This window comes from Streptomyces sp. CA-142005, from assembly GCF_050942335.1.
In the GTDB taxonomy this organism is placed as follows: domain Bacteria; phylum Actinomycetota; class Actinomycetes; order Streptomycetales; family Streptomycetaceae; genus Streptomyces.
Map to the genome: position 1 here is coordinate 9,227,201 of NZ_CP192078.1, position 225,593 is coordinate 9,452,793.

The window sequence follows — 225,593 nt, forward strand, 5'->3', positions numbered from 1 at the left end:
GCCGTACGTCTGCGACGCTACGAGTTGGAGCGCTCTCCAAGTCAAGCAACGCTCCGGGACGGACCGGGAATCCAGCCCGACCGGCACCTCGTACAGGTCGTTCCGGGTGACTCCCGGCTCGTCGCACGGCTCCGCCCCCGTCTCGGCCCTGATCTGCGCCGGCGGCGCAGGCCGCCGTGACACTCGGTGGTGAACCGGCCGTCATTGCACGGGTGTTCGTGATCGAAGGGGAAAGGTTCCGCGCTCGTACCGCGACCTCGGCGGTGGGACCCGCGTGTCGCGCCGAGGCGCTGGAGTGGCCTGTAGGGGAGGACGGCTCCGAGAGGGTGAAGGTTGCCTCTCGGGCCCGGATTCCGCCGTCGGGGACCTGTGGGTCTTCCCACACCCCGGTCCCTCCGCAAAGGATCTTGACGCCCGCCTCCCGGCTCGCTGAACTGTGACCGATCGGGTCTCACCACCACAGAGGCCCACACCAGGGGAGGGACCGGGCGCCGTGTCCCCGTGATCGCACTCGGCGGAACCGAAGAAGGCACCGGCGGCTGAAGGCTCGGGCGCGGCGACCCGGAAATGCCCGGATCCGGGTGAAGGGGGCGATGGACATGACGGGGGAGCCGAAGGCGATGGACTGCCGTGTCTCATGACGATTGACGCGCGCATCGAGTGGTGCCGCGCACTGCTCGCACGTCTGGTCCGCTTCACGGGGCGCACGCTGCGCGGCGAGTGGCACGCCATCGTCGTCGAACCGGTGCGGCGGCTCACGCGGCGCGGAGTGTCCGGGCTGCTGCTGGCGTTCGTCGCCGCGTTCGGTGTCATCTTCTTCCACGCGATCGCCCAGCATCGGCTCGGCGCGCTGTGGGTGACGCGGCTCGGCGGCGTCCGGGCGGACCTGCCGCTGTGGCTGTCGCTGCTGCGCACGCCCGTGTCGCTGTACGTGCCGGCGCTCGATCTGCCGGTGTGGGCGGGCATCACCCAGCTGTTCCTCGCCTTCGCCTGGGCCGAACTGGTCCTGGGCCGGGCCCGTACGCTGGCGATCTCCTATGCCACCACCCTGGCCGGCACGCTCACCGCACGCGTGATGATCGCGATGGGCCCCGGCTGGTGGGGGTTCGGACTGCCGCACGCGTACGGCCAGGTGCTCGACACCGGTCCCTCCGCGGCCGTCGTCGGCCTGTTCACCTATCTCTCGGTGGTCGAACGCGCGCCCGTGGTGTTCGCCCTGACCGGCGGCTCGATGGTGTGGGAGTCCATCGCCGTCCCCAACCTGGCCGGCCGTGAGCATCTGATCGCGGTGGCTTCCGCGATCGTCCTCGGCCTGCTGCACGGCCGCCGCGCACGGCTGCGGGCCCGTCTGCTGCTGCCCGTCCAAGGCGGCGGGTCCGCGCCCACGGCGCCCGGCGTCATTCCGGTGTCCGTGCCGCCCCGGCCCGTGCCCGCGCCGGCGAAGGCCGAGCGGTCGAAGGACACGGCCATGACATCCATGGACTGTTGAGGGGACCGCTGATCCCACCGCCCGCCCCTGTGGCGCCGCCCACCCCGTCAGTGTGATGGTTTTCGCACGTGGACACGCGCGGCCACCCCCTAAGGTGGCCCGCGAGGTACGGCAGGGCGTGGCTGACACCATGGTGTTCGTCGCCGGCAGGGCAGCTGAAGGGAATCCAGGATGTTCCGCAAGGTGCTGGTCGCCAACCGTGGAGAGATCGCGATCCGCGCGTTCCGGGCGGGCTACGAACTCGGCGCGCGCACCGTCGCCGTGTTCCCGCACGAGGACCGCAACTCACTGCACCGGCTGAAGGCCGACGAGGCGTACGAGATCGGCGAGCCGGGGCACCCGGTGCGGGCCTATCTCTCCGTCGAGGAGATCGTGGGCGCCGCCCGCCGGGCCGGCGCGGACGCCGTCTACCCGGGCTACGGCTTCCTGTCCGAGAACCCGGAACTGGCCCGCGCCTGCGAGCAGGCGGGCATCACCTTCGTCGGCCCGAGCGCGGCCACCCTGGAGCTGACCGGCAACAAGGCCCGCGCGGTCGCCGCCGCCCGGGCGGCCGGCGTGCCCGTGCTCGGCTCGTCCCAGCCCTCGAATGACGTGGACGAACTGGTGCGCGCCGCCGAGGAGATCGGCTTTCCCGTCTTCGTCAAGGCGGTCGCGGGCGGCGGCGGGCGCGGCATGCGCCGCGTGGAGGACCTCGCCCAGCTGCGCGAGTCCATCGAGGCCGCGTCCCGCGAGGCCGACGCCGCGTTCGGCGACCCGACCGTCTTCCTGGAGAAGGCCGTCGTCGACCCCCGCCACATCGAGGTGCAGATCCTCGCCGACGGCGAGGGCAACGTCATTCACCTCTACGAGCGCGACTGCTCGCTCCAGCGCCGCCACCAGAAGGTCATCGAGCTGGCCCCCGCCCCCAACCTCGACCCCGGGGTACGGCAGCGGATCTGCGACGACGCGGTGCGCTTCGCCCGCGAGATCGGCTACCGCAACGCGGGCACCGTCGAGTTCCTCCTCGACCCCGACGGCAACCACGTCTTCATCGAGATGAACCCGCGCATCCAGGTCGAGCACACCGTGACCGAGGAGGTCACGGACGTCGACCTGGTCCAGGCCCAGCTGAGGATCGCCTCCGGCGAGACCCTCGCCGACCTCGGCCTCGCCCAGGACACCATCACCCTGCGCGGCGCCGCCCTGCAGTGCCGTATCACCACCGAGGACCCCGCCAACGGCTTCCGCCCGGACACCGGCCGGATCAGCGCCTACCGCTCCCCGGGCGGCTCCGGCATCCGCCTGGACGGCGGAACCACCCACGCCGGCACGGAGATCAGCGCGCACTTCGACTCGATGCTGGTCAAACTCACCTGCCGGGGCCGGGACTTCAAGGCCGCCGTCGGCCGGGCCCGGCGTGCCGTGGCCGAGTTCCGCATCCGAGGTGTGGCCACCAACATCCCGTTCCTGCAGGCCGTCCTGGACGACCCCGACTTCCAGGCGGGCCGGGTCACCACCTCCTTCATCGAGCAGCGCCCGCATCTGCTGACGGCCCGCTCCTCCGCGGACCGCGGCACCAAGCTGCTCACCTACCTCGCCGACGTCACGGTCAACAAGCCGCACGGCGAACGCCCCGACCTGCTCGACCCCGTCACCAAGCTGCCGCCGCTGCCGGCCGGCGAGCCCCCCGCCGGCTCCCGCCAGCTGCTGGTCGACCTCGGCCCCGAGGGCTTCGCCCGCCGGCTGCGCGAGTCGCCGACCATCGGCGTCACCGACACCACCTTCCGCGACGCCCACCAGTCCCTGCTCGCCACGCGCGTGCGCACCAAGGACCTCCTCGCCGTCGCCCCGGTCGTCGCCCGCACCCTGCCGCAGCTGCTCTCCCTGGAGTGCTGGGGCGGCGCCACCTACGACGTCGCCCTGCGCTTCCTCGCCGAGGACCCCTGGGAGCGGCTCGCCGCCCTCCGCGAGGCCGTCCCCAACATCTGCCTGCAGATGCTGCTGCGCGGCCGCAACACCGTCGGCTACACGCCGTACCCGACCGAGGTGACGGACGCGTTCGTGCAGGAGGCCGCCGCCACCGGCATCGACATCTTCCGGATCTTCGACGCCCTCAACGACGTCGGCCAGATGCGCCCCGCGATCGACGCCGTGCGTGAGACCGGCACCGCGATCGCCGAGGTCGCCCTCTGCTACACCGCCGACCTGAACGACCCCGCCGAGCGGCTGTACACCCTCGACTACTACCTGCGGCTGGCAGAGCAGATCGTCGAGGCCGGCGCCCATGTCCTCGCGATCAAGGACATGGCGGGCCTGCTGCGCGCCCCTGCCGCGGCCAAGCTCGTCTCCGCGCTGCGCCGCGAGTTCGATCTGCCCGTGCATCTGCACACGCACGACACGGCCGGCGGCCAGCTCGCCACCTACCTCGCCGCGATCCAGGCGGGCGCCGACGCCGTGGACGGCGCGGTCGCCTCCATGGCCGGTACGACCTCCCAGCCGTCGCTGTCGGCACTGGTGGCCGCCACCGACCACTCCGACCGTCCCACCGGCCTGGACCTGCAGGCCGTCGGCGACCTGGAGCCGTACTGGGAGGGCGTCCGCAAGATCTACGCCCCGTTCGAGGCGGGCCTCGCCTCGCCGACCGGCCGGGTCTACCACCACGAGATCCCCGGCGGCCAGCTGTCCAACCTGCGCACCCAGGCCGTCGCCCTCGGCCTCGGCGACCGCTTCGAGGACATCGAGGCGATGTACGCCGCCGCCGACCGCATCCTCGGCCGCCTGGTCAAGGTCACCCCGTCCTCCAAGGTCGTCGGAGACCTCGCCCTGCACCTGGTGGGCGCCGGGGTCTCCCCGAAGGACTTCGAGGAGACCCCCGACAAGTTCGACATCCCGGACTCGGTGATCGGCTTCCTGCGCGGTGAGCTGGGCACCCCGCCCGGCGGCTGGCCCGAGCCGTTCCGCACCAAGGCCCTGCAGGGCCGGGCCACGGCGAAGCCGGTGCCCGAGCTGTCCGGCGAGGACCGCGAGGGGCTGGCCAAGGACCGCCGTGCCACCCTGAACCGGCTGCTGTTCCCCGGCCCCACGCGGGAGTTCGACACCCACCGGCAGAGCTTCGGCGACACCAGCGTCCTGGACAGCAAGGCGTTCTTCTACGGCCTGCGGCCCGCCAAGGAGTACGCCGTCGACCTGGAGCCCGGCGTCCGGCTGCTGATCGAGCTGCAGGCCGTCGGTGAGGCGGACGAGCGGGGCATGCGCACGGTGATGTCCACGCTCAACGGCCAGCTGCGGCCCATCCAGGTGCGTGACCGCGCCGCGGCCTCGGACGTGCCGGTGACGGAGAAGGCCGACCGCGCCAACCCCGGCCATGTGGCGGCGCCGTTCGCCGGTGTGGTGACCCTGGTGGTGACCGAGGGCGACGAGGTCGCCGCCGGCGCCACCGTCGCCACCATCGAGGCGATGAAGATGGAGGCCACCATCACCGCGCCCAAGGCGGGCCGGGTGTCCCGCCTGGCCATCAACCGCATCCAGCAGGTGGAGGGCGGCGACCTCCTGGTGGAGCTCGCCTGACCTGGCGCCCGGCACCTACCCGCTCGTGGGCCCTCAGTCCCAGAGCGGGTAGGTCATGACCTGCTTGAACCCTTCGGGCCGGTCATCGACGTAGGTGAGGGTCATCCGCGTGTAGTGCTGCACGCCCGGATGCTTCTTCCAGGCCTTGGGTTCGTCGAGCCGGACGGTCACCGGGTAGCCGTGGAAGCGGCCGGCCGCGCAGTACGGCTTGCAGTCGTTGACGAAGTTCGTGCCCTTGGCCGTCGCCCCGTCCTGACTCCACTGCGACCAGTGGAGCCCCAGGAGGCGGCTGTTGCCGTCGCCGCAGGCCAGGATGAAGTCGGCCGGGCGGACGTTCTGGTGCCACGTGCAGTCGACGAGTACGGGGCGCGGGGCGGCGGCCCGGGCGGCCGCGGTCGGCGGACTCGCCGAAGCCGTGGTCATGGCCGCCGTCAGAAGGGCGCCTGCCGCGAGGGTGACCGCCGTTCCCATCACTGATCCGCGCATGGTCGCTCCCGCCGTCGTGCTGTGTCCTGGCGCGTTCACCCGACGCTACGACCGTACGACGGTTTCCACCAGTCGCGCAGGTCGGGCCGCGTGTCAGCCGTGTTTCACGGTCAAACCGTAGAACGCGACACGGGCGCCGTCGGTCGTACTGTCCGAAGAGGACTGGTTGTAGGAGCCGGCCTTGAAGTACTGCTTGTACTGCTGGAACGACGACGGGATGCCGTAGTGGGTGGTGGCGCCGTTGACGGTCAGGTCGATGGTGTTCCCACCGGATATGGCGATGGTGTAGCTCCAGGTCTTGCCGATCGACACGTGCCCGACCGTGTGCGCGGTCTGTCCGCCGGACGGCGAGTTCTCCGTGCCGAGGACGATGTCGCCGTTGGCGTGGTAGTACAGCTCCAGCAGCGGCTTGGTGGAGGAACCGCCGCTGCCGAGGTGGATCTGCCCGACGCACACGTTCTTCGTCACGGACACCACGCGCAGGGTCGCGCTCATCCTGTGTGAGCCGGACAGCGCCCAGTCGGCGGCGCTGCCGTCGCGGTTCATCTCCCGCAGCTCTGAGCGGGCGTAGTTGGAATTCGGGGTCGTCACGCCCTTCTCCGGCGCCCAGAAGGTCATGGCGCCGTCTCGGGTGTCGGTGTAGAAGTACGCGTCCTGGTAGCCGTTGGGGCCCTGGAGCCGGGACGACGGGATGGTGGTGGGGCTGCCCGGGGAGCCGACGGGCTCCTGCAGCTCCCAGACCGACAGGTCGAAGTTGCCGCCGGGGGCGACATGCGGGTCGGCGGCGACCGCGCTGGGGCTGCCGAGGAGAGCGAGGGTGAGGGCGAGGCCCGCGGTGGTCGGCACCGCGAGGAGCCGGGATCGGGTCATGTGGGGGGTCCCTTCTTGGAAGTGAACCGGACGCAGCGGATGCGTTCAGCATGATGAACGCTGAACGCATCCTTGGTCGCTGATGACCCGGGAAGCTAGAGGTCTGAACCAGACACGTCAAGTGGCTCAGCAGGCGCCCTCGTCCTGCCACGGCCCCCATTCCGAGGCGCCCGGCACCTCGTTCTGGGTCCACCACTTGGCCTTCCAGTTGTGCTGGTTGTACGAGACCTCGTTGCCCTGCGTGTACACCGCCGTGGAACTCCACGCGGGCTTGCAGGAGGTCGGCGTCGGCGTGGGGGTCGGCGTCGGCGTGGTGGTGGGCGGGGTGACGCCGGCGAACCGCACCGAGTACTTCGCGAAGTCCCAGGAGTTCTGGGTGACGCTGGAGCACGTCCCTGACGTACGGCCCCCGTTGTCGGGCGGGCTGCACTGCCGGTCGCGGTTCAGGGACCAGAACGTGAAGCGGTCCATGTTGTGGCTCGTCGCGTAGTCCAGCACCGTCTGGAAGTCGGCCTGGGTGAAGTACTCGCCCGTGTCGCTGCGGCCGTTCATGCCGGAGAAGCCCTCGTGGGCGTACGCGGTCGCCTGGTCCCAGCCGAAGGTCGACTGCAGGATGGAGTTGAAGTTGGTCAGCGCGCCGGTCTGGCTCGCCGCGCCGTTGAAGCCGCCGTCGAACGGCATGATGGAGAAGTTGTTCGGGGTGAAGCCCTGGGACTTGGCCTCCAGCAGCATCTGCTTGCCGAACCAGCCGGTGCCGTCCGCGGTGCCGGCCGTCGTCACCGAGACGTACAGCCCCGGGTTGTTCTGCTGCAGGATCTTGGCCGCGCCGATCTCGTTCTTGATGGCCGCGCTGTTCTCGTACTCCGGCTCCTCCAGGTCGAAGTCGATGGCGTGCAGTCCGTACTTGGTGATGACCTGCTGGTAGGCCGCCGCCGTGGACGCCGCGTCCGCGCAGGCCTGGCCGAGCTTCGTACCGCCGTAGCCGCCGATGGAGACGGAGACGTCACCGCCCTTGGCGCGGATCGTGCTGATCATCGACTGCACGGCCGTGTCCGAGGAGACGGGCGCGGTGCCGCCCCACGTGGGTGAGCAGCCGCCGCCGTTGGGGGCGAGGACGAAGGCCAGCTGGAAGGCCTTCAGTCCGGTGGCGTCCATGATGGCGGCCGGGTCCGGCGGGTCGTTGTCCAGCGGCATCAGATAGGGGGCGGCGGCGTACCAGCGGTTGCTCAGCGCGCTCGTCGCGCCCGAGGCGTTGCTCGAAACGAGCGCGGTCGTGCCGGCGGCGGCGAGCGTGACGGCCGCCGCCGCGCCCAGACATGCCCGAAGACGTGTCACTGCGTGCCTCCAGAGGGTGGGGGAGTCCCCGGGGCGGGGAGCCCCACCCTCCGGGAGCTGTTGCGGCCACGTCAATGAGTTGGACTAGACCAACACGCTCTTTGGACTAGACCATACGATCTCTTTACCTCCCGTCGACCAGTCGAACAGTGAAACCCCGGTCCAGCGGCAGGCTCGGTGCGGTCACGGTCGTGACCTGCGTGCCGGCGTCGTAGGACCAGGCGGAGACGGGCAGTTGGCGGCCGTCGAGGAGGACGCGGGCGGGCGGCCCGTCGCCGTGCACGGTGAACCGGTAGGAGCGGGCGTCCACCTTGCCGGCGTACTCGCCCCTGCTCGCCCCCACCGAGACCGTCGTCCCGCCGCCGTCGGAGCGCAGGGAGACCCGCTGGGTGGCGGCGGCCCCCTTGGCGAAGTCGCGGGTCACCCCGTCGTCCTCGTACAGCGTGTAGCGACTCGTACCGTGGGCCGCCGGATACAGGTCCCAGTCCAGCTCGTGCCGGTCCCGGGTCTGCCAACTCGTCGTCCCCTTCGGCCACATCGGAACGATCGCGCCCTCGCGCACGAACAGCGGGAGCGTGTCGAGCGGGGCGTGGTAGCCGTCGACCGTGGTCGGGCCCCGGTAGGTGCGGCCGGTCCAGTAGTCGGTCCAGGTGCCCTTCGGCAGATAGATGCCGTCGCGGGTGTCGGAGTCCTGGTAGACCGGGGCGACGAGGAAGTCGGGGCCGGACAGGAACTCGTACTTCGCCTGGTCGGACAGCGTGTTCGGGTCGTCGGGGTACTCCAGCCACAGCGGACGCACCGCGCCGACGCCGGTCTTCGCCGCCTCGGCGGACAGCGTGTACATGTACGGCAGCAGCCGTTCCTTGAGCTGCAGGTACTTCCTGTTGACGGAGGTGTAGGGCTCGCCGTCCCGCCAGGGCTGCTGGTCGGCGGGCTTCTTGGTGGTCAGGTCGGTCGCCCAGCCGTCCATGGTCATGATGGCCGGCAGGAACGCCTTCCACTGCAGGTCGCGGGCGTACATCGTGGCGTCGTGGCGGTAGATGCTGCCCACGTCACCGGTGTTGTAGGCGATACCGGACAGGGTCGCCCCGGCATAGGTCGGGATCTGCCAGCGGATGTAGTCCCAGGACAGCTTCTGGTCGCCGCTCCACAGCACCCCGCAGCGCTGGGCGCCCGCCCAGGACACCGGCAGCCACACGAAGCCGCGCGCGTCGCTGTTGTCCTCGATCCCCTTCTTGGCGGCGTCGCAGGCGTCCAGCGCGAACTTGTAGCCGTTGCCGACCCAGGCCACGTCCAGCTTGGCCACCCGCTGGCCCGCCCTGACCTGGTCGGCGAGCTTGTCGATGCCGTCCTGGGTCCACAGGCCCAGCTGGGCGTGGTGGTCCCGCAGGCCCTGGGCGGTCTGCTCCAGGTTCTCGTAACCGCAGCCGTACCCGTCGTTGACGAGCATCCAGCCCAGCGGCATCTGGTTGTCCGTGTACCCGTCGGCGATCCTCAGCGCGTCCAGGGTGTGCCGCTCGCCGCGGTTGGCGTTGTGCAGGTAGCAGTCGGAGTCGCCGGGTTCGAGGCCGTACACCGGTGGCATGAAGGGCCTGCCGACCAACGCCGTGTACTTGCCGATTACTTGTTTGGCGTCCCCGAGGAAGTAGTAGGCGTCCAGGCGCCGTTCCTGCTGACCGGTGGTGACCGGTGAGCCGAAGGTGTACACGCCCGGTGCGAAGGTGTTGCGGAGGACGCCGTAGCCCGCGCTGGAGAGATAGAACGGCTGGGAGTTGTTGTAACCGCCCTCGTTCCAGTCGAAGCTGTTGGCCACGTACATCGTCTGCCCGCGGTGCGAGAAACCGCCGTTCTGCTCGCCGCCGCCGAAGAACTGCTCGTCGGCACCCCGCACCAGGCTCTGCCGCATGCCGCCGGTCGACCAGCGCAGCGGCTTGTCCTCCTGCCAGATCCGGGTGCGGTCGTCGGGCTTGTACAGCCCGAAGCGCAGCGGTTTCTTGTACACGCGCAGCACGGCCTGTGGCGAGCGTATGCCGTAGTAGTCGCCCGCGTCGAAGGACGAGGTGCGCCGCTCCACGGCCGGCTGCTTGCGCACGATGGCCGTGCCCGCCGGATCGCTCAGCGAGCCGGACGGGTCGGCCTGCAGACGCAGTTGACCTCCCGTCAGAAAGTCCGCCCGCGCGGTGAACTGCCCCGCCTCGACGGTGTAGCTGCCGTCGCCGCCGGAGAAGGACGTGAGATCGCCGGCGTCCGTGGTGGCGGGCAGGTACGCGGTGCCCGTGAAGGAGTTGTCGTGCACGTCGTACGGCACGACCACCACGTGGTACGTCCCCGACGCCCGCGGGATCACCGTGGCCTCCGGGTCGGCGGTGCCCGCGCTGGACGCCACCTGCTTGCCGTGGTCGTCGTAGACGTACAGGTCGAAGTCGTCGGAGGGCCTCTCCCACCTGATCGACAGCGGGACGCCGCCCTCGGGGTTGTCGTCCCAGTAGCCGTCCGGCACCGAGACGGTCAGGTCGAAGCGGTCGCAGACCCTGTCGTCGGGGTCGGCGGCCGGGGCGGGACAGCTCTCGGTGCCGCCGCCGGTGCCCTTGGCGTAGACCGGGCTCTGCCAGCCGACGCTGCTGTGAGCGGGGTCGAGTACGGCGCCGGAGGCGGTGGCGGCGGCCTGGGCGGGCACCGGGGCGGCGAGCAGGGTTCCCGCCAGGGCGGTCGCCAGCCCCAGCGGTACCCAGGCCGGCCACGGCACACGATGGCGCGGTCTTCGCGGTCTTTGCACGGCGGAACAGCTCCCCTCGCAGCACTGCGGACTGACTGTTCTTGCTCCTGTGCTCACAAGCGCTCGAAACAGGCTTCAATCGAGCAACTTCAAGCAGGAGCCTCGGGGCTGACGCAGGTTCATGTCAAGAGTGCGGGGGCCCGACGTCGGCCGGACTCGGGCCCGGAACCCGGCCGTGCACGACGAAGGCCGGCCCCCTCGACAGCGGGGGCCGGCCTTCGCGCGCGGGTCGCTCAGTCCGCGTTCTTCCGGAGGACGATCTGGGTCTGCGTGGTCTGGCCGACCAGCCGGTCCCGGTCGTCGCGCAGGTCCGTCTGCACCACGATGAGCGTGCTGCCGAGGTGCAGCGGCCGGGCGGTGGCATGGACGTGCCCGCCGGTGACCGCCCGCAGGAAGTTCGTCTTGGACTCCACCGTCGACGTACCGGTCGCCCCCTCGGGCAGGTTGACATAGGCGCACACCGCCCCGACGCAGTCCGCCAGCGCCATCAGGGCGCCGCCGTGCAGGGCGCCACCCGCCGTGCACGCCTTCGGGGACCAGGCCAGGCTGCCGACGGCCCGCTCGGCCGTGGCCTCGCGCAGCTCGATGCCCAACGCGGCAGCGAACGGCATGGCGGCCAGGAGCTCGGCGGGCTCGGGGACGCCGCGCGGGGTAGTGGTCGACATGGTGTACCGCCTTTCGTGAGTGCCACGATGATCGGGCAGTGTGCCAGTCAGCCCCCGGCCGGCTCCTGGAGCATGGCGAGTTTCAGGACACCGCCGCCGATGCCCCAGCCACCGTCCGCCACCTCCTCCACCAGGACCATGGTGCCGGCGCGGGCCCGCTCGCCGTAGATCTCGACGTACAACTCGGTGGCACGGGTGACGATCAGCTCCTTCTGCTCGTCGTCCAGGCTTCCGGCGGGCACCTTGAAATTCGCGAACGGCATGGTTTTTCCTCCTTGATCGAGGGGGGTCAGAGGGAACTGCCCGGCGTGAGCAGGCCGTCGAGGCCGGCGCGGCGGAAGAACTCGGCGCGGATGCGGTCGGCGACCGCGGAGACGACCTCGCTGCCGTCACGGGCGGGGTCCACGTGGGTGCGCAGCGGACGGCGGCCGGCGGGCAGCTCCACCAGGCGTACGACGGCCTCCGCGACCTGAGCCGGGTCCGCGTCCGGCGGGATCAGTGCCGCGAGCCGCTTGTCCAGCTCCGCCAGCAGGGTGCCGTAGCGCTCGTCGTAGGCCGCCGCGCGCCCGGTGTCGGCGGGGGTGCCGGCGTGCAGGAAGTGGTTCGTGCCGGAGGTGAAGGCGCCCGGCACGACGATCGCGGTGTCGATGCCGAACCGGACCAGCTCACCGGCGTAACTCACCGCCAGCGCGTCCATCGCCGCCTTGGCCGCGAAGTACGGCCCCAGGAAGGGCGGACAGCCGCCGCGCGTGCTGGAGCTGCCGATCCATACCAGCAGGCCCTCGCCCCGTTCCCGCAGCCGGGGGAGCGCGGCCCGGTTCACGCGCTGGGCGCCCAGCACGTTGACGTCGTAGAGGTCCGCGAGCTGCTCGGGCGTGAAGGCCTCGGCGGGCCCGGTGACCATGTGGCCCGCGTTGTGCACCACCACGTCCAGCCGGCCCTCGGCGGCGAGCACGCGGTCCACCGCCGCGTCGGCGGAGTCCTGGGAGGTGACGTCCAGCTCGACGGCGTACAGGGACACGCCGTGCTCGGCCGCGTACCGGTCCAGGCCGGCCACGGCGGGTGCGTTGCGGCCGGTCGTCTGCCGGATGCCCGCGTAGACGGTGTGACCGGCGTCGGCCAGGGCGCGCACGGTCAGCGCGCCGAAGCCGCTGGAGGCGCCGGTGACCAGGATGGTCCGGGGCGTGTCGGTGGTCGTTCGGGGAGTGTCCGCGGTCATGATTCCTCGATGGCGTGTGGATCGGGCTGGGATCGGGGTGGCGGGGTCGGGACGGGAAGGGTCAGACGATGCCGCCGTTGGCGCGTACGACCTGGCCGTTGACCCAGTGGCCGGCCGGGGAGGCGAGGAACGCCACCACCTCGGCGATGTCGGCGGGCGTGCCGAGGCGTTCCAGCGGCGGCTGGGCGGCCAGGCGCGCGATGGTGTCCTCGTCCTTGCCGTCCAGGAACAGCTCGGTGGCCGTGGGCCCGGGGGCGACGGTGTTCACCGTGACGTCCCGGCCGCGCAGCTCGCGGGCCAGTACCAGGGTCAGCGCCTCGACCGCGCCCTTGCTCGCGCTGTAGGCGCCGTAGGTGGGGAAGGCCAGGCCCACCACGGACGTGGAGAAGGCGACGAACGAGCCGCCCCGGCGCAGGGTGCGGGCCGCCTCACGGGCGACCACGAACGTGCCGCGGATGTTGGTGCGGTGCATCGCGTCCAGCTCGGCGAGGTCCAGCTCGGCGATCGGCGCGAGATGCATCCGGCCGGCCGCGTGGACCACGACGTCAACCCCGCCGAACCGCATGGCGGCCGTCCCGAACAACTCGGCGACCTGCTGTTCGTCGGCGACGTCGGCGCGCACGGCGACCGCGCTGCCGCCTGCCGCGGTGACTTCCTTGACGGCGGCCTCGGCCGACTCGCGGTTGCCGGCGTACCCGATCACCACGGCGTACCCCTCGGCGGCGAGCCGGCTCACCGTCGCCCGGCCGATGCCGCGCGAGCCTCCGGTGACCACGGCCACGCGGGGCCGGGCAGCCGGCTCCCGGGGCGCCGATTCCTGGACGGTTGTTTCCTGGGTGGCTGTTTCCTGAGCGGACATGAGCGGTCTCCTGCCGTAGGGGCGGTGCGGGAAGTGCTCCTCCAGCCTGGGCCGCCGTCTCCGGGCCAGCCACGGCTGCGCTCACCCTGGGGCCGGCAACCCCTGGATACGCGTCGCCCGGCGCGCGACCATGGAGGGCGTGAACCATGCCGAGCTGGCCGCCTTCCTGAAGTCCCGGCGCGACCGGGTACGCCCCGCCGACGTCGGCCTGCCCGCGGGTCCGCGGCGCCGGGTCCCGGGCCTGCGCCGTGAGGAGGTGGCCCAGCTGGCCGGACTGTCGGCCGACTACTACACCGAGCTGGAGCGGGGCCGCGGCGCTCAGCCCTCCGCGCAGGTCCTGGCCGCCCTCGCCCGTGCCCTGCGGCTCGGCGGCGACGAACGCGACCATCTGTTCCACCTCGCCGACCGCCCGTTGCCGGCCGAGGCGTCCGGACCCACCGCGCTCGTCCAGCCCGCCCTGCTCGGCCTGCTGGACCGGCTCACGACGACCCCCGCCCAGGTCATCACCGACCTGCACGAGCCGCTCGTCCAGAACCCCCTCGCCGTGGCGCTGCTCGGTGCGATGCCGAGCGGGCGCGGGCCCCACCGCAGCTTCGTCTACCGCTGGTTCACCGACCCCGCCGCCCGCGGCCTCTACCCGGCCGAGGACCATCCGCACCACTCCCGGGTGTTCACCGCCGACCTCCAGGCGGTCGCGGCCCGGCGCGCCAGGGACGCCGACGTCACCCGGCTGGTGGCCACGCTGCTGCGGCGCAGCACGGAGTTCGCCGAGCTGTGGGAGCAGCGCGAGGTGGCACTGCGCCGCACCGACCACAAGCGGATCGTCCACCCCTCGCTCGGCGTCATCGAGCTGGACTGTCACAACCTCTTCAGCGAGGACGGCCGGCAGCGCCTGCTGTGGTTCAGCGCCCCGCCCGGCACCGAGGGAGCCGCCCAGCTGGAGCTGCTCTCGGTGATCGGCACTCAGGACCTGGGCGCCACGGCGGAAGAGCCGGGGCACCGGTCCCGCTGAGCAAGCCGCGGGACAGCACCGGACTTGTCACGAAGTCGGCAGACCCGTGGCGGATCATCCGTCGCCTGAGGCACACTTGACAGTGTGCGCCCTGATTCGCGACGTTTGAGCAGTCGCGTGCGGAGGGGATGCGGCGCGCACATCGGAACGAGCGGCAGGACGCGCCCGGCGCGTCATGGGGGGAGCGGTCGCCCATGCGATCCATGAGCCATGATCCACACGCCTCACCGGTCTGTGCCGCCTCGGGCACACCGCTTGCGGAGCCTGCGGAAGGGCGGTCGAACTGAGGTGGAGATCACCATCCACAGACCCGGCGAGCTGACGCCCGAACTGCGCCGGGCCTGGCACCACGCGATGGACGAGTCACCCGAGTACTCCAACCCCTTCCTCGCACCGGAGTTCGCGATCGGCGTCGGCCGGTACCGGCGCGGGGCACGCGTGGCGGTCCTGCGCGAGGGCGGGGAGCCCACCGGGTTCTTCCCGTACGAACGGGGGCCGTTCGGCACCGGACGGGCCATCGGGCTCGGACTGTCCGACTGCCAGGCCCTCGTGCACCGGCCCGGGGTCACCTGGAACGCCCAGGAACTGCTGCGGGCCTGCGGGCTCAGCATCTTCGAGTTCGACCACCTCGTCCAGGAGCAGCGGCCGTTCGCGGCCCACGTCACCGGCACCTTCGCCTCCCCGGTGATCGATGTGAAGCCCGGCGACGGCGGCTACCCCGAGTGGCTGCGGAGCACCTACCCGGGCCTGGCCAAGACGACGCTGAAGAAGGAACGGCGGCTCGGCCGGGACATCGGCGAGGTGCGGTTCGAGTTCGACGAGCGCGACCCGGAGGCGCTGCGCACCCTCATGCGGTGGAAGTCCGCGCAGTACCGCAGGACCGGCCGCATGGACCGGTTCTCCCGGCCGTGGATCGTCGGCCTGGTCGACCATCTCTTCCGCGTCCGCGAGGAGCACTTCACCGGAGTGCTGTCCGTGCTGTACGCGGGTGACCGGCCGGTCGCGGCCCACTTCGGCCCCCGGTCGAGCACCGTGCTGGCAGCCTGGTTCACCGCCTACGACCCCGAACTTCACTACTACTCCCCGGGGTTGATGATGCATCTGCGCACCGCCGAGGCGGCGGCCCGGCACGGGGTGACCCTCGTGGACCTCGGGCGCGGGGACAAGGAGTACAAGGACTGGCTCAAGACGCGTGAACTGCGGGTCGCCGAGGGCTTCGCGGCCCGTCCGCACCCGGTGGCGCTCGCCCAGCGGCTGTGGCGCAGACCGGTGCGGGGGCTGCGGAACACGGTCAACGCCCATCCGCAGCTGCGCGCGCCGGCCGACCGGCTGCTGAAGACGGTGGGTAGGGTGCGTACTCAGGGCACGGCCGCTTCCCCGGCCGCCCGGAAGAATCGCCTTCCGGAGCGGTAGTTACTGGCAGGTTCTCGTCAAAATTTCGGCCAAGCGGCGGACGTTTTCGCGCCCACGTGATCGGGTCTCCTGCGTCGGCAGTGTCGATGCCTTTCGGGAGGCACCTGGTGTCCGTACCAACCCGCAGAAGACGGTGGTTCACCGTCTGCGCGCTCACCGCGTCCGCCGCGCTGGTCGCCATACCCCCGTCCGCCGCTTCGGGGCGATCGGCGAGCCCCTTCGGCGTGCGGGTCCTCGGCCAACTCGCCAAGGAACGCGCGCAGTCCGTGGGTGCCATGTCGCCGCACGTCGCGGCGGACGACGACGACGGGAACGAGGCGGACGAGATCGCCGAGGGCGCGGACCAGTACGCCGAGGCCCGCACCTCGCCGGGTGTCGTCGCACCGGGCGCGTACGGCGCGGCCTGGCACGACCTCACCAACCTCAGGAGCACCGGCGGCAGGTGGCGCAACATCACCGACCTGCCGTACAACTCCGACGACCCGCGCTACCGCGACATCGACTCCAACTCCAGCGGCGGAAGCGGGAACGTCACCGGCCGGATGGCGGCGATCGCCGCCGACGACGACGGTTACGTCTACGCGGGCAGCGCCGGCGGCGGCGTGTGGCGCTCGCACAGCGGCGGCGGACACTGGCAGCCCATCAGCGACCGGCTGCCCGCCCAGTCCACCGGCGCCCTCGCCCTCGACGGCACCGGCCGGCTGTGGCTGGGCACGGGCGAGGCCACCACCAACGCCGACGCCTACCTCGGCAGCGGCGTCTACGTCCTCACGCACCCGCACCACGGCACCTTCTCCACGCGCAGCCGGGTAGGCGGCGACGAACTGGAGAGCACCACCATCCACGAGCTGCGCTTCGGCGGCGGCAAGGTGTGGGCGGCCACCAGCGAGGGCGTGTGGAGCCACTCCACGAAGAAGCTGAGCGGCCACTGGAAGCTGGAGTACGCGCCCAACCCCGACTTCCTGCCGGGGGGTCAGAAGGCCGACGACCCGGACGCGCCGTACAAGAACATCGCCAACGACATCGCCATCGACCCCAAGGACCCGTCCAAGGTGGTCCTCGCCATCGGCTGGCGCAGCGGCGACGACTACAACGGCTTCTACACCAAGGCCGGGGGCACCTGGACCCGGATCACCAGCGGCCTCGGTGATCTCCCGGCCGACCCCGACAACGTCGGCAACGTCACCTTCGCCCGCTCCGCCGACGGCTCCCGCTACTACGCCATCGACCAGTCCCCGGAGCAGCTGAACACCAACCCGGACAGCGGCCTGGAGGGCATCTACGTCTCCAAGTCCGGCTCGCCGACCGGCCCCTGGACGAAGATCGCCGACTACAAGGGCCTGGCCGCCGACAACTCGGCGCTCACCACGGCCGGTTACATGCCCGGTGTCCAGGCCTGGTACAACCAGTTCCTCGCCGTGGACCCGGCCGACCCGCAGCACGTGTACGCGGGCCTGGAGGAGGTCTACGAGACCAAGGACGGCGGTGCCGACTGGTCGACGGTCGGCCCGTACTGGAACTTCACCTTCTCCTGCTGGAGCATCGACCCGGCCAGGCAGACCGGCGACTGCAACCCGACCACCCACTCCGACCAGCACGGTGTCGCGATCGGCCGCTACCACGGCAAGAGCTTCGTGTACGTCGGCAACGACGGCGGCGTCTACAAGCGCCCGGTGCACGGCTCCCAGGACGCCTCCGGCCACGCCACCGACTGGACCTCCCTCAACGACGGCACCATCGACACCCTCCAGTACTACTCCGTCGGCATCGGCAAGGACCTCGACCACGGCGGCCTGTCCGTCACCGGCGGCCTCCAGGACAACGGCCAGTCCGTGCTGCGCGGCAACGACAAGGTGATGGGCTCCAACTTCGGCGGCGACGGCGGCGACACCCTCGCCGACCCCGCCAACGGCTGCAACATCGCCCAGGAGTACGTCTACCTCGCGGTCCAGGTCACGCAGAACTGCGCGGTGAACGACGGCAGCTGGGTCACCGACCCCGGCAAGGCCACCTCGTACTCCGTCGCCCCGCCCGACAACGCCACCAGCGAGGCCCGCTTCATCGCCCCGCTCGCGGCGGACACGAAGGACGGCAACACCTGGGTGGCCGGCGGCCGGCACATCTGGGTCCAGAGCCACGGCTACGCCATCCGCAGCGGCAAGGAGTGGACCAGCGTCCACGACTTCGGCGCCGGCCGGGTCGCGACCGCCGTCGCCGCGTCCGGCGGGAAGATCTACGCCGCCTGGTGCGGCCCCTGCAACAACCAGGGCTTCGCCCGTGGCATCGCCGTCGGCAACGCGGACGGCACCGGCTGGCACGACATCAGCCTGCCGGCCGACGGTACGGTGCCCAACCGCTACCTGAGCGGCTTCGCCGTCGACCCGAAGAACGCCGACCACGTCTTCCTCGCCGTCAACGGCTTCTCCCGGCACTGGACCGAGGGCCCCGGCGCGGGCGTCGGCCACGTCTTCGAGTCCACCGACGGCGGGACGACCTGGAAGGACATCTCGGCCAACCTGCCCGACGTGCCCACCGACTCCGCCCTGGTGACGGCGGACGGCGGCCTCGCCGTCGCCACCGACCTCGGTGTCGTCTACCGTGCGCCGGGCCGCACCACCTGGCAGCGGATCGGCAGCCTGCCGGCCGTCGCCGTGCTCCAGCTCAAGACGAGCCCCGACGGCGGCACGCTGTACGCCGCCACGCACGGCCGCGGGATCTACACCGTCAAGGTGTGCGACCTCCGCTGACCGCCCGCCGATTCGGAGGGGTGGCTCCCGGGCCTTCGGGGGTCACCCCTCCTGCGCGTACGGCACCACGTCCATGTCCAGTGTGAAGACCGGGCGGGCGGCGCCGGCGATGTCCGGTGCCTTGGCGGCGGCGGTGACCTGCGCCGTACCGCCCCGGGTGCCCGCGCAGCGCAGGGTGGCGTGCGCGGTGCCGTCCGCGTCCAGCCGCCAGTCCGACGCGACCACGAGCGCGGGTGCCGAACTCAGCACGCCCGTCCACCGTTTGTCGTCCAGGCGCGGTCGCAGGGTGAGGGTCACCGTCGTCCCCGGGCGCACGCACAGCCGGCGCCGGACCGGGTCACCGGGGGCCACGGAGAGGTCCGCCTGCCCGGCGACGCAGCCGCCCGAGGGCCCGGAGGGCGTAGCCGAGGGCGTGACCGCCCCACCGGAGGGCGCGTCCGTCCTGCCGGGGGACACCGGGACGCTCGGGGCGTCCGAGGCGCCGGCCGGCCCGGACGGCCGCGCCGGCCGGCTCCCGGACGCTCCGGTACCGGCTCCCGCTCCCCGGCCCGTCGACGCCCCGCACCCCGCCAGTACGACCACCGCGGCGATCGCACATCCACCGGCCCACCACCGCATGACAGCACCTCCCGGCCTCCCGAGTACGCCTCCCAGGATGCCTCAGCCGCCGCCGCGTACCGCCTTTCCGACCTCGGTGCGCAGAGCCACGAACCCGGGCAGGCTCCGGGTGGTGAGCTGATCCCGGTCACCGGGCAGGTCGACCGGCAGGTCGCGGACGACGCGGGAGCCGGGGCCGGGGGAGAGGACGACGACGCGGTCGCCGACGTACACGCTCTCGTCGATGTCATGGGTGACGAACACGATGGTCGTGTCGTTCGTCCGGTGGACCTCCAGCAACAGGTCCTCCAGATCCTCCCGGGTGCCCGCGTCCAGCGAGCCGAACGGCTCGTCCATGAGCAGCAGGGAGGGCCGGCAGACCAGGGCGCGGGCGATGGCGACCCGCTGCTGCATACCGCCGGACAGCTCAGGGGGACGGCGGCGGGCGACCCCGTGCAGGCCGACCCGTTCGAGGATGGTCTCGGCCGCGGCCCGGCGGGCGGCCCGCCCGAGGCCCCGGCGGCGCAGCGGGAGGGCCACGTTGTCGCGGACGGTGAGCCAGGGCAGCAGCGAGCGCCCGTACTCCTGGAAGACCACCGCGAGCCGCTCCGGTACGCCGGTCACCTCCGTCCCGTCGATCGTGATCGTGCCCTCCTGCACGGGCAGCAGCCCGGCGATGGCGCGCAGCAGCGTGGACTTGCCGCACCCGGAGGGGCCGACCACGCTGAGGAGCTGGCCGTCCGGCACGGTGAGGCTGATGCCGTCCAGGACGCGGGTGTCGCCGAAGTGCCGGCTGACGGAGTCGAGGCGCAGCATCCCTCACCCGGCCCAGGGCTCGTACAGGGTGCCCGCGCTGCCGGCGACCCGCAGGTGCAGCAGGAAGGGGCCCGAGCCGTCGCCCCGGCCCAGGGCGTGGTCCAGGGCGGCCGGCAGCTCGTCGGGGTGTTCGGCGCGGGCCGCGGGGCAGCCCAGGGACTCGGCGAGGGCCGCGAAGTCGATGCCCGTGATGTCCGTACCGGGGACGGGCGCGATGCCGATCCGGCGGCCCAGCGCGCGCACGGCCGCGTAACCGCCGTTGTCCAGAAGGACGTAGGTCACCGGTGCCGTGTGCCGGGCCGCGCTCCACAGGGCCTGCACCGAGTACAGCGCCGAGCCGTCGCCGACCACGCACACCACCCGGCGCCGGTCGGCGAGCGCCCGGCCCACCGCGAGTGGCAGGCCCCAGCCGAGGGCCCCGCTGCCCGTGGTGAGGAAGCCCCCGCCCGACTCGATCGGCACGCGTGCGTGCAGCGTGTCGCGGTGGCTCGGCGCCTCCTCGACGAGGACCCGGTCGCGCGGCAGCCGGTCGCGCAGCAGATCGAAGAACAGCTCCGGGGTGATGCGTCCCTCGGCGGGTGCCGGGACGGGTGACGGGCGGGGCGGCGGCGGATCGCGGTCGGGTTCCTTCAGCAGCCCGGTGAGCCGGGCCAGCGCGGGCCGCAGGGTGGTGACGATGCTGGTGCCGGTGGGCAGCCAGGCGGCCTGGCCGGGGTCGCAGTCCAGATGGAACAGCTCGGTGCCGGGCGCGAGCGGCGGGCCGCCGTCCGCCACGTGATAGGTGAACAACGGTGCGCCGAGGGCGACCACCACGTCGTACGGCGCGAGGCGGGCCGCGAGGTTCCGGGCGATCGGCGGCAGGAACCCCTGGAACAGCGGGTGCGACTCCGGGAATCCGGAGCGGCCGGAGAGCGGGCTGATCCACACCCCGGCCCGGATCCGCTCGGCCAGCGTCCGGACCTCGTCCAGCGCGTCCTCGTCGTCCACGCCGGGTCCCACCACGAGCGCCGGGCGCCCGCAGGTCTCCAGGCGGGCGGCGAGGGCGTCGAGGGCTTCCGGGGCGGCCGTGAACGCCGAGTGCAGCGTGCGGGGCGTGACGTGCTCGGCGGGCCGGTCCCAGTCGTCCTCGGGCACGGACACGAACACCGGGCCGCGGGGATGGGTCATCGCGATCCGGTACGCCTCGGCGAGCACGGCTGGCACGTCCTCCGCCCGCTCCGGCTGGCGGGCCGACTTCACGTACGGGCGCGGGAACTGGGCCGGCTCGTCGGCGCCGAGGAACGGCCGCAGCTGGATCAGCGAGCGCGCCTGCTGTCCCGCCACGATCACCAGCGGCACCCGGTCGCGGAAGGCGTTGAACACCGCGCCGAGCGCGTGCCCCACCCCGCCGGCCGAGTGCAGGCTGACGAACGCGGCACGCCGGGTGCCGAGCGCGTGCCCGGCCGCCATGCCGACGGCGACGGACTCCTGCAGGCCCAGCACATAGGTGAAGTCGTCCGGCCAGTCGCGGAACATCCGCAGCTCCGTGGAGCCGGGATTGCCGAAGACCGTGGTCATGCCGGTGTCGCGCAGAAACCGTACGACCGCCTCGCGGACCGTGGCCGTCGTCATGCCGTCCTCCCTGCGGACGTCCTGGTGCCGGCGAACCACTTCTCGGCCGCCAGCAAACCGGTGTTGAGGAGATACCCGAGCGCGCCGAGCAGCAGCAACGCCGCCCACACGGTGAGCAGATCGGAGCGCGTCTGGGCGTCGGTGAGCGTGAAGCCGATGCCGTTGTCACTGCCCGGCAGCAACTCCGAGAACACCATCAGGATCAGACACAGCGAGAGACTGAGCCGCAGCCCGGCGAAGATCCGGGGCAGCGCCGAGGGCAGGATCAGGAACCACAGCCGTTCGGGCGCCGTCAGCCGCAGCACGGCCGCCACCTGGAGCCGCAGCGGGTCGGTGGCGCGGACTCCCTCGGCCGAGTTGATCAACACCGGCCACACGGCGCTGAACAAGATCGACGCCACCTGCATGGGCGTACCGAAGTCGAAGACGACGACGAACACCGGCACCAGCGCGGGCGGCGGCACGGCCCGCGCGAACTGCAGCACCGGGTTGCACAGCGCGTACGCCCGGCGCGAGCGGCCCACCGCGATCCCCAGGGCGACCCCGGCGACGGCGGCGAGCGCGAACCCGGCCGCCATCCGGCCCAGACTCGGCAGGATGGTGTCGACGGCGGCCGGGGTGAGGAACAGATGGCCGACGGGCCCGGAGAACCACAGGTCACGGGCGTGCCGGACGATGCGCAGCGGCGGCGGGAAGTACACGCTGCGCTGGGCGCGGGCGGCCAGCTCCCAGCAGGCGACGGCGCCGAGGAGCACCGACCAGCGCAGCAGGAAGGGGACGGCGGTGGCCCGGGGTGCGCCGGGCGCGGTTGTGGACCGAGCGCTGCCCTGTGCCCGGGTCATGGCCGGCTCCGCTGCGACTTCGCCGCATCCGGGCGGGGTTCCTGCGCCCAGGCGAACAACCGCCGTTCCGCGCCGACGAGTACGCCGTTGATCACCAGTCCGAGAGCACCCGCCCACACCACCCCGGCCAGCACGTCACGCGTGCCGTCCGTCTCCGTCTGGGCCTGGGCGATGAAGATGCCGAGGCCCTGGCCGAAGCCGGAGAGGATTTCCGTCGCGACGGCCAGGATCAGGGCGACCGCGGCCGAGATCCGCACACCGGCGGCGATGAACGGGGCGGTGGCCGGCAACTCCACCCGCAGCAGCACCGCGAGCCGCCCGAACCCGAAGGCGCGCAGGGTGTCCTTGGCCAGCGGGTCGGTCTCGCCGAGGCCGTAGACGGTGTTGAACAGCACCGGCCACAGCGAGGCGTAGGCGATCAGCGTCACCTCCGTCCGCGTGCCGGACCCGAGCAGCAGCGACACCAGCGGGATCAGCGCGACCGACGGCAGGGGCCGCAGAACCTCGATCACCGCGCGTACGGCGGCCTCCACCACCGGCACCGCGCCCAGCAGCAGCCCGAGCGGTACGGCGATCGCACAGGCCAGCCCCAGTCCCAGCGCCCACGCCCGCAGGGTCACCCCGATCCCGTCCAGAAAGGCAGGGTCGCCCGCCAACCGGGCTGCGCGGTCGAGGACTTCGGAGGCGGGCGGAAGATAGCTGCGCCGTACGATCCCGGCCCGGGAGACCGCCTCGCAGATCCCGAAGGCCAGCGCCGCGCCGAGCAGACCGAGCAGCAGCTCCTGACGCCGGGTCATTTCACCAGCAGGGGTGCCGGATCGACGTCCGTCGTCAGCAGCCCCTGGGCGCGCATGAGCTTGACGAGCCGGCGCAGTGCGGCCGGGTCGGCGGACGCCGGATACGCGGGCAGGTGGATGGCCTTGGCCTGGTCCGCGGTCACCTTGGCGTACTTGGGCAGCTCGGTGCGCACCGCTCCCGGGTCGTCGGCGGCGAGCTTCGAGGCCGCCTCGACGGCACGCCGGAAGCCCGCCGCGGCCTTGGGGTTCTTCCTCACGAAGTCGGCGGTGGTGACGTACCCGCTGGCGGGCAGGCCCCGCGCCGGCCCCGAGCCGCCGTCCAGCAGGACCCGGGCGTCCAACTCGCCCTGTACGGCGGTGTCGAAGGGCTCGACCGCGTGGGCGGCGTCCACCTGGCCCCGCTGCAGGGCCGGGCCCATCTGCGGGAAGAGGATCTGCCGGTAGACGGGCCGGCCGGCGCCCTGGGCGTCCAGGATCGCGTTCAGGGTCAGGGACTGGATGTTGTTGAGGACGGCCACGGCGACCTTCTTGCCCGCGAGGTCGGCGGGTTTCCTCAGTGCCGAGTCCTTGGGCACGAGGACGTCCATCATGTGCGGGGCGATCCGGACGCCCTCGGCGAGGATGCGCAGGTCCAGGGTGCCCTTCTCGTTGGCCTGGAAGTAGGTGACGTAGTTCGCGCTCGCGATCACGTTCACCTGTCCCTTGAGCAGGGCGGGAAGGGCCTGGATGCTCTGCTGCACGGGCTGGATGCGCACGTCCAGGCCCTCCTTGGCGAACAGCCCGCGGTCCCGGGCCAGATAGAGGGCGGCGGAGTCGGTGAGCGGCAGCGCCGCCACGGTCAGCTGCTGCCGGCGGTCACCGGAGTGCGGCTCGCCGCCGCTGTCGCAGCCCACGAGGGTCAGCGCCGCCGCGGCGACGAGTGCGGCGAGGCGTTTCGTTCGCGTCATTCCCGATCGTGATCGACTTAAAGGCATAGGGGCATGACTACCCAGCATTTGTCATGATCGCTACAGATCCGTGGTGGGTTTCGGAGTCTTCGGAGAAATACGAACCGAGCGGGGCGGGTACGTCGCCGCCGATGTGGTCGGTCCCCGGCCGAGGTCCGCAGTCAGGCCCGTGGGCGGGCGATGCGCAAGGGCGGCGCGGGGGTGGGGGCCGGGGCGTCGGTGGTGGCGGTGGCGTCCGTCCACCAGTCGGCGCCGTCCTCGATGTAGCGCAGCAGCACGCCCTCGCGGATCGCCCAGGGGCAGACGACGGCCCCGCGCAGCCCCATGAGCTTGAGCGCCGTGTGCCCGACGACCGCTCCGGCCAGGCTCTGCTCGGCGCGCGGCGCGGAGATCCCGGGCAGCTGGGCCCGCTCGGCGACGGGCAGCGCGGCGAGGGTCCGGACCGCCTCGCGCAGATCCCGGCAGCGCATCTCCCGGTGCACGAACGGGCCGTAGCGCCCGGGCGCCGCCCCGCACAGCCGGCCCAGCTGCTGGAACGTACGGGAGCTGACCGCGGCGGTGCGCGGCCGTTCCCAGCGGATGCGCGAGGCCACGTCCCGCAGTTCGTGGCGGATCCGGCGGCGCAGTTCCTTCAGTTCCTCCGGCCCCGGCGGATCCTGGACCGCGAGGTACTCCTGGGTGAGGCGCCGCGCGCCGAGGGGCAGCGACGCGGCGAAGTCGGGCAGCCGGCCCCGGCCGAAGGCCACCTCCAGGGAGCCGCCGCCGATGTCGAGCACCGCGAGCGGGCCGGCGTGCCAGCCCAGCCAGCGCCGGGCCGCCAGGAAGGTCAGCTCGGCCTCCGTCTCACCCGGCAGGGTGCACATGCGGATCCCGGTCCCGGCCGCCACCCGGCGCAGCAGTTCCTGGCGGTTCGGGGCCGCGCGCACCACGGCGGTGGCGAAGGCCATGGGCCCCGAGGCATGCCAGCGCCGGGCGGTGGCCCCCGCCGCGGCCACCGCCTTCACCAGCTGCTCCACCGCCTCGTCGGCGATGGTGCCGTCCGGACCGACGTGTTCGGACAGGCGCAGCTTCCACTTGACGGTGTGCACCGGCAGCGGAACGCCGCCCTCCACATCCGCGATCACCAATCGAACCGTGTTCGACCCCGCATCCAGCACACTCACCCGCATGGCCGGGAGGTACCCAATTTCCCGCCAAGAACCCGTCATTCAGGGGGCGCGTGTGCGCACAGCACCGAACGGCAGCTCCCTCAGGAACGGCTCGCGGGGCAGTCGGAGGCGAACCGGGCGCCGGCCGCGCACGGGCCGGGGTCCACCGGACGCCTGTCCAGCGGGATGGTGCGCGAACACCACCCGCACACCACGTCCGCCTCGGCCCCGGCCGCCCGCAGCCGTGCCGCGGCCCCGTCGGAGGCCTCGAACCAGGTGTTCTCGACCACCGGCACCGGAACGGCCGCGCACCACCGCGCGCTGTGCCAGGCACTCAGCCCGGTGACGGTCCGCAGGACCCGCACGACGTCCGTCCTGCGGTCCCCGACACCCGTCAGCACCACCGCGAACGGCGGCTCCTCCATCCGGCACCCCCTCGGCACCTGACCTGATCTCGGCCCCCAGCCCGCCACCGACCCGGCTCCTGCCCTTAGATGGTCATCACCACTGTCGGTGCGAGGAGCGGCACGTGAGCGGGACGGACGCGACGAGGGTACTGGTGATCGGCGGCGGCATCGCGGGGACCGCGGCCGCGCTCGGGCTGCACAGGGCCGGATACGACGTCACCGTGTACGAGGCACATCCCGACACGGCCGAGGACATCGGGGCGTTCCTGACCCTGGCGAGCAACGGAATGCGCGCCCTGGCCCAGCTCGACGCCACGGACGCCGTCACGGCCGTCGGTTTTCCGCTGACTTCGCTGCGGCTGCTCGACGGCGACGGCACCGAACTGACGCACACACCGCTCGGCGAGGTCGCCGACCCCGCACTGCGGTACCGGTGCCTGCGCCGCGGCGAGCTGAACGCGGCCCTGCAGGGCGAGGCGGCCCGGCGCGGCATCCGGGTGCGCCACGGCGCCCGTCTGGTCGCCGTCACGGACGGCCCGCACGGCGTCACCGCCCGGTTCGCCGACGGCCGCACCGCCCACGCGAACCTCCTCGTCGGCGCCGACGGGCTGCACTCCACCGTGCGCCGGCTCCTCACCCCCGGTGTCCGGCCCAGGTACGCGGGCCAGCGGATCTTCTACGGCTACTCCGGCACCGCGGCAGGCTCGGACGGCACCGGCGTCATCACCTTCGTCCGGGGCAGCGAGACCACGTTCGGATACGCGGTGTCGCCGGCCGGGCAGCCGTACTGGTTCGCCCGCGTGAGCACGGAACCGCTGCCCGCCGGCGGCTCCGCGCACCGCGCCCCATGGCGCGAGGAGCTGCTGCCGCTGCTGCGCAAGGACTCCACACCCGCCGCGGACGTCGTCGCCGCCTCCCAGGGGCCCGTCATGGTCACCAACGCCACCGAGATGCCGCTCGGCGCGATGTGGCACCGCGGAAGGATCCTGCTCATCGGCGACGCGGCGCACGCGGCCTCCCCCGCGACCGGCCAGGGAGCCTCGATGGCCCTGGAGGACGCCGTCGTCCTCGCCAAGGCGCTGCGCGACCTGCCCGACGCGCCGAGCGCGTTCACCGCCTACGAACGGCACCGGCGCCCCCGGGTGGAGCACAACATCACCGTCAGCGGCGGTATCTCCCGCGGCGGCCGGAACCCGTCCCGTCCGGGTCCCGTCGTGGCCCGTCCCGCCGAGCCGGACCAGACGCTGATCCGCCAACTGGCCTGGGACAGCCCGCTGTCCGCGGACCCGGCCGAGGGGGACTGACCGGGAGCTTTGACCGGGACTCCTCCGAGGGCGCACGCGCGCGAAAGTGCAAGAGGCGGCGCACTGGAGTCCATTGCCGGGGCAACCGCCGGGGCCGGATCGTTCCGTGCAACCGGCCCTTCGGCAACAAGGAGCACAGTTGCGACTCTTGAGCAGAGCTGGCGGCGCGGCGGCCGCGACCGCCGCCCTGGTCCTGGGCGGTGGCATCGCGTCCCCGGCACCGGCCGCCACACCCGGCGATGCCGGCCACACCGTGACCGTGGGGACCCCGGTGCCCTTCACCCACCCCACGGACACCCCCGCCAGCCCCTACCTCGACCGGGACGGCACCTTCCACTACCAGCAGTCCGCCGCCCTGTACGGCGCCGCGGACCCGCGCACCTGGGACTTCTACACCGGCAAGGACTTCGACTCCGCGACCTTCGACAAGACCCTGAGCAAGGCGGTGAACCCCGCCAACCCGGCCGACCGCAACGACGACACCACCTGGCGCTGCAACAACAGCCCCACCGGCCGGGAGGCGACGTACGCGCCGAGCGGCTCCGGCTACGCCCAGAAGAACTACTGCGACCTGTCCGGGGTGTGGGTCGACCCCGACACCGGCGACTGGTACGGCCTGGTGCACAACGAGTTCACCCCGCAGCCGTTCGGCGACGGACTGCACTACGACGCCATCGACTACGCCGTCTCCACCGACCGGGGCCGCACCTGGACCATCGAGGACCACGTGATCACGTCCCCGTTCAGCACCGAGCGCGGGGACACCACGGCCTTCCCGAACCAGACGTACTCCTACGGCGACGGCGACCAGCGCCTCTTCGTCGACACCGCCTCCGGCTACTTCTACGTCTATTACGGCTCCCGGATCATCGACAAGAGCGGCGGCTGGAAGGCCTTCTACGAGCACGTGGCCCGCGCTCCGATCTCGGCCAAGATGGCGCCCGGCTCCTGGCGCAAGTGGTACGACGGCGCCTGGTCGCAGCCCGGCACCGGCGGCAGGGAGAGCGACATCGTCCCCGTCGACGCCGACCACCCCACCGGCTTCACCCCCGCCTCCGCCGAGTACGACCCGGCCAACACCGGCACCGCCGCCCAGCAGATCGCGGCGGGCACGATGCCCCCGACCTCGCCGCTGTTCGTGATGAACATCGCCTACGACGCCCATCTCGGGCTGTACATCGGCGAACCGCAGGCCGTCGACCAGAGCGGCAACTCACCGCAGTACCTCTACGCCACCGACGACCTGAGCACCCAGAAGTGGCGCCTGATCGGCGACACCGGCAGCTACACCAACGCCTCCTGGTACCGCTGGTTCCTCGACAGCGCCAACCGCACCGGCTCCACGATCGTCGGCAGGTCCTTCCGCTCCTACTGCGCCTTCGGCTGCTCCCACGACGCCTCCGGCGAGTACGTCGACATCACCGTCGACCCCGGCACACCGTCGGCCCCGCCGATGGACACGAGCCGCGGCTACCGCATCGCGAGCGGCGCGGGCCGGATCCTCGCCCAGGCGGCCGGCGGCACCGGCACCACCTCGCTGGCGCGGCCCACCGCAACCGGCCGCGACACCTGGATCTTCACCCCGACCGGCGACGGTGCCTTCACCCTCACCAACGCCGCGAGCGGCCGGCTGCTCGGCGTCGACTCGTCCTCCGCCACCGGCAGAGCCTGGGGCGCCAAGCCGACCGTCACCGCCGCACGGAGCGGCGGTCCCTCCGTCGGCCGGCAGTGGTTCGTGATCCCGAACGCCTCCGGCGGCACCTACCGTCTGGTCAACCGCTACAGCGGACTCGTGCTCGGCCTGTCCGGCACCTCCGGCCGGCTCGCCGAGACCACGCCGCTGCGCACCTGGACGGACCACAGCGGAAGTTCCGTCGGCGGCGGACGCACCGCCGCCGAACAGACCCTGTCCCTCACCGCGACCGGCTTCGCACGCCGCTAGCCGAACCGGCCCCGACCCGCACGGGCCGGGGCCCAAATCCCCCCAGGGGCCAGGAGACTTCCGGTTATCCTGCGCCCATGTCGATCACCAACGGGGATTCCGACGCCCAGCTGGCCGTGCGCGCGGCCCAGGCCGGCGCAGCCGTGGTCCGTGACCTCTACGGCAGCCGGCTCGAACGCTACGACAAGTCCGCAGGGGACTTCGCGACCGAGGCGGACCTCGCCGCCGAGCGCGCCATCCTGGACGTACTGCGCGCCGCCCGCCCCGACGACGCCGTCACCGGCGAGGAGAGCGGACGCTCCGGCGCCGCCGACGCGCACCGCCGCTGGCTCGTCGACCCGCTGTGCGGCACCCTCAACTACGCGGTGCGGAACATGCTCGTCGGCGTGAACGTCGCCCTGCGCCAGGGGTCCGAGGTCACGGCCGCCGCGACCGCCGACCCGTTCAGCGCCGAGGTGTTCTGGACCGACGGCGAGGCGGCCTGGGTCCGCAGGGAGGGCGCGGACGAACGGCTGACGCCCTGGGCGGGATCCGCCCTGGTGGACGTCAACCTCGATCCGCCGTTCCCCAACGCCCCCGGTTTCCGGGCGGCCCGCCTCCTGGCGGACCCGGGCTTCGCCGAGCGGTTCCGGCCCCGGGTCGTCTCCAGCACCCTCGCGGTGGCCTGGGTGGCCGCCGGACGCCGGGCCGCCTATGTCACCGACGGCGACCTGCGCGACAGCGTGCACTTCGCGGCGGGGATCGCCCTGTGCCGGGCGGCGGGCTGCACGGTGACCGGCCTGTACGGCGAGCCCGTGCTCAGCGGCCCGGGCGGGCTCGTCGCGGCGGCCGACGCGGAGACCCACGCCGCCCTGCTGGAGCTCGTCAAGAACCAGAGGGGCGAGGGGAGTTAGTCGGGGTGTTCGGCGTCAAGGGCCGGGCATACGGGCCGAGTTGAAACACTCCGCCGAGACGCGGACAGGTGCGGCCGCGCCCGCCGCGCCTTCTCGACTCGGTCGCCGCTCGTCTGGTGTGATGCCCGCATGACCCTGGCCGCCGACCTCGCCCTCCGCTTCGAACGGGCCCTGGACACCCGCCCGGAGACCCTGCGCGAGGCCGCCCAGGACTTCGGGCACATCGTGTCGGCCCCGCCGCTGGCGGTCCTGCGCCCACGGTCCGCAGCCGAGATCCGGGACCTGCTGGAGTTCGCCGGGGCCCGGGGTGTGCCGGTGAGCGTGCGCGGCGGCGGCCACTCGATGTACGGCCAGGGGCAGGCGGGCGGCGGGATCGTGCTGGACCTGCGGGCGATGAACCGGGTCGGTCGCGTGGCCGACGGCCAAGTCACCGTGCAGGCGGGCGCGTCGTGGCGCGAGGTGCTGGCCGCCACCCTGCCGTACGGCCGCACCCCGCCGGTCCTCACCGACTACCTGGGCGCGGGTGTCGGGGGCGTCCTGTCGGCGGGCGGACTCGGCGGGGCCGGTCACCGGCACGGCCTGGTCGCGGACCAGGTCCTGGAGCTGGAGGTGGTGACCGGGGCCGGGGAGCACCGGGTCTGCTCACCGGACAGGGATCCGGAGCTGTTCCACGCCGTGCTCGCCGGACTCGGCCAGTGTGCCGTCATCGTGGCCGCCACCCTGCGCCTGGTCCCGGCCCCCGACAGGGTCCGCCGCTACTGCCTGTACTACGCCGGCCTCACCCCCTACCTCGCCGACCAGCGAAGACTGGCCGAGCAGCAGCGCTTCACCCATCTGGAGGGCCAGGCGCGGCCGGCCGGCGAGCACGGCTGGCAGTACATGATCGAGGCCGTGGCCCCGTACGACGGTCCCTGCCCGCCCGACGACGCCGCCCTTCTCGACGGACTCGGGCACGACCGCGCCACGCTGGAGACGGAGGACCTGGGGTACGGCGAGTTCGCCCTTCGCGTGGACACCGACGAAGAAGTCCTGCGGGAGACGGGGGAGTGGCTGTATCCGCACCCGTGGCTCAATCTGCTGCTGCCGCACGACAGCGCCGAGTCCGTCGTCCGCCCGGTGCTCGCCGACCCCGCCTTCCGGGATCTGCGTGACACCGGCCTCGTCCTGCTGTACCCGCTGCTCTCCGACCGGCTGAAGGCACCCTACTTCCGTCGTCCTTGCGGTGAAGTCCTGTATCTGTTCGCCCTGTTGCGCACGGCCCCGCCCGGCGACCCCGAGGCGGTCGCGGCGATGGTGGCGGCCAACCGCGCCGCGTACGAACGGGCCCGCTCCCGGGGTGCTGTCGCCTATCCCGTCAACGCCTTGCCCATGTCGGACGCCGACTGGCGGGACCACTACGGCAGCCGTCGGGCGGCCTTCGCCGCCGTGAAGCGGCGCTTCGACCCGCATCTCGTCCTGGCGCGCGGACACGGTCTGCGGTTCTGAAGGTTTTGACTTCCGAAGGCTTGCCGCCCGCTTGCATCACCACTTAAATCAAAACATGAACTAAGTCGCTGCTTTGGACGCTTGAGCCGTTCTTCCACGGGAGCCGCCAGATGAGAAGCCGGAACGGAAGCCGCACGAGACCGAGACACCTGGGTGTCGCCCTGGCCGCCCTGGCCGCGCTGATGGCCCTGCCCCTCGCCCACACCCCGGCCGCCGCGGCCGGGACGCAGACCTGCGACACCGCCGACGCCGCCCGGGGACGGCCGGCCACGGCGTCCTCCACCGAGAACGCCGGCACCCCCGCCTCCGCCGCCTTCGACGGCGACACCTCCACCCGCTGGTCCAGCGGGTTCAGCGACCCGCAGTGGCTCCAGGTCGACCTCGGCGCGGTCACGGACCTGTGCCGCATCGACCTGAACTGGGAGACCGCCTACGGCAAGGACTTCCAGCTCCAGGCCTCGACCGACGGCCAGAACTGGACCACCCTCAAGACCGTCACCGGAGCGAGCGGAGGAACGGCGTCGTACGACGTCAGCGGCACCGGCCGGTACGTCCGCATGTACGGCACCGCACGCGGCACCGGGTACGGCTACTCCCTCTGGGAGATGGCCGTGCACACCACGACCACCGCGACCGGCCCGATCCAGGGCGGCGGCGACCTCGGCCCGAACGTCATCGTCGTGGACCCCTCCACGCCCAACCTCCAGCAGAAGTTCGACGACGTCTTCCATCAGCAGGAATCCGCCCAGTTCGGCACCGGCCGCTACCAGTTCCTGCTCAAGCCGGGCACGTACGACAACATCAACGCCCAGCTCGGCTTCTACACCTCCATCTCCGGACTGGGCCTGAACCCCGACGACACGCAGATCAACGGCGACGTCACGGTCGACGCCGGCTGGTTCAACGGCAACGCCACGCAGAACTTCTGGCGTTCGGCGGAGAACCTCGCGATCACGCCCTCCAACGGCACCGACCGCTGGGCCGTCGCCCAGGCCGCGCCCTTCCGGCGCATCCACGTCAAGGGCGGCATGAACCTCGCCCCGAGCGGCTACGGCTGGGCCTCCGGCGGCTACATCGCCGACTCGAAGATCGACGGCACGGTGGGCCCGTACTCCCAGCAGCAGTGGTACACCCGCGACAGCTCGGTAGGCGGCTGGACCAACGGCGTCTGGAACATGACCTTCTCCGGCGTCCAGGGCGCCCCCGCGACCGACTTCGACAGCGGCCCGTACACCACCCTGGACACCACCCCGGTCTCCCGCGAGAAGCCGTTCCTCTACCTGGACGGCAACGACTACAAGGTGTTCGTCCCCGGCAAGCGCACCAACGCACGCGGCGTCTCCTGGCCGAACACGCCGGGCACCTCCCTCCCGCTCGACCGGTTCTACGTCGTCAAGCCGGGAGCGACGGCCGCCACCATCGACGCGGCCCTCGCCCAGGGCCTCAACCTGCTCTTCACGCCCGGCGTCTACCACCTCGACCGGACCATCGACGTCACCCGCCCCGACACCGTCGTCCTCGGCCTGGGACTGGCCACGCTCGTCCCGGACAACGGCATCGACGCGATGCACGTGGCCGACGTCGACGGCGTACGGCTGGCCGGCTTCCTCATCGACGCCGGACCGGTCAATTCCGACACGCTGCTGCGCATCGGCACGCCCGGCTCCACCGCCGACCACGCGGCCGACCCCACCACCGTGCAGGACGTGTTCTTCCGCATCGGCGGCGCGGGGCCCGGTCTGGCCACCAACTCGCTCGTGGTCGACAGCGACGACGCGATCATCGACCACACCTGGATCTGGCGCGCCGACCACGGCAGCGGCGTCGGCTGGGACACCAACCGCGCCGACTACGGCCTGCGGGTCAACGGCGACGACGTGCTCGCCACCGGCCTGTTCGTCGAACACTTCAACACGTACGACGTCTACTGGAACGGAGAACGCGGCCGGACGATCTTCTTCCAGAACGAGAAGGCGTACGACGCCCCCGACGCCGCCGCCATCACCCATGACGGCATCGTCGGCTACGCGGCCTACAAGGTCGCCGACTCCGTCACCACCCACGAGGCCTGGGGACTCGGCAGCTACTGCAACTACACGGCCGACCCGTCCATCGTCCAGGCCCACGGCTTCCAGGTCCCCACCGGCCCGGGCATCAGGATGCACGATCTGCTGGTGATCTCCCTCGGCGGCAAGGGCCAGTACGCCCACGTGGTCAACAGCACCGGCGCACCCACCTCGGGAACCAGCACCGTCCCCTCCAAGGTGACGTCGTTCCCGTGACCCGCGCCTGGGCGGGCAGCTCCTGATCGCGCAGGCCATGAGCCGCCCGTCCGGTCGGCCGAGAGGTGCCCGGGGGTTTCGAGTGCGCTGCGAGTGCAACACGGACGGTGCGGCCCGTACGGACGGAGCCGCACCCTCCGCATGCCCGCCGAGGAAGAGGACACTCATGGATCACTCGCGCGTACCCGTACTCGAGGCCTTGGAGGAGTTCCGGCGCCGCGGAGACGTGGTGTTCGGACCGCCCGGGCACAAGCAGGGCCGCGGCACCGACCCCAGGGTCGCCGACGTCCTCGGCATCGACGTCTTCCGCTCGGACGTACTGAACCTCAACGGCCTGGACGACCGCCGGGAGTCCCAGGGCGTGCTGTCACAGGCGCAGGAGCTGATGGCCGACGCGGTCGGCGCCGAGCACGCCTTCTTCTCGACCTGCGGCAGCTCCCTGTCCGTGAAGACCGCGATGTGCTCGGTCGCGGGCCCCGGGGAGAAGCTGCTGCTGTCGCGCAACGCGCACAAGTCGGTCATCGCGGCGGTGATCATCAACGGTGTGGAGCCGATCTGGGTCCACCCCAAGTTCGACACCGAGCGGCACATGGCCCATCCGCCGGAGCCCGACGACGTCCGCGCCCGGCTGCGCGAGCACCCCGACGCCAAGGGCATGCTGCTGATCACACCCACCGACTGGGGCACCTGCGCCGACATCCGGGGCGTCGCCGACGCCTGCCACGCCTACGACGTACCGCTCATCGTGGACGAGGCCTGGGGCGCCCATCTGCCCTTCCATCCGGACCTCCCGGCCTGGGGCATGGACGCCGACGCCGACCTGGTCGTCACCAGCGTGCACAAGATGGGCGGTGCCATCGAGCAGAGCTCGGTGTTCCACCTCCAGCACGACCGGGTGCAGCCCGAGGTGCTCAAGCAGCGCGAGGACCTGCTCGGCACGACCAGCGCCTCCTGTCTGGTGTACGGAGCCCTGGACGGCTGGCGGCGGCAGATGGTCGAGCAGGGCCATGAGCTGCTGGAGGCGGCCGTCCACCGGGCCGAGCGCATCCGGGCGGAGCTGCGGGAACTGCCGGGGCTGCGGATCATGGGCGGCGAGGTGATCGAGGAGGGCCTGGCGGCCGAGTTCGACCCGATGAAGATCGTCATGGACGTCCGGGACCTCGGCATCAGCGGCATGCAGGCGGCCGAATGGCTGCGGACGTACCGGCACGTCGACGTGGGCGGCTCGGACAGCTGCCGGATCAGCGCCTCCATCACGCATGCCGACGACGACGAGACCGAGAAGGTCCTGCTGGACGCCATGCGCTCGCTGGTCGACAACGCCGGTTCGATCGAACGGCGGCCCGCCGTCCGGCAGCCCGAGCCCCGGGCCCTCGAACTGGAACAGGCCGTCCTGCCGCGCGAGGCGTTCTTCGGTCCCACCGAACAGGTGCCCGCCGAGCGGGCCGTGGGCCGGATCTCCGCCGAGATGATCAGTCCTTATCCGCCCGGGGTGCCCGTCGTGGCGCCCGGCGAGGTGATCACCAAGGAGGTGCTGGACTACCTGCGCAGCGGAGTGGCGCACGGCTTCCTCATCGCCGACGCGGCGGACCCGTCCCTGGAGACCCTCCGCGTCACACCGCGACCGTGACCGGCCTTGCCCGGGTGCCGGGGCGCGGGGCCGGGGACGCGGGACCGGGGACCGCATGCTCCCAGGCCGGGCGCCGATGGTCCGCTGCTCCGCCGCCCGTGCCCCGTGACCGGGCTCTTTCGGACTGCGGGGGCCGGGGCCAGCGCCTAAGGTGGCGTGTGCGGGCGGCCGGGTGCCTGCCTGCCGGGTCAAGAAGGCGGCCCTCCTGACGAAGACACCCTCGACAGGGGGCACTTGGCCCTGCTCGACGGTCCCCGGGCCCGGACGACACGTCCGGCGGGCCTGCCGCCCCGGCAACTCGATGGGAGACGGCCCGACTTCACCCCGACCGGAAATCCGCCGCGATTCCCGGTTTCGGACGCTCCGGCCCGGGGACCTCGGTACGAGGACCGCGTCGACCTCTTTCATCACATTTGTTCAGGTTGTCGGCCGGATGTCCGGGCGTGGCCACCGCGCGTCGCACGCCCCGCTTCGCCGGTGCCGGGCCCACCCCCGTGACCAGCGAAGGAAGCAGAGCGATGAGCGAGACAAACCCCTTGAAGCGAGCGGCGGAGAAGGCGGCGGACGTCCTGCGGGGCGACGGCGCGGGCCCGGAGCAGGGCATCCCCGGAAAGCCGGGTGCCCGGTCCCCGTCGGTCGCCGAGCCGACCGAACCCCATGAGCCGCTCCCGCCCAAGCCCGACCAGACCGGCCCGGAGACCGTCTCGCCCACCGGCCAGCCCACCGGCGCCGACCAGGCACGGATGGCGCAGAGCGGCAGCCGGCTGACCAGCGCCCAGGGCACGCGGCTGTACGACACGGACCACTCGCTCAAGGCGGGACCCCGGGGCCCGGTCCTCCTGCAGGACCACCACCTGCGGGAAAAGGTCATGCACTTCGACCACGAACGCATCCCCGAGCGCGTGGTCCACGCCCGCGGCGCCGCGGCGCACGGGATCTTCCGCAGCTACGGGACGGCGGCGAACGTGACGAAGGCGGCCTTCCTCGCCGAGGGCGTGGAGACGCCGGTGTTCGTCCGCTTCTCCACCGTGCTCGGCTCCCGGGGCTCCGCCGACACGGTCCGGGACACCCGCGGATTCGCCACGAAGTTCTACACCAGCGAGGGCGTCTTCGACCTGGTCGGCAACAACATCCCGGTCTTCTTCATCCAGGACGCGATCAAGTTCCCGGACGTCGTCCACGCCGCCAAACCGCACCCCGACCGGGAGATCCCGCAGGCCCAGAGCGCCCACGACACCTTCTGGGACTTCGTCACCCTGCACACCGAGGCCACCCACCACACCCTCTGGAACATGTCCGACCGCGGCATCCCGCGCTCCTTCCGCACCATGGAGGGCTTCGGGATCCACACCTTCCGCCTGGTCGACGCCGCCGGCGGCACGACCCTGGTGAAGTTCCACTGGAAGCCGAAGCTGGGCGTGCACTCGCTGGTGTGGGAGGAGGCCCAGATCATCAACGGCGTCGACCCGGACTTCCACCGCCGGGACCTCGCCGACGCCATCGAGGCGGGCGCCTACCCCGAATGGGAGTTCGGCATCCAGACCTTCCCCGACACCCCCGACCAGACGTTCGAGGGCATCGACCTGCTGGACCCGACGAACATCGTCCCCGAGGAACTGGCCCCCGTGCAGCCCATCGGCCTGCTCACCCTCAACCGTAATCCGTTCAACTTCTTCGCCGAGACCGAGCAGGTCGCCTTCCACCCCGGTCACCTCGTCCCCGGCATCGACATCACCGACGACCCGCTGCTCGCCGGCCGGCTCTTCTCCTACCTGGACACCCAGATCACCCGGCTGGGCGGCCCCAACTTCGCGCAGATCCCGATCAACCGTCCGCACGCGCCCGTCAACGACATGCTGCGCGACGGCATGCACCAGACGGCCGTGCACCAGGGCGTGGCCCCCTACCGGCCCAACTCCCTCGACGGCGGCTGCCCGTTCGTGGCCGGCGCCGACGCGGGTGCGTTCGTCGAGGCGCCGGTCCGGGTGCCGGAGGCGACGAAGGTCCGCGAGGCACCGGCGTCCTTCGACGACCACTTCAGCCAGCCGCGCCGGTTCTGGCTCAGCATGAGCCCGGTGGAGCGCGAGCACATCATCGGCGCCTACACCTTCGAACTCGCCAAATGCTACGAACAGGCCGTCAGGGAACGGGCGTTGCAGGTGCTGGCGAACATCGACCCGGAGCTGTGCGCAGGCGTCGCCACCGGCCTCGGCCTGCCCGCCCCCGTACCCAGCGTGCCCCTGGCCGACGTCGAGCCCAGCCCCGCCCTGTCCCAGGTCGGGCGCACCTGGCCCACCGACGGCCGGGTCATCGGCATCATCACCGGCCCCGACGGCGACCTGGACGGCGTACAGGCCGTACGCCAGGAGGTGCTGGACGGGGGCATGGTCCCGCTCGTCGTCGCACCCACGGGCGGCACTCTCGGCTCCGGCCCGGACGGCCCGGCCGTCCAGCGGACCTATGCCACGGCACGGTCCGTGGAGTTCGACGCGCTGCTCGTGGCCGGTGCCCCGGGCATCGGCGTCGACGCCTACGGCGCCCGTGACGCCAAGGCGGGCCTGCCCACGGGCGGCAACGGCACTCCCGACCCGCGGGTGGGCCTGCTGCTGACGGAGGCGTACCGGCACGGCAAGGCCATCGGTGCCGCCAAGGGCGGGGAGACCGCGCTGGAGGCGGCCGGCATCCCCGCCGACGCGCCCGGCGTGATCGCCGGCGACGGCGCCACGACGGTCCTGCAGCAGCTCACCCAGTTGCTCGGCTCCCACCGGGTCTGGGACCGCTTCCCGTCGACCGCCTGACGGTCCCCCAGGCAAGGGCCGCCGAACGGCACTTCGCGGCGGTCCGCCCGGTCCGGCCCCGAACGGCTTACCTGAACAGGCGGAGGGCGTGGGTCGCGGGTCTGATGGAAGCGTCCCTCCGTCAACCAGTAAGGCAGATCATGCGTCTTCGCAGCTTCGCCACAACGGCCGTTCTCGCGGGTGTCCTTGCCATGGGTGGCTCGGTGACCGCCTTCGCCGCGGACCCGGACCCGACGACCGGCAACGCCGTCAACAGCCCGGGTGTCGTCTCGGGCAATGTCATCCAGGTGCCGGTCGAGATCCCGGTCAACGCGTGCGGCGACAGCATCAATCTGATCGGGCTGCTGAACCCGGCCATCGGCAACGTCTGCGCCAACCGGTGACGCCGCCCGTGCGCCGGCTCCCCACGCGGGAGTCGGCGCACGGCTGTTCGGACCCTGGGAGAATATGCCCACCGCACGTTTGGCGCGGTGGAGACGGGCAACTCGTCGAGCGCCGGCCGGCACCACCCCCGGGGGTGGAAGGATGCCGCACCGGTCAGGCGGGACGGCGGAACAGGGCCGTCCAGAGGAACTCCTCCCCGAACAGCGCGGAGTCCGCCGGTTCCTGCCGCATGGGGCGCAGTTCGACCTCCTGGAGATCGGAGAAGATCCGGCGCAGTGACTCGGGTGTATAGGCGAGACCGCCGTGCAGGCCGGGCTCGCGGTAGAAGGCCGCGTCGGGGAGCTCGGACCCCATCCGCCCTGCGGCGAAGCAGGTGAGCGCGAAGTGCCCGCCGGGCGCCAGCACACGCTCCAACAGCGCCAGATGGCTGACCCGGCGGTGCGGTGGCAGGTGGTGGAAGCAGCCGGAGTCGTAGACCAGGTCGTACGGGCCGCGCAGTTCGCTCGTGCCGTCCGCCGTCAGGGTGAAGGCGTCCCCGCAGTGGAACCGGACGCCTCCCATCCGGGCGCCGGCTTCCGCGGTACCCGCCCCCGCCTCCCGTGCCCGCTCCTCGGCCCAGGCGATCGCGGCGGGCGAGAGGTCGACGGCGTCCACCTCGAACCCGTGGGCGGCGAGGTACGACGCATTACGGCCGGGGCCGCAGCCCAGGTCGAGGGCCCGCCCCGGCGCGATCAGACCGCGCTCCAGGTAGGACACCAGGTTTTCGTCCGGCTTCGCCGCGAAGAACGGTACTGGTTTGTTCCGTTCCGCGTAGAAACCGTCCCACCATGCGGCCGCGCCCCGCGTCCACCGGTCGGCCTCCGGCGCGAACAGCCCGTCCAGGAGTCGCAGTACGTCTTCCACCGTGCGGATGTCCCGGTCCATCCGGCCCCCTTTCCCGATGCCCAGAACCTAGGGACGGCGACGGCGCAAGGCCAGGTCGCCGGGCTCGGCCCGAGGGCGCCGGAGGGCCTCCGAGCGCCCGGCGCGGGAGAGGCGAGGGGCCGACCCCCGAGGGGCGGCGGACGGGCCTTGCGAGCCCCGCGGCGCACCGGTACGCGGCCCTTTTCGATCGAGCCGAGGGCACTTTTCCGTCCGCTTGCCCGGGAGCGTCCGCGAGAGGCAGGAGGACCGGCTCAGTCCCGTGTCGCGGCCGGGGCCTCGCCGCCGGCCTGGGCCGCATCCTGCTGTGCGGCCGGGCGGCGCCGCCCGCGCAGCAGCAGGCGTCTCGCCGGGCGCTCCACCGCCTCGTACAGCAGCCAGGACAGCCCGAGCGACACCGTGAACGCGGTCGTGGTCACGGCGATCCCCGCCAGCGGACCGAAGTGCGGCTTGGTCCCGAGCAACCGTGTGGCGGACTGCAGCACCAGAAGATGGATCATGTAGAAGGCGAACGACAGCTCGCCGAGCCGCACCAGCCGCCGGCGCCGCCACAGCGAGGGCAGCCCCTGTACGTCCGCGACGGCCGCGGCCGGGATGAGCAGCGTGAACCCGGCGATGGTGCACACGGTGGCCGAGTAGCCGGGAGCGACCTGCGGGACGAGGAAGTAGCCGATGATGGCCAGGGCGAGCGAGGCCTCGAGACCGGGCCCCCGCCACCGGCCGAGCAGTACCAGCCGCGCCGTGACCGCGCCGAGGACGAACTCGGGCAGCCGGACCGCCGGGAAGGAGTACAGCGCGTATCTCCACCAGTGGTGGGCGTCCGCCCGGGCCAGCACGAAGACCGCCACCACGGACAGTGCGCCGAGCGCCGCCGAACCGCGCGCGCCGAGCCGGCGCAGCAGCAGGAACAGCAGCGGGAAGGAGGCGTAGAAGAACGCCTCGCAGGCGAGGGACCAGCTGACCGGGTTCAGTGTCTGCCACCAGGGACGCCACCAGGAATGCAGCAGCAGCAGATTGGACAGCGTCTGCTTCGGCGTCGGCCTCGGCAGGTTCCCGAGCGTGTACGTCATGACCAGGGCGAGGGCCAGAGTGACCAGGTGCACCGGGTAGATGCGCGCGATGCGCCGCCGCCAGAAGGCGAGCACTCGGTCACGGGGCCGCGCCGACCAGGTCAGGACGAAGCCGGACAGCACGAAGAAGAACGACACTCCGGTGGCACCGGCACCGAATCCCCAGGACACGAGGCGGCCACCGGTGCCTCCGAAGTAGCCGAAGTTGTTCACATGGAGTCCGAACACCAGCAGTGCCGCCATCCACCGCAGGCCCGTGAGGGACGGCAGCGAGGGCATGGCGGCGGCTGGGGAATCCCTGGCGGTCGTGTCGCCGGCACTGGCGTTCGGCGTCGTCCGGAGTGTCCGGGTCGTCGCCGTTGTCATCGAATCACCTGCCGCAGAGGGTTGGCGTGGGGCGTGAAGGGGTATGTTGCCCGTTCGCCTCTGATCCATCACGCCGCATGGCAAACATCACACTCGCTGCCGAACGACAGAGCCCTCCGTATGCCACGGACGCCTGGACCGGGTGCACCCGCACGAGTGACGCCCCACGTCCCGCCTTGATCAGCGCGCGGCCAGTTCCTTGGTGATCCGCTCCAGCATGTACGCCGAGGACTCCCGGGCCCGCTCCTCCCAGGCGAACACACAGGCCGTGGCCACGCCGTCGAACCCCAGCTCGCGCAGGGTGCCGAAGAAGGCGTCCCAGTCGACCTCGCCCTGCCCGATGTCCAGGTGCTGGTGGATCCGGGCCGGGGTGCCCGGCGGGTTCAGGATGTACCGCAGGCCGGAGGACCCCTTGTGGTTGAAGGAGTCCGCGATGTGCACGTGCTGCAGCTTGTCACCCGCGTAGCGCATCATCGCCGCGATGTCCGCCGTGGGGTCCGGAACTGGAGCCCAGGGAGGCCGAGTTGGACCCGAAGCTGGTCGTGCGGGGGACGAGCGGCCCGCCGCCGGCCTGACCCCGGGGACCGCGGCGGTCAAGCCGCTTGCCCGGCAAGGGCCTTGACGAGCTGATCCCGTGTCATCTTCGACCGGCCCGGGACGCCCGCGGCGCTCGCCCGCTCGTACAGCTCCGCCTTGGACAGGGAACCCAGGTCCTCGGACCCCTTCCGGCCGGTCGTCTGCTTCTTGCCGGTGGCCGGTTTCCCGCCGCCCCTGCGGCCCCGGGACCGGCCCTGCTCGACGCTCCGGCTGAGGACGTCCATGAGGTCGATGACGTTGGTCGCCTCCGGCGGTTCCGGTTCGCCGACGACCTCCTCGCCCTTCCGCTTCGCGGCGACGAGCTTTTTGACGCGCTCCTCGTAGGTGTCGTGATAGTCGGCGGGCTCCCAGTCGATGGTGAGGGCGTCGATCAGCTGCTCGGCCGTCCGCAGCTCCTTGCCGTCGCTCTTCGTGCGCCGCTCGGGCAGTTCGGGCACCACGTCGGCGGGGTCGCGCACCTCGTCGGCCCAGTGCAGGGTGTGCAGGACGAGGACGCCCGGCTGCGCGCGCAACGCGGTCAGATACTCCTTGCCGCGCATGGTGAGCGTGGCGATCCCGGCCTTGTCCGAGCGGTCCAGCGCCGACCGCATCAGCTCGTACACCTTCACGTACTCCTTGCCGCGCGGGCCGACGTAGTACGTGCGGGCGAAGTACACGGGCTCGACCTGGTGCAGGTCGACGAACCCGGCCAGGTCGATCACCTTCGACCGCCCGGGCGCGATCTCCTCCAGTTCCTCCGGCTCCACGACGACGTACTCGCCCTCGTCGATCTCGTAGCCCTTGACGATCTTGTCGGTGTCGACCTCCTTGCCGGTCCGCTCGTTGACCCGCTTGTTGCGGATCCGGTCCGAGGTGCCGCGCTGCAGCTGATGGAAGTGCACGGTGTGGTCCTCGGTGGCGGTGTACAGCGCCACGGGCAGGGTGACCAGCCCGAAGGTCAGGACACCGGTCCAGATCGGTCTCGCCATGGCTCCTCGCCTCCTGTCGTGGGCCGGCCGTCCGCCTTGGGCCGGCCGTCCCTCGTGGTGCCGCCCGGTCACCGCCGGTGTGTCCGGCCCGGGGACGCGGCGCCGGCCAGACGCTCGGCCCGGGCCGCGGTCGTCTCGGCCTGGCGCCGGGCCTCCCGTACGGCGCGGTCGGCCTGCCGGGCCCGCTCCCGTGCCTCCTGCTCGTCGGAACGGGACCGACGCTGCTCCTCCTCGGCCTCGCGCAGCCGCGCGCGCAGCCCACGCACGCGCTCCTCCGCCCCGGCCACCCGCTCGCCGGCCTCCTCCGCCTCGCGTCCGGCGGCCTCGGCCTCCGCCTCGCGGACCCGCAGCTCCCGTTCCGCGTCCCGCGCGGCGCTGCGGGCCTCGTTCAGGCGGCGGCGGTGTGCCAGCTCGTCCTCGGGCTCCTTCGCCCCGCCCCGCTTCCTTTCCGCTCCGCGTCCGCCGGACTCGCCGACCTCGGCGCGCTTCTTCTCCCTGGCCGCCGCAGGGGCGGCAGGACGGCGGCCGAGGACGCCCTCGTCCGCCTCGGGAAACCCGAACGTGGCGCCGAGCGGCTTCACGAGCCGCCCCGCCGCCCACTCCCGGGCGGCCTGCGGATCGGCCAGCACGGCGTGCAGGGTCTCCTCGACCTCGCGCTGGACCCCGTCACCCACCGGATGCCCGGCCTCCGCCGCCAGCCGCCGCGCCTGCCGGCCGAGCGTGCCGATCACCTCGCTCTGCCGACGGGCGAGCTTGCGCAGCTGCGGACCGTCCAGTTCGCGATGCGCCCGGCGCAGCTCCTCGCCGAGGTCGAGCAGCGGCTGGACCTCGTCCGGCTGCCGGCGTACGAGCAGATTGCCGACCCATGCGGCCAGGCTCGGTCGCCGCAACGCACGGATCTCCTTGGCGAGGGCCTGGTCACCGGCCTTGCGGGCGTCCAGGGCGCGGCGGTCACGGGCGGCGACGAACTCCTCCGGCCGCAGCCCGTACAGCTCGTCGGCGACGGCATCCAGGTCCACCAGCGTCCCTCTCGACGGCCACCTTGGTGACGGAGTCCGAGTTTCTCGCCCTGTGGCGATTATGTGCGCGATGAGACGACTCGTCCTGGTGGGGTGGTGCGGATTGCGTCGGACCGGCTGTGGTGGAGCGGATCCGACGCGGGCAGGCTGCGGAGGGGTGCGGGACGGCAGGCGCGACTTTCGGTGCCGGAGCCGCGCCCTTCGGCGTCGGAGCCCCACCTTTCGGCGCCGGATTCCCACCCTTCGGCCCCGCGTCGTGGACCGGCGGCGTACGGCGCCGGTGCGGCCGGGCCCGGCAGGGTGACCGTATGCAGAGGACCAAGGGGATCAAGCGTGCACAGTTCCTGGCCGGCCTGGCGTCCGCGGGGCTCGCCGCGGCCGTGCTGCCGGCGGGGGAGGCCCGGGCCACGCAGGGGAGTTCGGGGCAGCCCCGCGGCGCGCAGCGCGGGCTGCGCCATCACGGTGTCGTGTACACCGTGGGCGAGGGGGAGACACCGGGTACGGCCTTCAGCGCGGCCCGGATGCGGAAGGACATCCGGGCCATCCGCGACGAGCTGCACGCCGACACCGTCGACGTGACGGGTGACGGCGTGGAACGCCTCACGGCCACCGCCGCCGAGGCCGCCGAACGGGGACTGCGCGTCTGGCTGCAGCCGACCCTCGGCGACGTCCCGGAACGGGACATCCTGGAACACCTCGCCGAGACCGGCCGGTTCGCGGAACGGCTGCGCCGGCAGGGGGCGGCCGTGGACCTCAGCGTGGGCTGCGAGTTCTGGCTGTTCGTGCCCGGGATCGTCCCCGGAGACACGGTCTTCGAACGCATCCGCAACCTGCGCGACGGCACGGTGGACCCCGTCGCCGTGCAGCGCCGCCTGGACCGCTTCACGGCGAAGGCGGCCGCGGTCGGCCGGTCCGTCTTCCACGGCCGGCTGAGCTACGCCGCCGCCCAGGACGACGAGGTCGACTGGCGCCTCTTCGACATCGTGGGCATCGACTACTACTCGTACTTCCCCCACAAGGCCGACTACCTGAGGGAGTTGAGCCGCTATCTGCGATGGGGCAAGCCGCTGGCCATCACCGAGTTCGGCACCTGCGCCTACGTCGGGGCGCCCAGGACCGCCGGCATGGGGTGGGACATCGTCGACCACGACAAGAAGCCCCCGGAGATCAAGGCCGACCTGGTCCGCAGCGAACGCACCCAGGCGGCCTATCTCATCCAACTCCTCGACGTCTTCTCCTCGATGGACCTGTACGCGGTGATGGCCTTCGAGTTCGTGACCCCCGACGCCCCGCACCGCCCGGGCGACCCGCGCCACGATCTCGACATGGCGAGCTACGCCGTCACCAAGACCATCGAGGACCGCCCGGACGACCCCGACTCCGGCTGGCACTGGGAGCCCAAGGAGGCCTTCCACGCCCTGGCCCGCCGCTACCGGCGCGCCCGAACCGGCCGCCGGCCCGGGCAGGCGTCGTAGACAGGCCCCGGGCTCACCCGTTGGGAGGACCGTCCGGCTTGCCGCACCACCGTCGCCGAGCCGGGGCCAGATGATGCGGGCATGCCCGCGACCCGCCCGCCGATCGGCCCCCCGACCCGCCTCACGACCGATCGCCGGACCGGTCGCCGTACGGCCCGAGCCCGTCGCGCCCTGCCGACCCGTGCCTGCGGTCATCCGGGGCGCAGCCATGCGAAGGCAAACGCGAACGCGGACGTGAACGTGAACGCAATCGCTCGGGCGGGTGTCGAGGTGGACGCACGGGTGGCCGGCGGCCGGCGGGACGCGACCAAAATTGCATCGCTCGTTTTCTTGAATCACTCGTGTTTATGACGGTAGGTTCGCCCTCATGACCGCCTCCCCGACCCCGACCACCGCCGAGGAGCTCCGCGGTGCCGGCCTGCGCGTGACGGCAGCCCGCGTCGCGCTGCTGGAGACCGTCCGGGCGGGCGACCACCTCGGCGTCGAGGCGATCGCCTCCGGGGTACGCAACCGCGTGGGCCACATCTCCCTGCAAGCCGTCTACGAGGCCCTTCACGCCCTCACCGCGGCGGGCCTCGTCCGCCGTATCGAACCGGCCGGTCACCCGGCCCGGTACGAGGGGCGCGTGGGGGACAACCACCACCACATCGTGTGCCGGTCGTGCGGTGCCGTCGCCGACGTCGACTGCGCGGTCGGCGACGCGCCCTGCCTGACCGCCTCCGACGACCGCGGCTTCGCCATCGACGAGGCCGAGGTCGTCTATTGGGGCATGTGCCCCGACTGTTCCACCGGCCGCAGTTCCTGAGCACCGAGTTCCGCAAGTTCGGAAGGATTGCCATGACTGAGAACCACGACGCGATCGTCACTGACGCGAAGGCGGAGGGGGCGAGCGGTGGCTGCCCCGTCGCCCATGACCGCGCCCTGCACCCGACCCAGGGCGGTGGCAACCGCCAGTGGTGGCCGGAGCGGCTCAACCTGAAGATCCTTGCCAAGAACCCGGCCGTGGCCAACCCGCTCGGTGAGGACTTCGACTACGCCGAGGCCTTCAAGTCCCTCGACCTCGCGGCCGTGAAGCGGGACATCGCCGAGGTGCTGACCACGTCGCAGGACTGGTGGCCCGCCGACTTCGGCAACTACGGCCCGCTGATGATCCGTATGGCCTGGCACAGCGCGGGCACCTACCGCATCAGCGACGGCCGCGGCGGCGCCGGTGCCGGGCAGCAGCGGTTCGCCCCGCTCAACAGCTGGCCGGACAACGGCAACCTCGACAAGGCCCGCCGTCTGCTGTGGCCGGTCAAGAAGAAGTACGGCCAGAGCATCTCCTGGGCCGACCTCATGATCCTCACCGGCAATGTCGCCCTGGAGCAGATGGGCTTCAAGACCTTCGGCTTCGGCGGCGGCCGTGAGGACGTCTGGGAGCCCGAGGAGGACGTCTACTGGGGCCCCGAGACCACCTGGCTCGACGACAAGCGCTACAGCGGCGACCGTGAGCTGGAGAACCCGCTCGGCGCCGTCCAGATGGGCCTGATCTACGTCAACCCCGAGGGCCCGAACGGCAACCCGGACCCGATCGCCGCGGCCCGCGACATCCGTGAGACGTTCCGCCGTATGGCGATGAACGACGAGGAGACCGTCGCCCTGATCGCAGGTGGCCACACCTTCGGCAAGACCCACGGTGCGGGTCCGGCCGACCACGTCGGTCCCGACCCCGAGGCCGCCTCGATGGAGGAGCAGGGCCTGGGCTGGAGGAGCACCTACGGCACCGGTAAGGGCGCGGACACCATCACCTCCGGCCTGGAGGTCACCTGGACCGCCACGCCGACCCAGTGGAGCAACGGGTTCTTCAAGAACCTCTTCGAGTACGAGTACGAGCTCACCCAGAGCCCGGCCGGTGCCCACCAGTGGGTGGCGAAGGACGCCCCGGAGATCATCCCGGACGCGCACGACCCGTCGAAGAAGCACCGCCCCACGATGCTCACCACCGACCTGGCGCTGCGCTTCGACCCGATCTACGAGCCGATCTCCCGCCGGTTCTACGAGAACCCGGACGAATTCGCGGACGCCTTCGCCCGCGCCTGGTACAAGCTGACCCACCGCGACATGGGCCCGAAGTCGCTGTACCTCGGCCCGGAGGTCCCGGAGGAGACCCTGCTGTGGCAGGACCCGCTGCCGGAGCGCGAGGGCGAGCTGATCGACGCCGAGGACATCGCGACCCTGAAGACCAAGCTGCTCGAGTCGGGCCTCACCGTGTCCCAGCTGGTCACCACCGCCTGGGCGTCCGCCTCCACCTTCCGCGGCAGCGACAAGCGCGGTGGCGCCAACGGCGCCCGCATCCGCCTGGCCCCGCAGCGCGGCTGGGAGGTCAACGACCCCGACCAGCTCGCCCAGGTGCTGCGCGTCCTCGAGGGCGTCCAGCAGGAGTTCAACGCCTCCTCCGGCGCCAAGAAGGTCTCCCTGGCCGACCTCATCGTCCTCGGTGGCGCCGCCGCCGTGGAGAAGGCCGCCAAGGAAGCCGGCTTCGAGGTGGAGGTGCCCTTCACCCCGGGCCGCGTGGACGCCGGCGAGGAGCACACCGACGCCGAGTCCTTCGAGGCGCTGGAGCCGACCGCGGACGGCTTCCGCAACTACCTGGGCAAGGGCAACCGCCTGCCGGCCGAGTACCTGCTGCTCGACAAGGCCAACCTTCTCACCCTGAGCGCCCCCGAGACGACCGTGCTCGTCGGCGGCCTGCGCGTCCTCGGCGCCAACCACCAGGGTTCGCAGCTCGGTGTCTTCACGAAAACGCCCGGTGTCCTCACCAACGACTTCTTCGTCAACCTGCTCGACCTGGGCACGACGTGGAAGGCGACCTCCGAGGACCAGACCACCTTCGAGGGCCGCGACGCCGCCACCGGTGAGCTGAAGTGGGCCGGCAGCCGAGCCGACCTCGTCTTCGGCTCCAACTCCGAGCTGCGGGCGCTCGCCGAGGTCTACGCCGGCGACGACGCGAAGGAGAAGTTCGTGACGGACTTCGTCGCCGCATGGAGCAAGGTCATGGACCTGGACCGGTTCGACCTGGTCTGAGCCCGGCTGCGAGGGCGTCCGGTCCGACCCGCACGGGTCGGGCCGGACGCCCTTCGCCGTCCGGGCGGACCTCGGGCCCGCTGTCACCGGAGCGTCACAGGAGGCCCACAACCGTCACAGACGATCCACAGCGGAAACCCGGAGCCTCCCGGCACTGTCTCCCCCGGCGAGCACCGGCACGGAGCCGGTCGAACCACGCACACCGGAAATCGGGGGACCTCATGCACCACCGCAACACCATCCGCCTCGCCGCGTCGGCGACGGCCGTGATCGCCGCCGCGCTGTCGCTGACGGCGTGCGGGCCGGGGGACGGCGACGGGGCCGCCAAGACCTCTTCCCCGACCCCGGCCGCCACCGCTCCCTCCCGCACCGCCTCCACCACCGTGAGCCCCACCGCCACCCCTCCGTCGGCCTCGGGATCCTCCGGCGGCACCTCGACCGCCCCGAGCGCCGCGGCCTCTCCGGCGTCCGACACCTCGTCCTCCACGGCGCCGGCGTGCTCGCCGTCGGCCGTGGAGGCGACCGCCTCCCAGGCGGCCGACCGCCCGGACGGCACCGGCACGGGCGCGGCGATCGTGGAGTTCACCAACGTCTCCGGGCACGCGTGCGTGCTGCGGGGCCACCCGTCGGTGGGCGGAGCGGGCAACGGTTCCCCCGAGCACAACATCCCCCTGAAGGTGACCCCCGCGGGCACCGCGTCGCCCGTGCGCCTCGCGCCGGGCGGCAAGGCATGGGTGAAGCTGACCTTCCACCAGGTGCAGGGCGAGGGCGACGGCTACTGCGTGTCCGGCGCGAAGCCCGCCGTCTATCCCACGCTCGTGGTGGGGCTGCCCGGCGCGGGGGCGCACCAGGTCGCGCTGTCGGACGGCGAGTTCGCCGAATGCGACAACACCGTCACCGCGACCGCGGTCTCGGCGGCGAAGCCCTCCTGACCGGCACGGGACCGGCGGGCGGCCGGCTGCGAGCACGCCTCGCGCCGCCCGCCCGCCCGCCGCCCGCTCGCCGCGCTCCCCGGCCGAACAGACCACGACACCCTCGCCCAAGGCCTGTCCAGCCAGCGGATGCTGCTCCAGGCCGCGGACCGGCTGTGGGACACCGTGCCCGGCACCGCACGGGACCACGTCCGCACCGTGGCCGCCATCGCCGAGCGCAGCCTCGCCGAGGCCCGCCGCTCGTCCGCGACCTGACCCCGGCGGACCTGGCTGCGCCGAGCACGAGCAGCGCCCCGACAGGGGCGCGGGGAACTGCGCGAGCAACCACACCACACCCCCAGACGCGTGACGACCCGTACCCCCAACGGCGCTGACGCCACCGGCGGCTTCATTTCCGCAGCGCCTCGAACGCCTCGCGCCCCGCCGCCCCGATCGCGAGATCGACATCCGGCGCGAGCCCCGCGCAGCGGTCCGCACGGGTCAGCGCCGCCACGGCCACCCGGTCCCCCGACTCCGCCTCGACCACCCCGATCTCGTGCCGCAAGTGCAGGAACGACCCCGTCTTACCGCTCCACCGCAACGTGTCCGCCCGCAGCTCGCTCGCCAGCCGGTGCGTGAAGACCTGCAGCCCCATCAGCCGCCGCAGCTCCGCCGTCGCCGTCGGCACGGAGATCTCGTCCCCCCATACCCGCCGCAGCAGTTCGACGAGCGCCGCGGCCGACCCGGCGTTGGCGTACGCCGGGTCCAGGGTCTCGATGGTGTGCCGGCCGGCCCGCTCGTCCCGGAGGGCCAGTTCCAGCGCGAGCGAGAAGTCGTTGCCGGCGGCACCGGCGGCACACTCGTACATGTGGTTCATCCGGTGCCGCATCCGGATCTCCCCGCACCCCCAGGCCCGCAGCCGCTCGTCCACGTCCGTTGCCGGCACCAGGTCGAGCAGGGTGTCCGCGGCGGCGTTGTCGCTCACCGACAGCATGAGCAGGAGCAGATCACCGACTGCTACGGTCGCCGGGTGCCGGAACGCCGCGAGCCCGGTGGGACCGACGCTGCTCCGCGCCGGATCGACCGTCACCGGGTGCGCCGGATCCAGCTCCCCGGCAGCGATCCGGTCCAGTACGACGAGGGCGAGCGGCACCTTCACGACCGACGCGAGCGGCATCGGCTCATCGACGTCGAAGCCGAGTCGCTCGCCGGTGTCGAGGTGCCGGGCGAGGAAGGAACCGCGCACGCCGAGGGCGGCCCAGTCGGCGGCGATCGCCTCGGCCACGTCCAGGAGGGCGCCGTCGTCCCCGACGTACACCGGTGCCGGGCTCATCCGCGTGCCGCCAGCCGTGCGGGCACGTCCTCGGGGCCGGTCCCGGAACCCGGTCCACCGGGCCCTCGGGCAGCGGCTCCCACGGCCGAGGCCAGCAGCGGGACCAGCCAGTCCGGCACATCCGCCGAGCCGTTGCGGCCCTGGGCGCCGCTCACGTCGTACCCCCGGTGCAGTGACCGGTCGGACAGCGGCGCCCACACCGCCCCGTGCTGCCGCGCGAAGGGCTCGGCGCACAGCAGCAGCGCCCGCCCGGCCAGCGTCTCGGCGAGCGCCGTGGCCGCGGACCCGGCAGGCCGGAACCGGCCCGACGGCAGCCCGGCGCGGGCCGCGGCGCGCTCCAGGCGGTCCTCGTGGGACGGCACCTGATCCTCGGGCAGGGTCAACACCGACGGCGCGGCGGCGAGTTCGGCCTTACGGCCGCGGCGGGGCCGCAGATCCTCCAGATGGACCGCGCGCCGCGCACCGCCGTACGCCGGGACGCTCTCCCCGCCCTCCGGCGCCGGTGCGGACGCCAGACCCAGCGGCACCCGGAACGCGCCCCGCTCCGGCGCAACCCGCACGAGCGCGTAGGAGAGCGAGCCGTCGGCCAGCCCGGAAACCCTTTCTGCGGGCGGTAGTTCACGCATGCCGAGCGTGATCGCCCGCTCCGCACCGGCGCGGATCGCGCGCGCCAGCGCCGCCGGGGCGCAGTGCGCGGGCACCCCGACGACGCGCACCCGCGCCCGCCCGGCCGAACCGGCGACCTGCCGCAGCCGCTGGGCCCGGTCCAGCACGTCACGCGCGTACGGCAGGAGCAGCGCGCCCAGCTCCGTGATCGTGATCTGCCGCCGCGAACGGTCGAACAACAGGCCGCCGAAGTGCTCCTCCAGTGTCTTGATACGGCGGCTGAGCAGCGGCTGGGCGATGCCGAGCCGGTCCGCCGCCCGGGAGAAGCCCGCTTCGTCGGCCGTCGCGACATACGCCTCGAGGTGCGCCAGAAGATCCATCCTGCACTCATATCAATAAGGCATGAGGTGTTCAAAGTTCACTCTTGGACATGGGTGGTGTCCGGCTGTTTCGCTGTCCTCGTCGAAGATCCAGGAACCCGATCACGGGACGGACGACCAGGAGGACTGTGCTCATGACCGGCCCGGACCACTCCCACTCCCTCGCCCGGCGCGGACTGTTCAAGGCGGGCCTCGCCCTCACCACCGCGGCCGTGGCGGCCACGGCCGGATCAGCGCCCGCCGCATCGGCGGCGGACAGCGAACTGCCAGGCGTGGAAGCCGAGTTGGCCGAATTGGAGCGTCGGCACGGTGCCCGGCTCGGCGTGTACGCGCGCAACGCCCGCACCGGACGGACCGTGTCCCACCGGGCGGGGGAGCGGTTCGCGATGTGTTCGACGTTCAAGGCGTTCGCCGCGGCGGCGGTTCTGCGCGACCACGGCGGCTGCGCACCGCTGGACAAGGTGATCCACTACCCGCCGCACGACATCCTGTCCAACTCGCCGCGTACCGCCGAGCACGTGGACACCGGTATGACGGTGGCGGACCTGTGCGCGGCGGCGATCCAGTACAGCGACAACGCGGCGGGCAATCTGCTGCTGCGTCAGATCGGCGGCCCCGCCGGACTCACCGGCTTCTTCCGGTCGCTGGGCGACCGGGTGAGCCGGCTCGACCGGTGGGAGACGGACCTGAACACCGCGATCCCCGGCGACCTGCGCGACACCACGACCCCGCAGGCCCTCGGCCGCAGCTTCGAGCGGCTGACCCTGGGCCGGGCGCTGGCCGGCGCCGACCGGGAACGGCTCGTCACCTGGCTGAAGGGCAACACCACCAGTGCCGCGCGGTTCCGCGCCGGTCTTCCGGACGACTGGGTACTGGCGGACAAGACCGGCACCGGCGACTACGGGACCGCCAACGACATCGGCGTGGCCTGGACGACCCGGAAGACGCCCATTCTGCTGACCGTGCTGTCGACCAAGAGCACCCGGGAGGCACCGGCGGACGACGCGCTGGTCGCGGAGGCAGCACGGATCGCGGCCCGCGTCCTGGCGCCGGGCGAGTAGACCCGTTCACCCACTTGAATATGAATCATGTAGGTGATCGCTGACGCGAGCGTGGCACGTCCCTACGGTGGCACCTCGTGGTGACCTTCGGCGGGAAGGCCGTGACGCCGTAGCCGGCCCGGCGCACGATCGTTCCCTGGCGGGACGCCGCTTCCGGTGGCGTCCCGTTCGCACGCGTCGCTAGACCTCCGGACGCGGCTCGCCCGCCTCCAGTGCCGAGAGCTTGTCCGGGTTCGTGACCAGGAACACCTCGCGGACCTGCTCGCCGTCCGGGTCGAGGTCCATGACCATCACCGCGTGCGGGGAGCCGTCCGCGAACACCACCACGGCCGCGTCGCCGTTGACATCCCGGTGCCGGAGCTCCAGCCCGGCCGCCGAACGCGCGGCGTAGCCGGTGAGCGCCCGTGCCACCTTGTCCCGGCCGCGGATCGGCCGCGGCGCCGCCTGTCCCTTGCCGCCGCCGTCCGTCCACAGCGTGGCCTCCGGCGCCAGGATCTCCAGCAGGGCCCCGAGGTCCCCGCCGAGCGCGGCGGCCACGAACCGTTCCGTCGCCTGCCGCCGAACCCGGGGATGCGCCTGGTAGCGGGGGCGCCGGGCGCGCACATGGGACCGGGCGCGGTGCGCGAGCTGTCGTACGGCCGCGGGGCTGCGGCCGAGGATGTCCGCGATCTCGGTGTGGGCGTAGCCGAACACCTCGTGCAGGACGAACACCGCCCGTTCCAGCGGGGTCAGGGTCTCCAGTACGACCAGCATGGCCAGCGACACCGATTCGGCGCGCACCGCACTCTCGGACGCGTCCTCGCCGGCCGCCGGACCGGCAGGGCCGTCCGTGAGCAGGGGTTCCGGCAGCCACGGCCCGACGTATGTCTCGCGCCGCCGGGCGATCCGTGCCCGCCGTGCCAGCGCGTGCCGTACGGCGATCCGCACGAGATAGGCCCGCGGATGCTCGATCTCCGCCGCCTGACCCGCGTCCCCGGCACCCGAACGCCCCGCCCAGGACAGCCAGGTCTCCTGCAGCACGTCCTCGGCGTCGGTGACGGTGCCCAGCATGTTGTACGCCACCGCGAACAGCAGCTCGCGGTGGTCGAGGAACGCCTGGGTGGCGGTGTCCGTCCCCGCGGGCGTCCGGTGGTCGGCCATGGCATCTCCTCACGACGTCTGCCCACCCAGAGGGGCCGGGGCCCCGGAGTGTGACATCGGGGGGCGGCTGTGTGCCGTAGGTCTCATCCTGCGCCCGCGCTGTCACACTCGCCGCCCTCCTGTCCCTCTCGGTCCACGGCAGCAGCACCACGCAGCGAAGGAGCAGCCCATGCGACTCGTCGTCTTCGGCGCGAACGGGCCGACCGGACGGCAGGTCACCGAGCAGGCGACCGCCGCCGGACACACCGTCACCGCCGTCACCCGCCACCCCGGTGCCTTTCCGCTCGACCACCCGCGCGTGCGGGTCGCGGAGGCCGACGTCCTGGACGGGGCGGCGGTCGACAGCGTCGTCCCCGGACACGACGCCGTGATCTCCGTGCTCGGCGTCCCGTACGGCCGGGCCCCGGTCACCGTGTACTCGACCGGCCTCGCCCACATCACCCGGGCCATGACCCGGCACGGCGTCCGGCGCCTGGTGTGTGTCACCTCCACCGTCCTGTCCGACGTGCCGGCACCCGGCGAGGGCGTCTTCTTCCGGAAGGTGCTCGAGCCCTTCTTCGCGCGGGTCGTCGGGCGCACGGTCTACGACGACATGCGCCGCATGGAGGAGATCGTGCGCGCGGGCGACCACGACTGGACGGTGCTCAGGCCCGCCGGGCTCTTCGACACGAAGGAGGTCAGCGACTACCGGCTGGCCCCCGGCCGGCTGCCCGGGCGGTTCACCTCCCGGGCCGACCTCGCGCACGCGCTCGTGCGCGAGGCCGTCACCGAGGGGCATCCGCGCGCCTTCCTCGACGTGCGCACCACCGAGGGCACCCCGCGCTTCCTCGACCTCGTCAAGAAGGAGGCGTTCGGCAGGTGAAGCGCGCCGGTTACGAAGGCCGACCGCCGTAGGGGACGGTGATCAGCTCCATGGCGTGGCCCGCCGGATCCATGAAGTACACGCCCCGGCCGCCGTCGTTGTGGTTGATCGTGCCGGGCTGTCGCCGGTGCGGGTCGGCGTAGTGCTCGATGCCGCGCTCGACGATCCGCGCGTACGCGGCGTCGAACTCCTCCTCGGAGACCAGGAAGGCGTAGTGCTGGGGGGTGATGTGTTCCTCGGGGATGGTGGCGAAGTCCAGGGTGACTCCGTGGGCGAGGGCGACCGCGACGAACGGGCCCCATTCCCCGGTGATCTCGAGACCGAGCAGTCCGGCGAAGAACTCGGCGGACTCCCGGTTGTCCCGGGCATGGACGATGGTGTGGTTGAACTGGACCGACAAGGAATGCCTCCACGGCATGTCCTGGCACCTCCATGCCTCACCCGGCCGGTGACCGGCACGCGATGCCGTCGGCGATCCTAACCGGGGACGCGACGGAACGTCGACGTCTGACCGTCAGGCGCCCCGGTGCACCACGTGCCCGCCGGTGACCGTCAACGCCACGGGGGAGTCGGCGAGTTCGTCGACGGGCGCGTGCACGGGGTCCACGGCCAGCGCGGTGAGGTCGGCCCGGCAGCCGGGCGCGACACGACCCGCGACATCGGACTCGCCGGCGGCGGCCGCCGCGTGGCTGGTGCAGCCCTCCAGCGCCTGCGACGGCGTCAGGCCCGGCCGGCGGCCGGCGGCGCCCTTCGGCCTGCGGGCCGTCGCCAGCACGGCCCGGACGTCGTAGTGCGCGATGGGCCAGTCCGAGCCGAGGGCGAGTGTGGCGCCCGCCTCCCGCAGATCGCGCAGCCGCCAGGCGCGGGCGGCCCGGTCGTCACCCAGCCGGCGGGACCACTCGTCGGTGCCGTCGTCGCGCGTGTACCCGGTGTGCGGCGGCTGCAGCGAGGCCGCGACCCCCAACTCGGCGAAACGGGGCAGGAGTTCGTTTGGAGCGGTCTCGACGTGCTCGATCCGGTGGGCGCCGTGCCCGCTCGGCCCGAGAGCGGCGACCGTGTCCAGGACATGCCGTACGGCCGCGTCCCCGATGGCGTGGGTGGCGGTGCGGACGCCGGCCGTGTGCAGGGTGCGGACGGCCTCGGCGTAGGCCTGCGGGTCCGGCCAGAACGCGGCGGTGCCCTGACCGTGGCAGTCGGGGTGCTCCAGCCAGGCCGTGCCGCCCTCGACGGTGCCGTCCATGAAGAACTTGACCCCGCCGACCCGCCAGTGCCGCCCGCCCCGGCCCTGGAGCTCGATCAGCTCGCGCAGCGTGTCGTGGTCGGCGCCCGGCATGCACCACGGAGCGAACCGCAGCCGTACCGGCAGGACCGTCTCCTCCGCCACCGCCGCGACCAGGTCGAGGTCGCCGCCGTCCATCACATGGGCGCCGGTCAGCCCCGTGGCGGCCATGGCGGACAGCAACTCCAGCAAGCGGGCCCGTCGTTCGGCGTGCGACAGCCGGGGCATGACGTCCGCCACCAGGTCCATCGCGGCGTGCTCGACCAGATGGCCGGTGGGCCGGCCCGAGGCGTCGCACACCACCTCGGCGTGCTGGGCGAAGGCGCGCGGGCCGGTCACCCCGGCGGCGTCGAGGGCGGCGGCGTTGGCGAGGGCGGAGTGGCCGTCGTACAGGCGCAGGAACGCCGGGGTGCCGCCGAGCACCTCCGCCACCAGGCCGTGGTGGACGGGGCGGCCCTCGAACGCGTTGTGGTCCAGGCCGTGGCCGACGACCCAGCCGTCGATCCGCTCGGCCCCGGCGAGGGCCGCGCGCAGCCCGGCCAGGTCGGTCACGCCGGACAGGTCCGTGCCCGTCGCCATGTCCAGGCCCCACACCGGGTGGCTGTGCGCGTCGACCAGTCCGGGCACGAGGTGTGCGCCGTGCAGGTCGAGCACTTCGGTGCCGGGGCCGCGCCAGTCCCGGACGTCCGCCGCCTCGCCGACCGCGGTGATCATCCCGTCGTGCACGGCGACGGCGGAGGCGGCGGGGCGGTCGGGGTCGAGGGTGCGGACCTGGGCGCCGGCGAGGATGAGGTCGGCAGCGGGCATCGGGGCAACTCCTGGGCGCGAAGGGGGTGTTCGGTTCACTCGGCGGGTGTGGTGAGCGCGGCCGGTGCGGTGTCGTGGCCGGAACCGGTGTCCTGGCCGGGGCCGGTGGCTTCGGCCGGTCCGGTGTTCTCACCGGGTTCGGTGGCGAACCGGGCGTACACCTCCGGGCGGGAGCGGCGCAGCCACCAGGCCAGCGGCAGACCCAGCGCGAACACGGCCGGTGCCACGACGACGAGCAGGACGTTCACGGTCGCGGACGCGCCGGTGAACAGGTCGATGTGGGTCACGACCAGCGCGATCGCGGTGGCCAGCAGGACGGTGGCGAGGACCGGCGCCACCACCGTGCGCAGGGCCCCCTCGGCGTGCCGTACCCGTCGGAAGTAGCACGGGACGGCGATCGCGGCGAGCAGCTGCAGCAGCAACAGACCGATCATCCCAGGGGTGTTCACCCACAGCAGCAACTGCTGGTACGGGTCGGCGTGCGCGGCCCAGAACGCGAGGACGACGAGGGCGCCGAGGACGGTCTGGGCGATGCCGGCGACGTACGGGGAGCGGTGGCGCGGGTGGATCCGGCCGAGCCGGCGGGGCAGCACGCCCTCCTCGGCGAGAGCGAGGACGTAGCGGTTGATGGCGTTGTGGAAGGCGAGGAGGGAGGCGATGACGCTGGTGACGATGAAGACGTGCATCAGGTCGGCTGCCCAGCCGCCCACATAGGTGCTGATCGCGGTGAAGAACAGGCCGACGGGGTCCTTGCCGGCCGCGCGCACGACCTGGTCGTCGCCGAAGGCCTGGACGGCGATCCAGACGACGAACGCGTAGAAGAGGCCGAGGAATCCGACGGCCAGATACGTGGCGCGCGGGACCGTGCGCGCGGGGTCGCGGGCCTCGCGGCGGTAGATGACGGTCGACTCGAAGCCGGTGAACGCGGCGAAGGCGAAGGCGAGTACGGCCGCCATGCCGGGCACGAGCACATGGGCCGGCGCCAGCGAGGCCAGGGACAGCCCGTGGGCGCCGCCCTTCGCCAGCACGCCGCCGGCGAGCAGCACGAGTATCCCGGTCTCGCAGACGAGCAGGACGCCGAGGACCTTGGCGCCGAAGTCGATCGAGCGGTAGCCGCCGTAGCCGATCAGCAGCAGGCCGGCCAGGGAGACGGGCAGCCAGGGCACGTCGGCGTCGAAGAGGGTGTGCAGGGTGTCGCGGGTGGTCGTGGCGATCAGGCCGTAGACGCCGATCTCCATGCCGTTGTAGCCGATCAGCGCCAGCAGGGCGGCGCCGATGCCGACCGGGCGGCCGAGGCCGCGGGTGATGTAGGCGTAGAAGGCGCCGCCGCTGGTCACATGGCGGCTCATGGTGGTGAACCCGACGGCGAAGACGGCGAGCGTCAGGCCGGCCAGGAGATAGCCGACGGGCGCGCCGATGCCGCCGAGCAGGATCGCGAGCGGTGCGACGCCGGCCATGACGGTCAGGGGAGCGGCGGCGGAGACGACGAAGAAGGCGATGTCGGCGGTACCGAGGGATCCGGACCGGAGGGTGGCCGCGCCGGACGGCGCTCGCTGCTCCGGTGGCTCGGCGGGGGACACGGACATACGGGGGGAGCCCTTCTGGCGGCGGACGGGAGGGGGCCCGGTGGTGGGGTCAGCGGGGGTTGGTGTGCGCCGGCGGGCCGGGTCGGGGTGGGCGGCCATGCCGGAGTCCCCGGTTGCCCGTGCGGGATGGCGGGCACCCGGAGCCGTAAACCTAAAGGCTTTCGGTTTCCGCAATGTAACCTGCCGTTGGGCATCCGGGAAGACCTGAGGGAGAACGCTGACCATGGGACGGCCGCGCACACCGCTCCTCGACCGCGAGCGCATCACCGCCACCGCGCTGCAACTGATCGACGAGACCGGTGACTTCAGCGTCCCGCAGATCGCCCGGCGGCTCGGCGCGCAGACCGGGTCGGTCTACCACCACGTGGAGGGCCGCGACGGCATAGTGGAACTGCTGCGGGAGCGCGTCTGCGCGGCGATCGACCCGGGCACCCTCGAACTGACCCCCTGGGACGCGGCCCTCGAAGCCTGGGCCCGCTCCTACCGCGCCGCGTTCGCCGCGCACCCCCGGACGATCCCCCTGCTCATGACCTCGCCGGTCCGCGCGCCCCGGGTCCTGGAGCAGTACGAGCGCGCCGTGAGCCTCCTGCTCGACGCCGGCTTCGACCGCGCCGGGATCATGCCGCTGATCATCGCCCTGGAGAACCTGGTGCTGGGCTCCGCCCTCGACCTCGCGGCGCCGGAGACGATGTGGGAGCTGACGGACCGCATACCCACCCCGCATCTCGCGGAGGCGCTCGCCGCCGTCGGCGAGGGCCGGGCCGACCGCGCCTTCGAGGTGGGGCTGACCGCCTTCATGAATCACGCGCGTGCACTGCGCGGCGAGGACCGCTGACGGCCCGAGCGGCGTCCGCTCGTCGTCATAGCGGACAGGATCCGACCTACTCGGGGCCTACGGTCGCTCCATGGTCACTTCTTCGGAGAACCGCGAGTCCCCGTCGTCCGGCGAGCGCGCCGAGCTGCTGCGAGCCCTGGCCGAGCAGCGGGAACTGCTGCTGATCACCGTGCGCGGGCTGAGCGACGCCGAGGCGGCCCGCCGGACCACGGTGAGCGAGCTGACGCTGGGCGGGATCGTCAAGCATCTGGCGCGTGGCGAGCGGGTGTGGGCACAGATCATGGCGAGGGGCGACGGCGAGCTGCCGGAGGGCATGCTCGACCTCGGCCAGTACCGCATGGCGGACGGCGACACGCTCGCCGGGCTGCTGGCGGAGTACGCGGCGGGGACCCGCGCGCTGGAGGAGGCGGTCGCGGCACTGCCCGATCCGGACCGGACCGTGCCGCTGCCGAGGACCCCCTGGTCCCCGCCGGAGACCGAGTACTGGTCCGCCCGGCGCATCCTGCTGCACCTGATCCGCGAGACGGCCCAGCACGCCGGGCACGCGGACATCATCCGGGAGGCGCTCGACGGCGCGAACATCACCGCAGCGGTGATTCGGCACCGCCATGCTGGCCGAGATCGTACTCCCGTCGTTGCTGCCGGTTGGAGATCGCAGGGGTGATGAGGAGTTGGACGAGGCCGGCGAGGGGGACCTGGTGCGGGACATGCTGACCATCGTCACCTCCTTCTCCGGCCGGTTGTACGGCTCCAGGTCAGCGAAGGCCCGTGCGCTGACGAGGACGGTCAAGTCGACTGTTGAGGAAGGCGATTTGTAGGTCAGTGTTGGCCATGCGTACTGTTTGGACGGCGAGTTGCGAATTGATGAAGGAGGCTTCCTTGCATCAGAGCCGCGCAACGATCGAGGAGATCCGCATGGCGCTCGGCGGCGACTGCGAGTGGGTTACTCGGCGGCTGCTCAAGCGGAAGGGAAAGCAGTTTCCTGCCCGGGAGGACATAGCGCGGTGGCACGAGGAACCACCAAGCTGGTTCCTGCTGGAGAAGCAGAAGCGATCCAGTACCAAGGCCAAGAATCAGGCCGGGAAGGTTGCTCTCGCCTGCCCAGGCTGCGGATTCTCGATCGAGGTCAAGCCCACAACAGCGCGTCGCCGGAAGGATTGGGAGGGCCTGTACTGCGGGCGCGGTGCCTGCGATTACGAGCCGCCAGGCAGCGCGGGCATGGTTACCGTGATCGGCCACAACGCGGTCGGATCGTTCACCGGCTGGCGGCACGAACTCCCCAGCGACGAAAAGATCGCCTCGCTCGCCAAGGCACGGGATCTTGCTGCTGCCGCGTTCGCCATCCAACCTGGCAGCCCCGCCCAGGCCACCATCAACAACCTGGTCGCCCCCGCCGGCACAGGGAATCACCTGGTGACCTTCAGTAATGGCTGGAGCACCGGTGTGACCATCGGCAAGGACGGCTCCGTCGAGATCGAAAACCCTATGGTTGTTGCCGGACTGCACCGCATGGTCCACGACGGAGACGAACTGGGCATCACCGTCCGCACCTTCACCCACGCGATATCGCACACCGCTCCGAACGGGACGAAGATCCCCGTCAAGGAGCTGCGCTGCTGGTACCTGGTGGACGGTGCATTCCACCCGTTCACCGAGGAACAGACCTTCGAGGCTCACTGCATCGACCACGAGACCGGAGAACCGGTCCCGCCCGAGCAGGGTGTCCGCTATCTCGACGCCTATCCCGTAGACAACTGACACCGACCCCCAACAAGACACCGAAGGGAGGTCCGCGAGCATGCCGCGACGTCGTAAGAAGAAGCGCGAGCTGCGCACGCTCGCGGTACCCTTCACCGTCGCCGCACCGACCGGCGCCCGTATCCGGGACCGGCTGTGCGTCACCACCGATGAGGCCGAGGTTCTGTGGCTCGTCGGTGAGCATCTCGGGCACCACCAGCGGGCCGACCTCGCCGAGCGCGTATCGGTAGGCAGGGTGAAGGCGAAGGACAACCAGCGCGCTGCGCGGAAGAAGAACCTCACCGCTGTGTCGTCGTCCCGCTGGGCGGGGGCGATGACCCGCGCCTCGCAGGACCAGTACCAGCTCAGCATGCGCGCCCTGTTCGATGAGCGCGCTTGCCTGCGCCGCGCTATCCGCACGATCTCCCGCCGCCTTGCCGCGCCCTGCGGCAAGGCGGCGGGCAAGACGCGGGGCTACGCCGACCAGGCAGAGCGCTACGAGAAGCAGCGCCGCTTCCAGATCCTCACCGCCCGGCTAACGGTGGTGGAGGCCCGTATCGAATCCGGGCGCCCGTCGATCGTGGTGGGTGGCCGCCGTCTGGCGAAGCTGCGGCACAACCTGGAGAAGGCCGAACTCACCGTCGAGGAGTGGCGGCAGCGGTGGGTGGCTGAGCGGCTGTTCCTCACCGCCGATGGAGAATCCGGCGCCCCCTTCGGGAACTACACCATCAGCGTCCACCCGGAGAAGGGCCAGGTGTCGATCGTGTTGCCCGAGCCGCTGCGGCAGCTGGCCAACGCCCCCCGGGGCCGGTACAACCTGGCCTGCACCGTGGCCTTCTCGCACCGCCGTGCGGAATGGCTGGACCGGACGCTGGCCAACCGGGCCGTCCGCTATGACATCGTGTACGACCCGGAGCGTGACCGCTGGTACCTGGATGCCTCGTGGTCCTGCGATCCTGTCGTGCTGCCGACGCCGCAGGAGATCCAGGCATCCGGCGAACGCCTGCTCGGTATCGACCTGAACGCCGATCACCTGGCTGCCTACCTGCTCGACTCGCACGGCAACCCCATCGGCGACCCCATCACTGTACCCCTGCAGATGTCCGGCCCCGCCTCGACACGGGACGGAAGGCTCCGCACCGCGGTCACCGAGCTGATTCGCATCGCCAAGGAGCATAGCTGCGCCGGGATCGCGGTGGAGAACCTAGGCTTCGACGACGCCCGCGCTGTGGGCCGGGAGACCATGGGTCGAGGCGGACGCGGGAAGACGTTCCGCCGCACCGTGGCCGGGATCCCACCGCCCGCTTCCGTGAACGACTCCGGGGCATGGCCTTCCACCAGGGCCTTGTGGTGATCGCAGTGGATCCCGCCTACACCTCGATTTGGGGCGGCCAGCACTGGCAGCATCCACTCCAGCAGCAGCACCAGAAGATCACCGTCACGCGGCATCACGGCGCCAGCGTGACGATTGGACGACGCGCACTCGGGCACCGAGCACGGCGACGGCCAGGTGTGACCGCTCACGACCAGAGGATCGGACAGCGGAGAGCTACCGGCCAGACCATGCACGTCCCGAGGACGCGTGGGACCGTGAGCCCACCCAGGACAGCGGGCACGCCAAACGCAGGCGACAAGACCCGACTGCGCCAAGATGACCAGCTCACGCTGTTCCCTGACCTCGAAGACCGTTCGCGAGGCCACCGGACCACCTTATGTCCGGATTTTGGGGAGTTGGCCAAAACTGGCCAACAACCCTAAGAACGGTTTCCCAGTACCGCCAGTAACATGATCACCTTGGTTCCGGGTTACCAGTCAGTCACCTTGGCGCGGTCCCAGGACCCGCCCTACCCGGAGATGCCGAGATGTCCGAGTCCTCTGTCAACGACGCGTTGGAAAACGCGCGCCTCACCTATGAGCAGCACATGCGGACCTGCCGTCAGTGCCATGCCGACGGCGCGGCCTGCGCCGTCGCCAAGCACCTCCTGCGGCTCTACAACATCGCCCGCAGGGACCACCTGCGCGCGGGCGGACGGCACGCGGCGATGGACTGACCGGGCTGTTCCGTCCGCGTGGTCCGGGGAACCCGGTCGCCGTCCCGTCCGCCCCGCACGCAGGAGGCCGCCGTGACCGACCAGCACGCCGACCGGCCGAATCCGGTGACCCAGCACGCCCGCCCCGACTTCCCCTCCCAGGACCAGCCGCATCCGGGCTGGACCGGCCCGATGGACCCGCAGCCCGACCACGGCGAGGACTCCTACCGCGGCGCAGGCCGCCTGGACGGCCGCAAGACCGTGATCACGGGCGGTGACTCCGGGATCGGCCGGGCGGTGGCGCTCGCGTTCGCCCGGGAGGGCGCCGATGTGCTCTTCACGTATCTCGCCGAGGAGGACAGCGAGGCCCGCGAGACGTCCCGGCTGGTGGAGGACGCCGGACGCAAGGCGGTCGCGGTCTCCTGCGACATCCGTGAGGAGGCCGACTGCCGGGCGCTGATCGAGCGGGCGGTCGCCGAGTTCGGCCGCATCGACGTCCTCGTCAACAACGCCGCCTACCAGATGTCCCAGCCGGACGGCATCGAGGCGATCAGCACCGAGCAGTTCGACCGGGTCATGCGGACGAACCTGTACGGCATGTTCTGGCTCACCAAGTTCGCCCTGCCGCACATGCCGGCCGGCGGCTGCGTCATCAACTCCACGTCCGTGCAGGCGTACAAGCCCAGCCCGCATCTGCTGGACTACGCGATGACCAAGGGTGCGATCGTCACCTTCACGCAGGGGCTCGCGCAGATGGTCGCCGGGCGTGGCATCCGGGTCAACGCGGTGGCGCCGGGGCCGGTGTGGACGCCGCTGATCCCCGCGCCCCTGCCCGACACGAAGGAGTTCGGGAAGCAGGCTCCGCTCGGCCGCCCGGCCCAGCCCGCCGAACTCGCCCCCGCTTACGTGTACTTGGCCTCGCCGCAGGCGAGTTACATCACCGCCGAGATCCTCAACGCGACCGGCGGCACCCCGCTGCCCTGACCTCAGGTCTCGTACACCCTGCGGAGGTTGGCGCGCGGCGGCGGGGCGTGCCGGCCCGCGGGGCCCTTCGCGAACGTGCGCAGGAGGTTCTCCGTGGTGCGGGTGACGAAGGCACGGGTACGGGTGTCCATGCCGTGGTCGCGCCCGCACATGCCGGTCCCGGCCACGAGGCCCTCCACCCAGCGCATGGTGCCGGTCGCGAACACGCCGGCGCCACTGGAGGCCGTGTAGTACGCCGAGTCGCTGTGGCTGGGGCGTCCGTCGCAGACCAGCGGGGAGTGCGCGACGATCTCCAGCGGGCCGGGGGTCGGCGCGCCGGGGGTGATCCGGTCGTATTCGACGCCCACGAGATGCGCGAAAGCGTCGCCGGAGCGCACACCGGTGCCTTCGTACAGCCAGTGGTCGGCGGCGCGGACGACGTAGGGGGCGTCCACCGGATAGCCCTCGTAGAGCACGCCGGTCAGGGAGGACTCGGGATCCGCGGCCGGTGGAAGACGGTAGTCGGTGGTCACCAGGGCCGGCCGGGAGCCGTAGCAGGGGTCGGCGCGGTAGGCGGTCTTGTAGCAGACCACCGTACGGTCGTCCGCGCCCTCCCCGGCCTCCAGCCGGATCCGGCGGAAGCAGGTGTTGGCGCCGAGGAAGGCGATGTTCGTGCCGGCGTCCCGGGCGGCGGTCAGATGGGCCCGCTGTTCCGGCGTCCAGTACTCGTCGTGGCCCAGGCAGACGACCGCGTGCGCACCACGCAGCACCGCGGGATCCCGGTGGACGTCCACGCCGGTGGTGTAGGCGAGCGGGATGCCGAGGCGCTCGGCCAGCACCACCAGTGCCCATTCGTACACCTGGAACTTCTCGGCGCCTTCGCCGTCGTAGGGTCGGTCGAAGCTCACCGCGAGCGAGCGGGTGGCGTACGCGCCGGACAAGCCGTTGTAGAGGCTGCTGCCGCCCCAGCGGTTGTACGCCTGCCAGGTGGCCGGGGCGTGCAGCAGGACCGTACGGCCCGTGCCGTCGGTGGAGCGGACGATCAGCGGAACGTACCGCTGGTGGCCGGTGTCCGCCTCCAGCCGCAGCAGATAGGCGCCCTCCGGCCAGTCCGAGGTGTCCACCGGCAGTGTCACCGGCCAGTCGGCGCGCACCGTGCGGGTGGTGCCCAGCAGGCGCGGGGCCGGCCGGGCGCGGCCGGGTACGCGCCCGGATGCCCAGATCCGGCGGGCCTGCTTGCCGCCGTACCAGCCGACCCGGAACGCCGAGACCCGGAACGCCGCGGCGGTGGTGGACACATGCAGCCCGACCGGCTCGCCCGGGGTCACGCTCACCCGGTCCGTGTAGCCGGCCACCGCGTCCGGCGGGGCGGTGGAGGCCAGCCGCCAGTCGGCGGTGCCCGGGGCCTCCTGCTCCGCCTCGGGCCGCAGCCGCCCGTCGGGGGCCGTGGTGGAGCGTGGATGCGGCGGTGCCGTCGTGCACGCGGCGGCCGTGCCCAGGCCCAGGCCTGCGCTCAGGATGAGAAAGCGCCGGCGGCCGAGGCCGTCCGACGGCGTGGTGTCGTGTGCCGGAGCCACTTCACCTCCCGGGGTGTGTCGGCTCCAGCGTCACGACGCCCGCGCGGCTGGCGCAACCCGCGGAGCCGGGTGAACACCGGTCGGCGTGCCGTGCGGCCCTGTCCGGCCGGGTCACCGGCGGTGCGGCCGAACGGGTGACGCCGTGCGGTGCGGTCAGGTGGGGAAGCCGATGTGCACATGGTCGTGATGAGTGGCGTCGCTGAAGAACTGACCGGCGCTGCCGCCCGACAGCAGTACGGGACCGCCCACGTTGTACGACCCGGCGGCCGCCGCGTCCCGCATGAACCGCTCGATCAGGCTCCGGGGAGTCGCCGGGTCGACGACTGCGTGGCCGTCGATCCGCCACACGTCGAAGGCCCGGCCCCGCGGATGGTCGCTGGGCCGGCTGGTGCCGAACACGTCCAGTGGATGCCCGGAGCGGACGACGCTGACCTCCAGCCGGTACGTCCGCGCCAGCGTAAGCATCGCCTTCGCCACGCTGGTGTGCACCCGGCCACTGCGCAGGTCCGCCACGGCGGCGGGCGGCAGCATGATCCGGTCGTCGGACAGCACGCTCCGGATGTCCGGCGCCGCTGTCCGTGCGGCCGGTCCCGGGTGCGCCGGATGCAGGGCATCGACCGTCCAGCCGGATCCCGAGCGGGACAGGCGCACGTCGACCGTCGTCCCGCCGGGCTTCACCGTGCCGGCGCGCCGGGTCCACTGCCGGCACACCACCAGCACGCTGGCCGACCGGGACAGGATCCCGCCGTACTGCGCATCCACGACCTGCAGTGCCGCCTGGTCGGCCGCCGGCAGCAGCGGCCCGGCCTGGCCGACGAGGGCCGTGGGCAGCCCGAGCGCCGCGACCCTCGCCCGGGCCGGCGCCGAGCCGCCGTGCCCGTCGCCCCACGCGCCGATCGCCTCCACCACCTGCACGGCGCGCAGCTTCGCGGCCGGCTGGACTTCGGCGGACGTGGGCCGCCAGGGAGTGGTGCGCGGCAGAGCGGGGGAGGGGGACGGCGACCCGGCGCCGGTCGAGGACTGCTGGGACCGGTGTGCGGCCGGGGGCATGTGCGACGGGTGCGCGGCCGGTGGCGTACGGCCGGAACAGCCGGCCGCGCCGAGCGCGGCACCGGCGAGGGCCGCCAGCACGGTGCGGCGGCCGGGCGGGGGGACTGCGCGCGCACGGGTGCGGGTCATACGGCCCAGTGTCCCGTGCCGGTCGAGGACTGCTGGGACCGGTGTGTGGCCGGGGGCCTGTGGGACGGGTGCGTGGCCGGGGGCGTACGGGCGGAACAGCCGGCCGCGCCGAGCGCGGCACCGGCGAGGGCCGCCAGCACGGTGCGGCGGCCGGGCGGGGGGACTGCGGGCGCACGGGTACGGGTCATAGGGCCCAGTGTCCGGCGCGGGGTGGCGGGGGCGGCGAGCGTGCGCGGGGACGGGTGCCGAAGGGGAGGGGCGCTCGGTGCGGCCGCGACCCGTCGGCGCACCGGCAACCGGCCGGCCGCCCTGCCCCGGCACCCCGGTGCCCGATCCGGGGCCAGCGGGCGGACTCGCCTAGAACGGTGGGTCGTTGAAGATCTCCAGCAGGGACTCGGAGCTGTGCTGTTCGGTGTTCGGTCCGGCGCCCGACGCGTCGGGAAACGTGCGGCCCCAGGACGCGGCGCGGCCCAGGACGCTCAGGCGCCAGGCGTGGCGTGCGGCGCGGCGCAGGTCCGCGGATGTGCGGCCGGCGCCCGTCCAGGGCTCCAGATAGGCGTCGAGCAGCCGGGCCAGGACCCGCGGCCCGTACCGTGCGCGGGCCTTCTCGGCGGGGATCCGCAGGCTGCAGAACGGGTGCGAGACGACCGCGTCGCCCCAGTCGAAGAAGGTGAACCGGCCCGGCGCCGGATGGAACAGCTGGCCGTCGTGCAGGTCCGCGTGGTCGAGGGTGTCCTCGACGCCGAGGGAGGCGAGTTCGGCGCACCACTCGGTGAGCCGGGGCCGCAGCCGCTCCAGCCGCGCGCGTGCCTCCGGACGCAGCGCGGTGCTCCCCGTGAGCAGCGCGTCGAACACCTCGGGCAGGTCGGGGGTCCGGGTGGCGGGCACCCCGAGCCGCTCGATGTCGCGCACGTGCGGAGTGAGGGCCCACTGCAGGCTCGCGTACCGGCCCAGCAGCTCCTCCCAGGTGCGAGGCTCGACCGGCTCCCGGGCGAGCACGTCACGGAACAGCTCTCCTCCGTCGGGCAGCAGGACCCAGGCACGCGCGGCGTCGACGGCCAGCGGCCGGAGCACGTGTTCCGGCACCCAGCGGGCCAGTGCGGCGGTCAACGGGCCCTCGAAGGCGCTGGCCGGCGGATTCGCCTTGAACCAGACGGCCTCCCGTCCCTCGACGGGCACCCGCACCAGCACCGACCACGGCCGCAGCCGCACCCGCAACTCACCGCTCGCCCGCAGGCCATGAGCGGCGAGCTGCTCCGCCACCCAGTCCAGGGCCGAGGCCCGCCAGGACTCCTGCTCCCACGGGGTCGGCGCGTACTGGTATCTGCTTCGGTCCACGACGATGGAGAACTCACCTTGCACCGCGCCATCTCAACATCACCACCGGGGAGCCGGCCACCCATTTCGTCCGGTGACGCGCCGCAGGGCCGTATGCGGACGCGAACGCGCCCCCGGTCACCGACCGGGGGCGCGTCACTGTGTGCGGGACTGCGGGATCAGGCGTGCTGCTTGCGGCGCAGCGTCAGGTACGTGCCGGTCGCACCCGCCGCCAGCAGGGCACCCACGCCGAGGCCGACCGGGAGGGTCGGGAAGCCGGAGGCGTCGGTCGTCGCGGCCGCGTTCTGCATGGCCGGGCCCGGGGTGATGTTCGTGGACACCGGGGCGACGTGCTGGATCGGACCGACGTGCTTGACCGAGCCGTCGGAGTTCAGCAGCACCTGCTTGTTGTTCGGGTGCCGGAAGTCGAACATGCCCGCCAGCGAGCCGGCCGTGGCGTCGAAGGAGTGGTCACCGATCTGGCCGGTGCGCCAGTTGTCCTCGATGAACCGGGTGATCGACGCCTGGTTCGTCAGCGTGTGGTCGACCTTGTTGACCTTGCTGTACGGCGAGATGACGAGCAGCGGCTGGCGGGTGCCGGGGCCGCAGCGGTCGGCGTAACCGCCGGACGCCTTCGGGCCGTTCTGGCAGGCCGGGCTGTCGGTGGCCTTGCCGTTGGAGCCGAGGGAGGTGTCCGTCGAGCCGTTCTTCGGCATCACGTAGGCGTGGTCGTACCAGCCGTCGGAGTCGTCGTAGGCGACGACGATCGCGGTGGACTTCCACTGCGGCGAGCTCTGGATCGCGTTGATCTGGTTCACCAGGAAGTGCTGCTCGTCGACCGGGTCGGAGTAGCCGGCGTGGCCGTCCTGGTACTCACCGGCCTTGACGAAGCTGACCGCCGGGAGCTTGCCCGCCTTCAGGGCCGCGGAGAAGTCGGTCAGGTCGTAGTTGTGGTTGGCCTGACCGTTGTGGCCGATCTCCGAGACGCTCTTGGGCGCCAGGTGGTGCGGGTTCGCCGTCGACTTGTAGTACGCGAACGGGTTGTGGTGCGGGCTGTAGTCCGCCACGGCGGCGCCGCCCACGTTGGTGTGCGTGGTGTCGCACTTGGCGTAGTTGCCGGACGTGCCGTTCCACGCGGTCGACGGGCGGAAGCCGCCCTGGAACCAGCCCCACGTCACCTTCTTGGCGTTGAGCAGGTCACCGACGTTCTTGCCCTGCATGGACGCCAGCGCGTTGGTGCTGGTGTGGTCCTTGTCCGAGCAGTCGTCGTAGGCCGGGTCGGGGTCGTTGATGACCGTGCCCACGCCCTTGGCGTCGGGGGACTTGACCGTGTAGGCGTCCGGCGTCGAGGTCTGCTTGGGGTTCTCGGTGCCGGTGGACGGGTCCACGGAGACGACACCGTGCGTCTGACCGGAGATCAGGTTCAGCGCGCCGGGCGTGGACGGGCCGTAGACCGAGCTGAAGCTGCGGTCGGACAGGGAGTAGTGCTGGGCGTAGTTCCACAGCGCGGTGACGGTGTTGCCGTCGTAGTAGTCCATGACCAGGCCGGGCTCGCCGAACAGGCCGCCGCTGCACTTGTCGACCTCGGTGTTCTGCACGTACTGGTCGGCCTTGCCGCCGTTCGCCGCGTACTGCTCGGCGCCGTAGTTGTGGTTCTGGTCGCAGGTCATCGCCTGGGACGGGGACAGCCGCTTCGGCGCGTACTGGTTCGGGTTGTTCTTCAGCAGCCCGGCGTGCGCGAGGGTGTCGATGTCCTTCGGGGTGTTCTTCGACGCGGTGAACTTCGTGCCGTCGGTGTTGGCGGCCTTCGGGTACGTGGCGAAGTAGTGGTCGAAGGAGATGTTCTCGTCGAAGAGAACGACGACGTGCTTGATCGGCGTCGCGGTCGAGGAGTGCCCGCCCTGCGTCGCGGTGGGCGCCGCCGCCCAGCCCGGCGCGTTGCTGCCGAGCACGGTCAGCGCCGCGGCTCCCGCGAGCGCGCCCAGGCTCCGCATCGCGGCTCGTCTTCCTCTGCTGGCCATGATGGTCTACCCCTCCGGACAGAACGTCTGTGCGTCGTACGAGCAGGGATGCTCCGCCCGTTGTTGGGCGTGTCGGCGGAGCAATGATGGCGTGGGGGTGAACACCGAGTCAGGGATGCCAGGGCAAAACTTGACTGTGTATTGACCCATTCGGCGGTCGAGTTGTCCGGACAGGTTCAGCTGAACAGGCCGCGCCCGTACCAGTCCTGGGCGTCCCGTACGCCGGGCAGCGCGAAGAAGTACCCGCCGCCGAACGGGCTGATGTAGTCCGTCAGCGGCTCGCCGGCCAGCCGGTGCTGCACCGTCTCGAACTGCCGCTTCAGGTCCTGCTGGTAGCAGGAGAACAGCAGGCCCATGTCGAGGTTGCCGTTGGCGTCCATGCCCCGGTCGTAGTTGTACGCGCGGCGCAGCAGGCGCTGGCCGGCGGTGGCCGGGGTGCGCGGGTTGGCGAGCCGTATGTGCGCGTCCAGCGGGATGACGTCACCCTTGGGGTCGTCGGCGTACTTCGGCGTGTCGTGCTCGTGGTCGCCGTCCAGGGGCGCGCCGGAGGAGCGGGAGCGGCCGAACATCCGCTCCTGCTCGCTGAGCGAGACCCGGTCCCAGAACTCCACCAGCATCCGGATCAGCCGTACGACCTGGTAGCTGCCGCCGACCGCCCAGTCCGGCTCGCCCATGCCCCTGCCCACCCACACCAGGCGGTCCATCTCGCGGGTACTGGTGGCGTCCGGGTTCGCGGTGCCGTCCTTGAAGCCCATCAGGTTGCGCGGGGTGCCGGAGGGCCGGGGCGGGCTGGAGAAGCCGTCCAGGCGCCAGCGGACCTGCGCGGCGCCCCGGGTGTGCCGGGCGATGTCCCGCAGCGCGTGCAGCGTGGTGTCCGGTTCGTCGGCGTGCAGTTGGAGGCTGAGGTCGCCGTGGCACCAGTCGGCCTGGAGGTCGTCGTCGGGGAAGGCGGGCATGGCGGTCAGCCGCCGGGGCCGCAGCGCGGCCAGTCCGTAGCGGTCGTCGAAGAGGGAGGCGCCGACGCCGACGGTGACGGCCAGTTGGCCGGAGGGCAACCGGTCGCCGAGGACGCCGGAGTCGGCCGGCGGGGCGGTGATGCCCACCGGGGACGGAGTACCGCCCGAGGTGAGGAGACGGGCCCGGTCGGTGAGCGTGCGCAGCAGGTCGGTGAGTTCGGCGCGGTTCTCGGCGGTCACGTCGAGGGAGGCGAACACGCAGCAGCGGCGCGGGGCCGCGATGGCCGAGGCCTGGTGGACGCCGTGGAACGGGGCGACGGACGCCGCCGGGGCGGTCGGGGCGGTCGGGGCGGCGGGCGCGGCGGCGCTCGTGGCGAGGCCGGCCCCTGCCAGGGCGGCGCCGCGCAGGAAGCCGCGCCGGCCCAGGCCGTCCGCTCGTTCGGCGCTGTTCACACGGTCGCTCACACGATCGCTCACACGGTCCTCCGCGGGTCGCACAGGGTGGCCACCGAGGCCAGGCGCTCGACCAGGTCGCCGAGCACCGCGTTCACGTCCTCCCGCCGGGTGCGGGTGAGACGGTCCAGCGGGGTCCAGGAATCGCCGTGGTGCAGTCCGTCGAGGGTGCGCTGGGCGCGGTCCAACTCGCTGTCGAGTTCCGGGAGCCCGGCGTACCGGGACGTCAGCAGGGGCTTGAGCCCGGACAGCACCCGGCGGGTGCCGTCCAGGTTGGCCCGGGCGGTGGCGAGGTTGCTGCCGCTGCCGTAGTCGGTGCGGCCGGTCAGCTCGAACTGCACGGTGTTCTCCAGGATCTCGTGCGCGCGCAGCCCCAGCTGGGCGGGGTCCATACGGGTCTGCGACCAGTCGTCCCGCAGCCCGGTCACCGCCTTCACCAGCGCCGCCGCCGGGGCGCGCAGCCCGGCGGCCGACTCCCCGTGCCACAGTCCGTACTCGACGCGGTGGAACCCGGCGAAGTCCTTGTCGTGTACCCCGCCGGGCAGGCCGGCGTCGGTGCCGTTGATCGCCGCGTCCGCGTCCCCGAAGGCGTCGTACGCCGCGCCCAGCCGCTCGTACTGCAGATGCGCCGGCAGCCAGGCCGACCGGGCGGCGGCCAGGTCGCCCCGGCCGATCGCGTCGTTGAGCTTCGTCGTCAGCCGGACGACCTCGTCGAGCCCGGTGCCGACCCACTTCTGGTAGGAGAGGGCGGGCGGGATCAGGTCGTGCTCGGACACCGGCGCGGCGCCCGGGCCGCGCTGTCCGCCCGTGATGCGCACGGTGGGGCCGGTGACGGCGTCGGCGTCGTCGGGCACGCACTTGAAGGCGTACGTGCCCTTGCCCAGCCGGGCCGTCAACTGCCGTGTCGTACCGGGACCGATGCCCTCCACCTCGCCGTACACGACCTCGCTGCCCGGGTCCTCCAGGTAGACCTCGGCGGCGCCGTCGGAGGAGTTGTGGAGGTCGAAGGTCCGCACACCGGGCTCGGGCCGGGTCCAGCCGCGGCCGCAGTGGCTCTCCGACACGTCGATGACGACGTGCCCCGACGGGGCGCCGGCGGTCCCGCCGTGATGCCGGCCGCCGAGCGAGTACGCCAGCAGCGTGCCCGCGAGGGCCGCGGCGAGGGCGACGAACACCGCGGGCGCCGTCCGGAGACGAGCGGACCGCGTGCCGAGGCGAGGCAACGGCATGGCGAGCCTTTCCGGGACGACGTAGTACGCAGCGGCTTCATGGTAGGCACCGCTCCGGATCCGAACAGTCGTCCCAGGACGTCCATGGCCAAGATTTCCCCCGGGGTTCACCGGCGCGTGGCCTGACACTGCCGTACACTCACCTCGAAAAGAGGTAGCTCGAAACGAGGTATAGCCGTGTCCGCTGCCCCCGCCGCCTCCCTCCCGCTGGTCTACGGCGGCCATCCCGACCAGGTCGCCGACCTGTACCTGCCCGCCGGGACCGAACCGGGCCTGCCGCTCCTGCTGTTCTTCCACGGCGGCTTCTGGCGTGCCGAGCACGACCGGGGGCACGTCACCGGATTCGCCCGGGCCCTCGCGGCGGAGACCGGCTGCGCGGTCGCCAACGTCGAGTACCGCAGGGTCGGCGGCGCGGGCGGCTGGCCGGTCACGTTCACCGACACCGCGCGCGCCGCCGACCTGCTGCCCGGGCTCGCCGCGCGGGCCGCCGAAGGCCGGATCGACCCGGCGCGCGTGATGTACGCCGGACACTCGGCCGGCGGCCATCTCGCCCTGTGGGCCGCCCTCCGGCACCGGCTGCCCGAAGGCGCCCCCGGTCGGGCGGCCACCCCGCCCGCGGTGCTCGGTGTGCTGGCGCTCGCACCCACGGCCGACCTGGCGTGGGCCGACGAACTGGGCAGCGGGCGGGGCGCGGTGGCCGGCCTGCTCGGCGGCGGACGCGCCCGGGTGCCGGACCGGTTCGCCGCCGCCGACCCGGCGGTGCTGGGCGCGCCCGCCGGCCGTACCGTCGTGGTGCACGGCGTCCGGGACGAGGCGCTGCCCGTCGCCATGTCCCGCCGCTACGCCGCGACGACCGGCGCGACCCTCCACGAGCTTCCCGGATGCGGCCACTTCGAGGTGATCGACACGTCCTCCGCGGCATGGCCCGTGATCGTCGGCGCGGTCCGCGGCCTGGTGGCCGAGGGCGGCACTCTCGCCGGGCGCGAAAGCCGCCGCGCACCATGACCCGCTGGGCGCGCCCGGCCCCGGGATCGGCTCAAGTGGCCTTCCACCGTGGCTCGTTCAGCGCACCGGGAAGCCGAATGAGTGGCCCTGCTGCTTCAGCCACGGCAGCAGGGTGCGCAGCGCGGCCACCGTCTGCGAGCGGTCGCCGCCCGCGTCGTGGAAGAGGATCGTCGGCCCGTTGGCCACCTCCCGCTGAACCGTGGCGACGATGGTGTTCGTGCCCGGCCGCTCGAAGTCCTTGGAGTCCACGTTCCAGCCGAGCGGACGCATCCCGTGCGAGGCCGCGAGGTGCCGGCTGTACGGGGTGAACGCGCCGCCCGGAGCCCGGTAGTACATCGGCCGTACCCCGCCGGACGCCTGGGTGATCTGCCGCTCGGCCTCCAGGATCTGCTGCGACTGGTAGGCCTCGGACTTCTTGTCCATCGTGGTGTCGTGCGACACCGTGTGGTCGCACAGCCGGTGCCCGGCCGCCACCACCTGCCGGACCAGCTCAGGGTGCGCCTTGGCCTGCGGGCCGACCATGCAGAACGTCGCCTTCACGCCGTTCTCGCGCAGCACTTGGAGCACCTGCGGGGTCCAGGACGGGTCCGGCCCGTCGTCGATGGTGATGTTGACGGCGTGCTCGCCCCCCTCCGAGGCATGGGCGATGTCGGCGGACACGGTCGCCGTCTTCGGTGCGGCGTGCCGGACCGGGGCACCTGCCCCGGCCGGACCCCCGCCCGGCTGACCGGCCTCGGCGGTCCACACCGACGTGGCCGCCGCCACCGCGGTCACCCCGACCGCCGCCGCCAGCATCCGGCCGTACCAACCCCGCCCACTGTGCCGCGCCATGCCCCGCCCCGTTCCGTGCCGTGTCCCTGTGCTGTCGTGCACCTTCGTTTCGTGCACCTGTCAGGACGGCCGGGGTTGATCGCGGGATCCGGCTGTTACCGATCACGGACAATTCCGCGGCGCTTCCGCGACAGATGCCGCCGGGATCAACGGCGCGGGACGGTCGGAGGACACCGCTCAGAGCCGGATCGGCCGTCGCAGGCGTCCGGGCAGGCGCTACGGTGACCGGATGGCCCTCCATCCGGAGATCGAACCGTACGCGGACGGCATGCTCGACGTGGGTGACGGCAACCGCGTGTACTGGGAGACCTGCGGCAATCCCGACGGCAGGCCCGCCGTCGTCCTGCACGGCGGACCGGGATCCGGGTGCACCCCGTACGCCCGGCGCCTGTTCGACCCGGCCGCCTATCGGATCGTCCTGCTCGACCAGCGTGGCTGCGGCCGGTCCACACCGCACGCGAGCCGCCACGACACCGACATGAGCGTCAACACCACGGCCCATGTCATGGCCGACCTGGAACTGCTGCGCCGTCACCTGGGCATCACACGGTGGCTGGTGTGGGGCGTGTCCTGGGGGTCGGCGCTCGCGCTGCGGTACGCGCAGACCCACCCGGGCGTGGTCTCCGAACTGGTGCTCACGGGCGTCGCCACCGGGTCGAACGCCGAGGTCGCGCTGCTGACCCGGGGGCTCGGCAAGATCTTCCCGGACGCCTTCGAACGGTTCCGGTCCCAGGTGCCCGCGGACGAGCGCGACGGCAACCTCGCCGCCGCCTACAGCCGGATGCTCGAATCACCCGACCCCGAGCTGCGGGAACGGGCCGCCCGGGCCTGGACCGACTGGGAGACCGCCACGATCCCCGCGCCGCCGCGCTCCGTCGCCCGCTTCGAGGACCCCGTCTTCCGCATGGGCTTCGCCCGCACCGTCACGCACTACTGGGGCAACGACCACTTCCTCGGCGAGGGCAACGACGACGGCGTGGTCCTGCACGACGCCCACCTGCTCAAGGGCATCCCCGGCACCCTGGTCCAGGGAAGCCTCGACTTCGGCAACCTCCTCGGCATCGTCTGGCGGCTCCAACAGGCCTGGTCCGGCAGCGAGTTGGTGATGGTGGACGACACCGGACACTCCACCACTGGTTCCGGTGTGGCGGAGGCGCTGGTCGCGGCGACCGACCGGTACGCGACCCGCGGCTAGCCCCCGAAGGGGGATCCTCCAACTGCGGGATGCTGCGGCATGCGCAGATGAAGGGGGGTGCGCGGAGCGGCCGTGTCAGACCGGCCGGTCGGCAGGAGCCGGAGCCCGTCCCGCCCGGCCCGGCAGGGGCCCGTCCCGCTGCTGGACCAGCTCGACTTCGCGTGCGAGCGGCTGCGGCACCGGCCGGCCGGGCCCGTCACGGACGGCGGCGACGGCGGGGACTTCAGGGGTGAGCCTGCCGCGGAGCCGAGATCGCCCTGCTCCGCGACCTCCATCGGGCGCATCGGCGGACCTGACGGCCGGACCGGCTCACTCCCCGGCCAGTGCCGCTCGGACGATCGCCGCGGCCGCCGTGCCCGCGGCCCGTACCGGTTCGGTGCTGCGCGCGGCCCGGCCCAGCATGAAGGCGCCCTCCAGCAGGGCGATGACCGAACTCGCCGTCTCCCGGGCAGCGGGCTCGGCCATGCCGCCCTGGGCGTAGTAGGCGGCGAGGTGGCCGATCCAGCTGTCGAAGACCTCCGAAGTGGCCCGCCGCAGCGTGTCGTTGGTGCTCGCGACCTCCATCGCGACCGTCGCGATCGGACACGGGTCCGCGAAGTCCAGTTCGGCGAGGGTGCCGGCCGCCGCGGCGAAGGCGTCGGCGGTGGCCGCCACCCGGTCCTCGCACGGCTCCATGAGCGTGGTGATCAGCCCCAGATAGACGGCCCCCGAGGTGCGGATCACCTCCTCGCCCAGCTGGGCCTTGCCGCCGGGGAAGAAGTGGTAGATCGAGCCGAAGGGCGCCTCGGCGGCCTCGGCGATCTGCTTCATCCCGGTGCCGGTGTAGCCCGAGCGCCGGAACAGCTCGGTCCCCGCGTGCACGATGCGCTGCCGGGTCTCATGCGTGCTGATGGCCTTGCCGTCGCTCACGGTGACACCTCCGGGGAGCCGCTGTTGTCAAAGGGCGGTCGGCGCCTATTCTGTCATTAGAACGATCTATCAAGAGACAGTCGAGGCGGCCGACCGGGGCGGAGGCACGGGCATGCCGGAGATCGAGCTGAGTGCGGGACCCATCGACTACGAGGACACCGGAGGCGACGGCCCCGTCGTGCTCCTCGTCCACGGTCTCGGCTTCGACGACTCGGTCTGGGCCGACGTCGTCTCGGCCCTGCGCCCCGACTTCCGCGTCCTGGTCCCCGTGCTGCCCCTCGGCAGCCACCGGCGCCCCATGCGCCCGGACGCGGACCTCTCCGCGCACGGCATCGCCCGCCTGCTGGCCGAGTTCATGGACCGCCTGGACCTGCGCGACGTCACCCTCGTCCAGAACGACACCGGTACGGCCCAACTCCTCGTCGGCGTACGGGACGAACGCATCGCCCGGCTCGTCCTGACCTCGTGCGAGGCGCTGGACAACTACCCGCCCGGCATCCAGGGCCGCATCCTGGACGCGGCCCGAAGGATCCCCGGCGGAGTCTTCCTCCTCCTGCAGTCCTTCCGCTTCCCCTTCCTCGCCCGCATGCAGACCTCGCTCGGCGGCATGACGAAGAAGCGGCTCCCCAAGGAACTCGTCGCCCGCTGGTACGGCCCCTTGCTGACGAGCCGTCAGATCCGCCGTGACTTCGCCAAGTTCCTCCGTGCCACGCGGAAGGACTGCTACCTCGAAGCGGCCCGGAAGCTCCCGGAGTTCACCCGCCCGGCACTGGTCGCCTGGGGCGCCGAGGACCGCATGATGCCACCCGCTACGGGCCGCCGCCTGGCCGAACTGCTGCCGGACGCCCGCTATGTGGAGATCCCCGACGCCCGCACCCTGGTCCAGCTGGACAACCCGGCGGCGCTCACCGAGGAGATCCGCCGTTTCGTCAAGGACAACCCCCTGCCCGGCGAAAACCGGCTCGGCGGATCACGCGTCCAGTGAGACGTACAGCCGTGTGCCGTCGCGCCGGAAGCCGACCCTCTCGTACACGCGGCGGGAACCCTCACCCGAGTACTCCAGCCACACGGACCGCGCTCCCCGGGCGAACATGGTGCCGGCGAGGGTCGCGGTGACCGCGGCGGCGATGCCACGCCCCCGGTACGCCGGCAGCGTGCCCACGCCCGCCAGCTCCGCCGTGCCCTCGGCGGGCGCCGAGCAGATCGCGCCGCCGGCGCAGCCTCCGCCGGGAGCGCGGACGAACCGGACGGCTCCGCCGCCCTCCTCGGTACGCCGCAACCGTGCCGCGCCTTCCGGGGACGGGGCCCACTCGCCACCGAAGGCCTCCGACAGCGCGAGGTCGATCGCCGTGTAGTCCGCCTGCGTGGCCGGGGCCTCGACCTCGACCGGGTCCGCCGAGCCAGGGCCGGGGCCGGGGACGGCCAGCGTGGCGGGGGTGCAGACCAGGTATGCGTGCACCGCCTCCGTGCCGAAACCGGCCCGGCGCAGCGCGGGCTCCACGGCGGGGGCGGCGTCCGGGGCGAACTCCAGCCGCGGCCTGAGCCCGCGCTCGCGGAACGCGGCGATCAGGTCGGCGACGTCCCGGTCGGTGGGCTCGGCGCCGGGGAAGGGGGTGGCGTAGTTGACGTACGGACTGGTCGTCGAGGGATCGAACCCCACGACGAAGCCGCCGACTTCACGCGCCGCCGGGCGGCGCCGGAGGTGGGCGACGGCGAAGCTCTGGACATCGGTGCGCACGACGAAGACCTCACGGTTAGGGCTGTCACAAGGGAACGGCCTCTGGGAAGAGGCGGGCGGTGTGCCGGACACCGCGTCGTGGGGCCGCCGTGAGGAGACGCGAAAGGTACTGCCAGGTGCTGCCGTAGAGCAGGTGGCTCAGTACCGACGGCGGCCGCTGCGGGACGCCGGAACCATGGACCTCAGTCCTTCGTGACGAGTGGTCGGATGCGCTCTCGGACGCGCCGGATCCTGCCACAGCGCGTCAGTACATGACAAGCGGAGGATTTTTCCGGCGGTGTGTCGAGGTGCGAACGTCCCGTTCGACGCTTGGTACGGAGGCGCGACCCGCCTCGGAAGGACACCCGAACAGGAGACGACATGAAGATCCGAGCCCGCCTGGGCATGAGCGTCGACGGTTATGTCACCACCCCGACCGGATGGCCGGCGCATACGGCCGACCCGGCCTTCGTGTCCGGCGAGAGCCACGGCATCCGGGAGTTCCTGGAGGGGTGCGAGGCCGCGCTGATGGGCCGCACCACCTTCGAGCCCGCGCTGACCAACGACCGCTGGCCCTGGCCGAACCTGGATGTGTTCGTGCTCGGCTCCCACCGCCCGGCCGGCACCCCCGACCACGTCGTCACCGACAGCGATCCCGAGCGGCTGCTGGAGAAGATCCGCGCGGCCAACCGGGGTGGCGACGTCCATCTCGTCGGAGGACCGCGCACCATCCAGACCTTCCACGCCCTCGGCGCGCTCGACACGCTGGAGCTGGTCGTCGTGCCGCTGCTGTTCGGCGGCGGCACACAACTGACGCCCGCGCTCGACCCGTCTCTCGGGCTCACCTTCCACAGCGAGCGCGCCCTGCCGGGCGGATCCGTGGAGATCGTCTACACCTGCAAGGGCAGCCGCTCGTCACTCCCGAGCAGTCCCGCGAGCCAGCGCTGACGTCTCGGCGCGGGGCGGAGAGGACAGGATTCGAAGAAAAGGGTGCCGGATGCCGCTGACACGGACCTGACGCCCCCGCGCGCGCCCTCCGGCCCGGGCGGCTCAGCGGCTCGAACGCTGCGCGGCCACGATCGCGTTCACCGTCGGCTCCGCCCCGGCCAGCCGCTGCACCCGTTCGGCGAACCCCGGGAACTGCGACGCGATCTTGGTGAGGAAGCGCAGTTCGGGCGGCGCCACGTTGACCTCGGCGAGATCGCGTTCGATCGCCCGTGTCACGCCCTTGCAGACCTGCGCCGGCGAGACGGTGCGGACACCGCCGGGTGTCGCCGAGCCCGTCTTCGCGAACATGCCCAGATCGCGTACGAATCCCGGCTGGACGATCGAGACGCCCACGCCCGTGCCGTGCAGATCCTGGCGGAAGGCCAGCGAGAAGCCGCGCAGCCCGAACTTCGTCGCGGTGTACAGGGACGACGACTTGGTGGCGGCCATGCCGGACAGCGACCCGACGAAGCAGATGTGGCCGCGGCCGGCGGCCACCATGCCGGGAGCGAGCAGCCGCGCGAGCACCGCCGGGGCCCGCAGGTTCACGGCCAGGGCGCGGTCGATCTGCTCCGGCGTGTAGTCGAGGAGTTCGCCGCTGGAGGGCAGGGCGGCGTTGGCGACCAGGATGTCCGTGCCGGCGGCCTCCTCGGCGAGCCGCCGCACATCGTCGGGGTCGGCCAGATCGGCGGCGATCGTGCGGGCGCCGTAACGATCGGCCAGGGGTTCGAGCGCGTCGAGCCGGCGGCCCGTGAGCACGAGACGGGCGCCGCGGGCGGACAGTTCGGCGGCGAGCGCGCCGCCGATGCCGCCGGTGACACCGGTGAGCAGAACGGTTGACCCGGCAATGTGCACGACTACACCCTCCAGTCCTGTTCGTTCGAACGAACAATAAGGAGCCCTGGCAGCCCTGTCCACAGGCGCGGGCACCCGATGATGGAAGAATGCACGCCATGCCGCACGCCGCCCCTGCCGCCCCGATGCGCCAGCGCATCATCACCGCCGTCCTGCGGATCATCGGCGAGGACGGAGTCGCTGCGGTCACGAACCGGCGGATCGCCAAGGAGGCGGGCGTCTCCCTCGGCTCGGTCACCTACCACTTCGAGACCCAGCACGAGCTGCTGCGGGAGAGCCTGCTGCACTTCGTGCGCGAGGAGGCACGGCACTTCACCGAACTGGCCGACCAGTGCCGGACGGAGGGCCTGGACGTCAAGGACGCGGCGTCGCTGGCCGGCCAGGTGGCCTGCGGCTCGGCACTGGACAGCGCCCATCCGGCGCCCTTCGAGCTGTACCTCCAGGCCGGGCGGGACGAGCGCCTGCGCGAGGCGGCGGCCGAGGCGTTCCGGGCCTACGACCTGCTCGCCGCCCGGATCCTCACCGCGCTGGGCGTCCCCGACGCGGACCGCCTGGCCGCCACGACGGTCGCCCTGGTGATGGGCCTGCAACTGCGGCGCCTGGCCACGGGCAGCCCCGCGGACGACCTGGCCGACGCCCTCCTGCTGCTCATGCCCGTGCCCGCCGGCCGGTCCTCCACGGCCGCTTCACAAGAGCCGCCGGCGCAGTAGGGCCCCGGCGCCGCCGGACGACGTCGTGCGGCCCGCTTCCTCCGCCGGCCCGCAGGCTTCAATTCCCTTGGAGGCGCGCGGCGTTGCCTACAGGGCCCGGGCGATGAGCAGGGCCACGTCGTCGTGGTCGTCGGGGTGGCGCAGGCCGTACAGCAGGACGTCGCAGGTCTCCTCCAGCGGCCGGCGAGGCTCGTCGAGGAGGTCCAGCAGGGCGTTCAGCCGGTCGTCGATGGGGTGCTGACGGGTCTCCACGAGGCCGTCGGTGTAGAGGACCAGCACATCACCGGGGTGCAGGGAGACCGTCGTGGAATCGAACCGGACACCGCCGACGCCGAGCGGTGCCGCGGCCGGCAGTTCCAGGAGCCTCGGTGCCTCGCCGGGCCGCGCGAGCGCGGGCGGCATGTGTCCGGCGTTGGCGACGCAGCACTGTCCGGTAACGGGGTCGTACACCGCGTACAGGCAGGTGACGATGTAGTGCTCCAGATCGCAGGTGATCTTGTCCAGATGCTGCAGCACCGCGCCGGGGGCGAGGTCGAGATCGGCGTAGGCGCAGGTGGCGGTGCGCAACCGGCCCATGGTGGCGGCCGCGTCGATGCCGTTGCCCATGACGTCACCCACCACCAGGGCGGTCTTCTCGTCGCTGAGCGGGATGACGTCGTACCAGTCGCCGCCGACCTCGCTGGTGGCCTGCGCGGGCTGGTAACGGGAGGCGAGCTCCAGGCCCGTGTGGTGCGCCGCGTGCTCGGGCAGCAGACTGCGCTGCAGGGTCAGGGCGGTGTTGCGGACGCTCTGGAACCAGCGGGCGTTGTCGATGGCCACGGCGGCCCGGCCGGCGAGTTCGGCGGCCAGGACGACGTCGTCGTCGTCGAACGGCGCCGGATTGCGGGTCCGCTTGAGGTCGAGGGCGCCGAGCACCTCACCGTGCGCGATCAGCGGCACGGCGAGATACGAGTGGACGCCGGCCTCGGCGAGCAGGGCGCCGGCCTCGGAGTCCCGGGCGATGCGCGGCAGGTCCTGCGGCCCGACGTGACGTATCAGGACCGGCCGCCCGGTGTGGACGCACAGGGTGACCAGACTGTCCCCCTCGTAGCACGCCACGTTGCCGGGAGGGTCGGCGGCGCGCAGCGCGACCGTGGGATGGGCCGCCTTCAGGGCGAGGGCGCGGAAGAGCTCCGGGCCGTTGTCCGGCCGGCGCATACGACGGCAGGACAGGACGGAGTCGAGGACGTCCACGGCGACCACGTCGGCCAGTGCCGGGGCCGCGATCTCCGCCAGTTCATGGGCGGTCTGCTCCACGTCCAGCGCGGTGCCGACCCGCGCTGAGGCGTCCGCGATGAGCGCCAGGCGCCGCCGCGCCCGGTCGGCCTCGGCCGCCGCGCGGTGCCGTTCGGTGACGTCCACCACCGAGACGGCCGCGCCCAGCACCCGGCCGCCGGGATCGTCCAGCCGGTAGAAGGACAGCGACCAGGCGTGGTCGGCTCCGCCATCGGCGGCCGGGCGGCCGACGTGGTACTGGTCCAGCAGGGACGTACCGGTGGTGAGCACCTGACGCAGGGCGGACTCGACGGTGTCGGCGTCCGGGAAGGGCAGGGTCTCCCTCAGGTGACGGCCGATGTGGTCCTCGGCGGGCGTGCCGTCGATCCGCTCCAGCGCCGGATTGACCAGGAGGTACCGCAGATCCGGGTCCAGCAGGGCCAAGCCGATGGGGGACTGGTTGATCAGCCGCTCGCACAGGGCCAGGTCGGTCTCGACGCGCTGGAGCAGGGTGTGGTCGGCCGCGATGCCCAGGGCGTAGACGTCCCCGAGGTCGTCCAGCAGCCGCATGGTCCGGAACTCGGTCAGCCGGCTGCTGCCGTCCTTGTGCCGGATGGGAAACGCGCCGGCCCAGCCCCGGCCGGTCTCCAGCACCTCGGCGAACAGACTCACCACGGCCTGCAGATGCTCCGGGTGCACCAGCAGGTGCGCCGCCGGCTTGCCGAGGGCCTCCTCCGAGGAGTAGCCGAAGAGTTCCTCGGCCTGCGGGGTCCAGAAGACGATACGGCCGCGGATGTCCAGGGCCACCGCGGCCACGCTCAGCACGTCCAGCAGCCCGGTCGGCTGGGGCGTCTCGCCGCCGTGGTCTTCGTGGCCGGCTTCCAGGGAGTCCAGTGTCATGCCGGTTCACCTCCACCGGCCGGGCGGCCGCGCGCGGACGCCGGCGGCCGGTGCCTCCATGGTCCCTCCGAATATCGGTCCCGTCCCAACCGCACGGCGCCCCTTCCCGGGGACGCCGTACCTCCCGCTGTATCCCTGCCCACCAAAGGACAAACAGGCTCATAGTGGTGTATGGGTGGAATTGATGGAATCTGCGCCAGAGGGATTCGCCTCAGCCACGCCGCAGGGACCGGATGATCTCTTCGACGCGTCCACCGACGCGGCCGCGGTGATATCGGAACACGGCATCGTGGTCGGTTGGACCCACAGCGCCGAAACGTTTCTCGGTCACGCAGCACGGGACGTCGTGGGCGCCTCCGCCGCGCGCCTGCTGGCCATGCCCGAGGACCCCGTACGGCTCGCCGGCGTCGTGCAGCGGTGCCGCGCCGGAAACGGCTGGAGCGGGCAGGTCGCCGTACGGCACCGCGACGGCCGCAGCCTCGACATCCAGCTGCGGGTCTCGGCCTCGTTCCGCGTCGGCGACACCGAGTGCTTCCTGCTGTCGGCCCGTGCCCAGCGGCAGCGGTGGCCCATGGGCCAGTCGGTCCTGGACGGGTTCCTCACCCGCGCCCCGGTCGGCATGGCCGTCATGGACACCGACCTGCGCTACGTCTGGCTGAACGACACCCTGGAGCGGTTCGGCGGGGTCCCCCGGGACGCGCGGCTCGGACGCCGGCTGAGCGAGCTGCTGCCCGGGCTGCAGGCCGAGGCCTTGGAGAGCCTGATGCGCAAGGTGATCGCGACGGGCATACCGGTGACCGACTACGAGTACGTGGGCTGGAGCTGGGCCGACCCGCACCGCCAGCACGCCTACTCGACCTCGTTCTTCCCCCTGGTCGACGCCGACGACGCCATCACCGGCGTGTGCTACATGGTCCAGGACGTCACCGATCGGTGGAACGCCCGGCAGCTGCTGACCATGGTCAACCAAGCCGGCACCAGCATCGGCACCGCACTCGACGTGATGCAGACCGCCCAGGAGCTCGCCGACTTCGCCGTCCCCCGCTTCGCGGACTTCGTCGTCGTCGACCTGCTGGAACCCGTGCTCAGTACCGACGGCCACGGGGCGTGGCTGACCGACGCGGGACCCGCGCACGCCAGACCCGTGCTGCGCCGGGCGGCGCTGCGCTCGGTGCGCGAGGACACACCCGAGGCCATCGTCCGGATCGGCGAGCGGGTCGAGTTCATCCCGCCGCCCCACGGCGGCCACCTGCTCCTCGACGGCGAGCCCCTGCTCATCCCGGTCCTCGACCCCTGCGACCAGCTGTGGGTCGCGCGGGACCCGGAGCGGACCGAAAGCATGCGCGCGTACGGCATGCACTCGCTCATCGCCGTGCCGATGCGGGCCCGGAACACCGCCCTCGGCCTCGCCACGTTCGTCCGGTCGCTCAACCCCGTCTCCTTCGGGCCCGACGACGTCCTGTTGGCCCGGGAACTGGTGGCACGTGCGGCGGTGTGCGTCGACAACGCCCGCCGCTACACCCGGGAGCACGCGGCGGCGATCACCCTGCAGCGCAGCCTGCTCCCACCCGCCCTGAACGGCGGCACCGCGCTGGAGGTGGCCTCCTCCTATCTGCCGGCGGATCCCTCCGGTGGCGTCGGCGGCGACTGGTTCGACGTGATCCCGCTCTCCGGCGCACGGGTGGGCCTCGTCATCGGCGACGTGGTCGGCCACGGCATCTCCGCGGCGGCGAGCATGGGCCGGCTGCGCACCGCGGTGCAGACCCTCGCCGCCATGGAGATGTCTCCCGACGACCTGCTCGCCCATCTCGACGACCTCGTGCTCCGGCTGAGCGACGAGGAGGCGGCCGCCGGCACGGCAGGCCGCAGCACTTTCATCGGCGCGACCTGCCTCTACGCCGTCTACGACCCCGTCAGCAGACGGTGTGCGCTGGCCCGGGCCGGTCACCCGCCGCCCGTCGTCGTGGCACCGGACGGACACGCCTGCTTCCCGGAGATCCCCGCCGGACCCCCGCTCGGGCTGGGTGGCATGGCCTTCGAGGCGACCGAGATCGAACTGCCCGAGGACAGCCTCTTCGGCCTGTACACCAACGGTCTCATCGTGGGCCGCGACCAGGACGTGGAGCGGGGCATGTCCCGGCTCAAAGAGGTCCTCGACCACACCGGGGACGACCTGGACACGCTGTGCACGTTCGTCGTACGGCAGCTGGTGCCTGTGCCCCAGCCCGACGACATCGCCCTGCTGCTGACCCGCACCCACACCCTGGCAGCCGACCGGGTCGCCTCCTGGGACGTACCCCCCGACCCGGCCGCCGTCGGCACCCTGCGCGCCCTCGCCACCCGCCAGGTCGAGGAGTGGGGCCTCACGGAACTGGCCATGACGACCGAACTGGTCGTGAGCGAACTCGTCACCAACGCCATCCGCTACGCCGCCACACCCCTGCGGCTACGGCTCCTCCGCGACGCCCGCCTCACCTGCGAGGTCTCCGACGCCAGCAGTACGGCCCCCCGGCTCAGGCATGCCAGGAGCACGGACGAGGGCGGCCGCGGACTCTTCCTGGTGGCCCAGCTCACCCAGCGCTGGGGGGCCCGGTACACCGGCGAAGGGAAGATCATCTGGGCCGATCAGGAGATCCCCTGAACCCCGATTTGCCTTCGAGCGCACTCCAGCATCCAGACTGACCGTGACGACGATCCGGGCCGAGGACAGAACAGGACGGCGGCAGATGGCAGCGACACACCGGGCGGGGCACGCTCTGCCCTACGACACCTATCGTGAGGCCGTCGCCCGCGAGACCCTGCGCTTCTGCGAGGTGACCGAGGGCGTCGACCCGGCGACCCCCGTGCCCTCCTGCCCCGACTGGACCCTGGCCGACCTCACCCGGCACGTCGGAGCACTGCAGCGCTGGTTCTGCACCCTGCTGACCCGGCTGGTGCAGGAACCTCCCCGCAGCCGCGACGTCGAGCTCGGGCTGCCGGAGCACGCGCGCGACTATCCCGGCTGGGTGGCGGCGGGGGTGCCCGCGGTGGCGGCCGTCCTGCGGGACACCGATCCCGGGGCACCGATGTGGGTGTGGGGCGAGGACCGGCACGCGCGGTTCTGGGCCCGCCGGATGCTGTTCGAGACGCTGGTGCACCGGGTGGACGCGGAGCGGGCCGTCGGCCTGACCTCGGACATCGACCCCGTGCTCGCGGCGGACGGCGTGGACGAGTTCCTCGTCAACCTGCCCTACGCGGGCCTCTTCGCCCCCGGTGTGACCAAGCTGCGCGGTGACGGCGAAACCCTCGCGTTCCGCAGCACGGGCGTCGAGGGCGGCCCCGGCGAGGAGTGGCGGATGCGGCTGGACCCGGACGGCTTCCGCCCGGTGGGCGGCGAGGCCGAGGACCCCGGGCCGGTCACGGCGGCGGTGCGCGGGCAGGCGGCGGACCTGCTGCTGCTCCTCTACGGGCGGCGGTCGTACCAGGACTCCGGCTTCGAGGTCTCGGGACAGGCCGCGGTCCTCGAGAACTGGTTCACCCACACCGCCTTCTGACCCGGGCCGCGCTCACTCGGCCGGCAGCCGCGCCGACGGTGCCTCGGGCAGCAGACAGACCGCGAGCGCCGCGGTGTCGTCCTTGAGCCCGGCGTGGCTGTAGGCCAGCAGGTCGTCGTGGAGCCGTGCGAGCAGCTCCTTCGGCGGGAGGGGACCCCAGGAGCGGAGACGGTCGAGCAGCGGGTAGAAGGCGCCGGTCGCGTCCCGCGTCTCCGTGACGCCGTCCGTGTACAGCAGCAGCTGATCGCCGGGCCGGAACGGGTAGGTGTCGAGGTGATACGGGTCCTCGACCAGTATGCCGAGGTTCAGGGGCGGCGCCGGCCGCCCGCTCTCCAGTTCGCGCACCTCGCCGTCCCGCAGCCAGACGGGCGGCGGATGGCCGCAGTTGACGATGCGGACGATGTGGCCTTCGGCGGGGACCTCGGCGAAGACCGCGGTGACGAACCGTTCGCTCGTCTCGGTCCCGCCGAGCTGCGTCGCCCTGCGGCTCATGCTCGTGTCCACCCGGCCGGCCAGAGCGAGCAGATCGGGTTCGTCGTACGCCACCTCGCGGAACGCCCCCAGCATGGCGGCCGCGGTCTCCACCGCCACCAGCCCCTTGCCGCGGACGTCACCGATGAGCAGACGGACGCCGAACCGGGTGGAGACCGCCTCGTAGAGGTCGCCGCCGATGCGTGCCTCCGCGGCGGCGGAGAGATACAGGCTCTGCAGCCGGAGGTTGCCGATCCTGTGCGGTAGGGGGCGGAGCAGGACGCGCTGCGCGGTCTCGGCGACGAACCGCACGTCGGCGAGCGTGCGTTCACGCCGGATCCGGTGGGCGGCCAGGATCGCGCCGAGACCGCCCACGAGGGCCGTACAGATGTAGGAGGCGACGTAGTGACGGTCCCACAGATAGTCGGCGGGCCGGCCCGCACAGCAGGGAGTACCGGCCAGCACCGCTTCGAGGCCCACGGCGAACACCGTGGCGGCGCCGACGGCCAGGGGCCCGTGCGCGAACGCGGCCAGTACGGGCACGGCGATCAGTGCGAAGCTCACCGGCCAGTCGACGGGCGTGAGCGGCTCCACCAGCAGCACGGCCGCGACGTACAGCACGGGCAGCCAGCGCAGCCACGCCGGAGGCGCCGGCAGCCGGGGCCGTGGTGTCGTGCCGTCCTGCTCCGGCTCCCGGCCGGTCCGTCCGATCTTCACCCGTCCAGCCTGGTCTGCCGCGCCCCCGCACCCCTGCGATTGCTCCACTCAACGGCATGTTCCGGGTGCCATGCGCGGTCGGTGATTGCGTCCACGATCGGTGATCGTCACCCTGGGCGGGTGATCCTGGTTCCGGGCCGGCTGTGGCAGGGGAGCCCGGTGCGCAGGGCACTGGGCACCGGGCTCCCCGCGGGCGCCTTCTTCGGCGCCTTCGTCCTCGTGGAGTCGGGCTCGTGGGTCGGCGCCGCCGTCGTCTTTCTGATCCTGAGCCCGTTCCACGGCATCCGGTCGGCACGGCGGATGGGCAGAGCATGGCCAGGTGCCCGGGACTTGAACGCCGCCGACCGCGCGGCGGTGGTGCGTGCCACCCGGCGGGGCGAGGCCATCGCCGACCCCGCGCTGGCGCCCGCGGTCGTCGAGTACGCCGACGGCCTGAGCCGAGTCGCCGAGGAGGACCGGCTGCGTCGCCCGCTGGTCCTCCTCGTGACCGCCCTCGCGATCGTGCTCGCCGTGTACGACAGCTTCACGGCACCGACCGGCGTGCTCGTCACCTCATGGCTGGTGGTCGCGCTCCTGCTCGCCGACATCGCCTGGTGGCCCGGCAGACGCTCGCGCGTGCTGAGCCGGGCGGAGCGGGCGCGGGACCTCGCCCGCTCCGCCCGGACCGGAGACCGTCCGGCGCACTAGGCGCCGAAGCCGATGGCGAAGACGTGCAGTCCCCCGGCGGCGACATCGGACGGCAGGCGCACGCTGCTGACCGTCCTGCCCGCGCTCAGGGCCACCGGCGTCGTGGCGAACACATACGTCTGCGTGCTGTCGGACGCGGTGCCCGCGTGGTTGCGGTAGGGCAGGGTCACCGCGACGGTGTTGTCGGCGAGCGGTGAGGCGGCGCCCGCGCTCAACGTCCAGTCGGAGAAGCCGAGGGCGACCGACTGGGTCGTGCCGTCGGTGTAGGTGACGGTCGCGGTGCCGGACGCCGGGCCGTTGTTGGCGGCACCGAGGAAGGAGATGCTGCCGGAGCCGGACGTCCGTACCGTCTGCCCGTTGGCCTCGTAGTTGTCCCGTGCGCCGGACGCCGTGTCGGGCCAGGGGAACGTGACGCCGTTGACCGTGAGCCGCGAACCGGGGGTGACTCCTGCGGCGGCCAGGGCGTGCGCGGAGTAGCTGTAGCCCGCGCCGTCGAAGTCGGCCGAGGCGGCGGCGGTGTCGCCGGACGTCCCGACGCCCGTGTATCCGGGTGCGCCCGGATAGGAGCGCGGGGCGGCGGAGGCGTCCGACGCCCAGGACGTGTCGGGGGAGGTGCCGAGCACGTAGGTGAGGGTGCCGCCGCGGGTGAGGGCGCCGTCGGGCGCGTGCGCGGCGTTCCATGCCGCGCCGTTCCAGGTGGCGGACTGGACGTACGGCGCGTCGTCCGCCGCCCCCGTGCCGTTGATCGTGAGGGTGCGGCCGGACGGCAGGGTGATCACCGCCTGGCTGAACAGCGGGCTGCCCAGCGCCAGGTCGGCGGTGCCGGGGGTCTCCGGGTACATGCCGAGGGCGGACCACACGTACCACGAGCTCATCTCGCCCAGGTCGTCGTTGCCCGCAAGACCGGCCGGGCTGTCGGTCCAGATCTGGTCCTGGACCTGCCGGACGACCTGCTGCGTCCGGTACGGGCGGCCGATGTAGTCGTACTCCCAGGGGATGCCGAGGCTGGGCTCGTTGCCCAGGTCGGTGTAGCCGCCGGCGCCGGTCAGCGAGGACAGGTCCGTGTCCAGGTACGTGGCCATGGCCGCGTCACCGCCCATGGCGGTCGCCAGTCCGTGCACGTTGAACGGCACCATCGGCGTGTACTGCCAGGAGTCGCCCTCGACGAAGTTCTTCCCCGACGTCGGAGAGAAACCGGCCGTCCAGGTGCCCGAGGCGTCGCGGGGCTGGATGAAGCCGCTGCCGAAATGGAACAGGTTCTGCCAGTCCTGCGCCCGGTCCGCGAACCTGTGCTGATCGGCGGTGTGTCCGAGGGCACCGGCGAAGGCCGAGACGGCGAAGTCGGCCGCGTCGTACTCCAGGGTGGTGGACGCGGCGCCGTAGAAGTTGCAGCAGCCGTACCTGCCGTTGCTGGGCAGCCGGCCGAGTTGCTCCAGATAGGCGAGCCCGGGCCGGTTGTCGTTGGGGACGGTGGCCTCCGCGATCATGCCCTTCAGCGCGGTGGCGGTGTCGAAGTTCCTGGCGCCGAAGGCGTAGTAGTCGGCGATGATCTCGTCCGCGGGATCGCCGACCATGACATGGGTCTCGCCGTTGTTCTCCGACCACTTGGGGAAGAGGCCGGTCTGACGGTAGTCGTCGACCATCGACTGGGCGCTGTCGGCGGCTGTCCGCGGTGCGACCAGGGCTTCGAGCTGGGCCTGCGAGCGGTAGACGTCCCAGCCCGAGTAGTTGGCGTAGGCGGCGCCGTGGCGGGCGTCCACGGTGTGGATCCTGCCGTCGAAGCCGGGATAGCGGCGGTCGGTGTCACTGATCACGTTCGGATGCAGCAGCGCGTGATAGAGCGCGGTGTAGAAGACGGTCTGCCGGGCGGGCGTCCCGCCGGCGATCCGCACCCGGCCGAGGAGGGACTTCCAGGCGCCGTGTGCCGCGCCGCGCACCTTGACCAGGTCCCAACCGCCGTTCTCCGCCTGCCGGTTGCCCGCGGCGCCGGCGGCCGACACATAGGAGATGCCGACCTTGGCCTGAACGGTCCGGTCCGTGGTGGTGTCGAACGTGACGTAGCCGTCGGAGCCGCTCGCCCGGGGAGCGAAGGTGTGGGGTGTACGGGACACGTTGCCGTGCAGCGTGGGCTTGTTCGGCTCCTCGGGGGCGCTGGGGGAGGCGTTGGTCCTGGGCGTGGTGGGCGTGGCGGCGGCCAGGGCGGTGCCGCTGTGACGGAACGGCTGGTCGAAGACCATGTCGTAGTAGACGGTGTAGGAGTTGCCCTCGCCGCAGAAGTTGCCGCTGGTGACCTTGCCTCTGACCTCTCTGTCGTTCACCACGTCGAACTCGGCGGCGCTGTCGCCGTTCTCGCTGCTCGTCAGCTTGAACAGCAGGTTCGCCCGACGGGTGGACGGGAAGGTGAAGCGGGCCATGCCGCTGCGGGTGGTGGCGGTCAGTTCCGTCTTGACGCCGTTGTCCAGCGACACCGTGTACGAGCCGGGCGTCGCGGACTCGTCGGCGTGCGAGAAGCTGTCCGTGGCGCGCGTGTCGACGGCGCCGACGGTCGGCAGCACCGGGATGTCGCCTGCGGCCCGGCAGCCCGGTCCCGCGATGTGGGTGAGGCCGAATCCGGTGATGGCCGAGTCGGCGTACTCGTAGCCGCCACCGTCCGGCCGGTGCGGGCTGGTGTCGGGGCTCCACTGGACCATCCCGAACGGGGTGTCGGCCCCCGGGAAGTCGTCGGCGGCGTGCGAGGTCCCGATGAACGGGTTCACGAGCGAGGCCGGATCGGCGACCGGCGCGAGGGTGACGGGAGCGGCGTGGGCGGGGGCGGAGACGGCGCCCACGACCAGGACGCCGGTGGCCAGCACGGACAGAAGGCGGAACGGCACCATCGTGACCATGTCCCTTCGGCAACGTTGTCCCGAAGCTCGCCCCTTCGGTCCGTCACCTTGACCCAAGTCCAAAACTTTTCATAAGGCCAAAGCAACAAATCTTGACGGCAACCACCACCGTGCGTACGGTCCGCAACGGCCGCTCCAGCGCTCCAACTCGACTGCTCCCAGCCCCCATCACCCCCCATCGAGGAGCCCAGCATGCGCGGAAGCCCCAGATCACTCGCGTCGCTCCTGGCCGTCGTCGGCCTCGTCCTCGGCGCGTTGCTCGGCCTGCCCGGACCGTCACAGGCCGCGGGTTCGCTGCCCTGTGACATCTACGGCGCCGCCGGCACTCCCTGCGTCGCCGCGCACAGCACGGTGCGCGCGCTCTTCGCCTCCTACGACGGCCCGCTGTACCGGGTCACCCGCGCCTCCGACGGGGCCGGCACCGACATCGGGCCGCTCTCCCCGGGCGGTTACGCCGACGCCGGCCGGCAGGACAGGTTCTGCGCGGACACCACGTGCGCCATCACGAAGATCTACGACCAGACCTCCCGGCACAACGACCTCACCCCGGGCCCGGCGGGCACCGCCGGCATGGGCGCGGACCGGGGCGCGGACGCCTCCGAGCTCGCCGTCACCGCCGGCGGACACAAGGTGTACGGCGTGTGGATCTCACCCGGAGTCGGCTACCGGTACACGGGCGCCGCCTCCGGTGTCGCCGTGAACGGACAACCGGAGGGTGCCTACATGGTGGCCAGCGGCACCCACGTGGGCTCCGCCTGCTGCTTCGACTACGGCAACGCCGAGAGCACACCGGCCGACACCGGCAACGGCCACATGGACGCAGTCAGCCTCGCGACCACCTGCTACTTCGCACCGTGCACCGGCTCCGGGCCCTGGGTCGAGGCCGACCTGGAGAACGGCATGTTCCAGGGCGGCAACGGCTCCAACACCGCCAACCGGGGCAACGGCAGCACCTTCGTCACCGCCGTGCTGAAGAACAACGGGCAGACGCGGTACGCGCTCAAGGGCGGCGACGCGCAGTCGGGCGGGCTCACCACCTGGTGGGACGGCGCCCTGCCCACGCGCGGCGGCTATCAGCCCATGCACCAGGAGGGCGGCATCATCCTCGGCACGGGCGGCGACAACAGCAACTGGAACATGGGCACGTTCTTCGAGGGCGTGATGGTCTCCGGCTATCCGACCGACGCCGCCGAGAACGCCGTCCAGGCGAACATCGTCTCCGTCGGCTACTCCGGTGAGACGAACGTCCCCAACGGCCCTCAGGGCACCATCACCGGCCCCGGCGGCACGTGTGTCGACGTGGCGGCCGATGACACCGGCACCGACGGGGCGGCCGTACAGCTGTGGGACTGCCAGTCGTACGCGGAGGACCAGCACTGGACCCACTACGCCGACGGAACCCTGCGCACGCTGGGCCGGTGTCTGGACATCGACGGCAACGGGACGGCGAACGGTGCGAAGGTGGAGTTGTGGGACTGCGATGGTGCGGGTGGGCAGAAGTGGGTGCAGCAGGGTGATGGTTCGCTGCTGAATCCGCAGTCGGGTCGGTGCCTGGACTCTCCCGGTGGTGCGACGGGCAACGGGACGCGGCTGCAGATCTGGGACTGCAACGGCTCGGCGGCCCAGAAGTTCTCGGTCGACGGCGGTGCCCCGATCGCGGGACCGGGCGGCACGTGCGTCGACGTGGCGGCCGACGACACCGGCACCGACGGGGCGGCCGTACAGCTGTGGGACTGCCAGTCCTGGGCGGTCGACCAGCACTGGTACCACCGCACCGACAGCTCCCTCGGCACGCTGGGCCGGTGTCTGGACATCGACGGGAACGGGACGGCGAACGGTACGAAGGTGGAGTTGTGGGACTGCGATGGTGTGGGTGGGCAGAAGTGGGTGCAGCAGGGTGATGGTTCGCTGCTGAATCCGCAGTCGGGTCGGTGCCTGGACTCTCCCGGTGGTGCGACGGGCAACGGGACGCGGCTGCAGATCTGGGACTGCAACGGCTCGGCGGCCCAGAAGTTCCGGCTGGGCTGACAGCGGATCACCCCTGGACCGCTACGGCGTCGAGCCGCGTCGGGTGTCAGTGGATGTTCTCCTCCTCCGGCACCACGACCTGGTCGATCAGCCCCTGGATCTGTTCGCTGGGCAGGGCGACCGCCATGGCCCAGTAGTAGATGACGAGGCTGAACGCGGCCGTGACGCCGATGTCCCACCACAACGGGAACCAGGGGTGCCGGAGCGGCCCGAAGTCGCTGAGGTAGACGATGAGCCCCATGCCCACCAGGTAGACCGGCAGCCATTGCGCGGCGCGCAGGTCGAGCTGGGGAGTGATGGGGTTCATCTTGAACACCCGGTTCGCGATCAGTATGACGTAGCCGAGCAGGATGGCGACGCCCAGCTTCCAGTCGGTGGTCCAACCCGACCACAGGATCAGCAGGTTGGCGACGATGAAGGCGAGCGGAGACAGCACGCCGCCGCCCGGCAGCCGGTAGGGGCGGTGGGCGTCGGGCAGCCGGTTGCGGAACACCCCGAAGGAGAGCGGGGCACCGGCGTACATCAGCACGCTCGCGCTGGTGATCAGGCCGACCAGGGAACGCCAGCTGGGGAAGGGCAGGAAGCAGATGCAGCCGACCACGAAGGCGGTGATCAGACCGACCCAGGGGACACCGCGCCGGTTGGTGTTCTCGAACGCGGACGGCACATAACCGTTGCGGCTCAGGCCGTAGGACACCCGGGAGGAGCCGGTGATGTAGATCAGACCGGTGCCGGCCGGGGAGACCACGGCGTCGAGATAGAGGACCGTGGCCAGCCAGCCCAGGCTGATGAGCGTGGCGACCTGGGCGAACGGCCCGCTCAGCGCGGTGAACGCGGAATCGGCCCAGTGGTGGCCGATCTGGGAGGCGGGCAGCGCGGCGAGGAAGGTGACCTGCAGCAGGATGTAGATGACGATGCCGAGCAGGATCGACCCGATCACCGCCCGCGGGATGTCCCGCTTGGGGTTGGCGCTCTCGCCGGCGAGCTGGTCGGCCTGCTCGAAGCCCAGCAGCGCGAAGATGATGCCGCTGGTGGAGACGGCGGACAGGATGCCCTTGGCCCCGTAGGGGCTGAAGCCGTCGGCCGCGGTGAAGTTGCTCGTGTGGAACTGGGCGATGGCGAACACGAAGATGGTCAGCAGGGGGACGCCGACCTTCCACCACGTCGCCGCGCTGTTGGTGCGGGCCAGCAGCCGGATGCTGAGGAAGTTGATGGCCGTGATGACCGCCATCAGTCCGACCGCGACGGCGATTCCGGTCGGCGTCAGGACGTGCTCGCCGCCCTTGACCTTCTCCCAGCCGCTCGCCCAGGAGTAGTGCTGGCCGTAGGTGATCATCGCCAGCACCTCGATGGGCGCCACCGTGGCCGCCTGCAGCCAGGAGAACCAGCCGAACGACGCGCCGGCGGCGCCGCCGAAGGCGTAGTGCGGGAAGCGCGCGGTGCCACCCGAGACCGGGTACATGCCGCCGAGCTCCGCGTGCACCAGCGCCAGGATCAGGATCGCGAGGCCGCCGATGGCCCAGGAGATGATCGCCGCCGGCCCGGCGGCCGCCAGGGCACCCTGCGCGCCGAACAGCCACCCGGACCCGATGATCGACCCCTCCGAGGCCCAGATGAGGCCGACGAAGCCGATCTCACGCCGAAGCCCGGGTTTCCGGGTCTTGGGGCCGGTCGCCGTCTTTGACACAGCCATGGTGCACGCCCCCTCGATAGGGTGACGAACATCACTAGCGTGATGTTCGTCACCATGGTGCCACGATGACGAGGTCAGGGCGCTCGCCGTGCGCGCACCGGTTTCTGACGGTGTTGCGCCCGCCTATGAGCCGGACGTGGGCCGCGGACCGGCCGGTGGGCCCCCGGTGACCGCAGCTCGGTAGAGGGACCGGGTGGCGGCGCCGAAGTAGGCGCTGTAGGAGACCTGAGGGGTGTCGCCGCCGGTGTGATAGCCGCCGATCACTCCCACGACCGCCCATCCGCCGGGCCAGGGCACGAGCATGGGGCCACCGCTGGTCCCGCCCACGAAGGCGTCGCAGGCGATGCGCGGGAACGTGCCCGGGTCGGCCGGGTCGTCGCTGTCCCACCGGGTGGTCCAGCTCCAGCACTCCAGCGGCTTCTCCGCGCCCGCCGGATAGCCGATCATCCGTACCGGGGCGTGGTAGTAGCCGGTCCCGGTGAGCAGCCGCACTCCACCGACCGCGTCCTCCAGGCGTGTTCCTTCCTGGTTGGGCTCGGTGACCGCGAAGGCGAAGTCATAGGCGGCGCCCGCGTGTTCACCCAGGTCGTAGTACTGCTGAGAGACGTAGACGCCGTTGGTGCGCACGGGGAAGACCCCGAACGGCTTGAGGCTGTCGTGGTACTGCGGGACGAAGGCCAGATGCCGCTTGGGTGAGGTACCCGCGTAGCCCTTCAGGCAGTGGCCGGCGCTCAGCACCAGGTCGCGACCGGGGCTGCGTACGACGGAGCCGCTGCACGTCCGGCCGGCACCGGTGGCGTCCGTCCAGAAGAAGGTGCCGGCCTGGGGGATGCCGTCGAAGCTCCTGCTGGGTGGGATGTACTCGCCGGGCCGGGGGCCGTCCACGGCAGGAGCCGCACCGGTCGCCGTCGTATCGGCACCGGTGCCGCTGCCTTCGAGGGCGTTGGCGGGCAGCGCGGCCTCCATGCGGGCCGGCGTCCAGTAGGCGTCGAGCTGATCGGCGAGCGGGTTGGGGTCGACCATGATGGTGCCGTCGGATGCCGTGGTGGTGTCGGCGGGCGCCGTGGCTGTCTTGGCGGACACCGTCGTGGTGAAGCCGGCACAGAGCAGAAGGGCTGCCGCACCGGCGGCGGCGTATCGCGCGATCCTGGTCCCGGGCTCCATCAGTTCCCCTCAGAGCGGACGCACATGACGGCCCACCATAAGCCCGCGCCCCCGGACACGACAGCGCTCGCAGCCGTACCGGGTCGCACAGCAAGCCCGACGACTCTCCCGGGACACATCTCGTCGGCGTTCCCAAGATCGGCCGCAGTCAGCCGGAAACCGCCCGCCGCGTCCCGGGTGCGGACCCGGGAGACGAATGAGACGAGTGAGGTGCCACCTGCGGGGTAGACGCCCCTACCGGCCAGAGGAGTCATCGGCTCCATCGGAAGGAGAAGGCCATGAGGAAGCTGATACGGAACGTGGGAGCCGCCGGTGCTGCCACCGCGATGGCCGCCGGCGCGCTCCTCGTCGGAGGCAGCCCCGCGGCTGCTGCTCCACAGGACACCGGACACACCACCGCCGGCGCCACGCCGGGGCCCGTCGGCCACGCCGAGTACCGCCACCGCGGGCTCCCGTGCATGGACCCGTGGGTCGCCGGTCAGCTGGCGATGTTCGATCCCGCCGCCCGGCACCGCCTGGCGGTGTTCGACCCGTGGATCAAGGATCAGCTGGCGCGTTACGCCCCTCCCTCCTGTTAGCCCCTGTGACGCTCCCGCTGCCTTCTCGCAGGCGGCCCGGTCATTTCACGAACACCATGTCCGGATACTTCGGTGACGGCCCCGCGAGCAGCCGGCCGCTGCCGCCGCGCAGCCAGTGATCGAAGTAGGCGGAGACGTACGCCTCGTTGGTGCGTATCGCGGTGGCAGGGGCGATGGTGCCGATGTCGTCGGTCCGCTCGCAGGGCCGTAGATGCAGCTGGGGCACGAGCGCCTCCGCGTCGGTGAACGAGCCGTGCTCGGAGCCGCGCAGCGTGAGCTGACGGTTCCAGCCCGGGGTGTGGGCACGGAACGCCTGCCAGCCCGGGCCGGTGTCCGTGTCGCCGTCCTTGCCCAGCAGCAGGAACGGCCGGTCGAGTCCGTGTCGGGCGACGGGCATGAGCGAACCGTCGAGGTAGGTCAGGTTGCCGTCCATGTCGATCCCCGCGGTGATCCGGTGGTCGGCGTCCATCGCCAGCGCGGCGGCCGTACCGCCCATGGAATGGCCGAACATGCCCACCTCGGCCGGCTTCAGCGCCCGGGCCAGGCCCTTCGGCAGCGGCTGTCCGTCCGCGTCCGGGTTCCGGCCGCTGTGCAGCGCCTGGAGCTGGTCCAGGACGAAGCTGGTGTCGGTGACGCGGACCGACAGTGCCTTGCGCACATACGCGTCGGCCGCGTCGGGACTCGAGGGCGGCGGCGGCATCGTGGCGAGCGAGCCGTCCGGGAACTGGACCTCGGGCGACTCATAGGTGTGGTCGATGGTGACGACCGCGTAGCCCCGGCCGGCCAGACCGGCCGCCAACGTCGTGCCCCAGGCGCGCGGTTCGCCCAGCCCCGGTGAATAGAGCACCACCGGAAGCCGCCCGCCCTGCCCGGCGGCCACGGGAGCGCCCCGGGTCGCGTGGGTGACGGTGCGGGCCCAGTCGGCCCGGCGGGGCGGAACGTGCAGCCCGAGGTAGTCGTTCGCCGTGACCTCGTCGAAGTGGACGGCCGCCGCAGGCAGCATGTACGGGGCCGCCGACCGGCCGGCCGTGGGCGTCGCGGGGTAGTACACGCTGACCATCAGCTCGCGCCGGCCCTGCCCGGAATGCCAGGGGTCGGGCCGTGAGCGGTCCACCAGGTGCAGGTCCACCTCCCCGACCCGGAATCTGCCGCCCGGTGCGGGAAGGGAGAGGGGGCGAGTGGACGACGGGGCCGGGGCGGCGGGGGCCGGGGATTTTCCGGTGGCCGCGGCGGCGGGCAGAGCCGCGGTCAGCGTCAAGAGCGCGGTGACGGCGCAGGCGGCGAGCGCTCGTCGCCGGGTGCCCCTGCGAGGTGCGGGCGGCAGCTGATACGTCATGGATGAAGCCTGACGGCACGTCGGCTCTCCGCGCATCGGGGGAAGTCCCCGATCTTGCGTCTCGGGGTATCCGTAGGGGCTGATCTGTCACATGCCGTCGATGCGGTCGAGCAGCACCCGGGCCTCGACGGTGCGGTGATGGTCCGGGCCGAACGCGTCCCGGCAGGTGTCGTGGGCGGCCATGGCCCGGGTGCGGGCCTCGGCGGCGCGGCCCAGCCCCAAAAGCGCGGTGGCGACGGCCAGTTCGACGGCCCCGGTCTCCGCGCGGTAGAGGTCCTCGGGCAGTTTCCGGCACAGCGCGCCGGCGCGCTCCGCCTCGGCGAGAGCCTCCTCGTGGCGGCCCTGACCGTTGAGACTGCGGGTCAGACCGAGATGGAGGACCAGTGACAGCCGGCTCGGTGCGCGGTGGTCGGCGAGGGTGTCGCGAGCGATCGCCTCGGCCTCCTGGTGGCGGCCCTGCTTGTTGAGAGCGAAGATCAGCCCGTTGTGGGCAGCCCCCGCTATGAGTGGCATCTCCGGTCCCACGCCACGGCCGGCGATCCGGGCGACTGCCGCGCATTCCACCTCGGCGTCGGCATACCGGTCGAGTGCGAGCAGCGTCTGCGCGCGGTCCGAGCGGAGTTTGAGCGTCTGCGGGTGCTCGGCGCCGAAGGCCCGGCCGAACACCGGCAGCAGCTCGTCGTAGGTGGCGAGGGCGTCGGCATGGCGGCCCTGGGCGCCCATCGCGAGCGCTGCGACGCTCAGTGCCAGCGGCCCGAAGGAATCGAGTCGCAGCACCGACCCGGCCTCGGCAACGGCGCGGGCCTCGGCCTCCGCCTCGGCGTAACGCCCTTCCTTGTACAGGCTCATGACCTGTGCCAAGGGGGATGTCGGGGTCTTTCCCGCATCGTTTCGGCCACGCGACCGGAAGAGTTTCATGCCGGGAGCATACGGATGCCACAGACGCAGGCTGGAGGGAGTGGCGGCAGTACGCCACGGGCCATGCCGTGCATCCCGTCCCTCACCTGCCGGGCCGGTCGTCGGTGTGCTCGGCGCGCAGGCCTTGGATCAGGAACTCCACCAGTCGGCGCGCGTCGTACCGGGGGTCGTTCTCCGCGCCGATGCAGAGGTTGCCGACACCCCGCATGAGTTCGTAGGCGTCCAGGTCGGAGCGGATCTCGCCGGCGGCGGCCGCGGCTTCGAGCAGCTCGGTGCAGACGGGGACGAGCCGGTCGAGGAAGTAGCTGTGCAGAGTGTCGAAGCCGGCGTTGTCGGACTTCAGCACGGCGGCGAGTCCGTGCTTGGTGACCAGGAAGTCGACGAAGAGGTCGATCCACCGCCCGAGTGCGCCATGGGCGCTGGCACTCGACTCCAGCAGGGCGGGACCGGCCTCGGCCAGGCTCTCCACCTGGTGCCGGTAGACGCCGATGATGAGATCCGCACGCGTCGGGAAGTGGCGGTAGATCGTTCCCACCCCGACCCCTGCCCGCGCCGCGATGTCGCGTACCGGCGCCTCCACGCCCGACGCGACGAAGGCCGCCGCGGCCGCGTCGAGCAGCGTCTTCTTGTTGCGCCGGGCGTCGCTCCGCCTGGGCCGGGCCGTGCCGCCCGGTCCCTCGCCGCTGTCGTTCACAGCGCAGCTCCTTCCACAGCCATGCTTGCTAAACGGAACAGTATTCCGTATCGTCTTTACCGGAACGACGTTCCGCTTTGCTCATGGTGTCAGAGTGCCGGGCCGACCGCCAAGCCGGGTCGGCGAGGGCAGGCCGTGCCGTCGTCACGACGCTTCACCTCCCGCAAGCGGGTTCCGCGACACATCCCTTCTGGCCATCGGTTTTCTACGACGCTCCCCCCGCAGTGAGGAGACAGCTCATGCAGTACCGCACCCTGGGCCGCACCGGCGTGCAGGTCAGTTCCCTCGCGCTCGGCGCGATGAACTTCGGCAGGATCGGACGCACCACCCAGGACGAGGCCACCGCCCTCGTCGACGCCGCTCTCGAAGGCGGGATCAACCTCATCGACACCGCCGACATGTACGGCGACGGCGAGTCGGAGGAGATGGTCGGCAAGGCCATCGCGGGCCGCCGTGACGACATCGTGCTGGCGACGAAGGCCGCCATGCCCATGGGCGACGAGCGCAACCACCGGGGCGGTTCACGCCGCTGGCTGGTCACCGCGCTGGACGACAGCCTGCGCCGCCTCGGCGTCGACCACGTCGACCTCTATCAGATCCATCGGTGGGACCCGAACACCAGCGACGAGGAGACCCTGTCGGCCCTGACCGACCTGCAACGCGCGGGAAAAATACGCTACTTCGGCTCCTCGACGTTCCCGGCGTACCGCATCGTCCAGGCCCAGTGGGCCGCCCGCGAACACCGCCTGAGCCGTTACGTCACCGAACAGCCCAGTTACTCCGTCCTGCAGCGCGGTATCGAGAGCCATGTGCTGCCCGTGACCGAGGAGTACGGGCTCGGTGTGCTGGTGTGGAGCCCGCTGGCCTCGGGTTGGCTGTCGGGCGCGATCCGCGCCGGCCGGGACATCAGGACCCACCGCTCGGCGTTCCTGCCACAACGCTTCGACATGAGCGTTCCCGCCAACAGGGCCAGGCTCGACGCCGTCGAGCGACTGGCCCGGGTCGCCGACGAGGCCGGCCTCACGCTGATCCAGCTCGCGCTCGGTTTTGTCACCGCGCACCCCGCGGTGACCAGCGCGCTCATCGGCCCCCGCACGCCGGACCACCTGCAGGCCCAACTCGCCGCCGCCGACACCGCGCTGTCCGCCGACGTGCTCGACGCCATCGACGCGATCGTGGCCCCCGGTGTCGACCTGGCTCCCGAGGAGAAGCACGACACCCCGCCCGCGCTGCTCGACCCCGCACTGCGACGCCGGTGAGCGCCGCGACCACCGCCGCCATGTCCCGGACCACCCAGTTCCGTGTGCCGAAAGGACCAGCACCTCATGCCGCACCCGTCCCGGCCGCGCTTCGGCATCATGACCGCGCCCTCGCAGGTCGACTACCACGACCTTCTGCGGGTCTGGCGTGAGGCGGACGCGATCCCGCAGATCGAGCACGCCTGGCTGTTCGATCACCTCATGCCGATCTTCGGCGACCCGGACGGTCCGGTCTTCGAGGGCTGGACGCTGCTCTCTGCCCTCGCCGCCCACACCCGGCGCCTGCGCATCGGCGTGCTCGTGACCAGCAACCGGTTCCGTCCGCCCGCGCTGCTGGCCAAGATCGCCACGACCGTGGACATCGTCTCCGGCGGGCGGCTCGACCTCGGCATCGGCGTCGGCTCACGCCCCGGCCATCCCCTGGCCCGGCGCGAGTACGCGGCACACGGCCTGCCCTTCCACGACTCCGCGCACGCCGTGGCGAGCCTCGCCGAAGCCTGCACGGTGATCCGGCGGCTGTGGACGGAAGCCGAACCCTTCGACTTCCACGGCACCCATCACCACCTCACCGGAGCGTTCGGAAACCCCAAACCCGTCCAGCGCCCCCACCCGCCGATCCTCATCGGCGGCCGCTCGTCCGCGACACTGCGCGTGGTCGCCGAGCACGCCGACCTGTGGAACATCCCCGGCGGCGGCGACATCGAAGACATCGCCGTCCGCAGCGCGCTGCTGGACCGCTACTGCGCCGAGATCGGCCGTGACCCCGCCTCGGTCACCCGCTCGATCCACCTGCCCGTGTCCTACGACCAGCCCGGCAGCACCCGGGACACGATCGGCGAGGCGATCGACGCCGGCTTCCGGCACATCGTGCTCGGACTGCCCTCGCCGTACCCCGCCGGGGTCGCCCGGTGGGTCACCGACGAGCTCATCAGCCCCTCGGTCTGAGCCGGCCCGGCGGCCCTCCCGGCCCGGTCCTGGCGTATGATCATCGGCAAGGCGGGGTCGTAGCACAGAGGTAGTGCGCCGCGACAGCATCTCGGAGGACGTCGGTTCGAATCCGGCCGCCCCGCCCCTTCCCATGCCGGCGGCAGCGGCCCTCACGCCCTGGAGTGCGTCGACCGGACCCGGAAGAGACGCGGCTGCACATCCGTTGCGATCCCGGCCGCCTGGTCCATGTGGACGCGGGCCTCGGGGTTGTCGAGCATCGCCCGGTAGTGCTCCTCGGTCTCCCACTGCGCGTAGTTGATCACGCGTTCGCCGTCGAGGGAGGCGTGGAAGTTGGCGCAGATGAAGCCGGGTTGGTGCCTCATCGTCTCCTCGGTGGCGCGCGCGAGCAGGGCGATGAGCTCGTCCTGGCGTTCGGGTGGGACGGTGAAGACGTTGATGAGCGTCGCCACGGGGCGTGCCGAGTCGACCTGAACGGTAACAGTCATGTAGCTATTTCTCCCCTTACCGGGCGGGGGAGTGTCCGGTGCAGCCTCGCTTTCCCTCGAACGGAGGCGGGCCGCACGGGATCAGGTCGCCTGTGCGCCAGGGTCCGCGACTCACACCCTGCGGTGTGCGTGCAGGAGGTATTCCTCGCGGTGCACGGGGTTGTGGTCGGTGCGCCTGCGGGTTCGCGGGATCGTCGCCGCCGGGGTCGGCGGCAGTGCGTCCTGGTCGGACGTTCAGGGCGGCGCAGCGGCCGTCGGTGGGTGGAGGACGGGGCGAGCAGGCGGTGACGTACCACGGAAGCCGGCCGTCCACACGTGGTAGTTTATAATTCAACATCTAAGGGATGGTTGGCCACCGCAGTCGGAGGAGTCCAGTTGAGCAGTCCCGTCACGGCCGGCGCCACGCGGCGGATCTTCATCGACAAGCAGAGCCCCAAGGCGTATCACGCGCTGGTGCAGACATCCGAGGCGGTCCGGACGACCGCGGCCGAGGCGGGCCTGGACCGCACCCTGGTGGAGCTGGTCAACCTCCGGGTGTCCCAGATCAACGGCTGCGCCTACTGCCTGCACGTGCACACCCGTGCCGCGCTGCGGGCCGGCGACACCCCGGACCGCCTGGGCGTGCTCGCCGCCTGGCGTGACACCGAGCTGTTCACGCCCGCCGAACGGGCCGCCCTCGCGCTGGCCGAGGCGACCACCGCCGCCGCGGACGCCGCCGCGCAGGACGCCGCCTACGCGGCGGCGCGGGACGTGCTCACCGACGACCAGATAGCGGCGGTGATCTGGGTGGCCGTGACCATCAACGCCTTCAACCGGGTCTCGATCATGAGCAGGCATCTGGTGCGGCCGGAGCGCTGACGGCACGCGTCCACGCTCAGGGCGTGGGCCGCGGGTTTTGACCGATCGTCTCCAGCAGCCGGGTGATCAGGGGATTGCGGTCGTTTTCGCGCCAGGCGACGGCGACCCGCGTACGAGCCGTGCCGGGAACGATCCTGCGGAAGGCCACGCCCTTGAGCCGGACTCGACGGATACTCGCGGGCGCCAGGGACACTCCCAGCCCCGTCTCCACCAGGGCGCACACCGTCTGCCACTCCACCGCGTGCTGCGAGATCCGGGGCGTGAATCCCGCCTCCTCGCACAGGCCGGTGATCCCGTCGTACAGCTGCGGGCCGACGGCGCGCGGCAGCAGGACGAACGGCTCGCCCGCCAGCTCCGCGAGCGGCACCGTCCGTCGGGCGGCCAGTGGGTGGGCGGCCGGAAGCACGGCCACGAACGGCTCGCTGAGTACGGTCCTGAAGCCCAGCTCGGACACGTCGGCCGGGGGCTCCCGCAGCAGGCCGATGTCGATGGTCCTGTCCCGCAGGGCGTCGAGCTGCGGCGCGGTGGTCATCTCGCGGATGTCGAGATGCGCGTCGGGGAACCGCTGCCGGAAGTCGCGCAGCAGGCCGGGCAGGACGGTCAGGGCCAGCGAGGCGGCGAAGCCGATCCGCAACCGGCCGGACCGGCCGCTGCCCACGGCCCGCGCCGCGGCCAGCCCGTCGGCGAGCCCGGCCAGTGCCTGCCGGGCGGCCGGCAGCAGCGCACGGCCGGCCGGCGTGAGCCGCACGCGCCCCGGTTCACGGTCGAAGAGCGCGTATCCGACCTTCTCCTCCAGCCGGCGGATCTGCTGGCTGAACGGGGGCTGGGCGATGCCGAGACGGGCGGCGGCGTGACCGAAGTGCAGTTCCTCGGCGAGCACGACGAAGGCGTGCAGTTGCGCCGGCGGGAGTTCGGGCCGGTCCATCCGCGCAAAGTCCATACGCCCAGAGATATCACTCCATGCCGCGGTTCGTATTAGACGTATCGACGCTGGTCACCTAGCGTTCCGCGCATGACAGAGCGACGTGCGATCCTCAGCGGCTCGACCTTCGAGGAGCAGATCGGTTACGCCCGTGCCGTGGTCGACGGCGACCGGGTGCATGTCTCCGGGACCACCGGCTTCGACTACTCCACCATGACGATCTCGGACGACGTCGTGGAACAGGCCGAGCAGTGCCTGCGCAACATCGAGGCCGCGCTCACCGAGGCGAAGTGCACCTTCGCCGACGTGGTGCGGGTGCGCTATCTGCTGCCGGACCGCGCGGACTTCGAGCCCTGCTGGCCGGTGCTGCGTCGCCGCTTCGGCGCCGTCCGCCCGGCCGCCACCATGCTGGAGTGCGGCCTCGCCGACCCTCGTATGAAGATCGAGATCGAGGTGGACGCCCGCCGCCAGGCGGACTGATCCGGCCCGCGTCATGGCCGGGCCCACCGCTCCCCGTGCCGGCCGCGTCGCAGGATCCGTGCCTCGCGTGGCAGCAGCCGGGGGCCGGCCACGACCAGGACCTCGCACCGGGCCCGGGCCGGGACGTGCCGGTGCACCGGCCGGCGGTGCAGCCGGGCCGCCGGACCGCTGGGCCTGGCCATGCCGACGACCAGCAGGTCGTCCGGGGACGACGCGACCGAGCAGAGCACCGGCCCCGCGGGGCCTCTGACGACCCGTCGTACGATCCGCAGGTCGGCCGGGGGCCCGCCGACCGCCGGTTCGAAGGCCCTGTCCAGCCGCCGCCGTGCCTCGTCGGCCCGCAGCCGGGCCCACGAGGGCGCGGGCGGGCGCCGGTAGAGGGCGTCGCCCTCCGACGGCTCCCAGGCTCGAACGGCCACCAGCGCGCGGCCGGTTCTGCGCGCCTCCACGATGCCGCGGCGCAACGCGGCCAGCCCGGCGAGCAAAGTCCGATCGGCGGAAGGCGGCTTCGGTTCCGGGGCGGTGCGTCGGTGCTCCCGGGGGATGGCCGTTCAGCGCATCTGCGTCCGTCGCCCGGCGGCTCCCGCCCGGTCCCGTGCGCGGCCGGCGGGGCGCAGGAACGCGGTCCACCCGCCCTCCGGCTTCTCACCGACCTGGAGGCTGCGCAGCTTCGCGAGGATCTCGGGGTCCTGGGAGTCGAGCCAGTCGACGAACTGCCGGAAGGAGACCAGGCGCACGTCCTCCCGGCCGGCGATCTGTCTGATCGTCTCCTCGGCCGCGTCCATGTAGATGCCGCCGTTCCACTGTTCGAAGTGGTTGCCGATGAACAGCGGCGCCCGGTTGGTCTCGTACGCCCGCTGGAACCCGGCCAGGTACGCCTGTGTCGCCTGGGCCCGCCAGTAGGGGTAGTTGTACGAGGGCGCCCGCGTCGTGGTCTTGGACTGGTTCGCCAGCATGTTGTAGTCCATGGACAGCACCTCGAAGGTGTGCCCGGGGAACGGGATGCTCTGCAGCGGCAGGTCCCAGATGCCGCCCCGCTTCCTCGGCCAGCGTTGCACTCCGCCCGGTGAGGAGGCGTCGTAGCGCCAGCCGAGTTCCCGTGCGGCCGGCAGCAGGTTCGACTGCCCGAGCAGACACGGGGTGCGGCCGCCCACGAGTTCCTTGTCGTAGTCGAAGGGGAGCGACGGTTCGTCGTGCCAACCGGTATGTGTGCGCCACGACTTGACGAAGGTCCGTGCCTGCTCGATCTCCGAACGCCACTGTTCGGTAGTCCAGTTGGCCACCGATCCGGCGCCGGTGCAGAAGTGCCCGTTGAAGTGTGTGCCGATCTCGTGGCCGTCCAGCCAGGCCGCACGGACGTACTTCAGTGTCACTTTGAGGTGTTCCTCGGTGAGATAGCCGATGTCCGAGGCGCCGACCGGGTTGTTCGGCGGGTCGTAGAACCGCTTCTTGTGCTCCGGCAGGAGGTAGAGCCCGGACAGGAAGAAGGTCATGTGCGCGCCGTGGGTGCGGGCGAGCTCCAGGAAGCGCGGGAACAGGCCGGTGCCCAACTCGCCGGCGCCGTCCCAGGAGAACACCACGAACTGCGGTGGTGTCTGACCGGGTTCGAGGGGCAGGGGCGACGCCGGCTGGTGCGGCTGGCGACCGGTGTACGACGTCGAGCCGTCCCCGATCAGCCGGACCGCCCTCTGCTCGTCCGGGCTTCCGGGGGCACCGTCCCGTCCGCCCGGGCCACCGCAGGCGGCGAACGACGCGGCGGCCACACCGAGACCGGCACCGAGACCGAGACGTGCCACACTCCGGCGGCTGATTCCACCCACGGCCATCATCCCAACCCGCGCCCTGCCGCGACGCGTTGTGCAGACCCTCAGCCGAAACTCCCGTCGTTTTTCACCATAAAGGATATAAATATACAAACTCGTTAAAAGGGTGCGGTGTGGCGCGCAAAGTGGCCGTCAAGCAAGGCCGGTGTCACCCGTCCGGCTCTACGGCGTCCCAGGCCGGGGTGCCGCCGAGCGGTGATGCGGTCGCATGACGCGGCCCGTCTCGACCCTTGGCGGACCCCGGGCCGGATGCCGTATTCGGCCAGCCAGGTGAGCAGTTCCGCACGGGTCGCGCGGACGAGGCGTCCGCCGGTGAACCGGGCGACGTCCGTCACCTCGGCCACGCACTCGTTCGGCGGGGGAAGGACTCGGCCTCCGTGTCCGTCGCGAACTCGGCTTCCGCCAGCACCAGTCCGCGCAGCCGGCCGGCGAAGACATCGATTCCTGGGGGCGGCACGCTGCAACGGGTCTTGGTGAGGGTCCGGGCCGGGAGCGTGGCCAGTACGTCGTACTCGGCCGGCGACAGATGGATGTTCGTGGCCAGTCCCTGTACGGTGCCGGGCCGGGCGGCCGGGACCGTCTGCGTGAGCTTCAACTCGGTGGAGCCGTGCGGCGATTCGGCGCGATGGAGCCTCAAGCGGGTGCCCGGCGGATAGCGGTCCGTGATCACGCGGGTGGCGGTCACCGCCGACGGCGTGGGCGGGGCGGCGAGCAGGAAACGTCGCTCACGCTCGACACGCGCATACGTGCCCGGGTGTACGGGGTCCCCGTCGACGCGTCCCGCCTTCTCGCTCATCGCCCCAGCATCCCAGCCCTGCCGTCACCGCCGGCGGCTCAGCGGAACGCCGCCACGTTGCGCGCCGCCCACGCGGAGAAGGGGGCCGCGGGGCGGCCGAGCAGGCGCGGCACGTCCGGGCCGACCGCCTGTTCATCCGGGGTGGGGGTGCCCAGGACGGCGAGCGTGCCCTCGGCGACGGCGGGCGGCATGAACCGGACCATCTGCGCGTGGGCCTCCTCGCGGCTCTGCTCCACGAACGTCACCGGCTCCCCGAGCGCGGCGGCGATCGCCGCGGCACGCTGTCGTGGGGTGGTGGGCTCCGGGCCGGTCAGCGTGTACGTCACGCCGTCGTGTCCGTCCTCGCGCAGTACCGCCGCCGCCACCGCGGCGACGTCGTCCGGGTCGACGAACGGCAGTGCCACATCGGCGAAGGGTGCCGCCGCGGTGCGGTGCCGGCGCACCGGCTCGGCCCAGGCCAGCGCGTTGGAGGCCAGCCCACCCGAGCGCAGCACGGTGTACGGCAGCCCCGACTCGGCCACCGCCGCCTCGAAGCGTGCCGCGTGCGCGTACGTGTCCGGCCGGGTGCCCGCGCCCTGCGAGGACAGCAGCACCACCTTCCCCACGCCGGCCGCGGCGGCCCGGCGCAGGATGCCGACCGGATCCTCTCCGGCCACGAGCAGGAACAGTGCCTTGGCGCCCGCCAGTGCGGGGGCGAGGCTCTGCGGCTCGGCGAGGTCGGCTGCGACGGCCTGTACGCCCGGCGGCACGTCCCCCTCGCCGATGTGCCGGGCGACCGCGGTCACCGTCTCCCCGGCCTGGATCAGCGCCGCGACCAGGGCCCGTCCGACGTTCCCTGTAGCACCCGTGACAACGATCATGGCAACTCCTCCAACTGAGTTAGTTGACTAACTAACTCGGGACTCTAATCCGCGGCGTCGCTCGTTGTCTATGCTTAGTCAGGTGACTGACTCAGATCCCGCCACGGCGGCCCCGGCCGCGCGACCCAGGCGATCCCGCCCGGGCGGCAAGCGCGAACGCCTGGTGAAGGCGGCCGTCCAGGTCTTCCACGAGCAGGGTGTGGAGAAGACCACTCTCGGTGACATCGCCCGTGCGGCCGAGGTGCCGCTCGGCAACGTCTACTACTACTTCAAGACCAAGGACCAGCTGGTCGAAGCCGCGGTGGACGCCCACTGCGAGCAACTGGATGCCCTGACCGACCGGTTGGACGCCCTCCCGGATCCGGCCGCCCGGCTGAAGGCCCTCGTCGCCGGCTGGGTCGACCAGCGCGAGACCGCGGCACGCTTTGGCTGTCCCTTCGGCACCCTCGCCACCGAGCTCGACAAGCGCGACGACGGCCTGGACCGGGCCGCCGCGAAGGTCATGCGGGCCCTGCTCGACTGGGTGGAGTCCCAGTTCGCCCAGCTGGGACGCGCCGACGCCGCCGCCCTCGCCGTCGAACTCGTCGCGGCCTACCAGGGCATGTCCGTCCTCACCAACACCCTGCGCGACCCCGGACTGATGGCCGCCCAGGGCGAACGCCTCCAGTCGTGGATCGACGGGATCGCCGAGCGGTAGGTGAGCTCACCCCGCCGGGGAGGGGTGGAGAGGCGGCGCTCAGGTCGCCAGGTTCCGTTCCTCGGCCACGACCGGCACCACGACGATGCGCTGGACGGCCCGGCTGAGCACCACCACGCCCCCGACGATCATCAGGGCGCCCACCGCCTCCGGGACCAGCCACCAGCCGGTGCGGATCCGCTCGTCGAACAGGGTTATGCCGAGCGTCAGGCTCACCACGGCGTCGCCGATGGTCAGCGCGGGCTGCGCGGCCGCGAGCGGACCGGCCTGGAGCGCGTTCTCCAGCAGGATCACGGACCCGGCGCCGGCCAGCGCGAAGCCGTACGTCTGCCAGGACCGCAGGAACGCCGCGAAACCGTGGTCGGCGAAGGTGCCGCTGGCCGACTTCAGCAGGGCGGCGGTCAGCGCGTTGCCGGTGGCGGAGGCCGCGGCCAGCAGCGCGGCGCGCCGGGCCGGCGAACTGCCCCGGCCGGACAGCAGCACCGCCGCGGCCATCCCGCCGAGGCACAGGAGCAGCGCCGGGATCCAGCGGCTGAGCGGCGCGTGGTTGACGGCGCCGTGCGGGGCGGCGGCGATGAGCAGCACGGCGAGGCCCGCCACACAGCCGCCGACGCCCCACCAGCCCCAGTGGGGCAGCCGTCTGTGCATCAGCGGGGCGGCGACGAGCAGCGCGAAGGGCAGCTCCAGGATGAAGAGCGGCTGGACCAGCGCGAGCGGGCCGTTGACCAGGGCCAGGCTCTGGAACAGCGCGGCGCAGACCACACCGCACATGCCGATCACCCAGAAGGGCCGGCGCACCAGCTCCGCGAGCAGCCGGAGGCCGCCGCGACTGCTCGCCGACGCGGCCTTGCGCTGGAAGGCGGTGCCCACGGCGTTGCTCGCGGCGCCCGCGACGGCGAACGCCGCGGCCAGTTCGATCACGACCGTCTCCTGCCTGCGGGAGGCCTCCCGGAGGAGCTTCCGGTCTCTTCAGACTACGAAAGGAGGCGCCCGGACGCCGGTCGGCGGCCCCCGCTGCGGCAGGCCGATCACACGAGCGGGCCCCGCCCGGTGATCGCCGGGCGGGCCATCGGAACGCCTGGTCAGCTCAGGGTGAGATCGTCGGCGTAGACCGCGCCCTGGCCGTACCAGCCGTGGACGTACACCGTGACCGTGCCCGAGGCGCCGGTCGTGAACGGGACCGTGAGCTTCGACCACGCCGAGGACGAGGCCCAGGTGCTGGCCGTCGCGCCTCCGCTGACCCCGAGGTACGCGTACGGACCCTGCACCCAGCCGCTCAGCGTGTAGGAGGTGTTCGGCTTCAGGGTCAGGGTCTGGGCGCACTGGCCCGTCCGGGACGCGGAGGGCGCGGTCTTCAGGGCGTGGGAGCCGCCGTGCACGGGGGAGGAGACCACCGCGGCTCCGCTGTCACAGGTCCACGGCGCGAGCGAGCCGGTCTCGAAGTCGCCGTTGCCGAGGACGGCGGTACCGCCGGAGCCCTTCACCGTCAGGGTGAACGTGGAGCTGTGCCGGGTCGGGCCCGCCGTGCCCGTGACGGTCAGGGGGTAGGTGCCCGGTGCCGTGCCGGCAGCGGTCTTGACGGTGAGCGTGGAGGTGCCGCCGGCGGTGACCGAGGACGGGCTGAGGGACGCCGTGACTCCGCTCGGTGCGCCGCCGACCGTCAGATCGACCGTCTGGGCGCTGCCCGACGTCACCGAGGTCCGCACCGTGGCGGTCGCGGTGCCGCCGGGGTCGACCGAGGCGGTGGCGGGGGAGAGGGACACGGAGAAGTCGCCCGCCGGCGGGGTCGTCGTACCGCCGGTGAAGGGCGCGAAGGTGTGCGTGAAGTACCAGGTGTCCTGCGCGATGCCGGAGCAGGTGTCGGAGGCGCCGGAGCCGGGGCAGCCGCCGTTGTCGCGCTGGAGGGCCCAGAAGGAGAGGGTGTTGATCCCCTTGGCGACGGCCCAGGCGTACACCGTGGAGGCGTCGGCGGTGGTGAAGGTCTCCGCCGGGCCGTAGTCGTCCACGCCGGGCATCTCGGTGACGCCGACCATGTTCCACAGCCGGGTGTCGGACAGGTTCGGGTAGAGCCCGGCCAGCTGGTCGTGCAGTCCGCTCGCGGCCGTCTCGGTGTCGGTGGCCATGTGGTGGGTGGCGCCGTCGTAGTAGTCGAACGTCATGATGTTGACGACGTCGATCCTGGCGCCCGCGCTCTTCGCACTGCGCAGCACGGCGAGGCCGCTGTCGGCGAGGCCGTTCGTGGTGGTCGGCAGGGTGTAGGAGAATTGCACCGGGCGGCCGTTCGCGGCGGCCCAGTCCTCGACCTTCCTGATGGCCTGGTTGCGGCGGTCGATGCCTGCGCTGTTCGTGAGGGAGTTGTCCTCGACGTCCATGTCGAGCCGGGAGACGTCGTAGGTGGTGATGATCTTCTCGTAGGCCGCGGCGATGGAGTCCACGTTCGTACAGCTGTCGGCGATCTCGGTGCCGCCGTTGTCGGCCGCGTAGCCGCCGAGGGACGGGATCACGTCGCCGCCGCGCGAGCGGATGGTGCCGAAGTCCGCGCCGAAGACGGATGGGGCGACGGGCGTGCCGGTGTCCCCGTTCCAGTACGGGGTGCAGGAGCCCTTCTTGTCCGCCTGCAGGAAGGCCATGGTCAGGTACTTGGCGCCGGAGGCCTGGGAGAGCGCCGCGGGGCTGTCGCCGCTGTAGGCCTCGAAGTAGGGCGCGAAGACGTGCGTGGGCAGCGGGGTCGCCGCGTGCGCGGTGCCTCCCGCGCCGAGGGCGAGTCCCGCGGAGGCGGCCAGGGTGGTCAGGCCCGCGAGCAGGGCGCGTACGGGTCTCGGACGTGTCATGCGTACTCCCGGATGCGAACGACAGGCGGGCCCAATGGTCTAGGCCATAATTGGTCTGGACCAGCTATCGGTCAAGGTACGGGAGTGGCCTTTTGCCGACTCATGGAAGTCAACGGATGGCAAGCGGAGGAGAGGTAATGGTGCGTCAGGAGGCGCCGTCGGCCCGCCCGGTCCGGACCGGACGGGAGAGGCCGAAGCGCACCCTGCGCACGCCCTCCGAGAAGTGCAGCAGCGGCTCCGCGCCGGGCGCGGGCAGTCCGGCGGCCCGGGTGAGGGTCTCCTCGAGACCGTCGAGGCGCGCCTCGCACAGCGGCCAGGGCTCGTGCTCGACGGGCGTCTCCCACAGCATCGCGAGCCTCAGGGAGTAGCACCGCCAGCGGGAGGTCAGCCACACGTCCCGGTGGGTGGGCCGGACCGGTTCGCCGGGACGGACGGCCACCCGGTACCGGGCCCCGCCGCCCCGGCGGGTGCCGGTGTACGCCTGGAGGCCGCCGCGTCGCGACAGCGCCAGGTGGCCCAGGTGGTACGGCAGCCCTATCGCGCGGGCGGCCAGCATCACCGGGCAGGCCACCTCGATCGACAGGAACCACAGCCCGTCCCGGCCGTCCGGCCCGCGCACATAGGTCCGCAGGTTGGTCTCCGCGAAGTCGGGCAGCGCGGCAGGGAACGCGGGCGGGCGCACACCGGCCATGACGAACGGCGTGAGACTCACCCACGCCGACCCCTCGTACGTGTCCACGACGAGCCCGTCCGGCAGCAGACGCTGCACCCGCTCCGGGGCGTAGGCCCAGTGCAGGAACGTCTGCTCCCGCCAAGCGGCACGCAGCTCGGGCACGTGCACGCGCTGCTCCGGCCCGTACGAGACCATGTGCACCGACTCCCCCCGGGACCCGTGCCGAAACCGGGCGCCGCCCGGTGCGGCTCACTTGGCCCGGGTGCCACCTCCCCGCCGGATACGGCCCAGCAGATCCCGGTGGTAGGCGGCGAGTTGCCCGGCGGGCACGGGCGCGGGGCTGCCGGCGAGGGTGTACCAGGTGTCGCTGCCGGAGTGCTGGATGGCGACGCGCACGCTGTGGCCGTCGGACAGCAGGATGGTCGCCACGGTCAGGTCGCCGGTGATGACGCCGACCTCGTCGGTCATCGCTCCGCCCGGGCCCGCGGTGACCCGGTCGACGTAACTGTTGATGCTCGGTGGGGTGTGCATGGGGCGCAGGCTCCCACCAACCCGGGCGGGGAGCCCCGCACCGCGCAGGTGTCGCCCGTGCGTGTCCCCGTGTTGGGTCTGTGATCAGCACCCGCCGCCGAGGCCGGGCCGTGTGCCGGCCGCCGTTCAGCCGAACAGCGGGAACCGGTCGGCCGCCGCACCCAGCGCGGCGCGCTCGGCCTCGGTGAGGGCGGCCCGGCCGGTACCCACGCGCGCGTAGTGCGCGTCGCTCCATTCCGGGAGCGCGGGCCCGCCGAGCAGACCGTCCAGGGTGGTGCGCACCGCGGCCAGCCCCTCGGGCGCCGGTCCCGGCGCGTGCGGGAGGTGGACGGTCAGATCCAGGTGGTGGACGGTCGCCTCCACCGCGAGGGTGGTCAGCAGATCCCCGGCCGTCAGCACATGCCCCTGCGTGCCGACGCGCTGCGCGGGGTCGGCCGCCTCCGCCGCGTGCACGGCCGCCGCCAGCGTTTCCAGGTACAGGCCCTGGAGCTGCCGGAAGTCGAGGAACATGCTCGCGTTCACCCGGACCCAGCGGCGGCCGTTCGCCGCCCCGGTGGTGTTCGGCTCCCAGTCCTGCCAGTACGTCACCGCGTCCCGGTCAACCGGCTTCGGTGTCGGCGTGTGCAGTGCCACCAGGGCGCGCTGGGCGTCCGACAGGCAGTGGAAGACGAGGTCGCGGACCGCCCAGCCGGTACAGCCGGTCGGCAGCCACGACTCCTCGTCACCCAGTCCCGCGACGACCGCCGAGGCGGCCTCGTACGCCGCGCGCACCGCCCGCGCGGGGGTGGTGGCTTCCCCTGTGCTCATGCTTCCCCCTCTTCGTCCGCCGTACAGGCCGTCACACCCGGCTCGACGTCGCCGTGTCCGCGGACAGCCGCTGGGCGACGTAGATCGGGATCACCGACAGCAGGACGAGTACCGCGGCCACGACGTTCACCACCGGTGCCTGCTGCGGCCGGGTCATGTTGTCGAAGATCCAGATCGGCAGGGTCTCGATCCCGGGCCCCGCCGTGAACGTGGTGACCACGATCTCGTCGAAGGACAGCGCGAAGGCGAGCAGTCCGCCGGCCAGCAGCGCGGAACGGACCAGCGGGAAGGTGACGTCCGCGAAGGCACGGAAGGTGGTCGCGCCGAGATCCATGGCGGCCTCCTCGTACGAGGCGGCCGTACGGCGCAGCCGGGCCACCACGTTGTTGAAGACGATCACGATGCAGAACGTGGCATGACCGACGATCACCGTGAACAGTCCGAGGCCCACGCCGAGCGGCTCCAGGACCGTGCCGAAGGCCGAGTTGAGGGCGATGCCGGTGACGATGCCGGGCAGCGCGATCGGCAGGACGACGATGAACGACACCGTGTCACGGCCGAAGAAGCGGTGCCGGGCCACGGCGAACGCGATGAGCGTGCCGAGGACCAGCGCGATCGCGGTCGCCCCCAGCCCCGCCTTCACCGAGACCCACACGGCCTGCCGGGCACCGGAGTTGTGGCCGGCCACCGACCACCAGTGCCAGGTCAGACCCGGCGGGGGCCAGCTCGCACTGCGGTCGGGATTGAGCGAGTTGACCAGGACGAGCAGCAGCGGGACGTAGATCACCGCGAAACCGAGCCCGGCGCCGGTGCGCAGGGCGATGCGCGCGGTGCGGCTGAGATGCATGGCGCTGTTCTCCTCCAGGTCCTACAGGCTGTTCAGGGCACCCGTGCGGCGGATCGCCAGCAGGTACAGGACGATCACGACGACGGGTACGGTGCCGAGCGCGGCGGCCATGGGCAGGTTGAGCTCGATGTTGGAGTAGACGAGGTTGCCGATCAGCTGGGTCTTGCCGCCGACGATCTGCACGGTGATGTAGTCGCCGAGGCTCAGCGAGAAGGTGAACACCGAACCGGCGGCGACCGACGGCAGCACCATCGGCAGCACCACCGAGCGGAACGTCCGCCCGGCCCGCGCCCCGAGGTCGGCCGAGGCGTCGAGCAGGCTGGCCGGGAGCTGTTCGAGGGCCGTGTGGATCGGCAGGATCATGTACGGCAGCCACAGGTACGTCAGGGTGAGGACGGTGGCCGGCAGGCCGAAGCCGGGCCCGCTCAGCCCGAACGGCGCGAGCATCCAGTCGGCGAGGCCGCCCTCGGACAGGATGAGCCGCCAGGCGTACACCTTGACCAGGTAACTCGCCCACAGGGGAGTCAGGATGGCGACCACGAGCAGGGGGCGCCACCTCGGCCGGGCCACCCGTGCGGTGTAGAAGGCGACCGGGAAGGCGATCACCGCGCACAGCACGGTCACCGCGAGCGCCACGCCCACACTGCGCAGGATCACCTGACGGAAGACGGGCGTGGTGAACAACGCGTGGAAGTTGTCCGTCGACCAGACCTTCACCACCTGCGAGGTGAAGGAGTTCGTCGTCCAGAACGCCGAGACGAACAGCACCGCCAGTGAGCCGAGGTAGAGGACGGCGAGCCACAGCAGCGGGGCGGTGAGCAGCAGGGTCAGCCGCAGCCGGGGCCGGCGGTGCAGGCTCCCGGCGAGCCGCCGGACGGTTCCCCGGCCGGCGGCGGTCGTCGCGTCGGTCGTCACGGCTCAGCCCTTGATCTCGGTCCAGGCCTGCACCCACTTGGCGTACGGCACGCACTTGACGTCCGTCCGGCCGTCGAGGCACTGCTCGATGGGCGTGTTCCAGAAGGCGATCTTCTTCCAGTAGCTCTCGTCGGCCGCGTGGTAGACCGTGCAGAAGTTCTTGTCACTGGTCTCGGCGCAGGCCTTGGAGTTGGCCGGCGCCTCGCCGAAGTACTCGGCGACCTGGGCGTTGACCTTGGGCGAGACGATCCAGTCCAGCCACTTGTAGGCGCAGTTGGGGTGCTTGGCCTTGCTGTACACCATCCAGGTGTCGGACCAGCCGGTCGAGCCCTCCTTCGGCACCAGTGCCTTGACCTTGGCGCCCTCGGAGGAGGCGAGGTTCGCGATGACCTGCCAGGTGGTGCCGACCACGGAGTCACCGCTCTTGAAGGCGGAGACCTCCTTGAGGTAGTCGCTCCAGTACTCGCCCACGTTCTTGTTCTGCTGCTTGAGCAGGGCCACGGCCGCGTCGAACTGCTTCTGGTCGAGGGCGTACGGGTCTTTGATCTTCAACTCGGGCTTGGTGGCCTTGAGATAGAGGGCCGCGTCGGCGATGTAGATCGGCGAGTCGTACGCGGTGACGTGCCCCTGGTACCGGGAGGCGTCGTCGAAGACGGCGGACCAGGAGGTGGGCGCGGGCTTGACCTTCTCGGTGTTGTACATCAGCAGGTTGGCGCCCCGGCCGTGCGGGATGCCGTACATCCGGCCCTTCACCGAGTTCCAGGCGCCGTTCTTCAGCCCGGCGAAGACGTCCTTGTAGTTGGGGACGAGGTCCGTGTTGACCGGGGCGGCGTCGCCGGAGGCGATCAGGCGCAGGGAGGCGTCGCCGGAGGCCGAGACGGCGTCGTACTCGCCGGTCTTCATCAGCTTGACCATCTCGTCCGAGCTGGCGGCGACCTTGGAGTGGACCTGGCAGCCCGTCTGCTTCTCGAAGTCGCCGACCCAGTTCACCTTGGGGTCGTTGGAACCGTCCTCGACATAGCCGGCCCAGGCGATCAGATTGACCTGGCCCTCGGTCTTGCCGAGCTTCGTCGGGGCCTTGAGGTCCGGCGGGTTGAGCCCGGTGGCGGACGAGTTGCCCGAGCCGGAGGAGTCACAGGCGGCGGCGAGCAGCAGCGCGGCGGCGCAGGCCGCGGTGCGCAGGGTACGGGTGGGACGCACGGCGTTCTCCATGGGGACGTAGAGGCGGGGGAGAGGTCAGGAGGGCAGCCGGACGGCGTGCCGGCGGTGCCAGGTCAGGCGGACCCGGGTGCCGCGGTAGGCGGCGACGTCCTCGGAGGAGGTCTCCAGGTTCTGCTGGAGCGCGGTGATCCGGCCGCCACTGTCGAGGTCGACCAGGAAGCGGGTGGCGTCGCCGAGATAGACGACCTCGGCGACGGTTCCGGTCGCGGTGGCGTGCTCGGGCTCGTCCGCCTCGGCGGACTCCTTCAGGACGCGGATCTTCTCCGGCCGGATGTTGTACGTGCCGGGGGTGCCGACGATCCGGTGGGCCGCCTCTCCGTCGAGAAGGTTCGAGGTGCCGACGAAGGAGGCGACGAAGGGGGTCGCCGGGCGCTCGTAGATCTCCGCGGGTGTCCCGACCTGGGCGATGCGGCCCTGGTCGAAGACGGCGATGCGGTCGCTCATCGTCAGGGCCTCCTCCTGGTCGTGGGTGACGAAGACGAAGGTGATGCCGACCTCCCGCTGGATCGACTTCAGCTCGACCTGCATCTGCTCGCGCAGCTTCAGGTCCAGGGCGCCGAGCGGCTCGTCCAGCAGCAGCACCCGGGGCCGGCCGACGAGCGCGCGGGCGAGGGCGACGCGCTGGCGCTGCCCGCCGGAGAGCTGGGCCGGACGCCGTTGGCCGTAGCCCTCCAGGCGGACCTCGGCGAGGGCCTTGCGGGCGCGGACGAGCCGTTCGGCCTTGGGTACCTTGCGGACCTTGAGCCCGTAGGCGACGTTCTGCTCGACCGTCATGTGCGGGAAGAGGGCGTAGTCCTGGAAGACCGTGTGCACGTCCCGCTCGAACGGGGCGAGGCCGGTGACCTCCTGTCCGGCGAGTTCGATCCGGCCCTGGTCCGGAGTCTCGAACCCGGCGACCAGCCGGAGGACGGTCGTCTTGCCGGATCCGGACGGGCCGAGCATCGAGAAGAACTCCCCGTCCCGGATGTCCAGGTCGACCCCGGCCACGGCGGTCGTCTCACCGAACGACTTCCGCAGGTCCTGCAGCCGGATCGCAATTCCCTCCATAGGGGAACCTTTCTGGCGCGCTGTACGTTGAACCGTTGACGGTAAACATATGAAGTCATAGTTCTAAGTTCAAGATCCCCTTAGGGTAAAGCTTGAGTCAATGCACGAGGTGGTGGCCGTGAGGCAGTACGAGATCGAGGGCGGCGCCCGCAAGGCCGTCTTCCGCCCGGTGGACAACCGGGCCCGCGTGGACGCGGTCGTCCGCCGCATCGGCGACGCCATCGAACTGGGTCTCCTCGCCGACGGTGAGCAGCTGCCCGGCGAGACCGAGCTGGCCGGACAGCTCGGCGTCTCCACGGTCACCCTGCGCGAGGCGCTCATGGCCCTGCGGCAACAGGGCCTGGTCACCACCCGCCGGGGCCGCGGCGGCGGCAGCTTCGTCTCCCTTCCCGAAGTCCCCGCCGACGACCGCCTCAAGGCCCGGCTGCGCGGCTGGAGTACCGAGGAACTGCGCGACCTGGGCGACCACTGGGCGGCTCTGTCCGGCGCCGCCGCCCGGCTCGCCGCACAGCGCACCGAACCCGAAGACCTTCGCCAACTCCACCGTACCGCCGAGGAGTTGATCCGGGCCGAGGACGCGGCGGCACGCAGCCGGCTCTACGGCCGCTTCCACGTCGAACTCGCGGCGGCCGCCCAGTCCGCCCGGCTCACCCGAGAACAGGTCGCCCTGCAGAGCGAGATCGGCGCACTGCTGTGCCTGGTCCTGGCCGACGACGCGTTTCGTGAAGAAGTTGCGGACCGTCACCGCGCCGTGATCTCCGCCGTGCAGGATGGGGCCCACGAAACGGCCGGCACGCTGGCCGAGCGGTGCGTCAGGGAGTCGACGGCGCGGCTCGTCGCCGTACGCCTCACCCTCTGACCGCGCCGCGTCAGGTTCCCGTCCGCTGGAGGACACCATGGGCCGGAGCCCCGCGCTCGCCACCCTCGACACGGAAACCGAGGCGTGGGTGGCCGCACAGGTCGGCGGCGCGCTGGAGGCCGTCTTCGAGACGGTCGCCGCCACCCGCGCCGCCACCGAAGCCCTGCTCGACCGCGTGGCCGCCGAGGTCCGGCGGCCGGCCAGCGCGGACCTCGCCGCGCTCCGCCCCGGACTGCACGTCCACCTGACCCGCGAGGAACTCGTCTCCGGCGTCGGCTTCGTCGCGGCGCCCGGCCTCCTGACGGACGTGCCCGCCTGGCTGGAGTGGTGGCAGTCCGGCGCCGACGGCGACGTACGCCCGCTCCTGCTCGACCTCGATCCCGGCCAGTCGGCGTACTCCGACTACACGCACTGGGACTGGTTCGCGCTGCCCCGCGACACCGGGCGCCGGGCGGTGGCCGGACCGTACGTCGACTACCTCTGCTCCGACGAGTACAGCCTCACCCTCTCCGAACCTGTCCTGACCCAGGGACGGTTCGCGGGAGTCGCCGCCGCCGACGTCTATCTGCGGCACTTCGAGACGGCCGTCCTCCCCCTCCTGCGGCGCCTGCCCCGCCCCGCCCACCTCGTCAACGCCCGTGGCCGGGTCGCCGCCTCCGCCGACCCCGCCCACCTGGCCGGCTCTCTGACCAAGGGCCCCGACTTCGGCGAACTGCTCGGCGCGGCGCGGCCCGGCACGTACGACGGCATGCGCCTGGTGCCGTGCCGGGGCGTGCCCCTGGTGCTGGTGCTCGCCTGAGCCCGTGCACGTGTGGGCCGCCACCCGGCCCCCGCGAGGAACCGGCCGAGCCGTTCAGCTTGGACCCCTGAGCGCTCAGTGCTTCGCCGTGGGCGGCTCGTACTGTTCGGCCAGACCGAGGTCGTTCATGATCTGACGCATCAACTGCTCGAACATGGGCTCCTGGTCGCCGAAGAGCGGGGTGAAGTGGCCGAACGCCTCGATGACGACCTGCCCGTAGAGCGAACGCCAGCAGCTCAGCATGACCGCCGCCGCCTCCGGTGGGAGGGCGACGCCCGTGTCCGCCACGTAGTCCCGCATCTGGCGCAGCAGGCGCGGCTCCAGCTGCCCCTGGTCCGGCACCGGATAGCCCCGCGCCGCCCAGAGGTCCACGAAGGCCGGGCCCCACACCCCGGCCAGCCGCCGGACCCAGCGTGTCGTCAGCACGGCGTGGGCTTCCCCGGCGGCTCGCGCGGGGGTGCCGAAGAGGAAACAGAACTCGCGCCGGCGGGTGATCGCCCAGGAGCGCAGGACACGGCTGGGGGCGATCATGCGCATCCCGTAGTTGTGCCGCGGATGGCGTCCGGCCGCCCTGTCGAGCTCGTCGACCAGCTCGTCCACGATGTCGTCGGCGACCTGGGCGACGACATCGGGCAGTCCGCGCTCGAAGTGGTGGTAGAGCGCCGCGGGTGTCACGCCCACGCGCCGTGCGACCTCCGAGAGCGTCAGGGTCTCGATGCCGCTCTCGACGATGACGTTCCGTGCCGCCGCCCGCACCTCGGCGGACATCTCGGCCCGCAGCCGGGCCCGCCGCCCTCCTGCCGCCACCGGTGAGCCCCCTCCGTCTCCGGACGCGATCGCTGCCGGGACCACGGCACCGGCCGGGTCCCGGCAGCGAGCGTACCGGCGCGGGGGTGCGCCGGCCGGGTTCGCCCAGGTCGCACATCCGTGCGCCCGGCGAACGGCCGGGTCAGGAGATGACGCGCAGGTGGGTGGGCCAGCCGAGCCGGTCGAGGCGGGTGAACAGGTCCTTGATGTCCTCCGGCCTGAGCTTCACACAGCCATTGGACTTGTAGTCACCGACGCCGTCCCAGCGGCGCGGCTCGCTACGGCCCTGCGACCCGTCGCGGTTCATCTCCGAGTGGATGAACATCTCGGTGCGGGTCGTCGTCCGCCTCGCACACGGCATGTTCTGCAGGTAGACGGCGTATCCCTTGATGGACCGGCCGTCGTAGGTCCGGGACTTCAGCCTGATGCGCCAGTCCCCGTTGGGCATCCAGCCCTTGTTGCGGACGCAGTCGTCCTTGACGCCGATGCCCGAGCCCGCGCGGTAACTCTTCTGCACACGGCCGTTCCTGTAGATCGACAGCCGTGAGTTCGTCGGGTCGGCGGGGTTCTTGTCGAAGACGAGGGTGGTGGGGGAGGGGGCGGCGGCCGCCGGGGCCGACGTACCGGCGGGACCGGCCGGCCGTGCTCCGGCGGAGGCCGTCGTCATGGCCGTCGCCGCCATCGCGACTCCCAGGGCTGCGGCGGCACGGGTCCAGCGCTTGCTCGGCTTCACAGAAGGGACCTTTCAGTCGTTCGGTCACTGCGAAGTAAAGGGTCTTTAGAAACCGAGGCGGCTTTAAAGTTCTACGTCCTGTTATCACCCGTCCGGCGGGAGCGTGTCCGCTCGCGCTCCCGCTCCATGCCTTTTACGCCGTCACCGTGTCCTGAGCGCTGCTGCCTTCGGTGCCCACGCGGAACGTGGGGTCACCGCCCGGAAGCGGTCGCACCGTGAGTGTCTGCTGGGCCTGGCCGATCGGGCCGTGGATGTCGTGGAGGACGCTGCTGGTGAGGCCCTGGCCGGTGGGGCCGAAGGTGACCGTGGTGTCGAGGCCGACCCAGCGGCCCGTCGGCTGCCGGTGCAGATGGATCGTCAGGTCGACGTTGGGAAACATCCACTCGGTCGGCGGCCGGCGTACGGCGATGCCGTTGGCCGTGTCGACGAGGGCGATGTAGGAGGCGACCGGGCTGCTCGGCTCGCCGGCGACGAGGGCGAGGTCGGTGGAGATCCAGGCCGTGCCGCGGCCGGGTTCGGAGGGGGTGACGGGCCGGACGTCGACGGACGCGCAGTGTCCGCCGGGCCAGACCGAGCCCAGGGACCGACCGGCGAGCCCGTCCGGCGGGGTCAGGCGCGTCTCGGCGCCGCCGGCCACGGCGCCGGTGTCCACCTCGGTCAGCAGCCAGGCGCGGGCCCGTACCACCGGCCGGTCGGCGATGCGTACGACCGCTTCGAGCAGTTCGATGGTGCGGCCGGGCCGGATCGACTCCACCTGGATCTCGCACTCGTCCAGGGCGAGGCGTCCCAGGATGTCGAAGCTGATCCTGGACAGGAGCAGTCCGCTCGGCGGGCGCTCGGCGCGGTACTGGTCGATCGCGTGGACCACGAGCCCGCCGAGCGGGCTGAAGTGCATCTCGTCGGTGTCCCACGCGCCGCTGGCGTGCGGGGTGGGCTTGTAGCGATGCCGGTCTATGCGCTCGAAGTAGCTGGCGGCCAACGGGTGCCTCTCCTCGGAATGTCCGTGCACGGGGGCGTTGAGCAGGTCGTTGCACAGTACATCCGTGACCGCGACCGGTTCACGCGTGCCTCCGGTCCCGCGGTCTTCACCCGCTGAAGCGGCCCGGCCCGGCGCCGCGCACGGAGCGACGCCGGGCCGGGCGGAGCGGTCAGGCGGCCAGGCGCTCCGCGATCTGCTTGGCCTTCGCGGCGGCCTCCTCCAGGGCGCGGTCGCGGGAGGCCTCGTACAGCGGGATCAGCTCGGCCATCGCCGGGTTCTGCGGGGCCATGGTCAGCTCCGGGACGATGAAGTCGAGGTCCAGGCCGAGGGTGTCGGCGAGGATGACCGAGAGGTAGTTCTGCACGTACTCGTATCCCTCACGCGGGGTGCCCGGCCCGTAGGCGCCGCCCCGGCTGGCGACGACCGTCACCGGGGTGCCCTTCGCGGACGGGGTCTCGCCCGCGGTGCGGCCGAAGAGGATCACGTTGTCCAGCCAGGCCTTCAGGGTCGAGGGGATCGAATAGTTGTACATCGGGGCGCCGATCAGCACCGCGTCGGCCTGCTCCAGCTCCTCGATCAGACGGACGCGCTCGGCGAAGGCGGCGGCCTGCTCGGGCGTGTGCGACGCCGGGTCGGCGAAGCCGGCGGTGTGCGCGGCGGCGGTGATGTGCGGGGCGGGCTGTGCCGCGAGGTCGCGGTAGACGACCGTGCCGTCGGGGTGCTGCTCCTGCCAGTGCGTGCGGAAGACCTCCGCCACGGCGCGCGAGGCGGAGGCCTCGGTCGGGAACACGGACGAGTCGATGTGCAGCAGGGTGGCCATGGTGACTCCAGAAAGACGACAAAAGGGGCAGGGGTAGCCCGGTGGCTCAGCGATCGCTGAGATTTGGTACTCGACTATCTTTAGCATATGGACTTACTTTTTTTCATCCCCCTACGGTGGGGTAGTACCCTGAGCGCATGGCGGCGGACGTGACGCACGACAGCGCGGTGTGCAAGCAGGTGGACGATGGCATCACCCGTGTCTTCCAGTTGCTCGGAAAGCGCTGGAGCGGCCCGATCGTGGCCGTCCTGGTGGAACAGCCCGCACACTTCGCCGACCTGCGCCGGGCCGTCCCGGGCATCAGCGAGCGCATGCTGTCCGACCGGCTCGCGGAACTCGGCGCGGCCGGACTCGTGCTCCGCGAGGTCGACGAGGGCCCGCCGCTGCGCGTGTCCTACCGGCTGACCGAGGCGGGGGCCGCCCTGGAGCCGGCGCTCCGGGAACTGGGCGAGTGGGCGAAGGCCCACCTGCCGGACGCGCCGCCGTGCCCCGGCGCGTAGCGCGAGCGGTCGGCCGGATCGTCCGTGCGGGGCGCCATCCGGCCGTGGACAACACCGGGCAGTGGGTGCGGAACGTCTGGACCAAGCGGCCACGCGGCGGCACCGCTGCCGCCCGGGGAACGCTGTACCGGCCGGATTCCCGCCCCGAGGGTCCGCTGGCCGCGCGTACGTCGTGTGGCTGGCCGAGCGGCAGGACTTCATGCGCGAGGAGAGCCGGAACACCCGCCCCGAACCAGTCCCCGTGGTGCCGGCCGACTCCGCCCCGCTACACCGGCCTGGCCACCGTCCACACCGGCGGCTCCACGGTCGGCGCGGGCGAGACCTGCCGAGACTGAGCAGGGTAGGTGTCGATCGGCGAGCTCTTCAACGGGCGCGAGCCTGTGGGCCGCAGTGCGCTCAGGCGAGGTATCGGCGGTCCAGGCTCTTCGGGACCACAGCCGGGTAGTCGAGGAAACGACGGCGTGGCGGGGGTTGCTGCGAAAGCGAGGGAACCAGCTCACGGCCCCCCGGGGCGATGGTCATGACCCGCGGCGCGAAGGTGACTTCGTGTTTCCGCGCGACAGCCTCCGGATGATGGACGACCCCTTCGTGCACCACGTTCTCGTCCCGGGTGGCCAGATGGACAAAGGGCGAAGCGACGTCCTGCAGCAGGGACTTTGGAATGCGGGCCGGCAGGGTGAGCGAGCACCGGCCGCACCTTCGACATCGCGGTGAACCTGCTCAGCGGGCGCGGCTGAGCCGGGTCAGTCCACCGGCCAGGTGTGGGCGGGCGCGTTGAGGTGCATGTAGTCGATGTACAGCTGGGTCATCTCGCGCAGGGCGTCGTGGCGGCCGGCGCGCGTGGTGGCGTCGAGGTGGTGGAACATCTCCTTTTGCCACACGGCGCCGTTGCGCGCCGTCACACAGCGCTGCTCGATGATGCCGAGCAGCGGCTCCCGCCAGGCGTCGTCCATGCCGGACTCGGCAAGCCCCCGGTGCGCCAGCGGCAGCAGCCTGCGCAGGACCAGCTCCGGCACCGGCACCTCGCCCATGCCGGGCCAGTACAACAGGGCGTCGATGCCGAGCCGGGCGGCGGTGTGCAGATTGTCCTCGGCGGCCGCGAACGACATCCGCGACCACACCGGCCGGTCCTCCTCCACCAGGGCCCGGGTCAGGCCGTAGTAGAAGGCGCCGTTGGCGAGGGTGTCGGCGACGGTCGGTCCGGCGGGCAGCACCCGGTTCTCCACGCGGATGTGCGGGAGGTCGTGGGAGACGGCGTACACCGGGCGGTTCCAGCGGTAGATCGTGCCGTTGTGCAGGGTCAGTTCGCCCAGGTCCGGGATGTCGCCGCGGTCCAGGGTCTCCGCCGGGTCCTGTTCGTCGCACAGCGGGAGGAGGGCGGGGAAATAGCGCAGGTTCTCCTCGAAGAGGTCGAAGACGCTGTTGATCCACCGCTCCCCGAACCACACCCGGGGCCGTACGCCCTGCACCTTGATCTCCTCCGGGCGGGTGTCCGTGGCCTGTTCGAACAGCGGGATACGGGTCTCGTGCCACAGCTCCTTGCCGAACAGGAACGGCGAGTTCGCCGCCAGCGCCACCTGGACCCCGGCGATGGCCTGCGCCGCGTTCCAGTAGGGGGCGAACTCCTCGGGAGACACCTGGAGATGGAACTGCGTGCTCGTGCACGCGGCCTCCGGGGTGATGGTGTCCGCGTAGGTGCGCAGCCGGTCCACGCCGTCGACCTCGATGCGCAGGTCCTCGCCGCGGGTCGCGAAGATCTGGTCGTTGAGGAGCTGGTAGCGAGGGTTCTCCGACAGGGTCTCCTCGCCGATGTCCTGCTGCCGCAGGGTGGGCAGGATCCCGATCATGATCAGCCGGGTGCCGATCGACCTGGCCCGCTCGTCCGCGTGGTTCAGCGCGGCGCGGATCTCCGACTCCCACGCGTCGGGTCCGCCCGCCGTCAGCCGCCGGGGCGGCACGTTGATCTCCAGGTTGAACCGGCCCAGCTCGGTGGACCAGGCGGGGTCGGAGATCGCCTCCAGCGCATCGGTGTTGCGCATTGCCGGCTCGGCGTCGTCGCCGACCAGGTTCAGCTCGATCTCCAGACCGACCTGCGGCCGCTCGGACTCGAACCGTGCCTCGCGCAGCATCTGCGCCAAGGCGTCCAGGCACGCGTGCATCTTGATCCGGTACCGGCGGCGGTCCTCGCGGGTGAAGACGAGCGCCGGGACGTCGCGTCCCATCGGCCCTCCAGGATGCCCCTCGTCGCAACCTCCACCACCAGCGTCGCACCAACGCGCGGGCCTCACCAGGCGCGGCCCGCGGCCGCGAGACGGCGCCGCCACGGTGTACGAGCCTGGGCGCTGGCTCGTCGAACGGTTCGGTTCGTCCCGCCGGTCCTTCACCGCCGCCGCCCTCGACCACCGCCGTCGTCCATCCACGGTGAGCCGTCCTCAGATGCGGCGAGGGCGGGGGAGCTGTGGCCGCGTGCCCCTGATTCTCCGGATGGGTCGGATCGGCGTCCGGTACGCGGCCGTGAACCGTGCGTGATGACTCCGGAGGCGGTCCGTGTGGCCGAAGGCGCGTGGCGTGCGGTGCCGGAGATCCCGGTTCAGGCGTTCTTACGGGCCACGCCTCCGTAAAAGCCGATCGACTCCGAGCCGGGCGGTGGGGTGGTCTCCGGGCGCCAGAAGGGGACCTGGGTCAGGCCGGGCTCGACCAGTTCGAACCCGTCGAAGAACCGCTCGACCCGGTCGCGGGACCGCAGGTTCATGGTGGCGGTCGCGCTGTTGTAGACGGCCTCGGCGTCGCTGCGGTCGTCGGCGAAGTCGGCCGTCGCATGCGAGAGCACCAGGAAGCTGCCGGCCGGAAGCGCGTCGCGCAGGGTGGCCACGATCCGCTCGGGCTCGTCCGCGTCGCGGATGAAGTGGAGAATGGCGACGAGGAACAGGGCGACGGGCTGCTCGAAATCGATGATCCGGCGCACCTCGGGATGATCGATCACGGACTGGGGATCGCGCAGATCGGCGAGCACGATGCTGGTCGTGCCGGACCGGCTGAGCAGCGCGTCGGCGTGCGCCTTCACGATCGGGTCGTTGTCGACATAGGCGACGCGCGTGTCCGCGGCCAGCTCCTGGGCGACCTCGTGCACGTTCGGGGAGGTGGGCAGCCCGGTGCCGATGTCGAGGATCTGGCGGACGCCGCTGCCTATGACGTACCGGACCGCACGGTGCAGGAAGGCGCGGTTGGCCCGTACGGAGATCCACACCTCGGGCGCGGCCTCGGCCAGTTGGTCGCCCGCCAGTTGGTCCACCTCGTAGTTGTCCTTGCCGCCCAGGAGGTAGTCGTAGATCCGTGCGGGATGCGGCTTGCTGGTGTCGATGTGCACGGCCTGGCCGCCGTCCTGAGTCACACTGGGCTCCTCTCCACGACCGTCACGGCCTTGGTCCCGCAAACGGTTGGCCAAAGCTTCCCACATCAACTATCAGGTGCTTGTGTGGAGTTCCCGTAGCCGAGGGTCACCGTGCCACTGCCACCGGGGCCGAGCGGCGGCTGATCCCGGCGGCCGCGCGCGCGATCCCAGGGCGTCCCCGGGACCTCCCCGTGCGCCCGGCGCCACGCGTCACTCGTCCGGTCTTCCCTGCGCGGCGGACGCACAGCACGGGTCGGCCGTACGTCCGCGCACCAGACGCATCTCACGGGCCAGGCCCACCGGGCGCCCGTCACCCGGCCGGCCCGGCTCCGCTGGCCTGTGGGACTTCGGCGTCGGATGGTCGGAACAAGATCGGTGAGTCGAAGCATCGTCCGACCGGTCGTGGGTCGTCCCTCCGTGTCCGTGACGAGGTGGGTCGACGCGCCGGGGGCGGGGAACGGTTAATCCATGCGCTCGGGTCGTTCCCCGCCTCTCCCGCCGGTCCTGCTCTCAGCCCCGTTGCCCCGGCACAGCCGGTCCTCGCCGCTGCCGCCCGATCACCGGCCGAGCGAGGCACCGCTACCCAGTTCGGCCGGGCGTCCAGGCAAGGGGGTGTCCGCGCGGTGTGAGCCGGAGCCGGCCGGTGCCGCTTGGGGAATGAAACCGATCGGTTTACGATGCTGGTAAACCGATCGGTTTCCTGCTCTGGAGATGACTATGACCTCGATCAAGGACGCTGTCGTACTGGTGACCGGCGGCAGCCGTGGCCTGGGCAAGGCGCTGGTGGAGGGGCTGTACGCGCGCGGCGCCGCCAAGGTGTACGCCACGGCCCGCGACCCCCGCTCCGTGACCCACCCCGACGCCGTGCCCCTCGCCCTGGAGGTCACCGACCCGGCATCCGTCGAGGCCGCCGCGGCGCAGGCCCAGGACGTCACGATCCTGATCAACAACGCGGGCGTCTCGCTGGGCGCGCGCTCCTTCCTCGACGCCCCCGTCGACGACGTACGCCGCGAGTTCGAGATCAACTTCTACGGCCCCCTGCTGGTCACCCGTGCCTTCGTCCCCGTCATCGAGCGCAACGGCGGCGGACACCTCCTCAACGTCCACTCCGTGCTCTCCTGGCTCGGCGTCGCCGGCTCCTACAGCGCCACCAAGGCCGCCCTGTGGTCCCAGACCAACTCCCTGCGTCTGGAACTGCGTTCACGCGGCATCGGGGTCACCGGGCTGCATGTCGGCTACATCGACACCGACATGACCTCGGACATCGACGCGCCCAAGTCCACTCCGGGCGACATCGCGGCCCTGGCCCTGGACGGAATCGAGAACGGGGCGTACGAGGTGCTGGCGGACGACCGGACCCGGGATGTGAAGGCGGCGCTCTCCGGAGACCTGGCGGTGCTGTATCCGCAGCTGACCCAGTAGGTGTCGGAGCAGGTCTCCGCGGGCGGCCGACCGGTGAAACCTCACGGGTAACAGCCGTCGCGAGCACCGGCGTTTCGGCCACGCACCGCGGCTGCGGAAGCCTTGTGCCACTGCGGTCGTGCGTTCGACGCCCCCGGAATCCCGGGTCCGCGCTTCGTCCGGAAAAGCGTGCGTTCGATTCGGCCGCGCCCTCGTTGAGCCGGGCACCGCCGGACCATCCAGGTGCGGTGCCGACCCGAAGGAGGGACGCAGGTGACCTTGACCGACGCCTCGACAGGAGACTTCCCGCCGCCTCCTCCGCCGCCCGCCACGATCAGCTACGAGGGCAAGTCCGGCAAGAACCCCCTGGAAGAAGCCAGTTTCCGCAGGATGTGCGGGCGGCTGCCGTCGGTGCTGCGCAGCACCGCGGGCATGGCGTGGGCCGTCGACCGCTCCGGGGTCGTCCTGCTCCTCGTCTGCCAGCTCCTCACCGGCGTCGCGGCCGCCGTGGTCCTCGGCTGCACCGCCCAGGCCATGACCCACATCCTCGGCGCGGGCCCTGTGTCCGAACGTCTGCACGGGGCCCTGCCCGCGCTCGCGGTCGTCACCGCGGCGGCGGCGGTCGGCCGGATCAGCAGGGCTCTGGCGTCCTATGCGGACGGGCGGATCACCCCGCGGCTGGTGACCGAGGCCGACGTGGCGCTCGTCTCCGCCGTCTGCCGGGTGGAGGCCTCCGCCTGCGACGAGGACGGCTTCGCCGACCGGCAGGAGGCCGCCGAGGTGGGCGTCACCCGCACCACGACGATGGTCAAGGACGCCCAGCAGTTCCTGGCCTCGCTCATCCGCATGGTCGCCGCCGGCGGCGTCATCACGGCACTGCACTGGCTGATGCTCCCGCTGTTGCTGCTGGCCGTCCTGCCCGCGGGCCTGGGCGCCGTGCTCTCCGCCCGCGTCGACTACGAGACGCACTACGCCAACGTCGGCGACCGCAACGTACGCGGCATGATGCGCTGGTGGGCCACCTTTTCGCGGCACGGCGACGAGGTCCGCGCGAACGGGATGACCGACTACCTCGTCTACTGGTACCGCGCGCTGTCCGAGCGCATCGACCGGCGCATCCTGACCGCCGCGCCGCGCATGCTCCGAATCGTCCTCGCGACATCCGCCCTCGGAGGTGCCTTTCTGCTCGTCACCTGGTCGGCGCTCGCCTGGCTCGCCATGACCGGGCGGGTCGCCCTGCCCGTCGCCGCCACAGCGGTGGTCGCCGTGCAGACCACGCTTGCCGCGCTGTCCCAGTTCGTGCAGTACGGCGCTGCGATGTTCCACACCTCCCTCTACCTCGCCGACATGCGCTCCTTTCTCGACATGGCCGCCGAACGCGCCCCGAAACGCGGAGAGTCGACGCTCCCGGAGCAGGTCGAGGAGATCCGGCTCGAGGAGGTCGTCCACCAGTACCCCGGCAGGGACGAGCCCGCCGTGGACGGCGTCTCCCTCACCCTGCGGCGCGGCGAGATCCTCGCGATCGTCGGCGAGAACGGCTCCGGCAAGTCGACGCTGACCAAGCTCATCACCGGCATCCTTCTCGCCGACAAGGGCCGGGTCCTCTGGGACGGTGTCGACCTCGCGCGCGCCCGGCCCGACTCCGTCTGGAGCCGGACCGCACTCGTCCCGCAGAACTTCGCCTGCTGGCCCCTGCGGGTCAGGGAGAACATCACGCTCGGCCAGCCGCGCACCCATGACGACGGCCCGGTGTGGGAGGCCGTCGACGCGGTCGGCATGCGCGAGACGGTCGAGCGGTTGCCCCACGGACTCGACACCCTCCTCGCACGCGAGATCTACGGCGGCGCCGAGCTGTCCGGCGGACAGTGGCAGCGCCTGGCCTGCGGGCGTGCCCTGTACCGCCGTACCCCCCTGCTCATCCTGGACGAGCCGACGTCACAAATGGATCCGCGCGGCGAGCACCAGATCTTCCTGGAGATCAAGCGCATCGCCGCGCGGCGCATCACCATCGTCGTCACCCATCAGCTGGAGAACACCCGCCTCGCGGACCGGATCGTCGTCCTGCAGAGCGGCCGCGTCGTCGAGCAGGGCAGCTACGACGACCTCGTGCACGCCGGCGGCCTCTTCGCCGAACTCGTCGCCCTGGCCAAGGACCGGTGACGGCGGCCGGGGGCGCGCCGTACCACGGCTCGATACGATCATGATCAGGCTGACGGAGAAGTCCCGCCCGGTGCCCGGCCATCGCCGTGGCGCACCGGGCGGGACCACACCGACGAGGGGAACCGAACCATGGAGTACGTCAAGCTCGGCACGAGCGGCCTGGAGGTCTCCCGGCTGGCGCTGGGCTGCATGAGCTACGGCGTTCCCGACCGGGGGCCGCATCCGTGGACCCTGGACGAGGACGCCGCCCGTCCGCTCATCCGCCAGGCGCTGGACGCGGGGATCACGTTCTTCGACACCGCCAACAGTTACTCCGCCGGCACCAGCGAGGAGATCGTCGGCAAGGCACTCGGGGAGATGGTCCGGCGCGAGGACGTCGTGATCGCCACCAAGGTCTACTTCGCGGTGGCGGACGGCGCGGCGCGCGGCGACCGTCCCAACCGGGCCGGGCTGTCCCGCAAGGCGATCATGACCGAGATCGACCACAGCCTGCGCCGGCTCGGCACCGACCACGTCGACCTCTACCAGATCCACCGCTTCGACCCGCACACCCCGGTCGAGGAGACGATGGAGGCGCTGCACGACGTGGTCAGGGCGGGCAAGGCCCGCTACATCGGGGCGAGTTCGATGTACGCCTGGCAGTTCGCCAAGCTGCAGCACACCGCCGAGCGGCACGGCTGGACCACGTTCGTGTCCATGCAGAACCACTACAACCTCCTCTACCGGGAGGAGGAGCGCGAGATGCTGCCGCTCTGCGCCGACCAGGGCGTCGGCGTGATCCCGTGGAGCCCGCTCGCCCGTGGCCGGCTCACCCGGGACTGGGAGGCCACCAGCGCCCGCGGCGAGACGGACGCCTACGGCCGCACCCTGTACCAGCCGGACGACAAGCGGATCGTCGACGCCGTCGCCGCGATCGCCGAACGCCGTGGCGTCCCGCGGGCCCAGGTGGCCCTGGCCTGGGTCGCGTCCCGCCCCGGCGTCACCGCCCCCATCGTCGGCGCCACCAAGCCCCACCACATCCCGGACGCGCTCGCCGCGCTCGAACTCCGACTCACCGAGGACGAGGTCCGGGAACTGGAGGAGCCGTACAGGCCCAGGGGGATCGCCGGCCACTGAGCCGACCGCGCGCCACAACCTCGCGAACGCCCGTCTGGCCCTTTCCTGGACAGACGGGCGTCACGGTACCTAGAGTTCTTGTCCAACAATGGAAAATCAGTCCACGTTGGAGACCGTCATGGCCGCCGCTTCGCCCGTAACGTTCGACGACGTCCGTGCCGCCGCCGCACGCCTCGAAGGCGTCGCCCACCGCACCCCGGTCGTCACCTCGCGCACCCTGAACGCCCTCGTCGGCGCCGAGGTGTTCATCAAGTGCGAGAACTTCCAGCGCGTCGGCGCCTTCAAGTTCCGCGGCGCCTACAACGCGGCCGCCCAGCTCTCCCCGGACCAACTGGCCAAGGGCATCGCCGCCTACTCCTCCGGCAACCACGCCCAGGCCACCGCCCTGGCCGCCCGCGAACTCGGCACCAGCGCCGTCATCCTGATGCCCGAGGACGCCCCGCGACTCAAGCGGGAGGCGACCGCCGGATACGGCGCCGAGATCGTCACCTACGACCGCTACACCGAGGACCGCACCGCACTCGGTACGGCCCTGGCCGAGGACCGCGGCCTGGCCCTCATCCCGCCCTACGACCACCCGCACGTCATCGCCGGGCAGGGCACCGCGACCCTGGAACTCCTCGACGAGACCGGCCCGCTCGACGCCCTGCTCGTGCCCGTCGGGGGCGGCGGCCTGATCGCCGGCAGCGCCACCGCCGCCAAGGCCCTGCACCCCGGCATCCGGATCGTCGGCGTGGAGCCGGAGGAAGGGGACGACACCAAGCGCTCCCTGGAGAGCGGCACCCGCGTCACCCTGCCCGTGCCCCGGACCGTCGCCGACGGACAGGCCCTGCCCACACCCGGCGAGCTCACCTTCGAGATCAACCGGCGCCTGGTCGACGCCATCGCCCTCGTCAGCGACGCGGAGATCGTCGCCGCCATGCGCTTCGCCTTCGAACGCCTGAAGATCGTCCTCGAACCCAGCGGCGCCACCGGCCTGGCCGCACTCCTGGCCGGCCGTGTCGACAACCTCCCGCCCCGCATCGGCATCATCGCCTCCGGCGGCAACATCGACACCGGGCGGTTCGCCGAACTCATCGGCGGATGAAGAAAGTTGTGGCGCGGCGCGAAAAACCGCAGGCGCCACTGCGAGCCCGTCGGATACCGTGAGTGCATGTCCACGCCCCGAATTTCCTAGCTGAGGACCCGCTTCCACGCCAGAAGTGTGTCCTCTCGCTGTTTCGGAGCGTTACATCATGATCACCACTCGCGACGTCGAGCTGCGCGCCGGTGCGCGCCTGCTGCTGTCCGGCATCTCCTTCACCGTCTCCCCCGGCGACCGCATCGGCCTCGTCGGCCGCAACGGCGCCGGCAAGACCACGCTGCTGACCGCGCTCGCCGGACGGTCCCGGCCCGCCGCCGGCACCATCACGCACACCGGTCCCGTCGGCTTCCTCGCCCAGGACTCCCGCGCCGCCGACCCCGCCACGACCGTCACCGACCGGATCCTGTCCGCCCGCGGCCTCGACACCGCGCTGCGCGACCTGCGCGAGGCCGAGGCGGCGATGGCCGGCGCCGCCCGCCCGGCAGAGCTGGAGCGGGCCATGAACGCCTACGCCCGCGCCGACGCCGCTTTCCAGGCCGGCGGCGGCTACGCGGCCGAAGCCGAGGCGGCCCGGCTGGCGGCCGGACTCGGCCTGCCCGAACGGGTCATGGACGAACCGGTCGGCACCCTGTCCGGCGGGCAGAAGCGCCGCGCGGAACTCGCCCGCATTCTGTTCGCCGGAACCGAGGGCACCCTGCTCCTGGACGAGCCCACCAACCACCTCGACGCCGACTCGCTCACCTGGCTGCGCGGCTTCCTCCAGGGCCACCAGGGCGGACTGGTGCTCGTCAGCCACGACACGGCCCTGCTCGCCGAGGTCGTCAACCGCGTCTTCCACCTGGACGCCGCCCGGGCCACGATCGACGTCCACAACACCGGCTGGAACGCGTACAGGACCCGGTGTGAGACGGAGGAGCGGAGCCGCACCCGGGAGCGGGCCGGTGTCGAACGCAAGGCCGCCGCCCTGCACGCCCAGGCGGACCGCATGAAGGCCCGCTCCGCCACCGCCACGACGGCCCGGAGCATGGCCCGCCGCGCCGACCGCATGCTGGCCGCGCTGGAACCCGCCCGGCGCACCGAGAAGACCGCGCGGATCCGTCTGCCGGAGCCCGCCCCGTGCGGGCGGACGCCGCTCGGCGCGATCAGCCTGGCCAAGTCCTACGGCGGCCACCGGGTCCTCGACGGGGTGGACCTGGCGGTGGACCGCGGCACCCGCCTGGTCGTCCTCGGACTCAACGGCGCCGGCAAAACCACCCTGCTGCGGATCCTCGCCGGTGCCGAACGGCCGGACGCGGGACGCGTGGTGCACGGACACGGGCTGCGCCTCGGCTACTTCGCCCAGGAGCACGACACGCTCGACACCCACCGCACGGTCCTGGAGAACCTGAGGGACGCGGCACCGCACCTGGACACCGGTGAGGCGCGGCGGGTGCTGGGCGCGTTCCTGTTCGGCGGGGACGACGCCGGCAAGCCCGCGGGTGTCCTCTCCGGCGGCGAGCGGACCCGGCTGGCACTGGCCGGCCTGGTCCACTCCGGGGCGAACGTCCTGCTGCTGGACGAGCCGACCAACAACCTCGACCCGGTCTCCCGCGACGAGGTGCTGACCGCGGTCGACTCGTATCCCGGCGCGATCGTCATGGTCACCCACGACGAGGGTGCCCTCGACGCCCTCCGCCCGGACCGCGTCCTGCTGCTGCCGGACGCGGACGAGGACCTGTGGAGCGAGGACTACCGCGACCTGGTCGCCCTCGCCTGAGGGCTGCTGAACTCCAACCCCCCATCCCGGTTTCACCATGGTCGTATAAGATCCACGCAATTTGATCACCAAATCTTGATCGTGGGGGGACCGGATCGTGAACTCGCATGTCGTCAAAGGAGCATTCGCGCTCGTACTGAGCGGGACCATGGTGGGGGCGCTGTCCGCAGAGGCGGCGTCCGTGCCGACCGCGGGCATCGCGGCGGGGACCGCCACGGTGACCAACGACCCCGTACAGCCCGGCGTCTGGGGTACGGCCACCGAGCTCGCCCCCTCCGCCCAGCACCGCGTGCTGGCCCTGCAGGCCCGCGCCGACGGCGCCCTCATCGCCCTGCGCGACCAGCCCCAGGACCCCACGCAGACCGCCGAGGTCCGCCGGCTCACCGTCCAGGTCCGTCCGGCCGGCTCCACCACCTGGGCCGCGCCCCAGACGCTGTCCACCGCCGCCGACTACATCCTCGACGCCAGCACCCTCGCCCCCCAGGCCGACGGCTCCTTCCTCGCCTACTGGCGCGAGCGCGTACCCGGGGGCAAGGTCCTGCTGAAGGCCGCCACCCTGGCCCCTGGCGCCACCCGCTGGTCCGCCCCGACCACCGTCACCACCACCGACTGGACCGACTGCCCTCCCGTCGTCTTCGGCAGCGCCACCGGACGCCTCACCGCCGTCTGGGCCACCCCGGTCCCCGGCGGCCGCGAGCTGCGCATCTCCGAGCGGCCGGCCCCCGGCGAGGCCTGGTCCGAGCCCACGGTGTTCGACACCGTCAAGAGCGACACCGAGGAAGGGGAGTGGTACCTGACCGGGCTGGACGCCACGGTCGACAAGGCGGGCAACGCGGCCATCGCCTGGAACCTCGACGACGCCTTCCGTGACGGCGGCTTCGCAGGCGCGACCGGGACCGAGGTCTCGTACCACTCCCGGATCATGGAGCGGAAGGCCGGCGCGACCACGTGGGGCGACGCCGAGGATCTGACCCCGCTCGCCGGCACCCATCCGGGTGCCGTGCGCCTCGACGCCGATCCGGCCGGTGGCCTGACCCTCCTGTGGGCGAGCGCCGGCGACGGACCCGCCCGCTTCGCCCGCCAGAGCGCCCCCGGCCAGGCCTGGAGCGCCCCCGAGCAGACCCCGCTCACCGGCTGGTACGCCCCCCGCGCCCTGCCCCGTCCGCTGACCGCGCCGAACGGCGACGTCACCCTCGTCGACGGCACCGACAAGGCGGTGATCTCCACCACCCGCTCCGCCCGCACCGGCGTCTGGGGCGCCGTCGAACAGGCCGACGACCGCCGTCCCTTCGGCTCCGCCCACTACGCCGTCAGCTCCGGCATCGCCACCGACGGCACCGTGCACGCCGGCTGGGCCGTGTCCATCGGCAGCGGCAAGTACCGGTTCGTCTCCGGCTTCCGCACCCGCGGCGGCTGGTCGGCGCCCAAGACGCTGGGCACCACCACCGACTACCGGGGCATCGGCGGCGCCGTCACGGTCGCGGGCACCCGCCCCACGGCGCTCTGGTACGACAACTCCGCCTCCGGCGGGCCGCTGTACACCGTCTCCGGCACCAGCCGCCCGCTGCCCCGCGCCCGGGACTACGGCGACGACCGCCGCGCCGACGTGCTCGCCCTGAGCGGCACCACCCTGACCCGGTACGACGGCGACGCCGCGGGCCATCTCGCCACGGGCTCCGTGCACAGCGGCGCGGTCACCGGCGGCTGGCCCTCAGGCACCCGGTTCACCGGCTTCGGCGACCTGAACGGGGACCGCGTCAACGACGTCCTCGCCGTGCTGCCCACGGGCGAGGCGCGCATGTACGAGACCCCGGCGGGCCGGCTGCCCGTGCCGACGTCCCCGTACAAGAAGACCAGCAGCGACTGGCGCGGCTACAACGTCCTGACCAGCCCCGGCGATCTGACCGGCGACGGCCGCGCCGACCTGCTGGCCCGGTCCGCCGCCACCGGCGACATCTACCTGTACGCGGGCAACGGCAGCGCGGGATTCGCCCCGCGCGTCAAGATCCGGTCGGCATGGAAGGGGTACACCCGGGTGATCGGCGCCGGGGACCTCAACGGCGACGGGCACGGGGACGTGCTGGCCCTCGACGGCTCCGGCGAGCTGTGGCGCTACAACGGCACCGGCACCGGCAAGCTCGCCGACCGGGTGCTGGTCTTCCGCGACTGGGGCAAGAGCTACCGGCAGGTGCTCGGCGCCGGCGACCTGAACGGCGACGGCAAGGCCGACCTGCTCTCGGTCGACTCCGACGGCGTGGCCTGGCTCAACCCGGGCACCGGCCACGGCACCTTCGGCAGCCGGCTCCGCGTCGGCTCCGGCTGGACCGGCCGCACCCTTTCCTGACCCGCGGAGTCCTCCCACCCCGACCGGTCCCGCAGACCGGTCGGGGGCACGGGGCGAGCAGCTCGCAGCGGTAGAGGTGCGACGCTCGGCCACTGGTGGGCGAAATGGGCGCGTTGGCGTCGGGTGGCAACAGCGCGGGCTAAGCCGTTCTGCGTGTCACTGCGAGCCTGCGGCCACCAGGGTCGCAGTGATGGGTTCGAGCTCGGTGATCAGTTCGTCGAGTTCGGCGGGGGACAGGGCCTCGTAGGGCGGGGTGGCGAGTTCGTCGGTGAGGGTTTCGATGCGTTGTTTGGTCGCGCGGCCGGAGTCGGTGAAATGGCCGTCGGCGTCGATGAGTCCGCGTTCGCGCAGGCCGTCCATGACCGCGGCCAGGCGCTCTTTCGGCAGGTGATGGATGCGTCCGAACGACTCCGGCGGGTGGATGCCCTGCTCCAGCGCGGAGAGCACGTGGGCCTCCGTGCCGCCGATCCGCGCGCCGACGAGAGCGGCGATGTGCCCGTCGCCGCGGTGCTCGCGCAGCATGGTGGCGGAATGCCACAGCCGGGCCACCGGATCGCTCGGCACCGCAAGGGTGCGCATCCCCGCGTACATCACCCGGCCTTCGGTGGGGGCGCTCGTCGCGGCCTTGGTGGTCAGGTCGGCGGCGCGCACCAGGCCCGGCGAGCCGGCCAGTTCTTCGCCGAGCATCCGCCGTAGGGAGGCCGCGCTGCCCCTTTCCCGCGCGGCGACGGAGGCCTCGGGCGCAATCGTCTCCCAGGCGCTCGGGATGTGCCGTGCGGCTTCCCCGTCGGCGAAATTGTAGAAGGCCGCGTGCACGACCTGCGCCGGTACCCGCCCCAGCGGCGCGGCGCGGCTGGCGAAGTAGCCGTCCCAGTAGGTCCGGTGCCCGAGTGCGGCCAGTTCCTCGTTGCACTCGTCGGCGAAGAACGTGACCAGGCAGATCGGCTCCAGGAGCTCGAACATGCGACGGGCGATGTGAGTCATCGGATGCAAGCGCGTCTTGCCCATCGGGTTCTCCCTTTGTCAGGTGTGCCGACTTGGACCGTCCGGCACACCGAAACTCATCGGCGACCGAAGGGAAGCACTGCAGATGGATTGGCGTCTGCGTGGCTGTGTACGCCGGAGCGGGTTCTGCTCCAACTTCTCGGCTGTGTCGCGGATTGGGTGACGCGTGACGATCACGAGTAGGTGGGCATGGTCGTCGGGTTCGCCGGCCGGGCCCCTTTTTTTTGCGGGCCCGGCCGCATTGCTGGTGGGCTCGCACGATCGTGGAGTCCACAGAAGCCGCCTCCGCCTCCGCCTCGGCGAGGGCGCGCGGCGTCGCGGGTGGCGGCAAGACCCGTCCGCGCACCTGTCGCCGCACCGCCTCCACGACTTCGTCATCCGTCACCGCGGCGCTGTAACCGCTGGGCGCGGCGGCCCGATTGTCAGTGGTCGCCCTTACGGTTCGATCAGTGAGGACCTGCCGGAACGGCCGCGGGTCCGTCTGCCATGACCACGGCGTCCGCGGTGTCGACGACGTATCTGGAGCTGTCGCAGGAGAGCGGCGGCGCCCACAAGTTCTACGAGGTGACCGTCGACGGAACCGTGGTGACGGTGCGCTACGGCAGGATCGGCGCCGCCGGGCAGACCCAGACGACGACCTTCCCGACCGCGGACAAGGCCCGGGCGGCCGCCGCGAAGAAGGTGGGGGAGAAGGTCCGCAAGGGATACGCCCCAGCCGTCCAGGGACAGCGCGCCCCGCGTCCGGTGACCCGGCGTCAGGTCGTTTCGGCCCCGTCCACCGCGCGGGCGGTGGCGCCCGTGCTGTGGCGGTTCCGCACCGGCTCGGCCGCCTTCGGCATCCATGTCGACGACGAGCACTGCTGGGTCGGCAACCAGGCGGGTGACGTCTACACCCTCGGCCACGACGGCGCCGTCCTCGCCCGGTTCGGCCTGCCGGACGGGGTGAAGTGCCTGGTCGCCGACGACTTCTGGATCTACGCGGGCTGCGACGACGGCAAGGTCTACGACCTCTCCTCCAAGCTGCCCTTCGCCGCGTACGACATCGCCGCCGACGTCGACATCTTCTGGCTCGACATCCACGAGGGCATCCTGAACGTCTCGGACCGCGACGGCCGGCTCACCGTCATCGACCACGAGGACGAACACCAGTGGGCCCGCCGCAGCCAGGGCGAACACGCCTGGATGGTGCGCGCCGACGACCGCGCCGTCTACCACGGCCACCATCGCGGCGTCACCGCCTACGCACCCGACGGCAGCGGCGAGTTGTGGCACACGGCCACCCGGGGCAGCGTGCTGTTCGGCTGGCAGGAGGACGACGCCGTGTACGCGGGCACCGGTCACCGCGTGGTCCAGCGGCTGTCGAAGACGACCGGCGCCATCGAGGCGACGTACGCCTGCGACAGCGCGGTCTATTCTTGCGCCACGTCCCCGGGCGGTCGGTTCGTCTTCGCCGGGGACGCCGCGTCGTCCGTCTACTGCTTCGACCAGGACGGCACGCGCCTGTGGAAGCTCGGCACGGGAGGCGGATCGGCGCTGTCGATGCAGTACCGCGACGAGCGGCTGTACCTGGTGACCACCGACGGCTCGCTGGTGTGCGTCGACGCGAGCGAGACGGCCATCGCCGCGGCCCAGCAGGGCACGGTGCCGGTGGCCCGGGACGTCAAACTCGCCGCGGCCCTGCCGACCTACCAACCCGCCACCGCCGCCACCGCCGTGGCCACCGTCACCCAGGCTCCCGCCGGAGCCGTCGTGGTCGAGTGCGTGCAGGACGGCGGCCGCCTCCGGGTGCATGTCGTGTCCGAGGGCTACGACACCTCCTGGAAGGTCCAGTTCCCGCGGGCGATACGGGAGCCGGGCGCCCGCTACGTGGTGGACGCCCTGCACCCGGCCGCCGGCGGTTTCTACCGCGTCCGCGGCGACATCCGCCGCCTGCTGTGACGCCCCCGGCACCTGCCGCTCACTGCCCGGGCGCAAGCCCTCAGGGCCGTGCGCTCGCCGCCTCCGCCAGCACCTCCCGCGCCACGGAGAGCACCTCGGCACGGTCCTCCGGCACCAGTCCGATGCGGGTACGGCGGTCCAGGAGATCCGACTCGTCCAGCGCGCCCTCGTGCCGTACCGCCCAGAGCAGTTCCGCGCGGGTCACCGGGTGGCCGGGCAGGACCCGCTCGGCCAGCGCGGGGTTCTCGGCCGCGAGGGCGTGGACGGCCTCGGCCTCGGTGCCGTAGCGGCGGACCAGGCGCGGGGGTGCGGACAGGGTGCGCAGCCGAGCGGGTGCGGCGGCGCCGATCAGGGGCAGCGCGGCGGTGGGGGAGGGCGGAGCGGGAAGACCCCGGGCGGCGCCGGCGGCGTCCACGGCGTCCTGGGCCATGCGCCGGTAGGTGGTGAGCTTGCCGCCGACGATCGTCGTGATGCCGTCGGGGGACGTCAGTACCGCGTGCCGGCGGGAGATGTCGGAGGTGCGGGCGGGCGAGCCGTCCTGGCCGTCGTGCCCCGAGGTGTCCAGCAGGGGGCGCAGTCCGGCGAAGGCGCCGACGACCTCCTCCCGGGCCACCGGCGTGTCCAGGACCGAGCCGAGCACGTCCAGCAGGAATCCGATGTCGGTCTCCGGTACGTCCGGTACGTCCGGGATCCCGCCCTCGACCGGCTCGTCGGTGAGACCGACGTACACCCGGCCGTCGCCCTGGGGCAGGACCAGGACGAAGCGGTTGGTCTCGCCGGGGATGGGGATGTGGAGGCCGGCCGGCAGGGTGCCGAGCCGCTCCGAGCGCAGGACCATGTGGGTGCCGCGGGAGGGCCGGATCCGGATGCCCTCGACGAGCTCGCCCGCCCACACTCCGGTCGCGTTGATGACCGCGCGGGCCCTGATCTCGCCCTCCTCGCCGGTGAGTTCGTCGCGGATCCGGGCGCCGGTGCCGGTCAGCTCCAGCACCCTGACCCGGGTCAGCACCCGGGCGCCCCGCGCGGCGGCCGTCCTGGCCAGGGCGGTGACCAGCCGGGCGTCGTCGGTCACCTTGCCGTCCCAGGACAGCAGTCCGCCGCGCAGCCCGGCCGAGCGCACCGAGGGCGCCAGGTGCCGGGCCTCCGTCGCCGACAGCCGGCGCGGGGCGGGCAGGACCTGGCGCGGGGTCCGGGCGGCCAGCCGCAGCATGTCCCCGGCCCGGAACCCGGCCCACGCCAGCGAGGCCTGCGCCCGGGACACCAGCGGGGTGAGCGGCAGGACGAACGGCTGGGCGGCCACCAGGTGCGGGGCGGTCCGGGTCATCAGCACCCCGCGCTCGACCGCGCTCTCGTGCGCCACGTCGAACTGCGCGGAGGCCAGATAGCGCAGCCCGCCGTGGATGAGCTTCGAGCTCCAGCGGGAGGTGCCGAAGGCCAGGTCGTGGGCGTCCACCGCGACGACGTCGAGCCCGCGGGCCGCCGCGTCCAGCGCGGCTCCGGCCCCGGTGGCGCCGAGCCCGACGACCAGGACGTCGGCGACCCTGCCGTCGGCGGCCTCGGCCAGTTCCCGGCTCCGGCGGTGTGCGCTGAGGGACGAGCCGGCGTCGGCCCGGGTGTGGCTCATGGCGTGAGGGTCCTCTCCAGGAGGGTGCGCAACTCGCCGAGGAAGGCGGCGGAGTCGAGCTCCGGATCGTCCTCGTCGGTCATCGTGCGCAGGGACAGGGTGAAGGACTGCACGGTCAACAGCAGGGCGCGGGCCTGTCGTTCGATATGCCCGGGGCGTACGGAGCCGTCCGCGTGGCCGTCGCGCAGCCCGTCGGCCAGCAGTGCCAGCAGTGCCTCCTGGCTCGCTCCGCGCCGGTCGAGCACATAGGGGAGCAGCAGTTCCGGGTCGACGTCGACGATCTTGCGGAACAGCGGGTGCGCCCGGAAGGCCTCGACGCCCGCGACCAGTCCGTCCACGATCCGGGTGCGGGTGTCCGTGCCGGAGGCGGGCTCGGGGATCGCCCGGGTGGCCACGTCGATCCACTCGCGGGTCATCAGATCGCCCACCAGGGTGCGCAGATCGGGCCAGCGCCGGTACAGCGTCATCCGCGAGACGCCGGCGCGGCGGGCCACGTCGGCGAGGGTGGTGCGGCGGACGCCGACGGCCAGCACACAGTCGCGTACCGCGTCGAGCACATGATCGTTGTCCGAACCGTTGTGACGAATAGGCGTCATGTGTCACAGTGTAACGCCCCGGGCGTCGGGCGAAGCGGACACCGTCGCCCCGGGCACGGCCCGCCGGCCGTCGCGCGAACCGAGCACACCGAGCACACCGACCTGTGAGGACGACCGTTCAATGGACATGCTGTGGAACGGCTGGGGCGACCCGGCCAAGGCGGCACCGCTGCCCGACTCGGTGACCGGACTGCTGCGCGACCTGCTCGGCGTCAAGCCCCGCACCACGCCCGCCCTCACCCTCGAGGACATCGAGCTGCCCGCCACCACGGCCGCCCCCGCCGCGCTCAAGGCGCTCGCCGAGGCCGTCGGCGGCGAGGACCACGTCCGCACCGACGGCGAGAGCCGCGTCCGCCACACCCGCGGCAAGTCCACCCCCGACCTGCTGCGCATCCGCGCCGGCGACTTCGCGGACGTCCCGCAGGCCGTGGTCCTGCCCGCCTCCCACGACGAGGTTCTCGCCGTACTGCGCGCCTGCGCCGCCCACGGCCTCGCCGCGGTCCCCTTCGGCGGCGGCACCTCGGTGGTCGGCGGACTCGCCCCCCAGCGCACCGCGTTCATCGCCCTCGACCTGCGCCGCATGAACGGCCTGCTCGACCTGGACCCGGTCTCGCGCACCGCTGTGCTCCAGCCCGGGCTGCGGGCCCCCGAGGCCGAGGCCCTGCTCGCCGCACAGGGCTTCACCCTCGGTCACTTCCCGCAGTCCTTCGAGTGGGCCACCATCGGCGGCTTCGCCGCCGCCCGCTCCAGCGGACAGGCCTCCGCCGGATACGGCCGCTTCGACGAGATGGTCCTCGGCCTGACCCTCGCGACCCCCGAGGGGACCATGGAGACCGGCCGCGCCCCCCGCTCCGCCGCCGGACCCGACCTGCGCCAGCTCATCCTCGGCTCCGAGGGCGCCTTCGGCGTCATCACCTCCGTCACCGTGCGGATCCGGCCGGTGCCGCAGGCGCGGATCTACGAGGGCTGGCGGTTCGCCTCCTTCGAGGAGGGCGCCGCCGCGCTGCGCAGGCTCGCCCAGGACGGACCCCGGCCGACCGTGCTGCGGCTGTCCGACGAGACCGAGACCCTCATCGGCCTGGCCCAACCGGAGGCCATCGGCGGCGACTTGTCGCAGAGCGGCGCGGGCTGCCTGGCCATCACCGGCTACGAGGGCACGGCCGAGGACACCGCACAGCGCCGGGAGCAGGCGGCGGCCGTCCTCACCGCCTGCGGCGGCACGCTCCTCGGCGCCGAACCGGGCGAACGCTGGGCCCACGGCCGCTTCTCGGCGCCCTACCTGCGCGACGCCCTGCTCGACGTCGGCGCGTTCGCCGAGACCTTGGAGACCGCGGCCTTCTGGTCCCGCATCCCCGACCTCTACCAGGCCGTACGCACCGCGCTCACCGACACCCTCGCCGGGGCCGGCACCCCGCCCCTGGTGATGTGCCACATCTCCCACGTGTACGAGAACGGCGCCTCGCTGTACTTCACCGTCGTCAGCGCCCAGGGCGAGGACCCGGTGGCGCACTGGACGCCCGCCAAGCACGCGGCCAACGAGGCCGTCCTGGCGGCCGGCGGCACCATCTCCCACCACCACGGGGTCGGCACCGACCACCGCGACTGGTACGTCCGCGAGGCCGGACCGCTCGGTATCTCGGCCCTGCGCGCCGTCAAGCGCCGCCTGGACCCCGAGGGCCTGCTGAACCCCGGCGTCCTGCTCCCCACCGACTGATCCGCTCCGACCGACCCCCACCCGATCCGCCTGCTTCGGAGGCACACCGATGCGACAGTTCACCGCCGTCGTCAACCCCACCGCGGGCGGCTCCACCGGGGCGGCGACACTGCTGCACCTGGCCCGGCTGCTGCGCGAGGCCGGGGCCGAGCTGGAGACGGAGTACAGCCACAGCCTCGCCCACGCCCAGGACATCGCCCGCCGCGCCGGCGAGCGCGGCCGGATCGTCCTGGCCGTCGGCGGCGACGGCATCGCCGGCGGCATCGGCGGCGCGCTCAGCGGCACCGGAACCGTCCTCGGTCTGGTGCCCGCCGGACGCGGCAACGACTTCGCCCGCGCCCTGAAGCTGCCCGCCGATCCCGCCGCACTCGCCGGCGTCCTGCTGACCGCCGAGCCACGTCCGGTCGACACCATCGAAGTGGAGTCGGCGGTCCACCCGCGCACGGTCGTCCTGGGCAGCGTCTACGCCGGCGTGGACGCGGTGGCCAACCGGCACGCCAACCACGCCCGGCTGCTGCGCGGCTCCGCCTCCTACTACGCGGGCGGCCTGCGCGCCGTCACCACCTGGCGCGCGGCGGATTACCGCGTCACCGTCGACGGCGAGGAACACACCCACCGCGGCTACACCGTCGTGGCCGCCAACTCCCCCTACTACGGCTCCGGTCGGCTCATCGCCCCCGACGCACGCGTCGACGACGGCCTGCTGGACGTGGTGATGATCCGGGAGGCCCCGCGCCGGCTGTTCTTCACCCTCATGAACGAGCTGAAGACGGGCGGCCATGTGCACCGCCCCGAGGTGCGCGTGCTGCGCGGCAGGGAACTGCGCATCGAGGCCAACCGGCCCGTCCCCTACGGCGCGGACGGCGAGGTCGACGCGGCCCTGCCGGTCACGGTGCGGGTGCGACCCGGAGACCTGCCCATGCTGTACTGACCACTCGCTCACCTGGGTAGGGGGAGGGCAACCCGGCCGGGCGCGCCGGGGGAGGGGTTGGTCGCTCATGACGCTGGAACCCGCCGAGGGCGTGGTGCAGGCGGTCGTGCTGTACGACGGACGGCTGCTGCTCGTGGACGACGGCGGCGCTTGGGTGCTGCCGTCGGGTACGCCCGGACCGGCCGAGCCGGCCGAGGCCACCGCCGCACGCGTCGTCTACGAACTCACCGGCTACCTCGTCGACGGCACCGAGCCCCTGATCCCACACGAGGGGACACCGGCGGACGGGGCGTCGGCGGTGGTGTGCCAGCTGCTGAGCGAGACCCCGTCGGACGGAGCGAGCCTCGCGCCGGAACAGGTGCACTGGGCGCCGATCCCCGAGACCGTGGACGTGGCACTCCCGGCGGTCGTGCACGAGTACCTTCAGGGACACACGCCCGTGTAACGGTCGTGCCGGTCAGCGGTCCCCCGCGGGGTCCGCCGTGCGCGCCAGGAACCGCTGCCGGTCGACGACCGCCCGGTCGACCTCACCTGTGGCCACCAGCCGGCCCGAACCGTCGACGGCCCGCACCACGAAGGTGAGCCGCCCGCCCGTGACGGCGGCGGAGGGTTCGGCGCTCACCTCCACCAGGCCGCCGACCGGCGTGGCCCAGACGCGGCGGCCCGCACCGTGGCCGCCTCCATCCACGCGATCAGCCGTGGCGTGGCGAGAACGGGCACGTCACCGCTGCCCACCCGCACCGCGGTGTCGGCGTCGGTCACCTCGTGGCGCATGCCCTCACGCCAGCGCCGGCGGGCCCGGAGCACCGCACGACCCTGCCGTGGGTGAGGGCCGGGCGTGCTCTCGCTCGTCGGCCGTGACGGCAGACTGGCTCACCGGCCCGGCAGTTCCACCACATCCACGCCCGCGCCGGCCGGCACGCCGCCCGGTGGAACCACCGCGAGACCGTCCGCCAGGGCCAGGCCGCGCAGCATCGCCGGACCGTCGAACGGCAGCGGCGTCACCTCCTGCCCCGCGGTGAACACCGGCAGCAGCCGGGTGTCGCACGGATGCCCGGGCAGGGCGGAACCGGCCACCAGCCGGACCGGCTCGGCGCCGCAGTGCCCGCCGAGCCGGCGCAGCAGCGGCTCGGCCAGCGTGACCATGCCGGCCACCGCGGCGAGCGGGTTGCCGGGCAGCCCGACCAGCCGGCGCGCCCGGCCGTCGGCCGTGGCGGGCAACTCGGCGAGCAGCATCGGGTGACCCGGCCGCACGGCCACGGAGTCCACGAGCAGCCGGGCGCCCACCGCCCGGAGCGTGTCGTGCAGGAAGTCCACCGGTCCGGCGGCGGTACTCCCCGTCGTGACCACGACGTCGGCGGGCGAGCGGCCCACGGCCTCCCGGAGCGCGGCGAGGTCGTCGTCGAGCAGACGATGGCCGATCAGCTCGGCGCCACACGCGTGCAGCCACGGCGGCAGCAGCGGCCCGAGCGCGTCACGGACCCGCCCGCCGCGCGGCACGCCGTGCTGGAGCAACTCGTCGCCGAGGACCAGCAGTTCGACACTCGGCCGGCGGTGCACCGTCAACCGGTCGTACCCCGCGGCCGCCGCCAGGCCCAGCACCCGCTCGGTCACCGTGGTGCCGGAGGGCAGCAGCGGCTCACCGGAGCGGCACTCCTGGCCGCGCGGCCGGATGTCGCGGCCTTGGGGCACCGGCGCGGGGGAGCGGTCGTGGAGCAGGCCCCGGCCGGGGTCCGTCTCGCCGTGCTCGCGCCGCAGTACGGCGGTCGCGCCGGGCGGCACGGGGGCGCCGGTGGCGATGGGAACGGCCGAGTCCGGCGCAAGGGGCCCGGGCTCCCGGCCGGCCAGGACGCCGGCGTCGCCGAGCCGCCACGGGCCCGGTCCGGCCACGGCCCAGCCGTCCATCGCGGCGGTGGCGAACGGCGGCAGGTCGGTGAGCGCGACGAGCGGTTCGGCCAGCGCGTGGCCCAGCGCGTCGGTGAGGGTGCGGGGAACCGCGGGCAGCGGCCGCTCGGCGCAGGACCGGGCGATCGAGCGGGCTCGTTCCCAGGACCGCGCGGCCCGGAGCGAGTCCTGCTCGGCCCGCGGTCCGTGCGCTGCCGTGCCGTCGGCCGGGCGCGTCCGGGATGCCGTCATGCGGGTCATCGTTGGTGAGCCGTCCGGGGAAGTCAAAGAGGCACCGCTTGTCTGCCGATAGGCGGCGCCTATCTGATAACCCGCGCTTATCACGCCATCGAAAACACCTCTTTGACGTGCCTTCGGACAGAGGCGGATGCTGCCCCGCAGTGCCCATCGGAGAAAGAGGCGGACCGGACAATGAGCGGTATCGAGGACCCCGGCGACGATCTTTCGGTCACCCCGCCCAAGCGCTGGGCGACCGGTGTCCCGGCGGTGACGCACGCACTGGAGTACTCGCTGGGACAGACGACCGTACGACGCACCGCGCTGACCCTGCTGAACATCAACCAGGTCAAGGGATTCGACTGCCCGGGATGCGCCTGGCCCGAGCCCGCGCCGGGCAAGCGGCACCTCAACGAATACTGCGAGAACGGCGCCAAGCACATCAGCGACGAAGCCACCTCGCGCCGCGTCACCGCCGAGTTCTTCCGCCGGCACACGATCGCCGAACTGGACGCGAAGTCGGACTACTGGCTCAACCAGCAGGGCCGGCTGACCGAACCCGTGATCAAGCGGCCCGGCGCCGAGCACTACGAACCGATCGGCTGGGACGAGGCGCTCGACGTGCTCGCCGGAGAACTCCGCCGGCTGGACTCCCCGGACGAGGCCCTCTTCTACACCTCCGGCCGGCTGAACAACGAGGCCGCCTTCCTGCTGCAGCTCTTCGCCCGCGCCTACGGCACCAACAACCTGCCCGACTGCTCCAACATGTGCCACGAGTCCAGCGGTTCCGCGCTGATGGAGACCCTGGGCATCGGCAAGGGCAGCGTCTCCCTGGACGACATCCACACCGCGGACCTCGTCTTCGTCGTCGGACAGAACCCGGGCACCAACCATCCGCGGATGCTGACCGCGCTGGAGGAGACCAAGCGCAACGGCGGGAAGGTCATCGCGGTGAACCCGCTGCCGGAGGCCGGGCTCATCCGCTTCAAGCACCCGCAGAAGGCGCGCGGAGTGATCGGCCGGGGCACCGCCATCGCCGACCAGTTCCTGCAGATCCGCCCCGGCGGCGACCTCGCCCTCTTCCAGGCGCTGGGCCGGCTGCTGCTGGAGGCCGAGGACGAGCGCCCGGGCACCGTACTCGACCACGCCTTCATCAGCGCCCACACCACCGGCTTCACCGACTTCACCGAGCGCGCCCGGAAGGTCCCGTGGGAGGACATCCTCACCGCGACCGGGCTCACCCGCGAGGAGATCGAGCGCGTCCACGACCGGGTGCTGCGGAGCGGGAAGATCATCGTGTGCTGGGCCATGGGCCTCACCCAGCACAAGCACGGCGTCCCCACCATCCGCGAGGTGGTCAACTTCCTGCTGCTGCGCGGGAACATCGGCAAGCCGGGCGCCGGCGTGTGCCCGGTGCGCGGCCACAGCAACGTCCAGGGCGACCGCACGATGGGCATCTGGGAGCGCATGCCCCAGACGTTCCTCGACGCGCTGGGACGGGAGTTCGGCTTCACCCCGCCCGCGAAGCACGGACTGGACTCGGTCGACGGCATCCGTGCCATGCGCGACGGCACCGCGAAGCTCTTCCTCGGCGTCGCCGGCAACTTCGTCCGGGCCACCCCCGACAGCCATGTCACCGAGGAGGCGATGCGGCGGTGCCGGCTCACCGCGCACATCTCCACCAAGCTCAACCGCTCCCACACGGTCTGCGGTGACACCGCCCTCATCCTGCCCACCCTCGGCCGCAGCGACCGCGACGTCCAGGCGTCCGGCGAGCAGTTCATCACCGTCGAGGACTCCATGAGCGAGGTGCACGCCTCCCGCGGCCGCCTGGCGCCCGCCTCCCCGCACCTGCTCAGCGAGGTCGCGATCATCAGCCGGCTGGCCCGCCGCACCCTCGGCGACACACCCGCCATCCCCTGGGAGGAGTTCGAGGCGGACTACGCCACCGTCCGCGACCGCATCTCCCGCGTCGTACCGGGCTTCGAGGACTTCAACGCCCGGGTGGCCAGTCCGGGCGGCTTCCGGCTGCCCAACCCGGTCAACCAGCGCGTCTTCCGCACCCCGAGCGGCAAGGCGGTCTTCACCGTCAACGAGTTCACGATGCCGGACATCCCCGAGGGCCATCTGCTGCTGCAGACACTGCGCTCCCACGACCAGTGGAACACCATCCCGTACGCGATGAACGACCGCTACCGCGGCATCCACAACGCCCGCCGCGTGGTGCTCGTCAACCCCGCCGACCTGACCGCCCTCGGGTTCGCCGACCGCGACCGGGTGGACCTGGTCGCCGTCTGGCACGACGGGCTGGAACGCCGGGCGGAGGACTTCCGCGTCGTCGCCTACCCCACCAGCCGCGGCTCCGCCGCCTCCTACTACCCCGAGACGAACGTCCTGGTGCCGCTGGACAGCGTCGCAGACATCAGCAACACCCCCACGTCCAAAGGTGTGTTGATCCGCCTGGAGCCCACGCGCGCAGTCGGCTGAGCAACCCGGGATCCCCAGGAGAGGAGCATGTCCATGGGACGAGTGACGGTACGGCGGCGGGTGCTGCGGATCCGCGACGGAGCGCCCTCCGCGCGGCCGGACACCCTGGCCGCCGAGGAACCGATGGAGATACGGGTCGGCGGGCGCCCCCTCACCGTGACCATGCGCACCCCCGGCGACGACTTCGACCTCGCGGCCGGCTTCCTCGCCGGCGAGGGCGTCGTCCACGCCGCCGAGGATGTGACCGGGATCCGCTACTGCGCCGGCGCCACGCCGGACGGCGGCAACACCTACAACGTGGTGGACGTCGCCCTGGCCCCCGGCGTGGCCCTGCCCGAGGCATCGCTGGAGCGGAACTTCTACACGACCTCCTCGTGCGGCCTGTGCGGCAAGGCCAGCCTGGACGCGGTGCGCATGGCCACGAGGTGGTCCGTGGCCGAGGACCCGCTGAGCGTGGGCCCGCAGCTGCTGGCCTCCCTGCCCGGAAAGCTGCGGGCGGCGCAGAAGGTGTTCGACAGCACTGGGGGCCTGCACGCGGCCGGACTGTTCACGGCCGACGGCGAGCTGCTGTGCCTGCGGGAGGACGTGGGCCGGCACAACGCCGTGGACAAGGTCGTCGGACACGCCCTGCGCTCGGGCCTGCTGCCGTTGCGCGGCACCGTGCTGATGGTCAGCGGCCGCGCCTCCTTCGAGCTGGTGCAGAAGGCCGTGCTCGCCGGGATTCCGTTGCTGGCGGCGGTCTCGGCGCCCTCCTCGCTGGCCGTGGACCTGGCGGCCGAGAGCGGGCTGACCCTGGTCGGCTTTCTGCGCGGTGCGTCGATGAACGTGTACACCGGTGCGGACCGGCTCCAGCCGCAGCCGGTGGGCTGACGCGGGCCGGCCGTGCCGGGCAGACGGCAGCGCACACCGGTGTGCCGCATCCGCGTCCGGCGCCGTCGGCTAACGCCCCGGATCCCCCGGCATGTGCTCCAGGGCCGAGGCCATGTCCGTGGTGCGGGCGATGTCCGTCAGCGCCCTCGCCATCACCGAACCCGGCTCCCGGGCGGCGATCACCAGACCCACGGGTACGGCCGCGGCGGGCTCGACCAGCGGCACCGCCCGCATGCCGTGCGGGACGCCGAACACATGGAGCCAGGCATGCGGCACGATGGCCGCCCACTGGCCCGTCCTGACGTGGGCGAACAGCGCCGCCACGGAGTCGGTCTCCAGCCGGGGCGAGGGCTGCGTCCCCGCCTGCGCGAACAGCTCGTCCAGCACCCGCCGGCCCTGCATCGCAGGGTTCAGCATGCACAGCGGCAGCCGCGACGCCTCCGCCCAGGTGGCCGACGTACGCCGGGCCAGGCCGTCGGCGGCCGTGAGCAGCAGGACGTACCGCTCCTGGTACAGGGGAACCGTGTGGAAGGCACCGTCCGACACGTCCTCGCGCAGATAGGTCACTCCGGCGTCGAGCTCGAAGTTCTGCAGCTGACGCAGGATGTCCACCGACTGCATGTCCGCTATGACCTCGACCGTGACCAGCGGGTGCGCCGCGCAGAACGGTCCGGTCAGCTGGGCGACGGCACCGGACGCGGTCGGCACCGTACCGATCCGCATCCTGCCGCTCAGCCCGGTGCGCAGGACGTCGACCTCGTCCTTGAGGGCGTCACGGTCGGCGAGGATCCGCTGCGCCCACACGACGATGCGCTCCCCCTCCGGGGTGAGGCCCTCGTACTTGCGGCCGCGCCGCACCAACGGCACGTCGAGTTCCTCCTCCAGCTTGCGCAGCGCCTCCGACAGCGCGGGCTGGGAGACGTAGCAGGCCTGGGCGGCACGCGCGAAATGCCGCTCCCGGGAGAGGGCGACGAGGTATTCCAGCTGACGAAAGAGCACGGCACGGGTCTACCCGACCGCACCCCGCAAAGCCAGTCCCACCCCGCCTGGTCCTCGTCCCGCCTGCCGCCCGTCTTCCCTCTGGCCGGTGCGTTCGTGGGTCCGTCGGCTGGTCCGGCTCTCCGTCGGGCTGTCGTGGCGCGTGGGGCGTCCGCGCCTGTCCTGGCCGGTCTGCCGCTGGGCCTGTCTGTTCTTTGGCTGGTGTGTTTCTGGGCCTGTCGGTTGGTCTGGCCGTTCGGCGGGCTGTCCTGGCGCGTAGGGCGTCCGCGCCCGTTTCGGCTGGTCTGCCGCTGGGCCTGCCCGTCCTCTGGCTGGTGCGTTTCTGGGCCAGTCGGCTCGTCCGGTTCTCCGTCCGGCTGTCCTGGCGTGTAGCCCGTCCGCGCCTGTCCCGGCCGGCTGCCCGTGGGCCTGTCTGTCCTCTGGCTGGTGCGTTCGTGGGCCTGTCGGTTGGTCTGGTTCTCCGTCGGGCTGTCCTGGCGGGTAGGGCGTCCGCGCCCGTTTCGGTCGGTCTGCCGCTGGGCCTGTCTGTCCTCTGGCTGGTGCGTTTCTGGGCCAGTCGGCTCGTCCGGTTCTCCGTCCGGCTGTCCTGGCGCGTAGGGCGTCCGCACCCGTCGCGCCCGATCCCAGTCCGCCCGCCTGTCCGTCCTCTGGCCGGTCCGATCCTGGGCCCGTCGGCCGGTTTGCCCCTCCGTCCGGCTGTTCCGGCCCGCAGCCCGTTCACGCTCGTCCGCCCTCCGTCCACCCCCGTGTCCGCCTTCCGTCGGTCCCCCCGCCCGCTCGGCGGCTGGCCCGCGTACGACCTGCCGAGTCGGCCCGGTCGGGCCATGCTGGAACGGCTTGGTCTCCAAGGACCCCATGTCTCCAGCACCTCATGAGGAGGCGGACTCCCGTGGTCGAACCGCAGCCCGTCATCGTCCCGCCGGCCAGGGCGGCACTGTTCCTCGTCGTCACCATCGCGCCGGGCGGGGAGGACACGGTCCGAGGCCTGCTCGAGGACGTCTCGGGGCTGCGCCGCTCCGTCGCCTTCCGCGAGCCGGCCGAGGAACTCAGCTGTGTCGTCGGCATCGGATCACGCGCATGGGACCGGCTGTTCACCGGCCCGCGCCCACGGCAGCTGCACCCCTTCACGGACGTGGTCGGCCCGCGCCATCGAGCGCTCGGCACACCGGGCGACCTCCTTTTCCATATCCGCGCCCACCGTGTGGATCTCTGCTTCGAACTGGCCCGGCTGCTGGACGAGCGGCTCAAGGGAGCGGCCACCGTGGTCGACGAGGTGCACGGCTTCAAATTCTTCGACGAGCGCGACCTGCTCGGCTTCGTGGACGGCAGCGAGAACCCCGAGGGGAAAGTGGCGGACGACGCCGTGTTCATCGGCGAGGAGGACGCGGAATTCGCGGGCGGCAGCTATGTGATCGTGCAGAAATACCTGCACGACATGACCGCCTGGAACGCCCTGTCGGTCGAGGAACAGAACCTGGTCATCGGGCGGACCAAACTGGCCAACGTCGAACTCCCCGACGATGTGAAGCCCGCCGACTCCCATGTCGCGCTCACCACCATCACCGACGAGAACGGCGACGAACGCAAGATCGTGCGGGAGAACATGCCCTTCGGCAACATCGCCCAGGGCGAGTTCGGCACCTACTTCATCGGTTATGCCCGTACCCCGGACGTGACGGAGGAGATGCTGAGGAACATGTTTCTCGGCAGGGATCCGGGCCGGAACGACCGGATTCTCGAATTCTCGGTGGCGGTCACCGGCTGCCTCTTCCACGTTCCCACCGTCACGTTTCTCGACGACCTGCCCGCCGCCCCGCGAGGCTCGTAACCTAGCGTTACGGGAACGTCGGTGCGGTTCTTCCGTTTGCGGTGCCGTGCGCTGCGGGGTTCAGTGAGTACGGACCCCGGAACAACCACCCCGCGGTTATCGACCTCCCCCCGCGCCCAGGAGCCCTCATGTCGATGTCGTTCGGTGCACCGTTCGGTTCGTCGGACCCCTTCAGCGAGTTGTTCAACCGGTTCTTCGGGATGTCTCCGGCGTCATCGCCCCCCGCGGTGCAGCGGGTGCCCATCGGCCGGCTGCTGACGGAGTCGTCGCAGGAACTGCTCAACCTGGCCGCGCGGCGGGCGCTGGAGGACGGCACGTCCGACCTGGACACCGAACATCTGCTGTGGGCGGCCACCAAGGTCGAACCGTCCCGAAGACTGCTCTCCCAGCTGGACGTCGATCCCGACACGCTGGCGGCCGAGCTCGCCAAGATCCTGCCCCGGGAGTCCGGGGAGCCCTCCGCGCAACCGGGCCTCACCCCGGCGGCCAAGCGAACGCTCGGCGCCGCCTACGCCCACTCGCAGGCGGCCGGTGTGTCGTACATCGGCCCCGAGCACATCCTCGGCGCGCTGCTGGGCGACAGCGACACGGGCGCTGCCAAGCTGCTGCGCGCCGAGGGCATGGACACGCGGAAACTGGCCGGTCTGACGGAGCAGGCCGCTCGGAACGACGGGCCCGCCGCCGAACGGAAGAAGGCGCCGGCGACGACGCTGGACGAATTCGGGCGGGATCTGACGGAGGAGGCGAAGGCCGGGAAGCTGGACCCCGTGGTGGGACGTGGAGAGGAGATCGAGCAGACGGTCGAGATCCTCTCGCGGCGGTCGAAGAACAATCCGGTGCTGATCGGTGAGCCGGGCGTGGGCAAGACGGCGATCGTGGAGGGGCTGGCGCAGCGGATCGTGGCCGGTGAGGTGCCCGACAGCCTCAAGGACAAGCGGGTCGTGGCCCTGGACCTGTCGGGGATGGTCGCGGGGGCACAGTACCGGGGCCAGTTCGAGGAGCGGTTGAAGAAGGTCATCGAGGACGTCCAGGCCGCCAAGGGCCAGGTCATTCTGTTCATCGACGAACTCCACACCGTCGTGGGTGCCGGGGCGACGGGGGAGGGGTCGATGGACGCGGGCAACATGCTCAAGCCCGCCCTCGCGCGCGGTGAACTCCACGTCGTGGGCGCCACGACGATCGACGAGTACCGCAAGTACGTGGAGAAGGACGCGGCGCTGGAGCGGCGGTTCCAGCCGGTGATGGTGCCCGAGCCGACGGTGGAGGAGACGGTGCAGATCCTGGAGGGTCTGCGGGACTCCTACGAGGCGCACCATCAGGTCCGGTTCGACGACGGCGCGTTGGTTGCCGCGGCCGAGCTGTCCGACCGCTACATCACCGACCGTTTCCTGCCCGACAAGGCGATTGACGTGATGGACCAGGCCGGTGCGCGGGTGCGGCTGCGCAGCGTGGGCCGGTCCACGGAGGTGATCAGCCGTGAGGACCGCATCGCCCAGCTCCGCCGCGAACTCGACCAGGCCGTCTCCGTGGAGGACTTCGAGAAGGCGTCGGAGCTGAAGCGGCTGATCTCCGAGGCGGAGGGCGAACTCGCCGGCATCGAGGAGCGCCGCGAGGGCGTGGTGTCGGTGACGGCTTCCGACATCGCCGACGTGGTCTCCCGCCGTACGGGGATCCCGGTGTCGCAGCTGACGGCGAGCGAGAAGGAGAAGCTGCTCAGGCTGGAGGAGGAGATGCACGCCCGGATCGTCGGCCAGGACGAGGCGGTCACCGCCGTCTCGCAGGCGGTACGGCGCAACCGCGCGGGGATGGGGGATCCGAACCGGCCGGTGGGATCCTTCCTGTTCCTCGGGCCCACGGGGGTCGGCAAGACCGAACTCGCCAAGACCCTCGCGGCGTTGCTGTTCGGGGACGAGGACCGGATGATCCGGTTCGACATGAGCGAGTTCCAGGAGAAGCACACCGTCGCCCGGCTGGTGGGTGCCCCTCCCGGATACGTGGGCTATGAGGAAGCGGGCCAGCTGACGGAGAAGGTCCGCCGCAGGCCCTACAGCGTGGTGCTCTTCGACGAGGTGGAGAAGGCGCACCCGGACGTCTTCAACACCTTGCTGCAGATCCTGGACGACGGCCGGCTCACCGACGCCCAGGGCCGTACAGTCGACTTCCGGCACTGCGTGATCATCATGACGTCCAACATCGGCGCGCACCGGATCCTGGACCACAAGGGCGATGTGTCGGAGCTGAAGGACGAGTTGATGGAGGACCTGCGGACCAGATTCCTCCCGGAGTTCCTCAACCGCATCGACGACATCATCATCTTCCACGGGCTGACCGAGGAGGATCTCGGGGAGATCGTGGACCATCTGCTGGACCAGAGCAAGCGCCGCGTCCACGCCCAGGGGATGACGCTGGAGGTGACCGATGCGGCGAAGAAGCTGCTCATCGCACACGGCCACCAGCCGGAGTTCGGTGCCCGCCCGCTGCGCCGCACGATCCAGGCGGAACTCGACAATCGGATCGCCACCCTGCTGCTCGGCGGCGACGCCGAACCCGGCGACACCATCGTCGCCGACGTCCAACACGACTCCCTCCATTGCGGGGTCCGCAAGAGCAGCGGCTCCGGCGAGCCTGCCGCGCCGGGCGCCCCGTCAGCGCACAAGTGACGGCGGCGCAGGGACAGCCCGTCGGCGGACACACCCGGGCGTGGCATAGGCCCTGGTGTTCATCTCGGGAGGACCCCATGGCGCATCACCACCACAAGTCCGACGAGCGGGTCGAGGGAAACCCGGACCCCGGCCACGGCCGCGCTATGCCGCGCCGGCCCGACGAGGCGCGAGGCGACCGGCGCACCCGAGGAGACCGCCGGGAGACCGGGCTGCCGGTCGGGAAGTGGGAGGACACGGAGATTCCGTACGAGGAGGAACGCGCCGAGATCGACCGCGAGGAGGACTGACTCCTCGGCGTTCATTCCTGCGCGCTCTGGTCCCCGATCGACACCACGACCACGCTCGACGGACCGTCCGGCGTGTCGAAGTGGACCGAGTCACCGGGGCGGTGCCCGAGCAGCGCTCGGCCGAGCGGGCTGTCGGAGGTGACCAGGTTCTGGTCCAGGGCCTCGGCGAGCTCGCCGATCTGGAGCGTCTCCACCGAGCCGTCCGGGAAACGGACGGTGACCGTGCTGCCAACCCCGACCACGTCCGTGGGGGCGGGCCCCGCCACGTCCGCTTGGCGCAGCCGCTCGGTGATGGTCTCGATACGACGGTCCAGGCGGTCGAGCTGATTGGCGCGCTGCAACTGTTCGGCCTGGTCCGCCTGGTCGCCCACGTCCGTGCGGTCCTGCAGGATTCCGGCGACGAGTCGCCGCTCGTCTCGCAGGTCGGCCAGCTCCTGCTCCAGCGCACGGCGGGCAGCGCTACCGATCGGCTCCGGGTCACCGGTCATTTCCGGCTCCTCTGGTCCAGGGGAGAATATTCATTAGTCGGGCATTTTGCGCATCGTATCAACGAGAGCCCCGGGGGTGTGCCGCCGTGCACTCGGGGGCGGGGCAGCGGTTGCGGTGGAGGCGCCGAGTATCCCGATATACGGTGTTTTTGGGGGTTTCCCTCACCGGTTTTCCTCTCCCTCCAGGAGGTCTCCATGTCCTCGAAGCGACGCCGTAAGAAGAAGACGCGGCGCAACCATCGCGCCAATCACGGCAAGCGGCCCCAGTGCTGACGACCCTCGGACGCATGAAACTGATGCCAGACTCGGAGGCATGAGGCTGACGACGTCACCGCCGCCCGCCCCCACGGCCGCGATCACGCCGAGGTGCACCAGATGACCTCGGCCGTGGTGGTCGGCGGCGGGCCCAACGGCCTCGCCGCCGCGGCCCTCCTCGCCAAGGCGGGACTTCAGGTCACGCTCCTGGAAGCGGCGGACGAGGTCGGCGGAGGCGTCCGCAGCCACGAGGCCATCCTGCCGGGGCTCGTGCACGACCACTGCTCGGCCATCCATCCGATGGCCGTCGGCTCCCCGGCGCTGCGTGCGCTGGACCTCGAACGGCACGGGCTGCGCTGGCTGTTGCCCGACATCGACTGCGTGCACCCGCTGGACGACGGAAGTGCCGGGGTCCTGCTGCGCTCCGTGCCGGATACCGCCCGCATGCTCGGTCCGGACGGCGACCGGTACCGCGCACTCCTCACCACCCCCGTACGGCACTGGGACACCCTGGCACGCGATGTGATGGGCCCCCTCCTGCGCATCCCCGCGCACCCGTTGCTGCTCGCCCGCTTCGGTCTGCCGACGGCCCTTCCCGCCTCCTTCCTGGCCCGCCTTTTCACCACCCCGCAGGCGCGAGCCCTGTGGGCGGGCGTCGCGGCGCACGCCTTCCGCCCGCTGTCGCACCCGTTCACCTCGGCCATCGGGCTCGGCATCCTCACCGCCGGCCACGCCGCCGGCTGGGCCGTGGCCGAGGGCGGCTCACAGTCCATCACCCGCAGCGTGGAACGCGTGCTGCGCTTCCACGGAGGCACCGTCCACACCGGTGTGCGGGTCACCGACCACCGGCAGCTGCCGCCCGCCGACGTGACCCTCCTCGACCTCGATCCCGGCCAGGTCGTCGAGCTCTACGGCGACCGGATCCCGGCCCGCGTGCGCGGTGCGTACCGCCGGTTCCGGCGTGCGCCCGCCGTGTTCAAGCTCGACCTGGCCGTCGAAGGCGGCGTGCCCTGGACGAACGAGCACGCCCGCCGGTCCGGCACCGTGCACCTCGGCGGCCCGCTCGCCGAGGTGGCCGACGCGGAGCGGGCCGTGGTGGCCGGCCACATGCCGGAACGCCCCTTCGTGCTGGTCGGCCAGCAGTACCTGGCGGATCCCTCCCGTTCGGTGGGCGGCGTCCACCCCGTCTACGCCTACGCCCATGTCCCGTACGGCTACGACCAGGACGCGACCGAGGCGATACTCCGCCGGCTGGAGCGGTTCGCCCCCGGTGTCCGCGACCGCATCGTGGGCCGCCGGGCCACCTCACCCGCCCGGTTCGCCGCCGCCAATCCCAACTTCGCCGGCGGCGACATCATGACCGGCGCCAGGACGACTCCCGAGCTCCTCCTGGGTCCCCGCCCGACCATCGAGCCGTACTCGACCGGTCTGCCGGGTGTGTTCCTGTGCTCGGCGGCGACCCCGCCCGGTCCCGGCGCGCACGGCATGTGCGGCGCCGGAGCCGTGGCGGCCGCAGTGCGCCACCTGGGGGTCCGGGCCGCTGTCCACTGACACCACCTCTGGCGGAAGCGGAGGGTGGCGAGCGGGGCGAAGCGCGGATCGCGGGTGCGGTGCTCGATCTCGGAGGTCAGGGATGGAGCTTCTGCTGCGCGGCGAGCATGGCGACGAACTTCTCGATGCGCGCCGCCCGGGTCTGCGGCTTCTTCGCGTCCTGGACGCGGTAGAGGATCGCGTACCGGTTACGGCTGTCCAGCGTCGCGAAGAAGTCCCGCGCCTGCGGAGAGGCCTCCAAGGCCGCCCGGAGGTCCTCGGGTACCGTCGCCGTGCGCTGGCCCTCGTACGCGGCCTCCCAGCGGCCGTCCGCCTTGGCCTTGTCCACCTCACGCAGACCGGCAGGCCGCATCCGGCCCCGCTCGATGAGTTCGGTCGCCTTCTGCCGGTTCACCTTCGACCACTTGCCGCCCGGCCGCCGAGGGGTGAAGCGCTGCAGCCAGTGCTGCTCGTCCAGCTTCTTCTTCTGCCCGTCGATCCAGCCGAAGCAGAGTGCCGACTCCAGCGCCTCCGCGTAGCCGACGCCGTCCAGTCCGGAGCCTGTCTTCGGGATCTTCAGCCAGATGCCCCGCACGTCGGCGTGATGTTCCTCCAGCCACTTCTCCCACGCCTCCTGCGTGGCGAAGGCCAGGACCGGATCGGCCTCCTCCTGTGCTCCGCCCGTCCGCGCTGCATCCGGCATGCGCCACATCAAAACGCACCCTGGTGACACCGTCAATCAGGCGCCACGCCGCGACACCGACGCGGGGTGCCGGGCTCAGTCCGCCAGGTCCGTCCTGCCGAACAGGGCGGCGTAGCTCGACGGGAGTTGGCTGAAGACCTGGTTCAGCTCTCCGCCGCTTACGCTGTCGGCGACCGTGGTCAGGACCGCGCCGGCGTCCCACTGGGCCGTGCGCGGCCTGCCTCCGATCCGCTCGGCGACCCGGCGGTGGAACTCCTCGACCCCGAACCGCTCCGGCCGGGGCTGCTTCGCGTCGGCCAGGCCGGGGCCCAGCGGTCCGGGCAGCTGGGAGGCGAGGTCGTCGACCTCCCCGGGGCTGATCCGCTCCGCCAGCACACTCAGCACGGCCTCCGTGACCTGCGCCGCTTCGTCCTGGCTGGCGTACTCGCCGCGCTCGCGTACACGGGCGAGGAACTCGTCGTACCTCATCGGTCACCTCCGCTTCGATGCCGTCTCACCGCTGTGTCCGGTCCCGGTCCCAGTACCCGGCCCGTCGGGGGATGCACGGCCGAATCGACGGGCACGCCCGCTTGAGACCGCGGGCCCGGGTTACCCGCCCGGTATGCCGAAACTGCACCTTCCCGGACACGATCACCGCCACGGCGTCGACGACGCTCCGGGGCCGCGGGTTCCCGCGCCGGAGGACGCCGGGCCCGACCGGCAGGTCGAGCGGGCCGCGCCCGACACACCGGCGCAGCTGCCCAGGCGGGCCTGGGTCGCGGTGCTGAAGGGCTCCCTGCGGGAGTTCCAGGACGACGAGCTGACCGACCGGGCCGCCGCCCTCACCTACTACGGGGTCCTCGCCCTGTTCCCGGCGCTGCTGGTACTGGTGTCCCTGCTGGGCATCGCGGGCAGGTCGGTCACCGACAAGGTGCTGGCCAACCTCAGGCACCTCGCGCCCGGCTCCGCCCGGGACATCCTCACCAGGGCCGTGGAGCAGCTGCAGAACCAGGCGGGCATCGGCTCGGTCATGGCCGTCGCGGGCATCGTCCTGGCGGTGTGGTCGGCTTCCGGGTACGTGGCCGCCTTCATCCGCGCCGCCAACGCCGTCTACGACATGCCGGAGGGCCGCCCGGTGTGGAAGATCCTTCCGGTGCGGATCGGCGTCACCGTCGTCCTGATGGTGCTCGCCGTCGCCGGCGCGCTGATCGTCGTCTTCACCGGCAGCCTCGCCCGGCACGCGGGTCAGGCGCTGGGTGTCGGCGACACGGCCCTGACGGTGTGGTCGATCGGGAAGTGGCCGGTGCTGGTGCTGCTGGTCACCGTGATGATCGCGATCCTGTACTGGGCGACACCGAACGCCAGGGTCAAGGGTTTCAGGTGGATCACCCCGGGCAGCGTCCTCGCCCTGTCGATCTGGCTGGTCGCCTCCGCCGGGTTCGCCTTCTACGTCGCCAACTTCGGCTCCTACAACAAGACCTACGGCACCATGGCCGGCGTGATCGTCTTCCTGGTCTGGCTGTGGATCAGCAATCTGGCGATCCTGCTCGGGCTGGAATTCGACGCGGAGACCGTGCGTCAGCGGGCCATCGCCGGCGGACATCCGCCCGGTGCCGAGCCCTACACCCAGCCGCGTGACACCAGGAAGTGGGACGCGGACGAGGTACGCCGACTGAACGGGACCTGACCCAGGTCGGGCGGTTCGGGGCGGGGCGCACCGGGTCCGGGACGCGGTGCGCCCCGCTCGCTCACGCCGCGTACCCGCCGTCCACCGAGAGCTCCGCTCCCGTCACGTACGCCGCATCCGGCCCCGCCAGATAGGACACCGCGGACGCCACCTCCTCGGCCGTGCCGAAGCGGCCGAGGGCGGTCATGGCCGCCTGGCCGGACGCGAAGGGGCCGTCCGCGGGGTTCATCTCGGTGTCGGTCGGGCCCGGATGCACGACGTTCGCCGTGATCCCGCGCCCGCCCAGCTCGCGGGCCAGCGCCTTCGTCAGCCCGATGACGGCCGACTTGCTCATCGCGTACAGGGTGGCGCCGGGGCCCGGCGTGCGGTGGGTGACACAGCTGCCGACGGTGATGATCCGGCCGCCCGGCGCCATGAGCGCAGCAGCGGCCTGGGCGGCCAGGAACATCCCCCGGATGTTCACGGCGATCAGGCGGTCCACATCGGCGAGCGTCAGGGTCTCCAGCGGCTGCATCAGCCCGACGCCCGCGTTGTTCACGAGGATGTCCAGGCCGCCGAGCGCCTCGGCCGCACGGCCCACCGCGCCCGCCGCCTCCTCCGCGTCCGCGGCGTCGGCGCGCAGGGCCACCGCCCGCCGCCCCACGGCCTCGACGGCCCGCACCACGTCCTCCGCCGCCTCCTTCGCGTGCACATAGGTCACGGCCACATCCGCGCCCTGTCGCGCCAGTCGCAGTGCCGCCGCCGCACCGATGCCCCGGCTGCCGCCGGTGACCAGGGCCTTCCTGCCGTCAAGGGTTGCCTGTGAAGTCATGCCTCCATCTCACCGGCGAGAGATGAGGAACGCTGGCGGCGAACGGACCTCGACCTGATGTCCCGGAAGACGACCTCCCGACGGCCTTCCACCGGCGTGACGACGTCGGATAGCGCGTCTGGGGTCACCGGGTGCAACGGGATCCGGCAGACGCGCTGGCGTGCGGAACGGGAGCCGTGCGCCTGAGCGGTGCGGTCATCCGGGCGGTTGCGTGGAGCGGGTGCGCCGGTGGGCGGCGACCCGCTCGCGGGTGGCGCAGCGCCGGGAGCAGTAGCGGCGTTCGGGGCCGGGGCCCTGGGTGACGAAGACGTTCCGGCAGGCGGCCGACGCGCAGATCCTGCCGGGCGGGAGCTGGCGGTCCCAGACCAGAACGGTCAGCGCCAGGCAGGACGAGGCGAGGAACCACTCACCCCAGGGAGCGTCGTCGTCGCGGTCGAGGTGGGGATGCCAGGGCGTGGCGCCACCGTGTGAGGTGAGACGGAGCGGCCCGGTGTGTTCTCCCAGCAGGCGGTTGAGGACGGCGGCGGCCTCGTCGGCGTGTTCGGCTGCGAAGACCTCGCGCAGCCGGCCCGCGGCCTCGCGCATCTGCGCGACATCCCCGGGGGTGAGGCCGACGGGGCCCTCCTCCCCGTGGGCGAGCAGCACCTCCGCCACCTGGTCCGGGTCGGGGCGGTCCTCGGCGAGGGTGTTGACGAGAGCGGCGGTGCGGCGGGTCATGGCCAGCACGGAGTGCCGGGTGGACCAGTCGTCGACGCCGTCGTTGCTGGGGGACACCAGCGCACTGTAACGCATATTGCGGAGTTTTGAGTTACCTACGTAACGTGATGAGCGTGATAAGGCGTTACGTGATGGCCCGCTATGCCGCGGGGGCGACGGCGGCCCGTGTCGGGGACGAGATGTCGGGACCGGCGCTGATGCTGGCGGGATACGTCCTTACCGGCTCGGCCTCCGAAGCGTCGGCGCTGCTCGCGGGCATCACGGTCGCGGCGGCGGCAGGCGGCCCCGTGCTCGGCGCGGTGCTCGACCGGCAACGGCGGCCGGGACGGCTGCTGGCCGCCGCGCTCGGCCTGTACGCGACCGGCCTCGCGGTGATCCTCGTGGTGCTCGGCCGGCTGCCGTTCCCCGTCACCGTGCTGATCGCCGTCCTGACCGGGCTGCTGGGGCCGGCGCTGTCGGGCGGCTGGACGGGGCAGCTGCCGAGGGTGGTGGCAGGGGACCGGCTGCCACGGGCCAACGCGCTCGACGCCATGACCTTCGGCGTGGCGAGCCTGTCCGGTCCGGTCCTCGCCGGCGGCCTGGCCGAGGTGCTGGGGGCGTCGACGGCCGTCGTGGTGTCGGCCGCGCTCATCGGTGCGGCGGCGCCGGCGGCGTGGACCCTGCCGGCGCGTTCCACGCGGGTGCGGGAAGGACGGCCCGGTGCGCTGATCGGTGACCTCGCCGCCGGAACGCGGGTCATCGTGACGAAGCCTCGGCTGGCCCGGGCGACCCTGGCCTCGGTCGTGTGCTGTGCCGCGCAGGGCATGCTGACGGCCTGCCTGCCGTTGCTGGGGGAACGTGCGCTCGGCGGAGCGGGGCGCGGCGCGCTGCTGCTGTCCTGTGCGGCCGCCTCGGCCCTGGTGGCGAACGCCGTACTGGCACGGTTCCCGCAGCGCGTCGCCCCCGACTCGATCATCTGGGCCGGCGCCCTGATCCAGGCCGGCGCGTTCGCCCTGGCGGCGACGGGCCGCCCGGCCGCGCTCGTGCCGGCCCTGCTGCTGGCCGGGATCGGTGAAGGGCCGCAGCTCACCGCCCTCTTCGCGGTACGCCATCGGGAGGCTCCGGACCGTCTGCGCGGCCAGATCTTCACCACCGGGGCCAGCCTGAAGATCACCGCTTTCGCAGCGGGCGCGGCGCTCGCCGGCCCGCTGGCGACCTGGTCCCTTCCCGGCACACTGGCGACGGCAGCGGGCATGGCGGGCTGCGCGGCGCCGGCCTTCTTCGCCGTACCACTGCACACAGGCGAAGCCTGCGAGGACTCGGTGCGGCGACCGGGGTGATCCCGTTCGCGCGCGGCGACTAGAGGGCCGTTGCGCCCGGCGCAGCCATGAAATCCGCAAGACTGCGCAGATACGACAGGCCGGGGCGACCGGAGAGCCGGGTCTCGCCGACGACGGCGAAGCCCGAACGGGCCAGTACCGCCCGCGACGCCGCGTTGTCGAGGGTCGTCGCGGCACGGAGCGCCGTCAGCCCGTAGCGGTTGGCGGCGAGGCCGCAGATCTCCCGCACGCCCCAGGTGGCGAGCCCCCGGCCCGCGGCACGCTGTGCGATCCGGTACCCGAGGTCGGCGGCGCCGTCCGCGACGTCCACGAGATTCATCCGGCCCAGCACCTCGCCTTCGGCGTCCACCAGAACATGGAAGTAGCAGATTCCGGCCTCCTGCTCGTCGAGCAACGCACGGAGCCGTTCGTCGAACCGGGCGAAGTAGTCGTCGCCCCGGTCAGGGATCGACGCGGCGAAGTAGGCCCGGTTCTCCTGCTCGAAGGCGAACAACGCGGGAGCATGAGCCGGGCGCAGCAGCTGTATCTCGGGCATGGACGGCAATATAGGCAAGTTGTATAAGCAAGTTGTACGTGTAAACCATAACGATCTCGGCCCAGGCCTTGCGCGCCCGGCGATCCGCCCTAGCCTCCCGACATGGCATTTCTTTCCAGTCGCCGCAGAAGGGTCCGCCTGGCTCCCGAGCTCGATGACGAGGACCTGGGCAAGCTGCTGAAGTCACTTGTGGCGACCACCAGGACCGGCACCATCGCGACCACCGAGCTGTGTGTGGCGCAGATGTCCCGTCTCCTGGAGCAGGACCCCGACGACTGGGACCGCCGGACCCATCGGCTGGACGTCCTGGCGGGATACCTCGTCGGATCGCATCTGCCACGAGCCTGGAGCACCCGCGAGCCCCGCAATGCGAACGCACTCGTCCTGCAGGCCTGGACCCAGGTCGCGCAGGCCCGCGCCCAGGGGGTGCTGGAAGATGCCGCAACTGCCGTCGACGCCTGTCTGCGCGCAGCGGAACTCGCCCCGGAAGACCCCACCCCATGGGTGGCCCTCCTCGCCGTGGCACGCCTGCAACGCCGGGAGCAGTCGCAGGTCTTCGGGGCGTGGAACGAGGTCCTCGCCCGCGATCGCTGGAACCGCGAGGCCTATCTGAACATGCTGGCCTACCTCAGCCCCGACGAGGCCGGGTCGCGCATCCAGGTCCTGGAGTTCGTGGACACCCTGCGCGCCCGTATGCCCGCCAACGCGCCGTGCGTGGCGACCGAACTCACCGCTCAGATCAACCAGTACCACGCCATCCTCTCCCGCGGCGGGCTGGAGGCGCTGGTCGCACGGAACCACTGGTCCCAGCACATGGCCGCGCAGGCACTCGACCGCGCGGCGCACACCTGGATCCAGCCCGGGTTTCTCCGCCACGCCAAGGCGCTCGCCGACCTCAACCTCCTCGCCTACGCACTGGTCGCCGCGGACCGGCGCACCGAGGCGCGTGCCGTCTTCGAGCAGATCGGTGGTGTCGTCACCGCGTGGCCCTGGCACACCGGTGGCGATCCGGTGACCGAGTTCGACCAGACACGGCAGAAGGCCACGGCCGGTCTGTGAGCAGCGCAAGCGACTTCTGACTGATCGTCGGTTCAGCGCACTCCAGCCAGTGGTCACAGGGAGGCCGGATGTGCTGGATCGCCCCGTCCGGAACCCGCTGACACTTGTCGATGCAGGACGGGGCGATGCGGCCACGGCTCATTCGGCCGCGTCAGGCCGGGACTCCTCCGCGTTCGCAGCCGACCCGGACGCGGTGGCGAGGGTGTAGAAGACGGACGAGCCCTGCTTGGTGCGCTGGGCGTTGTTGCGAGCCACCAGGTTCTCCAGGGTGGTGCGGATGACCTTGGTCTGGATCTCCCGGTCGGGATGTGCCTTGTCGAGCGCTTCGGTGACCTCCGCAGCGGAGCGGGGCTCCTGCTGCTCGGCGAGATGGCGGCGGACCAGTTCGACGAGGGTGGGCTGGGCGGACGGGCCGGTCGCCTTCTTCGCCGAGGACTTCGCCGAGGGCTTCGGCGCCGCGGGCTTCTTGGCGGGCTGCTGCTTCTTGCGCCCGGACTGCTCCTGGGCCGCCTTCTTCGGCGCGCGGCGCGTGTCGGACGCGGTGGTGGAGTTCTTGCGCGGCGCGGGCACCACGGCGCCCTCGGCCGGGGCGGGTGTGCTCAGCGAGGTCGCGACGCCGAGCGCCTGCCGCATGTTCACCAGAATGGTCTGGTCATGCTGCAGGGCCGCCAACTGCTCCTGGAGAGCCGCGATTTCGGCGGTAATGCGTTCCTGTTCCTTGACGTTGTGCTCGAGGTCATTGGTCACCTGGCTGACGTACTGCGAGGTCAACTCGGTGACGGGGGCGGTGGGCTCAGGCATCTGTGGCTCCTATCGTGAACTCTGGTGCGCTCCGGCGCCTGCGGTTGCGGCAGGAGGGGAGCGGGAGTTGTCCTGCGGGTCCCCCGACACATGGATGATACGGATGGACGGGCGGGTTTCTACTGAGTGAACCCTTTGCGTCGCCCGGCAGTGTGCCGTTTTGCCCATCCGCCGTCCCTCCCATGTGTCCTGCCGAGCGCGGTCGGGATGCGGGAAGAGGCGCGGTCCCGGCAGAATGCCGCGATGGGATCCTTCATCGCGTACGACGGTGCCGAACTCGCCTACCACGTCTCCGGGGACGGTGTACCCGTGGTGTGCCTGCCGGGTGGACCGCAGCAGTCATCGTACCTGGGCGACCTGGGCGGACTGTCCGCACACCGGAAGCTGATCAGGCTGGACCTGCGGGGCACCGGGCGGTCGGCTGTGCCCCAGGACCTCGCGGCATGCCGCTGCGACCGGCTCGTCGACGACGTGGAAGCCCTGCGCCGGCACCTGGGCCTGGAACGTATGGACCTCCTCGCACACAGCGCCGGAGCCAATCTGGCCCTGCAGTACCTCGCTCGACACCCCGAACGCATCGGCGGGCTCGCGCTCATCACACCGAGCGTGCGGTCCGTCGGCCTGACCATCACCGATCAGCTCCGGCGTGACACGGTACGGCCCCGCCAGGACGAGCCGTGGTTCCCGGAGGCGTTCGCGGCCCTGCAGGCGATCGGGGCGGGCGCGGCCACGGTCGAGAACTTCCGGGCCATCGCGCCGTTCTCCTACGGCCGTTGGGACGCGGTCGCCCAGGCGCACAAGGCCGCGGAGGACGCACAGCTGAACCGGGACGTGGTGGCCGCGTTCGGCGCCGAGGGCGCGTTCGATCCCGATGCCACCCGCGCCGCGCTCGCCCGCTTCGCGGCACCGGTGCTGCTGCTCGCGGGTGAGGTGGACCCGGGTGCTCCTCCGCCCGCGATGGCCGAGTTCGCCGCGCTCTTCCCGAAGGCGGAACTGGTCGTACAGCCCGGAGCGGGACACTTCCCCTGGCTGGACGACGCGGACCGGTTCGTGGCGACCACCGCCGCGTTCCTGCGAGAAGCGGCCACACAGGGTCCGTGAAACAGCCGGTCGGCGAAGCCGTGGGATTCCCGCGGCACTAGCATCCCGATCATGGCGGACTGGAAGATGCGTCCCGCATCGGCGGCGGACGTCGAGGCGGTGGCCGAGCTGCGGGCCGTGGTGCTCAGAGCCGACCTGGAGCGGCTCGGGCGGTACGACGAGCACCGGGTGCGGCAGCGGCTGCGGGACGGGTTCGCACCCGACCACACCTGGGTGATCGAGGTGGGCGGCGTCCTGGCCGGATGCGTGGCGTTGCGGCCGGCGGACGACGCTCGCTGGCTGGAGCACTTCTACCTGGACCCGAGCCTGCAGGGCAGGGGCATCGGAGCGGCCGTGCTGTGCGTGCTGCTGGAGCGGTGCGACCACGACGGCACCCGGGTCCGGCTGAACGTGCTCCGCGGCAGCCGGGCGCAACGGCTCTATGAGCGACACGGGTTCGGTGTCGAGACCGAGGACCCGGTGGATGTGTTCATGGTCCGCGAGCCGGTGTCCGCGCATGTGCCCGCACACCGTGTCGTGAGCGCGGACGAAGAGCAGTAACCGCCGCAGGCGAACGACGCGTCACCCGGTGCTCAGGCGTGCACCGGGGCCCGCTCGTCGAGGAGGCCGGCCGCGACCAGGTCGGCCCACACCTGATCCGGGACGTGTGCCTGGAACGCGGCGATGTCGTCCCGCACCTCCTGGGGCGAGCGCATCCCGACCACGATGCCGGCGACCGCCGGATGCAGCAGCGGGAACGCCATCGCCGCCTGGGGGAGAGTCACACCATGTGCCTCGCACACGGCCGCGATCTCCCGGGCGCGCCGGAGGACGTCCGGTGCGGCGGGGGCGTAGTCGAAGGACGCTCCCTCGGCGGGACGGGGCGTGGCGAGCAGACCGGAGTTGAAGATGGAGGCGGCGAGGACGGACACCCCGCGTGCGGAGCAGGCCGGGAGCAGGTCGTCGAGCGCGCTGTGGTCCAGCAGCGTGTAACGGCCGGACAGCATCACCACGTCGACGTCGGTCTCCTCGACCAGCCAGGTCAGCATGCCGGGGTGGTACATGCCCGCCCCGACGGCGCCCACCACGCCCTGCGCACGCAGCTCGGCCAGCGCCGGGTACCCCTCGCGCAGCGCGTCCTCGAAATGCTCCTCCGCGTCGTGCAGGAACAGCAGATCGACGCGGTCCACGCCCATCCGCGCGAGGGAGTCATCGACACTGCGCAGGACACCGTCGCGGGAGAAGTCCCACACGCGGCGGTGTGTGGCGGGCACGTGGAAGGGCTCGTCCCGGCGCCCGGCCGGATCCTGCTCCACGAGGAGCCGCCCCACCTTGGTCGAGAGGGTGAAGCCGTCCCGGGGCATGCCCTTGAGGAACTCGCCGATCCGGCGCTCGGAGTGCCCGATGCCGTAGTGCGGCGACGTGTCGAAGTAGCAGATCCCGCAACTCCAGGCCGCCGCCAGCGTGTTGGCCGCGGTGTCGTCGTCGAGCGGGGCGAAGAGGCCGCCGAGGGGGCCGCCGCCGAAGCCCAGTTCCGTGACCTCCACCGCGCTGCGCCCCAGCCGGGTCGTCCTCATCCGCTCGGTCCTCCCTGCACGGCAGCCACGCACGACCTACAGAGTGTCGCTCCGCCGGACCCGGCATTCCAGCCGTTTTCCGGCCCGACACCGGCACGAGGCCGCGCACGAGAACGGCATGGGCCCTCGCGAGCTCCCGCCGCCGAGGACCGTAGCCTGATGCCCGTGACCACACCGACAGCACCGACGACCGCGTCGATCCTCGAGCAGTTCGACCTCTGTGCGGACACGGCCGAGTTCCCCGATCTGCAGAACGGCTACTACTACCCCGTCGACACGCGGATCCATCTGGTCGGCGACGGCACGCGCTGGGCGATGGTCGCCGAGTTGCTGGGCTACAACCCGCGCGCCGGGAACCTCACCGATGTCCTGCACTGCTTCGGCAACTGCCTGACCCGCGACAAGCCCGGTTTCGGGGACTTCCTCGACCGGGTGGACAACATGGACGACATCGATCCCGACGGCGACGAGGTCTACGCGGGGGAAGTCCCGGTGGTCGTCCGGGGCACGCCGCTGACGGTCGACGCCGACGCCGGCGCGCCGTTGGAGGACGTGTTCCGCGGCCTGGTGCCCGCGCACAGGGAACTGCTGCTCGCGGACGCGGCGGAACTCGGGTCCGCCGTCCCTTCCGACCTGCCGGTGCTGCTGTGCCTGGACGAGTGGAACCAGCCGGAACACCTCGGGGACGTCATGCCGAGCGGCCATGAGACCGTCCGGCTGATCGCCGAGGTGCTGTCCTCCGGCGATCCGGACCGCTACCGGCCCACGCTCCCGGCGAACACCCACTGGTCCCACTGGCCCGACGCGGGCACGCTGTAGTCCGGCCGCCGTACCCCCTCAGCGGATCGGCCCGGTGTCTACAGCGGGTTCCCGCGCAGCCAGGTCAGCACCTGCTGGGCGTGCTCGTTCGGTGGGAAGACCGGATAGAAGACCTGCTCGACGACACCGGCCCGCAGGACGAGCGTCAGGCGCCTGAACAGCCGCAGCCCCTCTACCTCGAACGTGGGCAGACCGAGCGTGTCGGCGAGGCCGAAGGCGGGGTCGGAGAGCATGTCGAAGGGCAGTCCCAGACGCTCCACGACCTCGCTCTGGTAGTCGGTGTCCTGGCTGGACAGCCCGTAGACGCGGCCCGCGCCGGCTTCGAGCAGGTCGTGGAAGTGGTCGCGGAAGCCGCATGACTCGGGTGTGCAGCCACGGGCTCCGGGAATCGAGTTCCAGCCTTCCGGCAGGTCGGTGCCGGGGCGGCCGGTGAGGGGATAGACGTAGACGACCGTGCGCCGTGGGCCGAGCGTGTCCAGTCGGACCGTTCGGCCCGCCGTGTCGAGGAGGGCGAGGCCCGGCACCTTCATGCCCGGAAGGTGGTCCGCCGCGCCGTCGTCATCGGGGACGGGCAGGTCCGCGGGCAGTGTCAGATAGTCCGTGTCTCCGGTTGCCCTGCCCTCGGCCGGTACGACGCCGCTTCCCCGGTGGGCGGCCGCGTTCAGGTTGGCGATCAGCGTCGCGCGGCGGGCGGTCAGGGACTCGATGCGCCCGGTGAGGTCGTCGATGGCCTCGCGGTAGCTCGCGAGGGAGGCGGGACAGTCGTCCGCGTGCGCGCGTCCGGCCGCCAGGCACTCGAGGAAGGGCCGGGTGCGCTCGACAGGGATACCGAGCCGGTGGAGCGTCCTGATCTCCCGCACGAGGCGAACGTCGTCCTCGCCGTAGTCCCGGTAGCCGTTGGGCAGGCGCTCAGGTGTGATCAGCCCCAGCGACTCGTAGTACCGCACCGCCTTGGTCGTCGTACCGGCCTGCCGCGCAAGCTCACTGATCCTCATGCCGCTCACCTCGCTCACACGCTAAACCCTGCCCCCAGCGGCAAGGTCAAGGTGTTCCGGGGCGGGGTTCGGCGTCCGACGGGCACCTGGCGGCTCGCCGAACATGCCGCGAGACTGACGACCGCGTGACCCAGACGGTGCGCCTACCTCCGCCGGGCCCGCACCAGTTGGACCTTCACGGGGTCGTCCGGGGCCGGGGCGGTGAGGAGTTCGACTGATTCCGCCCTGAATCCGTGAGCAGCCAGCAGGCTCTCCCACAGCTGCGGGGACAACACCCACATCCGCGTAGGGATCGGCTCCTCGTCGCGCAGCCGGATGTACTCCCGGCGCGGTGCCACCACCGTGGACGGCCCCCGGCCGTCGGCGTCGGTGTGCAGGGCCGAGAAGACGTGCGGTGCGCCGGCGAGGAGTCCGTCCCTGAGCGCCGGCAGCAGGTGACCGGGGTCGATGCAGGCGAAGCTGCGGAGCGCGTACGCCACCTCGTACGGCTCCGTGTGCCGCAGATGCTCGACGACGTCCTCGCACACGAAGCGGACACCCGGTTCGGCGCCGTGGTCGTCGAGTGCCCGTCGGTGCTGGGTGGGGGACAGGTCGACGCCGTCGACGCGGGCACCGTACGCGCGGACCAGGTGGACCGCGTGGTGCCCGGGGCCGGAACCGATGTCGAGCACCCGCTTGCCGCGGATGTCCCCGAGGACTTCGGCCCCCGGGCCCACGCCCGGCCAGAAGCCCCAGTCGATACGCTCCGGTACCTGTGGTGACCAGCCGAAATCGAGCTGCCGTCGGCCGTAGACGGTCCAGGCCTGTTCGTCTGCCGGGTGTGCCGTCACAGGCGGGTCTCCTCCGGTGGTGAGGCGGCCGCGTCCAGGATGCGGGCGCGCAGTCGGATCCGGTCCTGGGACACCGTTTCCGGCACGATCTCGTTCCACACCGCGGCGGTCCTGTCCGCCGTGTCGGTGAACGCCTCGCGGAGCCGGCCCCGGAACAGCGGCAGGGCGAGCGCTGCGACGGGGCGCAGGAGCGAGCGGCCACCGAGCGACAGGACGAGCCGCACCTCCCAGCGGCCGTCACCGTACGGCCGGGGCACCGCCCACAGCGTGGCCACGCCGAGTCGGTGCTCCAGGTGCGCCTCGAACGGCGTGCCGGAGTATCGCCGTCCCGCGGCCGCCTCCCACCACGCCCGCAGATCGACACGGGCGTCGCCGCTCGCCCGCCGCAGAGACGCCCAGCGGCCAAGGACCCGTACGGACCCGCGCAGTTCGACGGAGACAGGGCGCGAGACGGTGTGGAGCGCGCCCTCCACGACCGTGACCGTGTCCTCGTCCCCGAGGACGTGTTCCAGCCGTACCGCCGGATCGTTTCCCGACCGCCGTTCGACGATCCGCAGCCGCTCCGTTTCCTGGTGCCGCCCGTCCTCGGCCTCGGCCTCGTACACCGCGCCCGGCGCGAGATGGTCGCCCTTCACCAGCCGCACACCGGGTATCGCCCGCCCGTCGGGCAGCAGCACCTGGCCCTCCTCGGCGCGGGTGCCGCGCACGACGTCGAGGAGCACGACGACTGCCTGCTCGAACCAGGCACGGGGCACGGGCGCGACGATCACCGAGTGGCTGATGCGGCTCATTCGCTACACGATGCTCCGCACCACGGCCTACGCATAGGGGTGCGTCGCGAGCCCGCCAGGCCTGGTGCTACGGGACACACGGGGTGTTGTGCCGGGCTCTGTGGGACGCGGCGGACGCGCTTGGCGACCGGGAGGCGGCCGGAAGGCGGCCGTGTGGGCCGGCACGGCACCACACTCGCCGCACACGACGACGAGAGCCTTCCCTCTTCGGCGACCGCCCGGCCGACGCCCTGGCCCTGTGCCACGGCGCGGCAGGGCGTGCCGGCGGTGGCCGACGCCGTCGACCGCCACGCCCGACTGCCCGGCGCGGCGGCGCTGAAGGCACGGCTGCTCGCCCACCGGCTGCATGGTGTGCGCTCTGCCGACCGCAGCGCAGGGAGCGCCGCAGGCGTGGCCGCCCCGGCTCGGGCTGCGTCGAAGTCGGCCTCGACGGGTCAGGAGGAGTCGCTGGCCAGGCGGCGCAGGACGTCGACGGCCTCCTCGGCGCGGTCGTAGGGCACGAAGAGGTGGTCGTGGTGGAAGCCCGCGACGACGTTGCAGCTCAGCTCCGCGTCGGCGAGGGCACGGGAGACGGCGGCCGTCAGCCCGACCGCGGCCAGCGCGGAGTGGACCCGCAGGGTGATCCACCCGGCCACAAAGTCGTACGCCATCCCCGCCGCGTCCGCCTCGGCCTGCGGCACCACGAGGGTCAGGCCCTCCTGTTCGGCCACCGTCACCACCGGGGTGACACCGGACGGCACGCCGCCCTCGGCCATGGTGTAGACATAGCGACCCGGATTCAGCTCCGGACGCATGCCGCTGAGCAGTGTCTGCAGATCAGTCTCGCCGGTCACAGCCCCACCCTACGGTCCGACCGGCCGCTCGGCCCGGAGGCGGGCGGCGCCGGTCATGGCGTCGCCACCGCATCCCGGTCGCGGTCAGATGGCTGCCGGTGTGCCGGCGGTCGTGCCGTCGGCGATGTGCAGGACCGCGTCCACCGCGTCGAGCGTCGCCCGGTCGAGGGGGAAGTAGCCCTGCCGGGGGTGTGTGTCCGTCCGCGTGGCGGCGGACGGGGGAGTGGAGGCCGCCTCCAGGCCCCAGGCGGGGACACGGCTCTGCAGGAGGCCCTCGTAGGTGTCGGGCGCGGGCTCCTCGAGCCCGAGGGTCTCGCTGCGACCCAGGCTGCCGGCGACACAGACGTACCGTTCGCCCACCAGCGACGCCACGATGGCGCCGGCGCAGAACCACTCGGCACCCCGGTCCTCCAGCTGCCAGATGCTGAGATTCCGCTGCAGATGGAGGTTGTGCGCGAACACCAGGGTCGCGCCCCGCTCTTCCTCGGTGCTCCGGATGTCCAGGAGGTTCTGGGCCATGAGCGCGTCCCGGGTGGCGAGCAGCCCGGCGATCCGGGGGCTCGGTTCCAGGGGCCGTGCCGACTGCCTGTGGTAGCGCAGCAGGCCGAGGCCGGCGGTGAGATGGGTCCTGGCCCTGAACCACTCGTCGCGGGAGGAGGCCGCGATCAGTTCCGGGGCGCGTGCGTGGAGCGTGGTGAGCATGTCGTCCGCGATCGACCGCAGCCGCTCGGCCTCGGCCGTGGCGCCGGGTGACATGGCGGCGTCCAGGACGGCCTCCGGCCGGCTCCACCGTGCGTCGTCACCGGTGAGGCCGGCGATGTCGAGGTCGAGTCGCAGGTAGTCGCGGGCGTGTTCCAGATAGGTCCGGGGGCTGGGCGCGCAGGTGTTCTCCAACGGCGCGTCGAAGCCGTGGAAGGCCAGGCGTTCCGCCGGTGGCCGGTGCCGGTTGTAGTCGCGCATCCAGCCGACCAGCCGCCTGTTGGCGTCCTGCTCTCCGAACCCGTGGGAGAAGCCTTCGCGCATGAGTGTGTCGAGGTCTCCGCTTCCCCCCTGGACATAGTCGTTCACGGCGAGCGCCGCGACGCGGTCGGTCTCGAGCGCGATCGACCGGAAGCCGTGGGCGGCCAGCTGGGCGAAGAGTTCGTTGCGGATCCGCCCGAAGGCCGGTTCCTGGTGTGTGGGCTCACCCAGCGCCAAGAGGTGGCATGACGGGGTGACGAAGTCTCGGATGTCCTGACTCATGAGCCTCAATCGTATCCTTGAAAGATCGGTTGAGACTTCGGCGAGCTTCGACGGTCAGACAGCCCGCAGCGGCGGTGAGGGCCTGCGGTAAAGTCTCAACCGGTGAGCACCCTGCGACCGACCGACCTCGCGCGCGAGCACGGCATCTCGACCCAGGCCGTGCGCAACTACGAACGGCACGGTTTCATCCCGCCCGCCGAGCGCACCCCCAGCGGCTACCGGATCTACACCGAGGCGCACGCGGCGGCGCTGCGCGCCTACCTCGCGCTCGTCCCGGCGTACGGCTACGCGGCCGGCGGGCAGATCATGAACGCCCTCCACCGGGACGCACTCGACGAGGCACTGACGATCATCGACCGCGGCCACAGTCAGCTGCTCCGCGACCGGGACACCCTCGCCGCGGTACGCACCGCGATGTCCCACCTGACAGCGGAGTCCGAGGCCACTCCGGCTCCCACCCGGGATCCCGGCACCCGCACGGTCGGTGAACTCGCGCACCATCTCGGCGTCACACCGGCGACCCTGCGCAACTGGGAGGACGCCGGCATCCTCGCCCCCACCCGGGACCCGGCCACCGGATACCGCGTCTTCCAAGCCGACGACATCCGCGACGCCGAGCTCGCCCACCTCCTGCGACGCGGGGGCCATCCGCTCGACCACATCGCCACCGTGGTCCACCAGATCCGCACCGCAGGCGGCACGGACGCACTCGCCTCCTCCCTGGAGGCCTGGCAGGACAGACTCACCGCACAGGGCCTCGCCATGCTGCACGCGGCCACGCGTCTCACCGCCTACCTGACTCACCTCGACGGCCGTACGCCTGGGCCAAGAGGTGGCGCAGATAGGCGCGGTGGCGCCGATGCAGCGAGGCGAGTACGGAGTTCCGGCGATCACGGGTTGTGACACTCCGTGATTATGGATGTGAGTGCCTTTCTTGAGTGCACCGCCTCACTCGACGGCTACCGTCGCCTTCCATGCGCCCGGGCGCATGCCTGTCGCCTTGTAGAAGAACACCGAGAAGTTGGATGCGTCGGGGAAGCCGAGCGTGGCGGCGCAGCGGGCTGCGGTGAGGCGGTCGTGCGCGAGGAGCCGTTTGGCTTCCAGGATGATCCGGTCGACGATGTATGCCTTCGCGGTGCGGCCTGTGGCCTGCTGCACCGCTCGTGAGAGGGTGCGGGGGGCGTATCCCAGAGCACGGGCGTAGTAGCTGGCGTCGTGGTGGTTACGGAAGTGCGTCTCGACGCTGGAGCGGAACAACCGGAACACCGGATGTGTGAACCGTGCTTCGGCGTGCGGGGGCCGCAGCCGGGCGATGAGCGCGGAAAGCAGGATGTCGGGCAGCTCCGTGGAGAAGTCCTCGGGTGGGGCGGATGCTTCGAGGAGGAGATGGTTGCGCGCGGTGTCGACGAACAGCCAGTCGGCGTCGGGGATGCTCCAGTGCGCGGCCAGGTCCGGGGAGGCGACGAGCTGCCGGGTGGCGTGGGTGACCGGCGCTGTCGGCACGAACAATACGAGGTGCCCCGCCACATCGCCGATGTCGTCCCACCGGTGCACCGCTCCGGGTGGAATCCACACCGCGGACCGCTCCGTGAGCGGGTGGTGGAGGAAGTCCACCGTGACCGAGCCGTGTCCGGCGTCGATGACGGCGAGGACGTGGAAGTCGGCGCGCTGGGTGCCGCCGTCGTTCAGCTCGCGAAGGCGGTCGAACGTCATGGTCTCGACCGCGGCGGCGCGGCGCCCTGCGGGCTGGTAGGTCATCTGCCGAATCACGGTCACGTGTCCAGTTTTCACCATCGGGCGACCAGTCACGCCGATGCCCCGTCCGGGTGCAGAAGTTTCCATGAACTCACGGGGCAATCGCTCAGAACACCGACTGGAAGAAGAGCCACCATGAGCATGACGCAGCAGACGCTTCTGCCCGTTTACGACCACCGGCCGGGGACCGGACCGACCCTGGTGTTCCTGCACTACTGGGGTGGTTCCGCCCGTACCTGGGACCTCGTCGTCGACCGCCTCGCGGGCCGTGACGTGCTCACGGTCGACTTCCGCGGGTGGAGCCGGTCGAGCGCTCTGCCCGGCCCCTACACGCTCGGTCAGCTCGCCGACGACACGCTCGCCGTGCTCGCCGACGCGGGGGTCACCGACTACGTCCTGGTGGGGCATTCGATGGGGGGCAAGGTCGCACAGCTGGTCGCGGCCACCCGGCCCGTCGGCCTGCGTGGCATCGTCCTCGTCGGCTCCGGCCCGGCGAAGCCCGCCGCACAGATCACCCCCGAGTACCAGGAAGCCCTGTCGCACGCTTACGACTCCGCCGATTCCGTAACCGGGGCGCGGGACCACATCCTCACCGCCACCGAGCTGCCCGCATCGGTCAAGGCGCAGATCGTGACCGATTCACGGACCGTCACCGACGCCGCCCGCACCGAGTGGCCGCTGCGCGGCATCGCCCAGGACATCACCGAGCACACCCGCATGGTCAGCGTTCCCGCCCTCGTCGTGGCCGGAGAGAACGATCAGGTCGAACCCGTCGACGTGCTCCGCGACAACCTGGTGCCCTACCTCTCCCAGGCCGACTTCGTGGTGGTCCCGCACACCGGTCACCTGATCCCGCTGGAAGCCCCGGCCGACCTTGTCGCGGCCATCACGGCCTTCGCACCAGCGGCCTGAACCGCGACATCGCCGGTGCTTCCGCCCTGGACATGCTTCAGGCCATGGCCCGCGGCGAGCGCGACCCCGAGGTGCTGGCCGGTCTGGACGGTGAAGCCTTCAGCGCAAGTGCAGGACATGGAAGGTCTCAGCGGCCTGGGGCTCAGTGGCCCTTACTGCACGGCGCGTAAGGGCGATGCTTGGAGGCCACGCGGATAGGCGGAGCAATGCCGTGTGTCGGCGTACACGCGAATGCGCTCAGCCAGGTACGCGGATATGTACACAGACGGCGTTGCCAGCCTGAGCGTCACGGAGGCCGTGGTCATCCGTCATCTCAGGGTGGCGGACACCCACCGCCATCCAGGGCTCCCTGCAGGTGCCTGCGTCGGCGTTCCTCCCGGCGAGCCCGCACCTCATCGATCCGCCACCTCGTCTCCAAGCCTGGCCCCGGCCATCGCCGAGGACCTTGGCTACCACGACAAGGGCCGCCACGCGACGGGTTGCCGATTTCGGAGGAACTTCAGCCCGAATTGCCCAGCCGGCTTCAGGCGACTATGACCCGGCGCCCGCGCGTGTGGCCTGCTTTGCTGTCGATGTGCGCCGCCGCGGCCTCGGCGAGCGTGTACGACTTCTCGACCGGGATGTGGAGCTTTCCCCGCGAGATGAGGTCGGCGGCCACGGCGAGCGCGTCTGGCATGCTCCCGGCCACGCCGGAGAATCGGACACCGAGCTCCGGCGCACCGAGGTCGGCGATGGAGATCACCTTCTGGGGGTTCCCGGTCAGATCGACGAGTTCGTGGATCAGGCCCGCGCCGGCCAGATCGAGGGCCGCGTCGACACGGCCGAGCTGCCGCACTCGGCCACCACGATCCGCGGCCGCCGCGACGAGTGGATACGACAGGGCGTCTTCGCCCGGCTCAAGCAGATCGCGCTGGACTCCTACGACCGGATCGCCGGTCTCGTCCTCGACCGGATCGCAGTCGACGGCTCCGTCACCAAGGCTCCCGGAGGCGGCGAGGTGGCCGGGCGCTCCCCGGTCGACCGCGGCAAACAGGGCCTGAAACGCTCGGGCATGACGGACGGATGCGGCATTCCCCTGGGTCGTGTCCTGTCCGGCGCCAGCCGCCACGACTCCCCGCTGCTCCCCCCCCGACTCTGGACCGCCTGAACGGCCTGGGCCCGCTGCCCGAGGACGTCACCGTGCACCTGGACGCCGGCTACGACTCGGACAGGACCCGCGCGCTGCTCCACGAACGCCGTCTGCACGGCCGCATCGCGCACAAGGGCGAGAAGGCGCCGATCCAGACGAGCCGGCGGTGGCACGTCGAGCGCACCCACGCATGGCAGAACGCTTTCCAGCGGCTCGCCCGCTGCTACGAGCGGCGTACCACCGTCATCCACGCCTTCTTCGACCTCGCCGACACGATCATCACCGTGCGTAGCCTGATCCGGCGTGCATGGACCACTCACCGCTGGGACGAACGCCCGAATCGCCGACCATGACCGCACACCTATCCGTGCGACCTCTAAGTTGAGACGATGCGCTTCGCTTTCAAGACCTCGCCGCAGGGCACGTCGTGGGAGGCCGTGCTGGACGTATGGCGCGTGGCGGACGAGATCGAGATCTTCGAGTCCGGATGGACCTCCGATCACTTCCAGGCCATGCACGGCACCAGCCCGGCCACCCCTCGCCTGGAGGGCTGGATCACCCTGGCGGCACTTGCCCAGGCCACCCGCAGGCTACGGCTGGGCACCCTGGTGACCGGGATCCACTACCGCCACCCGGCGATCCTCGCCAACATGGCCGCCACCCTCGATGTCATCTCCCACGGGCGGCTGGAACTCGGCATCGGAACGGGGTGGAACGAGGAGGAGTCCCGCGCGTACGGCATCGAACTGGGCACCCCGCGACAGCGCAGCGACCGCTTCGAGGAGGCCTGCGAGGTGCTCACCGGTCTCCTGGGCCCCGAGCCGACCACCACCTTCAAGGGCGCCTACTACGAGCTGTCGGACGCACGCTGCAACCCCAAACCCGTGCAGCGCCCTCATCCGCCGCTGTGTATCGGTGGCAGCGGGGAGAAGCGCACACTGCGGACGGTGGCGAGGTTCGCCCAGCACTGGAACTTCGACACCGGGACCCCGGCGCAGTTCCGCAGGGCACGCGAGGTGCTGTTCGAGCACTGTGGCCGCATCGGACGCGACCCCGCGGAGATCCGCCTCTCGGCCCAGGTCCGCTTCACCGACGATCCGGCCGAAGCCGCCGCGAGCGCGGCCGAGTTCGCCGCCGAGGGCGCCGAACTCGCCATCGTCTACCTCCCGTTGCCCTACTCACCACACGTACTGGAGCCTCTGGCTGTCGAGCTGGCCAAGCTGTCCTGACCCGGCGCCTCGGCCGGCCCTGATTCTGGAGTGATCCACATGGCGATACCCGTACATGCCCTCGCGCACCGACCCCTGACCGTGGAGGACGTTGCCGAGTTCGTCGCCCTGCCCTTCGTGCCGCACGTCCCTGACGACGTCGAGGCCGTCGACGAGGAGATACGGCGCCGCGGCTGGCACTGGGAGCAAGAACTGGTCAACGACTCCTTCCGCACCGCTGGCGAGCATGTGTTGTGCTGTGACGGCATCAGTCCGTTCGGAAGTCCCGACGCACGCTACTTCCTCGTCTTCGGCGAGATGTACCCCGTCGACCCGGACGACGAGTCCCGGAGCAACGACGCGTGGCTGTCCGGCTACATGGACGGCTGGCGGCAGCTGCCCGGCTGGAGTACCCGAGAACCGTGCACGGACCAGGACTGCGAGAGCGTGCTCACCCAGGCGGCGCAGGCGGTGACCGAGTGCCTGGGCGCCGCCGCTCGACGGACGATCGTGTCATCCGCCACCGTGGTCACCGGGCCCGCGCTGACACATCGCATCTGGCGCACTCCCACCCACGCCCTCGTCCTCGGACCGTCGGCCGACAACGGCCCGTACGGCTACCTCACCCATCTGCAACTGTCCTGCACGCCACTCGTCTGCGGTCCGGACCTGCCCCCGGCGGGCGACGAGGACGGCCTGGCCGGATGGATCACCGCACACGTCGACTGGTGACCCGGGCCCGGACGGCGCCGCCGGTACCCTGCGGCAGATGGGAGTCGGTAGCGAACAGACCCGGCTGGTGGTGCTGCGCGGCAACAGCGCCTCGGGCAAGTCGTCCGTCGCGGCGGGCATCCGCGACCGGTTCGGCCGTGGGCTGGCCCTGGTGTCACAGGACAACCTCCGCCGGATCGTGCTGCGTGAACGGGACCGGCCGGGAGCGGCGAACATCGGCCTGATCGACACCGTCGCCCGCTATGCCCTGGACGCCGGCTACCACGTGGTCGTCGAGGGCATTCTCTACGCCGACCGCTACGGCGACATGCTCGCCCGGTTGCGCGCCGACCACCGGGGGCCGACCCACGGCTACTACCTCGACGTACCCTTCGACGAGACCCTCGCCCGCCACGCGACCAAGCCGATCGCCGGCCACGTGAGCGAGGCCGACCTGCGGGACTGGTACCGGCAGGGCGACCTGCTGCCCGGGGGAGTGGAGACGGTCATCGGCTCCGACAGTTCCCTGCCGGAGACGGTCGAGCGCATCATGCACGACACCGGGCTGGCCGCCCTTCCGCCCCGGGACTTCTGACTCCGTCCCTGTTCCCCGAGTTCGAGTTCCTGCCGGTGGGAAAGGCTGGGCGGCCGTCGCAGGCCTCGGCCCGGTGGCGATCGGCATGCCGGGCCGGGGTGCCGAGCCCGGCGATGTGCCGATCGCCCTCCCCTGAGGCGGCGAAGTCCCTCAGGCGCCGGCGGCAGGGGCGTGGAAGTAGTGGCCCTTGTCGAGGTCTTCGAGGAGACTCGGGTGGGTCGGCTTCCAGCCCAGCAGTTCGCGGGTGAGCGTGCTCGACGCCGGAAGGCCGAGGCCGATGAAGCCGGCCATCCAGCCGAAGTGCCCGGCCGCCGCCTCGGGTGCCACGGAGACCACCGGCACGTCGAGGTGCCGGCCGATCACCTCGGCGACGTCACGGATCGCGACGCCCTCCTCCGCGACCCCGTGCAGCACCGATCCGGCCGGGGCCCGCTCGACCGCCAGACGGAACAGATGCGCGGCGTCGAGGCGGTGGACGGCCGGCCAGCGGTTGGCCCCGTCGCCGATGTAGCCGGAGACGCCCTTCTCCCGGGCGATGGCGACCAGTGTCGACATGAATCCGTTGTCCCCCTCGCCGTGACAGGTCGGCGAGAGCCGTACCACGGAGGAGCGGATGCCGCGTGAGGCGAACGCCAGCACCTCCTGCGCGGTGGTGGCGCGGATCGAGACGGTCGAACCGTCGAACCCGGCCATGTCCCGCTCGGTCGCCACCCGCCCGGGTGCGAGACCGGCCAGGCCGGAGGCGAGGACGAAGGGCCGGTCGCTGCCGGCGAGCGCCTCGCCGAAGACGTCGACGGCGCGGCGGTCGGCCTCGGCGGCGCCCTGGAAGTCGCCGCTGAAGGCGATGTCGTGTTTGAAGGCGAGGTGGATCACCCCGTCCGACGCGGCGGCCGCGTCCCGCAGCAGGTCGAGGTCGTCGACGGTGCCGCGGACGACCTCCACGCCCGCCGCGGTGAGCGCGGCGGCGGAGGCGTCGGAGCGGGCGAGCCCGACGACCTGGTGCCCCGCCTCGATGAGCTCGGGTACGACGGCGGATCCGATCCAGCCGGAAGCGCCGGTGACGAAGATGCGCATGAGGAGACCTCAGACAATTCGATGTCAGTGACTGTCATAGACGCTACACCCGATGTCAGTCTCTGTCATCACGTAAGATCTCGGCATGGGTAGATGGGAGCCGGACGCGCGCGGACGCCTGGCGAAAGCCGCACTGGAGCTCTACGCCGAGTACGGGTACGAGCAGACCACCGTCGCGGAGATCGCCAAGCGGGCCGGGCTCACGGAGCGGACCTTCTTCCGGCACTACGCCGACAAGCGCGAGGTGCTGTTCTCCGGCGCGGGTGAGCTGGAGGAGCTGATCGTGCGGACGGTCGCCGACGCCCCGGAGAGCGCGGTGCCGCTCGACGCGCTGTCCGCCGGCCTGGACGCGGTCGCCGAGGCGTTCACCGACCGGCGCGAGTTCGCGCGCCGGCGCCACGCCGTGATCACCGCGAACCCCGAACTCCAGGAGCGCGAGCTGATCAAACTCGCCTCGATGGCGGCCGCGCTCGCCGCCAGCCTGCGCGGCCGCGGCATCGCGGAGCCGACCGCGAGCCTGGCCGCCGAGGCGGGCGTCGCCGTCTTCAAGGTCGCCTTCGAACGCTGGATCGCACCGGGCGAGGAACGCCCCATGCGGCAGCTGATCCGGGAGTCACTGGCCGAACTGAAGGCCGTGACCTCGGGCGTCCAGGCGGCACACGGCAGCCGGCGCTGACCCGTCCCCCTCGTGCGTGCGGCCGAACCGCCCTGTCGGCGCAGGGCAGTTCGGCCGTTGGTGACGGGAGGGTTCAGCGGTAGCAGGTGGTGATGCCCGGATGCCAGGGACAGGCGATGCCGGCGAAACCGCCGTTCGCGGTGATGTCGACGCTGAACGTCTCGCCGCCGCTCAGTACCCGCCGGTCCTGGACGAGTCCGTCGGCTCCGTCCCGGATCGTCTCCACCAGCCAGCGCCCGGGGCCAATCGAGAGCGGCACCTCGGCGGTGCGGGCGGCGCCCGCGTACACCCCGCCGAGGAACCAGCGGTCGCCGCTGCGCCGGGCGAGGACGGCCTCCTGACCGGGATGGCCGGCGAGCAGCCGGGTGTCGTCCCAGGCCGCCGGGACTTGTTCGAGGAAGCCGCGGGCGAGTGGCCGGGTGTCGTACGACTCGGGTGTGCCCGCGAACATCTGGAGCCCCGACTCGTAGACGACGGTGAGTCCGGCCTCGGCCGCGTCGGAGTCGGGGCGCTGGCCGACGCGCTGGAAGCCGCCCGGCGTGAAGTCCATGGAGCCGATGACGTTCCGGGTGAAGGGCAGGGTGGTGAGGTGGACGGCCGTGTTGGTGCGCTTCTCCTCGCCGCCGACGCCCTCCATGGTCATCACCTGCGGCCAGGTGCGCTGGATGCCCTTGGGGATCGTGGAGCCATGGAAGTCGATCATGAGGTGATGGGCGGCCGTCTCCCGGAGGACGGTGTCGTACCACTGGAGCATCGACTGCGACTCCGAGTTCATGAAGTCGATCTTGACTCCCTTGACGCCCCACCGCTCCAGCGTGGGCAGCCACTGGGCGCGTTCCTCGGCGGTGTCCAGGTCGCGCTGGTGGATCCAGACGACGATCCCGACGCCCTTGGCGCGTGCGTAGTCGACGAGCCGGGGGAGCCAGCTGTCTGTCTGCCAGTCCGGATCGGTGGTGTCCCACGCGTCGGACTTGAAGTACCAGCCGGCGTCGACGGCTTCGTACGGCCAGTGCCGCTCGGCGGCGTAGTCGACGTACGCCTTCTGCGCGGCGAGGCTCTGGCCGGCCTCGCGTCCCCCGGCGAGCCAGGTCCACAGCACGGTTCCGGGGCGGATCCACGAGGTGTCGGCGACCCGGGAAGCGGGGGCGAGGTCGTCGGTGAAGGTGGACCGGGTGACGGTGGCGAGACCGCCGGTCACCATCGCCCGCCAGGGAGTGGTGAGGGGTCCGTCGGTGTGGACCCGGTCGTCGGCGAGCTTGACGCGGTAGGTGCCGGTGCCCTGGGTGTGGGCGAGCCGGGCGCCGGAGTAGGTGCCGGTGAGGTCGGACTCCGCGAGCAGGGCGTAGCCGCCGTCGGTGGCGAACAGGGCCTGGTCGGAGTACTCGCCGGTGGGTGCGGTCGCGGCGGTGTACTGGTTGAACTGGCCCTCGTTGTCCACCCGGTAGGCGCCGAGCCAGGCGCTCGCGTCCGGCGGCAGGTTGAACGCGGAGGTCTCGCCGAGGACGTCGCCGTACCCGGTGGGCAGGACGTACCGGTAGGCGACGCCGTCGGCGGAGGCGCGGACCACGAGGTCGAGGCGGGCGCCGGCGGCGGAGGCGAAGGACAGCCGGCTCTCGTGCAAGTGGACCCTGCGGTCGAGGCGCTTTCCGGACTTCGCCCGGTAACGCTCCTCGATCGTACGGTCGTTGCGCCGCACGAAGTGCAACCCCTGTGACAGGTCGGCCTGTTCGGTGACGATACCGAGGGGCGACGGCTCGATGACCGTACGGCCCTCGCGGGACACCGACAGGGTCAGCGTGCCGGTGGTGTCGTCCAGGGATATCCGGGCCCGGGGCGCGTGCGCCGCTTCGGACACGGCCCAGACGTGCTCGTGCTGCTCGGCCCGGGCGGGCACGGTCGCAAGGAGCGTGGCCGCAAGCCCGGCGCACAGCGCGGCGACCACGGTTCTCGCTCTGGTCGGTGGTACAGCCATGAGAACCCTCCCTTCTGGTCGGTGGTTAGGGCAGGCCCCACGCCGGGCCCGGCTCGCTGACGGCGACGGGGGCGATGACGAGGTCGGGCCGGGAACCGGCGTACACGAGCACCTCGCGGCCCTTGGGCAGGTCGATGGCGAGGGTGCCGTCGCCCAGGTCCCGGGAGTGGGCCGGGGTGCCGTCGTCCAGCACCGCGGTGAGGGTCCCGCTCAGCCCGTGCCGGAGTTTCAGCGGTTCGCCCGCCAGGCTCCTGACCCGGATGAACCGGGTGGCACCGCCCTTGCGCACGGCACTGACCAGGAAGGCGCCCTGGGCGCGGAAGTTGTGCAGGGTCAGGTCCTTCCAGGCGGACGGCACGGCCGGGAACACCCGGACCACGCCGCCCCAGCTCTGGCAGAACATGTCGTGCAGGGACTGCGAGGCGGACAGCGGTGTCTCGATCACCGGACCGGCCTCGGTGTAGTGGGTGTTGGCGCGGCACGGGTAGCGGGTGCTGGGGTCGAAGAACTTCCGCAGGTAGCCGATCGCGGTGTCACCGTCCCCGGTCATCGCGTAGATCGAGGCGGCGCCGGTGTAGCTGTAGCCCCGGTGGGCTCCGGTCAGCGCGTGCCAGTGCACCACCGACTTCGTGATCAGGTCGCGGTTCTCGGGCTGGTCCCAGTTGACGAGGTGGAGCGGGTACACCATCAGCAGGTGCGAGTAGTGCCGGTGGGACTGGGCGTACGGGGTGTCGGCGCCGATCATGAAGCCGTCGTCGTCGACCGGGTACGGCGTGAGCCGGGCCAGCACCTCCTGCCAACGCGGTTTCGACTCGTCGTCTATTCGCAGCAGTTGAGCGGAATCGAGGAGCGTCTGGCAGCCCCAGCGGATCAGGGCCAGGTCGTAGTTGGTGTCCTGCGGCGGCACCACGGGATATTCCGGCGAGAGCGTGCTGGGCAGGTGGAGCTTGCCGTCGCTGCCCGGGGTGAGGAAGTGCAGGTAGTAGTTGATCGCCCGGCGCAGTACCGGGTAGATCGTGTCGCGCAGCAGGGACTCGTCCATGGAGTGCCGGTAGGACAGCCACACGTTGTGCAGCGCCCAGGTGAGGTCGCCGGTCTCGGCACCGGTGCCGGGTTGTCCCACCCCGCGGTTGGCGAACATGTCGGAGCTGCGGCCGATGCCGGAGCTGTCCGAGCGGTAGGCGGCGGGTACGTTGGCGACGAGCTGTTCCTGGTTCTGGCGCAGCGTGGTGGCGAGCGAGTCGAGTTCGGGGTGGTTGAAGCCCTGGATGAGCCAGTACTCCAGCTGGACGTTGAGGTTCCACCAGACCGCGGGCCAGGGCGTGGGCTCCAGCCACGGCCCGGAGGTGGCCATCACGGGGCCGCCCGCGCGGCTGGCGGAGGCGACCTTGTAGAGCTGGATCCAGTGGAAGCTCTGCAGCCGCTGGTCGGGGAACGACACGAAGCTCTTCCGGTAGAACGCGTGCCACCAGGCGGTGTGCCGGCGCCGCAGGACGTCGTACGAGGGCGCGCGCCGGAGGTTGCGCAGCGAGTCGGCCTCGGCGGCGGTGGCGGAGGGGAAGCTGTGCCCGACGCTGAGCAGGAGGTCGTCGCCAGAACGGCGGTACGAGGTCGCGGTCTGGCCGCCTCCGGACAGGGGCTGGAGCACCTGTGCGGTGCCGTCGTCGGTGGTCCGGGTGGTCCAGGGCGGGTTGCCGGTGTAGCCGGCGGGCGGTGCCTCCTGGATCTTGCGGGGGCTGATGGCCTCCTCGGGGTGGAACGTCCAGGTGACCTTCTCGCCGCCGGCGGCCGTCACACGGGCGGCGAAGACCTCGTCGTGGATGAGGGCGGAGAGGGTGAGGGTGCCGACGGTGGTGGTGACGGTGCCGGTGAGTTCGGCGTTCCACAGGCTCAGCCGCCAGTCGACGGCGGTGATGGTGCCGACCGGATCGAGCGTGAGATGTCCGACCGGAAGCCGGCAGGTGCCCCACCCGCTGCCGAACTCGGGCCGGTGGTCCTGGACTCGGCCGTGCTGCGCGGTGAAACGGATCCGGTTGGCGCCCGGTTCCTGGTAGACCATGCTGCCGAGCAGTCCGTCCCCGAGGAACGGGCCCTCGTACCAGAGCGTCGGCAGCCTGGTCCACAGCAGGTCCTGGCCGCGCAGGAACCGTTCCCACGCGCTGTCGGACGTCATGGTGTCGCGCAGTCTCCAGGGCCGGCCGGTGCCTTCGTCCGCCGGTCCGGCGCCACCGGACGGCCCCGTCCCTTCGGACTGCGCCGCCCGGGCCGTCCCGGGCAGCGCCGCCATCGCCGCTCCGCCCAGCGCGGTACCGAGTACGGATCTGCGGGGAACCGGCGAGCGTTTCTCCGGCTGCGAGGTCATCGTCGCCCTCCAAACCTGACGGCTCATCGAAACATCGGGTGTATCGGGGACCGTAGGGATGGCTAAGGCGCGTGTCAATGATTTCGGTAACCGTTGTTGCTCAACACATCCGATGTATGGCGGTAGTTGTGTTGCGCGAGGACGGCGCCCCGGGCCGCCTTCGGCGGGCCCGGGCCCGCGCCGCGAAGGACCTTGACATTCCGATAACGATCTACCGACGATCGGCACGCACTTTCATGGAACATACATACGATCCTGCGTATGAACAGAGCTGTGAAGATCGGCCTGGCCGGTACCTGCACCGCGCTGCTCGCTCTGGGGGGATTCGGTACGTACAACATCCTGCACAGCCTGACCTCGGGCTCGTCGGGTGACGCAGGCTCCCAGGACGCGCGCGCTTTCGACCCGTCGGCGCTGTCGAGCACGCCTCCGTCGGACGCCGAGGCGGTGAAGCTGGCGCGCGCGTTCCTGGACAGCTGGTCCCGGCAGCACCTGGACGGCGCCGCAAGCGACACCGACCTACCGGGTACGGCCTCGCAGGCACTGCGCGACTACGCCGACGGACTCAACCTGAAGAAGCTGTCGTTCGGTAACATCGTGTCGGTGGGCGCCTCGTCGGTGACGCCGGGTGCCACCAAGGTCACCTTCGACGTGACCGCTCAGGTTGCGGGCGGCACCTGGAGCTACCCGAGTGCGGTGGCCGTGCTGAAGAGCGCCAACGGCCGGTCGGCGGTCCACTGGAACAACTCGGTGCTCTATCCGGGCCTCGCCGACGGCCAGTCGCTGACCGCGGGCAAGCTGCCGGCCGGCGCGGGCGGCACCAAGGTCGTGGCGAGCGACGGCAAGACCGACCTGTCCGGCTTCGCGTCACTGCGGGACATCGCCGCCACGATCGGCGAGAACGCGAAGCCCACGGGCGGCAGCCCCGGGACGGGCGTGGCGGTCGTCGACGGCGGCGGCACGGGCGTGGAGACGCTGAAGGTCTTCACCAAGGGCCGCCCGGCGGTCGTCAGGACCACCATCGACGCCGGCCTCCAGGCGGTGGCCGAGCGCGCCGTGAAGGATGCCCACCTCCAGCAGAAGCCCGCCGGTACCGTGGCACTGGACTGGCGCAACGGCCACATCCTGGCGATCGCGCACTCGGGCGACGACGGCGACATCGCCATCAACGGCATCAAGTCCCCCGGCTCCACCATGAAGATCATCACCTCGGCGGCCCTCTTCGACAAGGCAGGTCTCACGCCGAGCAGCCCGGCGCCGTGCCAGGACTCGCAGATGGCCAACAGCCAGCTGTTCCACAACGACTCGGGGGTGCGGGCCAACCCCGGCTCCTCGCTCGCCCAGGCGTTCACGGTGTCGTGCAACACGTCCTTCATCAAGGACGGTTTCCGCTACCTCGTGCACAACGGAGACGCCTCCGCCCTGAACGACGAGGCGGTGAACGTCTTCGGCATGGGCAGCTGGTCCATCGGCGGCGGGGTCGCCACCACCGACCCGAGCATCCCGCCGGACGTCCAGGGCGGTGACCAGGCGGCCCAGTTCATCGGCCAGGGCAAGGTCACCGCCACGCCCCTGTTCATGGCCTCCGTGGCGGCCACCGTCCGGGGCGCGGGCTTCCACCAGCCGATCATCCTGCCGGGCCAGCACCAGCAGACGGCGTCCCGGCCGATCTCCGCCCGCACGGCCGGCTATCTGCAGTCGATGATGCGCAACGTCGCCACCAGCGGTACGGCGGCACCGCGCCTGGGCGGACTGGTGGGAGTCGGCGCCAAGACCGGCACCGCGGAGGAAGCGGACCACACCAACGGCTGGCTGACCGCCTACAACTCCCGTATCTCGGTCGCGGCGCTCGTCGAAGGCGGCAGCTCGGGTGTGGACTCGGCGGGTTATGTCGTACGACGGCTGCTGACCGGCAGCTGAACGTCGGTCCCTGGGCAGGACGGTGATCCTTCCTGCCCAAGGGCCGGGTCCTTGGCCGCAGCCGGCGTGCCGGCGCCGGCCGGCCGGTTGCTCACCCCGCCGGTTGCTCACCCCGCCGGTCGCTCACTCACCCGGTGACGAGGGCGAGGGTGAAGCCGTCGTACCCCTTCGAGCCGACCGTCTGCAGGGTGGTGGCGGTCAACCGCGGGTGCCGGGCGATGAGTTCGGTGAAGCGGCGCACCCCCTGGACGCGCGGGTCGTCGCTGGCCGCCTCGGTGACGGCGCCCTCGCGCACCACGTTGTCGCCGACGATGACGCTCCCGGGACGGGTGAGCTTCAGGGACCACTCCAGGTACTCCGGGTTGGAGGGCTTGTCGGCGTCGATGAAGACCAGGTCGAACGGGCCGGCCTCCTCGGCCGCGAGCACCGGCAGCGTGTCCTGGGCCTTGCCGACGCGGATGTCGACGAGGCGGTCCAGCCCGGCACGGGCGATGTTGGCGGTGGCGACGGCGGCGTAGTGCGGGTCGCTCTCCAGCGTGACCAGGCGGCCGTCGTCCGGCAGGGCCCGGGCGAGCCAGATGGTGCTGTAGCCGCCCAGGGTGCCGATCTCCAGGATGCGGCGGGCGCCCCGGATCCGGGCGAGGAGGTTCAGCAGCTTGCCCTGGTTGGGGGCCACCTGTATCGCCGGGAGCCCCGCGGCATCGCTGTCCCCGGCGGCCGAGAGCAGGGCGTCGTCCTCCTTCACGAGCAGACCGTTGAAGTAGTCGTCGACCGCGGTCCACGTCCGCTGGGGCATAGTAGGTTCCCTTTCGACACTTACCAAGTTCCGAATGGGAACCTACTATGGGGGTCCGACAGCCTGTCAATGGCTTTGCCTGGGGAGCGCGACGATGAGTTCACGGCGGGTGGCCGACGACGCCTGCGGCATCGCGCAGGCCGCGGCGGTGGTGGGGGACTGGTGGAGCCTGCTCGTCCTGCGGGAGATCGCGCGCGGCCATGTGCGCTTCGACCGGCTCGCCGGTGAACTGGGCGTCTCCCGCAAGATCCTCACCGAGCGGCTGCGCACCCTGACCGAGCACCAGGTGCTGGAGCGACGCCCGTACCAGGACCGACCGCCCCGCTACGAGTACGTACTCACCGAACAGGGCCGCGGCCTGGTTCCGGTCCTGGTGGCGCTGCAGGACTGGGCCGACCGGTGGCTGCTCGGCGACGGCACGCTCACCGGCGAGGCCCCGGACCACGGGGCGGAGGCCCAGCGGGTCGCCTCGCTCGTCGGTGAGACCGTACCCGTCGGTCTCCGGCTGCCGGGCACCGACGGCCGCTCGCACGACCCCGTGGCCGCCGCCCCCCGCCCGACGGTGCTGTTCGCCTACCCCGCGGCCGGCATCCCCGGGGTCCCGGCCGGCCTTGCCGGGCCGCCGATCCCCGGCAGCGCGGGCTGCACTCTGGAAAACCGTCAATTCCGCGCTGCCTGGCCGCAGCTCGAGGCCGCAGGCGTCGCCGTCCACGGTGTGAGCACCCAGACGCCCGAGGAGCAGGCCGCCTTCGCGCGGGCCGAGGACCTGCCCTTCCCGCTGCTGTCCGACGCCCACCTCCAGCTCACCGCGGGCCTGCGCCTGCCGACCTTCCGGGCCGGACAGGACCTGCGTATCAAGCGGCTCATCCTCGTCATCGGACCCGACCGGACCGTACGGCACGCTCTGTTCCCGGTCACGGACATCCCCGCCGCCGTGGAACAGGCGCTCACCCTCGCCGTCGCCGGCCGGAACGCCGGTCATGCGTCTGCCGGTTGACCATGCATGACCATCGGAGTAGCGCTCAATCTCCAGAACCCGATCGACACCCTGGTGGGGCTCGCCCGTGAGGCCCGTCAGGCCGGGCTGCGTTCCGCGTGGTTCGGGCAGACCTTCTCCTACGACTCCCCGGCTTTGGCCGCGATCGTCGGACGCGAAGTGCCCGGCCTCCAGGTCGGCACCGCCGCGATCCCGGTCTTCGGCCGCCATCCGCTGATCGTCGCCGGCCAGGCCCAGACGGCCCAGGCGGCCACCGGCGGCCGTTACCACCTGGGGCTCGCACTCGGCACCCGGCACCTGACCGAGACCGGCTTCGGCATCCCGTACGAGCGTCCCGTCGGCCGGCTCCGCGAGTTCCTCACCGCCCTGCGCCCGTTGCTGGAGACGGGCAGCGCCGACTTCCACGGTGAGCTGCTGACCGCCACCACCGTGCTGCCCGCGTCCGTACCGGGCGCCGAGCCGCCGGTGCCCGTCCTCGTCGCCGCCATGGGACCGCAGGCCCTGCGCGTCTCCGGCGAACTGGCGGACGGCATCCTTCCCCTGCTGGCCGGCCCGCGAGCCCTGGCCGACCACATCGTCCCCGCCGTCACCGCCGCGGCCGAGGCCGCGGGCCGGCCGGCACCGCGTGTCGTCGCCTTCGTGCCCGGCGTCGTCACCGCCGACGTCGAGGCGGTACGCGAGGCCGCGACCGAGACGCTCTCCTTCTACGAGCGGTTCCCGTCCTACCGGCGCGTGATCGAGCTGTCCGGCGGCACCCGGGCCGCCGACCTCGCGGTCATCGGTGACGAGGAGACCGTGGCCGCCGAGGTACAGCGTTACCGCGAGGCCGGAGCGACCGAGGTGGTGTTCACCGCGACCGACCTGGGCGGCGAGGCCGACCAGCGCCGTACCTGGAAGCTGCTCGGCCGACTCGCGGACGGCTGAGCCACCTCACATGCCGGTTGTGGAGTCGGGCTATGCATGGGCATGCGTAATGATGCATACTCTTCCTATGTCCAAGGTCCTCACTTCCCTTCCGGTCGGCGAGCGCGTCGGAATCGCCTTCTCCGGCGGCCTCGACACCTCGGTCGCCGTCGCGTGGATGCGCGACAAGGGCGCCGTCCCGTGCACCTACACCGCCGACATCGGCCAGTACGACGAGCCCGACATCGCCTCGGTACCCGGCCGTGCGACGACCTACGGTGCCGAGATCGCGCGCCTGGTCGACTGCCGTGCGGCCCTGGTCGAGGAGGGGCTGGCCGCGCTCGCCTGCGGCGCGTTCCACATCCGCTCGGGTGGCCGTGCCTACTTCAACACCACGCCCCTCGGCCGCGCGGTCACCGGCACCCTGCTGGTCCGGGCGATGCTCGAGGACGACGTGCAGATCTGGGGCGACGGCTCCACCTTCAAGGGCAACGACATCGAGCGGTTCTACCGCTACGGCCTGCTCGCCAACCCTCACCTGCGGATCTACAAGCCCTGGCTGGACTCCGACTTCGTGACGGAGCTGGGCGGCCGCAAGGAGATGTCGGAGTGGCTGCTCGCGCACGGGCTGCCGTACCGCGACAGCACGGAGAAGGCGTACTCGACCGACGCCAACATCTGGGGCGCCACCCACGAGGCCAAGACCCTGGAGCACCTGGACACCGGCATCGAGACCGTCGAGCCGATCATGGGCGTCCGGTTCTGGGACCCCACGGTCGAGATCGCCCCCGAGGACGTGACGATCGGCTTCGACCAGGGCCGCCCGGTGACGATCAACGGCAAGGAGTTCGCCTCGCCGGTCGAACTGGTCATGGAGGCGAACGCCATCGGCGGCCGGCACGGCCTCGGCATGTCGGACCAGATCGAGAACCGGATCATCGAGGCCAAGAGCCGCGGCATCTACGAGGCCCCCGGCATGGCCCTGCTGCACGCCGCGTACGAGCGCCTGGTCAACGCGATCCACAACGAGGACACGCTCGCCCAGTACCACACCGAGGGCCGCAAGCTCGGCCGCCTCATGTACGAGGGCCGCTGGCTGGACCCGCAGGCGCTGATGATCCGCGAGTCGCTGCAGCGCTGGGTCGGCGCCGCGGTCACCGGCGAGGTGACCCTGCGGCTGCGGCGCGGTGAGGACTACTCGATCCTCGACACCACGGGTCCGGCGTTCAGCTACCACCCGGACAAGCTGTCCATGGAGCGCACCGAGGACTCCGCGTTCGGTCCGTCGGACCGGATCGGCCAGCTCACCATGCGCAACCTGGACATCGCCGACTCCCGAGCCCGCCTGGAGCAGTACGCGGGCCTCGGTATGGTCGGCACCGAGCACCCGGCCCTGATCGGCGCCGCCCAGGCCGCCTCCACCGGCCTGATCGGCGCCATGCCGCAGGGCGGTGCCGAGGCGATCGCCTCCCGCGGCGAGGTCTCGGAGGAGGACGAGGCCCTGGACCGCGCCGCGATGGAGTCCGGCACGGACTGACCCCCCTCACCGGCCGCGCAGCCTTGGACAGCGGGCCCCGTCGGTTCACCCCCGACGGGGTCCGCCGTCGTATGCCGTCGGTCCCGGCAGCATCTCCGGAGCCTCTCGTACCCTGTGTCCGTGCCGTCCGTGTCCCCCCGTCCGCAACGCGTCGCCGTCCTGGTTCTCGAAGGCGCCAAACCGCTCGACGTCGGGATCCCCGCGCAGGTGTTCACGACGCGGGCGAGCATGCCGTACGAGGTGCGGGTGTGCGGGGCGGAGCCCGGGCTCGTCGCGGGCGGCGACGGGCTGTCGTACCACGTCGCCCATGGGCTCGAGGCGCTCGCGTGGGCGGACATCGTCTTCATCCCCGGATACCGGTTTCCGGACCGCGAGGACCCGCCGAGGTCCGTGGTCGACGCGCTGCTCGCCGCCCACGCCCGTGGCACCCGGCTGGCCGCCATCTCGACGGGGGCCTTCGCGCTCGCGGCCACGGGACTGCTCGACGGCAAGCGGGCGACGACGCACTGGCACTACTCGCGGGCCCTCGCCGCGAAGCATCCGCGGGTCCAGGTCGACGAGAACGTTCTCTTCGTCGACGAGGGCAGCGTGCTCACGTCGGCCGGCGCCGCCTCCGGTATCGATCTGTGCCTGCACATCCTGCGCAAGGACCTCGGGGTCGCCGTGTCCAACCACGCGGCGCGGCGCCTGGTCGCCGCCCCCTACCGCAGCGGAGGCCAGGCCCAGTACGTGCCGCGCAGCGTGCCCGAGCCGCTCGGCGAACGGTTCGCCGCGACCCGCGAGTGGGCGCTGCACCGCCTCGGCGAGCCCCTCACCCTCACGGTGCTCGCCCGGCACGCCGCGGTCTCACCCCGCACGTTCTCCCGGCGCTTCGTCGAGGACACCGGCTACACGCCCATGCAGTGGGTGATGCGCGCCCGCATCGACCTGGCCCGGGAACTGCTCGAACGCTCCGAGCGCAGCATCGAGCAGATCGCCGCCGACGTCGGCCTCGGCACCGGCACGAATCTGCGCACCCACTTCCAGCAGATCCTCGGCACCACCCCGAGCGAATACCGGCGCACCTTCACCCAGGGCGAGTAGCCCTGGGCGACCCTGGCGCGATTCTTGCGAACCATGGCGCTCAAGACATGGCCATGCCCGGCCGCGGCACGCGACGCTGGTGGGGAACCGAGGGGAACTGAAGGGACACCACTCGTGACTCGTATCGCCATCAACGGATTTGGCCGTATCGGACGGAACGTGCTGCGCGCACTGCTGGAACGCGACAGCGCCCTCGAAGTCGTCGCCGTGAACGACCTCACCGAGCCCGCGACCCTCGCACGGCTGCTCGCCTACGACACCACGGCCGGCCGGCTCGGCCGGCCCGTGACCGTCGACGGGGACGCCCTCGTCGTCGACGGCCGCCGCATCACCGTCCTCGCCGAGCGCGAGCCGTCCCAGCTGCCGTGGGCCGACCTCGGGGTGGACATCGTCCTGGAGGCGACCGGCCGCTTCACCTCGGCGAAGGCCGCCCGGGCACACCTCGACGCCGGCGCGAGGAAGGTGCTCGTGAGCGCGCCGTCCGACGGAGCCGACGTCACGCTCGCCTACGGGGTCAACACCGACGCGTACGACCCGGAGGTGCACACGATCGTCTCCAACGCCTCCTGCACCACCAACGCGCTCGCACCGCTGGCCGCCGTGCTGGACGAACTCGCCGGCATCGAGCACGGCTTCATGACGACCGTGCACGCCTACACGCAGGAGCAGAACCTGCAGGACGGCCCGCACCGCGACGCCCGCCGTGCCCGTGCCGCCGCCGTCAACATCGTGCCGACCACGACGGGCGCGGCCAAGGCGATCGGCCTGGTCCTGCCGAACCTCGACGGCAAGCTGTCGGGCGACTCGATCCGCGTGCCCGTGCCGGTGGGCTCGATCGTCGAACTCAACACGACCGTCGCCCGGGACGTGACCCGCGACGACGTCCTGGCCGCGTACCGCGCCGCGGCGCAGGGCCCGCTCGCCGGCGTCCTGGAGTACTCGGAGGACCCGCTCGTGTCCTCCGACATCACCGGCAATCCGGCCTCGTCGATCTTCGACTCGGCGCTGACCCGCGTCGACGGCCGGCACATCAAGGTGGTCGCCTGGTACGACAACGAGTGGGGCTTCTCCAACCGCGTGATCGACACGCTCGAACTCCTCGCGGGGCCGACCTCCCGAGAAGGCTGAGGTCAGCGGCCGGTCAGGGGGGCAACACCCGGGGCGTCGTAGGGAAAGCCCCCCGTCCGGCCGGGGGTCTGACCGGCTGTTCCGGCGGAACGGGCGCGCCGAGACTCGACGGCATGACGACTTCCACTCATGCCTCGGTCGCCTCCGAGGCGCCGGCCGCCCGTTCTCGTACGGTCGGCTCCGCAGCCGGCAGCGACTTCGCGCGGCTGTCCCGGCGTATCGCCGAGGCCGGCCTGATGAACCGGCGCCCCGGCTACTACACGGCACGGCTCACCCTCGTGGTCGCGCTGCTGACGGCGGGCTGGGGCACCTTCCTCGCGCTCGGCGACACCTGGTGGCAGCTCGCGGTGGCCGCCTTCCTGGCCTTCGTGTTCGGTCAAGTCGCCCTGGTCGCCCATGACTTGGCACACCGCCAGGTCTTCCGGCGTGGCCGGCCCAGCGAGACGTGGGGCCGGCTCTTCGGCAATCTCGGCATCGGCATGAGCTACGGCTGGTGGATGAACAAGCACACCCGCCACCACGCCAACCCCAACCACGAGGAACTCGACCCGGATGTCGCCCCGGACATCCTGGTGTGGTCCACCGCCCAGGCCCGCGACAGCCGCGGCCTCGCCCGTCTCATCGGGGGACACCAGGCGTGGCTGTTCTTCCCCCTGCTGACGCTGGAGGGCTTCAACCTGCACGTCGCGGGCGTACGGGCGCTGCGCTCGCCCGCCATGAAGCACCGCGTCCTGGAAGGCGGCCTGCTCCTCCTTCACCTCGCGGCCTATGTGTCCGCGCTGTTCCTGGTGCTCTCGCCCGGCAAGGCGGTCGCGTTCCTCTTCGTGCACCAGTGCCTCTTCGGTGTCTACCTCGGCTGCACCTTCGCACCGAACCACAAGGGCATGCCCACCCTCAGCGGCGACGAACGGCCCGACTTCCTGCGCCGCCAGGTCCTGACCTCCCGCAACGTGCGCGGCGGCCGGCTCACCGACGTGATGCTCGGCGGGCTCAACTACCAGATCGAGCACCACCTGTTCCCGAGCATGCCCACACCCCATCTGCGCCGGGCCCAGGTCATCGTGCGCGAGTACTGCGCGGAGATCGGCGTGCCGTACCACGAGACCGGCCTGATCCAGTCCTACCGCGAGGCCCTCACCCACATGCACCGGGTGGGGGAGCCGATCAGGCGGCAGCGCGGGGCAAGTTGACGACGGCGCTCCGACGGTTCTTCGCCCGCCTCAGCCCGCGAGCAGCATCGCGACCTCCACCGCGCCGAGCAGCGCGGGGTAGGTCCAGGCGTAGGTGCGGTCCGGGATCCGGGGCGGGTGCCGCCGCAGCACCGCGATGACGGGTAGGGCGCCGACGAGCGGCGCCCCGGCGGCGCGCAGGTCGACGAGGGTCGACCAGGCGCATACCCCCGCCCCGCTTCACGACCCACGGCAACGCCCGCGCCGACAGGGGACGTCACCCTGACTCCAGCAGCCGTGTTCAGCTTCACGGCGTGACCAGTCCCGCCTCGTACGCGGTGATCACGAGCTGCACCCGGTCCCGGGCATCGAGTTTGGTGAGCAGCCGGGAGACATGTGACTTGGCGGTGGCCACCGTGATGAAGAGGTCTTCCGCGATCTCGGTGTTGGACCGCCCGCGTCCGACCAGGGTCAGCACCTCCCGTTCCCGCTCGGTGATGCCGTCGAGCGGCCGGGCGGGGTGCCGCGGAGCGGCCGGCCTGCGTTCGACGAAGTCCGCGATCAGACGGCGTGTCACACTCGGCGCGATCAGTGCGTCGCCGGCGGCGACCACGCGGATCGCGCCGAGGATGTCGTCCAGGGCCATGTCCTTGACGGCAAAGCCACTGGCCCCGGCTTGGAGCGCACCGTAGACATGGTCGTCCTCGTCGAACGTGGTAAGGATCAGCACGCGGATCGACGCGTTGCCGGCCGTGATCCGGCGCGTGGCCTCGATGCCGTCCATGCCGGGCATCCGGATGTCCATGACCACCACGTCGGGGCCGGTCTCCCGGACGCGCTGGACGGCCTCCTCACCGGTGGCGGCCTCGCCGACGACGTCCAGATCGGGATGGTCGGCCATGAGGACCCGCAGGCGGGACCGCACCAGTTGCTGGTCGTCGGCGAGGACGATCCGGACGCTCATCGGGTGTCCACCGAGACGCCGGCCGGTTCGGGCAGCGGCAGCCGGGCCACCACGCGGCCGGGGCCGGCTGATCGCGGCCGAGCCGGTGGCGGACTTCGCGGCCCGCGGCACGCGCCGCAGTGTGGTGGTGGCCAGCCCTGAGGCCGCGGAGTTGGCGGCGGTACTGTCCGCCTCCGGGGCGTCGGTCGAGCCGCAGGGTCCGCAGCGCCTGGCGGGTGCCGGGCGACTCGTCGTGACCGGATTGCCGGCGGACCGGATCGGAGCGCTCGCCCTGGAGTACCGGATCCCGCTGTGCGAGCTGACCACCCGCACCGCCTCACTGGAGGAGGCGTTCATGGAACTCACCGCCGAGAGCGTCGAATACCTGGCAGGACACACCCGATGACCACACTCACCAGCCCCTCGCGCGTCCGCTTCGGTGACCTGGTCGCCGCCGAGTGGATCAAAACGCGCTCCCTGCGCTCCACTTGGTGGACGATCGCATTCGCCGGCCTGTTCGTGACGGGGTCCGCCGCCGTTGCGGCACTCGCGGACTACCGCAATCTGGCGGCCGGTACGACCGTGCGCCGCCCCGCCGACTTCCTGCCCTTCGACGCCTATCCGCAGCCCCGCTACATGACGCTGATGCTCATCGCCGGGTGCGTCGGTGCCGTCACGGTCGTGAGCGAGTACAGCAGCGGCCTGATCCGCGCCACCACCGTGGCCGTCCCCGCCCGCGGCTCGGTGATACTGGCCAAGGCGACCGTCACCGCCGCACTGTGGACCGCCGTCGGTACGGTCGTCTCCAGCGGTTCCTTCCTCGTCTCCCAGGCCATCCTGAACGAACGGCACACGGGGGTCTCGATCACACACCCAGGAGTGCCGCGTACGCTCGTGGCCTCCGCGCTGCTGGCCCCCGTCTGCGCACTGGTCGGGCTCGGCCTCGGCGTACTGATCCGGCACAGCGCGGCGACCATGGCCACCTGCGCCTTCACGCTGCTGATGCTGCCCACCGTCTTCTCACAGAGCAGGCGGTGGTCCGCCGACGCCAACCACACCATGGTCGTCGCCGCCTGGCAGCGCCTGGTCCAGAACTGGGGACCAGAGCCCGGCTCCCGCATGTTCACCGCCACGGTCCCCGGTTCCTGGACGGTGTACGCGCTGTGGCCCCTGATCGCGGTCGTCGTCGCCGTGCTCGTTGTCAGGAAACGGGACGTCTGATCCGCTCCCGCGGGGCCAGCTGCTCCCGGGCCCGACAGGCGGTGCGCGGCAGACGACGCCCGGGAATGCTCGCGACCCCTGCGTGGTTTCCACGATCGTGTCAGAACCTGCTCGCTCGGCCGGCGGGCGGCGGCACGACAGCATCGGGAATGTCGGAGCGTCCCGCACTGTTCAAGTCATTACTGACATGCTCGGGTCAATCCCGGCGTGTGGGTGAAGGGAGATTCCATGGCACGCAGCACCGTGCGTCCCGTCGTCAGGCTGAAGTCGACCGCGGGCACCGGCGTCACCTACGTGACGCGCAAGAACCGTCTGAGCGACCCCGACCGGCTCGTTCTGCGCAAGTACGACCCGGTCGCCGGCCGGCACGTCACCTTCCGCGAGGAACGCTGACGCACACCGCCGCCCGCCCGGGCCGACGGCCACAAGGAGGCACACCCATGAGGCCAGGCATCCACCCCGAATCCCGGCTCGTCGTCTTCCGCGACCGGGCCGCCGACACCCTCTTCCTGACCCGCTCGACCGCCACCGCGTCGAAGACCGTCGTCTGGGAAGACGGCACCACCTACCCCCTGATCGACGTGGAGACCTCGTCGGCCAGCCACCCCTTCTACACCGGCACCGCGCGCGTCGTCGACACCGCCGGCCGCATCGAACGCTTCCAGCGCCGCTACGGCCGCCCTGCCTCGACCCGCGGCTGACCGCCGTGTGCTCCCGAGCACGAGGAGAACCCAGTCATGAAGGTACGCAAGTCCCTGCGCTCACTGAAGTCCAAGCCCGGCGCCCAGCTGGTGCGCCGCCGCGGGGTGGTCTTCGTGGTGAACAAGAAGAACCCGCGCTTCAAGGCGCGCCAGGGCTGACCGGCCGCGTGGAGAAGAGCGGACGAGACACGGCCCGGCCCTGCCCCGCGCAGGGCCGGGCCCGGCCGGTCCGGCTCGGCATGTCTCCGACCGCCGCTCTGTTCCCCTTGCCTCTCGTCCACGACCGGTCACCGGACACCCCCGCGCACCGGCCGGCCTGGCCTGGGCGGCCTCGGCCGTGACCGCTCCCGATTCTCGATGATCTCTTACCCCCGTCTTCCCGGCCGCGGACGGTCCGCTGCATACGGTTGCCGTCGTGGGTGGCTGTCGGGGGTGACGGCCTTCGATCAGGTCCCTGGGGGAGCGAATGACGGCTGGCCGCCGTGTGGTGCTGGCCGCCATGGCGGGAGGACTGCTCGCCGGTTGCGCGGGCCCGGAGAACGGCGGCGGCGCCTCCGCGGCCATCGCCTCGGGTGCGCCGGCCACAGGTGCGGGCGCGGCCACACCACCCACTCCCGGTGCCGGCCCCTCGGCTACGGCCTCCACCACGCGTCCTCCCGTCACCCGCGCGGAGATAGCGGCCCGCTACGGGCGCAGGGTGCCGCACACCTGGGGTTTCGACGCCCCGGGCGTCGTGCACTCCCTGCCGCACACGGCGCACGACATCGCGCTGACCTTCGACGCATACGGCGGTCCCGGCGGCAGCGGCTACGACCGGACGCTCATCGGCTTTCTGCGCGCACGGCGCATCCCGGCGACGCTGTTCATCAATTCCCGCTGGATCGACGCCAACCCGGCCGAGTTCCACCGCCTGGCCGGCGACCCGCTGTTCGAGATCGCCAACCATGGCACCCGGCACCGCCCGCTGTCCGTCACCGGCCGCTCCGCGTACGGCATTCCCGGTACCCGTGGCGCCGGCGAGGTGTACGACGAGATCGCCGGCAACCGGGCCAAGCTGACCCGCCTGCTGGGCACCCCGCCGCGCTTCTTCCGGTCCGGCACCGCGTACTGCGACGATGTCGCGGCCCGCATCGTCACGGACCTCGGGGAGCGCTTCGTCAGCTTCTCCGTCAACGGTGACGGCGGCGCCACCTTCAACGCCGAGCAGGTGCACGCCACCGTCGCGTCGGCTCGGGGAGGTTCCATCGTCCTGTGCCACATGAACCATCCCGAGGGCGGCACCGCGCGAGGCGTCGCAAGCGCCGTCCCGCACCTGCTGGCCACCGGCCACCGCTTCGTCCGCCTCTCGGACGCCCTGCACAGGACTTGATGTGACACGGGCGGGCCGGTGTGGGCGTACCGGACGTCACCGGCCATCGCGCACGGTGACCGCACGCGCGATACCGCACCCCGCGGCGGCCACGCGCACCCCGCTGCCGCTCACGGCCCTCGCCGACCGTGTCTCACCACTCGTCACGGCGGCCACGTCGGATCACAATGTGTCCCACAGGCAGACCGGCCACCAGGAGGCGTCATGAGCACATCAGCCGAGCCGAGGGTGTCCGGCCTGGAGGTCAGGTCCATCGACTACGTCCCGCTGAACGAGCGGCACGGCAAGCTCTGGCATCTGGGCCCGCTGTGGTTCATGTCCAACGCCCAGATCGCGACCCTGGCCGTGGGGCTCATCAGCATCACCGAGGGCGGCAACCTGATCTGGTCCCTGCTGGCCATCGTCGCCGGCACCGTCATCGGCACCTTCTTCATGGCCTTCCACTCGGCACAGGGACCCCAGCTGGGCCTGCCGCAGATGATCCAGTCGCGCCCCCAGTTCGGTTACGTCGGCGCCCTCCTGGTGTGGCTCTTCGCGTATGTGCAGTACGCGGGCTTCAACGTCTTCAACAGCATCCTCGCCGCCGACTCCCTGCACACCACCCTGCACGGGAGCGTCAAACTGTGGGTGGTCGTGGTCACCGTGGTCGCTCTCGTCATCGCGCTGGTGGGCTACGACATCATCCACAAGGCCGAGCGGCTCCTGACGTACATCTTCCTCATCATCTTCGGGATCTTCACCGTCGGCGTGCTCGTCACCCTGCACTATCCGGCGGGCTCCTTCGACCTCGGCGCCTTCAAGTGGACGCCGTTCCTGGCACAGTTCGGCGTGGTCGCCGGCTACCAGATCAGCTGGGCCATCTACGTCTCCGACTACTCGCGCTACCTCCCGCCGGACGTGACGGTCCGCAAGACCTTCTACTGGACGTACTTCGGCTCCGCGCTCGGCGGCATCTGGCTGATGGTGCTCGGCACGCTGCTCGCCGCCTGGGCCGGCAAGGACTTCGAGACGATCAAGTCGATCAACGCGGCCGGCGACAAGGTGTTCGACGGCTTCGGCGCGATCGTGCTGCTCTTCGCCGCCCTGGGCCTGGTGTCCGTCACCGCGCTGAACATGTACGGCGGTTCGCTGACCCTCATCAGCGGCATCGACTCGTTCAAGCGGGTACGGCCGACCCTGGGCGTACGGCTGCTGACCATCGGGCTGACGGCGGCGCTCTCCCTGGTCGGCGCACTGGCCGCGACCTCCAACTTCCTCGAGAACTTCAACAACTTCCTGCTGCTGGTGCTCTACCTGTTCATCCCCTGGACCGCGGTGAACCTCATGGACTACTACGTCGTGCGCCGCGGGCACTACGCCATCGCGGAGATCTTCAACCCGCACGGCATCTACGGCCGGTGGGGCTGGCACGGCATCATCTCCTACCTGGTCGGCTTCGCCGCCATGATCCCGTTCTTCTCCGTCGGCACCCTGTACGTGGGTCCCGCCGCCGAGGCGCTGGGCGGAGCCGACATCTCCCTGTTCATCGGCCTTCCCGTTTCCGCGCTGCTGTACTGGTGGCTGACCCGCTCGATCGACGTGGCCGCCGAGACCCGCATCGCCCTGGCCGAGGCGGAGGCGCTGGAGCAGGCGGCCCACGAACACCGCGAGCCCTGAACCGCGCCGGGGCTCTACGACCCCGGTGTGCGCTGGGCGACCGCGCGCCCGAGGGCGTCCCGGCAGGCGAGGATCGCGGGGTGCCGACTGCTGCCGCGCCGCACGACGGTGGAGATACGGCGGCTGCGCCGGCCACGGGGGAGTTGCCGCAGGGGCACGGTCGGCGGCCGTCCGTCCCAGACGAGGGCCGGCAGGAAAGCGGCGGCGTGTCCCTGCTCGACGAGACGGAGATGGAGCAGGAGGTCGGTGGTCTCGAACCGTACATCGGGTTCGAAGCCGGCGTTGCGGCACAGGGTCATGGCCCAGTGCCGGGCGGTCGTGCCCTCGGGCTCCATCACCCAGGGATGGCTCTCGAGAGAGCGCAGCACCGCCAACGGGCCCCGCGCCTCCGCTGTTTCGGCGGATTCGGGCAGCGCGAGGTGGAGGGCGTCGGCGAGCAGGTCCTCCTGTTCCAGCTCGGCGGGCCGGGGATTGGGCTTGCCGGGGTATTCCTCGGCGAGGACCAGGTCGAAGTCGCGGGCCTGCAGGGCGGGAAGCGCCTTCTCGGGTTCCATGTGGGTGACGTGGACGCGCAGCCGGGGATGGCGCTCGCGCAGCAGCCCCAGGGCGGTCGGCACCAGGGCCAGGGCCGCGGTCTGGAACGAGGCGATGCGCAGGGTGCCGGTCAGCTCGGACAGCGAGGCGGCGATGTCCGCCTCCGCTCGCTCCAGGCGCTCCAGGACCGCTTCGGTGTGGGCGACGAGGATCTCGGCCTGCTCGGTCAGCCGCACGCGCCGCCCCACCGGTTCCAGCAGCCGTACGCCGACGTCGGCCTCCAGCTGGGAGAGCTGCTGGGAGACGGAGGAGGGCGCGTACGACAGCGCGGCGGCGACGGCGGCCAGGGTGCCGCGGTGCTTGAGTTCGCGCAGGAGGCGCAACCGGTGCAGGTCGAACATCGCCGGCTCACCCTCCTGGCGAACGTCGGGTCGAACGTTCGGTTTCTCCGACGACTATAGGTCGGAAACATCCGCTGGACCGATCGTACGGCGCCGTCGGAACCTGTTCACGTGCCCGAAAACCCTTCCTCCCGCCCGGCGCCCCGGTGGACCGTGCGTCCTGGCGTCCGCACCTGGCGATGCGCGCCCGCCCCCGCCGAGGTGCGGGACTTCCACTCCGCGCTGCCCGGCTACGCACCCACGCCGTTGACCGAACTTCCCCCTCTGGCAGCCGAGTTGGAGGTCGGCCGGGTGTTCGTGAAGGACGAGTCGTGCCGTCTGGGCCTGCCCGCGTTCAAGGCGCTCGGCGCCTCATGGGCGGTCCACCGCGTGCTCGCGGAGCGGACGCCCGCCGGCCTTGGGCCGGGCCCGGTCACCCTGGTGACGGCCACCGACGGCAACCACGGCCGCGCGGTCGCCCGCATCGCCCGCCTGCACGGGCAGCACGCCCATGTCTTCGTGCCGCGCGGAGTGCATCCGCGGGCCGTCGCGGCGATCGCCGGCGAGGGAGCGACGGTCACCGAGGTCGCGGGTCCCTACGACGAGGCGGTGCGCCGTGCGGCCGAGGCGGCCGTCACGCCGGACACCGTCCTGGTCCAGGACAGCGCGTGGCCGGGCCACGAACGGATCCCGGGGTGGATCGTCGAGGGCTATTCGACCCTCTGCGCCGAGATCGACGAGCAGTTGGCGGCCCGGGGCGTGCGGGAGGGGCCCGACCTCGTCTCCGTACCGGTGGGCGTGGGCTCACTGGCGCAAGCCGTGGTCACCCACTACCGCAGCCGCGACCGGGGACGTGCCCCGGCGCTGCTGTCGGTCGAACCGGAGACTGCGGCCTGTGTCCTCGCCAGCCTCGTCCAGGGCGAGGCCGTCAGCGTCGCCACCGGCGAGACCACCATGGCCGGGCTGAACTGCGGCACCCCGTCGAGTCTCGCCTGGCCCTTCCTGTACGGCGGGCTGGACGCCGCCGTCGCCGTCCCCGACTCCGCCGGTGCCCGCGCGGCCGCGCGCCTCGCGGCCCTCGGGGTCTTTTCGGGCCCCTGCGGCGCGGCCGCGCTCGCCGGTCTCCACGCCGTGCTGGCCGGCGCCGGCGCGGACGAGCGCCGAGCGGCACTCGGGCTTGACGCGACCTCGGTGGTCGTACTGCTGAGCACCGAGGGCACGTCCGCCAATCCCCACCGCACCGCTGGGTGACCACACGACACCTGAAGGAACTCCGAGTTGATCCACCGCACCTGTACGACACGCCCGCAGAACGGTCTCCCCGCGAGGAGGCCGGCAGCATGCTGACCCACTTCGCGGCCGCGATCGGCGTTCTGGGCCTGCTGACCCTCCTGCCCGGCCCCGACATGGCGGTCGTCACCCGCCGGGCCGTGGTGGCCGGTGCCGCGGACGCGCTGCGGACCGTCGCCGGGATCGCGACGGGCCTGCTGCTCTGGGGCGCGCTGACCGTGGCCGGACTCGCGGCCGCCCTCGCCGCGGCACCGGCGGCATACCTGGTCGTCAGGCTCCTGGGCGCCGGCTACCTGGTGCTGCTCGGCGTACAGGCACTCCGGCGCAGCCACCACGCCCCCTCGGCGGTGCCCGGCACCGGCGCCCCGCACGGATCCGGGAGCCCGTGGCGGACCGGACTGATCAGCAACGTCCTCAACCCGAAGATCGCCGTGTGCTACACCGGGCTGCTCCCGGCCCTGGCCCCGCCGCACCTGCCCGCCGCCTGGGCCATGACCCTCCTCGTCCTCCTGCACGTCATGCTCACCGTCGCCTGGCTGGGCGGCTACACGCTGCTGCTGGCCAAGGCCGCGCCGCTCCTGCAAAAGCCACGGGTCCGAGGCGCGCTCGGCCGCACGACCGGTGTCGTACTCATCGGCTTCGGCCTGGTCGTCGCGACCACGGCCGGCTGATTCCGGTATGGGGTTCGGGACTCCGACCTGCACGGGACGATCGGCTCACCCGAGGCTGGAGCGCCTCACCGGACTCCCGGCTCCGGCCGCCGCACACCCGGCCGGGACAATCCTCGTCATGAACGACGACATGGCTGACGCCCGGAGCCGACTGGCCAGGATCGAGCGGCTGCTGGAGAGCGGCGAACGCGAACTGGTCCCCGCCTGGCGCCGGGCGACCCGTGGTGAGCCGCGCTGGACGGTGACGGCCGTGATCCTGGCCGCCGTCGCCCTGCAGCTGATCCTGCCGCACCGGCTCATCCTCCTGCGCACGGTCTGGGCTCTGCCCGCGCTGGAGTTGGTGCTGCTGGCCGGACTGATCGCGGGCAATCCCCGGCGCGTGGAGCCCCGTACCCGCCTGCTGCGGTACCTGGGCCTGGCCCTGACCGGCGTCATCAGCCTGGCCAACGGCTGGGCGGCGGTCCGGCTCGTGAGGGACCTGGTGAGCGGCAAGGGCGGAGACAGCGCGGTCCCGCTCCTGCTCACCGGCGGTGTCATCTGGGTGACGAACGTCATCGTGTTCGGCCTGTGGTACTGGGAGTGGGACCGGGGCGGCCCCATGGCCCGGGTCCGGGGACAGCACCAGTTCCCCGACTTCCTCTTCGTGCAGATGCAGAGCCCGGAGCTGGCCCCGCCGGACTGGGAACCGGCGTTCCTGGACTACCTGTACCTGTCCTTCACCAACGCCACCGCCTTCAGCCCGACCGACGTCATGCCGCTCTCCCGCTGGTCGAAGACGCTGATGATGCTGCAGTCCTCGGTGTCCCTGGTGACGGTGGTCCTCGTGGTCGCCCGGGCGGTCAACATCCTGAAATAGTCCGAGCGCAGCCGTCGACTGTCCCTGGTGCCGTCCTGCTCAGTCTCCGTCGTCACCCCCGCTGTTCAGGCCCCTGCGCTGCTCCCGGTGCGCGCTGCGCACCAGGTCGCCCACGAGGAGCGTCGCCTTCGCGACTCCACGAACCCAGCGGGGTCCGCCGAGCTCCGCCCACACGACACAGGCGCAACCGCCCATCACCAGTGCCAGGACACCGATGAGCAAGACAATGATCATGTCCCCCCTCGTGTTCCTTCCTGCGGTCGGCTTGATCATCGCAGCCCGGCCGACGAGTGAGCCAGCCCGGTGAGTTCGGCTGCCGCTTCCCACGCCACGGCGTCAGCCGTCGAGCAGCCGTCGTGCCGTGAGGGCGAGCCTGGCCCGCAGGAGTCCGGAGGGCTGGGCGGGGGACGATGTCCGGGCTCTTGCCGATCCGGTCGAGCCGGCGGGCGACACTGGTAGACGTCCACAGTCTCCAGGTCGTCCGGATGGGCGGCGAGGCGCTCGAGCCACGTCGGCGTTCTCGCGCACCGCCTCCGGCGGTGTCTCGGCGAGCAGCGCCAGGGCGCCCAAGTCGCCGTGTTCACGACCGGGTCTCGGTGGCATCGGCACCGCGGAGTTCGCCCCGAACCGCGACGAGGACATCGCCTATGCGCTCCGGCTGCTTCCGCGGGCGTGTCCCAGCGGAGGGTCGCCGGAACGGGCGCCGCACTGCGCCGCCCGTTCCGGTGACAGCTGGTCCGCTTCGCCTGCTCGCGAACTCCCGGCCGGGTAGCCTGAATTGAGGCCACGGCGGGGGAGTGATGCGGGTGCGGTTCCGGGCGTGGGTCGTGGAGGGGGAGCTGGGGCGCGGCGGGATGGGCGTGGTGTACGCGGCCGTTCACCGGGAGAGCGGAGAGCGCCGCGCCCTCAAGGTCGTCCACGCACCCGCCGGCGCTGAGGAGGAGATGGCCCGTTTCTCCCGCGAGGTGCGGCTCTGCATGGCACTGAGCCACCCGCACGTGGTGCGCGTGGAGGGCGTGGAGCGCGTCGGCCCCGAGGACGGCGCCTCGCCGGCGGGGACGGAGCCGTGCTGTCTGGTGCTGGAGTTGTGCGACGGCGGCAGTCTCGCCGACCGGGTGGGCCGTGACGGCCCGCTTCCGGTGCGCCAGGCCCTGGAGCTCTTCGACGGTGTTCTGGCCGGGCTCGGCCATGTCCACCAGGAGCACGGCGTGGTCCATCGCGACATCAAGCCCCACAACATCCTGCTCAGCCTCGGCTCCGACGGCCGGATCACGGCCAAGCTCGCCGACTTCGGCCTGGCCAAGGCCTACGACAGCGCCGGGCTGAGCGGGCTGACCCGCACCGGCGTGGTCATGGGCACGCCCGCCTTCATGCCGAGAGCCCAGCTGATCAACTACAAGTACGCGACCCCCGAGGTCGACGTGTGGTCCGCCGCGGCCTCCCTCTACTACGTCCTTACCGGCACGACGCCGCGAGATCTCCCGCCGGGCTGGGATCCCTGGCTGGCCGTCGCCGGCTGTCCCGTCGTGCCGGCCGGCAAGCGGCGGGCCGGTCTGCCGCCGGGCCTGTGCGAGGTCCTCGACCACGCGCTCAGCGACGAACCCGACGGCGGCTTCCGGACCGCCGGGGCACTGCGCGCCGCGCTCGACGGGAGCTGAGATGGAAGCAGGCAGCACGTTCCTGGGCGAGTTCACGGTCGAACGGCCGCTGGGCAGCGGAGGGTTCGCCGGTGTCGTACTGGTCCGCTCGCGCCGTACCGGGGAGCCGTACGCGGTCAAACGGCTGCACAGTACCGATCCGGCGCATCGGGCGCGGCTGCTCGCCGAGGTGCAGCGCTGGATCGACCTGCCGGAGCACCCGTACATCACACCCTGCCGGTTCGCCCGCAGCCTCGGTGACGAGGTCGTCGTCTTCAGCGAGTACGCCCCGGGCGGCTCACTGGCCGACCGGATCCGATCCGGGGCGCTGTACGAGGGCGGTGCGCGAGCCGCGCTGCGGCGTGTGCTGACCGCGGCGGCTCAGTCCGCCTGGGGGCTGGCGGCCGCCCACGAGGCAGGCCTGCTGCACCTGGACGTCAAGCCCGCCAACCTGTTGGTCGGCGGCGACGGCAGGGTACGGCTGACCGACTTCGGGCTGGCCGCCACCCCGGCCTGGGGGCAGGACAAGCGCGGGCAACTCGAAGCGGTGATCCAGTACATCACCGACGTGCCCGGCACCGACGAGCAGCAGCGCGAGCTGATGCGCGGCATCCTGCGCCAGGAGCTGCACCCGCCCCGGCCCGGCTCCGAGGCCTCCCTCCAGGTCTCCGGCGCCGCCGCCGGAACGCCCGCGTACGCGTCGCCCGAGCAGGCCGAGGGACGGCGGGTCGGCGTCGGCACGGACGTGTGGAGCTGGGCGGTCACCGTCCTGGAGTTGTTGGTGGGCGAGCGCACCTGGCCGGCGGGAACCGTGGCCGGCCTCGTCCTGCAGGCCGCGCGGACCCGGCCGCTGACACCCACCTCGCTGCGTGTGCCGCCCGCCCTGGCCGACCTGCTGGAGCGCTGCTTCCACAGGGAACCCGGCGAGCGCCCCCACCCGCTCGGCGAGCTCGCCGAGGCGGTCCTGCGGATCGCGGAACAGGAGACCGGAGAACCCCTCGCGGCGCCCCCGCCGGTCCGGGCCGCGGCCGAGCCGGGCGGGCGTGAGCCGCTGTACGAACGGCGTGTCCCCGGCGGCGGCCCGTGGCACGACCCGCGCGGGCTGCTGCACTACGCCTACCGCACGGCGGGCCTGGACGAGCGCGACGCCATGGACTTCTGGCCCCTCGACGCCGGTGGCCCGCGTGCCCAACTCCTCGGCGACCTGCGGGCGTTGCGGGAGACTCGGCGGGTGCTCGACGGCCTGCCCCCACACCAGCGGGACGCTCCGGACACGGCGTTCGCGCGCGGCCGGTGCGTGGCGGAGACCGGCCGGGTCCTCGAAGCGCTCGGCGATGTCGACGGCGCCCTCGCGCAATACCGCACGGCCGCCGACCTCGCCGCCCGTCTCGCGGAGGATCACGGCGGGCTGCTGTCGGCCGTCCTCGGCTCGCTGTGCCGCCTCCAGCGCCGCACTGGCGACCTGGCCGCCGCGCTGGACACCGCAGAGCGTGCCGTCGCCCTCGCCCGGAACCGGCCGGGTGAACCGGGGCAGGGAGACATCCTGGCCCACGCCCTGCTGCTGGAGGCCAACGTCCTGAGCGACAGGGCCGACGAGGAGGCCGGGCCGCGTCGGGCCACGCTGCTGGCCCGGGCCGTGCAGCTGTACGAGACCTCCGCCGAGGAGTTCCAGCGGTCCGACGACCCGCTGGACGTCGTACCCAGCCTGATGAACCTCGCCGCCGCCGAGCACACACGCCGCGACGAGCGGCGTGCCACCGAACTCTGGCGCAGGGCCGACGCCATGCTGAACGGGTACCTGGACCGCGCCCCGGGCGACCGGCGCGCCCGGGAGATGCGTGCCGCCCTGTCCGTCCAGCGGGCGCAGGCGGGAGCGCCGGGGCACGCGGCCGACGCCGTGGAGGTGCTCACCCCGATGGTGTGCGACGAGGGTGTGCACCAGCTGGCCGGGCGCCTGGGCGAGGCGCTGATCCTGCGGGGGCGGGACGAGGAACTCGCCGGCCGGGTACACGCCGCGCGCGACAGCTACGCCGAGGCGGTCCGCCACCTGGAGCAGGCCGTGCTGCTGGCCGGCGACGCGGCCGACGCCGACCACCTCGCCAGAGCCCATGACAACCTGGCCAACCTCATCGGGATCCTTGAGGACCCGGCGCGCGGCCTGGAGCACGCGCGCACCTCGCTCGATCTGTGGCGCCGGCTCGTCGCACTGGACGGTGTCGCGGCCTGGGGCCCCAGGTTCCTGCACGCCCTGTCCAAGCTCGCCCAGACCGCGCTCGACGCCGACGCGCCCGAGGAGGCCGAACGCTGTCTGGCCGAGGCGCTGGAGATCCTGGCCGCGCCGGAGTACGCGGAGTCCGCGCCTGTGCCCGACCCGGAGGCGGCGGCCGTCCACCGCGGCCGCGCCGTGTGGCTGCGCCGCACCGGCCGGCCGCAGGAAGCGCTGGAAGCGTGCGGCCGGGCCCTCGACGCCCTGGGCGCACCCGGCGACACGGCGGGCCGGACGCACGGGGACGCCGACCCGGCCCTGCGGCCGGCGACGGCCGGCATGTACGTGCTGACCCTGGAGACGCTCTCCGGGGCGTACGGCGACCTCGGCGCGTACGAGCGGGCCCTCAGCGCGCAGGAGGCGGCGCACGCCGCCCTCGCCCGGTCGCCGGGGGTTCACGCACCGTCGGCGGAGCTCGCGCAGAGCGCTCAGCGTGTGGGCAACGCACGGCTGTTGTACGGCACCACGGCCGAGGCGGCCGAGGCCGCGCGCGACGCCCTCCACCAGTACTCCGTGCTGATCGCCCGGGGCCGGGGCGACCTCGCCATGGAAGCCTCACGCGTGACCGCTGCGCTCGCCACCGCACTGGTCTGCCTCGGCGACATCGAAGGCGCTGAACGCGCCCTGGAGCAGGCGGTGTCCCGGCACGCCGCCCTGGCCACCGACGATCCCGCCCTCGGCCGCGCCGTCCGCTTCGCGAGCCGGTGGCTGCCCGACTCGCCGAAGCCCGCCCACCGCCGGGGCGGCGACCTGCACGCCTTCATGTTCGAGGCGCTCAGCGAGCAGCGGGAGGAGCTGCGCGCACTGCTCGCCGTCACGCCCTCCCGCGTGCCCGCTCGACTCGCCGCGTTCGAGGAGGACCTGCAGTCGGCCGTCGGCATCGGGTCCCGAGGGGCGACACGCGACGCCTCCGTGCTGCTGGAGCAACTCGTCGGCAAGCTCGCCTGGCTCACCGCCAGGCACCCTGGAGCGAGCGCCGAGCACCTGTACGGGGAGGCCGCCCTGCGGCTGGGCATGTACGCCATGATGTGCCGTCGCGACGCGGTCGCCGTGAACGCCTTCGCCCGGGGTGCGGCGGCCTACCGCACCCTCGTCGTCGAGTACCGGCGCAGCGACCTGGTGGAGCGGTACCTGCGGACGCTGTCCGCACCGATCATGCTGCACGGCTCACGCGGCGACACGGAGTCGGTGCGTGCCGCACTGCGGACCCTGGAGGACGAGGCGCTGCGCCACGACCACCGCAACGCCCGGCGCTGGATGGAAAGGGCTCACGCCAACCTCGCCCGCCTCGGTGGGGCGGGCGGCGCCTAGGAACCGGTGGCACGCAGCCACAGCGGGGCGCCCACGAGGATGCGCCGGGCGCCGTCCAGTCCGGGCTCGTGCCGGAAGTCCCAGCGGCCCGGGGTGAGCGTGACGTCCTGGTAGACCACGGCCGCGTACTGACAGGAGTCGATGCCCGCGATGGTGTATGCGCGGGTCTCCGGACGCCGGTCGTGGTCGGACGGGTCGTCGGGCATGCCTTGATACAGCGCCGCTCTCAGCGCCTCGACCGCCACGGACTCGGCGTCGTACAACCGGGGGATCCGCGCTCCACGGCTGGCGACGAACTCGTCGATCGCGGGAGCGGCCGACGACGTCCATCCGGTCGCCTGGTCGGCCGGCGCCCTGTAGCCGGTCAGATTGCCCAGGCTGCCGAACAGACACAGGTCGACCCGCGAGCCGCGCCCGCTGACCTGCCGGACATGCACCAGGCAGGTCTCCTGGCGCAGGCCGTCCTCCGTGACGGACCGCCACCGCTGGAACTCGGTGACATCGGCCCGGCCCTGTCCCTGGACGAAGGGGAGCGGGCCGGGAGCGTCGAGGTCGGACACCAGCTGACGGCCCAGCTTCTTCGAGATCTTCTTCATGATCTCGAAGCGGGTCACCCTGCTCCGTTCGTGACCGCTGAGTTCGACTCCCGCGCCGCCGGCACCCACCTTGACGACCGACTTGAGACGGGGGTCGAGACGAATGCCGTTGGAGTCGATCACCTCCTCGACGAGGCGATCCGACCAGTACACGAATCTGCCCGCAGCCGTTCTGGGCATCTGTCGACCTCCGCGAAGCTCCGGCCTGCCACGCGGGGAGGCCGTCGGTAACAGGAAGACGACCGGAGCCACCGCCGAAGTTCCCTCCGGTGAACCCCCGTTGCCGGCCTCCTGCTCCGAAGATCGGCTCACCCATGTCACAGACCGCCGCGCTGTCTCGTCTCAGATCGCGGAGAACGACTTGGGATCAGGAAGGTGATGGTCATGCGGGTGTTCGTGGCGGGCGGAACCGGCGTGCTCGGGCGGCGGCTGATACCGCGACTTGTGGCCCGGGGCCACCAGGTGACGGCCACGACGACGAGCGCGACCAAGCTCGGACAGGCCGAGAGGCTGGGCGCGAGAGCCGTCGTCATGGACGGACTGGACGCGGTGTCCGTCGGCGAGGCGGTGGCGGCCGCCCGGCCGGACGTGATCGTGCACCAGATGACCGGGATCAGCCTCGCGCACGCCGGCAAACCCGATCTGAAGCACTTCGACCGGTGGTCCCTGCCCACCATCAGGCTGCGCACCGAGGGAACCGACCACCTCCTGGCGGCGGCCGAGGCGACCGGCGTACCGCATGTCGTCGCGCAGGGCTACGCCAACTGGAACGGCATCCGCGAGGGCGGATGGGTGAAGACCGAGGAGGACCCGCTGGACCTGCACGAGGGGACGCCCGCGTACGCGGCGATGGCCGCGCTGCGGCACGTGGAGGACTCGGTCGGCAAGGCCGGCGGCGCGATTCTGCGCTACGGCGGGTTCTACGGGCCGGGCGCCACCGACGACCAGCTCGAACTCGTCCGCAAGCGTCAGTTCCCGCTGGTCGGGGACGGAACCGGGTACGCCTCGTGGGTACACCTCGACGACGCGGCGAGCGCCACCGTCCTCGCCGTGGAGCAGCAGGCGAGGGGCGTCTTCAACATCGTCGACGACGAACCCGCCCCGGAGAGCGAATGGCTGCCGTATCTGGCGGCCTGCGCGGGTGCCAAGCCGCCGATGCGGGTGCCGAAGTGGCTGGCCCGGCTGCTGGCCGGGGAGGTCGTGGTGACGATGATGACCGAGGGCCGGGGCTTCTCCAACGCCAAGGCCAAGCGTGAACTCGGCTGGCAGCTGCGCTATCCCTCGTGGCGCCAGGGCTTCAAGGAGGGGCTGGCGTGAGCCGGGTCGAGGAGTTCGAGGAGCTGCGGCCCCTGCTGTTCTCGATCGCCTACCGCATCCTGGGCAGTGTGGCCGAGGCCGAGGACGCGGTCCAGGAGACCTGGCTGCGCTACGACCTCTCCACCACGCGGCCGACCTCGACCAGGGCGTATCTCTCGGCCACGGTCACCCGCATCTCGATCGACGTGCTGCGCTCGGCCCGGGTACGGCGCGAGGAGTACGTCGGACCGTGGTTCCCCGAGCCGCTGCTCACCGACCCCTACCAGGACCCCGAGCACGCGGCGGAACTGGCCGACTCGCTGTCCATGGCGTCCCTGCTCCTGCTGGAGCGGCTCAGCCCGCTCGAACGCGCCGTCTTCGTACTGCGGGAGGTGTTCGCCTTCGGCTTCCCCGACATCGCCACCGCCGTGGGACGCTCCGAGGCGGCCTGCCGACAGCTCGCCGTACGCGCGCGCCGCCACATGGACGCCGGCAGGCCCCGCTTCGAGGCCGACCGGAAGGAACGCGAGGAGCTCGCGGAACGGTTCTTCGACGCCTTGAAGAACGGTGACGTCGACGGGCTGCGGCAACTCCTCGCCGCCGACGTGCAGATGGCCGCGGACAGCGGTGGCAAGGCCCCGCGCTGGGCCGAGGCGATCCACGGCGTCGACCAGATGTGCCACATGCTCGACCAGCTCCTCCTGCCGTTCCTCCGCATCGGCGGCGCCATGGAGCCACGCCAGGTCAACGGCCAGCCGGGCGCCGTCTTCCGCGACCGCGACGGCAAAGTCGTCAACACCTGGACCCTCGACATCCTCGACGGGCGGATCCAGGCGATCCGCACGGTCAGCAATCCCGACAAGCTCGGCCACATGGGCCCCGTCGCGGATGCCTGGGCCCTGCTGCGCGAGGCGGAGCAGGCCCGCCGCGACATGGCCGGCCCGCAACCGGCAGACCCGGCCACGGAACGCGTACGGGAAGCAGAACAGGAGAATCGGACGTGATCAGGATCGGCGTCATCATCGGCAGCACCCGCCCCGGCCGCAAGGGCGACCGGGTGGCCGCGTGGGTACGGGACCTCGCCGTTGAACACGCGGGCGAGGCGGCGGACTTCGAACTCGTCGACGTGAAGGACCACGCGCTGCCGCTGCTCGACGAAGCGGTCCCGGCGCTCGTGGCGCCGGGCGAACGACCGCACACCAGGCGCTGGGCCGAGCGGATCGGCTCGTACGACGCCTTCATCGTCGTCACCCCCGAGTACAACACCGCCCCTCCGGCCTCCCTGACCAACGCCATCGACTACCTCCACCAGGAGTGGGGCGCCAAGCCGGTCGCCTACGTGGGCTACGGCGTCTACGGCGCGGTCATGGCGGTGCAGAAGCTGCGCGCCCAGGCGGGAGTGCTGCGCATGGCGGACATCGGACCGCAGGTGGCGCTGTCGCTGCGCGAGGACTTCGTGAACTTCACGGACTTCCGTCCGCAGGAGCTGCACGTGCCCGAGGTGCACGGCCTGGTCGACGAGCTGCTGACCTGGGCACGGGCACTCGCCCCACTCCGGGCGGCGTCCCCGGCGACGGCCTGAACGGATGCCGACGGGCCTGGCCTCAGTCGAGGAGCCGGAGGAGAACGGCGGCCTCCGCGCGGAGTCGTGCTGCCCGGTCGGCCTGCGCGGGCGCCGTGAACTGCGCCGCGAGCGCGAGCCGTTCGTCGGCCTCGGCGCGCACGATGTCGGTGATGTGCTGTTCGCTCAGCTCACGCCGGGCGGCCTCGGTGGCACCGACGCCGACCGGCGCCTGCTCGATGGCCAAGCCCCGGAGCCCGGCCGAACCCACCGGTACCGCCTCGGCGTTGTCCACCGCGGCAAGGGTGGAACGCAGGGCGCTCACCGCCACCTTGTCGCGGGCACGCATCGCTTCTCGCAGGGCTTGACGCATCTGATGGCGAAGGGACATGCGGGTGACCCTATGGTCCGTCCACGAGACCCTCAACGGAATATGGGTCAGGCGTTCGGGTCGAAGGGGATGCCCGAGGGCATGGAGTGCGCCAGCGCGTACTGGAAGTCGCCGTCCTTGATCTTGATGGTGGCTTCGCCGAAGTCGGCGCTCAAAAGCTTGTCCCGGAAGCCGGCCGGGTAGCCGTTCCAGCCCACCAGGCGGGGGTAGAACCAGCCGCCGGTCACGTTCTCGGGAGGCTCGTCGTTGCTGTTGGCGAAGCGGAAGTCGTGGGTGGAGAGGCCGTCCTTGTGGTAGACGATCTTCGGGTGCGTGCCGTCGAAGCGGACCGAGGAGCGGGCGGCCACCTGGTAGCTGGTGTGCTGGGACACCGAGACGTACTGGACCTCGTTGTTGTTGATCCACACCACGACGTGCTCCCAGTCGTGGGTGTGCCCGATGGCCGCCGGGCCCAGGGTCGCCTGGTCCTTCTCGAAGTAGCTGGCGTACATGACGGCACACCAGCCGTTGTTGCACTTCTCCCGTGAGTAGGTGTTCGCGTTGGCGAGTTGGGCGTAGTCATGGCAGTGGCCGTTGACGTCGCCGCCGAGTTTCAGACCGGGGTTGATGGTTCCGTCGGCGCCGATGGCGGCGGTGGCGTAGCAGCCGTCGCCGTCGTAGTCATAGGCGGGCGAGAAGGTCTGCTCCAGGCCGTCGGCGTTCTGCGGCAGCAACTGCAGGACGCTGGCGTCGGCGCGGCCCGGCAGGGACACCACGAGGGCCAGCGCGGCGAGGGCGGCGGCGGCCGTGAAGGCGGCCGTGGAAGGGGACTTGGCCATGAGTTGGGGGGTGCCCTTCACGTGGGGGTGGCGGGAGCCATGAACCTAAAGGCGTGGACAACTTTCGTCAAGTAGTGAAGTAAGTAGTTGAGCAAGCTGGTTGGGATCCGCATCAACCTGAGGGGAAGTCGTATGCCAGCCGATGAGGCAGCGCGCAACAAGGCGACGGCCGCGCGTTTTCATGACGCCGTGAGCACCAGGAATCCGGAGATCATCTCGAAGACGATCGATGAGCTCGTGGCACCGGACGTTCTGTTCCATGCGCCGGTGCCGATGGGCATGACGGGAGCGCAGGCACTCAAACAGGTGTGGACGGTGCTCCTACGCGCGTTCCCCGACGTTCACGTCGAGGTTGAGGATGTGATCGCCGAGGGGGACAAGGTCGTGGCCCGGAACACGGTGACCGGGACCCACCGGGGCGAGTATCGGGGGATGCCGCCGACCGGCAGGTCCGTCACCTACGGCGAGATCTTCGTCTTCCGGTTCGAGGGCGGCCGGATCGCCGAGATCTGGGGTGTGGTCGATGTCTTCTCACAGTTGCGCCAGCTGGGAGCTGTCTCGTAGACGATCCGGTCGGTTCACCGGCCCACGGTGGCCACACCGTCGATCTCGACGCGCACGCCCTCGCGCACGAGTTGCGTGACGACTGTCGTCCGAGCCGGAAACCGCGGGCAGTCCGCGAAGAACTCGCGGTAGACCCTGTTGAAGGTGGCGAAATCGCCGCCGTCCCTGAGGTAGCAGGTGCACTTGACGATCAGCTCCTTCCCGCTTCCCGCGGCGGCGACGACCGCGACGAGGTTGTGCAGCACCTGCCGCACCTGTGCGGAGAAGTCGTCCGGTATCTCGTGCGTGATCGGGTCGAGCGGGCCCTGACCGGACGTGAACACCAAGTCGCCGACCCTGATGGCCTGGGACAAGGGCGGCTCGGTGCCATCGGGGAAGCGGACAAACGGGGCCTTGTCGGTGTGGACGCCTTCGATCATGCGGGCATTGTGCTGTACGTGGCCTGCCCGACGGGAGCGGACATCCGCTTGTCAGCTGTTTCTGGCGAGGAACCCGGGTCTTCAGGCCCGGGAGGAATCGCCTCCTCAACCACGGCGCCGCGCAGCGGCGCCGCTTCACTGCCCTCCGGTGCTCCAGCAGCCGGGCACGGCAGCTATCGCCAGTACCTGGCACTGAGGCACATGGGCAACTGCGGCCCACATCGGGGCCGTTGTCAGTGTCGAGGGGTACGGTTCGTCGCGTGAAGATCGTCGTGCAGGCAAAGCTGTTGCCGACTGCCGTGCAGGCGGTCGCGCTGCGGTCGACCCTGCTCGAGTGCAACGACGCCGCGAACTGGGTCTCCAGGATTGCGTTCGAGCACGGCGTCCCGCGCGAATACGAACTCCGGAAGTACACGTACGCGGAGCTGAAGGCCCGCGGACTAGGTGCGCAGGCGGCGCAGCACGTCATAAAGAAGGTCCGCGACGCCTATACGACCCTGCGCGCGAACATCAAAGCCGGCAAACTGGGCAAGCCGCGTTCGAAGCGCCGGGTGAAGGCCGAGTCAAAGCCGATCACCTTCCGAGCCGGCGCAGCTCAGCCGTACGACGACCGGTGCCTTAGCTGGCAGCATGATTCAGGGGCCGTTTCCCTATGGACGACGGCCGGCCGGCTCAAGGGCGTGCGCTTCGTCGGGTCCGCCGCCCAGCTGGAGGTGCTGCGCGAGTACCGCCAGGGCGAGTCGGACCTCGTCGAACGCGACGGAGAGTTCTACCTCCTCGCGACGTGCGACGTTCCCGAGACCGACCTCAACGAGAATCCGGACGGATTTCTCGGCGTCGACCTCGGCATCGTCAACATCGCAACGACGTCTGACGGCGACGTACTCGCCGGCCGGAGACTGAACCGGTACCGGGCCCGGCAGATGCGGCTGCGGGCGAAGCTGCAGAAGAAGGGCACGAAGTCTGCGAAGCGCCGCCTGAAGGAGCGCTCGCGGCGCGAGCGGAGGTTCGCCGCCAACACCAATCACGTCATCTCCAAACGCATCGTGGCAGAGGCTGAACGCACCTCGCGCGGCATCGCCCTGGAAGATCTCAAGGGCATCCGTGCGAGGGCACGGCTCAGAAAGCCCCAACGGGCCGCGGTGCACTCGTGGGCATTCGCCCAGCTCGGGCAGTTCCTGGCGTACAAGGCCCGCCGTGCCGGCGTGCCCCTGGTCTTCGTCGACCCGGCGTACACCAGCCAGACGTGTGCCGAGTGCGGACATGTAGACAAGCGGAACCGGGCCTCGCAGGCCCGGTTCCAATGCAGGTCGTGTGGCGTCGTTGCGCACGCCGACCTGAATGCTTCCCGCAACATCGCCCGAAAGGGCGAGACTGCGTGGAATGCGGGGCGTGAGTCACGCGTCCCGGCCCCTGCCTAGCGGGTGGCTCGGATGCGGGAGGTCACGCGGCAGCCAGCCGCGCCCTACCTGCAAGCCGGTCCTTCAGGACCGGGTCAAGTTGACAGGCTGGTCAGCAGGTTGTCGAGTGGGGCGGGTACGCGGTCGGGGGCGAGGGCCTCGACGAGGACGCGGCCGTAGTGGATCTTGCGCCCTTTCTTCGTACCGAGGAAGCGCCGCAACCGCTGGTGCGCGGTGCGGCCCCGCTGCGCGGGCTGGCGCAGGAAGGTCTGCAGGGCACGCAGGTCGCCCTCCGCTCGCACGAGTTCCTCCACCCGTGTCACGCCCAGCGCGCGGATGAGCTCGTCCTCCAGATCCGCCGTGCACACGAAGAACCCGTGCTGTGCCGAGCCGGCCCCCTCCAACGCGCGGGCGTAGTAGCCGCGCTCAGCCTCGTCGCACAGTCCCGTGAGTCGCAGGCCCAGGCCGGATGGCCCGAGGAGGCGGGCGAAGCGCCCGACACTCATCGCGCCGCCGATCGACAGGACGCAGACGCCTTCGGCAGCCAGGTCCCGGTCGCGGCGCTCGGCCAGCGCATCGACCGCCGCGACGTCGCTCAGCCCTTCGAGCAGGACGGCGGTCCGGACGGACAGCCGCTCGGCCAACTCGCGCGCAGGGTCGCCGGGGCCACCCGCCGCCCACGCGGTGACGGCTTCCCGGAACGACGTCATGTCAGCCATGAGAATGAGTCTGCGCCCTTCCCGGCCGCGGTGGCAGGGATTTTCCCCCGGCCCGTCGGCGGGCGGTGCGCAGGTGCCACTTTCGTGGCGTCCGGATGCGAAACTGCCACAAGATCGGCGCGCACCGTCGCGGGGAGGATCCATGACCGTCACCTACCTGATGCTCGCACGCCTGCCGGAGGGACGCCTGGACGCCTTCGACGCCTACGAGAGCACCGTGCTGCCGCTCCTCGCCGAGCACGGGGGGCGACTCGAACGGCGGCTGCGCACTCTGGACGACCGCGTCGAAGCCCACGTCGTCAGCTTTCCCGGCGACGAGGACTTCGCCGCATACCGGGCAGATCCCCGGCGCTCCTCTGCCGCGCCCCTGCTGGAATCGTCCGGAGCGGCGATCGAACTCCTCGCTGTGCGGGACGTGCAGTGACACGGCGGGGCTGAACGAACGGCGTGCACGCGCGGGCGGGGGCACGCAGCCCGGACCGAGGCGCTGACCCGCACCGAAGTCGCCGATGGAAGCGGCCCGCGCATACGGCGACGGCGGCGCCGAGACCGTCACTTCTGGCCCCCACCGCCTCAGGAGGGGGGAAGAGCCGCCAGCATGGCCCGTGCCGTGGCGCTCGCGTCGTAGTCCTCGCTCACGCCCGGAACCAGGATGATGTCGCCCTCGATGTGCCGCGAGCGCAGGGGCGCGATGGCCTGATACTCCTCGGAGTCCCACCAGGCGCGCGCCTGCGAGATCGACGGGAAGCCGATCACGACGACGTGCCCGGGCCATGCGCCCTCCTTCACCTCGTGCGCACTGCCGTGTACGAGGAACCGGCCGCCGTACGGCTCGAAGGTGGCGGTGATGCGCGCGATGTACTCGGCGATCTCCGGGTGCGGAGCGGCTTCCCGCAGATGAGCGATCGCGTAGGCGGTCATGGTGTCCCTCCCGTTGGTCGGCTGTGGTGCTGTTGACGATCCTGCCGCCGGTGCGTGCCGAGGTCGATGACCTGCCAGGTAATACGAGGCATGGAACCAGCCACCGTCGGCGTCTGAGGCCGACTGTTCTGACGTGGTGTTTTACAGTGGCTGGCATCAGTTCCGGCGATACACCTGTGAGGAATTCGCGAACATGCCGACTGAAACGCTCGAGTTTCAGGTAGAGGCCCGTCAGCTGCTGCAGCTGATGATCCACTCGGTCTACTCCAACAAGGACGTCTTCCTGCGTGAACTCGTCTCCAACGCCTCCGACGCGCTGGACAAGCTGCGTCTGGAGAAGCTGCGGGACGACTCGCTGGACGCCGACGTGTCCGACCTGCACATCGAGATCGACATCGACAAGGACGCCCGCACCCTCACCGTGCGGGACAACGGCATCGGAATGTCGTACGACGAGGTCGGGAAGCTCATCGGCACCATCGCCAACTCCGGCACCGCACAGTTCCTCCAGGAGTTGCGGGAGGCCAAGGACGCGGCTGGGACTGAGGGGCTGATCGGACAGTTCGGCGTCGGCTTCTACTCCGGCTTCATGGTGGCGGACGAGGTCACCCTGGTCACCCGGCGCGCCGGCGAGAGCCAGGGCACCCGGTGGACGTCGCGCGGTGAGGACACGTACACGCTGGAGCCGGTCGACGACGCGCCGCAGGGCACCTCGGTCACCCTCCACCTCAAGCCCGCCGACCCGGAGAACCAGCTCCACGACTACACCTCCCCGTGGAAGATCAGGGAGATCGTCAAGCGCTACTCGGACTTCATCACCTGGCCCATCCGGATGGTGCCGGACCGGGGCGAGGGCGACGAGGCGCGCGAGCCCGAGACGCTGAACTCGATGAAGGCGCTGTGGGCGCGGTCGCGTGACGAGGTGTCCGACGACGAGTACCACGAGCTGTACAAGCACATCGGGCACGACTGGCGCGATCCGCTGGAGACGATCCGGCTGCAGGCCGAGGGCACCTTCGAGTTCCAGGCCCTGCTGTTCCTGCCCGCGCACGCTCCGCACGACCTGTTCACCCGGGACTTCCGGCGTGGGGTGCAGCTGTACGTCAAGCGCGTGTTCATCATGGACGACTGCGAGGCGCTGCTGCCGCCGTACCTCCGCTTCGTCAAGGGTGTCGTCGACGCGGCCGACCTCTCGCTCAACGTGTCCCGGGAGATCCTCCAGCAGGACCGGCACATCGAGATGATGCGGCGGCGGCTGACGAAGAAGGTCCTGTCCACGGTCAAGGACATGATGACCAAGGACAGGGACCGATACGCCACGTTCTGGCGGGAGTTCGGCACCGTCCTGAAGGAGGGGCTGGTCACCGACCCGGAGAACCGCGACGCCATCCTCGCCCTCGCGTCGTTCGCGAGCACGCACGACGACACCGAGCCGACCACGCTCAAGAGTTACGTCGAGCGGATGAAGGACGGCCAGGACGACATCTACTACCTGACCGGCGAGTCCCGGCAGAGCATCGAGAACTCCCCGCACATGGAGGCCTTCCGGGACCGGGGCATCGAGGTGCTGCTGCTCACCGATCCCGTCGACGAGGTGTGGGCCGACGCCGTCGGCGAGTACGACGGCAAGAAGCTGCGGTCCGTCGCCAAGGGGCAGATCGACCTCGACGCCAAGGACGACGACACCGCCGAGGTCGAGCGGGAGAAGCAGACCGAGGACTACGCCGGCCTGCTCGGCTGGATGCAGGAGCAACTGGACGAGGACATCAAGGAGGTGCGCCTCTCCTCCCGTCTCACCGTCTCCCCGGCCTGTGTCGTCTCGGACGCGAACGACCTGACCCCGGCGCTGGAGAACATGTACCGCGCGATGGGCCAGGAGGTGCCCCGCGCCAAGCGGATCCTGGAGCTCAACCCGGGCCACCAGCTGGTGAAGGGCCTCAACCAGGCGTACAAGGAGCGCGAGGACCGCACGGGGCTCATCGAGACCACGGAACTCCTGCACGGTCTGGCGGTACTCGCCGAGGGCGGCCAGCCCAAGGACCCCGCCCGTTTCGTCAAGCTGATGGCGGACCGCCTGGAACGCGCGCTGTAACGCGGACTTGCCGGACGTCCGGTGGCCTGTTCCGCGGAGCGGGGCAGGCCACCGGACGATTCGCCCGGACGCGACGGGCCATCCTCAAGGGCCGAGCGCCGCCCGGCGCCGCCGCAGATAGCGCAGCGCGCCCGCTGTGATGACCAGCGGCCACAGCAGGTACCAGCCCGTCATGACGAGGAGGGCGGCGACCGCGGCGAGCGCCAGAAGGGCACAGCGGCGCGGCAGGCCGCCTCGGGGCAGAAGCCGTACCGCGGCGGCCGTGCCCAGGGTGTACACGGTCACGAACGACCCGGTGGTGAGCAGCACGAGCGGCTGTGGGCCCACGTCGGCGACCGCGGTGGCGGCGAGGGCGAGGCCCGAGAGGCCCGTCACGACCGCCAGGCTGCGGCGTGGCACCTCGCCGGCGCTGCCGCCCCGGTCGAGCCAGGCGGGCAGCGCGCCGTCGCGACCGAGCGCGGCGCCCAGTCTGGCCGCGCCGGCGAAGTAGGCGTTCATCGTGCCGAGGGTGAGGAGCACGGCGGCGGTCGCGGCCAGCACGTGGACCGTGCCGCCGATGCCGAGGGTGAGCAGTTCGGCCAGCGGGGCGTCGGAGGTGCCGGCGGCCTGGCCGAGCACCAGGACGCTGGTGGCCGCGACGGCGAGGTAGAGCACACCCACGACGGCGACCGCAACGGCGGTGGCGCGGGGCAGGTCGCGTGCCGGACGGCGGAAGTCGGCGGCGAGGTGGGTGATGGCCTCCCAGCCCGCGAAGCTCCACACCAGCAGGGCCGCGGCCGAGCCGATCGCGGGCCAGCCGTGCGGCGCGAACGGATGCAGGTTCCGCAGGCGGGCGTGCGGCAGCGCGGTCAGCACCGCGGTCAGCAACAGCGTGACGAGCAGCACGGCCAGCGCGAGTTGCAGTCGGCCGGACACCGTCACACCGAAGCCGTTGGCCACCGCCACCAGGACCAGCAGGACCGCAGCGGTGATCAGCACCGTGAGCCGGCCGCCGCCGCACGCGCCCGCGACGTACGCACCGGCGAACATGCCCGCGGCCGGAGCGCCCGCGGGCACGGCGAAGTAGAAACACCAGCCGACCACCGCCGCCGCCCGCGCGCCGAAGGCATGCCGAACGTAGGTGGAGACCCCGCCGCCGTCCGGGTAGCGGGCGCCGAGCGCCGCGAACGTGGCCGCGAGCGGCACCGACAGCAGGACCAGCCCGAGCCAGGCGAGCAGTGAGGCGGGCCCGGCCGCCCGGGTGGCCAGCGCCGGCAGGGCGATCACACCGGTGCCGAGCACCGCGTCGACGTAGAGCGCCGTCCCCTGCCAGGCGGTCAGACTCCCGGCGGGCCGAGCGGGCAGGTCCACCGGGGCCGGAGCCCTTGTCATGCGGAGGCCTTCCCGGTCCGGCAAAAGTCCATGGTCCAGTTGGTCTCCCAGCTCCGCCCGCCGTCGGTGGAGAAGGCCTGCTCCCAGTGAGCCGTCGCCGACGTGATGTGCGACCAGATGAAACGGCACCGCACGGGGGTGCCCTCGTGCGTGTCGTCCCCGTGGAACTCGCCCCTGCCGCGCGCGTCGAACCGGCCCACCACAGGCGGTTGCAGCAGTCCCGTACGGCTGCTCACCCAGTTCAGTGACCACTCCTTGCGCCGGGGGTCGTACAGGCGCAGCGTCAGGCCGGTGAAGCCCTTGGTCGGGAAGCTGATCTCGTCGAGGTTGGCGGCTCCGCCGAACAGGGTGCCGTGACAGACCACGGTGGCCGGAAACTCGTCCCACTCGGCGTTTCCGGTCAGCGGTGCCACCAGCCTCCGGTTGGTCACGTCCCAGGTGCCCACCAGGAAGTCGAAGTCCCCGACACCGGGCTCGCGGGTGGTTGCGTCGCTCATCTGCTCATGTCCTTTGCCGTGTCCGTCGGTGCGTGGGGCGCACGCCCGGCCGGGAAAGTAGCCCGGCTTCCCTGACAACCCGTGTCAGTGGAGTGCGGCAGACTTTCGTCATGCGTGCGAGCCGACTGCTGTCCGCCCTGTTGCTGCTCCAGACCCGCGGCCGGATGACCGCCCGGCAACTCGCCGACGAACTGGAGGTGTCCGTCCGGACGGTGTACCGGGACATGGAGTCGCTCTCCGCGGCCGGAGTCCCGCTCTACGGCGACTCCGGTCACGACGGCGGCTACCGACTGCTCGACGGTTTCCGGACCCGCCTGACCGGACTGACCCGCGACGAGGCGCAGGCACTCTCGCTGGCGGGACTGCCCGGACCGGCCGCGGACCTCGGGCTCGGGACCGTACTCGCCACCGCCCAGCTCAAGCTGGCGGCCGCCCTGCCCGAGGAACTGCGCGACCGCACCGGTGAGATACGGCAGCGGTTCCACCTGGACCCCTCCGGCTGGTACGCCGAATCGGACCCGACCCCGCACCTGGCCGCCGTCACCGACGCGGTGTGGCGACAGCGCCGCATCCGCGTGCGCTACCGGCGGTGGACGGCGCCCCAGGAGGTGACCCGCTCGCTGGACCCCTACGGGCTGGTGCTCAAGTCCGGCCGCTGGTACCTGGTGGCGGCCCGGCCGGAGGGCGTGCGCACCTACCGTGTCTCCCAGATCCTGCGGACCCAGGTGCTGGAGGACCGCTTCGAGCGTCCCCATGACTTCGACCTGGCCGCGCACTGGCGGACCTACCTCGCCGACTTCGACGCACGCCGACTGCGGGGCGAAGCGGTCGTACGACTGACACCGACGGTCCTGACGAAGCTGCCCGACCTCATGGAACCGGCGGTGGCACGCGCCGCCCAGGACAGCGCCGGGTCACCGGGTCCCGACGGACGGGTTCAGGTCGTCATGCCCATCGAGTCCGCGGAACACGCCGTCGGCATGCTGCTGCGCCTGGGAGCGGAGGCGGAGGTCGTGGCGCCCGCCGGATTGCGGGCCCTGATGACACAGACGATCAACGCCTTGGCTGACACCTACCGTGACCCGCTGGACAAACACGAAGCCTCACCTAGACTGGGCATCCAGAGATAGAAAATTGGTCTAAGAGCGGAGAGACTTCCCGTGGGAGAGGCCGAGGCCGACGAGCACCTCATCCGTGAGGCCGAGAAGATCGCCGTGGCGTTGGGGCGCATGTTCCCGGGCCTGTGCGAGGTGGTGCTGCACGACCTGCGGGACCCCGAGCACGCGATCCGGGCGATCGAGAACAACCTCTCCGGCCGCCAGGTCGGGGACTCCGCCACGGAGCTGGGCCTGGCCCGCATCGAAGACCCCGACTACCCCAGTGTCATTCAGAATTACCCCAACCAGTTCCCGGACGGCCGACCAGCGAAAAGCACCTCCATCGGCATCAAGAACGCCGCGGGGGAGTACATCGCGGCTCTCTGCCTGAACCTGGACGTGTCCGTGCTGTCGCCGGTGACCCTCACCCTGTCCAACCTGGTGGCCACGGACACCGAGCACCGCGAGCAGCCCCTGGAGGCCCTGCGGGACCGCACCGCGCGCGAACTGCGGCAGGCGGTGGAGGCGCATGCCGCGGAGCGCGCCGCGACTCCCCGTTCGCTGAGCCGGGAGGACAAGAAGGCGCTCGTACGGCAGTTGCAGCGGGACGGCTACTTCGACTCGCGCGACGCCGCACAGACCATCGCGGACCTGCTGGGTGTCTCCCGGGCGACCGTCTACAACTATGCCAAGTAGGGGCATCTTTCCGTGAATCTTCCTGTGAACACCCAGGAGAGCGCCGCTCCTTGGGCCCCGGCACGAACCCTGGCCGATCCGGACACCCCCTTCGCCGTCGTCGACGTCCACACGATGCGGCGGAACATCGCACGCCTCAAGGCCAGGGCCGACCGTCTCGCGGTCACCCTGCGCCCGCACGTCAAGACCGCCAAGAGCCTCGACGCCGCCGCCCTCCTGCACTCCGGCACGCCGTGTCCGGTCACCGTCTCCACCCTGGCGGGGGCCGAGGCGTTCGCCGACGGCGGCTACACCGACATCACGTACGCCGTCGGCCTCGACCCGCACAAACTCCCGCGCGTCATCGCACTGTTGCGCCGGGGCATCACCCTGCGCATCCTGCTCGACAGCGTCGAGCAGGCGTCGTCCGTCGCCGAAGCCTCCCGCCTGGCGGGCGTCGCCCTCCCCACCCACATCGAGATCGACTGCGACGGCCACCGCGGCGGCCTCAGGCCCGACGACCCCGCCCTCCTCGCCATCGGCCGCGTCCTGCACGACGCAGGCTGTCTGGACGGCGTCCTGACCCACGCCGGAGAGTCCTACTTCGCCCGCACCCCGGAGGACCAGCGCCTCGCGGCGAAGAACGAACGCGACACCGCCGTCGCCGCCGCCGAGCGGCTGCGCGCGGCCGGTCTGCCCGTGAACGTCGTCAGCGTGGGCTCGACCCCCACCGCGCACGCCGCCGAGGACCTCACCGGCGTCACCGAACTGCGCGCGGGGAACTACGTCTTCTTCGACCTGGTCATGGCCGGACTCGGCGTCTGCCGGGTCGAGGACATCGCCCTCTCTGTGGTGGTGACCGTCATCGGTCACCGCCCCGAGTACGGGTGGATCATGACCGACGGCGGCTGGATGGCCATGTCGCGCGACCGCGGGACGGCCGCGCAGGCCCAGGACCAGGGCTACGGCCTGGTCACCGACCTCGCCGGCAACCTCGTCCCGGGCCTGGTCATGACGGCCGCGAGCCAGGAGCACGGCACGCTCACGACCCGCGACGGCGCCGGCCTGCCCGACCTGCCGATCGGCACCCGCCTGCGCATCCTGCCCAACCACGCGTGCGCCACCGCGGCCCAGCACCGTGGCTACCACGTCGTCGACGGCACCCGCCGGACCGACCGTGCCCCCGCGATCGAGGCCTTCTGGGAACGTGTCACCGGCTGGTGACCACCAGCCGCCGGGAAATTCGATGTCAGAGGCGCCGACGGCTCCGCTAGCGTCGGCCCTGTGACTCCAGCAGATCTCGCGGCCGTCGTCTCCGACGGCATCCACACGGCCATCCAGTCCGGCCGCATCTCGGCAGAGGTGCCCGAGGAGATCCGCGTGGAGCGCCCCCGGCACCGCGGCCACGGTGACTACTCGACCAACGTCGCCCTGCAACTCGCC

At 71.8% G+C, this 225,593-nt stretch carries 203 protein-coding genes, 1 tRNA gene and 4 pseudogenes (1 of these 208 cut by a window edge); 104 read left to right on the forward strand and 104 right to left on the reverse strand.

Annotated features, from left to right (window positions below; genetic code table 11):
• Positions 1-637 precede the first annotated feature (637 nt).
• Positions 638-1,489 carry a hypothetical protein gene (locus ACQPXS_RS42565; RefSeq protein WP_433454834.1) on the forward strand — a complete coding sequence of 284 codons (852 nt, stop codon included), beginning with the start codon at positions 638-640 and terminating at the stop codon, positions 1,487-1,489.
• Between the two features lie 171 nt (positions 1,490-1,660).
• Positions 1,661-5,035, forward strand: coding sequence for a pyruvate carboxylase (locus ACQPXS_RS42570; protein ID WP_433454835.1), 3,375 nt, complete (start codon positions 1,661-1,663; stop codon positions 5,033-5,035).
• 33 nt (positions 5,036-5,068) lie between these two features.
• Here ACQPXS_RS42570 and ACQPXS_RS42575 read toward each other — a convergent pair whose 3' ends face one another.
• The 8 genes from ACQPXS_RS42575 to ACQPXS_RS42610 all read right to left on the reverse strand — a co-directional run bounded on the left by ACQPXS_RS42575 (position 5,069) and on the right by ACQPXS_RS42610 (position 13,245).
• The gene (locus ACQPXS_RS42575) at positions 5,069-5,521 is read right to left on the reverse strand and encodes a hypothetical protein (RefSeq protein WP_356311781.1); all 453 of its coding nucleotides are present in this window, start codon (positions 5,519-5,521) and stop codon (positions 5,069-5,071) included.
• 93 nt (positions 5,522-5,614) lie between these two features.
• A complete protein-coding gene (locus ACQPXS_RS42580) occupies positions 5,615-6,391 on the reverse strand; it encodes a polysaccharide lyase family 7 protein (RefSeq protein WP_433454836.1) in 777 nt (258 codons plus the stop codon).
• A gap of 126 nt (positions 6,392-6,517) precedes the next feature.
• Positions 6,518-7,726, reverse strand: a complete 1,209-nt coding sequence (locus ACQPXS_RS42585; RefSeq protein ID WP_433454837.1) for a carbohydrate-binding protein — start codon at positions 7,724-7,726, stop codon at positions 6,518-6,520.
• Between the two features lie 124 nt (positions 7,727-7,850).
• Positions 7,851-10,472 carry a TIM-barrel domain-containing protein gene (locus ACQPXS_RS42590; RefSeq protein ID WP_433454838.1) on the reverse strand — a complete coding sequence of 874 codons (2,622 nt, stop codon included), beginning with the start codon at positions 10,470-10,472 and terminating at the stop codon, positions 7,851-7,853.
• Between the two features lie 263 nt (positions 10,473-10,735).
• Positions 10,736-11,167: a PaaI family thioesterase gene (locus tag ACQPXS_RS42595; RefSeq protein WP_356311785.1), complete on the reverse strand. Its 432-nt coding sequence runs from the start codon at positions 11,165-11,167 to the stop codon at positions 10,736-10,738.
• A 47-nt stretch (positions 11,168-11,214) separates the two neighbouring features.
• A complete protein-coding gene (locus tag ACQPXS_RS42600; RefSeq protein ID WP_433454839.1) occupies positions 11,215-11,430 on the reverse strand; it encodes a tautomerase family protein in 216 nt (71 codons plus the stop codon).
• 26 nt (positions 11,431-11,456) lie between these two features.
• Entirely contained in the window at positions 11,457-12,386 is a 930-nt protein-coding gene (locus ACQPXS_RS42605) for an SDR family oxidoreductase (protein WP_433454840.1), read from the reverse strand.
• 61 nt (positions 12,387-12,447) lie between these two features.
• Complete coding sequence (locus ACQPXS_RS42610) at positions 12,448-13,245, reverse strand: SDR family oxidoreductase (protein WP_433454841.1); 798 nt, start codon at positions 13,243-13,245, stop codon at positions 12,448-12,450.
• Positions 13,246-13,384: 139 nt separating this feature from the next.
• Between ACQPXS_RS42610 and ACQPXS_RS42615 the strand changes: the two genes are divergently transcribed.
• The 3 genes from ACQPXS_RS42615 to ACQPXS_RS42625 all read left to right on the forward strand — a co-directional run bounded on the left by ACQPXS_RS42615 (position 13,385) and on the right by ACQPXS_RS42625 (position 18,417).
• Positions 13,385-14,257, forward strand: coding sequence for a helix-turn-helix transcriptional regulator (locus ACQPXS_RS42615; protein ID WP_433454842.1), 873 nt, complete (start codon positions 13,385-13,387; stop codon positions 14,255-14,257).
• A 288-nt stretch (positions 14,258-14,545) separates the two neighbouring features.
• Positions 14,546-15,670 carry a GNAT family N-acetyltransferase gene (locus tag ACQPXS_RS42620; RefSeq protein ID WP_433454843.1) on the forward strand — a complete coding sequence of 375 codons (1,125 nt, stop codon included), beginning with the start codon at positions 14,546-14,548 and terminating at the stop codon, positions 15,668-15,670.
• Between the two features lie 107 nt (positions 15,671-15,777).
• Positions 15,778-18,417 (forward strand): glycosyl hydrolase, encoded by a 2,640-nt coding sequence (locus ACQPXS_RS42625; RefSeq protein WP_433454844.1) that lies wholly within the window; start codon positions 15,778-15,780, stop codon positions 18,415-18,417.
• Positions 18,418-18,459: 42 nt separating this feature from the next.
• Here the strand turns inward: ACQPXS_RS42625 and ACQPXS_RS42630 are convergent, their stop codons facing one another.
• The 8 genes from ACQPXS_RS42630 to ACQPXS_RS42665 form a co-directional block, all read right to left on the reverse strand.
• Positions 18,460-18,873 carry an acetyl-CoA synthetase gene (locus tag ACQPXS_RS42630; protein WP_433454845.1) on the reverse strand — a complete coding sequence of 138 codons (414 nt, stop codon included), beginning with the start codon at positions 18,871-18,873 and terminating at the stop codon, positions 18,460-18,462.
• Between the two features lie 204 nt (positions 18,874-19,077).
• Positions 19,078-19,830, reverse strand: a complete 753-nt coding sequence (locus ACQPXS_RS42635) for an ABC transporter ATP-binding protein (RefSeq protein ID WP_433454846.1) — start codon at positions 19,828-19,830, stop codon at positions 19,078-19,080.
• Positions 19,831-19,833: 3 nt separating this feature from the next.
• Positions 19,834-21,441, reverse strand: a complete 1,608-nt coding sequence (gene mdlC, locus ACQPXS_RS42640; protein ID WP_433454847.1) for a benzoylformate decarboxylase — start codon at positions 21,439-21,441, stop codon at positions 19,834-19,836.
• Complete coding sequence (locus ACQPXS_RS42645) at positions 21,438-22,283, reverse strand: ABC transporter permease (RefSeq protein ID WP_433454848.1); 846 nt, start codon at positions 22,281-22,283, stop codon at positions 21,438-21,440. Before ACQPXS_RS42645 ends, mdlC begins: the two co-directional genes overlap by 4 nt.
• Positions 22,280-23,080, reverse strand: a complete 801-nt coding sequence (locus ACQPXS_RS42650) for an ABC transporter permease (protein WP_433454849.1) — start codon at positions 23,078-23,080, stop codon at positions 22,280-22,282. The genes ACQPXS_RS42645 and ACQPXS_RS42650 overlap by 4 nt, the downstream gene beginning before the upstream one ends.
• Positions 23,077-24,027, reverse strand: a complete 951-nt coding sequence (locus ACQPXS_RS42655) for an ABC transporter substrate-binding protein (RefSeq protein WP_433454850.1) — start codon at positions 24,025-24,027, stop codon at positions 23,077-23,079. The genes ACQPXS_RS42650 and ACQPXS_RS42655 overlap by 4 nt, the downstream gene beginning before the upstream one ends.
• Positions 24,028-24,188: 161 nt before the next feature.
• Positions 24,189-25,196 (reverse strand): Ppx/GppA family phosphatase, encoded by a 1,008-nt coding sequence (locus ACQPXS_RS42660; protein ID WP_433454851.1) that lies wholly within the window; start codon positions 25,194-25,196, stop codon positions 24,189-24,191.
• Between the two features lie 80 nt (positions 25,197-25,276).
• Positions 25,277-25,600 (reverse strand): ribosomal protein L7/L12, encoded by a 324-nt coding sequence (locus ACQPXS_RS42665; protein ID WP_433454852.1) that lies wholly within the window; start codon positions 25,598-25,600, stop codon positions 25,277-25,279.
• 104 nt (positions 25,601-25,704) lie between these two features.
• Between ACQPXS_RS42665 and ACQPXS_RS42670 the strand changes: the two genes are divergently transcribed.
• The 8 genes from ACQPXS_RS42670 (at position 25,705) to ACQPXS_RS42705 (ending at position 38,299) form a co-directional block, all read left to right on the forward strand.
• Positions 25,705-26,886 (forward strand): FAD-dependent oxidoreductase, encoded by a 1,182-nt coding sequence (locus tag ACQPXS_RS42670; protein ID WP_433454853.1) that lies wholly within the window; start codon positions 25,705-25,707, stop codon positions 26,884-26,886.
• 148 nt (positions 26,887-27,034) lie between these two features.
• Positions 27,035-28,828, forward strand: coding sequence for an RICIN domain-containing protein (locus tag ACQPXS_RS42675; RefSeq protein WP_433454854.1), 1,794 nt, complete (start codon positions 27,035-27,037; stop codon positions 28,826-28,828).
• 77 nt (positions 28,829-28,905) lie between these two features.
• Complete coding sequence (locus tag ACQPXS_RS42680; protein ID WP_433454855.1) at positions 28,906-29,721, forward strand: inositol monophosphatase family protein; 816 nt, start codon at positions 28,906-28,908, stop codon at positions 29,719-29,721.
• Positions 29,722-29,850: 129 nt separating this feature from the next.
• The gene (locus ACQPXS_RS42685; protein ID WP_433454856.1) at positions 29,851-31,206 is read left to right on the forward strand and encodes an FAD-binding protein; all 1,356 of its coding nucleotides are present in this window, start codon (positions 29,851-29,853) and stop codon (positions 31,204-31,206) included.
• A gap of 110 nt (positions 31,207-31,316) precedes the next feature.
• A complete protein-coding gene (locus ACQPXS_RS42690) occupies positions 31,317-33,488 on the forward strand; it encodes a discoidin domain-containing protein (RefSeq protein WP_433454857.1) in 2,172 nt (723 codons plus the stop codon).
• Between the two features lie 166 nt (positions 33,489-33,654).
• Positions 33,655-35,118, forward strand: a complete 1,464-nt coding sequence (locus ACQPXS_RS42695; protein WP_433454858.1) for an aminotransferase class I/II-fold pyridoxal phosphate-dependent enzyme — start codon at positions 33,655-33,657, stop codon at positions 35,116-35,118.
• A gap of 518 nt (positions 35,119-35,636) precedes the next feature.
• On the forward strand, positions 35,637-37,916 hold the full coding sequence (locus ACQPXS_RS42700) for a catalase (RefSeq protein WP_433454859.1): 2,280 nt from the start codon (positions 35,637-35,639) through the stop codon (positions 37,914-37,916).
• A 140-nt stretch (positions 37,917-38,056) separates the two neighbouring features.
• Positions 38,057-38,299, forward strand: a complete 243-nt coding sequence (locus ACQPXS_RS42705) for a chaplin (RefSeq protein ID WP_365328388.1) — start codon at positions 38,057-38,059, stop codon at positions 38,297-38,299.
• Between the two features lie 154 nt (positions 38,300-38,453).
• On the opposite strand, the gene ACQPXS_RS42710 is transcribed toward ACQPXS_RS42705, so the two are convergent.
• The 5 genes and pseudogenes from ACQPXS_RS42710 to ACQPXS_RS42730 all read right to left on the reverse strand — a co-directional run bounded on the left by ACQPXS_RS42710 (position 38,454) and on the right by ACQPXS_RS42730 (position 43,241).
• The gene (locus ACQPXS_RS42710) at positions 38,454-39,224 is read right to left on the reverse strand and encodes a class I SAM-dependent methyltransferase (RefSeq protein ID WP_433454860.1); all 771 of its coding nucleotides are present in this window, start codon (positions 39,222-39,224) and stop codon (positions 38,454-38,456) included.
• A gap of 251 nt (positions 39,225-39,475) precedes the next feature.
• Positions 39,476-40,657: an acyltransferase family protein gene (locus ACQPXS_RS42715; protein ID WP_433454861.1), complete on the reverse strand. Its 1,182-nt coding sequence runs from the start codon at positions 40,655-40,657 to the stop codon at positions 39,476-39,478.
• 180 nt (positions 40,658-40,837) lie between these two features.
• Positions 40,838-41,155: pseudogene (locus ACQPXS_RS42720) on the reverse strand (TIM barrel protein); the annotation flags it as partial.
• A 95-nt stretch (positions 41,156-41,250) separates the two neighbouring features.
• Positions 41,251-42,222, reverse strand: a complete 972-nt coding sequence (locus ACQPXS_RS42725) for a Ku protein (RefSeq protein ID WP_433454862.1) — start codon at positions 42,220-42,222, stop codon at positions 41,251-41,253.
• A gap of 68 nt (positions 42,223-42,290) precedes the next feature.
• Positions 42,291-43,241: a hypothetical protein gene (locus ACQPXS_RS42730; RefSeq protein WP_433454863.1), complete on the reverse strand. Its 951-nt coding sequence runs from the start codon at positions 43,239-43,241 to the stop codon at positions 42,291-42,293.
• Positions 43,242-43,549: 308 nt separating this feature from the next.
• Between ACQPXS_RS42730 and ACQPXS_RS42735 the strand changes: the two genes are divergently transcribed.
• The 5 genes and pseudogenes from ACQPXS_RS42735 to ACQPXS_RS42755 form a co-directional block, all read left to right on the forward strand.
• The gene (locus ACQPXS_RS42735; protein WP_433454864.1) at positions 43,550-44,716 is read left to right on the forward strand and encodes an abortive phage infection protein; all 1,167 of its coding nucleotides are present in this window, start codon (positions 43,550-43,552) and stop codon (positions 44,714-44,716) included.
• 367 nt (positions 44,717-45,083) lie between these two features.
• Positions 45,084-45,521: a Fur family transcriptional regulator gene (locus tag ACQPXS_RS42740; protein WP_365328402.1), complete on the forward strand. Its 438-nt coding sequence runs from the start codon at positions 45,084-45,086 to the stop codon at positions 45,519-45,521.
• 32 nt (positions 45,522-45,553) lie between these two features.
• A complete protein-coding gene (katG, locus tag ACQPXS_RS42745; protein ID WP_433454865.1) occupies positions 45,554-47,779 on the forward strand; it encodes a catalase/peroxidase HPI in 2,226 nt (741 codons plus the stop codon).
• Between the two features lie 221 nt (positions 47,780-48,000).
• Entirely contained in the window at positions 48,001-48,711 is a 711-nt protein-coding gene (locus ACQPXS_RS42750; RefSeq protein WP_433454866.1) for a DUF4232 domain-containing protein, read from the forward strand.
• A gap of 93 nt (positions 48,712-48,804) precedes the next feature.
• Positions 48,805-48,983 (forward strand): annotated as a pseudogene (locus ACQPXS_RS42755) (histidine kinase dimerization/phosphoacceptor domain-containing protein); the annotation flags it as partial.
• A 116-nt stretch (positions 48,984-49,099) separates the two neighbouring features.
• Here the strand turns inward: ACQPXS_RS42755 and ACQPXS_RS42760 are convergent.
• Complete coding sequence (locus tag ACQPXS_RS42760) at positions 49,100-50,023, reverse strand: serine hydrolase (protein ID WP_433454867.1); 924 nt, start codon at positions 50,021-50,023, stop codon at positions 49,100-49,102.
• On the reverse strand, positions 50,020-51,009 hold the full coding sequence (locus tag ACQPXS_RS42765) for a LysR family transcriptional regulator (protein WP_433454868.1): 990 nt from the start codon (positions 51,007-51,009) through the stop codon (positions 50,020-50,022). Before ACQPXS_RS42765 ends, ACQPXS_RS42760 begins: the two co-directional genes overlap by 4 nt.
• Before the next feature lie 134 nt (positions 51,010-51,143).
• On the opposite strand from ACQPXS_RS42765, the gene bla reads away from it, so the two are divergent.
• Positions 51,144-52,070: a class A beta-lactamase gene (bla, locus tag ACQPXS_RS42770; protein ID WP_433454869.1), complete on the forward strand. Its 927-nt coding sequence runs from the start codon at positions 51,144-51,146 to the stop codon at positions 52,068-52,070.
• Between the two features lie 180 nt (positions 52,071-52,250).
• Here bla and sigJ read toward each other — a convergent pair whose 3' ends face one another.
• Positions 52,251-53,210, reverse strand: a complete 960-nt coding sequence (gene sigJ / locus ACQPXS_RS42775) for an RNA polymerase sigma factor SigJ (protein WP_433454870.1) — start codon at positions 53,208-53,210, stop codon at positions 52,251-52,253.
• A gap of 169 nt (positions 53,211-53,379) precedes the next feature.
• Here sigJ and ACQPXS_RS42780 point away from each other — a divergent pair, with 169 nt between their 5' ends.
• Positions 53,380-54,072: an NAD(P)-dependent oxidoreductase gene (locus tag ACQPXS_RS42780; RefSeq protein WP_433454871.1), complete on the forward strand. Its 693-nt coding sequence runs from the start codon at positions 53,380-53,382 to the stop codon at positions 54,070-54,072.
• Between the two features lie 10 nt (positions 54,073-54,082).
• On the opposite strand, the gene ACQPXS_RS42785 is transcribed toward ACQPXS_RS42780, so the two are convergent.
• The 3 genes from ACQPXS_RS42785 to ACQPXS_RS42795 form a co-directional block, all read right to left on the reverse strand.
• On the reverse strand, positions 54,083-54,472 hold the full coding sequence (locus ACQPXS_RS42785; protein WP_433454872.1) for a VOC family protein: 390 nt from the start codon (positions 54,470-54,472) through the stop codon (positions 54,083-54,085).
• Between the two features lie 114 nt (positions 54,473-54,586).
• Positions 54,587-56,158, reverse strand: a complete 1,572-nt coding sequence (locus ACQPXS_RS42790) for an amidohydrolase (RefSeq protein ID WP_433454873.1) — start codon at positions 56,156-56,158, stop codon at positions 54,587-54,589.
• 35 nt (positions 56,159-56,193) lie between these two features.
• Complete coding sequence (locus ACQPXS_RS42795; protein ID WP_433454874.1) at positions 56,194-57,744, reverse strand: APC family permease; 1,551 nt, start codon at positions 57,742-57,744, stop codon at positions 56,194-56,196.
• 223 nt (positions 57,745-57,967) lie between these two features.
• Between ACQPXS_RS42795 and ACQPXS_RS42800 the strand changes: the two genes are divergently transcribed.
• From ACQPXS_RS42800 to ACQPXS_RS42825, 6 genes are all read left to right on the forward strand, one after another.
• Entirely contained in the window at positions 57,968-58,579 is a 612-nt protein-coding gene (locus ACQPXS_RS42800) for a TetR/AcrR family transcriptional regulator (RefSeq protein WP_433454875.1), read from the forward strand.
• Positions 58,580-58,649: 70 nt separating this feature from the next.
• Complete coding sequence (locus ACQPXS_RS42805) at positions 58,650-59,243, forward strand: DinB family protein (RefSeq protein WP_433454876.1); 594 nt, start codon at positions 58,650-58,652, stop codon at positions 59,241-59,243.
• Positions 59,244-59,458: 215 nt separating this feature from the next.
• On the forward strand, positions 59,459-60,337 hold the full coding sequence (locus tag ACQPXS_RS42810; RefSeq protein ID WP_433454877.1) for a hypothetical protein: 879 nt from the start codon (positions 59,459-59,461) through the stop codon (positions 60,335-60,337).
• 40 nt (positions 60,338-60,377) lie between these two features.
• The gene (locus ACQPXS_RS42815) at positions 60,378-61,670 is read left to right on the forward strand and encodes a hypothetical protein (protein ID WP_433454878.1); all 1,293 of its coding nucleotides are present in this window, start codon (positions 60,378-60,380) and stop codon (positions 61,668-61,670) included.
• Between the two features lie 508 nt (positions 61,671-62,178).
• Complete coding sequence (locus tag ACQPXS_RS42820) at positions 62,179-62,367, forward strand: hypothetical protein (protein WP_366487009.1); 189 nt, start codon at positions 62,179-62,181, stop codon at positions 62,365-62,367.
• Between the two features lie 72 nt (positions 62,368-62,439).
• The gene (locus ACQPXS_RS42825; protein ID WP_433454879.1) at positions 62,440-63,330 is read left to right on the forward strand and encodes an SDR family oxidoreductase; all 891 of its coding nucleotides are present in this window, start codon (positions 62,440-62,442) and stop codon (positions 63,328-63,330) included.
• 2 nt (positions 63,331-63,332) lie between these two features.
• Here the strand turns inward: ACQPXS_RS42825 and ACQPXS_RS42830 are convergent, their stop codons facing one another.
• The 7 genes from ACQPXS_RS42830 to ACQPXS_RS42860 all read right to left on the reverse strand — a co-directional run bounded on the left by ACQPXS_RS42830 (position 63,333) and on the right by ACQPXS_RS42860 (position 72,041).
• Positions 63,333-64,886 carry a N,N-dimethylformamidase beta subunit family domain-containing protein gene (locus ACQPXS_RS42830; protein WP_433454880.1) on the reverse strand — a complete coding sequence of 518 codons (1,554 nt, stop codon included), beginning with the start codon at positions 64,884-64,886 and terminating at the stop codon, positions 63,333-63,335.
• A gap of 153 nt (positions 64,887-65,039) precedes the next feature.
• A complete protein-coding gene (locus ACQPXS_RS42835; protein WP_433454881.1) occupies positions 65,040-66,065 on the reverse strand; it encodes a hypothetical protein in 1,026 nt (341 codons plus the stop codon).
• Positions 66,062-66,253 carry a hypothetical protein gene (locus tag ACQPXS_RS42840; protein ID WP_433454882.1) on the reverse strand — a complete coding sequence of 64 codons (192 nt, stop codon included), beginning with the start codon at positions 66,251-66,253 and terminating at the stop codon, positions 66,062-66,064. Before ACQPXS_RS42840 ends, ACQPXS_RS42835 begins: the two co-directional genes overlap by 4 nt.
• A 169-nt stretch (positions 66,254-66,422) precedes the next feature.
• Positions 66,423-67,403, reverse strand: coding sequence for an aminoglycoside phosphotransferase family protein (locus ACQPXS_RS42845; protein WP_433454883.1), 981 nt, complete (start codon positions 67,401-67,403; stop codon positions 66,423-66,425).
• Between the two features lie 158 nt (positions 67,404-67,561).
• On the reverse strand, positions 67,562-69,403 hold the full coding sequence (locus ACQPXS_RS42850) for a phospholipase C (RefSeq protein WP_433454884.1): 1,842 nt from the start codon (positions 69,401-69,403) through the stop codon (positions 67,562-67,564).
• A gap of 176 nt (positions 69,404-69,579) precedes the next feature.
• Positions 69,580-70,836, reverse strand: coding sequence for an iron uptake transporter deferrochelatase/peroxidase subunit (gene efeB, locus ACQPXS_RS42855; RefSeq protein ID WP_433454885.1), 1,257 nt, complete (start codon positions 70,834-70,836; stop codon positions 69,580-69,582).
• On the reverse strand, positions 70,833-72,041 hold the full coding sequence (locus ACQPXS_RS42860; protein WP_433454886.1) for an EfeM/EfeO family lipoprotein: 1,209 nt from the start codon (positions 72,039-72,041) through the stop codon (positions 70,833-70,835). Before ACQPXS_RS42860 ends, efeB begins: the two co-directional genes overlap by 4 nt.
• Positions 72,042-72,218: 177 nt before the next feature.
• On the opposite strand from ACQPXS_RS42860, the gene ACQPXS_RS42865 reads away from it, so the two are divergent.
• Positions 72,219-73,046 carry an alpha/beta hydrolase gene (locus ACQPXS_RS42865; RefSeq protein WP_433454887.1) on the forward strand — a complete coding sequence of 276 codons (828 nt, stop codon included), beginning with the start codon at positions 72,219-72,221 and terminating at the stop codon, positions 73,044-73,046.
• Positions 73,047-73,103: 57 nt separating this feature from the next.
• Here the strand turns inward: ACQPXS_RS42865 and ACQPXS_RS42870 are convergent, their stop codons facing one another.
• The gene (locus ACQPXS_RS42870) at positions 73,104-73,877 is read right to left on the reverse strand and encodes a polysaccharide deacetylase family protein (protein ID WP_433454888.1); all 774 of its coding nucleotides are present in this window, start codon (positions 73,875-73,877) and stop codon (positions 73,104-73,106) included.
• Between the two features lie 229 nt (positions 73,878-74,106).
• Between ACQPXS_RS42870 and pip the strand changes: the two genes are divergently transcribed.
• Complete coding sequence (pip, locus tag ACQPXS_RS42875) at positions 74,107-75,072, forward strand: prolyl aminopeptidase (protein WP_433454889.1); 966 nt, start codon at positions 74,107-74,109, stop codon at positions 75,070-75,072.
• A 309-nt stretch (positions 75,073-75,381) separates the two neighbouring features.
• On the opposite strand, the gene ACQPXS_RS42880 is transcribed toward pip, so the two are convergent.
• Positions 75,382-75,981 carry a TetR/AcrR family transcriptional regulator gene (locus ACQPXS_RS42880; RefSeq protein ID WP_433454890.1) on the reverse strand — a complete coding sequence of 200 codons (600 nt, stop codon included), beginning with the start codon at positions 75,979-75,981 and terminating at the stop codon, positions 75,382-75,384.
• Positions 75,982-76,093: 112 nt separating this feature from the next.
• Here ACQPXS_RS42880 and ACQPXS_RS42885 point away from each other — a divergent pair, with 112 nt between their 5' ends.
• Complete coding sequence (locus tag ACQPXS_RS42885) at positions 76,094-76,966, forward strand: alpha/beta fold hydrolase (RefSeq protein ID WP_433454891.1); 873 nt, start codon at positions 76,094-76,096, stop codon at positions 76,964-76,966.
• On the opposite strand, the gene ACQPXS_RS42890 is transcribed toward ACQPXS_RS42885, so the two are convergent.
• A complete protein-coding gene (locus ACQPXS_RS42890; RefSeq protein ID WP_433454892.1) occupies positions 76,952-77,719 on the reverse strand; it encodes a GNAT family N-acetyltransferase in 768 nt (255 codons plus the stop codon). The genes ACQPXS_RS42885 and ACQPXS_RS42890 overlap by 15 nt on opposite strands.
• Positions 77,720-78,079: 360 nt before the next feature.
• Between ACQPXS_RS42890 and ACQPXS_RS42895 the strand changes: the two genes are divergently transcribed.
• Positions 78,080-78,646: a dihydrofolate reductase family protein gene (locus ACQPXS_RS42895; RefSeq protein WP_365328467.1), complete on the forward strand. Its 567-nt coding sequence runs from the start codon at positions 78,080-78,082 to the stop codon at positions 78,644-78,646.
• A gap of 102 nt (positions 78,647-78,748) precedes the next feature.
• Here the strand turns inward: ACQPXS_RS42895 and ACQPXS_RS42900 are convergent, their stop codons facing one another.
• A complete protein-coding gene (locus ACQPXS_RS42900) occupies positions 78,749-79,540 on the reverse strand; it encodes an SDR family NAD(P)-dependent oxidoreductase (RefSeq protein WP_356313850.1) in 792 nt (263 codons plus the stop codon).
• A gap of 98 nt (positions 79,541-79,638) precedes the next feature.
• Between ACQPXS_RS42900 and ACQPXS_RS42905 the strand changes: the two genes are divergently transcribed.
• The gene (locus ACQPXS_RS42905; protein WP_433454893.1) at positions 79,639-80,250 is read left to right on the forward strand and encodes a TetR/AcrR family transcriptional regulator; all 612 of its coding nucleotides are present in this window, start codon (positions 79,639-79,641) and stop codon (positions 80,248-80,250) included.
• An 87-nt stretch (positions 80,251-80,337) separates the two neighbouring features.
• On the opposite strand, the gene ACQPXS_RS42910 is transcribed toward ACQPXS_RS42905, so the two are convergent.
• Positions 80,338-82,404 (reverse strand): SpoIIE family protein phosphatase, encoded by a 2,067-nt coding sequence (locus ACQPXS_RS42910; RefSeq protein ID WP_433454894.1) that lies wholly within the window; start codon positions 82,402-82,404, stop codon positions 80,338-80,340.
• Between the two features lie 184 nt (positions 82,405-82,588).
• On the opposite strand from ACQPXS_RS42910, the gene ACQPXS_RS42915 reads away from it, so the two are divergent.
• Complete coding sequence (locus ACQPXS_RS42915; protein WP_433454895.1) at positions 82,589-85,045, forward strand: SpoIIE family protein phosphatase; 2,457 nt, start codon at positions 82,589-82,591, stop codon at positions 85,043-85,045.
• 85 nt (positions 85,046-85,130) lie between these two features.
• Positions 85,131-85,937: a maleylpyruvate isomerase family mycothiol-dependent enzyme gene (locus tag ACQPXS_RS42920; protein ID WP_433454896.1), complete on the forward strand. Its 807-nt coding sequence runs from the start codon at positions 85,131-85,133 to the stop codon at positions 85,935-85,937.
• Between the two features lie 12 nt (positions 85,938-85,949).
• Here ACQPXS_RS42920 and ACQPXS_RS42925 read toward each other — a convergent pair whose 3' ends face one another.
• Complete coding sequence (locus ACQPXS_RS42925; RefSeq protein WP_433454897.1) at positions 85,950-87,125, reverse strand: PP2C family protein-serine/threonine phosphatase; 1,176 nt, start codon at positions 87,123-87,125, stop codon at positions 85,950-85,952.
• A gap of 120 nt (positions 87,126-87,245) precedes the next feature.
• Here ACQPXS_RS42925 and ACQPXS_RS42930 point away from each other — a divergent pair, with 120 nt between their 5' ends.
• A complete protein-coding gene (locus ACQPXS_RS42930) occupies positions 87,246-87,812 on the forward strand; it encodes a hypothetical protein (RefSeq protein ID WP_433454898.1) in 567 nt (188 codons plus the stop codon).
• Here the strand turns inward: ACQPXS_RS42930 and ACQPXS_RS42935 are convergent.
• Positions 87,809-90,697 carry a lectin gene (locus tag ACQPXS_RS42935; RefSeq protein WP_433454899.1) on the reverse strand — a complete coding sequence of 963 codons (2,889 nt, stop codon included), beginning with the start codon at positions 90,695-90,697 and terminating at the stop codon, positions 87,809-87,811. The two genes, ACQPXS_RS42930 and ACQPXS_RS42935, sit on opposite strands and share 4 nt — an antisense overlap.
• 192 nt (positions 90,698-90,889) lie before the next feature.
• Between ACQPXS_RS42935 and ACQPXS_RS42940 the strand changes: the two genes are divergently transcribed.
• Positions 90,890-92,725, forward strand: coding sequence for an arabinofuranosidase catalytic domain-containing protein (locus ACQPXS_RS42940; RefSeq protein WP_433454900.1), 1,836 nt, complete (start codon positions 90,890-90,892; stop codon positions 92,723-92,725).
• Positions 92,726-92,771: 46 nt separating this feature from the next.
• Here the strand turns inward: ACQPXS_RS42940 and ACQPXS_RS42945 are convergent, their stop codons facing one another.
• Both ACQPXS_RS42945 and ACQPXS_RS42950 read right to left on the reverse strand, forming a co-directional pair.
• Positions 92,772-94,418 carry an APC family permease gene (locus ACQPXS_RS42945; RefSeq protein WP_433454901.1) on the reverse strand — a complete coding sequence of 549 codons (1,647 nt, stop codon included), beginning with the start codon at positions 94,416-94,418 and terminating at the stop codon, positions 92,772-92,774.
• A 123-nt stretch (positions 94,419-94,541) separates the two neighbouring features.
• Positions 94,542-95,582, reverse strand: coding sequence for a trypsin-like serine peptidase (locus ACQPXS_RS42950; RefSeq protein ID WP_433454902.1), 1,041 nt, complete (start codon positions 95,580-95,582; stop codon positions 94,542-94,544).
• 278 nt (positions 95,583-95,860) lie between these two features.
• Here ACQPXS_RS42950 and ACQPXS_RS42955 point away from each other — a divergent pair, with 278 nt between their 5' ends.
• Positions 95,861-96,160, forward strand: coding sequence for a hypothetical protein (locus ACQPXS_RS42955; RefSeq protein WP_433454903.1), 300 nt, complete (start codon positions 95,861-95,863; stop codon positions 96,158-96,160).
• Positions 96,161-96,200: 40 nt separating this feature from the next.
• On the opposite strand, the gene ACQPXS_RS42960 is transcribed toward ACQPXS_RS42955, so the two are convergent.
• From ACQPXS_RS42960 to ACQPXS_RS42970, 3 genes are all read right to left on the reverse strand, one after another.
• The gene (locus ACQPXS_RS42960; RefSeq protein ID WP_433454904.1) at positions 96,201-97,496 is read right to left on the reverse strand and encodes an alpha/beta hydrolase family protein; all 1,296 of its coding nucleotides are present in this window, start codon (positions 97,494-97,496) and stop codon (positions 96,201-96,203) included.
• Positions 97,497-97,583: 87 nt separating this feature from the next.
• The gene (locus tag ACQPXS_RS42965) at positions 97,584-98,345 is read right to left on the reverse strand and encodes a tetratricopeptide repeat protein (RefSeq protein WP_433454905.1); all 762 of its coding nucleotides are present in this window, start codon (positions 98,343-98,345) and stop codon (positions 97,584-97,586) included.
• A gap of 151 nt (positions 98,346-98,496) precedes the next feature.
• A complete protein-coding gene (locus tag ACQPXS_RS42970; RefSeq protein ID WP_433454906.1) occupies positions 98,497-99,108 on the reverse strand; it encodes a TetR/AcrR family transcriptional regulator in 612 nt (203 codons plus the stop codon).
• Between the two features lie 239 nt (positions 99,109-99,347).
• Here ACQPXS_RS42970 and ACQPXS_RS42975 point away from each other — a divergent pair, with 239 nt between their 5' ends.
• The 3 genes from ACQPXS_RS42975 to ACQPXS_RS42985 all read left to right on the forward strand — a co-directional run bounded on the left by ACQPXS_RS42975 (position 99,348) and on the right by ACQPXS_RS42985 (position 101,438).
• The gene (locus tag ACQPXS_RS42975) at positions 99,348-100,367 is read left to right on the forward strand and encodes an aldo/keto reductase (RefSeq protein ID WP_433454907.1); all 1,020 of its coding nucleotides are present in this window, start codon (positions 99,348-99,350) and stop codon (positions 100,365-100,367) included.
• Between the two features lie 66 nt (positions 100,368-100,433).
• Positions 100,434-101,312 (forward strand): LLM class flavin-dependent oxidoreductase, encoded by an 879-nt coding sequence (locus tag ACQPXS_RS42980; RefSeq protein ID WP_433454908.1) that lies wholly within the window; start codon positions 100,434-100,436, stop codon positions 101,310-101,312.
• A gap of 51 nt (positions 101,313-101,363) precedes the next feature.
• Positions 101,364-101,438: transfer RNA gene (locus ACQPXS_RS42985), tRNA-Leu, on the forward strand.
• 26 nt (positions 101,439-101,464) lie between these two features.
• Here ACQPXS_RS42985 and ACQPXS_RS42990 read toward each other — a convergent pair.
• Positions 101,465-101,800 (reverse strand): antibiotic biosynthesis monooxygenase family protein, encoded by a 336-nt coding sequence (locus ACQPXS_RS42990; RefSeq protein WP_433454909.1) that lies wholly within the window; start codon positions 101,798-101,800, stop codon positions 101,465-101,467.
• Positions 101,801-102,175: 375 nt separating this feature from the next.
• On the opposite strand from ACQPXS_RS42990, the gene ACQPXS_RS42995 reads away from it, so the two are divergent.
• Complete coding sequence (locus tag ACQPXS_RS42995; RefSeq protein WP_433454910.1) at positions 102,176-102,658, forward strand: carboxymuconolactone decarboxylase family protein; 483 nt, start codon at positions 102,176-102,178, stop codon at positions 102,656-102,658.
• Between the two features lie 16 nt (positions 102,659-102,674).
• Here ACQPXS_RS42995 and ACQPXS_RS43000 read toward each other — a convergent pair whose 3' ends face one another.
• The gene (locus tag ACQPXS_RS43000) at positions 102,675-103,583 is read right to left on the reverse strand and encodes a LysR family transcriptional regulator (protein ID WP_433456203.1); all 909 of its coding nucleotides are present in this window, start codon (positions 103,581-103,583) and stop codon (positions 102,675-102,677) included.
• An 87-nt stretch (positions 103,584-103,670) separates the two neighbouring features.
• Here ACQPXS_RS43000 and ACQPXS_RS43005 point away from each other — a divergent pair, with 87 nt between their 5' ends.
• Positions 103,671-104,060 carry a RidA family protein gene (locus ACQPXS_RS43005; RefSeq protein WP_390679816.1) on the forward strand — a complete coding sequence of 130 codons (390 nt, stop codon included), beginning with the start codon at positions 103,671-103,673 and terminating at the stop codon, positions 104,058-104,060.
• 11 nt (positions 104,061-104,071) lie between these two features.
• On the opposite strand, the gene ACQPXS_RS43010 is transcribed toward ACQPXS_RS43005, so the two are convergent.
• The 4 genes from ACQPXS_RS43010 to ACQPXS_RS43025 form a co-directional block, all read right to left on the reverse strand.
• Complete coding sequence (locus tag ACQPXS_RS43010; protein WP_433454911.1) at positions 104,072-104,545, reverse strand: universal stress protein; 474 nt, start codon at positions 104,543-104,545, stop codon at positions 104,072-104,074.
• Positions 104,546-104,611: 66 nt separating this feature from the next.
• Positions 104,612-105,886, reverse strand: a complete 1,275-nt coding sequence (locus ACQPXS_RS43015) for a hypothetical protein (protein WP_433456205.1) — start codon at positions 105,884-105,886, stop codon at positions 104,612-104,614.
• 328 nt (positions 105,887-106,214) lie between these two features.
• Positions 106,215-106,679: a hypothetical protein gene (locus ACQPXS_RS43020; protein WP_433454912.1), complete on the reverse strand. Its 465-nt coding sequence runs from the start codon at positions 106,677-106,679 to the stop codon at positions 106,215-106,217.
• A gap of 38 nt (positions 106,680-106,717) precedes the next feature.
• Positions 106,718-107,539 (reverse strand): SDR family oxidoreductase, encoded by an 822-nt coding sequence (locus ACQPXS_RS43025; RefSeq protein WP_433454913.1) that lies wholly within the window; start codon positions 107,537-107,539, stop codon positions 106,718-106,720.
• Positions 107,540-107,621: 82 nt separating this feature from the next.
• Between ACQPXS_RS43025 and ACQPXS_RS43030 the strand changes: the two genes are divergently transcribed.
• Entirely contained in the window at positions 107,622-108,236 is a 615-nt protein-coding gene (locus tag ACQPXS_RS43030; protein ID WP_433454914.1) for a TetR/AcrR family transcriptional regulator, read from the forward strand.
• Positions 108,237-108,275: 39 nt separating this feature from the next.
• On the opposite strand, the gene ACQPXS_RS43035 is transcribed toward ACQPXS_RS43030, so the two are convergent.
• From ACQPXS_RS43035 to ACQPXS_RS43075, 9 genes are all read right to left on the reverse strand, one after another.
• A complete protein-coding gene (locus tag ACQPXS_RS43035; protein ID WP_433454915.1) occupies positions 108,276-109,157 on the reverse strand; it encodes a DMT family transporter in 882 nt (293 codons plus the stop codon).
• Between the two features lie 161 nt (positions 109,158-109,318).
• Entirely contained in the window at positions 109,319-111,067 is a 1,749-nt protein-coding gene (locus ACQPXS_RS43040; protein WP_433454916.1) for a carbohydrate binding domain-containing protein, read from the reverse strand.
• Positions 111,068-111,212: 145 nt separating this feature from the next.
• The gene (locus ACQPXS_RS43045) at positions 111,213-111,935 is read right to left on the reverse strand and encodes a YqjF family protein (RefSeq protein WP_433454917.1); all 723 of its coding nucleotides are present in this window, start codon (positions 111,933-111,935) and stop codon (positions 111,213-111,215) included.
• 54 nt (positions 111,936-111,989) lie between these two features.
• Positions 111,990-112,271: a hypothetical protein gene (locus ACQPXS_RS43050; RefSeq protein WP_365328521.1), complete on the reverse strand. Its 282-nt coding sequence runs from the start codon at positions 112,269-112,271 to the stop codon at positions 111,990-111,992.
• A 126-nt stretch (positions 112,272-112,397) separates the two neighbouring features.
• A complete protein-coding gene (locus tag ACQPXS_RS43055; protein ID WP_433454918.1) occupies positions 112,398-113,078 on the reverse strand; it encodes a maleylpyruvate isomerase N-terminal domain-containing protein in 681 nt (226 codons plus the stop codon).
• 31 nt (positions 113,079-113,109) lie between these two features.
• A complete protein-coding gene (locus ACQPXS_RS43060; protein WP_356313791.1) occupies positions 113,110-113,925 on the reverse strand; it encodes an ABC transporter permease in 816 nt (271 codons plus the stop codon).
• 21 nt (positions 113,926-113,946) lie between these two features.
• Positions 113,947-114,840, reverse strand: a complete 894-nt coding sequence (locus ACQPXS_RS43065; RefSeq protein WP_356313789.1) for an ABC transporter permease — start codon at positions 114,838-114,840, stop codon at positions 113,947-113,949.
• A gap of 3 nt (positions 114,841-114,843) precedes the next feature.
• Positions 114,844-116,040 (reverse strand): ABC transporter substrate-binding protein, encoded by a 1,197-nt coding sequence (locus ACQPXS_RS43070; protein WP_433454919.1) that lies wholly within the window; start codon positions 116,038-116,040, stop codon positions 114,844-114,846.
• Positions 116,041-116,076: 36 nt separating this feature from the next.
• A complete protein-coding gene (locus ACQPXS_RS43075; protein WP_433454920.1) occupies positions 116,077-117,108 on the reverse strand; it encodes an ABC transporter ATP-binding protein in 1,032 nt (343 codons plus the stop codon).
• Positions 117,109-117,208: 100 nt separating this feature from the next.
• Between ACQPXS_RS43075 and ACQPXS_RS43080 the strand changes: the two genes are divergently transcribed.
• Together ACQPXS_RS43080 and ACQPXS_RS43085 are read left to right on the forward strand one after the other, a co-directional pair.
• A complete protein-coding gene (locus tag ACQPXS_RS43080) occupies positions 117,209-117,967 on the forward strand; it encodes a FadR/GntR family transcriptional regulator (protein WP_433454921.1) in 759 nt (252 codons plus the stop codon).
• A gap of 37 nt (positions 117,968-118,004) precedes the next feature.
• On the forward strand, positions 118,005-118,766 hold the full coding sequence (locus tag ACQPXS_RS43085; RefSeq protein WP_433454922.1) for a PDC sensor domain-containing protein: 762 nt from the start codon (positions 118,005-118,007) through the stop codon (positions 118,764-118,766).
• A gap of 75 nt (positions 118,767-118,841) precedes the next feature.
• Here the strand turns inward: ACQPXS_RS43085 and ACQPXS_RS43090 are convergent, their stop codons facing one another.
• The 4 genes from ACQPXS_RS43090 to ACQPXS_RS43105 all read right to left on the reverse strand — a co-directional run bounded on the left by ACQPXS_RS43090 (position 118,842) and on the right by ACQPXS_RS43105 (position 122,105).
• Positions 118,842-119,573, reverse strand: coding sequence for a TetR/AcrR family transcriptional regulator (locus ACQPXS_RS43090; RefSeq protein ID WP_356313783.1), 732 nt, complete (start codon positions 119,571-119,573; stop codon positions 118,842-118,844).
• A gap of 142 nt (positions 119,574-119,715) precedes the next feature.
• On the reverse strand, positions 119,716-120,306 hold the full coding sequence (locus ACQPXS_RS43095) for a L,D-transpeptidase family protein (RefSeq protein ID WP_433454923.1): 591 nt from the start codon (positions 120,304-120,306) through the stop codon (positions 119,716-119,718).
• A 133-nt stretch (positions 120,307-120,439) separates the two neighbouring features.
• Positions 120,440-121,285, reverse strand: coding sequence for a thioesterase family protein (locus ACQPXS_RS43100; RefSeq protein ID WP_433454924.1), 846 nt, complete (start codon positions 121,283-121,285; stop codon positions 120,440-120,442).
• Between the two features lie 169 nt (positions 121,286-121,454).
• A complete protein-coding gene (locus ACQPXS_RS43105; RefSeq protein ID WP_433454925.1) occupies positions 121,455-122,105 on the reverse strand; it encodes an FMN-dependent NADH-azoreductase in 651 nt (216 codons plus the stop codon).
• Positions 122,106-122,242: 137 nt separating this feature from the next.
• Here ACQPXS_RS43105 and ACQPXS_RS43110 point away from each other — a divergent pair, with 137 nt between their 5' ends.
• A complete protein-coding gene (locus ACQPXS_RS43110) occupies positions 122,243-122,605 on the forward strand; it encodes a winged helix-turn-helix transcriptional regulator (protein ID WP_365328540.1) in 363 nt (120 codons plus the stop codon).
• A 743-nt stretch (positions 122,606-123,348) separates the two neighbouring features.
• On the opposite strand, the gene ACQPXS_RS43115 is transcribed toward ACQPXS_RS43110, so the two are convergent.
• Entirely contained in the window at positions 123,349-124,827 is a 1,479-nt protein-coding gene (locus ACQPXS_RS43115) for a glutamate-cysteine ligase family protein (RefSeq protein ID WP_433454926.1), read from the reverse strand.
• 368 nt (positions 124,828-125,195) lie between these two features.
• Complete coding sequence (locus ACQPXS_RS43120) at positions 125,196-125,996, reverse strand: SAM-dependent methyltransferase (protein WP_433454927.1); 801 nt, start codon at positions 125,994-125,996, stop codon at positions 125,196-125,198.
• A gap of 717 nt (positions 125,997-126,713) precedes the next feature.
• Between ACQPXS_RS43120 and ACQPXS_RS43125 the strand changes: the two genes are divergently transcribed.
• From ACQPXS_RS43125 to ACQPXS_RS43150, 6 genes are all read left to right on the forward strand, one after another.
• On the forward strand, positions 126,714-127,418 hold the full coding sequence (locus ACQPXS_RS43125; RefSeq protein WP_433454928.1) for an SDR family oxidoreductase: 705 nt from the start codon (positions 126,714-126,716) through the stop codon (positions 127,416-127,418).
• 258 nt (positions 127,419-127,676) lie between these two features.
• On the forward strand, positions 127,677-129,557 hold the full coding sequence (locus ACQPXS_RS43130) for an ATP-binding cassette domain-containing protein (RefSeq protein ID WP_433456207.1): 1,881 nt from the start codon (positions 127,677-127,679) through the stop codon (positions 129,555-129,557).
• 129 nt (positions 129,558-129,686) lie between these two features.
• Positions 129,687-130,673, forward strand: a complete 987-nt coding sequence (locus ACQPXS_RS43135) for an aldo/keto reductase (RefSeq protein WP_433454929.1) — start codon at positions 129,687-129,689, stop codon at positions 130,671-130,673.
• Positions 130,674-130,791: 118 nt separating this feature from the next.
• The gene (locus ACQPXS_RS43140; RefSeq protein ID WP_433454930.1) at positions 130,792-131,760 is read left to right on the forward strand and encodes a threo-3-hydroxy-L-aspartate ammonia-lyase; all 969 of its coding nucleotides are present in this window, start codon (positions 130,792-130,794) and stop codon (positions 131,758-131,760) included.
• A 148-nt stretch (positions 131,761-131,908) separates the two neighbouring features.
• Positions 131,909-133,513, forward strand: a complete 1,605-nt coding sequence (locus ACQPXS_RS43145) for an ABC-F family ATP-binding cassette domain-containing protein (protein WP_433454931.1) — start codon at positions 131,909-131,911, stop codon at positions 133,511-133,513.
• Between the two features lie 97 nt (positions 133,514-133,610).
• On the forward strand, positions 133,611-135,857 hold the full coding sequence (locus ACQPXS_RS43150; RefSeq protein WP_433454932.1) for an FG-GAP repeat domain-containing protein: 2,247 nt from the start codon (positions 133,611-133,613) through the stop codon (positions 135,855-135,857).
• A 156-nt stretch (positions 135,858-136,013) separates the two neighbouring features.
• Here ACQPXS_RS43150 and ACQPXS_RS43155 read toward each other — a convergent pair whose 3' ends face one another.
• A complete protein-coding gene (locus ACQPXS_RS43155; protein WP_433454933.1) occupies positions 136,014-136,865 on the reverse strand; it encodes an SCO6745 family protein in 852 nt (283 codons plus the stop codon).
• A gap of 483 nt (positions 136,866-137,348) precedes the next feature.
• Here ACQPXS_RS43155 and ACQPXS_RS43160 point away from each other — a divergent pair, with 483 nt between their 5' ends.
• Positions 137,349-138,800 carry a WGR domain-containing protein gene (locus ACQPXS_RS43160; protein ID WP_433454934.1) on the forward strand — a complete coding sequence of 484 codons (1,452 nt, stop codon included), beginning with the start codon at positions 137,349-137,351 and terminating at the stop codon, positions 138,798-138,800.
• A 40-nt stretch (positions 138,801-138,840) separates the two neighbouring features.
• Here ACQPXS_RS43160 and ACQPXS_RS43165 read toward each other — a convergent pair whose 3' ends face one another.
• Both ACQPXS_RS43165 and ACQPXS_RS43170 read right to left on the reverse strand, forming a co-directional pair.
• The gene (locus ACQPXS_RS43165) at positions 138,841-140,424 is read right to left on the reverse strand and encodes a glycerol-3-phosphate dehydrogenase/oxidase (protein ID WP_433454935.1); all 1,584 of its coding nucleotides are present in this window, start codon (positions 140,422-140,424) and stop codon (positions 138,841-138,843) included.
• Positions 140,421-141,020 (reverse strand): TetR/AcrR family transcriptional regulator, encoded by a 600-nt coding sequence (locus tag ACQPXS_RS43170; RefSeq protein ID WP_433454936.1) that lies wholly within the window; start codon positions 141,018-141,020, stop codon positions 140,421-140,423. The genes ACQPXS_RS43165 and ACQPXS_RS43170 overlap by 4 nt, the downstream gene beginning before the upstream one ends.
• Before the next feature lie 121 nt (positions 141,021-141,141).
• Between ACQPXS_RS43170 and ACQPXS_RS43175 the strand changes: the two genes are divergently transcribed.
• The 3 genes from ACQPXS_RS43175 (at position 141,142) to ACQPXS_RS43185 (ending at position 144,110) form a co-directional block, all read left to right on the forward strand.
• On the forward strand, positions 141,142-142,734 hold the full coding sequence (locus ACQPXS_RS43175) for an FAD-binding oxidoreductase (protein WP_433454937.1): 1,593 nt from the start codon (positions 141,142-141,144) through the stop codon (positions 142,732-142,734).
• A 49-nt stretch (positions 142,735-142,783) separates the two neighbouring features.
• On the forward strand, positions 142,784-143,665 hold the full coding sequence (locus ACQPXS_RS43180; RefSeq protein WP_433454938.1) for a diacylglycerol kinase family protein: 882 nt from the start codon (positions 142,784-142,786) through the stop codon (positions 143,663-143,665).
• A gap of 67 nt (positions 143,666-143,732) precedes the next feature.
• Entirely contained in the window at positions 143,733-144,110 is a 378-nt protein-coding gene (locus ACQPXS_RS43185; protein WP_433454939.1) for an NUDIX domain-containing protein, read from the forward strand.
• A 12-nt stretch (positions 144,111-144,122) separates the two neighbouring features.
• Here ACQPXS_RS43185 and ACQPXS_RS43190 read toward each other — a convergent pair whose 3' ends face one another.
• The 3 genes from ACQPXS_RS43190 to ACQPXS_RS43200 all read right to left on the reverse strand — a co-directional run bounded on the left by ACQPXS_RS43190 (position 144,123) and on the right by ACQPXS_RS43200 (position 145,801).
• Positions 144,123-144,287 carry a hypothetical protein gene (locus tag ACQPXS_RS43190; protein ID WP_433454940.1) on the reverse strand — a complete coding sequence of 55 codons (165 nt, stop codon included), beginning with the start codon at positions 144,285-144,287 and terminating at the stop codon, positions 144,123-144,125.
• Complete coding sequence (locus ACQPXS_RS43195; protein ID WP_433454941.1) at positions 144,284-144,439, reverse strand: hypothetical protein; 156 nt, start codon at positions 144,437-144,439, stop codon at positions 144,284-144,286. Before ACQPXS_RS43195 ends, ACQPXS_RS43190 begins: the two co-directional genes overlap by 4 nt.
• 99 nt (positions 144,440-144,538) lie before the next feature.
• A complete protein-coding gene (locus ACQPXS_RS43200; RefSeq protein ID WP_433454942.1) occupies positions 144,539-145,801 on the reverse strand; it encodes a molybdopterin molybdotransferase MoeA in 1,263 nt (420 codons plus the stop codon).
• 180 nt (positions 145,802-145,981) lie between these two features.
• Between ACQPXS_RS43200 and ACQPXS_RS43205 the strand changes: the two genes are divergently transcribed.
• Both ACQPXS_RS43205 and fdhD read left to right on the forward strand, forming a co-directional pair.
• Positions 145,982-148,273 (forward strand): FdhF/YdeP family oxidoreductase, encoded by a 2,292-nt coding sequence (locus tag ACQPXS_RS43205; protein WP_433454943.1) that lies wholly within the window; start codon positions 145,982-145,984, stop codon positions 148,271-148,273.
• Between the two features lie 33 nt (positions 148,274-148,306).
• Positions 148,307-149,143, forward strand: a complete 837-nt coding sequence (fdhD, locus tag ACQPXS_RS43210; RefSeq protein ID WP_433456209.1) for a formate dehydrogenase accessory sulfurtransferase FdhD — start codon at positions 148,307-148,309, stop codon at positions 149,141-149,143.
• Between the two features lie 69 nt (positions 149,144-149,212).
• On the opposite strand, the gene ACQPXS_RS43215 is transcribed toward fdhD, so the two are convergent.
• Positions 149,213-150,142: a LysR family transcriptional regulator gene (locus ACQPXS_RS43215; protein ID WP_433454944.1), complete on the reverse strand. Its 930-nt coding sequence runs from the start codon at positions 150,140-150,142 to the stop codon at positions 149,213-149,215.
• 889 nt (positions 150,143-151,031) lie between these two features.
• Between ACQPXS_RS43215 and ACQPXS_RS43220 the strand changes: the two genes are divergently transcribed.
• The 3 genes from ACQPXS_RS43220 (at position 151,032) to ACQPXS_RS43230 (ending at position 154,920) form a co-directional block, all read left to right on the forward strand.
• A complete protein-coding gene (locus ACQPXS_RS43220; protein WP_433454945.1) occupies positions 151,032-151,970 on the forward strand; it encodes a Dyp-type peroxidase in 939 nt (312 codons plus the stop codon).
• 128 nt (positions 151,971-152,098) lie between these two features.
• Positions 152,099-154,630 carry an ATP-dependent Clp protease ATP-binding subunit gene (locus ACQPXS_RS43225; RefSeq protein ID WP_433454946.1) on the forward strand — a complete coding sequence of 844 codons (2,532 nt, stop codon included), beginning with the start codon at positions 152,099-152,101 and terminating at the stop codon, positions 154,628-154,630.
• A gap of 77 nt (positions 154,631-154,707) precedes the next feature.
• Complete coding sequence (locus ACQPXS_RS43230) at positions 154,708-154,920, forward strand: hypothetical protein (protein WP_433454947.1); 213 nt, start codon at positions 154,708-154,710, stop codon at positions 154,918-154,920.
• An 11-nt stretch (positions 154,921-154,931) separates the two neighbouring features.
• Here ACQPXS_RS43230 and ACQPXS_RS43235 read toward each other — a convergent pair whose 3' ends face one another.
• Entirely contained in the window at positions 154,932-155,408 is a 477-nt protein-coding gene (locus ACQPXS_RS43235) for a GreA/GreB family elongation factor (protein ID WP_433454948.1), read from the reverse strand.
• Between the two features lie 375 nt (positions 155,409-155,783).
• Between ACQPXS_RS43235 and ACQPXS_RS43240 the strand changes: the two genes are divergently transcribed.
• Positions 155,784-157,214 carry a phytoene desaturase family protein gene (locus ACQPXS_RS43240; protein WP_433454949.1) on the forward strand — a complete coding sequence of 477 codons (1,431 nt, stop codon included), beginning with the start codon at positions 155,784-155,786 and terminating at the stop codon, positions 157,212-157,214.
• 76 nt (positions 157,215-157,290) lie between these two features.
• On the opposite strand, the gene ACQPXS_RS43245 is transcribed toward ACQPXS_RS43240, so the two are convergent.
• Together ACQPXS_RS43245 and ACQPXS_RS43250 are read right to left on the reverse strand one after the other, a co-directional pair.
• Positions 157,291-157,896 carry a YdeI/OmpD-associated family protein gene (locus ACQPXS_RS43245; RefSeq protein WP_433454950.1) on the reverse strand — a complete coding sequence of 202 codons (606 nt, stop codon included), beginning with the start codon at positions 157,894-157,896 and terminating at the stop codon, positions 157,291-157,293.
• A 75-nt stretch (positions 157,897-157,971) separates the two neighbouring features.
• Complete coding sequence (locus ACQPXS_RS43250) at positions 157,972-158,364, reverse strand: DUF2267 domain-containing protein (protein WP_433454951.1); 393 nt, start codon at positions 158,362-158,364, stop codon at positions 157,972-157,974.
• 133 nt (positions 158,365-158,497) lie between these two features.
• Here ACQPXS_RS43250 and ACQPXS_RS43255 point away from each other — a divergent pair, with 133 nt between their 5' ends.
• The gene (locus tag ACQPXS_RS43255; RefSeq protein WP_433454952.1) at positions 158,498-159,562 is read left to right on the forward strand and encodes a YihY/virulence factor BrkB family protein; all 1,065 of its coding nucleotides are present in this window, start codon (positions 158,498-158,500) and stop codon (positions 159,560-159,562) included.
• A gap of 61 nt (positions 159,563-159,623) precedes the next feature.
• On the opposite strand, the gene ACQPXS_RS43260 is transcribed toward ACQPXS_RS43255, so the two are convergent.
• Positions 159,624-160,373 carry an SDR family oxidoreductase gene (locus ACQPXS_RS43260; RefSeq protein WP_433454953.1) on the reverse strand — a complete coding sequence of 250 codons (750 nt, stop codon included), beginning with the start codon at positions 160,371-160,373 and terminating at the stop codon, positions 159,624-159,626.
• A 195-nt stretch (positions 160,374-160,568) separates the two neighbouring features.
• A complete protein-coding gene (locus tag ACQPXS_RS43265) occupies positions 160,569-161,165 on the reverse strand; it encodes a CGNR zinc finger domain-containing protein (RefSeq protein WP_433454954.1) in 597 nt (198 codons plus the stop codon).
• 56 nt (positions 161,166-161,221) lie between these two features.
• On the opposite strand from ACQPXS_RS43265, the gene ACQPXS_RS43270 reads away from it, so the two are divergent.
• The gene (locus tag ACQPXS_RS43270) at positions 161,222-162,409 is read left to right on the forward strand and encodes an MFS transporter (protein WP_433456211.1); all 1,188 of its coding nucleotides are present in this window, start codon (positions 161,222-161,224) and stop codon (positions 162,407-162,409) included.
• A gap of 19 nt (positions 162,410-162,428) precedes the next feature.
• Here ACQPXS_RS43270 and ACQPXS_RS43275 read toward each other — a convergent pair whose 3' ends face one another.
• On the reverse strand, positions 162,429-162,944 hold the full coding sequence (locus ACQPXS_RS43275; protein WP_433454955.1) for a GNAT family N-acetyltransferase: 516 nt from the start codon (positions 162,942-162,944) through the stop codon (positions 162,429-162,431).
• 102 nt (positions 162,945-163,046) lie between these two features.
• Between ACQPXS_RS43275 and ACQPXS_RS43280 the strand changes: the two genes are divergently transcribed.
• Entirely contained in the window at positions 163,047-164,003 is a 957-nt protein-coding gene (locus ACQPXS_RS43280) for a hypothetical protein (protein ID WP_433454956.1), read from the forward strand.
• A 138-nt stretch (positions 164,004-164,141) separates the two neighbouring features.
• Here the strand turns inward: ACQPXS_RS43280 and ACQPXS_RS43285 are convergent, their stop codons facing one another.
• The gene (locus ACQPXS_RS43285; RefSeq protein WP_390679767.1) at positions 164,142-164,804 is read right to left on the reverse strand and encodes a hypothetical protein; all 663 of its coding nucleotides are present in this window, start codon (positions 164,802-164,804) and stop codon (positions 164,142-164,144) included.
• A gap of 243 nt (positions 164,805-165,047) precedes the next feature.
• Here ACQPXS_RS43285 and ACQPXS_RS43290 point away from each other — a divergent pair, with 243 nt between their 5' ends.
• The gene (locus ACQPXS_RS43290) at positions 165,048-165,905 is read left to right on the forward strand and encodes an alpha/beta fold hydrolase (RefSeq protein WP_433454957.1); all 858 of its coding nucleotides are present in this window, start codon (positions 165,048-165,050) and stop codon (positions 165,903-165,905) included.
• Positions 165,906-165,956: 51 nt separating this feature from the next.
• On the forward strand, positions 165,957-166,445 hold the full coding sequence (locus ACQPXS_RS43295) for a GNAT family N-acetyltransferase (protein ID WP_433454958.1): 489 nt from the start codon (positions 165,957-165,959) through the stop codon (positions 166,443-166,445).
• Between the two features lie 32 nt (positions 166,446-166,477).
• On the opposite strand, the gene ACQPXS_RS43300 is transcribed toward ACQPXS_RS43295, so the two are convergent.
• Positions 166,478-167,461: an aldo/keto reductase gene (locus ACQPXS_RS43300; protein WP_433454959.1), complete on the reverse strand. Its 984-nt coding sequence runs from the start codon at positions 167,459-167,461 to the stop codon at positions 166,478-166,480.
• A gap of 165 nt (positions 167,462-167,626) precedes the next feature.
• Between ACQPXS_RS43300 and ACQPXS_RS43305 the strand changes: the two genes are divergently transcribed.
• On the forward strand, positions 167,627-168,280 hold the full coding sequence (locus ACQPXS_RS43305; protein WP_433454960.1) for a DUF7003 family protein: 654 nt from the start codon (positions 167,627-167,629) through the stop codon (positions 168,278-168,280).
• A gap of 38 nt (positions 168,281-168,318) precedes the next feature.
• Here the strand turns inward: ACQPXS_RS43305 and ACQPXS_RS43310 are convergent, their stop codons facing one another.
• The 5 genes from ACQPXS_RS43310 to ACQPXS_RS43330 all read right to left on the reverse strand — a co-directional run bounded on the left by ACQPXS_RS43310 (position 168,319) and on the right by ACQPXS_RS43330 (position 172,971).
• Positions 168,319-169,275 carry a MerR family transcriptional regulator gene (locus ACQPXS_RS43310; protein WP_433454961.1) on the reverse strand — a complete coding sequence of 319 codons (957 nt, stop codon included), beginning with the start codon at positions 169,273-169,275 and terminating at the stop codon, positions 168,319-168,321.
• Between the two features lie 143 nt (positions 169,276-169,418).
• Positions 169,419-170,105, reverse strand: a complete 687-nt coding sequence (locus tag ACQPXS_RS43315) for an SAM-dependent methyltransferase (RefSeq protein ID WP_433454962.1) — start codon at positions 170,103-170,105, stop codon at positions 169,419-169,421.
• Positions 170,102-170,896, reverse strand: coding sequence for a hypothetical protein (locus ACQPXS_RS43320; RefSeq protein ID WP_433454963.1), 795 nt, complete (start codon positions 170,894-170,896; stop codon positions 170,102-170,104). Before ACQPXS_RS43320 ends, ACQPXS_RS43315 begins: the two co-directional genes overlap by 4 nt.
• Before the next feature lie 434 nt (positions 170,897-171,330).
• Positions 171,331-171,729 (reverse strand): ACT domain-containing protein, encoded by a 399-nt coding sequence (locus ACQPXS_RS43325; RefSeq protein WP_433454964.1) that lies wholly within the window; start codon positions 171,727-171,729, stop codon positions 171,331-171,333.
• Between the two features lie 84 nt (positions 171,730-171,813).
• Positions 171,814-172,971: an erythromycin esterase family protein gene (locus ACQPXS_RS43330; RefSeq protein WP_433454965.1), complete on the reverse strand. Its 1,158-nt coding sequence runs from the start codon at positions 172,969-172,971 to the stop codon at positions 171,814-171,816.
• A 102-nt stretch (positions 172,972-173,073) separates the two neighbouring features.
• Between ACQPXS_RS43330 and ACQPXS_RS43335 the strand changes: the two genes are divergently transcribed.
• Entirely contained in the window at positions 173,074-173,874 is an 801-nt protein-coding gene (locus tag ACQPXS_RS43335; protein ID WP_433454966.1) for a TioE family transcriptional regulator, read from the forward strand.
• Between the two features lie 45 nt (positions 173,875-173,919).
• On the opposite strand, the gene ACQPXS_RS43340 is transcribed toward ACQPXS_RS43335, so the two are convergent.
• Positions 173,920-174,747 carry a helix-turn-helix domain-containing protein gene (locus ACQPXS_RS43340; RefSeq protein ID WP_433454967.1) on the reverse strand — a complete coding sequence of 276 codons (828 nt, stop codon included), beginning with the start codon at positions 174,745-174,747 and terminating at the stop codon, positions 173,920-173,922.
• 114 nt (positions 174,748-174,861) lie between these two features.
• Here ACQPXS_RS43340 and ACQPXS_RS43345 point away from each other — a divergent pair, with 114 nt between their 5' ends.
• Complete coding sequence (locus ACQPXS_RS43345; RefSeq protein WP_433454968.1) at positions 174,862-175,638, forward strand: alpha/beta fold hydrolase; 777 nt, start codon at positions 174,862-174,864, stop codon at positions 175,636-175,638.
• 523 nt (positions 175,639-176,161) lie between these two features.
• Here the strand turns inward: ACQPXS_RS43345 and ACQPXS_RS43350 are convergent.
• Positions 176,162-176,476: pseudogene (locus ACQPXS_RS43350) on the reverse strand (zinc-binding dehydrogenase); the annotation flags it as partial.
• Here ACQPXS_RS43350 and ACQPXS_RS43355 point away from each other — a divergent pair.
• The 4 genes and pseudogenes from ACQPXS_RS43355 to ACQPXS_RS43370 all read left to right on the forward strand — a co-directional run.
• Positions 176,459-177,120: pseudogene (locus ACQPXS_RS43355) on the forward strand (IS5 family transposase); the annotation flags it as partial. The pseudogenes ACQPXS_RS43350 and ACQPXS_RS43355 sit on opposite strands and share 18 nt — an antisense overlap.
• A gap of 36 nt (positions 177,121-177,156) precedes the next feature.
• Entirely contained in the window at positions 177,157-177,996 is an 840-nt protein-coding gene (locus tag ACQPXS_RS43360) for an LLM class F420-dependent oxidoreductase (protein WP_433454969.1), read from the forward strand.
• Between the two features lie 39 nt (positions 177,997-178,035).
• The gene (locus tag ACQPXS_RS43365) at positions 178,036-178,707 is read left to right on the forward strand and encodes a hypothetical protein (protein ID WP_433454970.1); all 672 of its coding nucleotides are present in this window, start codon (positions 178,036-178,038) and stop codon (positions 178,705-178,707) included.
• 37 nt (positions 178,708-178,744) lie between these two features.
• Positions 178,745-179,281: an AAA family ATPase gene (locus tag ACQPXS_RS43370; RefSeq protein WP_433454971.1), complete on the forward strand. Its 537-nt coding sequence runs from the start codon at positions 178,745-178,747 to the stop codon at positions 179,279-179,281.
• Between the two features lie 150 nt (positions 179,282-179,431).
• Here the strand turns inward: ACQPXS_RS43370 and ACQPXS_RS43375 are convergent, their stop codons facing one another.
• Complete coding sequence (locus tag ACQPXS_RS43375) at positions 179,432-180,355, reverse strand: SDR family oxidoreductase (RefSeq protein WP_433454972.1); 924 nt, start codon at positions 180,353-180,355, stop codon at positions 179,432-179,434.
• 85 nt (positions 180,356-180,440) lie between these two features.
• On the opposite strand from ACQPXS_RS43375, the gene ACQPXS_RS43380 reads away from it, so the two are divergent.
• A complete protein-coding gene (locus tag ACQPXS_RS43380; protein ID WP_433454973.1) occupies positions 180,441-181,031 on the forward strand; it encodes a TetR/AcrR family transcriptional regulator in 591 nt (196 codons plus the stop codon).
• A gap of 73 nt (positions 181,032-181,104) precedes the next feature.
• Here the strand turns inward: ACQPXS_RS43380 and ACQPXS_RS43385 are convergent, their stop codons facing one another.
• Positions 181,105-183,003 carry a glycoside hydrolase family 97 catalytic domain-containing protein gene (locus ACQPXS_RS43385; protein ID WP_433454974.1) on the reverse strand — a complete coding sequence of 633 codons (1,899 nt, stop codon included), beginning with the start codon at positions 183,001-183,003 and terminating at the stop codon, positions 181,105-181,107.
• A 25-nt stretch (positions 183,004-183,028) separates the two neighbouring features.
• Positions 183,029-185,365 (reverse strand): glycosyl hydrolase family 95 catalytic domain-containing protein, encoded by a 2,337-nt coding sequence (locus ACQPXS_RS43390; protein WP_433454975.1) that lies wholly within the window; start codon positions 185,363-185,365, stop codon positions 183,029-183,031.
• Between the two features lie 261 nt (positions 185,366-185,626).
• Between ACQPXS_RS43390 and ACQPXS_RS43395 the strand changes: the two genes are divergently transcribed.
• Positions 185,627-187,285, forward strand: a complete 1,659-nt coding sequence (locus ACQPXS_RS43395; RefSeq protein WP_433454976.1) for a penicillin-binding transpeptidase domain-containing protein — start codon at positions 185,627-185,629, stop codon at positions 187,283-187,285.
• A 127-nt stretch (positions 187,286-187,412) separates the two neighbouring features.
• Here ACQPXS_RS43395 and ACQPXS_RS43400 read toward each other — a convergent pair whose 3' ends face one another.
• Positions 187,413-188,081, reverse strand: coding sequence for an O-methyltransferase (locus ACQPXS_RS43400; RefSeq protein WP_433454977.1), 669 nt, complete (start codon positions 188,079-188,081; stop codon positions 187,413-187,415).
• A 94-nt stretch (positions 188,082-188,175) separates the two neighbouring features.
• Here ACQPXS_RS43400 and ACQPXS_RS43405 point away from each other — a divergent pair, with 94 nt between their 5' ends.
• From ACQPXS_RS43405 to ACQPXS_RS43430, 6 genes are all read left to right on the forward strand, one after another.
• Positions 188,176-189,078: a winged helix-turn-helix transcriptional regulator gene (locus ACQPXS_RS43405; RefSeq protein ID WP_433454978.1), complete on the forward strand. Its 903-nt coding sequence runs from the start codon at positions 188,176-188,178 to the stop codon at positions 189,076-189,078.
• A 6-nt stretch (positions 189,079-189,084) separates the two neighbouring features.
• Positions 189,085-190,002, forward strand: coding sequence for a TIGR03564 family F420-dependent LLM class oxidoreductase (locus tag ACQPXS_RS43410; RefSeq protein ID WP_433454979.1), 918 nt, complete (start codon positions 189,085-189,087; stop codon positions 190,000-190,002).
• Positions 190,003-190,069: 67 nt separating this feature from the next.
• On the forward strand, positions 190,070-191,518 hold the full coding sequence (argG, locus tag ACQPXS_RS43415; protein ID WP_366488978.1) for an argininosuccinate synthase: 1,449 nt from the start codon (positions 190,070-190,072) through the stop codon (positions 191,516-191,518).
• 120 nt (positions 191,519-191,638) lie between these two features.
• Positions 191,639-192,601, forward strand: a complete 963-nt coding sequence (locus ACQPXS_RS43420) for a GlxA family transcriptional regulator (protein WP_433454980.1) — start codon at positions 191,639-191,641, stop codon at positions 192,599-192,601.
• A gap of 114 nt (positions 192,602-192,715) precedes the next feature.
• Positions 192,716-193,729: a type I glyceraldehyde-3-phosphate dehydrogenase gene (gene gap / locus ACQPXS_RS43425; protein ID WP_433454981.1), complete on the forward strand. Its 1,014-nt coding sequence runs from the start codon at positions 192,716-192,718 to the stop codon at positions 193,727-193,729.
• Between the two features lie 113 nt (positions 193,730-193,842).
• Complete coding sequence (locus tag ACQPXS_RS43430) at positions 193,843-194,919, forward strand: fatty acid desaturase family protein (protein WP_433454982.1); 1,077 nt, start codon at positions 193,843-193,845, stop codon at positions 194,917-194,919.
• 286 nt (positions 194,920-195,205) lie between these two features.
• On the opposite strand, the gene ACQPXS_RS43435 is transcribed toward ACQPXS_RS43430, so the two are convergent.
• Positions 195,206-195,862 carry a response regulator gene (locus tag ACQPXS_RS43435; protein ID WP_433454983.1) on the reverse strand — a complete coding sequence of 219 codons (657 nt, stop codon included), beginning with the start codon at positions 195,860-195,862 and terminating at the stop codon, positions 195,206-195,208.
• A gap of 127 nt (positions 195,863-195,989) precedes the next feature.
• Here ACQPXS_RS43435 and ACQPXS_RS43440 point away from each other — a divergent pair, with 127 nt between their 5' ends.
• The 7 genes from ACQPXS_RS43440 (at position 195,990) to ACQPXS_RS43470 (ending at position 200,788) form a co-directional block, all read left to right on the forward strand.
• Positions 195,990-196,247 (forward strand): hypothetical protein, encoded by a 258-nt coding sequence (locus ACQPXS_RS43440; RefSeq protein ID WP_433454984.1) that lies wholly within the window; start codon positions 195,990-195,992, stop codon positions 196,245-196,247.
• Positions 196,244-197,062 (forward strand): ABC transporter permease, encoded by an 819-nt coding sequence (locus ACQPXS_RS43445; protein ID WP_433454985.1) that lies wholly within the window; start codon positions 196,244-196,246, stop codon positions 197,060-197,062. The genes ACQPXS_RS43440 and ACQPXS_RS43445 overlap by 4 nt, the downstream gene beginning before the upstream one ends.
• A gap of 228 nt (positions 197,063-197,290) precedes the next feature.
• Complete coding sequence (gene rpmG, locus ACQPXS_RS43450; RefSeq protein ID WP_153537563.1) at positions 197,291-197,455, forward strand: 50S ribosomal protein L33; 165 nt, start codon at positions 197,291-197,293, stop codon at positions 197,453-197,455.
• A 47-nt stretch (positions 197,456-197,502) separates the two neighbouring features.
• The gene (locus tag ACQPXS_RS43455; protein WP_433454986.1) at positions 197,503-197,763 is read left to right on the forward strand and encodes a type B 50S ribosomal protein L31; all 261 of its coding nucleotides are present in this window, start codon (positions 197,503-197,505) and stop codon (positions 197,761-197,763) included.
• Between the two features lie 36 nt (positions 197,764-197,799).
• Positions 197,800-197,922: a type B 50S ribosomal protein L36 gene (ykgO, locus tag ACQPXS_RS43460; protein ID WP_153537567.1), complete on the forward strand. Its 123-nt coding sequence runs from the start codon at positions 197,800-197,802 to the stop codon at positions 197,920-197,922.
• Between the two features lie 307 nt (positions 197,923-198,229).
• Positions 198,230-199,132, forward strand: a complete 903-nt coding sequence (locus ACQPXS_RS43465) for a polysaccharide deacetylase family protein (RefSeq protein ID WP_433454987.1) — start codon at positions 198,230-198,232, stop codon at positions 199,130-199,132.
• Positions 199,133-199,336: 204 nt separating this feature from the next.
• Positions 199,337-200,788 (forward strand): purine-cytosine permease family protein, encoded by a 1,452-nt coding sequence (locus ACQPXS_RS43470; protein WP_433454988.1) that lies wholly within the window; start codon positions 199,337-199,339, stop codon positions 200,786-200,788.
• A 14-nt stretch (positions 200,789-200,802) separates the two neighbouring features.
• On the opposite strand, the gene ACQPXS_RS43475 is transcribed toward ACQPXS_RS43470, so the two are convergent.
• Positions 200,803-201,723: a LysR substrate-binding domain-containing protein gene (locus ACQPXS_RS43475; RefSeq protein WP_433454989.1), complete on the reverse strand. Its 921-nt coding sequence runs from the start codon at positions 201,721-201,723 to the stop codon at positions 200,803-200,805.
• Positions 201,724-201,834: 111 nt separating this feature from the next.
• Here ACQPXS_RS43475 and ACQPXS_RS43480 point away from each other — a divergent pair, with 111 nt between their 5' ends.
• The 3 genes from ACQPXS_RS43480 (at position 201,835) to ACQPXS_RS43490 (ending at position 204,519) form a co-directional block, all read left to right on the forward strand.
• Positions 201,835-202,953, forward strand: coding sequence for a diaminopropionate ammonia-lyase (locus ACQPXS_RS43480; protein ID WP_433454990.1), 1,119 nt, complete (start codon positions 201,835-201,837; stop codon positions 202,951-202,953).
• Between the two features lie 89 nt (positions 202,954-203,042).
• A complete protein-coding gene (locus ACQPXS_RS43485) occupies positions 203,043-203,663 on the forward strand; it encodes a LysE family translocator (protein ID WP_433454991.1) in 621 nt (206 codons plus the stop codon).
• 118 nt (positions 203,664-203,781) lie between these two features.
• Positions 203,782-204,519 carry a hypothetical protein gene (locus ACQPXS_RS43490; RefSeq protein WP_356313030.1) on the forward strand — a complete coding sequence of 246 codons (738 nt, stop codon included), beginning with the start codon at positions 203,782-203,784 and terminating at the stop codon, positions 204,517-204,519.
• Positions 204,520-204,558: 39 nt separating this feature from the next.
• On the opposite strand, the gene ACQPXS_RS43495 is transcribed toward ACQPXS_RS43490, so the two are convergent.
• A complete protein-coding gene (locus ACQPXS_RS43495; protein WP_433454992.1) occupies positions 204,559-204,753 on the reverse strand; it encodes a hypothetical protein in 195 nt (64 codons plus the stop codon).
• 566 nt (positions 204,754-205,319) lie between these two features.
• Between ACQPXS_RS43495 and ACQPXS_RS43500 the strand changes: the two genes are divergently transcribed.
• Positions 205,320-206,177, forward strand: coding sequence for a serine/threonine-protein kinase (locus ACQPXS_RS43500; protein WP_433454993.1), 858 nt, complete (start codon positions 205,320-205,322; stop codon positions 206,175-206,177).
• Position 206,178: 1 nt separating this feature from the next.
• Complete coding sequence (locus ACQPXS_RS43505; protein WP_433454994.1) at positions 206,179-209,733, forward strand: protein kinase domain-containing protein; 3,555 nt, start codon at positions 206,179-206,181, stop codon at positions 209,731-209,733.
• Here ACQPXS_RS43505 and ACQPXS_RS43510 read toward each other — a convergent pair.
• Positions 209,730-210,509 carry a hypothetical protein gene (locus ACQPXS_RS43510; protein ID WP_433454995.1) on the reverse strand — a complete coding sequence of 260 codons (780 nt, stop codon included), beginning with the start codon at positions 210,507-210,509 and terminating at the stop codon, positions 209,730-209,732. The two genes, ACQPXS_RS43505 and ACQPXS_RS43510, sit on opposite strands and share 4 nt — an antisense overlap.
• A 198-nt stretch (positions 210,510-210,707) precedes the next feature.
• Here ACQPXS_RS43510 and ACQPXS_RS43515 point away from each other — a divergent pair, with 198 nt between their 5' ends.
• From ACQPXS_RS43515 to ACQPXS_RS43525, 3 genes are read left to right on the forward strand one after another with little or no spacing between them, the layout of a single operon-like run.
• Positions 210,708-211,646, forward strand: coding sequence for an NAD-dependent epimerase/dehydratase family protein (locus tag ACQPXS_RS43515; protein WP_399181815.1), 939 nt, complete (start codon positions 210,708-210,710; stop codon positions 211,644-211,646).
• On the forward strand, positions 211,643-212,629 hold the full coding sequence (locus tag ACQPXS_RS43520) for an RNA polymerase sigma-70 factor (protein WP_433454996.1): 987 nt from the start codon (positions 211,643-211,645) through the stop codon (positions 212,627-212,629). The genes ACQPXS_RS43515 and ACQPXS_RS43520 overlap by 4 nt, the downstream gene beginning before the upstream one ends.
• Positions 212,626-213,207, forward strand: a complete 582-nt coding sequence (locus tag ACQPXS_RS43525; protein WP_433454997.1) for an NADPH-dependent FMN reductase — start codon at positions 212,626-212,628, stop codon at positions 213,205-213,207. The genes ACQPXS_RS43520 and ACQPXS_RS43525 overlap by 4 nt, the downstream gene beginning before the upstream one ends.
• Positions 213,208-213,229: 22 nt before the next feature.
• Here ACQPXS_RS43525 and ACQPXS_RS43530 read toward each other — a convergent pair whose 3' ends face one another.
• Positions 213,230-213,535, reverse strand: a complete 306-nt coding sequence (locus ACQPXS_RS43530; RefSeq protein WP_433456213.1) for a hypothetical protein — start codon at positions 213,533-213,535, stop codon at positions 213,230-213,232.
• Between the two features lie 89 nt (positions 213,536-213,624).
• The gene (locus ACQPXS_RS43535) at positions 213,625-214,395 is read right to left on the reverse strand and encodes an NPP1 family protein (RefSeq protein WP_365328693.1); all 771 of its coding nucleotides are present in this window, start codon (positions 214,393-214,395) and stop codon (positions 213,625-213,627) included.
• 87 nt (positions 214,396-214,482) lie between these two features.
• Here ACQPXS_RS43535 and ACQPXS_RS43540 point away from each other — a divergent pair, with 87 nt between their 5' ends.
• Positions 214,483-214,959 carry an ester cyclase gene (locus tag ACQPXS_RS43540; RefSeq protein ID WP_433454998.1) on the forward strand — a complete coding sequence of 159 codons (477 nt, stop codon included), beginning with the start codon at positions 214,483-214,485 and terminating at the stop codon, positions 214,957-214,959.
• Positions 214,960-214,973: 14 nt separating this feature from the next.
• On the opposite strand, the gene ACQPXS_RS43545 is transcribed toward ACQPXS_RS43540, so the two are convergent.
• Positions 214,974-215,378: a RidA family protein gene (locus tag ACQPXS_RS43545; RefSeq protein WP_433454999.1), complete on the reverse strand. Its 405-nt coding sequence runs from the start codon at positions 215,376-215,378 to the stop codon at positions 214,974-214,976.
• A 260-nt stretch (positions 215,379-215,638) separates the two neighbouring features.
• Between ACQPXS_RS43545 and ACQPXS_RS43550 the strand changes: the two genes are divergently transcribed.
• On the forward strand, positions 215,639-216,799 hold the full coding sequence (locus tag ACQPXS_RS43550) for an RNA-guided endonuclease InsQ/TnpB family protein (RefSeq protein ID WP_433455000.1): 1,161 nt from the start codon (positions 215,639-215,641) through the stop codon (positions 216,797-216,799).
• Between the two features lie 74 nt (positions 216,800-216,873).
• On the opposite strand, the gene ACQPXS_RS43555 is transcribed toward ACQPXS_RS43550, so the two are convergent.
• The gene (locus ACQPXS_RS43555) at positions 216,874-217,497 is read right to left on the reverse strand and encodes a TOPRIM nucleotidyl transferase/hydrolase domain-containing protein (protein WP_433455001.1); all 624 of its coding nucleotides are present in this window, start codon (positions 217,495-217,497) and stop codon (positions 216,874-216,876) included.
• Between the two features lie 142 nt (positions 217,498-217,639).
• Here ACQPXS_RS43555 and ACQPXS_RS43560 point away from each other — a divergent pair, with 142 nt between their 5' ends.
• Positions 217,640-217,921 carry a hypothetical protein gene (locus ACQPXS_RS43560; protein ID WP_433455002.1) on the forward strand — a complete coding sequence of 94 codons (282 nt, stop codon included), beginning with the start codon at positions 217,640-217,642 and terminating at the stop codon, positions 217,919-217,921.
• Between the two features lie 149 nt (positions 217,922-218,070).
• Here ACQPXS_RS43560 and ACQPXS_RS43565 read toward each other — a convergent pair whose 3' ends face one another.
• Complete coding sequence (locus ACQPXS_RS43565) at positions 218,071-218,418, reverse strand: DUF1330 domain-containing protein (RefSeq protein ID WP_356313007.1); 348 nt, start codon at positions 218,416-218,418, stop codon at positions 218,071-218,073.
• A 193-nt stretch (positions 218,419-218,611) separates the two neighbouring features.
• On the opposite strand from ACQPXS_RS43565, the gene htpG reads away from it, so the two are divergent.
• Positions 218,612-220,510: a molecular chaperone HtpG gene (gene htpG, locus ACQPXS_RS43570; RefSeq protein WP_433455003.1), complete on the forward strand. Its 1,899-nt coding sequence runs from the start codon at positions 218,612-218,614 to the stop codon at positions 220,508-220,510.
• Between the two features lie 84 nt (positions 220,511-220,594).
• On the opposite strand, the gene ACQPXS_RS43575 is transcribed toward htpG, so the two are convergent.
• Complete coding sequence (locus ACQPXS_RS43575) at positions 220,595-221,881, reverse strand: APC family permease (protein ID WP_433455004.1); 1,287 nt, start codon at positions 221,879-221,881, stop codon at positions 220,595-220,597.
• Positions 221,878-222,378, reverse strand: a complete 501-nt coding sequence (locus ACQPXS_RS43580; RefSeq protein WP_433455005.1) for a hypothetical protein — start codon at positions 222,376-222,378, stop codon at positions 221,878-221,880. Before ACQPXS_RS43580 ends, ACQPXS_RS43575 begins: the two co-directional genes overlap by 4 nt.
• Before the next feature lie 110 nt (positions 222,379-222,488).
• Between ACQPXS_RS43580 and ACQPXS_RS43585 the strand changes: the two genes are divergently transcribed.
• The 4 genes in view from ACQPXS_RS43585 to argS are tightly spaced (at most 60 nt apart) and all read left to right on the forward strand, a layout consistent with a single transcriptional unit that may run on beyond the window.
• Positions 222,489-223,508, forward strand: coding sequence for a helix-turn-helix transcriptional regulator (locus ACQPXS_RS43585; RefSeq protein ID WP_433455006.1), 1,020 nt, complete (start codon positions 222,489-222,491; stop codon positions 223,506-223,508).
• A 30-nt stretch (positions 223,509-223,538) separates the two neighbouring features.
• Positions 223,539-224,171 carry a helix-turn-helix transcriptional regulator gene (locus ACQPXS_RS43590; RefSeq protein WP_433455007.1) on the forward strand — a complete coding sequence of 211 codons (633 nt, stop codon included), beginning with the start codon at positions 223,539-223,541 and terminating at the stop codon, positions 224,169-224,171.
• Between the two features lie 12 nt (positions 224,172-224,183).
• Entirely contained in the window at positions 224,184-225,374 is a 1,191-nt protein-coding gene (locus ACQPXS_RS43595) for a DSD1 family PLP-dependent enzyme (RefSeq protein WP_433455008.1), read from the forward strand.
• A 60-nt stretch (positions 225,375-225,434) separates the two neighbouring features.
• Positions 225,435-225,593, forward strand: the start of a protein-coding gene (gene argS / locus ACQPXS_RS43600; protein WP_433455009.1) for an arginine--tRNA ligase. 1,503 nt of this gene lie beyond the right edge of the window; 159 of the gene's 1,662 nt are visible here — the first part of the coding sequence; it begins with the start codon at positions 225,435-225,437; the stop codon falls past the right edge of the window.

Excerpts from the sequence above, each read along its gene's own strand:
- ACQPXS_RS43345 (WP_433454968.1), top strand. The coding sequence starts at position 174,862 with ATGAGCATGACGCAGCAGACGCTTCTGCCCGTTTACGACCACCGGCCG.
- ACQPXS_RS43505 (WP_433454994.1), top strand. The coding sequence starts at position 206,179 with ATGGAAGCAGGCAGCACGTTCCTGGGCGAGTTCACGGTCGAACGGCCG.
- ACQPXS_RS43110 (WP_365328540.1), top strand. The coding sequence starts at position 122,243 with ATGGCGGCGGACGTGACGCACGACAGCGCGGTGTGCAAGCAGGTGGAC.
- ACQPXS_RS42645 (WP_433454848.1), bottom strand. The coding sequence starts at position 22,283 with ATGACCCGGGCACAGGGCAGCGCTCGGTCCACAACCGCGCCCGGCGCA.
- ACQPXS_RS43465 (WP_433454987.1), top strand. The coding sequence starts at position 198,230 with ATGACGGCTGGCCGCCGTGTGGTGCTGGCCGCCATGGCGGGAGGACTG.
- ACQPXS_RS42595 (WP_356311785.1), bottom strand. The coding sequence starts at position 11,167 with ATGTCGACCACTACCCCGCGCGGCGTCCCCGAGCCCGCCGAGCTCCTG.
- ACQPXS_RS43575 (WP_433455004.1), bottom strand. The coding sequence starts at position 221,881 with ATGACAAGGGCTCCGGCCCCGGTGGACCTGCCCGCTCGGCCCGCCGGG.
- ACQPXS_RS42715 (WP_433454861.1), bottom strand. The coding sequence starts at position 40,657 with ATGACAACGGCGACGACCCGGACACTCCGGACGACGCCGAACGCCAGT.
- ACQPXS_RS43135 (WP_433454929.1), top strand. The coding sequence starts at position 129,687 with ATGGAGTACGTCAAGCTCGGCACGAGCGGCCTGGAGGTCTCCCGGCTG.
- ACQPXS_RS43265 (WP_433454954.1), bottom strand. The coding sequence starts at position 161,165 with ATGCGTTACAGTGCGCTGGTGTCCCCCAGCAACGACGGCGTCGACGAC.
- ACQPXS_RS42680 (WP_433454855.1), top strand. The coding sequence starts at position 28,906 with ATGTCGATCACCAACGGGGATTCCGACGCCCAGCTGGCCGTGCGCGCG.
- ACQPXS_RS43500 (WP_433454993.1), top strand. The coding sequence starts at position 205,320 with ATGCGGGTGCGGTTCCGGGCGTGGGTCGTGGAGGGGGAGCTGGGGCGC.
- ACQPXS_RS42895 (WP_365328467.1), top strand. The coding sequence starts at position 78,080 with ATGAAGATCCGAGCCCGCCTGGGCATGAGCGTCGACGGTTATGTCACC.
- ACQPXS_RS43455 (WP_433454986.1), top strand. The coding sequence starts at position 197,503 with ATGAGGCCAGGCATCCACCCCGAATCCCGGCTCGTCGTCTTCCGCGAC.
- ACQPXS_RS42705 (WP_365328388.1), top strand. The coding sequence starts at position 38,057 with ATGCGTCTTCGCAGCTTCGCCACAACGGCCGTTCTCGCGGGTGTCCTT.
- ACQPXS_RS43545 (WP_433454999.1), bottom strand. The coding sequence starts at position 215,378 with ATGATCGAAGGCGTCCACACCGACAAGGCCCCGTTTGTCCGCTTCCCC.
- ACQPXS_RS42690 (WP_433454857.1), top strand. The coding sequence starts at position 31,317 with ATGAGAAGCCGGAACGGAAGCCGCACGAGACCGAGACACCTGGGTGTC.
- ACQPXS_RS43385 (WP_433454974.1), bottom strand. The coding sequence starts at position 183,003 with ATGGCTGTACCACCGACCAGAGCGAGAACCGTGGTCGCCGCGCTGTGC.
- ACQPXS_RS43310 (WP_433454961.1), bottom strand. The coding sequence starts at position 169,275 with ATGAGGATCAGTGAGCTTGCGCGGCAGGCCGGTACGACGACCAAGGCG.
- ACQPXS_RS42805 (WP_433454876.1), top strand. The coding sequence starts at position 58,650 with ATGGTCACTTCTTCGGAGAACCGCGAGTCCCCGTCGTCCGGCGAGCGC.
- ACQPXS_RS43250 (WP_433454951.1), bottom strand. The coding sequence starts at position 158,364 with ATGAGGTACGACGAGTTCCTCGCCCGTGTACGCGAGCGCGGCGAGTAC.
- ACQPXS_RS43405 (WP_433454978.1), top strand. The coding sequence starts at position 188,176 with ATGAGTTCACGGCGGGTGGCCGACGACGCCTGCGGCATCGCGCAGGCC.
- mdlC (WP_433454847.1), bottom strand. The coding sequence starts at position 21,441 with ATGACGACGGCCACGGTCCGCGAGGCGGTCGTACGGTTTCTGCGCGAC.
- ACQPXS_RS42915 (WP_433454895.1), top strand. The coding sequence starts at position 82,589 with ATGGAATCTGCGCCAGAGGGATTCGCCTCAGCCACGCCGCAGGGACCG.
- ACQPXS_RS43060 (WP_356313791.1), bottom strand. The coding sequence starts at position 113,925 with ATGCATCTCAGCCGCACCGCGCGCATCGCCCTGCGCACCGGCGCCGGG.
- ACQPXS_RS43565 (WP_356313007.1), bottom strand. The coding sequence starts at position 218,418 with ATGACCGCCTACGCGATCGCTCATCTGCGGGAAGCCGCTCCGCACCCG.
- ACQPXS_RS43175 (WP_433454937.1), top strand. The coding sequence starts at position 141,142 with ATGGACATGCTGTGGAACGGCTGGGGCGACCCGGCCAAGGCGGCACCG.
- ACQPXS_RS43260 (WP_433454953.1), bottom strand. The coding sequence starts at position 160,373 with ATGACTTCACAGGCAACCCTTGACGGCAGGAAGGCCCTGGTCACCGGC.
- ACQPXS_RS42795 (WP_433454874.1), bottom strand. The coding sequence starts at position 57,744 with ATGTCCGTGTCCCCCGCCGAGCCACCGGAGCAGCGAGCGCCGTCCGGC.
- ACQPXS_RS43085 (WP_433454922.1), top strand. The coding sequence starts at position 118,005 with ATGGGCCGGAGCCCCGCGCTCGCCACCCTCGACACGGAAACCGAGGCG.
- ACQPXS_RS42950 (WP_433454902.1), bottom strand. The coding sequence starts at position 95,582 with ATGGAGCCCGGGACCAGGATCGCGCGATACGCCGCCGCCGGTGCGGCA.
- ACQPXS_RS43025 (WP_433454913.1), bottom strand. The coding sequence starts at position 107,539 with ATGATCGTTGTCACGGGTGCTACAGGGAACGTCGGACGGGCCCTGGTC.
- ACQPXS_RS42965 (WP_433454905.1), bottom strand. The coding sequence starts at position 98,345 with ATGAGCCTGTACAAGGAAGGGCGTTACGCCGAGGCGGAGGCCGAGGCC.
- ACQPXS_RS43240 (WP_433454949.1), top strand. The coding sequence starts at position 155,784 with ATGACCTCGGCCGTGGTGGTCGGCGGCGGGCCCAACGGCCTCGCCGCC.
- ACQPXS_RS42650 (WP_433454849.1), bottom strand. The coding sequence starts at position 23,080 with ATGACCCGGCGTCAGGAGCTGCTGCTCGGTCTGCTCGGCGCGGCGCTG.
- ACQPXS_RS42665 (WP_433454852.1), bottom strand. The coding sequence starts at position 25,600 with ATGGAGGAGCCGCCGTTCGCGGTGGTGCTGACGGGTGTCGGGGACCGC.
- ACQPXS_RS42660 (WP_433454851.1), bottom strand. The coding sequence starts at position 25,196 with ATGCGGGTGAGTGTGCTGGATGCGGGGTCGAACACGGTTCGATTGGTG.
- ACQPXS_RS43140 (WP_433454930.1), top strand. The coding sequence starts at position 130,792 with ATGGCCGCCGCTTCGCCCGTAACGTTCGACGACGTCCGTGCCGCCGCC.
- ACQPXS_RS43005 (WP_390679816.1), top strand. The coding sequence starts at position 103,671 with ATGACAGAGCGACGTGCGATCCTCAGCGGCTCGACCTTCGAGGAGCAG.
- ACQPXS_RS42700 (WP_433454859.1), top strand. The coding sequence starts at position 35,637 with ATGAGCGAGACAAACCCCTTGAAGCGAGCGGCGGAGAAGGCGGCGGAC.
- ACQPXS_RS43535 (WP_365328693.1), bottom strand. The coding sequence starts at position 214,395 with ATGGCCAAGTCCCCTTCCACGGCCGCCTTCACGGCCGCCGCCGCCCTC.
- ACQPXS_RS42940 (WP_433454900.1), top strand. The coding sequence starts at position 90,890 with ATGCGCGGAAGCCCCAGATCACTCGCGTCGCTCCTGGCCGTCGTCGGC.
- ACQPXS_RS43045 (WP_433454917.1), bottom strand. The coding sequence starts at position 111,935 with ATGGTCTCGTACGGGCCGGAGCAGCGCGTGCACGTGCCCGAGCTGCGT.
- ACQPXS_RS43020 (WP_433454912.1), bottom strand. The coding sequence starts at position 106,679 with ATGAGCGAGAAGGCGGGACGCGTCGACGGGGACCCCGTACACCCGGGC.
- ACQPXS_RS43230 (WP_433454947.1), top strand. The coding sequence starts at position 154,708 with ATGGCGCATCACCACCACAAGTCCGACGAGCGGGTCGAGGGAAACCCG.
- ACQPXS_RS42565 (WP_433454834.1), top strand. The coding sequence starts at position 638 with ATGACGATTGACGCGCGCATCGAGTGGTGCCGCGCACTGCTCGCACGT.
- ACQPXS_RS42990 (WP_433454909.1), bottom strand. The coding sequence starts at position 101,800 with ATGACTGTTACCGTTCAGGTCGACTCGGCACGCCCCGTGGCGACGCTC.
- ACQPXS_RS42570 (WP_433454835.1), top strand. The coding sequence starts at position 1,661 with ATGTTCCGCAAGGTGCTGGTCGCCAACCGTGGAGAGATCGCGATCCGC.
- ACQPXS_RS43180 (WP_433454938.1), top strand. The coding sequence starts at position 142,784 with ATGCGACAGTTCACCGCCGTCGTCAACCCCACCGCGGGCGGCTCCACC.
- ACQPXS_RS43365 (WP_433454970.1), top strand. The coding sequence starts at position 178,036 with ATGGCGATACCCGTACATGCCCTCGCGCACCGACCCCTGACCGTGGAG.
- ACQPXS_RS42975 (WP_433454907.1), top strand. The coding sequence starts at position 99,348 with ATGCAGTACCGCACCCTGGGCCGCACCGGCGTGCAGGTCAGTTCCCTC.
- ACQPXS_RS42980 (WP_433454908.1), top strand. The coding sequence starts at position 100,434 with ATGCCGCACCCGTCCCGGCCGCGCTTCGGCATCATGACCGCGCCCTCG.
- ACQPXS_RS42750 (WP_433454866.1), top strand. The coding sequence starts at position 48,001 with ATGCACCACCGCAACACCATCCGCCTCGCCGCGTCGGCGACGGCCGTG.
- ACQPXS_RS43040 (WP_433454916.1), bottom strand. The coding sequence starts at position 111,067 with ATGACACGTCCGAGACCCGTACGCGCCCTGCTCGCGGGCCTGACCACC.
- ACQPXS_RS42935 (WP_433454899.1), bottom strand. The coding sequence starts at position 90,697 with ATGGTCACGATGGTGCCGTTCCGCCTTCTGTCCGTGCTGGCCACCGGC.
- ACQPXS_RS43170 (WP_433454936.1), bottom strand. The coding sequence starts at position 141,020 with ATGACGCCTATTCGTCACAACGGTTCGGACAACGATCATGTGCTCGAC.
- ACQPXS_RS42600 (WP_433454839.1), bottom strand. The coding sequence starts at position 11,430 with ATGCCGTTCGCGAATTTCAAGGTGCCCGCCGGAAGCCTGGACGACGAG.
- ACQPXS_RS43125 (WP_433454928.1), top strand. The coding sequence starts at position 126,714 with ATGACCTCGATCAAGGACGCTGTCGTACTGGTGACCGGCGGCAGCCGT.
- ACQPXS_RS43360 (WP_433454969.1), top strand. The coding sequence starts at position 177,157 with ATGCGCTTCGCTTTCAAGACCTCGCCGCAGGGCACGTCGTGGGAGGCC.
- ACQPXS_RS42800 (WP_433454875.1), top strand. The coding sequence starts at position 57,968 with ATGGGACGGCCGCGCACACCGCTCCTCGACCGCGAGCGCATCACCGCC.
- ACQPXS_RS43075 (WP_433454920.1), bottom strand. The coding sequence starts at position 117,108 with ATGGAGGGAATTGCGATCCGGCTGCAGGACCTGCGGAAGTCGTTCGGT.
- ACQPXS_RS43475 (WP_433454989.1), bottom strand. The coding sequence starts at position 201,723 with ATGTTCGACCTGCACCGGTTGCGCCTCCTGCGCGAACTCAAGCACCGC.
- argG (WP_366488978.1), top strand. The coding sequence starts at position 190,070 with ATGTCCAAGGTCCTCACTTCCCTTCCGGTCGGCGAGCGCGTCGGAATC.
- pip (WP_433454889.1), top strand. The coding sequence starts at position 74,107 with ATGGCCCTCCATCCGGAGATCGAACCGTACGCGGACGGCATGCTCGAC.
- ACQPXS_RS43275 (WP_433454955.1), bottom strand. The coding sequence starts at position 162,944 with ATGCCCGAGATACAGCTGCTGCGCCCGGCTCATGCTCCCGCGTTGTTC.
- bla (WP_433454869.1), top strand. The coding sequence starts at position 51,144 with ATGACCGGCCCGGACCACTCCCACTCCCTCGCCCGGCGCGGACTGTTC.
- ACQPXS_RS43510 (WP_433454995.1), bottom strand. The coding sequence starts at position 210,509 with ATGCCCAGAACGGCTGCGGGCAGATTCGTGTACTGGTCGGATCGCCTC.
- ACQPXS_RS43245 (WP_433454950.1), bottom strand. The coding sequence starts at position 157,896 with ATGCCGGATGCAGCGCGGACGGGCGGAGCACAGGAGGAGGCCGATCCG.
- ACQPXS_RS42960 (WP_433454904.1), bottom strand. The coding sequence starts at position 97,496 with ATGACGTATCAGCTGCCGCCCGCACCTCGCAGGGGCACCCGGCGACGA.
- ACQPXS_RS42780 (WP_433454871.1), top strand. The coding sequence starts at position 53,380 with ATGCGACTCGTCGTCTTCGGCGCGAACGGGCCGACCGGACGGCAGGTC.
- ACQPXS_RS43145 (WP_433454931.1), top strand. The coding sequence starts at position 131,909 with ATGATCACCACTCGCGACGTCGAGCTGCGCGCCGGTGCGCGCCTGCTG.
- ACQPXS_RS43195 (WP_433454941.1), bottom strand. The coding sequence starts at position 144,439 with ATGCGCCACGAGGTGACCGACGCCGACACCGCGGTGCGGGTGGGCAGC.
- ACQPXS_RS42655 (WP_433454850.1), bottom strand. The coding sequence starts at position 24,027 with ATGACGCGAACGAAACGCCTCGCCGCACTCGTCGCCGCGGCGGCGCTG.
- ACQPXS_RS42760 (WP_433454867.1), bottom strand. The coding sequence starts at position 50,023 with ATGAGCCCGGCACCGGTGTACGTCGGGGACGACGGCGCCCTCCTGGAC.
- ACQPXS_RS43585 (WP_433455006.1), top strand. The coding sequence starts at position 222,489 with ATGCGTGCGAGCCGACTGCTGTCCGCCCTGTTGCTGCTCCAGACCCGC.
- ACQPXS_RS43370 (WP_433454971.1), top strand. The coding sequence starts at position 178,745 with ATGGGAGTCGGTAGCGAACAGACCCGGCTGGTGGTGCTGCGCGGCAAC.
- ACQPXS_RS42685 (WP_433454856.1), top strand. The coding sequence starts at position 29,851 with ATGACCCTGGCCGCCGACCTCGCCCTCCGCTTCGAACGGGCCCTGGAC.
- ACQPXS_RS43470 (WP_433454988.1), top strand. The coding sequence starts at position 199,337 with ATGAGCACATCAGCCGAGCCGAGGGTGTCCGGCCTGGAGGTCAGGTCC.
- ACQPXS_RS42735 (WP_433454864.1), top strand. The coding sequence starts at position 43,550 with ATGCAGAGGACCAAGGGGATCAAGCGTGCACAGTTCCTGGCCGGCCTG.
- ACQPXS_RS42790 (WP_433454873.1), bottom strand. The coding sequence starts at position 56,158 with ATGCCCGCTGCCGACCTCATCCTCGCCGGCGCCCAGGTCCGCACCCTC.
- katG (WP_433454865.1), top strand. The coding sequence starts at position 45,554 with ATGACTGAGAACCACGACGCGATCGTCACTGACGCGAAGGCGGAGGGG.
- ACQPXS_RS42885 (WP_433454891.1), top strand. The coding sequence starts at position 76,094 with ATGCCGGAGATCGAGCTGAGTGCGGGACCCATCGACTACGAGGACACC.
- ACQPXS_RS43330 (WP_433454965.1), bottom strand. The coding sequence starts at position 172,971 with ATGAGTCAGGACATCCGAGACTTCGTCACCCCGTCATGCCACCTCTTG.
- ACQPXS_RS42945 (WP_433454901.1), bottom strand. The coding sequence starts at position 94,418 with ATGGCTGTGTCAAAGACGGCGACCGGCCCCAAGACCCGGAAACCCGGG.
- ACQPXS_RS43555 (WP_433455001.1), bottom strand. The coding sequence starts at position 217,497 with ATGGCTGACATGACGTCGTTCCGGGAAGCCGTCACCGCGTGGGCGGCG.
- ACQPXS_RS43560 (WP_433455002.1), top strand. The coding sequence starts at position 217,640 with ATGACCGTCACCTACCTGATGCTCGCACGCCTGCCGGAGGGACGCCTG.
- ACQPXS_RS42910 (WP_433454894.1), bottom strand. The coding sequence starts at position 82,404 with ATGACACTGGACTCCCTGGAAGCCGGCCACGAAGACCACGGCGGCGAG.
- ACQPXS_RS43295 (WP_433454958.1), top strand. The coding sequence starts at position 165,957 with ATGGCGGACTGGAAGATGCGTCCCGCATCGGCGGCGGACGTCGAGGCG.
- ACQPXS_RS42835 (WP_433454881.1), bottom strand. The coding sequence starts at position 66,065 with ATGACCCGCACCCGTGCGCGCGCAGTCCCCCCGCCCGGCCGCCGCACC.
- fdhD (WP_433456209.1), top strand. The coding sequence starts at position 148,307 with ATGGGACGAGTGACGGTACGGCGGCGGGTGCTGCGGATCCGCGACGGA.
- ACQPXS_RS43410 (WP_433454979.1), top strand. The coding sequence starts at position 189,085 with ATGACCATCGGAGTAGCGCTCAATCTCCAGAACCCGATCGACACCCTG.
- ACQPXS_RS43300 (WP_433454959.1), bottom strand. The coding sequence starts at position 167,461 with ATGAGGACGACCCGGCTGGGGCGCAGCGCGGTGGAGGTCACGGAACTG.
- ACQPXS_RS42740 (WP_365328402.1), top strand. The coding sequence starts at position 45,084 with ATGACCGCCTCCCCGACCCCGACCACCGCCGAGGAGCTCCGCGGTGCC.
- ACQPXS_RS43445 (WP_433454985.1), top strand. The coding sequence starts at position 196,244 with ATGACCACACTCACCAGCCCCTCGCGCGTCCGCTTCGGTGACCTGGTC.
- ACQPXS_RS43270 (WP_433456211.1), top strand. The coding sequence starts at position 161,222 with ATGGCCCGCTATGCCGCGGGGGCGACGGCGGCCCGTGTCGGGGACGAG.
- ykgO (WP_153537567.1), top strand. The coding sequence starts at position 197,800 with ATGAAGGTACGCAAGTCCCTGCGCTCACTGAAGTCCAAGCCCGGCGCC.
- ACQPXS_RS42860 (WP_433454886.1), bottom strand. The coding sequence starts at position 72,041 with ATGCCGTTGCCTCGCCTCGGCACGCGGTCCGCTCGTCTCCGGACGGCG.
- ACQPXS_RS43435 (WP_433454983.1), bottom strand. The coding sequence starts at position 195,862 with ATGAGCGTCCGGATCGTCCTCGCCGACGACCAGCAACTGGTGCGGTCC.
- ACQPXS_RS42815 (WP_433454878.1), top strand. The coding sequence starts at position 60,378 with ATGCCGCGACGTCGTAAGAAGAAGCGCGAGCTGCGCACGCTCGCGGTA.
- ACQPXS_RS43400 (WP_433454977.1), bottom strand. The coding sequence starts at position 188,081 with ATGCCCCAGCGGACGTGGACCGCGGTCGACGACTACTTCAACGGTCTG.
- ACQPXS_RS43380 (WP_433454973.1), top strand. The coding sequence starts at position 180,441 with ATGGGTAGATGGGAGCCGGACGCGCGCGGACGCCTGGCGAAAGCCGCA.
- ACQPXS_RS43320 (WP_433454963.1), bottom strand. The coding sequence starts at position 170,896 with ATGAGCCGCATCAGCCACTCGGTGATCGTCGCGCCCGTGCCCCGTGCC.
- ACQPXS_RS42920 (WP_433454896.1), top strand. The coding sequence starts at position 85,131 with ATGGCAGCGACACACCGGGCGGGGCACGCTCTGCCCTACGACACCTAT.
- ACQPXS_RS43235 (WP_433454948.1), bottom strand. The coding sequence starts at position 155,408 with ATGACCGGTGACCCGGAGCCGATCGGTAGCGCTGCCCGCCGTGCGCTG.
- ACQPXS_RS43280 (WP_433454956.1), top strand. The coding sequence starts at position 163,047 with ATGGCATTTCTTTCCAGTCGCCGCAGAAGGGTCCGCCTGGCTCCCGAG.
- ACQPXS_RS43185 (WP_433454939.1), top strand. The coding sequence starts at position 143,733 with ATGACGCTGGAACCCGCCGAGGGCGTGGTGCAGGCGGTCGTGCTGTAC.
- ACQPXS_RS43580 (WP_433455005.1), bottom strand. The coding sequence starts at position 222,378 with ATGAGCGACGCAACCACCCGCGAGCCCGGTGTCGGGGACTTCGACTTC.
- ACQPXS_RS42635 (WP_433454846.1), bottom strand. The coding sequence starts at position 19,830 with ATGCTGCGCCTCGACTCCGTCAGCCGGCACTTCGGCGACACCCGCGTC.
- ACQPXS_RS42955 (WP_433454903.1), top strand. The coding sequence starts at position 95,861 with ATGAGGAAGCTGATACGGAACGTGGGAGCCGCCGGTGCTGCCACCGCG.
- ACQPXS_RS43050 (WP_365328521.1), bottom strand. The coding sequence starts at position 112,271 with ATGCACACCCCACCGAGCATCAACAGTTACGTCGACCGGGTCACCGCG.
- ACQPXS_RS42605 (WP_433454840.1), bottom strand. The coding sequence starts at position 12,386 with ATGACCGCGGACACTCCCCGAACGACCACCGACACGCCCCGGACCATC.
- ACQPXS_RS43165 (WP_433454935.1), bottom strand. The coding sequence starts at position 140,424 with ATGAGCCACACCCGGGCCGACGCCGGCTCGTCCCTCAGCGCACACCGC.
- ACQPXS_RS42610 (WP_433454841.1), bottom strand. The coding sequence starts at position 13,245 with ATGTCCGCTCAGGAAACAGCCACCCAGGAAACAACCGTCCAGGAATCG.
- ACQPXS_RS42905 (WP_433454893.1), top strand. The coding sequence starts at position 79,639 with ATGCCGCACGCCGCCCCTGCCGCCCCGATGCGCCAGCGCATCATCACC.
- ACQPXS_RS42840 (WP_433454882.1), bottom strand. The coding sequence starts at position 66,253 with ATGACCCGTACCCGTGCGCCCGCAGTCCCCCCGCCCGGCCGCCGCACC.
- ACQPXS_RS43205 (WP_433454943.1), top strand. The coding sequence starts at position 145,982 with ATGAGCGGTATCGAGGACCCCGGCGACGATCTTTCGGTCACCCCGCCC.
- ACQPXS_RS43225 (WP_433454946.1), top strand. The coding sequence starts at position 152,099 with ATGTCGATGTCGTTCGGTGCACCGTTCGGTTCGTCGGACCCCTTCAGC.
- ACQPXS_RS42695 (WP_433454858.1), top strand. The coding sequence starts at position 33,655 with ATGGATCACTCGCGCGTACCCGTACTCGAGGCCTTGGAGGAGTTCCGG.
- ACQPXS_RS43530 (WP_433456213.1), bottom strand. The coding sequence starts at position 213,535 with ATGCGTGCCCGCGACAAGGTGGCGGTGAGCGCCCTGCGTTCCACCCTT.
- ACQPXS_RS42710 (WP_433454860.1), bottom strand. The coding sequence starts at position 39,224 with ATGGACCGGGACATCCGCACGGTGGAAGACGTACTGCGACTCCTGGAC.
- ACQPXS_RS43115 (WP_433454926.1), bottom strand. The coding sequence starts at position 124,827 with ATGGGACGCGACGTCCCGGCGCTCGTCTTCACCCGCGAGGACCGCCGC.
- rpmG (WP_153537563.1), top strand. The coding sequence starts at position 197,291 with ATGGCACGCAGCACCGTGCGTCCCGTCGTCAGGCTGAAGTCGACCGCG.
- ACQPXS_RS43375 (WP_433454972.1), bottom strand. The coding sequence starts at position 180,355 with ATGCGCATCTTCGTCACCGGCGCTTCCGGCTGGATCGGATCCGCCGTC.
- ACQPXS_RS42765 (WP_433454868.1), bottom strand. The coding sequence starts at position 51,009 with ATGGATCTTCTGGCGCACCTCGAGGCGTATGTCGCGACGGCCGACGAA.
- ACQPXS_RS43105 (WP_433454925.1), bottom strand. The coding sequence starts at position 122,105 with ATGGCCACCCTGCTGCACATCGACTCGTCCGTGTTCCCGACCGAGGCC.
- ACQPXS_RS43495 (WP_433454992.1), bottom strand. The coding sequence starts at position 204,753 with ATGATCATTGTCTTGCTCATCGGTGTCCTGGCACTGGTGATGGGCGGT.
- ACQPXS_RS43515 (WP_399181815.1), top strand. The coding sequence starts at position 210,708 with ATGGTCATGCGGGTGTTCGTGGCGGGCGGAACCGGCGTGCTCGGGCGG.
- ACQPXS_RS42575 (WP_356311781.1), bottom strand. The coding sequence starts at position 5,521 with ATGCGCGGATCAGTGATGGGAACGGCGGTCACCCTCGCGGCAGGCGCC.
- ACQPXS_RS42820 (WP_366487009.1), top strand. The coding sequence starts at position 62,179 with ATGTCCGAGTCCTCTGTCAACGACGCGTTGGAAAACGCGCGCCTCACC.
- ACQPXS_RS43485 (WP_433454991.1), top strand. The coding sequence starts at position 203,043 with ATGCTGACCCACTTCGCGGCCGCGATCGGCGTTCTGGGCCTGCTGACC.
- ACQPXS_RS43255 (WP_433454952.1), top strand. The coding sequence starts at position 158,498 with ATGCCGAAACTGCACCTTCCCGGACACGATCACCGCCACGGCGTCGAC.
- ACQPXS_RS42870 (WP_433454888.1), bottom strand. The coding sequence starts at position 73,877 with ATGGCGCGGCACAGTGGGCGGGGTTGGTACGGCCGGATGCTGGCGGCG.
- sigJ (WP_433454870.1), bottom strand. The coding sequence starts at position 53,210 with ATGGCCGACCACCGGACGCCCGCGGGGACGGACACCGCCACCCAGGCG.
- ACQPXS_RS43000 (WP_433456203.1), bottom strand. The coding sequence starts at position 103,583 with ATGGACCGGCCCGAACTCCCGCCGGCGCAACTGCACGCCTTCGTCGTG.
- ACQPXS_RS43155 (WP_433454933.1), bottom strand. The coding sequence starts at position 136,865 with ATGGGCAAGACGCGCTTGCATCCGATGACTCACATCGCCCGTCGCATG.
- ACQPXS_RS42580 (WP_433454836.1), bottom strand. The coding sequence starts at position 6,391 with ATGACCCGATCCCGGCTCCTCGCGGTGCCGACCACCGCGGGCCTCGCC.
- htpG (WP_433455003.1), top strand. The coding sequence starts at position 218,612 with ATGCCGACTGAAACGCTCGAGTTTCAGGTAGAGGCCCGTCAGCTGCTG.
- ACQPXS_RS43290 (WP_433454957.1), top strand. The coding sequence starts at position 165,048 with ATGGGATCCTTCATCGCGTACGACGGTGCCGAACTCGCCTACCACGTC.
- ACQPXS_RS42725 (WP_433454862.1), bottom strand. The coding sequence starts at position 42,222 with ATGGCGAGACCGATCTGGACCGGTGTCCTGACCTTCGGGCTGGTCACC.
- ACQPXS_RS43015 (WP_433456205.1), bottom strand. The coding sequence starts at position 105,886 with ATGGCCGTGGGTGGAATCAGCCGCCGGAGTGTGGCACGTCTCGGTCTC.
- ACQPXS_RS43285 (WP_390679767.1), bottom strand. The coding sequence starts at position 164,804 with ATGCCTGAGCCCACCGCCCCCGTCACCGAGTTGACCTCGCAGTACGTC.
- ACQPXS_RS43080 (WP_433454921.1), top strand. The coding sequence starts at position 117,209 with ATGCACGAGGTGGTGGCCGTGAGGCAGTACGAGATCGAGGGCGGCGCC.
- ACQPXS_RS43430 (WP_433454982.1), top strand. The coding sequence starts at position 193,843 with ATGACGACTTCCACTCATGCCTCGGTCGCCTCCGAGGCGCCGGCCGCC.
- ACQPXS_RS43490 (WP_356313030.1), top strand. The coding sequence starts at position 203,782 with ATGAACGACGACATGGCTGACGCCCGGAGCCGACTGGCCAGGATCGAG.
- ACQPXS_RS43395 (WP_433454976.1), top strand. The coding sequence starts at position 185,627 with ATGAACAGAGCTGTGAAGATCGGCCTGGCCGGTACCTGCACCGCGCTG.
- ACQPXS_RS43200 (WP_433454942.1), bottom strand. The coding sequence starts at position 145,801 with ATGACGGCATCCCGGACGCGCCCGGCCGACGGCACGGCAGCGCACGGA.
- ACQPXS_RS43390 (WP_433454975.1), bottom strand. The coding sequence starts at position 185,365 with ATGACCTCGCAGCCGGAGAAACGCTCGCCGGTTCCCCGCAGATCCGTA.
- ACQPXS_RS42850 (WP_433454884.1), bottom strand. The coding sequence starts at position 69,403 with ATGGCCAGCAGAGGAAGACGAGCCGCGATGCGGAGCCTGGGCGCGCTC.
- ACQPXS_RS43160 (WP_433454934.1), top strand. The coding sequence starts at position 137,349 with ATGACCACGGCGTCCGCGGTGTCGACGACGTATCTGGAGCTGTCGCAG.
- ACQPXS_RS43055 (WP_433454918.1), bottom strand. The coding sequence starts at position 113,078 with ATGAGCACAGGGGAAGCCACCACCCCCGCGCGGGCGGTGCGCGCGGCG.